The 230686-nt window shown below is 73.6% G+C and carries 195 protein-coding genes and 1 pseudogene (2 of these 196 running past the window's edge); 137 read left to right on the top strand and 59 right to left on the bottom strand.

From position 1 onward, the window contains the following. Nucleotides 1-615, top strand: the final stretch of a protein-coding gene (sthA, locus tag BLU82_RS08200) for a Si-specific NAD(P)(+) transhydrogenase (RefSeq protein WP_092618292.1). 798 nt of this gene lie to the left of the window's left edge; only the last 615 of its 1413 coding nucleotides appear in the window; its start codon lies beyond the left edge, outside the window; it ends in the stop codon at nucleotides 613-615. A 35-nt stretch (nucleotides 616-650) separates the two neighbouring features. Continuing rightward, nucleotides 651-1538 (top strand): alpha/beta fold hydrolase, encoded by an 888-nt coding sequence (locus BLU82_RS08205; RefSeq protein WP_092618295.1) that lies wholly within the window; start codon nucleotides 651-653, stop codon nucleotides 1536-1538. On the opposite strand, the gene BLU82_RS08210 is transcribed toward BLU82_RS08205, so the two are convergent. Together BLU82_RS08210 and BLU82_RS08215 are read right to left on the bottom strand one after the other, a co-directional pair. Beyond that, nucleotides 1535-1990 (bottom strand): ferritin-like domain-containing protein, encoded by a 456-nt coding sequence (locus BLU82_RS08210; RefSeq protein WP_092618298.1) that lies wholly within the window; start codon nucleotides 1988-1990, stop codon nucleotides 1535-1537. The genes BLU82_RS08205 and BLU82_RS08210 overlap by 4 nt on opposite strands. Then, complete coding sequence (locus tag BLU82_RS08215; RefSeq protein ID WP_157740710.1) at nucleotides 1987-2490, bottom strand: hypothetical protein; 504 nt, start codon at nucleotides 2488-2490, stop codon at nucleotides 1987-1989. The genes BLU82_RS08210 and BLU82_RS08215 overlap by 4 nt, the downstream gene beginning before the upstream one ends. A gap of 134 nt (nucleotides 2491-2624) precedes the next feature. Here BLU82_RS08215 and rimP point away from each other — a divergent pair, with 134 nt between their 5' ends. The 11 genes from rimP (at nucleotide 2625) to BLU82_RS08270 (ending at nucleotide 12798) form a co-directional block, all read left to right on the top strand. Further along, nucleotides 2625-3119, top strand: coding sequence for a ribosome maturation factor RimP (gene rimP, locus BLU82_RS08220; protein ID WP_092618304.1), 495 nt, complete (start codon nucleotides 2625-2627; stop codon nucleotides 3117-3119). A gap of 4 nt (nucleotides 3120-3123) precedes the next feature. Beyond that, nucleotides 3124-4125, top strand: a complete 1002-nt coding sequence (nusA, locus tag BLU82_RS08225; protein WP_092618307.1) for a transcription termination factor NusA — start codon at nucleotides 3124-3126, stop codon at nucleotides 4123-4125. 63 nt (nucleotides 4126-4188) lie between these two features. Next, on the top strand, nucleotides 4189-4497 hold the full coding sequence (locus tag BLU82_RS08230) for a YlxR family protein (RefSeq protein WP_092618310.1): 309 nt from the start codon (nucleotides 4189-4191) through the stop codon (nucleotides 4495-4497). Nucleotides 4498-4587: 90 nt separating this feature from the next. Further along, nucleotides 4588-7602 carry a translation initiation factor IF-2 gene (gene infB, locus BLU82_RS08235; protein ID WP_092618313.1) on the top strand — a complete coding sequence of 1005 codons (3015 nt, stop codon included), beginning with the start codon at nucleotides 4588-4590 and terminating at the stop codon, nucleotides 7600-7602. Nucleotides 7603-7624: 22 nt separating this feature from the next. After that, a complete protein-coding gene (locus BLU82_RS08240) occupies nucleotides 7625-7924 on the top strand; it encodes a DUF503 domain-containing protein (RefSeq protein ID WP_092618316.1) in 300 nt (99 codons plus the stop codon). A gap of 5 nt (nucleotides 7925-7929) precedes the next feature. Beyond that, nucleotides 7930-8412, top strand: a complete 483-nt coding sequence (gene rbfA / locus BLU82_RS08245; protein WP_092618319.1) for a 30S ribosome-binding factor RbfA — start codon at nucleotides 7930-7932, stop codon at nucleotides 8410-8412. Next, a complete protein-coding gene (gene truB / locus BLU82_RS08250) occupies nucleotides 8405-9277 on the top strand; it encodes a tRNA pseudouridine(55) synthase TruB (RefSeq protein WP_092618322.1) in 873 nt (290 codons plus the stop codon). Before rbfA ends, truB begins: the two co-directional genes overlap by 8 nt. After that, nucleotides 9274-9717, top strand: coding sequence for a MarR family winged helix-turn-helix transcriptional regulator (locus tag BLU82_RS08255; RefSeq protein ID WP_092618325.1), 444 nt, complete (start codon nucleotides 9274-9276; stop codon nucleotides 9715-9717). The genes truB and BLU82_RS08255 overlap by 4 nt, the downstream gene beginning before the upstream one ends. Before the next feature lie 81 nt (nucleotides 9718-9798). Then, on the top strand, nucleotides 9799-10260 hold the full coding sequence (locus BLU82_RS08260; protein ID WP_092618328.1) for a MarR family winged helix-turn-helix transcriptional regulator: 462 nt from the start codon (nucleotides 9799-9801) through the stop codon (nucleotides 10258-10260). After that, on the top strand, nucleotides 10257-11822 hold the full coding sequence (locus tag BLU82_RS08265; RefSeq protein ID WP_197682808.1) for an MFS transporter: 1566 nt from the start codon (nucleotides 10257-10259) through the stop codon (nucleotides 11820-11822). Before BLU82_RS08260 ends, BLU82_RS08265 begins: the two co-directional genes overlap by 4 nt. Nucleotides 11823-11859: 37 nt before the next feature. Continuing rightward, a complete protein-coding gene (locus tag BLU82_RS08270; protein WP_092618334.1) occupies nucleotides 11860-12798 on the top strand; it encodes a bifunctional riboflavin kinase/FAD synthetase in 939 nt (312 codons plus the stop codon). On the opposite strand, the gene BLU82_RS08275 is transcribed toward BLU82_RS08270, so the two are convergent. Then, nucleotides 12795-13352: a GNAT family N-acetyltransferase gene (locus BLU82_RS08275; RefSeq protein ID WP_092618337.1), complete on the bottom strand. Its 558-nt coding sequence runs from the start codon at nucleotides 13350-13352 to the stop codon at nucleotides 12795-12797. The two genes, BLU82_RS08270 and BLU82_RS08275, sit on opposite strands and share 4 nt — an antisense overlap. A 10-nt stretch (nucleotides 13353-13362) precedes the next feature. Continuing rightward, nucleotides 13363-14160: a class I SAM-dependent methyltransferase gene (locus BLU82_RS08280; RefSeq protein ID WP_197682809.1), complete on the bottom strand. Its 798-nt coding sequence runs from the start codon at nucleotides 14158-14160 to the stop codon at nucleotides 13363-13365. 138 nt (nucleotides 14161-14298) lie between these two features. Between BLU82_RS08280 and rpsO the strand changes: the two genes are divergently transcribed. From rpsO to uppS, 4 genes are all read left to right on the top strand, one after another. After that, the gene (gene rpsO, locus BLU82_RS08285) at nucleotides 14299-14568 is read left to right on the top strand and encodes a 30S ribosomal protein S15 (RefSeq protein WP_069113885.1); all 270 of its coding nucleotides are present in this window, start codon (nucleotides 14299-14301) and stop codon (nucleotides 14566-14568) included. A gap of 226 nt (nucleotides 14569-14794) precedes the next feature. Next, nucleotides 14795-17014, top strand: a complete 2220-nt coding sequence (locus BLU82_RS08290) for a polyribonucleotide nucleotidyltransferase (protein WP_092618340.1) — start codon at nucleotides 14795-14797, stop codon at nucleotides 17012-17014. Nucleotides 17015-17021: 7 nt separating this feature from the next. Further along, nucleotides 17022-18341: a pitrilysin family protein gene (locus BLU82_RS08295; protein ID WP_092618343.1), complete on the top strand. Its 1320-nt coding sequence runs from the start codon at nucleotides 17022-17024 to the stop codon at nucleotides 18339-18341. Beyond that, nucleotides 18341-19120, top strand: a complete 780-nt coding sequence (gene uppS, locus BLU82_RS08300) for a polyprenyl diphosphate synthase (protein WP_092618346.1) — start codon at nucleotides 18341-18343, stop codon at nucleotides 19118-19120. The genes BLU82_RS08295 and uppS overlap by 1 nt, the downstream gene beginning before the upstream one ends. Here uppS and BLU82_RS08305 read toward each other — a convergent pair. Genes BLU82_RS08305 through BLU82_RS08315 form a run of 3 tightly spaced genes read right to left on the bottom strand, consistent with a single transcriptional unit; the run spans nucleotide 19117 to nucleotide 22064 of the window. Then, nucleotides 19117-20589 carry a pyridoxal-dependent decarboxylase gene (locus BLU82_RS08305; RefSeq protein WP_092618349.1) on the bottom strand — a complete coding sequence of 491 codons (1473 nt, stop codon included), beginning with the start codon at nucleotides 20587-20589 and terminating at the stop codon, nucleotides 19117-19119. The two genes, uppS and BLU82_RS08305, sit on opposite strands and share 4 nt — an antisense overlap. 43 nt (nucleotides 20590-20632) lie before the next feature. Further along, nucleotides 20633-21094, bottom strand: coding sequence for a tRNA (cytidine(34)-2'-O)-methyltransferase (locus tag BLU82_RS08310; protein WP_092618352.1), 462 nt, complete (start codon nucleotides 21092-21094; stop codon nucleotides 20633-20635). Between the two features lie 13 nt (nucleotides 21095-21107). Then, nucleotides 21108-22064: a GlxA family transcriptional regulator gene (locus tag BLU82_RS08315; RefSeq protein ID WP_092618355.1), complete on the bottom strand. Its 957-nt coding sequence runs from the start codon at nucleotides 22062-22064 to the stop codon at nucleotides 21108-21110. Here BLU82_RS08315 and BLU82_RS08320 point away from each other — a divergent pair. Further along, complete coding sequence (locus BLU82_RS08320) at nucleotides 22063-23535, top strand: MFS transporter (RefSeq protein WP_092618359.1); 1473 nt, start codon at nucleotides 22063-22065, stop codon at nucleotides 23533-23535. The genes BLU82_RS08315 and BLU82_RS08320 overlap by 2 nt on opposite strands. A 559-nt stretch (nucleotides 23536-24094) precedes the next feature. On the opposite strand, the gene BLU82_RS08325 is transcribed toward BLU82_RS08320, so the two are convergent. Next, on the bottom strand, nucleotides 24095-25468 hold the full coding sequence (locus BLU82_RS08325) for a hypothetical protein (RefSeq protein ID WP_092618362.1): 1374 nt from the start codon (nucleotides 25466-25468) through the stop codon (nucleotides 24095-24097). Between the two features lie 166 nt (nucleotides 25469-25634). Here BLU82_RS08325 and BLU82_RS08330 point away from each other — a divergent pair, with 166 nt between their 5' ends. The 4 genes from BLU82_RS08330 to ggt all read left to right on the top strand — a co-directional run bounded on the left by BLU82_RS08330 (nucleotide 25635) and on the right by ggt (nucleotide 30675). Further along, nucleotides 25635-26858, top strand: coding sequence for a hypothetical protein (locus BLU82_RS08330; protein WP_157740712.1), 1224 nt, complete (start codon nucleotides 25635-25637; stop codon nucleotides 26856-26858). A 64-nt stretch (nucleotides 26859-26922) separates the two neighbouring features. Further along, nucleotides 26923-27663, top strand: a complete 741-nt coding sequence (gene dapB, locus BLU82_RS08335) for a 4-hydroxy-tetrahydrodipicolinate reductase (RefSeq protein ID WP_092618368.1) — start codon at nucleotides 26923-26925, stop codon at nucleotides 27661-27663. Then, nucleotides 27660-28106 carry a hypothetical protein gene (locus BLU82_RS08340; protein WP_231947738.1) on the top strand — a complete coding sequence of 149 codons (447 nt, stop codon included), beginning with the start codon at nucleotides 27660-27662 and terminating at the stop codon, nucleotides 28104-28106. The genes dapB and BLU82_RS08340 overlap by 4 nt, the downstream gene beginning before the upstream one ends. Nucleotides 28107-28689: 583 nt before the next feature. Further along, a complete protein-coding gene (gene ggt / locus BLU82_RS08345; RefSeq protein ID WP_092618371.1) occupies nucleotides 28690-30675 on the top strand; it encodes a gamma-glutamyltransferase in 1986 nt (661 codons plus the stop codon). Between the two features lie 258 nt (nucleotides 30676-30933). Here the strand turns inward: ggt and BLU82_RS08350 are convergent, their stop codons facing one another. After that, nucleotides 30934-31245 carry an AzlD domain-containing protein gene (locus BLU82_RS08350; protein WP_092618374.1) on the bottom strand — a complete coding sequence of 104 codons (312 nt, stop codon included), beginning with the start codon at nucleotides 31243-31245 and terminating at the stop codon, nucleotides 30934-30936. Beyond that, the gene (locus BLU82_RS08355) at nucleotides 31242-31934 is read right to left on the bottom strand and encodes an AzlC family ABC transporter permease (protein ID WP_092618377.1); all 693 of its coding nucleotides are present in this window, start codon (nucleotides 31932-31934) and stop codon (nucleotides 31242-31244) included. Before BLU82_RS08355 ends, BLU82_RS08350 begins: the two co-directional genes overlap by 4 nt. Before the next feature lie 73 nt (nucleotides 31935-32007). Here BLU82_RS08355 and BLU82_RS08360 point away from each other — a divergent pair, with 73 nt between their 5' ends. Then, nucleotides 32008-32595 carry a hypothetical protein gene (locus BLU82_RS08360; RefSeq protein WP_092618380.1) on the top strand — a complete coding sequence of 196 codons (588 nt, stop codon included), beginning with the start codon at nucleotides 32008-32010 and terminating at the stop codon, nucleotides 32593-32595. Nucleotides 32596-32711: 116 nt separating this feature from the next. Here BLU82_RS08360 and BLU82_RS08365 read toward each other — a convergent pair whose 3' ends face one another. Genes BLU82_RS08365 through BLU82_RS08375 form a run of 3 tightly spaced genes read right to left on the bottom strand, consistent with a single transcriptional unit; the run spans nucleotide 32712 to nucleotide 35118 of the window. Then, the gene (locus tag BLU82_RS08365; RefSeq protein ID WP_092618382.1) at nucleotides 32712-33347 is read right to left on the bottom strand and encodes a DUF2461 domain-containing protein; all 636 of its coding nucleotides are present in this window, start codon (nucleotides 33345-33347) and stop codon (nucleotides 32712-32714) included. Next, nucleotides 33344-33913: a GNAT family N-acetyltransferase gene (locus BLU82_RS08370; protein ID WP_092618384.1), complete on the bottom strand. Its 570-nt coding sequence runs from the start codon at nucleotides 33911-33913 to the stop codon at nucleotides 33344-33346. The genes BLU82_RS08365 and BLU82_RS08370 overlap by 4 nt, the downstream gene beginning before the upstream one ends. Before the next feature lie 5 nt (nucleotides 33914-33918). Continuing rightward, complete coding sequence (locus tag BLU82_RS08375; protein ID WP_197682810.1) at nucleotides 33919-35118, bottom strand: nitric oxide synthase oxygenase; 1200 nt, start codon at nucleotides 35116-35118, stop codon at nucleotides 33919-33921. A 362-nt stretch (nucleotides 35119-35480) separates the two neighbouring features. Between BLU82_RS08375 and BLU82_RS35040 the strand changes: the two genes are divergently transcribed. The 6 genes from BLU82_RS35040 to paaE all read left to right on the top strand — a co-directional run bounded on the left by BLU82_RS35040 (nucleotide 35481) and on the right by paaE (nucleotide 40622). Next, a complete protein-coding gene (locus BLU82_RS35040) occupies nucleotides 35481-36989 on the top strand; it encodes a hypothetical protein (protein WP_197682811.1) in 1509 nt (502 codons plus the stop codon). A 94-nt stretch (nucleotides 36990-37083) separates the two neighbouring features. Continuing rightward, nucleotides 37084-38067: a 1,2-phenylacetyl-CoA epoxidase subunit PaaA gene (gene paaA / locus BLU82_RS08390; RefSeq protein ID WP_092618393.1), complete on the top strand. Its 984-nt coding sequence runs from the start codon at nucleotides 37084-37086 to the stop codon at nucleotides 38065-38067. Next, the gene (gene paaB, locus BLU82_RS08395) at nucleotides 38064-38345 is read left to right on the top strand and encodes a 1,2-phenylacetyl-CoA epoxidase subunit PaaB (protein WP_092618396.1); all 282 of its coding nucleotides are present in this window, start codon (nucleotides 38064-38066) and stop codon (nucleotides 38343-38345) included. Before paaA ends, paaB begins: the two co-directional genes overlap by 4 nt. Continuing rightward, nucleotides 38342-39061, top strand: coding sequence for a 1,2-phenylacetyl-CoA epoxidase subunit PaaC (gene paaC, locus BLU82_RS08400; protein ID WP_092618399.1), 720 nt, complete (start codon nucleotides 38342-38344; stop codon nucleotides 39059-39061). Before paaB ends, paaC begins: the two co-directional genes overlap by 4 nt. Continuing rightward, nucleotides 39058-39528 (top strand): 1,2-phenylacetyl-CoA epoxidase subunit PaaD, encoded by a 471-nt coding sequence (gene paaD / locus BLU82_RS08405; protein ID WP_092618402.1) that lies wholly within the window; start codon nucleotides 39058-39060, stop codon nucleotides 39526-39528. The genes paaC and paaD overlap by 4 nt, the downstream gene beginning before the upstream one ends. Continuing rightward, nucleotides 39525-40622 (top strand): 1,2-phenylacetyl-CoA epoxidase subunit PaaE, encoded by a 1098-nt coding sequence (paaE, locus tag BLU82_RS08410; RefSeq protein WP_092618405.1) that lies wholly within the window; start codon nucleotides 39525-39527, stop codon nucleotides 40620-40622. Before paaD ends, paaE begins: the two co-directional genes overlap by 4 nt. On the opposite strand, the gene BLU82_RS08415 is transcribed toward paaE, so the two are convergent. Beyond that, nucleotides 40610-41275 (bottom strand): response regulator transcription factor, encoded by a 666-nt coding sequence (locus BLU82_RS08415; protein ID WP_092618408.1) that lies wholly within the window; start codon nucleotides 41273-41275, stop codon nucleotides 40610-40612. The genes paaE and BLU82_RS08415 overlap by 13 nt on opposite strands. Continuing rightward, nucleotides 41272-42123 carry a sensor histidine kinase gene (locus BLU82_RS08420; protein ID WP_092618411.1) on the bottom strand — a complete coding sequence of 284 codons (852 nt, stop codon included), beginning with the start codon at nucleotides 42121-42123 and terminating at the stop codon, nucleotides 41272-41274. The genes BLU82_RS08415 and BLU82_RS08420 overlap by 4 nt, the downstream gene beginning before the upstream one ends. A gap of 99 nt (nucleotides 42124-42222) precedes the next feature. Between BLU82_RS08420 and BLU82_RS08425 the strand changes: the two genes are divergently transcribed. The 6 genes from BLU82_RS08425 to BLU82_RS08450 are packed head-to-tail and all read left to right on the top strand — an operon-like array spanning nucleotide 42223 to nucleotide 48132. Beyond that, nucleotides 42223-42924 carry an ABC transporter ATP-binding protein gene (locus tag BLU82_RS08425; RefSeq protein WP_092618414.1) on the top strand — a complete coding sequence of 234 codons (702 nt, stop codon included), beginning with the start codon at nucleotides 42223-42225 and terminating at the stop codon, nucleotides 42922-42924. After that, complete coding sequence (locus BLU82_RS08430; protein ID WP_092618417.1) at nucleotides 42921-43682, top strand: hypothetical protein; 762 nt, start codon at nucleotides 42921-42923, stop codon at nucleotides 43680-43682. The genes BLU82_RS08425 and BLU82_RS08430 overlap by 4 nt, the downstream gene beginning before the upstream one ends. A 30-nt stretch (nucleotides 43683-43712) precedes the next feature. After that, nucleotides 43713-44354 (top strand): HAD-IA family hydrolase, encoded by a 642-nt coding sequence (locus BLU82_RS08435; protein WP_172885559.1) that lies wholly within the window; start codon nucleotides 43713-43715, stop codon nucleotides 44352-44354. Then, nucleotides 44351-45472 (top strand): PrsW family intramembrane metalloprotease, encoded by a 1122-nt coding sequence (locus BLU82_RS08440; RefSeq protein WP_092618423.1) that lies wholly within the window; start codon nucleotides 44351-44353, stop codon nucleotides 45470-45472. Before BLU82_RS08435 ends, BLU82_RS08440 begins: the two co-directional genes overlap by 4 nt. 42 nt (nucleotides 45473-45514) lie before the next feature. Then, on the top strand, nucleotides 45515-46447 hold the full coding sequence (gene dapA, locus BLU82_RS08445; protein WP_092618426.1) for a 4-hydroxy-tetrahydrodipicolinate synthase: 933 nt from the start codon (nucleotides 45515-45517) through the stop codon (nucleotides 46445-46447). After that, nucleotides 46444-48132 carry a ribonuclease J gene (locus BLU82_RS08450; protein ID WP_092618429.1) on the top strand — a complete coding sequence of 563 codons (1689 nt, stop codon included), beginning with the start codon at nucleotides 46444-46446 and terminating at the stop codon, nucleotides 48130-48132. The genes dapA and BLU82_RS08450 overlap by 4 nt, the downstream gene beginning before the upstream one ends. A gap of 80 nt (nucleotides 48133-48212) precedes the next feature. On the opposite strand, the gene BLU82_RS08455 is transcribed toward BLU82_RS08450, so the two are convergent. From BLU82_RS08455 to BLU82_RS08465, 3 genes are read right to left on the bottom strand one after another with little or no spacing between them, the layout of a single operon-like run. Then, complete coding sequence (locus BLU82_RS08455) at nucleotides 48213-48656, bottom strand: SRPBCC domain-containing protein (protein WP_092618432.1); 444 nt, start codon at nucleotides 48654-48656, stop codon at nucleotides 48213-48215. Beyond that, complete coding sequence (locus BLU82_RS08460; protein ID WP_092618435.1) at nucleotides 48653-49003, bottom strand: helix-turn-helix transcriptional regulator; 351 nt, start codon at nucleotides 49001-49003, stop codon at nucleotides 48653-48655. Before BLU82_RS08460 ends, BLU82_RS08455 begins: the two co-directional genes overlap by 4 nt. 14 nt (nucleotides 49004-49017) lie before the next feature. Further along, entirely contained in the window at nucleotides 49018-49380 is a 363-nt protein-coding gene (locus BLU82_RS08465) for a VOC family protein (protein ID WP_092618438.1), read from the bottom strand. A gap of 132 nt (nucleotides 49381-49512) precedes the next feature. Here BLU82_RS08465 and BLU82_RS08470 point away from each other — a divergent pair, with 132 nt between their 5' ends. The 14 genes from BLU82_RS08470 to BLU82_RS08530 all read left to right on the top strand — a co-directional run bounded on the left by BLU82_RS08470 (nucleotide 49513) and on the right by BLU82_RS08530 (nucleotide 62653). Then, complete coding sequence (locus tag BLU82_RS08470) at nucleotides 49513-49980, top strand: septum formation family protein (RefSeq protein WP_157740716.1); 468 nt, start codon at nucleotides 49513-49515, stop codon at nucleotides 49978-49980. Nucleotides 49981-50002: 22 nt separating this feature from the next. Further along, on the top strand, nucleotides 50003-50389 hold the full coding sequence (locus tag BLU82_RS08475) for a DUF4280 domain-containing protein (protein WP_092618444.1): 387 nt from the start codon (nucleotides 50003-50005) through the stop codon (nucleotides 50387-50389). Nucleotides 50390-50539: 150 nt separating this feature from the next. Next, nucleotides 50540-52111: a phage tail sheath subtilisin-like domain-containing protein gene (locus tag BLU82_RS08480; protein ID WP_092618447.1), complete on the top strand. Its 1572-nt coding sequence runs from the start codon at nucleotides 50540-50542 to the stop codon at nucleotides 52109-52111. 28 nt (nucleotides 52112-52139) lie between these two features. Continuing rightward, a complete protein-coding gene (locus BLU82_RS08485; RefSeq protein ID WP_197682813.1) occupies nucleotides 52140-52619 on the top strand; it encodes a phage tail protein in 480 nt (159 codons plus the stop codon). Further along, nucleotides 52616-53107 carry a hypothetical protein gene (locus BLU82_RS08490; RefSeq protein ID WP_092618450.1) on the top strand — a complete coding sequence of 164 codons (492 nt, stop codon included), beginning with the start codon at nucleotides 52616-52618 and terminating at the stop codon, nucleotides 53105-53107. The genes BLU82_RS08485 and BLU82_RS08490 overlap by 4 nt, the downstream gene beginning before the upstream one ends. Before the next feature lie 6 nt (nucleotides 53108-53113). Continuing rightward, nucleotides 53114-53287, top strand: coding sequence for a DUF6760 family protein (locus BLU82_RS34060; protein WP_157740718.1), 174 nt, complete (start codon nucleotides 53114-53116; stop codon nucleotides 53285-53287). Beyond that, nucleotides 53280-53765 (top strand): phage tail protein, encoded by a 486-nt coding sequence (locus BLU82_RS08495; RefSeq protein WP_092618453.1) that lies wholly within the window; start codon nucleotides 53280-53282, stop codon nucleotides 53763-53765. Before BLU82_RS34060 ends, BLU82_RS08495 begins: the two co-directional genes overlap by 8 nt. Before the next feature lie 2318 nt (nucleotides 53766-56083). Beyond that, nucleotides 56084-56734 carry a hypothetical protein gene (locus BLU82_RS08500; protein WP_092618456.1) on the top strand — a complete coding sequence of 217 codons (651 nt, stop codon included), beginning with the start codon at nucleotides 56084-56086 and terminating at the stop codon, nucleotides 56732-56734. Then, the gene (locus BLU82_RS08505; RefSeq protein ID WP_092618460.1) at nucleotides 56734-57387 is read left to right on the top strand and encodes a LysM peptidoglycan-binding domain-containing protein; all 654 of its coding nucleotides are present in this window, start codon (nucleotides 56734-56736) and stop codon (nucleotides 57385-57387) included. Before BLU82_RS08500 ends, BLU82_RS08505 begins: the two co-directional genes overlap by 1 nt. Continuing rightward, nucleotides 57384-59162 carry a phage baseplate assembly protein V gene (locus BLU82_RS08510; RefSeq protein WP_092618463.1) on the top strand — a complete coding sequence of 593 codons (1779 nt, stop codon included), beginning with the start codon at nucleotides 57384-57386 and terminating at the stop codon, nucleotides 59160-59162. The genes BLU82_RS08505 and BLU82_RS08510 overlap by 4 nt, the downstream gene beginning before the upstream one ends. A gap of 83 nt (nucleotides 59163-59245) precedes the next feature. Then, nucleotides 59246-59605 (top strand): GPW/gp25 family protein, encoded by a 360-nt coding sequence (locus tag BLU82_RS08515; protein WP_092625605.1) that lies wholly within the window; start codon nucleotides 59246-59248, stop codon nucleotides 59603-59605. Between the two features lie 3 nt (nucleotides 59606-59608). Next, complete coding sequence (locus BLU82_RS08520; RefSeq protein ID WP_092618466.1) at nucleotides 59609-61534, top strand: putative baseplate assembly protein; 1926 nt, start codon at nucleotides 59609-59611, stop codon at nucleotides 61532-61534. Continuing rightward, complete coding sequence (locus tag BLU82_RS08525; RefSeq protein ID WP_197682815.1) at nucleotides 61531-62082, top strand: phage tail protein; 552 nt, start codon at nucleotides 61531-61533, stop codon at nucleotides 62080-62082. The genes BLU82_RS08520 and BLU82_RS08525 overlap by 4 nt, the downstream gene beginning before the upstream one ends. Then, nucleotides 62063-62653, top strand: a complete 591-nt coding sequence (locus tag BLU82_RS08530; RefSeq protein ID WP_092618469.1) for a hypothetical protein — start codon at nucleotides 62063-62065, stop codon at nucleotides 62651-62653. The genes BLU82_RS08525 and BLU82_RS08530 overlap by 20 nt, the downstream gene beginning before the upstream one ends. A gap of 28 nt (nucleotides 62654-62681) precedes the next feature. Here BLU82_RS08530 and BLU82_RS08535 read toward each other — a convergent pair whose 3' ends face one another. The 5 genes from BLU82_RS08535 to BLU82_RS08555 all read right to left on the bottom strand — a co-directional run bounded on the left by BLU82_RS08535 (nucleotide 62682) and on the right by BLU82_RS08555 (nucleotide 76141). Continuing rightward, the gene (locus tag BLU82_RS08535) at nucleotides 62682-68660 is read right to left on the bottom strand and encodes a carboxypeptidase regulatory-like domain-containing protein (RefSeq protein WP_092618473.1); all 5979 of its coding nucleotides are present in this window, start codon (nucleotides 68658-68660) and stop codon (nucleotides 62682-62684) included. Continuing rightward, nucleotides 68657-71236, bottom strand: coding sequence for a carboxypeptidase-like regulatory domain-containing protein (locus tag BLU82_RS08540; protein WP_092618477.1), 2580 nt, complete (start codon nucleotides 71234-71236; stop codon nucleotides 68657-68659). Before BLU82_RS08540 ends, BLU82_RS08535 begins: the two co-directional genes overlap by 4 nt. A 1-nt stretch (nucleotide 71237) precedes the next feature. Further along, nucleotides 71238-73493 (bottom strand): carboxypeptidase regulatory-like domain-containing protein, encoded by a 2256-nt coding sequence (locus BLU82_RS08545; RefSeq protein ID WP_092618480.1) that lies wholly within the window; start codon nucleotides 73491-73493, stop codon nucleotides 71238-71240. Continuing rightward, nucleotides 73490-74059: a DUF4255 domain-containing protein gene (locus tag BLU82_RS08550; RefSeq protein ID WP_157740720.1), complete on the bottom strand. Its 570-nt coding sequence runs from the start codon at nucleotides 74057-74059 to the stop codon at nucleotides 73490-73492. The genes BLU82_RS08545 and BLU82_RS08550 overlap by 4 nt, the downstream gene beginning before the upstream one ends. A gap of 132 nt (nucleotides 74060-74191) precedes the next feature. Beyond that, a complete protein-coding gene (locus BLU82_RS08555; RefSeq protein WP_092618486.1) occupies nucleotides 74192-76141 on the bottom strand; it encodes an ATP-binding protein in 1950 nt (649 codons plus the stop codon). Nucleotides 76142-76291: 150 nt separating this feature from the next. Here BLU82_RS08555 and BLU82_RS35045 point away from each other — a divergent pair, with 150 nt between their 5' ends. Continuing rightward, nucleotides 76292-78688, top strand: coding sequence for a DUF4157 domain-containing protein (locus BLU82_RS35045; RefSeq protein ID WP_197682816.1), 2397 nt, complete (start codon nucleotides 76292-76294; stop codon nucleotides 78686-78688). A 47-nt stretch (nucleotides 78689-78735) separates the two neighbouring features. Here the strand turns inward: BLU82_RS35045 and BLU82_RS08565 are convergent, their stop codons facing one another. Continuing rightward, entirely contained in the window at nucleotides 78736-79509 is a 774-nt protein-coding gene (locus BLU82_RS08565) for a hypothetical protein (protein WP_092618489.1), read from the bottom strand. A 327-nt stretch (nucleotides 79510-79836) separates the two neighbouring features. Between BLU82_RS08565 and BLU82_RS08570 the strand changes: the two genes are divergently transcribed. Beyond that, nucleotides 79837-81438 (top strand): helix-turn-helix domain-containing protein, encoded by a 1602-nt coding sequence (locus tag BLU82_RS08570; protein WP_157740722.1) that lies wholly within the window; start codon nucleotides 79837-79839, stop codon nucleotides 81436-81438. 30 nt (nucleotides 81439-81468) lie between these two features. Here the strand turns inward: BLU82_RS08570 and BLU82_RS08575 are convergent, their stop codons facing one another. After that, nucleotides 81469-83025 carry a hydantoinase/oxoprolinase N-terminal domain-containing protein gene (locus BLU82_RS08575; RefSeq protein WP_092618495.1) on the bottom strand — a complete coding sequence of 519 codons (1557 nt, stop codon included), beginning with the start codon at nucleotides 83023-83025 and terminating at the stop codon, nucleotides 81469-81471. Further along, nucleotides 83022-84095 (bottom strand): DUF917 domain-containing protein, encoded by a 1074-nt coding sequence (locus tag BLU82_RS08580; protein ID WP_157740724.1) that lies wholly within the window; start codon nucleotides 84093-84095, stop codon nucleotides 83022-83024. The genes BLU82_RS08575 and BLU82_RS08580 overlap by 4 nt, the downstream gene beginning before the upstream one ends. 320 nt (nucleotides 84096-84415) lie before the next feature. Here BLU82_RS08580 and BLU82_RS08585 point away from each other — a divergent pair, with 320 nt between their 5' ends. Beyond that, a complete protein-coding gene (locus tag BLU82_RS08585; RefSeq protein WP_092618501.1) occupies nucleotides 84416-86947 on the top strand; it encodes a DNA translocase FtsK in 2532 nt (843 codons plus the stop codon). Next, complete coding sequence (locus BLU82_RS08590; RefSeq protein ID WP_092618504.1) at nucleotides 86940-87578, top strand: alpha/beta hydrolase; 639 nt, start codon at nucleotides 86940-86942, stop codon at nucleotides 87576-87578. Before BLU82_RS08585 ends, BLU82_RS08590 begins: the two co-directional genes overlap by 8 nt. On the opposite strand, the gene BLU82_RS08595 is transcribed toward BLU82_RS08590, so the two are convergent. Beyond that, nucleotides 87566-89140, bottom strand: coding sequence for a beta-N-acetylhexosaminidase (locus tag BLU82_RS08595; RefSeq protein WP_197682818.1), 1575 nt, complete (start codon nucleotides 89138-89140; stop codon nucleotides 87566-87568). The two genes, BLU82_RS08590 and BLU82_RS08595, sit on opposite strands and share 13 nt — an antisense overlap. 28 nt (nucleotides 89141-89168) lie before the next feature. On the opposite strand from BLU82_RS08595, the gene rimO reads away from it, so the two are divergent. The 5 genes and pseudogenes from rimO (at nucleotide 89169) to BLU82_RS08620 (ending at nucleotide 92637) form a co-directional block, all read left to right on the top strand. Beyond that, complete coding sequence (gene rimO, locus BLU82_RS08600) at nucleotides 89169-90572, top strand: 30S ribosomal protein S12 methylthiotransferase RimO (RefSeq protein ID WP_092625609.1); 1404 nt, start codon at nucleotides 89169-89171, stop codon at nucleotides 90570-90572. Between the two features lie 9 nt (nucleotides 90573-90581). Continuing rightward, nucleotides 90582-91157 (top strand): CDP-diacylglycerol--glycerol-3-phosphate 3-phosphatidyltransferase, encoded by a 576-nt coding sequence (gene pgsA, locus BLU82_RS08605; protein WP_092618510.1) that lies wholly within the window; start codon nucleotides 90582-90584, stop codon nucleotides 91155-91157. Beyond that, complete coding sequence (locus tag BLU82_RS08610) at nucleotides 91154-91627, top strand: CinA family protein (protein ID WP_092618513.1); 474 nt, start codon at nucleotides 91154-91156, stop codon at nucleotides 91625-91627. The genes pgsA and BLU82_RS08610 overlap by 4 nt, the downstream gene beginning before the upstream one ends. A 171-nt stretch (nucleotides 91628-91798) precedes the next feature. Beyond that, nucleotides 91799-92068: pseudogene (locus tag BLU82_RS08615) on the top strand (helix-turn-helix domain-containing protein); the annotation flags it as partial. Between the two features lie 98 nt (nucleotides 92069-92166). Next, a complete protein-coding gene (locus BLU82_RS08620) occupies nucleotides 92167-92637 on the top strand; it encodes a flavin reductase family protein (protein ID WP_092618516.1) in 471 nt (156 codons plus the stop codon). A gap of 11 nt (nucleotides 92638-92648) precedes the next feature. Here the strand turns inward: BLU82_RS08620 and BLU82_RS08625 are convergent, their stop codons facing one another. After that, nucleotides 92649-93095, bottom strand: coding sequence for a GNAT family N-acetyltransferase (locus tag BLU82_RS08625; protein WP_092618519.1), 447 nt, complete (start codon nucleotides 93093-93095; stop codon nucleotides 92649-92651). A gap of 110 nt (nucleotides 93096-93205) precedes the next feature. Between BLU82_RS08625 and BLU82_RS08630 the strand changes: the two genes are divergently transcribed. Then, entirely contained in the window at nucleotides 93206-93493 is a 288-nt protein-coding gene (locus tag BLU82_RS08630) for a hypothetical protein (RefSeq protein WP_092618522.1), read from the top strand. 33 nt (nucleotides 93494-93526) lie between these two features. Here BLU82_RS08630 and BLU82_RS08635 read toward each other — a convergent pair whose 3' ends face one another. Beyond that, nucleotides 93527-98122: an ATP-dependent helicase gene (locus BLU82_RS08635; RefSeq protein ID WP_092618526.1), complete on the bottom strand. Its 4596-nt coding sequence runs from the start codon at nucleotides 98120-98122 to the stop codon at nucleotides 93527-93529. 64 nt (nucleotides 98123-98186) lie between these two features. Between BLU82_RS08635 and BLU82_RS08640 the strand changes: the two genes are divergently transcribed. From BLU82_RS08640 to rny, 8 genes are all read left to right on the top strand, one after another. Then, nucleotides 98187-98381 carry a DUF3046 domain-containing protein gene (locus tag BLU82_RS08640; protein WP_069114035.1) on the top strand — a complete coding sequence of 65 codons (195 nt, stop codon included), beginning with the start codon at nucleotides 98187-98189 and terminating at the stop codon, nucleotides 98379-98381. A 58-nt stretch (nucleotides 98382-98439) separates the two neighbouring features. Next, on the top strand, nucleotides 98440-99372 hold the full coding sequence (locus BLU82_RS08645) for an ABC transporter ATP-binding protein (protein WP_092618529.1): 933 nt from the start codon (nucleotides 98440-98442) through the stop codon (nucleotides 99370-99372). Beyond that, complete coding sequence (locus BLU82_RS08650; RefSeq protein ID WP_197682819.1) at nucleotides 99372-100163, top strand: ABC transporter permease; 792 nt, start codon at nucleotides 99372-99374, stop codon at nucleotides 100161-100163. The genes BLU82_RS08645 and BLU82_RS08650 overlap by 1 nt, the downstream gene beginning before the upstream one ends. Continuing rightward, nucleotides 100160-100969, top strand: coding sequence for an ABC transporter permease (locus BLU82_RS08655; RefSeq protein ID WP_092618535.1), 810 nt, complete (start codon nucleotides 100160-100162; stop codon nucleotides 100967-100969). Before BLU82_RS08650 ends, BLU82_RS08655 begins: the two co-directional genes overlap by 4 nt. Nucleotides 100970-101082: 113 nt before the next feature. Continuing rightward, complete coding sequence (locus BLU82_RS08660; RefSeq protein ID WP_370246311.1) at nucleotides 101083-102303, top strand: MFS transporter; 1221 nt, start codon at nucleotides 101083-101085, stop codon at nucleotides 102301-102303. A 154-nt stretch (nucleotides 102304-102457) separates the two neighbouring features. Further along, nucleotides 102458-103495: a recombinase RecA gene (recA, locus tag BLU82_RS08665; RefSeq protein WP_069114033.1), complete on the top strand. Its 1038-nt coding sequence runs from the start codon at nucleotides 102458-102460 to the stop codon at nucleotides 103493-103495. 328 nt (nucleotides 103496-103823) lie between these two features. Continuing rightward, nucleotides 103824-104315 (top strand): regulatory protein RecX, encoded by a 492-nt coding sequence (locus tag BLU82_RS08670; RefSeq protein WP_197682821.1) that lies wholly within the window; start codon nucleotides 103824-103826, stop codon nucleotides 104313-104315. A 589-nt stretch (nucleotides 104316-104904) separates the two neighbouring features. Further along, nucleotides 104905-106539, top strand: coding sequence for a ribonuclease Y (gene rny, locus BLU82_RS08675; protein ID WP_092618538.1), 1635 nt, complete (start codon nucleotides 104905-104907; stop codon nucleotides 106537-106539). Between the two features lie 39 nt (nucleotides 106540-106578). On the opposite strand, the gene BLU82_RS08680 is transcribed toward rny, so the two are convergent. The 4 genes from BLU82_RS08680 to BLU82_RS08695 all read right to left on the bottom strand — a co-directional run bounded on the left by BLU82_RS08680 (nucleotide 106579) and on the right by BLU82_RS08695 (nucleotide 109870). Next, on the bottom strand, nucleotides 106579-107457 hold the full coding sequence (locus BLU82_RS08680) for an amino acid ABC transporter permease (protein ID WP_092618542.1): 879 nt from the start codon (nucleotides 107455-107457) through the stop codon (nucleotides 106579-106581). Next, the gene (locus tag BLU82_RS08685) at nucleotides 107454-108104 is read right to left on the bottom strand and encodes an amino acid ABC transporter permease (RefSeq protein WP_092618545.1); all 651 of its coding nucleotides are present in this window, start codon (nucleotides 108102-108104) and stop codon (nucleotides 107454-107456) included. Before BLU82_RS08685 ends, BLU82_RS08680 begins: the two co-directional genes overlap by 4 nt. Nucleotides 108105-108186: 82 nt before the next feature. Next, on the bottom strand, nucleotides 108187-109086 hold the full coding sequence (locus BLU82_RS08690) for a glutamate ABC transporter substrate-binding protein (RefSeq protein ID WP_092618548.1): 900 nt from the start codon (nucleotides 109084-109086) through the stop codon (nucleotides 108187-108189). A 28-nt stretch (nucleotides 109087-109114) separates the two neighbouring features. Then, nucleotides 109115-109870, bottom strand: a complete 756-nt coding sequence (locus BLU82_RS08695; RefSeq protein WP_092618551.1) for an amino acid ABC transporter ATP-binding protein — start codon at nucleotides 109868-109870, stop codon at nucleotides 109115-109117. A 239-nt stretch (nucleotides 109871-110109) separates the two neighbouring features. Between BLU82_RS08695 and BLU82_RS08700 the strand changes: the two genes are divergently transcribed. The 6 genes from BLU82_RS08700 (at nucleotide 110110) to miaB (ending at nucleotide 118771) form a co-directional block, all read left to right on the top strand. Beyond that, entirely contained in the window at nucleotides 110110-111576 is a 1467-nt protein-coding gene (locus tag BLU82_RS08700; protein ID WP_157740726.1) for a M14 family metallocarboxypeptidase, read from the top strand. 135 nt (nucleotides 111577-111711) lie between these two features. After that, nucleotides 111712-112377 carry a response regulator transcription factor gene (locus BLU82_RS08705; RefSeq protein ID WP_092618557.1) on the top strand — a complete coding sequence of 222 codons (666 nt, stop codon included), beginning with the start codon at nucleotides 111712-111714 and terminating at the stop codon, nucleotides 112375-112377. Between the two features lie 6 nt (nucleotides 112378-112383). Continuing rightward, nucleotides 112384-113763 (top strand): ATP-binding protein, encoded by a 1380-nt coding sequence (locus BLU82_RS08710; RefSeq protein WP_092618560.1) that lies wholly within the window; start codon nucleotides 112384-112386, stop codon nucleotides 113761-113763. Continuing rightward, the gene (locus BLU82_RS08715; protein WP_092625615.1) at nucleotides 113760-114698 is read left to right on the top strand and encodes a TAXI family TRAP transporter solute-binding subunit; all 939 of its coding nucleotides are present in this window, start codon (nucleotides 113760-113762) and stop codon (nucleotides 114696-114698) included. The genes BLU82_RS08710 and BLU82_RS08715 overlap by 4 nt, the downstream gene beginning before the upstream one ends. 84 nt (nucleotides 114699-114782) lie before the next feature. Continuing rightward, nucleotides 114783-117137, top strand: a complete 2355-nt coding sequence (locus BLU82_RS08720; protein ID WP_157740728.1) for a M14 family metallopeptidase — start codon at nucleotides 114783-114785, stop codon at nucleotides 117135-117137. 140 nt (nucleotides 117138-117277) lie between these two features. Beyond that, nucleotides 117278-118771, top strand: a complete 1494-nt coding sequence (miaB, locus tag BLU82_RS08725; RefSeq protein ID WP_092618566.1) for a tRNA (N6-isopentenyl adenosine(37)-C2)-methylthiotransferase MiaB — start codon at nucleotides 117278-117280, stop codon at nucleotides 118769-118771. 224 nt (nucleotides 118772-118995) lie between these two features. On the opposite strand, the gene BLU82_RS08730 is transcribed toward miaB, so the two are convergent. The 7 genes from BLU82_RS08730 to BLU82_RS08760 all read right to left on the bottom strand — a co-directional run bounded on the left by BLU82_RS08730 (nucleotide 118996) and on the right by BLU82_RS08760 (nucleotide 128752). Then, a complete protein-coding gene (locus BLU82_RS08730; RefSeq protein WP_092618569.1) occupies nucleotides 118996-123525 on the bottom strand; it encodes a ThuA domain-containing protein in 4530 nt (1509 codons plus the stop codon). A 13-nt stretch (nucleotides 123526-123538) separates the two neighbouring features. Beyond that, on the bottom strand, nucleotides 123539-124402 hold the full coding sequence (locus tag BLU82_RS08735; RefSeq protein ID WP_092618572.1) for a sugar phosphate isomerase/epimerase: 864 nt from the start codon (nucleotides 124400-124402) through the stop codon (nucleotides 123539-123541). Nucleotides 124403-124500: 98 nt separating this feature from the next. Then, on the bottom strand, nucleotides 124501-125670 hold the full coding sequence (locus BLU82_RS08740) for a hypothetical protein (RefSeq protein ID WP_092618575.1): 1170 nt from the start codon (nucleotides 125668-125670) through the stop codon (nucleotides 124501-124503). Further along, nucleotides 125667-126476 (bottom strand): ABC transporter ATP-binding protein, encoded by an 810-nt coding sequence (locus BLU82_RS08745; RefSeq protein ID WP_092625617.1) that lies wholly within the window; start codon nucleotides 126474-126476, stop codon nucleotides 125667-125669. The genes BLU82_RS08740 and BLU82_RS08745 overlap by 4 nt, the downstream gene beginning before the upstream one ends. A gap of 20 nt (nucleotides 126477-126496) precedes the next feature. Continuing rightward, on the bottom strand, nucleotides 126497-127513 hold the full coding sequence (locus BLU82_RS08750) for an ABC transporter substrate-binding protein (protein WP_197682822.1): 1017 nt from the start codon (nucleotides 127511-127513) through the stop codon (nucleotides 126497-126499). Nucleotides 127514-127524: 11 nt separating this feature from the next. Further along, nucleotides 127525-128397 (bottom strand): ABC transporter permease, encoded by an 873-nt coding sequence (locus BLU82_RS08755; protein ID WP_092618581.1) that lies wholly within the window; start codon nucleotides 128395-128397, stop codon nucleotides 127525-127527. Further along, a complete protein-coding gene (locus BLU82_RS08760; protein WP_069113820.1) occupies nucleotides 128390-128752 on the bottom strand; it encodes a cupin domain-containing protein in 363 nt (120 codons plus the stop codon). The genes BLU82_RS08755 and BLU82_RS08760 overlap by 8 nt, the downstream gene beginning before the upstream one ends. A 216-nt stretch (nucleotides 128753-128968) precedes the next feature. Between BLU82_RS08760 and BLU82_RS08765 the strand changes: the two genes are divergently transcribed. Then, nucleotides 128969-129781, top strand: a complete 813-nt coding sequence (locus tag BLU82_RS08765) for an SDR family NAD(P)-dependent oxidoreductase (RefSeq protein ID WP_092618584.1) — start codon at nucleotides 128969-128971, stop codon at nucleotides 129779-129781. Nucleotides 129782-129828: 47 nt separating this feature from the next. Here BLU82_RS08765 and BLU82_RS08770 read toward each other — a convergent pair whose 3' ends face one another. Beyond that, nucleotides 129829-132531, bottom strand: a complete 2703-nt coding sequence (locus BLU82_RS08770; RefSeq protein WP_092618587.1) for a hypothetical protein — start codon at nucleotides 132529-132531, stop codon at nucleotides 129829-129831. Nucleotides 132532-132659: 128 nt separating this feature from the next. Here BLU82_RS08770 and BLU82_RS08775 point away from each other — a divergent pair, with 128 nt between their 5' ends. Next, nucleotides 132660-133283: a hypothetical protein gene (locus BLU82_RS08775; protein ID WP_197682823.1), complete on the top strand. Its 624-nt coding sequence runs from the start codon at nucleotides 132660-132662 to the stop codon at nucleotides 133281-133283. Nucleotides 133284-133346: 63 nt separating this feature from the next. Here the strand turns inward: BLU82_RS08775 and BLU82_RS08780 are convergent, their stop codons facing one another. After that, the gene (locus BLU82_RS08780; protein ID WP_083289080.1) at nucleotides 133347-133559 is read right to left on the bottom strand and encodes an antitoxin; all 213 of its coding nucleotides are present in this window, start codon (nucleotides 133557-133559) and stop codon (nucleotides 133347-133349) included. 535 nt (nucleotides 133560-134094) lie between these two features. Between BLU82_RS08780 and BLU82_RS08785 the strand changes: the two genes are divergently transcribed. The 9 genes from BLU82_RS08785 (at nucleotide 134095) to hflX (ending at nucleotide 147679) form a co-directional block, all read left to right on the top strand. Beyond that, the gene (locus BLU82_RS08785) at nucleotides 134095-135801 is read left to right on the top strand and encodes a methyltransferase domain-containing protein (RefSeq protein ID WP_092618593.1); all 1707 of its coding nucleotides are present in this window, start codon (nucleotides 134095-134097) and stop codon (nucleotides 135799-135801) included. Further along, complete coding sequence (gene metK, locus BLU82_RS08790) at nucleotides 135798-136994, top strand: methionine adenosyltransferase (protein ID WP_092618596.1); 1197 nt, start codon at nucleotides 135798-135800, stop codon at nucleotides 136992-136994. Before BLU82_RS08785 ends, metK begins: the two co-directional genes overlap by 4 nt. A gap of 20 nt (nucleotides 136995-137014) precedes the next feature. Beyond that, on the top strand, nucleotides 137015-137995 hold the full coding sequence (locus BLU82_RS08795; RefSeq protein WP_092618599.1) for a carbohydrate kinase family protein: 981 nt from the start codon (nucleotides 137015-137017) through the stop codon (nucleotides 137993-137995). 11 nt (nucleotides 137996-138006) lie between these two features. After that, entirely contained in the window at nucleotides 138007-141546 is a 3540-nt protein-coding gene (metH, locus tag BLU82_RS08800; RefSeq protein ID WP_092618602.1) for a methionine synthase, read from the top strand. Between the two features lie 21 nt (nucleotides 141547-141567). Next, nucleotides 141568-143004, top strand: a complete 1437-nt coding sequence (gene ahcY, locus BLU82_RS08805) for an adenosylhomocysteinase (RefSeq protein WP_092618605.1) — start codon at nucleotides 141568-141570, stop codon at nucleotides 143002-143004. Between the two features lie 24 nt (nucleotides 143005-143028). After that, nucleotides 143029-144003 (top strand): methylenetetrahydrofolate reductase, encoded by a 975-nt coding sequence (locus BLU82_RS08810; RefSeq protein ID WP_092618608.1) that lies wholly within the window; start codon nucleotides 143029-143031, stop codon nucleotides 144001-144003. A 56-nt stretch (nucleotides 144004-144059) separates the two neighbouring features. Beyond that, the gene (gene miaA, locus BLU82_RS08815) at nucleotides 144060-145013 is read left to right on the top strand and encodes a tRNA (adenosine(37)-N6)-dimethylallyltransferase MiaA (protein ID WP_092618611.1); all 954 of its coding nucleotides are present in this window, start codon (nucleotides 144060-144062) and stop codon (nucleotides 145011-145013) included. Then, nucleotides 145010-145849 carry a diaminopimelate epimerase gene (gene dapF / locus BLU82_RS08820; protein WP_092618615.1) on the top strand — a complete coding sequence of 280 codons (840 nt, stop codon included), beginning with the start codon at nucleotides 145010-145012 and terminating at the stop codon, nucleotides 145847-145849. The genes miaA and dapF overlap by 4 nt, the downstream gene beginning before the upstream one ends. Before the next feature lie 417 nt (nucleotides 145850-146266). After that, nucleotides 146267-147679, top strand: a complete 1413-nt coding sequence (hflX, locus tag BLU82_RS08825) for a GTPase HflX (RefSeq protein WP_197683044.1) — start codon at nucleotides 146267-146269, stop codon at nucleotides 147677-147679. A gap of 60 nt (nucleotides 147680-147739) precedes the next feature. Here hflX and BLU82_RS08830 read toward each other — a convergent pair whose 3' ends face one another. Then, nucleotides 147740-149584 carry a S9 family peptidase gene (locus BLU82_RS08830; RefSeq protein WP_092618621.1) on the bottom strand — a complete coding sequence of 615 codons (1845 nt, stop codon included), beginning with the start codon at nucleotides 149582-149584 and terminating at the stop codon, nucleotides 147740-147742. A gap of 90 nt (nucleotides 149585-149674) precedes the next feature. Between BLU82_RS08830 and BLU82_RS08835 the strand changes: the two genes are divergently transcribed. Next, nucleotides 149675-151642, top strand: coding sequence for an ATP-dependent DNA helicase (locus tag BLU82_RS08835; RefSeq protein ID WP_172885561.1), 1968 nt, complete (start codon nucleotides 149675-149677; stop codon nucleotides 151640-151642). A 67-nt stretch (nucleotides 151643-151709) separates the two neighbouring features. Here the strand turns inward: BLU82_RS08835 and lexA are convergent, their stop codons facing one another. Beyond that, on the bottom strand, nucleotides 151710-152435 hold the full coding sequence (gene lexA / locus BLU82_RS08840; protein WP_231947739.1) for a transcriptional repressor LexA: 726 nt from the start codon (nucleotides 152433-152435) through the stop codon (nucleotides 151710-151712). Nucleotides 152436-152634: 199 nt separating this feature from the next. On the opposite strand from lexA, the gene BLU82_RS08845 reads away from it, so the two are divergent. From BLU82_RS08845 to BLU82_RS08855, 3 genes are all read left to right on the top strand, one after another. Beyond that, the gene (locus BLU82_RS08845; protein WP_092618627.1) at nucleotides 152635-153090 is read left to right on the top strand and encodes a LysM peptidoglycan-binding domain-containing protein; all 456 of its coding nucleotides are present in this window, start codon (nucleotides 152635-152637) and stop codon (nucleotides 153088-153090) included. Nucleotides 153091-154561: 1471 nt separating this feature from the next. Beyond that, on the top strand, nucleotides 154562-155077 hold the full coding sequence (gene nrdR / locus BLU82_RS08850) for a transcriptional regulator NrdR (protein WP_092618630.1): 516 nt from the start codon (nucleotides 154562-154564) through the stop codon (nucleotides 155075-155077). A 76-nt stretch (nucleotides 155078-155153) separates the two neighbouring features. After that, a complete protein-coding gene (locus tag BLU82_RS08855) occupies nucleotides 155154-158033 on the top strand; it encodes a vitamin B12-dependent ribonucleotide reductase (RefSeq protein ID WP_092618633.1) in 2880 nt (959 codons plus the stop codon). 64 nt (nucleotides 158034-158097) lie between these two features. Here the strand turns inward: BLU82_RS08855 and BLU82_RS08860 are convergent, their stop codons facing one another. Both BLU82_RS08860 and BLU82_RS08865 read right to left on the bottom strand, forming a co-directional pair. Continuing rightward, on the bottom strand, nucleotides 158098-158796 hold the full coding sequence (locus tag BLU82_RS08860) for a DUF998 domain-containing protein (RefSeq protein ID WP_092618636.1): 699 nt from the start codon (nucleotides 158794-158796) through the stop codon (nucleotides 158098-158100). Between the two features lie 380 nt (nucleotides 158797-159176). Next, entirely contained in the window at nucleotides 159177-159998 is an 822-nt protein-coding gene (locus BLU82_RS08865) for a spermidine synthase (protein WP_092618639.1), read from the bottom strand. An 18-nt stretch (nucleotides 159999-160016) separates the two neighbouring features. On the opposite strand from BLU82_RS08865, the gene mgrA reads away from it, so the two are divergent. From mgrA to BLU82_RS08880, 3 genes are all read left to right on the top strand, one after another. Continuing rightward, nucleotides 160017-161078, top strand: a complete 1062-nt coding sequence (mgrA, locus tag BLU82_RS08870) for an L-glyceraldehyde 3-phosphate reductase (protein ID WP_092618642.1) — start codon at nucleotides 160017-160019, stop codon at nucleotides 161076-161078. Between the two features lie 4 nt (nucleotides 161079-161082). Then, nucleotides 161083-161844 (top strand): bifunctional 2-polyprenyl-6-hydroxyphenol methylase/3-demethylubiquinol 3-O-methyltransferase UbiG, encoded by a 762-nt coding sequence (locus BLU82_RS08875; protein ID WP_092618645.1) that lies wholly within the window; start codon nucleotides 161083-161085, stop codon nucleotides 161842-161844. A gap of 131 nt (nucleotides 161845-161975) precedes the next feature. Further along, on the top strand, nucleotides 161976-162407 hold the full coding sequence (locus BLU82_RS08880) for a DUF3040 domain-containing protein (protein WP_092618648.1): 432 nt from the start codon (nucleotides 161976-161978) through the stop codon (nucleotides 162405-162407). Nucleotides 162408-162575: 168 nt separating this feature from the next. On the opposite strand, the gene BLU82_RS08885 is transcribed toward BLU82_RS08880, so the two are convergent. From BLU82_RS08885 to BLU82_RS08895, 3 genes are read right to left on the bottom strand one after another with little or no spacing between them, the layout of a single operon-like run. After that, nucleotides 162576-164945: a DUF3488 and transglutaminase-like domain-containing protein gene (locus BLU82_RS08885; RefSeq protein ID WP_092618651.1), complete on the bottom strand. Its 2370-nt coding sequence runs from the start codon at nucleotides 164943-164945 to the stop codon at nucleotides 162576-162578. After that, a complete protein-coding gene (locus BLU82_RS08890) occupies nucleotides 164945-166261 on the bottom strand; it encodes a DUF58 domain-containing protein (RefSeq protein ID WP_092618654.1) in 1317 nt (438 codons plus the stop codon). Before BLU82_RS08890 ends, BLU82_RS08885 begins: the two co-directional genes overlap by 1 nt. A 6-nt stretch (nucleotides 166262-166267) precedes the next feature. After that, a complete protein-coding gene (locus BLU82_RS08895; RefSeq protein WP_370246312.1) occupies nucleotides 166268-167242 on the bottom strand; it encodes an AAA family ATPase in 975 nt (324 codons plus the stop codon). Nucleotides 167243-167971: 729 nt separating this feature from the next. On the opposite strand from BLU82_RS08895, the gene mraZ reads away from it, so the two are divergent. The 12 genes from mraZ to BLU82_RS08955 all read left to right on the top strand — a co-directional run bounded on the left by mraZ (nucleotide 167972) and on the right by BLU82_RS08955 (nucleotide 182851). Further along, complete coding sequence (mraZ, locus tag BLU82_RS08900; protein ID WP_046767667.1) at nucleotides 167972-168403, top strand: division/cell wall cluster transcriptional repressor MraZ; 432 nt, start codon at nucleotides 167972-167974, stop codon at nucleotides 168401-168403. Nucleotides 168404-168576: 173 nt separating this feature from the next. Then, entirely contained in the window at nucleotides 168577-169533 is a 957-nt protein-coding gene (gene rsmH / locus BLU82_RS08905; RefSeq protein WP_092625621.1) for a 16S rRNA (cytosine(1402)-N(4))-methyltransferase RsmH, read from the top strand. Continuing rightward, nucleotides 169530-169910 (top strand): hypothetical protein, encoded by a 381-nt coding sequence (locus tag BLU82_RS08910; RefSeq protein WP_092618661.1) that lies wholly within the window; start codon nucleotides 169530-169532, stop codon nucleotides 169908-169910. The genes rsmH and BLU82_RS08910 overlap by 4 nt, the downstream gene beginning before the upstream one ends. After that, nucleotides 169910-172216 carry a penicillin-binding protein 2 gene (locus tag BLU82_RS08915; RefSeq protein WP_092618666.1) on the top strand — a complete coding sequence of 769 codons (2307 nt, stop codon included), beginning with the start codon at nucleotides 169910-169912 and terminating at the stop codon, nucleotides 172214-172216. Before BLU82_RS08910 ends, BLU82_RS08915 begins: the two co-directional genes overlap by 1 nt. Before the next feature lie 19 nt (nucleotides 172217-172235). Then, nucleotides 172236-173747 carry a UDP-N-acetylmuramoyl-L-alanyl-D-glutamate--2,6-diaminopimelate ligase gene (locus BLU82_RS08920; RefSeq protein ID WP_092618669.1) on the top strand — a complete coding sequence of 504 codons (1512 nt, stop codon included), beginning with the start codon at nucleotides 172236-172238 and terminating at the stop codon, nucleotides 173745-173747. Further along, nucleotides 173744-175132, top strand: coding sequence for a UDP-N-acetylmuramoyl-tripeptide--D-alanyl-D-alanine ligase (murF, locus tag BLU82_RS08925; protein WP_092618672.1), 1389 nt, complete (start codon nucleotides 173744-173746; stop codon nucleotides 175130-175132). Before BLU82_RS08920 ends, murF begins: the two co-directional genes overlap by 4 nt. Next, nucleotides 175129-176190 (top strand): phospho-N-acetylmuramoyl-pentapeptide-transferase, encoded by a 1062-nt coding sequence (gene mraY, locus BLU82_RS08930; RefSeq protein ID WP_092618675.1) that lies wholly within the window; start codon nucleotides 175129-175131, stop codon nucleotides 176188-176190. The genes murF and mraY overlap by 4 nt, the downstream gene beginning before the upstream one ends. Before the next feature lie 263 nt (nucleotides 176191-176453). Further along, nucleotides 176454-177881, top strand: a complete 1428-nt coding sequence (murD, locus tag BLU82_RS08935; protein WP_092618678.1) for a UDP-N-acetylmuramoyl-L-alanine--D-glutamate ligase — start codon at nucleotides 176454-176456, stop codon at nucleotides 177879-177881. Next, nucleotides 177878-179173: a putative lipid II flippase FtsW gene (gene ftsW, locus BLU82_RS08940; protein WP_092618681.1), complete on the top strand. Its 1296-nt coding sequence runs from the start codon at nucleotides 177878-177880 to the stop codon at nucleotides 179171-179173. Before murD ends, ftsW begins: the two co-directional genes overlap by 4 nt. Nucleotides 179174-179599: 426 nt before the next feature. After that, nucleotides 179600-180685, top strand: coding sequence for an undecaprenyldiphospho-muramoylpentapeptide beta-N-acetylglucosaminyltransferase (murG, locus tag BLU82_RS08945; RefSeq protein ID WP_092618684.1), 1086 nt, complete (start codon nucleotides 179600-179602; stop codon nucleotides 180683-180685). 4 nt (nucleotides 180686-180689) lie between these two features. Then, entirely contained in the window at nucleotides 180690-182102 is a 1413-nt protein-coding gene (gene murC / locus BLU82_RS08950; protein WP_092618687.1) for a UDP-N-acetylmuramate--L-alanine ligase, read from the top strand. Beyond that, a complete protein-coding gene (locus tag BLU82_RS08955) occupies nucleotides 182099-182851 on the top strand; it encodes a cell division protein FtsQ/DivIB (protein ID WP_092618690.1) in 753 nt (250 codons plus the stop codon). Before murC ends, BLU82_RS08955 begins: the two co-directional genes overlap by 4 nt. A 225-nt stretch (nucleotides 182852-183076) precedes the next feature. On the opposite strand, the gene BLU82_RS08960 is transcribed toward BLU82_RS08955, so the two are convergent. Together BLU82_RS08960 and BLU82_RS08965 are read right to left on the bottom strand one after the other, a co-directional pair. Beyond that, complete coding sequence (locus BLU82_RS08960) at nucleotides 183077-183442, bottom strand: hypothetical protein (protein WP_092618693.1); 366 nt, start codon at nucleotides 183440-183442, stop codon at nucleotides 183077-183079. Between the two features lie 98 nt (nucleotides 183443-183540). Beyond that, complete coding sequence (locus BLU82_RS08965; protein ID WP_092618696.1) at nucleotides 183541-184506, bottom strand: YidC/Oxa1 family membrane protein insertase; 966 nt, start codon at nucleotides 184504-184506, stop codon at nucleotides 183541-183543. An 807-nt stretch (nucleotides 184507-185313) separates the two neighbouring features. On the opposite strand from BLU82_RS08965, the gene ftsZ reads away from it, so the two are divergent. From ftsZ to BLU82_RS08995, 6 genes are all read left to right on the top strand, one after another. Then, entirely contained in the window at nucleotides 185314-186513 is a 1200-nt protein-coding gene (gene ftsZ, locus BLU82_RS08970) for a cell division protein FtsZ (RefSeq protein ID WP_092618699.1), read from the top strand. 17 nt (nucleotides 186514-186530) lie between these two features. After that, the gene (gene pgeF / locus BLU82_RS08975) at nucleotides 186531-187253 is read left to right on the top strand and encodes a peptidoglycan editing factor PgeF (protein WP_092618702.1); all 723 of its coding nucleotides are present in this window, start codon (nucleotides 186531-186533) and stop codon (nucleotides 187251-187253) included. Nucleotides 187254-187370: 117 nt separating this feature from the next. After that, nucleotides 187371-187910: a cell division protein SepF gene (locus BLU82_RS36135; protein WP_092618705.1), complete on the top strand. Its 540-nt coding sequence runs from the start codon at nucleotides 187371-187373 to the stop codon at nucleotides 187908-187910. 106 nt (nucleotides 187911-188016) lie between these two features. Further along, nucleotides 188017-188295 carry a YggT family protein gene (locus tag BLU82_RS08985; RefSeq protein ID WP_197682826.1) on the top strand — a complete coding sequence of 93 codons (279 nt, stop codon included), beginning with the start codon at nucleotides 188017-188019 and terminating at the stop codon, nucleotides 188293-188295. A gap of 46 nt (nucleotides 188296-188341) precedes the next feature. Beyond that, entirely contained in the window at nucleotides 188342-189145 is an 804-nt protein-coding gene (locus tag BLU82_RS08990; protein ID WP_092618709.1) for a DivIVA domain-containing protein, read from the top strand. 82 nt (nucleotides 189146-189227) lie between these two features. Next, entirely contained in the window at nucleotides 189228-189833 is a 606-nt protein-coding gene (locus tag BLU82_RS08995; RefSeq protein ID WP_157740730.1) for a class I SAM-dependent methyltransferase, read from the top strand. Between the two features lie 47 nt (nucleotides 189834-189880). On the opposite strand, the gene ileS is transcribed toward BLU82_RS08995, so the two are convergent. Continuing rightward, nucleotides 189881-193042 carry an isoleucine--tRNA ligase gene (gene ileS / locus BLU82_RS09000; RefSeq protein WP_092618715.1) on the bottom strand — a complete coding sequence of 1054 codons (3162 nt, stop codon included), beginning with the start codon at nucleotides 193040-193042 and terminating at the stop codon, nucleotides 189881-189883. A gap of 236 nt (nucleotides 193043-193278) precedes the next feature. Here ileS and BLU82_RS09005 point away from each other — a divergent pair, with 236 nt between their 5' ends. The 4 genes from BLU82_RS09005 (at nucleotide 193279) to BLU82_RS09020 (ending at nucleotide 195515) form a co-directional block, all read left to right on the top strand. Then, complete coding sequence (locus BLU82_RS09005) at nucleotides 193279-193542, top strand: DUF167 domain-containing protein (RefSeq protein WP_092618718.1); 264 nt, start codon at nucleotides 193279-193281, stop codon at nucleotides 193540-193542. Nucleotides 193543-193663: 121 nt separating this feature from the next. Continuing rightward, the gene (locus BLU82_RS09010; RefSeq protein ID WP_197682827.1) at nucleotides 193664-194089 is read left to right on the top strand and encodes a TraR/DksA C4-type zinc finger protein; all 426 of its coding nucleotides are present in this window, start codon (nucleotides 193664-193666) and stop codon (nucleotides 194087-194089) included. Beyond that, complete coding sequence (gene lspA / locus BLU82_RS09015; protein ID WP_157740732.1) at nucleotides 194062-194592, top strand: signal peptidase II; 531 nt, start codon at nucleotides 194062-194064, stop codon at nucleotides 194590-194592. Before BLU82_RS09010 ends, lspA begins: the two co-directional genes overlap by 28 nt. Then, entirely contained in the window at nucleotides 194589-195515 is a 927-nt protein-coding gene (locus BLU82_RS09020; protein ID WP_092618724.1) for an RluA family pseudouridine synthase, read from the top strand. Before lspA ends, BLU82_RS09020 begins: the two co-directional genes overlap by 4 nt. Here BLU82_RS09020 and BLU82_RS09025 read toward each other — a convergent pair. Next, nucleotides 195502-196890, bottom strand: coding sequence for an FAD-binding oxidoreductase (locus BLU82_RS09025; protein WP_092618727.1), 1389 nt, complete (start codon nucleotides 196888-196890; stop codon nucleotides 195502-195504). The two genes, BLU82_RS09020 and BLU82_RS09025, sit on opposite strands and share 14 nt — an antisense overlap. 120 nt (nucleotides 196891-197010) lie before the next feature. Between BLU82_RS09025 and BLU82_RS09030 the strand changes: the two genes are divergently transcribed. The 4 genes from BLU82_RS09030 to BLU82_RS09045 all read left to right on the top strand — a co-directional run bounded on the left by BLU82_RS09030 (nucleotide 197011) and on the right by BLU82_RS09045 (nucleotide 205781). Continuing rightward, nucleotides 197011-200190, top strand: coding sequence for an AAA family ATPase (locus BLU82_RS09030; protein WP_092618731.1), 3180 nt, complete (start codon nucleotides 197011-197013; stop codon nucleotides 200188-200190). 241 nt (nucleotides 200191-200431) lie between these two features. Further along, the gene (locus BLU82_RS35050) at nucleotides 200432-201088 is read left to right on the top strand and encodes a chorismate mutase (RefSeq protein ID WP_197682828.1); all 657 of its coding nucleotides are present in this window, start codon (nucleotides 200432-200434) and stop codon (nucleotides 201086-201088) included. A 701-nt stretch (nucleotides 201089-201789) separates the two neighbouring features. Beyond that, nucleotides 201790-205260, top strand: coding sequence for a DNA polymerase III subunit alpha (gene dnaE, locus BLU82_RS09040; RefSeq protein WP_092625627.1), 3471 nt, complete (start codon nucleotides 201790-201792; stop codon nucleotides 205258-205260). Further along, on the top strand, nucleotides 205257-205781 hold the full coding sequence (locus tag BLU82_RS09045) for a hypothetical protein (RefSeq protein ID WP_092618735.1): 525 nt from the start codon (nucleotides 205257-205259) through the stop codon (nucleotides 205779-205781). Before dnaE ends, BLU82_RS09045 begins: the two co-directional genes overlap by 4 nt. A 4-nt stretch (nucleotides 205782-205785) precedes the next feature. Here the strand turns inward: BLU82_RS09045 and ybaK are convergent, their stop codons facing one another. Further along, nucleotides 205786-206283, bottom strand: a complete 498-nt coding sequence (ybaK, locus tag BLU82_RS09050) for a Cys-tRNA(Pro) deacylase (protein ID WP_092618738.1) — start codon at nucleotides 206281-206283, stop codon at nucleotides 205786-205788. A gap of 183 nt (nucleotides 206284-206466) precedes the next feature. Here ybaK and BLU82_RS09055 point away from each other — a divergent pair, with 183 nt between their 5' ends. From BLU82_RS09055 to BLU82_RS09070, 4 genes are all read left to right on the top strand, one after another. Further along, entirely contained in the window at nucleotides 206467-207441 is a 975-nt protein-coding gene (locus tag BLU82_RS09055) for an acetylxylan esterase (protein ID WP_092618741.1), read from the top strand. 102 nt (nucleotides 207442-207543) lie between these two features. Next, complete coding sequence (locus BLU82_RS09060; RefSeq protein ID WP_092618744.1) at nucleotides 207544-208323, top strand: IclR family transcriptional regulator; 780 nt, start codon at nucleotides 207544-207546, stop codon at nucleotides 208321-208323. Next, nucleotides 208320-208970 carry a bifunctional 4-hydroxy-2-oxoglutarate aldolase/2-dehydro-3-deoxy-phosphogluconate aldolase gene (locus BLU82_RS09065; protein ID WP_092618747.1) on the top strand — a complete coding sequence of 217 codons (651 nt, stop codon included), beginning with the start codon at nucleotides 208320-208322 and terminating at the stop codon, nucleotides 208968-208970. Before BLU82_RS09060 ends, BLU82_RS09065 begins: the two co-directional genes overlap by 4 nt. Further along, nucleotides 208967-209947, top strand: coding sequence for a sugar kinase (locus BLU82_RS09070; protein ID WP_092618750.1), 981 nt, complete (start codon nucleotides 208967-208969; stop codon nucleotides 209945-209947). The genes BLU82_RS09065 and BLU82_RS09070 overlap by 4 nt, the downstream gene beginning before the upstream one ends. A 111-nt stretch (nucleotides 209948-210058) precedes the next feature. On the opposite strand, the gene BLU82_RS09075 is transcribed toward BLU82_RS09070, so the two are convergent. Then, nucleotides 210059-210496, bottom strand: coding sequence for a TA system VapC family ribonuclease toxin (locus tag BLU82_RS09075; RefSeq protein WP_092618753.1), 438 nt, complete (start codon nucleotides 210494-210496; stop codon nucleotides 210059-210061). Between the two features lie 84 nt (nucleotides 210497-210580). Further along, a complete protein-coding gene (locus BLU82_RS09085; RefSeq protein ID WP_092618759.1) occupies nucleotides 210581-212863 on the bottom strand; it encodes an MMPL family transporter in 2283 nt (760 codons plus the stop codon). A gap of 109 nt (nucleotides 212864-212972) precedes the next feature. Between BLU82_RS09085 and BLU82_RS09090 the strand changes: the two genes are divergently transcribed. From BLU82_RS09090 to hisB, 6 genes are all read left to right on the top strand, one after another. Further along, nucleotides 212973-213569 (top strand): TetR/AcrR family transcriptional regulator, encoded by a 597-nt coding sequence (locus tag BLU82_RS09090; RefSeq protein WP_197682829.1) that lies wholly within the window; start codon nucleotides 212973-212975, stop codon nucleotides 213567-213569. Further along, on the top strand, nucleotides 213566-214159 hold the full coding sequence (locus BLU82_RS09095; protein ID WP_197682830.1) for a vancomycin high temperature exclusion protein: 594 nt from the start codon (nucleotides 213566-213568) through the stop codon (nucleotides 214157-214159). Before BLU82_RS09090 ends, BLU82_RS09095 begins: the two co-directional genes overlap by 4 nt. A gap of 102 nt (nucleotides 214160-214261) precedes the next feature. Next, a complete protein-coding gene (locus BLU82_RS09100; RefSeq protein ID WP_092618764.1) occupies nucleotides 214262-214783 on the top strand; it encodes a hypothetical protein in 522 nt (173 codons plus the stop codon). A gap of 190 nt (nucleotides 214784-214973) precedes the next feature. Further along, nucleotides 214974-216287 carry a histidinol dehydrogenase gene (gene hisD, locus BLU82_RS09105; RefSeq protein ID WP_092618767.1) on the top strand — a complete coding sequence of 438 codons (1314 nt, stop codon included), beginning with the start codon at nucleotides 214974-214976 and terminating at the stop codon, nucleotides 216285-216287. Next, a complete protein-coding gene (locus BLU82_RS09110; protein WP_092618770.1) occupies nucleotides 216280-217368 on the top strand; it encodes a histidinol-phosphate transaminase in 1089 nt (362 codons plus the stop codon). Before hisD ends, BLU82_RS09110 begins: the two co-directional genes overlap by 8 nt. Next, complete coding sequence (hisB, locus tag BLU82_RS09115) at nucleotides 217365-217964, top strand: imidazoleglycerol-phosphate dehydratase HisB (protein ID WP_092618773.1); 600 nt, start codon at nucleotides 217365-217367, stop codon at nucleotides 217962-217964. Before BLU82_RS09110 ends, hisB begins: the two co-directional genes overlap by 4 nt. 2 nt (nucleotides 217965-217966) lie before the next feature. Here hisB and BLU82_RS09120 read toward each other — a convergent pair whose 3' ends face one another. Further along, a complete protein-coding gene (locus BLU82_RS09120) occupies nucleotides 217967-219139 on the bottom strand; it encodes an alpha/beta hydrolase (protein ID WP_092618776.1) in 1173 nt (390 codons plus the stop codon). A 29-nt stretch (nucleotides 219140-219168) separates the two neighbouring features. Between BLU82_RS09120 and hisH the strand changes: the two genes are divergently transcribed. The 7 genes from hisH to BLU82_RS09155 all read left to right on the top strand — a co-directional run bounded on the left by hisH (nucleotide 219169) and on the right by BLU82_RS09155 (nucleotide 227361). Continuing rightward, nucleotides 219169-219816 (top strand): imidazole glycerol phosphate synthase subunit HisH, encoded by a 648-nt coding sequence (hisH, locus tag BLU82_RS09125; RefSeq protein ID WP_092618779.1) that lies wholly within the window; start codon nucleotides 219169-219171, stop codon nucleotides 219814-219816. 2 nt (nucleotides 219817-219818) lie between these two features. Further along, nucleotides 219819-220559 (top strand): class I SAM-dependent methyltransferase, encoded by a 741-nt coding sequence (locus BLU82_RS09130; RefSeq protein ID WP_092625631.1) that lies wholly within the window; start codon nucleotides 219819-219821, stop codon nucleotides 220557-220559. Continuing rightward, complete coding sequence (gene priA / locus BLU82_RS09135; RefSeq protein ID WP_092618783.1) at nucleotides 220559-221284, top strand: bifunctional 1-(5-phosphoribosyl)-5-((5-phosphoribosylamino)methylideneamino)imidazole-4-carboxamide isomerase/phosphoribosylanthranilate isomerase PriA; 726 nt, start codon at nucleotides 220559-220561, stop codon at nucleotides 221282-221284. The genes BLU82_RS09130 and priA overlap by 1 nt, the downstream gene beginning before the upstream one ends. Continuing rightward, a complete protein-coding gene (gene hisF, locus BLU82_RS09140; RefSeq protein ID WP_092618786.1) occupies nucleotides 221281-222042 on the top strand; it encodes an imidazole glycerol phosphate synthase subunit HisF in 762 nt (253 codons plus the stop codon). Before priA ends, hisF begins: the two co-directional genes overlap by 4 nt. 158 nt (nucleotides 222043-222200) lie before the next feature. After that, nucleotides 222201-223520: a choice-of-anchor L domain-containing protein gene (locus tag BLU82_RS09145; RefSeq protein ID WP_157740736.1), complete on the top strand. Its 1320-nt coding sequence runs from the start codon at nucleotides 222201-222203 to the stop codon at nucleotides 223518-223520. Nucleotides 223521-223813: 293 nt separating this feature from the next. Next, nucleotides 223814-225568: an ABC transporter ATP-binding protein gene (locus tag BLU82_RS09150; protein WP_092625633.1), complete on the top strand. Its 1755-nt coding sequence runs from the start codon at nucleotides 223814-223816 to the stop codon at nucleotides 225566-225568. Next, complete coding sequence (locus tag BLU82_RS09155; protein ID WP_092618792.1) at nucleotides 225565-227361, top strand: ABC transporter ATP-binding protein; 1797 nt, start codon at nucleotides 225565-225567, stop codon at nucleotides 227359-227361. The genes BLU82_RS09150 and BLU82_RS09155 overlap by 4 nt, the downstream gene beginning before the upstream one ends. Nucleotides 227362-227379: 18 nt before the next feature. Here BLU82_RS09155 and BLU82_RS09160 read toward each other — a convergent pair whose 3' ends face one another. Together BLU82_RS09160 and BLU82_RS09165 are read right to left on the bottom strand one after the other, a co-directional pair. Next, nucleotides 227380-227961, bottom strand: coding sequence for a septum formation family protein (locus BLU82_RS09160; RefSeq protein WP_157740740.1), 582 nt, complete (start codon nucleotides 227959-227961; stop codon nucleotides 227380-227382). Between the two features lie 106 nt (nucleotides 227962-228067). After that, nucleotides 228068-228556, bottom strand: a complete 489-nt coding sequence (locus tag BLU82_RS09165; protein ID WP_157740742.1) for a septum formation family protein — start codon at nucleotides 228554-228556, stop codon at nucleotides 228068-228070. A gap of 124 nt (nucleotides 228557-228680) precedes the next feature. On the opposite strand from BLU82_RS09165, the gene hisI reads away from it, so the two are divergent. The 3 genes in view from hisI to BLU82_RS09180 are tightly spaced (each overlapping or abutting the next) and all read left to right on the top strand, a layout consistent with a single transcriptional unit that may run on beyond the window. Further along, complete coding sequence (gene hisI / locus BLU82_RS09170) at nucleotides 228681-229040, top strand: phosphoribosyl-AMP cyclohydrolase (RefSeq protein ID WP_092618802.1); 360 nt, start codon at nucleotides 228681-228683, stop codon at nucleotides 229038-229040. Continuing rightward, a complete protein-coding gene (locus BLU82_RS09175; RefSeq protein WP_092618806.1) occupies nucleotides 229037-230557 on the top strand; it encodes an anthranilate synthase component I in 1521 nt (506 codons plus the stop codon). Before hisI ends, BLU82_RS09175 begins: the two co-directional genes overlap by 4 nt. Next, nucleotides 230554-230686 carry the start of a TIGR02234 family membrane protein gene (locus BLU82_RS09180; RefSeq protein WP_157740744.1) on the top strand. The gene runs 458 nt beyond the window's last position, so the window shows 133 of its 591 coding nt (coding positions 1-133); it begins with the start codon at nucleotides 230554-230556; its stop codon lies beyond the right edge, outside the window. Before BLU82_RS09175 ends, BLU82_RS09180 begins: the two co-directional genes overlap by 4 nt.

Below are 230686 nucleotides of genomic sequence, written 5' to 3' on the forward strand. Positions count from 1 at the left end.
ATGTACTCCGCCGGACGGCAGGGCCTGACGGCCGAGCTGGGGCTCGAGAACGCGGGCCTCGAGGCCGACCCCCGCGGCCGCATCACCGTCGACGCCCAGTACCGGACGACGGTGCCGCACATCTTCGCCGTCGGCGACGTCATCGGCTTCCCGGCGCTGGCCGCCACGTCGATGGACCAGGGGCGGCTGGCGTCGCTGCACGCGTTCGGCGAGCCGGCCAACGAACTGCGCGAGATCCAGCCCATCGGCATCTACACGATCCCGGAGATCTCCTACTGCGGCCGCACCGAGGTCGAGCTGACGCAGGACGCCGTCCCGTACGAGGTGGGCATCTCCCGCTACCGCGAGCTGGCCCGCGGGCAGATCGTCGGCGACTCCTACGGCATGCTGAAACTGCTGGTCAGCCCGGCGACGCGGCAGATCCTCGGCGTGCACGTGTTCGGCACCGGCGCCGCCGACCTCGTGCACATCGGCCAGGCGGTCATGGGCTGCGGCGGCACCGTCGACTACCTCGTCGACACCGTGTTCAACTACCCGACGCTGTCCGAGGCGTACAAGGTCGCCGCGCTCGACGTCACCAACAAGCTGCGCGCGCTGGACCGCTTCGATCTCTGAGAATAACCAGTGAATGCCTGGGTACGGTTACGCCCATGAGATACGCGGCCAAGACCAGACACCTGTTCCGCGACGTCGGCGGGCTGCGGCTGCACTACCGCGAGGCGGGCGTCCCGTCGTCGACGGCGGTGCTGCTCCTGCACGGCTTCCCCGCCTCGTCGCACTCGTTCCGCGCGGTGCTCCCGGTGCTCGGCGAGCACGTCTACGTCGTGGCGCCGGATATGCCCGGGTTCGGCTTCTCCGACGCGCCGCCGCCGGACGAGTACGAGTACACCTACGAGCGCCTGTCGGAGGCGATCGAGGCGCTGGTCGACGACCTGGGCGTGCGCCGCTACATCCTCTACGTGACGGACTACAGCACACCGGTCGGCTATCTGATGGCGCTGCGGCACCCGGACCGGATCCTGGGCCTGGTCGTGCAGAACGGCAACACGCACGAGGCCGGCCTGGGCGACATCTGGGACACCGCGCGCGAGTACTGGGCCGAGCCGACCCCCGAGAACCGGGCGAAGCTGCCCGACTGGCTCACCTTCGAGGGCACCCGCGACCAGTACCTCAGCGGCCTCTCGCCGGAACTGCAGGCGCTGCAGCCGCGCGAGACGTGGCACCTCGACTGGGAGCGGCTGACGCGGCCCGGCAACGTCGAGGCGCACTTCCAGCTGTTCGTCGACTACCAGCACCACGTGGCCCGGTTCCCCGAGATCGCGGCCTACCACCGCGAGCACCAGCCGCCGTGCCTGGTGCTGTGGGGTCGTCACGACGTGTACTTCGACATCGCCGAGGTGCTGGCCTACCACCAGGAGATGGAGACGCTCGAGGCGCACCTCTACGACGGTGGGCACCTGTTCCTCGAGACGCACGCCGCCGAGGTCGCCGAGCAGCTCGTCACCTTCACCGGCAACGTGCTCGACGCGGCTCGTTAGACGCGGCCGTCCAGGCCGGGGAACGCGGTGGGCGCGCCGCCCCATGCCAGCGCCTGGACGGTGACGGCGACGACGCCGCGGACGGCGAGCTCGCGCAGCTCGGGCGTGGAGGCGGCGCCGGCGAGGTCGGCGTACAGCGCGCCGAGCCGCTCTTCCAGCAGCACGCCCAGGGCCAGCGCGGACGCCTCGTCGGTGACGGGGGAGGGCAGCGCGTAGCCGGGCTCGGCCGCCACCGGCTCGGCCCCGGCGGCCGCGATGAGCGCGGTCAGCTGGTCGCGGCGGGCCCGGTGCGTCGCCAGCGCGGCCCGTGCGGCGGGCGCGTCGTCGGGCAGGTGCGCGCCGAGCACGCCGTAGCCGTAGACGCAGGCGTGCTCGCCGGCCAGCGCCGCCTGGGCGGCCTCGACCTCGGGGCCGCCCGAGGGCTCGGCGGACGGGGAAGGGGTCGTCGTCACGCCAGCACCGCCCCGTGGCCGGCCTCGGACGCGGCGATGGACGCCAGCACGGCGGCCAGCCGCGGCCCGGCGGCGCCCAGCGCGGCCAGGACGCACGCGTCGGCGGCGGCCCGCTCGGCGTCGGCGACGGCGGCCAGCGCGGCGCCGGCGTCGGCGGCGATGGACGGGGCGGCCGGAGCGGCGGCGCCCGCGCCGTACGGCAGCGGCCCGTCGGCCCGCAACGCGGCCAGGTGCTCGTCGTGGTGCGCGGTCAGCGGCTGCAGCCGCCCGGCGAGGTCCGGATGCGCCGCGACGGTGGCCGCGTGCAGCGCCAGCAGTGCCTGCTCGCCGTGCACCGCCTGCCACCGCAGCTTCACGTCGGCGTCGAGCGGCGCGCGGGGCCCGGGAGCGGACTTCGGACGCGGTTCGGCGCCGCACGCGGCCAGCGCCACGCCGAGCACCGGAGCCCCGGCGACCAGCGCGAGCAGCCGCCGCCGGCCCTCGTCCACCCTCTGCTTCACGGAGCACACCGTAACCGGTGCGAACGTGCCCGTGGATCGCCGGTCCGCGCTGTAGTCTTGGCTACTCTTGACGGCAGGACGTCAAGAAGGCGGTCAGCGCGCGAGACAACTCGACATCGAGGAAGGGGCATCCGATGACATCGGCTTCTCATGACCTTCTGCAGCAGGTCATCGAGCCCGTCGTGGTGTCGGAGGGGCTCGACCTCGAACAGCTGGACCTGTCCCAGGCGGGCCGCCGCAGCCGGCTGCGCATCATGGTCGACGCCGACGGCGGGGTCGACCTCGACCGCTGCGCCGAGGTGTCCCGGCACATCTCCAAGGCGCTCGACGACAGCAACGTCATGGGCGACCGCCCGTACACCCTCGAGGTCAGCTCGCCGGGCGTCTCCCGGCCACTGACCCTGCCGCGGCACTGGTCGCGCGCCACCGGCCGGCTGGTGCGCGCCGTCCTGCACGACGGCGGCGACGTCACCGGGCGCGTCGTGTCGGCCGGCGACACCTCCGCCGTGCTCGACGTCGACGGCGCCACCCGCGAGCTGGCCTACACCGACGTCCGCAAGGCCAAGGTGCAGGTCGAGTTCCGCAAGACCGACGACACCGATCTCGACGATTTCGAGGAAGAGGACTGAGAGCGTGGACATCGACCTTTCGCTCCTGCGAGCACTGGAGCGAGAGAAGGACATCTCCTTCGACCTGGTCGTCGAGGCGACGGAGCGCGCTCTGCTGCTCGCCTACCAGCGCTCCGAGACCCATCAGCCGCGCGCCCGCGTCGAGCTCGACCGCAAGACCGGCCACGTCACCGTCTGGGCCCAGGAGGTCGACGACGACGGCGCCGTCACGCGCGAGTGGGACGACACCCCCGACGGCTTCGGCCGCATCGCCGCCACCACCGCGAAGCAGGAGATCCTGCAGCGGCTGCGCGACGCCGAGGACGAGAACACCTTCGGCGACTTCCTCGACCGCGAGGGCGAGATCGTCTCCGGCACCATCCAGCAGGGCCGCGACCCCCGCACCGTCATGGTCAACCTCGGCAAGGTCGAGGCGGTGCTGCCGCCTGCCGAGCAGGTGCCGGGCGAGCGCTACGAGCACGGCAGCCGCATCCGCTGCTACGTCGTGCAGGTGCGCAAGGGCCAGCACGGCCCCATCATCACCGTGTCGCGCACCCACCCGAACCTGGTGAAGAAGCTGTTCACGCTCGAGGTCCCCGAGATCGCCGACGGCACGGTGCAGATCGCCGGCATCGCCCGCGAGGCCGGCCACCGCAGCAAGATCGCCGTCTACTCCACAGTGCCCGGGGTCAACGCCAAGGGCGCCTGCATCGGGCCCATGGGGTCGCGGGTGCGTGCGGTCATGACCGAGTTGCACGGCGAGAAGATCGACATCGTCGACTGGTCCGAGGACCCCGCCGAGCTGGTCGCCAACGCGCTGTCGCCGGCCCGGGTCCAGCGGGTCGACATCGTCGACGCGGCCGCGCGGTCGGCCCGCGTCACCGTCCCCGACTTCCAGCTCTCGCTGGCCATCGGCCGGGAAGGACAGAACGCGCGGCTGGCCGCTCGGCTGACCGGATGGCGCATCGATATCCGCCCCGACACCGAGCCCGAGACCGCCGATCGCGGCGCCGACACGCCCGCGTGACCGTTCAGGCCCGAGAGACGCTAAACTGTTCGAGTGAATGACCGCGCGCCCGGCCGGTCACCTGTGCGCACCTGCGTAGGATGCCGGTCTCGTGCGGTGAAGTCCGAACTGCTCCGCGTCGTCGCGGGCGGTGCCGGCGCCGAAAGGGCGCTGGTTCCCGACCTCGACGGCCGGCTCCCGGGCCGCGGTGCGTACCTGCACCCGCGTCAGGGCTGCCTCGACCAAGCCGAGCGACGTCGGGCGTTCTCGCGCGCATTACGCGCCGAGGGTCCGCTCGACGATACTGGGCTGCGTCGGTGGCTCGCCGAGCACGAGGATCGACCCGATCGGCCGCAACGGCCGGCCGGAATGGATGAAGGAGACACGACGTGACGCTCACGAGCGCTCGATGAGCACGCAGCGATGAGCACGCGCACCACCTAGCCGGTCCGAGCCGACACGCCCGGGCCGAGAAGGAGAGCAGTGGCAAAGGTCCGGGTACACGAGCTCGCGAAAGAGCTCGGTGTGACGAGCAAGGACGTCCTCGGCAAGCTGGGCGACCTCGGGGAGTACGTGAAGTCGGCATCGTCGACCATCGAGGCCCCCGTCGTCCGTAAGCTTCGCGACGCGTTCGCCAATCAAGGAACCGGCAAGGGAACCAAGCGGTCTCCCGGCACCCCTGGCCCGTCGGCCAGGCCGGCAGCACCAACCCCCATGCCCAGCACGCCCAGTGCGGCCGCACCGGCGCCGGCACCCGCCGCGCCGGCGGCGAAGCCTGCCCCGCGCCCGGCCTCGCCGGCGCCCGCGGAGCAGCCGGCCGCGTCGGCGCCGCCGGCCGCCCGGCCCGCTCCGGGCCCGCGGCCCGGCCCGGCGCCCACGCCGGGCCAGCGCCCCGGCGGCCAGGGCCAGCGGCCCGACCAGGGTCAGCGCCCCGACCCGGGCGCGCGCCCGGGTCCCGGCCAGCGCCCCGGCGGTGGTCAGGGCCAGCGGCCCGACCAGGGCCAGCGTCCCTCGGGCGGCGGTCGTCCGGGCGCACCGAAGCCTGGTCCGGCCGCGCCGCGTCCGGCCGGCCCGCGTCCGGGCAACAACCCGTTCGGCGGCGAGAACACCGGCATGGGCCGGTCTCGCTCCGGCGGCGGCCCGCGTCCGGGCAACAACCCGTTCTCGTCCGGTGGGTCCACCGGCATGCAGCGTCCCGGCTCGCGCCGCGACGGTGAAGGCCGCGGCGCGCCCGGTGCGGGCGGCCCGCGGCCCAGCGCCCCGGCACCGCGTCCGGGCGGTGGCGCCGGCGCCGGCGGCCCGCGCCCCAACCCAGGCATGATGCCGCCGCGCCCGTCGCAGCGGCCCGGTGGCGGCGGCGGTGGCGGCGAGCGTGGCGGCCGTCCCGGCGGTGACCGCGGCGGCCGTCCCGGCGGCGGTGGCGGCGGTGGCCGTCCCGGCGGCGGTGGCGGCGGTGGCCGTCCCGGCGGTGGCGGCGGCTTCGGCGGCGGTCCCGGTGGCGGTGGCCGTCCCGGCGGCTTCGGCGGCCCCGGCGGCGGTGGCCGTCCGGGTGGCGGCGGTGGCCGCGGCCGCGGCGGTACGGCCGGCGCGTTCGGCCGTCCCGGTGGCCGGCCGGCCAAGAGCCGCAAGAGCAAGCGGCAGAAGCGCCAGGAGTACGACAACATGCAGGCGCCGTCGATCGGCGGCGTGCGGCTGCCCCGCGGCAACGGACAGGTCGTCCGGCTGCCCCGCGGCGCCTCGCTGGCCGACTTCGCCGAGCGCATCGACGTCGACCCCGCGCAGCTGGTCCAGGTGCTGTTCGGCTTGGGCGAGATGGTCACGGCCACCCAGTCCGTCGACGAAGACACCTTCCGGGTGCTGGGCGAGGAGCTCGGCTTCGAGATCCAGATGGTGTCGCCCGAGGACGAGGACCGCGAGCTGCTCGAGTCGTTCGACATCGACTTCGACGCCGAAGTGGGCGACGAGGACGCGCTGGCGGCCCGGCCGCCGGTGGTCACCGTCATGGGCCACGTCGACCACGGTAAGACGAAGCTGCTCGACGCCATCCGCAAGGAGAACATCGTCGAGTCCGAGGCCGGCGGCATCACCCAGCACATCGGCGCCTACCAGGTGTCCGTCGAGCACGAGGGCGAGCCGCGGGCCATCACCTTCATCGACACCCCGGGTCACGAGGCGTTCACCGCCATGCGTGCCCGTGGTGCGCAGGTGACGGACATCGTCATCCTCGTGGTGGCGGCCGACGACGGCGTCATGCCGCAGACCATCGAGGCGCTGAACCACGCCCAGGCGGCCGGTGTGCCCATCGTCGTCGCGGTCAACAAGATCGACGTCGAGGGCGCCAACCCGGCGAAGATCCGCCAGCAGCTCACCGAGTACAACCTGGTGGCCGAGGAGTACGGCGGCGACACCATGTTCGTCGACGTCGCGGCGAAGCCGGGCCTCAACATCGACAAGCTGCTCGAGGCCGTCCTGCTGACCGCGGACGCGGCACTCGACCTGCGGGCCAACCCCGAGATGGACGCTCGCGGCGTCGCGATCGAGGGTCACCTCGACCGCGGCCGCGGCCCGGTGGCCACCGTCCTGGTGCAGCGCGGCACGCTGCGCCCGGGCGACGCCATCGTCACGGGTCAGTCCTACGGCCGGGTGCGCGCCATGCTCGACGAGTACGGCAAGCCGGTCGAGGAGGCCACGCCGTCGCGGCCGGTCCTGGTGCTCGGCCTCACGGCGGTGCCCGGCGCCGGCGACAAGTTCCTCGTCGCCGACGACGACCGCACCGCGCGCCAGATCGCCGAGAAGCGCGAGGCCATGGAGCGCAACGCCGCCCTGGCCAAGGCCCGCAAGCGGGTCACGCTCGAGAGCTTCATGGCCGAGAGCAAGGTCGAGACGCTGAACCTGATCCTCAAGGGCGACGTGTCCGGCTCGGTCGAGGCGCTCGAGGACGCGCTGCTCAAGATCGACGTGGGCGACGAGGTCAACCTCAACATCATCCACCGCGGCGTCGGCGCCATCACGGCCAACGACGTCAACCTCGCCTCCATCGACCAGGGCATCATCATCGGCTTCAACGTCCGGCCGCAGAGCCGGACGGTCGAGGACCTGGCCGACCGCGAGGGTGTGGAGATCCGGTACTACTCGGTCATCTACTCGGCCATCGAGGAGATCGAGGCGGCCCTCAAGGGCATGCTCAAGCCGGAGTACGAGGAGGTCCAGCTCGGCACCGCCGAGATCCGCGAGGTGTTCCGGTCGTCCAAGATCGGCAACATCGCCGGCTGCATGGTCACCAACGGCATCATGCGGCGCAACGCGTCGGCGCGGCTGGTCCGCGACGGCGTGGTGGTGGGCGATGGCCTCACGGTCGTGTCGCTGCGGCGCGAGAAGGACGACGCCACCGAGGTCCGCGAAGGGTTCGAGTGCGGTATCAACCTCGGCTCGTTCAACGACATCAAGGTCGGCGACCGCATCGAGACCTACGAGATGAAGGAGAAGCCGCGCGGCTGACGGCCGTCCGCGGCGGACTGATGTGTTCGTCGGGACCATCGTGTTCGACCTGCTGCTCGGCGACGTGCGCTCGTTGAAGCAGAAGCGCGCCGTGGTTCGGCCCATCGTGGCCGAACTGCGGCGCCGCTTCGACGTCGCCGTCGCCGAGGTGGGTCACCAGGACCTGCACCGCCGCACGGAGGTGGGGGTCGCCGTCGTCGCCGGCGACTCCCGGCAGTGCATCGACGTGCTCGACGCCGTCGAGCGGCACGTCGCGTACCGGCCGGAGATCGAGCTGCTCTCCACCCGGCGACGGATCCACAACGACGAAGACGAGGAGTAGTAGTCATGGCCGATCCAGCGCGGGCGCGCAAACTGGCCGACCGCATCCGTGAGATCGCGGCCGAGACGCTGGAGCGCCGGGTCAAGGACCCCCGGCTGGGGTTCGTCACGGTCACCGACGCCCGCATCACCGGTGACCTGCGCGACGCCACCGTCTTCTACACCGTGTACGGCGACGAGGAGGAGCGCACGGCCACGGCCGCGGCGCTCGAGAGCGTCAAGGGCCTGGTCCGCTCCGAGGTGGGGCGGCGCACCGGCGTCCGGTTCACGCCGACGCTGGAGTTCGTGGCCGACGCCATCCCGGAGAACGCCGCGAACATCGACGACCTGCTGCGCTCGGCGCGCGAGTCGGACGAGCGGGTGGCCCGGGCGGCCGCCGCGGCGCAGTACGCCGGCGACCCCGACCCCTACCGCAAGCCGGCTGACGAGGACGACGACGTGGACTCCGCGGCCGACTCCGGGGACGAGGACGACGACCACCGTGGCTGACCCCGACGGCCTCGTCGTCGTCGACAAGCCCGGTGGCTGGACGTCGCACGACGTCGTCGCCCGCGTCCGCCGCCTGGCCGGCACCCGCCGGGTCGGCCACGCCGGCACGCTCGACCCGATGGCCACCGGCGTGCTGGTGGTTGGCGTCGGCAAGGCCACCAAGCTGCTCGGCCATCTGGCGTTGACGGAGAAGGAGTACGACGCCACCATCCGGCTCGGCGCCGCCACCGTCACCGACGACGCCGAGGGCGAGGTGACGGCGACGGCCGACGCGTCCGCGGTGACCGGCGACGCCGTCGCGGCCGGTGTCGCCGCGCTGACCGGGCCGATCCAGCAGGTGCCGAGCGCGGTGTCCGCGGTGAAGATCGACGGCGTGCGCTCGTACCACCGGGTGCGCTCAGGCGAGGACGTCGAGCTGCCGCCGCGCGCCGTCGTCGTCAGCCGGTTCGACGTGCTGGCCACCAGCCGCGACGGGCCGTACGTCGACCTCGACGTGTCGGTGGCCTGCTCGTCCGGCACCTACATCCGGGCGCTGGCCCGCGACCTCGGCGCGTCGCTGGGCGTCGGCGGCCACCTGACGGCGCTGCGCCGCACCGCCGCCGGCCCGTACCGCCTCGACGTCGCCCGCACGCTGGACCAGCTCGGCGCCGAGTTCACCCTGCTGCCGCTGGCCGACGCCGCGGCCGCGGCGTTCCCGCGGCTGGACGTCGACGCCGAGACCGCCGGGCGGGTCGCGCACGGCATGCCGCTGCCGGCCACCGGGCTCGGGCCGGGACCGGTCGGGGTGTTCGGGCCGGACGGTACCCTGCTCTCACTGGTCGAGGACCGGGGTTCCCGGGCGAAGCACCTGGCGGTGTTCGTATGAGCGATCGGCAGCAGGTCAACGAGCAGCTCGAGGCCGAGCTCTCGGTTCTGTGGCGCCGGGTGCGCCGGCTGTCCATCGACCTCGCCCGCCAGGTCGACGAAGGCCTCGAGGCGGCCGCGTACGGGCTGCTCGGGCTGCTCGCCGACGGCGGAGACGTCCGTGCCGCCGACCTGGTCGAGCGGATGGGACTGGACAAGTCCACCGTCAGCCGGCAGATCACCCAGATGGAGTCGATGGGGCTGATCCAGCGGGTGCCCGACCCACAGGACGGCCGCGCCCGGCTGCTGCACATCACCGACACGGGCCGCGCCCGGGTCCAGCAGCTGCGCGGCGCCCGGGGCCGCTGGTTCGGCGCTGCGCTGGAGGACTGGCCCGACGTCGACGTCCACACGCTCGCCGTTCTGCTCAAACGGCTCAACGAGTCCCTGGCACAGGAGTAGCCTCTCAGGAATAAAGTTGGTTGCTGCAACCATTAACCCTATAGTTGCAGTGACCAACCAACTGAGGCGGTGACGCGCGCCATGGGCAGCGATGTCTGGAGCGAGCTGGTCGACCAGGGACGTCTCCTGGTCCGGCTCGGGAAGCTGCTCACCCACCGCCACGTCGAGATCTACGAGGGCGTGGGTCCGACCCTGGGCGGCATGCTCGCCGCGCTGAGCAAGGGCGGCCCCATGCGGCTGACGGCACTCGCCGACCAGCTGCAGGTGGACACGTCCGTCGCCAGCCGGCAGGCGGCCGAGCTGGTGGAGCGGGGGCTGGTGGAGCGCCGTCCGGACCCGGACGACGCGCGCGCCGGCATCCTCGGCCTCACCGCCGACGGCCACGCCGTGCTCCAGCGCGCCCGCGAGCGCAGCGGCGAGATCGTCGCCGCCGCGCTCCAGGACTGGAGCGAGGCCGAGGCCCGGCAGTTGGTCGACCTGCTCACCAAGCTCAACGGCGATCTCCGCGAGGAGCTGTGCGGGGGAAGGGAACGCGTCCGATGACGACAGAGGATGCCGCGCCGACGACGATGAGTCATCGGCAGGTGCTGGAGGCGATGTCCGGGCTGCTGCTCGCCATGTTCGTGGCGATGCTGTCCGGGACGATCGTCGCCAACGCGCTGCCACGGATCATCGGCGACCTCGGCGGCAACCAGGACCAGTACACGTGGGTCGTGACGGCGACCCTGCTCGCGGCCACGGCCACCACCCCGATCTGGGGCAAGCTGTCCGACCGCATGAACAAGAAGCTGCTCGTGCAGCTGTCGATCACCGTCTTCGTGATCGGCTCGGTGCTCGCCGGGTTCTCGCAGAACACCGAGCAGCTGATCGGCTTCCGCGTCCTGCAGGGCCTCGGCCTCGGCGGGCTGCAGGCGCTCGTGCAGATCGTCATGGCGTCGATCGTCAGCCCGCGCGAACGCGGCCGGTACATGGGCTACTTCGGCGCCGTCATGGCGGTGGCGACGGTGGGCGGCCCGCTGCTGGGCGGCTTCCTCGTCGACTCCAGCCTCGGCTGGCGCTGGTGCTTCTGGGTCGGCGTCCCGTTCGGCGTCGCCGCGCTGGTGCTGCTGCAGCGGACGCTGAAGCTGCCGGTGCTCTCGTCCGACACCAAGATCGACTGGCTCGGCTCGCTGCTTATCCCCGGCGGCATCAGCATCCTGCTCATCTGGGTCACCCTGGCCGGCAAGAACTTCGAGTGGGTCTCCTGGGCGAGCGCGGCGCTCGTCGCCGGCGGCGTCCTGCTGATCGCGCTGGCGGTCGTCGTGGAGCGCCGCGTGGCCGACCCTGTCGTGCCGCCGCGGCTGCTGCGTCAGCGCACGATGATCCTGGCGATCATCGCCAGCGTCGCCATCGGCATCGCGATGTTCGGCTCGTCGGTCTTCTTCGGGCAGTACTTCCAGATCTCCCGCGGCTACTCGCCGACGGCGGCCGGGCTGCTGACGCTGCCGATGATCGTCGGCCTGCTGCTCGCGTCGACGATCACCGGCCAGCTGGTCACCCGGTTCGGGCGGTGGAAGAGGTTCCTCGTCATGGGGACCGGGCTGATCGTGGTGGGGCTCGGGCTGCTGGGCACCATCGACCACGCGACGTCGCTGGTGCTGATCGGCGTCTACATGGCCATCCTGGGCGTGGGTGTCGGGTCGAGCATGCAGAACCTCGTGCTGGCCGCGCAGAACGGCCTCGACTACCGCGATCTCGGCGCCGGCACGTCCACGGTGACGTTCTTCCGCTCGCTCGGCGGCGCGGCCGGCGTCTCCGTCCTGGGCGCGATCCTGGCGACGCACGTCACGGACCTCATCTCCGACGGGCTGGCCGGCATCCCGGGCGCGGGCGCCGCCACTCAGGACGGCGGGTCGACGTCGCTGGACCTGAGCGGGCTGCCCGGGCCGGTGCGCACCATCGTCGAGCACGCGTACGGTGACGCGACGGCGCTGGTGTTCCTCATCTCCGGCGCGATCGCGCTGGCGGCGTTCGTCGCCGTGCTGTTCATGCGCGAGACGACGCTGCGCACCACGGTGGGCGACGCGGAGCTGGCCGAGCTGGAGGGGGCGCCGGCGCGGGCATAATGTGTTGTCAACCGACGTCGAACCCGGGAGAACACGCGTGCACCGCTGGACCGATCTCGACCAGGTCCCTCCCGGGTTCGGCCCGTCCGTCGTCACCATCGGCAACTTCGACGGCGTCCACCTCGGCCACCGGCAGGTCCTGACCCGCATGGTGGCCGACGCCGCGGCCGCCGGCGCGCAGTCCGTCGCCGTCACCTTCGACCCCCACCCGCGCCGGCTGCACCGGCCCGAGGACGCGCCGCCGCTGATCACCGGCGTGCGCGACAAGCTCGAGCTGCTCGCGTCCACGGGCCTCGACGCCGTCCTCGTCCAGCCGTACACGTGGGAGTTCGCCCGCCAGTCGCCGGAGGAGTTCGTCCGCCGCTTCCTGGTCGACGGCCTGCGCGCCGTCACCGTCGTCGTCGGCCGCGACGTCCGGTTCGGCTGGCAGAACGCGGGTGACCTGTCGACCATGCTCGAGCTGGGCTCGCGTCATGGATTCACCGTCGAGGTGATCCCCGAGGTCACCACCCCCGACGGCGCCCGCCGCTGGTCGTCGACGTGGGTGCGCGAGCTGCTGCGGTCCGGCGACGTCGCCGGCGCCGCGGAGATCCTGGGGCGGCCGCACCGCCTGCGCGGCGTCGTCGTCGAGGGCGACAAGCGGGGGCGCGACCTCGGTTTCCCGACGGCGAACCTCGCCTCGGACGCCGACGGCCTGGTGCCGGCCGACGGCGTGTACGCGGGCTGGCTGTCGCGTCCGTCCGGCGACCGGCTCCCGGCCGCGATCTCGATCGGGACGAACCCGACGTTCGCCGGCGAGTCGCGGCGGGTCGAGGCGTACGTGCTCGGCCGCACCGACCTCGACCTCTACGGCGACGAGATCCTGCTCGAGTTCGTCGAGCGCCTGCGCCCCACCCTGAAGTTCGACTCCGTCGACGACCTCATCGCCACCATGCACGACGACGTCGCCAAAGCCCGCGTCGTGCTGGGCACTTAGGCGTCCGGGACGCGGCTCGGGCCGGGGAAGTCCGTCCGCACCGCGTCCATCACCACCTCGTCGCACGCTTCGCCGCGCCACCAGCCGGCCTGCCGCAGCCGTCCGGCCGGCCGGAAGCCGGCGCGCTCGTAGGCGCGGATCGCGCGGGCGTTGGGTTCCAGCACCTTGAGCCACACCATCCGCAGCGCCGCCAGGTGAAAGCCCCAGTCCAGCGTCAGCACGGCGGCGTCGGCGGCGAACCCGTGCCCGCGCGCCTCCGGGGCCAGCAGCATGACGAACTCCGCCGTCCGCACCGCGGGGTCGACCCGCAGCACCGTCAGGCCCACCGGCGCGCCGTCGTCCAGCCGCACCACCTCGAACGCCGCCCTCCGGTCGTCGCGCGCCTGCGCCTCGTACCCCGCCGTCCGCGTCTCGATGCTCTGCGGCAGCTGGGTGCCGTACCCGAGGATGGTCGCGGGGTCGTTCTCCCAGCGGTGGTAGTCGCCCACGTGCGCGGCCGTCGTCAGGGCCAGGCCCAGCCGGTCGCCACGGAGCAGCATCCGTTCGTCGGTCACGGCCGTCAGCCTAGGCAGCGCGCGCGGCGAGCGCCGTCGTGAACCGGACACCCGTGGTGATCACCAGCGTCCCGTCGGCCTGCCGGGCCGGCTCGAGCGCCTCGGCGACGGCGGCGCGGGCGGCCGGGAGGTCCGCCGGCGCGATGCGCTCGAGCGCGCCGCGGTATCCCACCGACCACGCCCAGTCCCACCACTGGCCGGCGTCGCGAAAGCGGACCGCGACGGCGACGTCGGCGACCACGACGTCGGTGAAGCCGGCCGCCGTGACCATGGCGGCCAGCGCGGCCGGATCGTCGAACACGTCCGGCACGTCCGCGCCGAGACCCGCCCTGCGGCGCAGCCGGCGCCGGGCCTCCTCGGCGTGCGGGTCGGGCGGGCCGTAGGTGCTGGCGGCGAGGCGCCCGCCGGGCACGAGCACCGAGCGGTACGACCGCAGCGCGGCCGCTGGATCCGGCAGCAGGAACAGCACGAAACCGGCGAGGACGGCGTCGACGCTCGCGGGCGCGAGACCCGGCGCGGCGGCGTCGCCGACGCGGACCGTCGCGTGCGCGATCCCGCGCGCCGCGAGGTCGGCGGCCGTCAGCTCGACCATCGCGGGGGAGAGATCGACGCCGGTGACGCGGCCGGTGCCGCCTACGGCCGCGGCCGCCGGGACCAGCACGTGACCGCGCCCGGTGCCGACGTCGAGGACGTGGTCGCCCGGACGCAGGTCCGCCCGGCCCACCAGCTCGCGGCCGAGCGGCGCGAAGAAGTCGACGCCGGTACGCTCGTACCCGGCCGCCGCGCGGTCCCAGATCCCGCCGTTCATGCCGACCACCCTAGGGTCGATTGGGTCCTGACTGGGCCGCGCTGGTATCCTTGGCGCCGCCGTCAGAACGGCCGCGGTTTCATAGTGCACCGGTGGACATGCCCGGAAGCGCCGCGCAACGATTCGACAAGGAGTTCCGTGCCGACCGACACGAAGACCAAGCAGGCCATCATCGCCGACCACGCTCGTGGCGACGGCGACACGGGCTCGCCCGAGGTGCAGATCGCGCTGCTCACGCACCGCATCAACCACCTCACCGAGCACCTGAAGGTGCACAAGCACGACCACCACAGCCGCCGCGGGCTGCTGCTGCTGGTCGGGCAGCGCCGCCGGCTGCTCAAGTACCTGCAGCGGGTCGACATCGCGCGCTACCGTGCGCTGATCGAGAAGCTCGGCCTGCGCCGATGAGCTGACGCCGTGGGAGCGGACTCCGACACCGGATCCGCTCCCTCGGTCTATCAGCCGCCGGCACACAATTGAACAACGCCCAACCGATCAGGGCGGCCGTCTTGAACGCGGCAGGCCGGTCCTCGGTTGTGGCCCTCGGGAAACTGACCCGCGGGCTTCCATCGAAGACCGGCGCGTACGAGATCTCATTCGAGCGGCCTCCCGCCACGCTCCAGGAGGACGACCCATGTCGGGTCCGCAGATTCACAGCGCCGAAGCCGTCATCGACAACGGCAGGTTCGGCACCCACACCATTCGCTTCGAGACCGGCCAGCTCGCCCAGCAGGCGGCCGGCTCCGCCGTCGTCTACCTCGACGACGAGACCATGCTGCTCTCCGCCACCACGGTGTCGAAGAACCCGAAGGAACACCTCGACTTCTTCCCGCTGACGGTCGACGTCGAGGAGCGCATGTACGCCGCGGGCCGCATCCCCGGCTCGTTCTTCCGTCGCGAGGGCCGGCCCAGCGAGGAGGCCATCCTCACCTGCCGGCTCACCGACCGGCCGCTGCGCCCGTCGTTCGCGAAGGGCCTGCGCAACGAGGTCCAGGTCGTCATGACGATCATGTCGCTGCACCCCGACCACCTGTACGACGTCGTCGCCATCAACGCGGCGTCCGCGTCGACCCAGCTCGCCGGGCTGCCGTTCTCCGGCCCCGTCGGCGCCGTGCGGGTCGCGCTGATCGACGACCAGTGGGTCGGCTTCCCGAACCACTCGCAGCTGTCCGAGGCCGTGTTCGACATGGTCGTGGCCGGCCGGGTGCTGCCCGACGGCGACGTCGCCATCATGATGGTCGAGGCCGAGTCGACCGCCGAGACGTGGGGCCTGGTCCAGGCCGGCCGCACCGCGCCGACGGAGGAGGTCGTGGCCGCCGGCCTCGAGGCCTCCAAGCCGTTCATCACGGCGCTGGCCACCGCGCAGAAGCAGCTGGCCGACGCCGCCGCGAAGGAGACCGCGGAGTTCCCGGTCTTCCTCGACTACACCGACGAGGTCTACGCCGCCGTCGAGGCCGCGTCCCGCGACGAGCTGGCCAAGGCGCTGACCATCGCCGCCAAGCAGGAGCGCGAGCAGCGCCTCGACGAGCTCAAGGCCGAGGTCAAGCAGCGCCTGGCCGAGCAGTTCGAGGGCCAGGAGGGCCAGATCAGCGCCGCGTTCCGGTCCGTCACCAAGGCGGTCGTCCGCGAGCGCGTGCTGCGCGACCAGGTCCGCATCGACGGCCGCGGCCTCACCGACATCCGCACGCTGTCGGCCGAGGTCGGCCCCATCCCGCGGGCGCACGGCTCGGCGCTGTTCGAGCGCGGCGAGACGCAGATCCTCGGCGTCAGCACGCTGAACATGCTCAGCATGGAGCAGAAGCTCGACACCCTCTCGCCCGAGACGTCGAAGCGCTACATGCACAACTACAACTTCCCGCCGTACTCCACCGGCGAGACCGGCCGCGTCGGCTCGCCGAAGCGGCGCGAGATCGGTCACGGCGCGCTCGCCGAGCGGGCGCTGCTGCCGGTCCTCCCGGCCCGCGAGGAGTTCCCGTACGCCATCCGCCAGGTCTCCGAGGCGCTCGGGTCGAACGGCTCGACGTCCATGGGCTCGGTCTGCGCGTCCACGATGTCGCTGCTCAACGCCGGTGTGCCGCTGCGCGCGCCGGTCGCGGGCATCGCCATGGGGCTGATCTCCGGTGAGGTCGACGGCGAGCAGCGCTACGTCACGCTCACCGACATCCTCGGCGCCGAGGACGCTTACGGCGACATGGACTTCAAGGTCGCCGGCACGCGCGAGTTCGTCACGGCGCTGCAGCTCGACACCAAGCTCGACGGCATCCCGGCGTCGGTGCTGGCCGCCGCGCTGCAGCAGGCGCGCGACGCCCGCCTGACGATCCTCGACGTCATGTCCGAGGCCATCGCGGTGCCCGACGAGATGAGCCCCTACGCGCCGCGGATCATCTCCATCAAGATCCCGGTCGACCAGATCGGCGCGGTCATCGGCCCCAAGGGCAAGGTGATCAACCAGATCCAGGACGACACCGGCGCCGAGATCGCCATCGAGGACGACGGCACCATCTTCATCGGCGCCACCGACGGCCCGTCCGCCGACGCCGCGCGCAACGCCATCAACGCCATCGCCAACCCGACGATGCCGGAGGTCGGCGAGCGCTACCTCGGCACCGTCGTCAAGACGACGAGCTTCGGCGCGTTCGTCTCGCTGCTGCCGGGCAAGGACGGCCTGGTGCACATCTCCAAGCTGCGTGCCCTCGCGGGCGGCAAGCGGGTCGAGAACGTCGACGACGTCGTCTCGGTCGGGCAGAAGATCCAGGTCGAGATCACCGAGATCGACGACCGCGGCAAGCTCGCCCTGACGCCGATCGTCGAGGAGGAGACTCCCGCGGCCGCCGGTGAGGCGAGCGAGTCCTGACGGTCGCGTGACCACCACGTCGACACGGACGCTGCTGGGGGAGGACGAGGGCGGACTGGTCCGCCGTACCGTCCTCCCCGGCGGCCTGCGCATCGTCACCGAGGCCGTGCCGACGGTCCGGTCGGTCGCCTTCGGCATCTGGGTGGGGGTCGGCTCGGTCGACGAGCTGCCCACCCAGGCCGGCGCCACGCACTACCTCGAGCACCTGCTGTTCAAGGGCACTCCGAAGCGCTCCGCCCTGGACATCTCGGCGGCCATCGAGTCCGTCGGCGGTGAGATCAACGCGTTCACCGCCAAGGAGTTCACCTGCTACTACGCGCGGGTGCTCGACGCCGATCTGCCGCTGGCGGTCGACGTCGTGGCCGACATGGTCACGTCGTCGCTGGTCACGCCGGCCGACGTCGAGAGCGAGCGCGATGTCGTCCTCGAAGAGATCTCCATGCGCGACGACGACCCGTCCGACGCCGTGCACGACCTCCTGGCCGGGCACATGTGGGGCGACAGCCCGCTGGGCCGGTCCATCCTGGGCACGGTCGACAGCATCACCGGCATGGCCCGCGACACCGTCAACGACTACTACCGGCAGCACTACCTGGCCCGGAACATGGTCGTCGCGGTGGCCGGAAACGTCCGCCACGACGACGTCGTCGCGCTGGTCGAGAAGGCGTTCGGCGCGGCCGGCTTCCTCGACGGCGACGACGAGCCGGCGGCGCCGCGCACCGGGGGAGTCGCGCCGTCGTCCGGTCAGGGCGTCACGCTGCTGCACCGGCCGACCGAGCAGGCCAACGTCGTGCTGGCGGTCCCCGGGCTGGCCCGCAACGACGAGCGCCGGTTCGCGCTCGGCGTGCTGAACGCCGCGCTCGGCGGCGGCATGTCGTCGCGGCTGTTCCAGGAGGTCCGCGAACGGCGCGGCCTGGCGTACTCGGTCTACTCGTACGCCGCGCAGCACGCGGCGGCCGGGCTGCTCGGCGTCTACGTCGGCTGCCAGCCGAAGAAGGTCGACCAGGTGCTGGAGCTGTGCCGCGCCGTGCTGGCCGAGGTCGTCAGCGGCGGCATCACGGCCGAGGAGCTGGAGCGGGGCAAGGGCCAGGCGCGCGGCGGACTGGTGCTCGGGCTCGAGGACACCAGCGCGCGGATGAGCCGGCTGGCGAAGGCCGAGCTGGTCTACGACGAGCTGCCCAGCCTCGACCAACTGCTCGCGCGGGTCGAGGCCGTCACGATCGACCAGGTCACCGACCTCGCCCGGACCCTGCTGCCGGCCTCGCCGACGCTCGCCGTCGTCGGGCCGTTCGAGTCGGCCGGCCGGTTCGAGGCTGTGCTGGGTTGATGACGCCGTCGCCGCGCGAGCTGCTGTATCGGTGGTACGCGCGGCGGCTGACGGCGTCGTTGCGGGCCGGGCGGCTGCCGCGGCACGTCGCCGTCGTCATGGACGGCAACCGGCGCTGGGCTCGCGCGGCCGGCTACACCGACCCGTCGATCGGGCACCGGTTCGGCGCCGAGCACGTCGACCACCTGCTCGGCTGGTGCTCGGCCGTCGGCATCGGGCACGTGACGGTGTACGTGGCGTCGGCCGACAACCTGCGCAAACGCGGGTCTGACGAGGTCGACCACCTCATGCGGATGGTCGAGGAGGTCGTCGCGCTGCGGCTGGCCGACCCCGCGCACGAGTGGCGGCTGCACGTCGCCGGACGGCTCGACCTGCTGCCCGACTCCACCCGGCTGGCGCTGAAGCGGGCCGTCGCGGAGACGGCCGGGCGGACGGGTCCGGCGCTGACGGTCGCGATCGGCTACGACGGCCGCCAGGAGATCGTCGACGCCGTCCGTTCCTATGTCGACGAGGCCGAGCTGGCCGGAGCGGCCCCGTCCGTCGCGGAGCTCGCCGACCGCCTCACCCCCGACGACATCGCCCGGCACCTGTACACCAGCGGCCAGCCGGAACCCGACCTCGTCATCCGGACCAGCGGCGAGCAGCGGCTGTCCGGCTTCCTGCTGTGGCAGTCGACCCAGGCCGAGCTGTACTTCTGCGACGCCTACTGGCCCGGCTTCCGCCAGGTCGACTTCCTGCGGGCGCTACGGACGTACGCCCGGCGGTCCCGCCCCGCCTAGCTCGCGGCGTGCAGCCGCCGGCCGTGCGCGACCACGTCGTCGACCAGTGCCTCGACGTGCTCGGCCTCGGTACGGTAGCTGATCAGGCAGGCGCGGATGGCGTACCGGCCCGCGACCACCGCGTTCGACGGGTACACCCGGCCGGCCCGCTGGACGGCGTACAGGATGCGCTCGTTGAGGTCGTCGAGGTAGGCGGCGTCGTGCGTGCCCGGCGGGACGTAGCGGAAGCAGACGATCGACAGCTCCGGGTCGGCCAGCGCCTCCAGCTCGTCGTGCTCGCCGACCAGGTGGTGCAGCCAGCCGGCCAGCTCGACGTCGTGGCGGATGCGCCGCGCGCTGGCGTCCCAGCCCTGCGCGAGCAGCGACACCCACACCGGCAGCGCGTCGAACGGCCGGGTGAACTGCGGCGTCCACTGGTAGCGCAGCATCATGTCGCTCTGGACCGCGGCGTCGAGCTTCGTGTAGTCGGGCTGCAGCGTGAACGCGGCGACGTGCCGGGCGGGGTCGCGGAACAGCACGAGGCTGGCCGAGATCGGCATGTTCAGCCACTTGTGCGGGTCGCAGGTGAGGGAGTCGGCCCGCTCGATGCCCGCGAACGCCGGGCGCAGCTCGTCCACCATCGCCGCCGGCCCGCCGTACGCGGCGTCGACGTGGAACCAGCAGCCGTGCTCCTGTGCGACGTCGGCCAGCTCGGCCAGCGGGTCGATGGCGCCCAGCTCCGTCGTCCCGGCCGTGCCGACGACGGCCAGCGGGCGGACGCCCTCGGCGAGGTCGCGCTCGATCGCCGCCGCGACCGCGTCGGGACGGAGCCGGAACCGGTCGTCCGTCGCGATGCGCCGGACCGAGGCGGTGCCGAGCCCGAGCAGGTCGGCGGCGCGGTCGACGGTCTCGTGCACGTCGTCGGAGCCGTAGATCGCCAGCGGCGGCCCGGCCGCGACGCCGTCGCGCCGCACGTCCCAGCCGGCCAGCGCGTCGCGGGCGACAGCCAGCGCCATGAGGTTCGCGGTCGCGCCGCCGGTCACGAACGCGCCGGACGAGTGCTCGGGCAGGCCGAGCCGGGCCGCGAACCAGGCGAGCACGTGGTTCTCGATCTCGGTCGCGGCCGGGCCGAGCGGCCAGCCGCCGAGGTTCTGGTTGATGCCGGCCGCCAGCAGCGCGGCCGGCGCGCCCGGCACCGTGCCGGCGCCGGTGATGAACGCCATGAAGCCGCCGTGGCCGGTCTGCGCGCCGTGCTCGAACACGACGGTGCGCAGGTGGTCGAGGAGCTCGTCGTCGCCGAGCGGCTTGTCGGGCACGTCGCGGCCGTCGAGGACCGCGGCCCGGGTCTGGGCCGGAGTGTGCGGGTGCGTGACCGGCATCGCGGGCAGCCGCCGCAGGTACTCCGTCCACAGATCCAGCGTGGTCCGGCCGAACTCGGCGGCGCGGTCCGGGGTCCAGTCGAGGTCGGGGAGTGGCTCTGGTCGCTGCATGGGCCGACCGTACTCCCGGGGGCGTGTGACGGGCCGGGTGACGTCAGGCGCCGGCGTAGTCGTGCTGGCGCCAGGCCTCGTAGACGGCGACCGCGGCCGAGTTCGACAGGTTGAGCGAGCGCCGTCCGGCCAGCATCGGGATGCGGACGAGGCCGGTGATCCGCTCGTCGTCGAGCACCTCGGACGGCAGGCCGGTCGGCTCCGGGCCGAACAGCAGCACGTCGCCGGCCTGGTAGGCGACGTCGCTGTGCCTGGTGGTGCCGGTGGTGGCGAACGCGTAGACGTGCTCGGGGTTGATCGCCGTCCACGCTGCCGGGAGGTCGTCGTGCACCGTCACGTTGGCGAGGTCGTGGTAGTCGAGGCCGGCCCGGCGCAGCTTGGCGTCGTCGAGGTCGAAGCCGAGTGGGCGGATCAGGTGCAGGTGGGCGCCGGTGGCCGCGACCATGCGGATGGCGTTGCCGGTGTTCGGCGGGATGCGCGGCTCGTAGAAGACGACGTGGAACACGAGGTGGACGATCTCACGACCGGAACGTGCGGCGGTAGCCGGACGGCGACACGCCGAGGCCGGCGCGCAGGTGCTGGCGCAGCGAGGCGGCCGTGCCGAAGCCGCTCCGCCGGGCCACCTCGTCGACGGCGAGGTCGCTGTCCTCGAGCAGGTGGCGGGCGCGGTCGACGCGCTGCTGGATCAGCCACTGGCCGGGGCTGACGCCGACCTCCTGGCGGAACCGGCGGGTGAACGTGCGCACGCTCATCGCCTGCCGTCCGGCGAGGTCACCGAGGGTGAGCGGCTGGTCGAGGTGTGCCAGCGCCCAGGCACGGGCGTCCGCCGTCGTGGCGGCGGCCGGTTCGGGGACCGGCTGGTCGACGTACTGGGCCTGGCCGCCGTCGCGCCACGGCGGGACGACGCAGCGGCGGGCCGCACGGTTGGCGACGGCGGTGCCGAAGTCGCGGCGGACGATGTGCAGGCACAGGTCGATGCCGGCCGCGACCCCCGCGGAGGTCAGGATGTCGCCGTCGTCCACGAACAGGACGTCGGGGTCGAGCTTGACCTGCGGGAACAGCTCGGCGAACCGCCCGGAGCTGCGCCAGTGCGTCGTCGCCGGGCGACCGTCGAGCAGGCCGGCGGCGGCCAGCGCGAACGCGCCGGTGCAGATCGAGACGATGCGTTTCGTCCCGATCGTCCCGAACGCGGCGCTCAGGTCCGCGGGCAACGTCCCCTCGCGGGAGATGCTGGTCGTCTCGTACGACGCGGGCACGACGACGGTGTCGGCCGCGGCGAGCGCCTCCTGGCCGTGCCTGACGACGACCTCGAAGTCGGCCTCGGTGCGGACGGTTCCCGGCTCGAGGCCGCATGTGCGCACGTCGTACAGCGCGCGTCCGTCGGCCGTCCTCGCCGCGCCGAAGATGCGGGCCGGGATCGACAGCTCGAACGGGATCACGCCGTGCCGGGCCAGCACGACCACGCGATGCGTCATGGCCGGATCCTTTCACAGAGTGGCTGTCGGGCCACTGGTGGCACGGGCTCCCGTACCGGAGGATCGTCGGGTGACGCAGACCGTGGCCGCCCGCCCGACGTCCCGGCGTTCTCCCGGCCGCGTGCATCGCGCCTGGTGGGTGGCGCTCGTCGCGTTCATCGCGCTGGTAGGTGCGGCCGCCTTCCGGGCGACGCCGAGCGTCATGATCGAGCCGTTCCGCGACGAGTTCGGCTGGTCGCACGGCACCATCTCGTTCGCGATCTCCGTCAACATCATGCTGTACGGCCTGACGTCGCCGTTCGCGGCCGCGCTGATGGAGCGGTTCGGCATGCGCCGGGTCGTGGCCTGTGCGTTGTCGCTGGTGTCGGTGGGAAGCGGGCTGACGGTCCTCATGACGGCGAGCTGGCAGCTGGTGCTCTGCTGGGGCCTGCTGGTCGGCCTCGGGACCGGCTCGATGGCCCTCGCCTTCGTCGCCACCGTCACCGACCGCTGGTTCGTCGCCCGGCGTGGCCTCGTGTCCGGCATCCTCACCGCCGGGACCGCCACCGGGCAGCTCGTCTTCCTGCCGCTGCTGGCCGTCCTCGTCTCCGACCACGGGTGGCGGCCGGCTTCGCTGCTGGTCAGCGGGGTGGCGCTGGCTGCGGTGCCGCTGATCTGGTTCCTCCTCCGCGACCATCCCGCCGACGTGGGGCTGCTCCCGTACGGCGCGCCCGCTCCCAGCCCCGGCGTCGCACCTACCCCCGCATCGTCCGCCGCCATCACGTCCGCCCCGTCCGCCGCGCCGTCGCCCGTCGCTCCGTCCTCGGCGTCGCCCGTCACTCCGGCCGCGGCCTCGCCGGCACCGGGAGCGGGCCGCCGGGCGATCACCGCCCTGACGACGGCCGCGCGCACCAAGGCGTTCTGGCTGCTGGCCGGCACCTTCGCCATCTGTGGTGCGTCGACGAACGGCCTCGTCGGCACGCACTTCGTCCCCGCGGCGCACGATCACGGCATGCCGGTCACGACGGCCGCGGGACTGCTCGCGGTCATCGGCATCTTCGACCTCATCGGCACCGTCGCCTCCGGCTGGCTGACGGACCGCTTCGATCCGCGGCTGCTGCTCGGCGTGTACTACGCGCTGCGCGGGGTGTCGCTGATGGTGCTGCCGCTGCTGCTGGCCGGCGAGGTGCACCCGCCGATGCTGTTCTTCATCGTCTTCTACGGCCTCGACTGGGTCGCCACCGTCCCGCCGACGATCGCGCTGTGCCGTGAGCACTTCGGCGCCTCCGGCCCGATCGTCTTCGGCTGGGTCCTGGCGTCGCACCAGATCGGCGCCGCGCTGGTCGCGTTCGGCGCCGGCCTGACGCGGGACGCGTACGGCAGCTACGACCTGGCCTGGATCGGCGCCGGCGCTCTGTGCGCCATGGCCGCCGCCATGGCCCTCGCCATCCGACGTCGCGCCCCTCGTCCGCCCCTATCCGCGACCACGTGACCCCGCGTTTCCCGTCACTCCACCTCCCGACGACCCGCCTCTCGGACGCGCACCGGCCGCTGCCGCAGCGGCCCCATCACCCGACGACCGCGGCCTCTCGGGAGCGCCCCGGCCGCTGCCGCAGCCGCCCCATCACCAGACGACTGCGGCCTCTCGGGAGCGCGCCGGCCGCTTACTGCCGCGACCCCGCCACCCGACCTCGCGCCGCCGGTCCATCTCTTCCCTCGGCCGCCTGACACGCCGCGGTCTCGTCGCTCCACCACCCCCACGACCGCCGCCTCTCGAAGGGCGCCGCCGTGGCTACTGCGGCGCCGTCACCCGACGACTGCGGCCTCTCGGGAGCGCCCCGGCCGCTACTGGCGCGACCCCATCACCCGACCTCGCGCCGCCGGTCCGCACCTTCCCGCGACCGCGTGACCCCGCGTTTCCCGTCGCTCCACCTCCCGACGGCCCGCCTCTCGGACGCGCTCCGGCCGCTACCGCAGCGGCCCCATCACTGACGTCGTGCCAGGCCCCAGCCGCCGAGGCGTTGCTGTGGCCGCCGCCGGACCGGCCGGCCTCAGAAACCGTCCGCGCGAACGGCCTCGGCGATGCGCCGAGTCGCCCGGCTGGCGCGTTGACGGGCGGCGGCCCAGCTGATGCCGTGCCGGTCGGCCGCCGCGCTGCCGCCCGCCTGGCCGGGCGCCGGCGCGTAGATATCGACCAGCAGTGTCGCGTCCTCCCTGCTGACCGTTCCGTTGCCGACCGCCCACGCGAGCAGGTCGAGCAGCTCCAGGTCCGCCGGTCCGCCCGCCCGAGCTCGGTCAGACGCTGCCCCACCGCCCTCGGCCGGATGCAGGTACTCGGGGCTCGACGGCGTCTCGTGCCGCTGGTGCGCGAGCTCGTTAACCGTCAGACGCAGCGTGTCCATGGCGATGTTCGCCGCGACCTTCACCGGCCGCCGCTCGACCGGATACCCCGCGACTACCGTCCACAGCGCCGTCACGGCGGCCTGCTCGAGGTTGGCCCGCGTGTCGCGCCCGGCGTGCGTCGCGGCGATGCGGACGGCCTTCCCGAGCATGAGCTGGAACACCGACCTCAGCGCGAGCTGGTCGCCGCGCCGCCCGAGCCGCAACAACGGCATCAGCACCCCGTCGGCGTCGCGCCGAACCGCCGCCTCGAGGTCGCCCAGCGACCGGAGCCCTACCAGCCGCCAACGCGCGACCGCCGCGTCGGATGCCGGGTCGGCGCAGAGCCGGAGCCACTCGGCGTTCAGTTGCCCGATCAGGCTGTCGTCGCTGCGTCGGGCGGGACGGTTCGCACGCGCGGAGCCGGCGTCCTGCCGCACGCCTCGTGCGGCGGCAGGGCGCTCGCCGCGGCCGACGTGGACGCGGTCGTGCCTAGCACTGCTCTGGGTGCCGTCGTCCTCGGCCTGGACGCAGTTGTGCTCGGCGTCGGTCGGGACGAGTCGCTGCCTGGCCTTCGTCGTGGTCTTGGCGGGGCCGTGCTCGGCGTCGGCCGGGACGAGTCGCTGCCTGGCCTTCGTCGTGGTCTTGGCGGGGCCGTGCTCGGCGTCGGTCGGGACGAGACGCCGCTCGGCCTGTGCCTCGGCCTGGGTGTGACCGGCCTCGAACCGGGCACGGCCATGCCCAGACGCTGCCTCGGCTGGGACGAGTCGCTGCCTGGCCTTCGTCGTGGTCTTGGCGGGGCCGTGCTCGGCGTCGGCCGGGACGAGACGCCGCTCGGCCTGTGCCTCGGCCTGGGTGTGACCGGCCTCGAACCGGGCACGGCCATGCCCAGACGCTGCCTCGGCCGAGTCGAGACGCAGCCCAGCCGTCGCCTCGGTCTGGGCGCCGTCGCAACCGGCCTCGGCCGTCGACGCATCCCCCTTGGCATGGCTGGCATGCCCGGCGCGGACCCTCGCGGGCGCTGGGGCAGTGGTGGTTGCGGACACGGTGGCTCCCTCCGGGGTGGGACGCCTCCACACTCGCGAACGGCACTTGCCCGGAAACTTGCCCGAACGCCATGTACGCAGATCACAACGGTTGCCCGACTGCTCCGACCGCTTGCCCAGCGGTCCGTCGGCCGCGCTTGTCCACAGGCTCGTCGGATCCGCGGAGTTGTCCACATTCCGACGAATCGCCGTTGAGCCGGCCGGCTCAGCGGAGCAGGGTCGAGGCATGACCAAAACACGCGCACACAAGCGCCGCGACAAGCGGCGAGCCACCCGCAGGCACGAAGCCGGCGACGAGATCCGATTCAAGCCACGCGACCGCGAACTGGTCGTGGAGGCGATGCTTGCCGAACAGGACGGCGACATCGGCCACGCCCTTGCCTGCCTGGTGCGAACACCTCATCGGTTCGGCAGTTCGTGGGCGAATCAGCTCGCCGAACTGGCGACACTCGGCGACCGCGCCGAGCACTGGCAGTGGGCCAGGTTCGCCGTGGCCGCGGCGCAGCGGTGGGCCGGCGTCATTCCGAGCCCGCTCGCCGCCAAGGTCGAGCGCGAGGTCTGTGCAGGAGCACAGGTCACCCTCGTACCCGACGCCGCCGACCATCCCTGGCAGGCGGTGGCCGAGCACGACGCCATCGCGCGCACCGCCGCGAACGTCCTGCTGTTCGACGAACTCCTCCTCGAACTGTTCCTGGTCCGGGTCGCGCCCGGACTCGATCGCCGTGGCGGTGGCGGCGGAAACTGGGCGAGCACGTCCGCCCGGGCGTACGAGCTGGGCGACGTCACCGGGGTCGAGCTACGTGTGCGCGATCACGAGACGGAGGAGTGGCAGGTCGTCCGGCACCTGGGCGAGTCGGTGGGCCTGCCGCCCGATGCGCTTCTCTACGGGCGCATCCTCCACGTTCCCGGTGTGCCCGCGGCGGTCTTCGCCGATCCGCCCATCGTCATCGACGTAGCCGCGGCCGAGCAATTGGCCCCGCTGGCCGCGACGGAACCGCACCTGTCCGAACGCTGCGTCGCACTCGGCGCGGCGATCCGGTCCGGCTTCAAGTATCTGCAGGCGCCACCGGAGTACGGCGGCGAGCCGGCCGCCGGTGTGCGGATGCTGATGGACCAGGGCCTCGATCGGCTGGCGGCCGAGCGATTCGCGGAGGTGCAGTCGCTCGTGGCGATGTACGCGGTCGACCAGAGCTCCGCCCCGGCCTACGCCTTCCGCGCGGCCGAGGCGCTGACCCATCCGCCGGTCGAGGCCGAGGTACGGCGACGGCTGGTGGGCCCGACCTATGCGGTGATGTGGCGGGCGCTGGCCGATGCGAGCAACGGGTTCGACCGGGAGCGCTTCCTCTCCCTCGCCGCCGCGGAACCGGTGAGTGCGGAGCCGGTGCGATGACTCGGCGAGTGATGACGGCGGACCAGGGCGGGAGGTGATCAATGACGTACGAGAGACTGTGCCCATGACGTTGCGGGTGGCGGTGATCGGCGCGGCCGGTCGGATGGGTCAGCAGGTGGTCGACGCGGTCGAGCGCGCCGACGGTCTGGAGTTGGCCGGACGGTTCGACGTCGGCGACGACCTCGGTGATCTGGGCGGTGCTGACGTCGCGGTGGAGTTCACCGTGCCGGGCGCGTCGCTCGCCAACGTGCTGCACTGCGTCGAGCAGGGTGTGCACGCGGTGGTCGGCACGACCGGCTGGACCGACGAGTCGCTGGGCCAGGTTCGGGCGGCGCTGGCCGTGCAGCCGAAGGTGGGTGTGCTCATCGCGCCGAACTTCGCCATCGGAGCGGTGCTGACGATGCGGTTCGCCGCACAGGCGGCCCGGTTCTACGAGTCGGTCGAGGTGATCGAGCTGCACCACCCCGACAAGGTCGACGCGCCCAGCGGGACGGCGATCCGGACGGCCGAAGTGATCGCCGAGGCCCGGCGGGCGGCGGACGTCCCGTCGGCGCCCGATGCGACGGCGAGCGGGCTCGACGGCGCCCGTGGTGCTCGGGTCGAGGGTGTGCCGGTGCATGCGGTTCGGCTGCGTGGGCTGGTCGCGCACGAGGAGGTGCTGTTCGGGTCGCCCGGCGAGACGTTGACGATCCGGCACGACTCCTTCGACCGCGCGTCGTTCATGCCGGGCGTGCTGGCCGGCGTGCGCGGTGTGGTCGATCGTCCTGGTCTGACGGTCGGACTCGAGGAGATCCTCGACCTGTGAGAGGTGAACGGCGCGACCGCGTCTGGGCCGGCGCCATGGCGGTCCTGGTAGGCGCACTGCTCGTGCTGGTGCTGTGGCGGGGCGTGCTGCTGATCGGCTCCGGGACGGCCGCCGGCGTCGGCATCGGTGTGGCGGTCGCCGTGATCGCGGTGGTCGGCGCGTGGGTGCTGTGGCGGTCGGTGCGGTTCGGGCTGCGGATGCAGACGCTGGCGCGCGAGCTGGAGAGCGAGGGCGGCCTGCCGGTCGACGACCTGCCGCGCAGGCCGAGCGGACGAGCCGAGCGGGCCGCGGCCGACGAACTGTTCGAACGACGGCGAACCGAGGCCGAGGCCGACCCGGAGAACTGGCGGGTCTGGTTCCGTCTGGCCCTCGCCTACGACGACGCCGGCGATCGGTCGCGCGCACGTGAGGCCGCCCGGCGGGCGGTCGCCCTGCACGGCTGACGACGGCTCGCTGGCCGCTGGCCGCCGCCTGCTGGCCGGTGCGTCGTCAGGCCGGCGACTGTGCCGTCGGCGGGCGGTTGCGCCGCCGGGCGGATGGGCGACTTCCGACGACGGCAGTGGCGACGCGGCGGGTTTCGGCGGCGACGGTTGGTGGTGCCGGTCGGTGGTGGACGGTCGCGGGGCAGGGGCGACGCGGCGGGGGTCGGCGGAGGTGGACGGTCGCGGGCAGTGGCGATGCGGCGGGGTTCGGCGGCGACGGTTGGTGGTGCCGGTCGGTGGTGGACAGTCGCGGGGTAGGGGCGACGCGGCGGGGTTCGGCGGTGGTGGACGGTCGCGGGCAGTGGCGATGCGGCGGGGTTCGGCGGCGACGGTTGGTGGTGCCGGTCGGTGGTGGACGGTCGCGGGGCAGGGGCGACGCGGCGGGGTTCGGCGGTGGTGGTTGGTGGTGCGGGTCGGTCGCGGGCAAGCGCGACGCGGCTGGAGGCGTGACCGGCCGGACGACTGGTGATGACGACCCTCTTCTCACGGTGATCGAAACCGGGCAAGGTAGGCGGACGGGGGTGAGAGCCGAGGGAGTCGGGTGATGGGTGTGCAGCGGAGCAGACGGACAGCGGCCGCGGTACTGGCCGGGGCGATCGCCGTGGCGGGAGCTGGGCTCTTCGCACCCGCGCAGGCGGCCGAGGCCGAACGTTCCGGACCGGCGGAACCGGCTGGGCAGACCGAGCGCGCCAGGCAGGTCGAGTCGGCAGGACAGGTCGAGACGGCAGGACAGGTCGAGACGACAGGACAGACCGAGCGCGCCGGGCAGCTGGAGCAAGGGGAGTCCGGGCGACGTCCGTCGCAGCCGGAGAAGCAACCGACGGCGACGGGGTATGGCGGCGCGGTCGCGACCGTCGACGCCGACGCGACGGCGGCCGGGCTGCACGTGCTGCGCCGGGGCGGGACGGCGGTCGACGCGGCGGTGGCGGCGGCAGCGGCGCTGGGCGTCAGTGAGCCGTTCTCCGCGGGCATCGGCGGCGGTGGGTTCTTCGTGTACTACGACGCGAGGTCCGGCGAGGTCAGCACGCTCGACGGGCGGGAGAGCGCGCCGGCGACGGCCACCGAGGACCGGTTCATCGACCCCGCGACCGGCGCGCCGCTGGCGTTCGCCGACGCGCGGGTGAGCGGGCTGTCGGTCGGGACGCCGGGCACGCTGGCCACGTGGGCAGAGGCGCTGGACCGCTGGGGCCGCTTCGACCTCGCCCGCAACCTGCGTCCCGCCATCGACCTGGCCGAGGACGGGTTCGTGGTCGACGAGACGTTCCGGTCGCAGGTCGCGGCGAACGCGGCGATCTTCGCCGACTTCCCGGCGACGGCCGAGCTGTACCTGCCGGCCGGCGCGCCACCCGCCGTCGGCACCGTCCTGCCCAACCCCGACCTCGCCGACACCTACCGGCAGATCGCCCGCCACGGCATCGACGTCTTCTACGAGGGCCCGATCGCCGGCGAGATCGCGGCCACCGTCCAGGAGCCGCCGGTCCGCGACGGCGCCACGCGCGTCGTCCGCCCCGGCGACCTGACGACGGACGACCTGGCCGGCTACGAGGTGATCGAGCGTGAACCGACCCTCGTCGACTACCGCGGCCTGCAGGTCTACGGTATGCCGCCGCCGTCGTCGGGCGGATCGACCGTCGGCGAGGCGCTGAACATCCTCGAGAACTTCGACCTCGGCGCCATGGACGAGGCGCAGGCGCTGCACCACTACCTCGAGGCGACGGCGCTCGCGTTCGCCGACCGCAACCGCTACGTCGGCGACCCTGACGTCATCGACGTGCCGCTGGACGAGCTGCTGTCGCAGGAGTTCGCCGACGAGCGCGCCTGCCTGCTCGACCCCGACGCGGCGGCGCCGAAGCCGGTCGCGCCGGGCGTGCCGGACGGCGACTACGGCGACGGCTGCGCGACCGCCGCCGACCCGGCCGCCGTCGCCGACGAGGGCTCCACCACGCACCTGACCACGGCCGACCGCTGGGGCAACGTCGTCGCGTACACGCTGACGATCGAGCAGACCGGCGGCAGCGGCATCGCCGTCCCCGGCCGCGGCTTCCTGCTCAACAACGAGCTGACCGACTTCAACTTCGCGCCGACGCAGGGCAGCGCGCCCGACCCGAACCTGCCCGGCCCGGACAAGCGGCCGCGCTCGTCGATGGCGCCGACGATCGTGCTCGACGAGGACGGCGAACCGCTGCTGGCGGTCGGCAGCCCCGGCGGCGCGACGATCATCGGAACGGTGCTGCAGACGTTGGTCAACCGCATCGACCTCGGCATGGACCTCCCCAGCGCGCTCGCCGCCCCGCGACTGTTCCAGCCCAACGCCGTGAACACGTCGGCCGAGAACGCCATCGCCACCGGCCCGCTCGGCGCGATTCTGCGTGACGAGTACGGGCACTCGCTCGCGGCGACGGCGGAGATCGGCGCCGCGACGGGGATCGAGTTCCTCGGACGGCATCGGCTGCAGGCGGTCGCGGAGCCGGTCCGCCGCGGCGGCGGCAGCGCCGGCGTACTGCTGCCCATCCGCTGGCCACGCGACTGACGAGGTTGCATGGCCGGCTCCGACCGGGCGCGGCCGGGCGACGGCGAGCGGCGCGGGGACGGCGGCGCCGGCTGGGCGGTGCGGCGAGTGGCTGAGCAGCGTGCGGCGCGGCCGGTGAGGGCGGGCGGTGGAGCGGGGTGACGGCTGGCGACGGCGGATGGAGCGGCCGGCGGCGGCTGGCGAGGTGACGGTGGGCGGGCGATTGGCCGGGGCGGATGGGGTGGGGCGGCGCGGTTGGTGGCGCCGCCCCGCGTCGGGTCAGGTGAGGGCGCGCAGGAGGGCCGTCACGGCGGCGGCGACGATGATGACGACGAGGAAGGACTGGCGGAGGAGCAGGGCGACGACCCCGGCGCCGACGCCGGCGAGGAGGCGCAGGTCGAGGCCGAGCGAGCCGCCGGAATCGAACAGCTCGACGGCGACGAGGCCGGCCAGCATCGCGACCGGCAGCAGCGTTGCCACCCGCTGCACGTCGTCGCGCTCGAGGACCGACGACGGCAGCGACACGCCCGCCAGTTTGAGCGCGTAGCAACCGACGGAGGCGACGATCACCGCGATCCAGACCCCCGTCATCGCGCCGCCTCCGGGCCACGCCGCGGCAGCAGACCGGCCACGACGGCGATCGGCGCGGCGGCGAGCACGGGCACACCGGCCGGCACCAGCGGGATCAGCGCCGTCGCCACCAACGCCCCGCCGGCCGCGACCCACCGTCCTTCGGCAGAACGCAGCCGCGGCCACAGCAGCGCCAGGAACGCGGCCGGGATCATCGCGTCCAGCCCGAGCGTCTCCGGCTCACCGATCGCCGACCCACCCACCGCACCCACCAGTGAGCCGGCGTTCCACAGCAGGAACAGCAGCACGCCAGTGGCCCAGAACGCGTACCGCTGCGCCGTCCGCCCGTCGCGCCCGACCGCCATCGCCGTCGTCTCGTCGATGACCAGGTGCGCCGTCACCAGCCGGCGCGGCCCGGCCAGCGACCGCCGGCCGAGGATCCGCGTCAGCGGCACCCCGTAGAACGCGTTCCGCACGCCGAGCAGCAGCGCCGTCGGCACGGCCGCCAGTCCCGCACCGCCGGCGCCGATGACGCCGACCAGCGCGAACTGCGACGCGCCGCTGAACATCACCAGGCTCAGCACCATCGTCTGCCACACGCTGAGACCGGACGCGACGGAGACGGCGCCGAAGGAGGCGCCGAACGCCGCGGCGTACGCGGCGATGCCGGCGGCATCGCGCCGGATCGCGGAGCGCGATTCGTCACTCATGCGGGCAGACAGTACTGAAACGCACCGACAGTGATGAACCGATTCCGCATCGCGATACCGCTACGCTGATGCGGTGCTGTTCCAGAAGCGCTTCTGGGCGGGCATCGCCGACGGCACGGTGACGCTGGCGTTCCGGCGCTGGGCCCGCCAGCAGGTGCTGCCCGGCCGCCCGTACCGTACGCCGGCCGGCCGCATCGAGGTCACCTCGGTCACCGTCGTCGACCCCGCCGCCATCAGCGACGACGACGCCCGCGCCGCCGGTCATCCGGACGCCGCCAGCCTGCTGGCCGACCTCCCCGGCGACCCCGCCAACCCGACCTACCGCATCGAGTTCCGGCCCGCCACCGACGCCGACCCGCGGGCCGAGCTGGCCGCCGGCGGCGACCTCGAGCCGGCCGAGATCGCGGAGATCACCAAGCGCCTCGACCGCCTCGACCGCGCGTCGTCCTACGGCGCCTGGACCCGCGAGACGCTCCGGCTCATCGACCAGCATCCCGAACGCCGGGCCGGCGACCTCGCCGAGCTGGTCGGCCGCGAGCGCGCGCCGTTCAAGCTGGACGTGCGCAAGCTGAAGAACCTCGGGCTGACGCAGAGCTTCCCGGTCGGCTACCGCATCTCGCCGCGCGGCCGCGCCTATCTCGACGCGACGGCGGACGGCTGACGAGCGGCGCCCCGGCGGCGGAACAGACGCGCCCGGCGGACGCGCCCCGGCGCACGACGCGGCCCCGACGGCGGGCGGCGACGGCGGGCGGCGACCCGCGGCGGGACGGACGCGCGTCAGCGGCGCGGCTGGTCGGACGGCCCGACGTGGTCGTCGAGCCACCCCTTCAACGGCGCCAGCTCGCGCCACGCCGCCGCGACCCGGGCCGCCGCCGACGGCGTGTGCAGCCAGTCGGGCGCGCCGGCGTCGGTCCAGCCGACCAGCGCCTTCTGCCGCAGCAGCTCGATGCGCGGGTGGTCGGCGTCGTAGCCGCGCGGCCGGGTCTTCAGCGCCTCGCCGTCGACGACGTACCCCGCGTCGCGGACGGACTCGACGATCTCCACGAGCGCCGATCCCCTCCGGGAGTCGTCGACGGCGACGCGGTAGCGGGCGATCTGGTCGGGCGCCATCTGGTAGTAGCCGACGGCGATGAACAGGCCGGGCGCGCCGACGTGCACGTAGTGGCCGCCGACCACGACGCCCTGGTGCGTCTTGTACGGCGATTTGTCGGCGGCGAACCGGACGTCGCGGTACGGGCGGAAGAACCGGACGTCGCCGAACTCGGGGGACAGCTCGTCGGCGAGGGCGCGCATGGGGTCGCGGACGGACTTCTCGTAGACGTGCTTGTGCGCGGCCCAGAACGACTTGGTGTTGTCGTTCTCGAGGTCCTCGTAGAAGTCGAGCGCCTCGACCGGGATGCCGGTGAACGTCACGACCCGGCCTCCTCGTCGTCCGAGAGCGACGTGTGCAGCCGCACCTGCCGCAGCGTCGCCGTCCCGTCGCCGGTGAGGTCGAGCGTGCGGTGCGCGGTGTCGGGCGCCCAGCCGGCCGGTTCGAGGAACCCGCGCAGGGCGTCGTCGCCGACGACCAGCCAGATGCGCGCGCGGGTGAAGCCGTCGGCGCGCAGGGTGTCGGCGACGGCGGCCAGCAGCCGGGAGCCGTGCCCCTCGCCGAGCGCGGCGGGGTCGACGTGGAACGCGACCACCTCGCCGTCGCCGGGCTGGGTGTCGGGGTCCTCGGACGGCGCCGTGGCGGCGAACCCGACCACCCGGCCGGCCTCGAGCGCGACGAGCACCCGGTGCCGGGCGGACGGCGGACGGGTGACGGCCTCGCGCCACGCGGCCGCGAACGTCGGGGCGTCGACGTCGGCCAGCAGGGCCGCCGGCAACAGGGGGGCGTAGGAGGCCGTCCACGCCCGGGCCTGCACGGCGCCGATGGCGTCGGTGTCGGCGGCCCAGGCGAGACGGACGGAACGATCGGCGACGGGCTGCTCGGACACCCGTCCTACGATACGACCCGGCTACGCGCCGTCTGCGCGTGGTGGGGGCACCCGGCCGGCGCGTCGTCGTGCTGCGGTGGCGTCCAGCCGGGGCTGGGCAGGAAACCGGGCAGCGCCGTGGAGTCGTCGTAGTAGCGGTGATAGACGGGCGACGTCGTGCCGGACATCGGCGGGACGACCCACGACCACTCGGCGCGCGGGGTGCGTCCGGCCCGCTCCTCCTTGGCGACGAACCGCATGAACAGCTCGGACTCGTGGTGGTGGTCGGCGATCTTCACGCCGGCGGCGTCGAACGAGTGCAGCACCGCGCGGTTGATCTCGACGAGGACGCGGTCCTTCCACAGCGTCCGCACGTCGTCGACGTCCAGCCCGAGCAACCGGCCGACCTGCGTCATGCGGTCGTACCGATCGGCGTCGACGAGGTTGCGCGAGCCGATCTCCGTCCCCATGTACCAGCCGTTGAACGGCGCCGTCCGGTAGGTGATGCCGCCGATGCGCAGCGGCATCGACGAGATCGCGGGGACGGCGTGCCAGCGCAGGTCGAGCTCGGCGAACCACGGGAACTCCGGGTGCGTGAGAGGTACCTCGAGGACGGCGTCGCCGGGGATGTCGAACAGCCGGACGCCGTCCTCGGGGGTCTCGATGGCCAGCGGGAGCACGTCGAAGTCGGTGCCCTTGCCCGACCAGCCCAGGCTCTCGGCCCAGCGGGTGAACTCGGCCTGTGCGGGGTCGCCGATGACGGAGTCGAGGCCCTGGTAGCCCGCGTACCGGATCAGCTGGGCGTTGTGCAGCCGCGGCGCCGGCCGGCCGGGCTGATCGGGCGCGAACAGCGTCAGGACCGGCCGGATACGCCCGCCGTTCGTGGCGACTCGCAGGTGCTCGACGCACTCGGCGGCGACGCCGTCGGCGGTGCGGACGTCGCGGCGGTCGCGGACGATCAGGCTGCGCCAGTAGAGCCGGCCGATGCAGCGGTTGGCGTTGCGCCAGGCCACCTGCGCGCCGAACTCCAGTTCGTCGGTGGTGTGACTGAACATGCCGCGCCGGCCGAACTCGACCAGCGCCTCGCTGAACCGCTCGTCGGGATCGGGGGCGTGTGGGTTCTCGGCCGCGTGCTGCCGGAAGAACGCCTCGGCTTCGCTGAGGTCGACGGAGTGGATCGGAACGTCTGGAAGGCCCGGATGGTGGTGCGTCCCATCGGTCGTCACAGGGTCAGCTCCTCCGCTGTCGCGGTCACAGGTGGCGGGTACCGGCATCCAGATGCGGACATTTCCGGCAAGTCGCCCCGAACATGATCATCGTGCCGTGAAAATGACGCACCGTCACGAATGATCTCAGAAGGCGGACGGCGTCGTCCGGTGATCGGCAGAATCCGCCGAAGTCGGGCCTTATCGGGTGGGTTCGGCTATCGGTGCTGGTCAGGTGGGTTGACGGTGCGCGCGCGGCGCGGTGACCAGGGGCGGACCCGCCCGCGCGGGGTCCCTGCCGACCGTCACGCTGCGTGACGACGTGTGACGGGCGCGGAGAAAACCGGTGGACCGCCGCGGCCGGCGCCCGTTAGTCATGGGGGATGACGGAGAGCGGATCGCGCGCGGCGCTCGACCGCGTCGTGCGGCGGGCCGGCGGCGCGAGCGTGTTCGAGGCGCTGGTGTCGCTGCCCGGATCGGACCTGACGACGCTGCAGCTCGAGCTCATGCGGCGGCGGGCGGCCGCGCTGTCGCCGGCGTCGGTGCTGGAGCGGTATCGGCGCGACCGGTTCACCGCGCCGTCGCCGCTGCCGTTCGCCGCGTTGCGCCGGGTGGAGGACGTGCTGCTGGACGCGCTGGCGGCGCGGCCGGAGCCGGTCGAGGTGCTGACGCCGGCCCCGCTGGCGCCGCTCGGCACCCACTCCGTGCTGGCGACGGTCGACCAGAACAAGGTGGTGTCGACGGTCCGCGGAACGGATGTCGCGGCCGACCCGACCAACGGGCTGGCTCTCGAGGCGGCGGTCCGGCGACAGGACGCGCAGCGGGCGGCGACAGTTGCTGGCGAGGCTGCTGGTTCTGACGTGACTGATGGGGTCGGCGCTGGTGGACTCGGCAGTGGTGGGGCCGGCGCTGGCGGAGTGGCGGCTGGTGGTGCGGAGGGCGTTGATAGGGCCGGCGCTGGCGGAGTGGCGGCTGGAGGTGCGGAGGACGTTGATAGGGCCGGCGCTGGCGGAGTGGCGGCTGGAGGTGCGGAGGGCGTTGATAGGGCTGGCGCTGGCGGAGTGGCGGCTGGTGGTGCGGGGCTTGCCGGGGCGGCCGGCGTTGGTGGAGCCGACCCTGCGGCGGCAGGCGGCGTCGTCCGGGAGGGCAGCGGGCCGCTGGCGGGGGTGGTGCGGCTGGCGGCGATCCAGCGGGTCGTGCGCGCCCAGTACGTCGCCGGTCCGGCGATGTTCGCGCACTTCTCGCTGTTCGCCCAGGTCACCGCGGGTCGCGACGTCGGCGGGCTGGGGTTCGAGCGGGCCGCGCTGGCCGAGCAGCTGGCCGTCGTCACGGGGGCGTTGCCGCGGCTCGGCGCGGAGGAGGTGGAGGTGCGGCTGACCGTGCTCGATCCGCGGTTCGCGCCGGTCGCCGACGCGATCGTGGCGGCGGCCGTCGGTGACGTGACGGCGCCCGGCGGCGCGGTGGCCGAGGATGGCTTCGCGGCGACCGGCGGCAACCCGGCAGGCAACCCCGGCGGCGATCGAGCCGGCGACCTCGGCGGCCCGGCCGGTGACCCCGGCGGCGTTCGGGCCGGCGACGCCGGTGGCTCGGCCGGCGACCCCGGCGGCCCGGCCCACGACCTCCCCGGCGACGCCGGCGACGCGGCCGGCGACGGTAGCGGCGACCTGGCGGGCGTTCCGGTGCGGGCGGTGCTGAACCCGGACCGGCCCAGTGGGCGCGGCTATTACGAGGGTCTGTGCTTCAAGGTCATGGCCCGGCTGGGCGGCGAGTGGGCCGAGGTCGGCGACGGCGGGTTCACGGGCTGGACGCGGGACCTGCTCAGCAACGGGAAGGAGCGCCTGCTGATCAGCGGCCTCGGCATCGACCGGCTGGCGGCGTCGGCGACCCCGTGATCCGGGCGCACAGTCGCCCGTGACGCGTCAATGGTGTTACACAAACACAGCAGGAATGCTGGACAGGTGTCACATCCGCACCTAGCCTGGAACCATGGCGCCCACCGACCAGACGTCCGGCGACACGTCCGGCCACACTGACGACCGCGAGGCGGCGTTCTACGCGATCGTCGACTCCGACGGGCGCATCGAGCCGCGCGACGACATGCCCGAGGCGTACCGGAAGACGCTGGTCCGGCAGATCGCCCAGCACGCGCACTCCGAGATCATCGGCATGCAGCCGGAGGGCAACTGGATCAGCCGCGCGCCGAGCCTGCGCCGCAAGGCGATCCTGCTGGCCAAGGTCCAGGACGAGGCCGGCCACGGCCTGTACCTGTACGCGGCTGCCGAGACCCTCGGCACGAGCCGCGACCAGCTCCTGGACAAACTGCACACGCGGAAGCAGAAGTACTCGTCGATCTTCAACTACCCGACGCTGACGTGGGCGGACGTGGGCGCGATCGGCTGGCTGGTCGACGGGGCGGCCATCACGAACCAGGTGCCGCTGACGCGGTGCTCGTACGGCCCGTACGCCCGGGCGATGGTCCGCATCTGCAAGGAGGAGTCGTTCCACCAGCGGCAGGGCTTCGAGTCGCTGCTGACGCTCACCCGCGGCAGCGAGGCGCAGAAGGCGATGGCCCAGGACGCGCTGGACCGGTGGTGGTACCCGAGCCTGGCCATGTTCGGCCCGCCCGACACCGGTGAGCGGGCGTCCGGCGGCCACACCGAGCAGTCCATGCGGTGGGGCATCAAGCGGTTCAGCAACGACGAGCTGCGGCAGCGCTTCGTCGACATGACGGTGCCGCAGTCCGAGGTGCTGGGGCTGACCATCCCCGACCCGGACCTGCGCTGGAACGACGAGCGCGGCCACTACGACTTCACCCAGCCCGACTACGACGAGCTGTTCCGCGTCATCAAGGGCGACGGCCCGTGCAACGAGCAGCGGCTGCGGCACCGCGTCACAGCGCACGAGGACGGCGCCTGGGTGCGCGAGGCGGCCGCGGCGTACGCGCGCAAGCGACAGGAGAAGGCGGCATGAGCGAGTGGCCACTCTGGGAGGTCTTCGTCCGGGCCAGGCGCGGCCTGTCGCACAACCACGTCGGCAGCCTGCACGCGCCCGACGCCGCCATGGCGGTGCGCAACGCCCGCGACGTCTACACGCGGCGCGGCGAGGGCGTCTCGATCTGGGTGGTGCCGTCCGACCAGATCACGGCGAGCAGTCCGGACGAGAAGGACGCGTTCTTCGACCCCGCCGCCGACAAGGTCTACCGGCACCCGACGTTCTACGAGGTGCCGGCGGAGGCGAAGCACCTGTGAGGGAGCGGTACGCCCTGGCGCTCGGCGACGACGCCCTGGTCCTGGCGCAGCGACTGGGGGAGTGGGTGGCCCGCGCGCCGGAGCTGGAGGAGGACGTCGCGCTGGCGAACATCGCGCTCGACCTGCTCGGCCAGGCCCGCACCCTGCTGACGTACGCGGGCGAGCTGGAGGGTCGGGGCCGGGACGAGGACGCGCTCGCGTACTGGCGCGACGACCGCGAGTTCCGCAACGTGCTGCTGGTCGAGCTGCCCAACGGCGACTTCGCGGTGACGATGGCCCGCCAGCTGGTCTTCGCCGCCTACCAGTACGAGCTGTACGACCACCTGCGCGCCGGCGCCGACGACACGCTGGCCGCCATCGCGGGGAAGGCGGTGAAGGAGGTCCGCTACCACCGCGACCACGCCACCCAGTGGGTGCTCCGCCTCGGCGACGGGACGGACGAGAGCCGCCGCCGCATGGTCGCCGGCCTCGAGACCGTCTGGCCGTACACCGACGAGCTGTTCGAGCCGTTCGACGGCGCCGGCGTCGACCCCGCGGCGCTGCGCGAGCCGTGGACGGCGTACGTGCACGGCGTGCTGGCCGAGGCCGGCCTGGACGTGCCGGAGGTGACCGCCCCGAGAGGCGGCGGCCGCGTCGGCCTGCACACCGAGCACCTCGGCTACCTGCTGGCCGAGCTGCAGCATCTGCACCGCTCCCACCCGGGGGTGACGTGGTGAGCGCCGTCCGCGAGATCGTCGCCGCCGTCGCGGACCCGGAGCTGCCGGTCGTGACGATCGAGCAGCTCGGCATCCTGCGCGACGTCCGCGTCGACGACACCGGCGTCGTCACCGTCGACATCACGCCGACGTACTCCGGCTGTCCGGCGATGGACGCCATCCGCGCCGACATCGCCGCCGCGCTGGCCGGTGAGGGCATCGACGACGTCGAGGTGCGGACGGTGCTGGCGCCGGCCTGGACCACCGACTGGATCACCCCCGACGGCCGCGCCGCCCTGGAGGAACACGGCATCGCGCCGCCCGGCCCCGCGCAGGGCACCGTCACGACGCTCACCCTCTCCGTCCGCTGCCCGCACTGCGGCTCCCCGGACACCCGCGAGCTGGCCCGGTTCGGCTCGACGGCGTGCAAGGCGCTCTGGGCCTGCCGGGCCTGCCAGGAGCCGTTCGACCACGTGAAGGCGCTATGACGACGACCACCGCGGCGCCGCGCGCCAGACGGCACTCCGTCACCCACCGGCTGCGCGTCGCCGCCGTCGACCGCCTGACCGACGACGCCGTCGCGGTCACGTTCGCCGTGCCGGCCGAGCTGGCCGCCGACTACGAGTTCGACGCCGGTCAGCACGTCAACGTCGAACTGCCCGGAGGCGACGGCGTGCGGCGCAGCTACTCGATCTGCTCACCGGCCGGGTCGGGCGTGCTGCGCATCGCGGTGAAGCGCATCCCCGGCGGCGCGTTCTCGTCGCACGCCCTGGAGACGCTGGCGGCCGGCGACGAGGTCGACGTCATGACGCCGGCCGGTCGGTTCACGCCGGCCTTCGCGCCGGACCACGCGAAGCACTACGCGCTGGTCGCGGCCGGCAGCGGCATCACGCCGGTGCTGTCGATCGTCGCGACGGCGCTCGACACCGAGCCGGGCAGCCGGGTCACGCTGCTCTACGGCAACCGGACGTCGTCGTCGGTGATGTTCCTGGACGAGCTGGCCGACCTCAAGGATCGCCACCCCGGCCGGCTGCAGCTCGTGCACGTGCTGTCCCGGGAGCCCGGGTCGACCGAGCTGCTGTCGGGCCGGCTGGACGGCGACCGCCTCGGCCGGGTGCTCGACACCCTGGTGCCGCCTGACACCGTCGACGACTGGTACCTGTGCGGCCCGTACGAGCTCATCACGACCGCCCGCGAGGTGCTGGCCGCCCGCGGCGTCGACCGCGCGCACGTCCACGCCGAGCTCTACCACGTCGGTGACCCGCCGCCGGCCATCGTCGAAGAGGCCCGTCAGCAGGCCGTCACCTGCGCCGTCACCGCCTCGCTGGACGGCCGCCGCACCGAGGTCACCGTCGACGACCCGGACGAGACCGTGCTCGAGGCCGTGCTCCGGGTCCGCAACGACGCGCCGTTCGCCTGCAAGGGCGGCGTCTGCGGCACCTGCCGGGCGAAGGTGCTCGACGGCGCCGTCACCATGGAGCGCCGCTACGCCCTGGAGGACGACGAGATCGCGGCCGGCTACGTCCTCACCTGCCAGTCGCACCCCACCACGCCGACACTGAGCGTCGACTACGACGCCTGACCCACCAGCCCGTTCTCGTACGCCGCGATGACGAGCTGCGCGCGGTCGCGGGCGGCCAGCTTGGCCAGCAGGTGACCGATGTGCGTCTTCACCGTCTTGATCGAGATGAACAGTGAGGCCGCGATCTCGTCGTTCGACAGCCCGGCCGCCACCAGCGCCAGCACCTCGGTCTCGCGCTCGGTCAGCACGTCCAGCCGGGCGCCGGACGCGCCACCCGCCGGCCGGGAGAGGTAGTGCTCGACCAGCCGGGTCAGGATCGCCGGGGCGAACAGCGACTCGCCCGCGTGCGTGCGCCGGATCGCGTCCAGCAGCTGCTCCGGCCGCGCGTCCTTGAGCAGGAAGCCGCTGGCCCCGGCCCGCAGCGCCGCGTACACGTACTCGTCCAGCTCGAACATGCTCAGCACGAGGACGCGGACGCCACCCAGTTCGGGATCGGCGGTGATGCGGAGGGTCGCCTCGATGCCGTCGCCGCCGGGCATCCGGATGTCCATGAGGACGACGTCGGGGCGCAGGTCCGCGGCGAGGGCGGACGCCTCGGCGCCGGTCGCGGCGGTCCCGGCGACGGCGAGGTCCGGCGCGGCGTCGAGCAGCAGCGCCAGGCTGTGCCGCAGCAGCGGCTGGTCGTCGGCGATCAGGACGCGGACGGGCGTCACGACGACGTCCCGCCGTCGGGGAGCGCGGCGGTCACGCCGAACCCGGCGCCGGCCGGGCCGGCCGCGAGGGTGCCGCCGAGCGCCGTCACCCGTTCCCGCAGGCCGGCCAGCCCGTGACCGGCGCCGGGACGCGGCTCCCAGCCCGCGGCCGGGCCGTCGTCGCCCACCGTGACGACGACCGAGCCGCCGTCGCGGCGCACGCCGACGCGGACCCGGGTCGGCCCGGCGTGCCGGGCGGTGTTGCTCAGCGTCTCGCGGACCACCGCGCACACCGTCAGCTGCGTGCCCGGCGAGGCGCCGCCCACCTCGCCGGCGACCTGCAGCGATGCGTCCAGACCGGCGCTGCGGGCCGCCGCGACGATGCCGGGGAGGTCGGCCAGGGACTCGGCCGGCCGCAGCGCCGCCGCGGCGTCGGGCGTGCGCAGGACGGTGAGCATGCGGCGCAGCTCGGTCGTGGTCTCGCGGCTGACCTCTTCGATGTCGGCCAGAGCCGCCGCCTGCTGACCCGGGTCGTCGAGCCGGACCGCGACGGCGGCGCGGACGGTGATCAGGCCGAGCCCGTGCGAGACGAGGTCGTGCAGGTCGCCGGCGATGCGCAGCCGCTCCGCCTGGGCGGCCCGCTCGCCGGCCCAGGCCGCCAGCCGGTCGTCGTAGGCGCGGCGCTCGCGGCGGGTGCGCAGCACGGCCCACACCGCGATCAGCACCGCGAGTCCCACGACGACCAGCGGCAGCAGCTGCGTCGCGGGGTCCTGGTTGCCGATCGTCATGAGCCCCGACACCAGCAGGAAGAGCACCGCCCAGGCCACCGGCCAGGCACGGGAGCGCCAGGTCGGGCGGCCGGTCTCCATGCCCCGAGTCTAGGGACGCCGCCACGCCGCGGCATCGGACCACGGTCCGAGCGACCGTGGCCCGATGACAGCGCGCCCGCGCTGGGCTGACATGGGCGCATGCTCACTTTCGACGATGTGGTGAAACGCCGCGGCTCCCGCGACGTCCTCGCCGGCGTGACGTTCCGGGCCGAGCCGGGCCGCGTCACCGCATTCCTCGGCCCGAACGGCGCGGGCAAGTCCTCGACCTTGCGGATACTGCTCGGCCTGGACCGGCCGACGTCCGGGGCGGCGCTGGTGGACGGCCGGCCGTACGCGGCGCTGCGGCGGCCGCTGCGGGTGGTGGGATCGGTGCTGGACGGGTCCGGGGCGCACCGGTCGCGGCCGGCCCGGCAGCACCTGGCGTGGGTGGCACGCAGCAACGGCATCCCGCGCCGGCGGGTCGGCGAGGTGCTGGAGCAGGTCGGCCTGGCGGACGCGGCGCGCGTGCGGGCCGGGCGGCTGTCGCTCGGCATGGGCCAGCGGCTCGGGCTGGCCGCCGCGCTGCTCGGCACGCCGTCGGCGCTGGTGCTGGACGAGCCTGTCAACGGGCTGGACCCGGAGGGGATCCGGTGGATCCGCGGGCTGCTGCGCTCCTTCGCCGACGACGGCGGGACGGTGCTGCTGTCGAGCCACCTGATGGGGGAGGTCGCGTCGCTGGCCGACGACCTCGTGGTGATCGCCGGCGGACGGGTCGTGGCGGCGGGCCCGCTGGACCGCGTCACCGCCGGGTACCCGTCGCTGGAGGACGCCTTCTTCGCCCTCACGGACGGTGCGCGATGACCACGCTGGACGCCACCGCCCGCACCGTCCCGGCCACGCGCCTGCTGGCCGACGCCGTCGCAGCGGAGTGGCGCAAGGCGCTCACGCTGCCCGCCACGCTCATCGCGCTCGCCGTCGCGGTCGCCGGGCCGCTCCTGCTGGCCGCCCTCACCGCGAGCCAGGACGCCACCGACTCCGCCGCCGAGGCCGCGCTGGCCGCGTCGCCGCTGCTCACCATCGGCGCGATCGTCATCGGCGTCGTCACCGCCGGCAGCGAGTACAGCGCCGGCCGGCCGGTCGCCGTCACGTTCGCCGTCATGCCGCGCCGCGCCGTCGTGCTGGTGGCGAAGGCGGTCGTCGTGACCGGGCTGGTCCTGGCGGCCTCCGCCGTCGCGATGCCGGGAGCGTTCCTCGTCGCGCGGGCGGCCGGCGGCGGACCGGGGGAGACCGAGCCCGGGCGCTGGCTCGGCGTCGCCGTCTACGCGGTGCTCATCGCGCTCATCGCGCTCGGCATCACCACGCTGACCCGCAGCACCGTCGTCCCGCTGATCGTGCTAGTGGCGAACGGGACCGTCGTGTCGCTGGCGTTCCTGCTGTACCAGGTGACGCCGCTCGCGCTGTACCTGCCGGATCTCGCCGGCATGCGGATGCTCGCCGGCGACGAGCAGATCGCGATCGACGACGCGCTCGCCCCGCTGCCCGGCGGGCTGGTCATGGCCTCCTGGACGGTCGCGCTGCTGGCCGTCGCGGCCGCCGTGCAGCACCGCCGGGACGCCTGACCCGGGCCGCGCGCCCGGTACGCTGCCGTGGTGGTGCTGAAAGCCGATGCGATCCTGCTCGACCTCGACGGGACGCTGGTCGACTCGATCGACTCCATCGCACGCTGCTGGCTGCGCTGGTGCCGCGAGTACGACGTCGACCCGGCCGGGCTGGCCGCCGCGCACGGGCGCACCACCGCCGACATCGTCGCCGACCTGCTACCGGGGCCGATGGTCAGCGCCGCGCTGGCCCGCATCGACCAGATGGAGATCGAGGACGCCGTCACGGTCCGGGCCATGCCCGGCGCGGCCGAGCTGCTGGCGTCCATCCCGGCCGACCGCCGCGCCGTCGTCACGTCCGGCAGCGCCGTCATCGCCGCCGCCCGCATGCGCGCCGCCGGGCTGACGCCGCCCGGCGTCGTCGTCACCGCCGACGACGTGCTGCGCGGCAAACCGCATCCGGAGCCGTACCTGCTGGGTGCGCAGCGGCTGGGCGTCGAGCCCGGCCGCTGCGTCGTCGTCGAGGACGCGCCCAGCGGCATCGCCGCGGCCCGGGCGGCCGGCATGGCCGTCGTCGGCGTCGTGTCCACGCACGAGGCGCGGCAGCTGGAGGCCGATCTCGTCGCCGGCAGCCCGGCCGAGGTCAGGATCGACGGAACCGGCCCGCTGCTCGTCGACGTCACAGCCCCGTGACCGCCGCACTCGCCCCGCACCAGCCGTGGAGCCGGCAGCAGCGCCGCCGCGTCCTCTGGCCCATCCTCGGCCTGGTCGCGGCGGCCGGCTGCGCCGTCGTCGTGCTCGGGCTCGCGGTCGGCGACCTCGCGCCGTCCACCATCGCCACCGCCACGCTGTTCGCGCTGCTGCCGGTCGTCGTGGTCGTCGGCGCGTTCCTGTGGCTGGACCGCTGGGAGCCCGAGCCCGGACGGACGATGCTGGCGGCGTTCCTGTGGGGCGCCGGCGTCGCGACGCTCGGCGCGCTGCTGGTGAACTCGCTGGTCGCGGTCACGTACGGCGAGTACACGTCGTCGGTGGTGTCGGCGCCGTTCGCCGAGGAGGCGCTGAAGGGCGCGTTCCTGGTCGGCCTGCTGTGGCGGCAGCGGCACGAGCTGGACGGGCTCGTCGACGGCATCGTCTACGCGGGGCTGGTCGCGGCCGGGTTCGCGTTCGTCGAGAACATCCTCTACCTGGGCCGGGCCTTCGACACCGCGTCGATCGACGGCTACAGCGTGTTCGTCGTGCGCGGCATCTTCTCGCCGTTCGCGCACCCGCTGTTCACCGTCTTCATCGGCATCGCCGTCGGCCTCGCCGCGGGACGGCGCTCGGTCGCGGCGCGGGTGCTGCTGCCGCTCGTCGGGTACCTGCTGGCGGCCGGGCTGCACGCGCTGTGGAACGCGTCGGCGCTGTGGGACGACGGCCAGGGCTTCGTCGCCGTCTACGTCGTGGTCATGGTGCCGGTGTTCGCCGCCATGCTCAGCATCGCGCTCTGGCAGCGCCGCCGCGAGCAGCGCGTCGTCGCCGCCCGGCTGGGCGAGTTCGTGCAGGCCGGGTGGATCCCGTGGTACGAGGTCGACCTGCTCTCGACCATGCGCAGCCGGCGCCGCTGGACCGCGGCGATGAAGTCGCAGTACGGCCGCGACGCCGCCGGCGCCGTGCGCGCCTACCAGGTCGCCGTCACCGAGCTCGCGTTCCTCGTCAACCGGCCGCGGCACGCCCGCGGCGACGATCGCGACGACCCCCGGCTGGCCGAGGTGCTGGCCTTCGTCGGCGAGACCCGCGCCCGGGCCGTCGCGCTGACCAGCGCCGGACGGTGAGGCGAGTCGGCCTGCGGGGCCGGATCACGGTAGCCTTCTGCCATGCCTGACGAGCTCTTCACCCTCGCCGCCGCCACCTCCGGCGCGCCGGGAGCCGCACCCTTCGGCCGCGTGTCGGTCGCCATGGTCACCCCGTTCCTCGACGACGGCGGCCTCGACCTCGAGGGGACGTCCGCCCTGGCGGAGAAGCTCGTCGCCGACGGCGCCGACGGCCTGGTCGTCGCCGGCACCACGGGCGAGAGCCCCACCACCTCCGACGCCGAGAAGGACCTCGTCCTGCGCGCCGTCGTCGAGGCCGTCGGTTCCCGCGCCCGCGTCGTCGCCGGCGTCGGCACCTACGACACCCGGCACACCAGCGAGCTGGCCCAGGCCGCGCAGAAGGCCGGCGCCCACGGCCTGCTGGTCGTCTCGCCGTACTACAGCCGCCCGCCGCAGGAGGCGCTGTACCAGCACTTCGTCGCCGTCGCGTCGGCCACCGACCTGCCGGTCATGCTCTACGACATCCCCGGCCGCACCGGCGTGCCCATCGAGACCGAGACGCTGATCCGGCTGGCCGAGCACGACCGCATCGTCGCCGTCAAGGACGCCAAGGGCGACGTGTTCGCGTCGTCCGAGGTCATGGCCCGCACCGGGCTCGCCTACTACTCCGGCGACGACGCCCTCAACCTCGCCCTGCTCACGCACGGCGCCGTCGGCATGGTGAGCGTCGTCGGTCACGTCGCGGCGGCCGAGTACGCCCACATGGTGCGCGCGCTCGACTCCGGCGACCTCGTGCGCGCGCTGCAGCTGCACCGCCGGCTCATCCCGGCCGTGCGCGGCATCATGGGCACCGGCCAGGGGGCCACCATGGCCAAGGCCGCCGTCGAGCTGCGTGGCGTCATCCGCAACCGCACGGTGCGCTCGCCCCTCATCCCCGCCACCGACGAGCAGGTCGCGCAACTGCGCGCCGACCTCGCCGAGGCGGGGCTCGCATGAGCCATCCGCACCCGGAACTCCCCTCGCCGCCGTCCCTCGACCCCGCCGCGCTGCGCGTCGTCCCGCTCGGCGGGCTCGGCGAGGTCGGCCGCAACATGACCGTGTTCGAGTACGGCGGGCGGCTGCTGATCGTCGACTGCGGGGTGCTGTTCCCCGAGGACAACCAGCCCGGCGTCGACCTCATCCTGCCCGACTTCGAGTACATCCGGGACCGCCTCGACGACGTCGAGGCGATCGTGCTGACGCACGGGCACGAGGACCACATCGGCGCCGTCCCGTTCCTGCTGCGCGAGAAGCAGGACATCCCCGTCGTCGGCTCCCGGCTGACCCTCGCTCTGGTCGAGGCGAAGCTCAGGGAGCACCGCATCGACGCCTACCAGCTGCAGGTCAAGGAGGGGCAGTCGGAGCGGTTCGGCCCGTTCGAGGTCGAGTTCCTTGCCGTCAACCACTCCATCCCCGACGCGCTGGCGCTGTCCATCCGCACCCCGGCCGGCGTCGTGCTGCACACCGGCGACTTCAAGATGGACCAGCTGCCGCTGGACGGCCGGCTCACCGACCTCAACGGGTTCGCCCGGCTCGGCGACTCCGGCGTCGACCTGTTCATGGTCGACTCCACCAACGCCGAGGTGCCCGGGTTCACCCCGCACGAGCGCGACATCGCCGACGTCCTCGACGGCGTCTTCACCCGCGCGCCGCGCCGCGTCGTCGTCGCGTCCTTCGCCAGCCACGTCCACCGCGTGCAGCAGGTCCTCGACGTCGCCGTCGCCCACGGCCGCAAGGTCGCCTTCGTCGGCCGGTCCATGGTGCGCAACATGGGCATCGCCCGCGACCTCGGCTACCTCACCGTCCCCGGCGGCACCCTCGTCGACCTCAAGTCGATCGACGACCTCCCGCCCGACAAGGTCGTGCTGATGTCAACCGGCTCGCAGGGCGAGCCCATGGCGGCGCTGTCGCGCATCGCCAACCGCGACCACCCGGCCATCCGCATCGAGCCCGGCGACGTCGTCGTGCTGGCGTCGTCGCTGATCCCGGGCAACGAGAACGCCGTGTCCCGGGTCATCAACGGGCTCACCCGCGAGGGCGCCACCGTCGTGCACAAGGGCAACGCCAAGGTGCACACGTCCGGCCACGCCTCCGCCGGCGAGCTGCTGTTCGCGTACAACCTGGTCAAGCCGCGCAACGTCATGCCGATCCACGGCGAGACCCGGCACCTGTTCGCCAACGCCGACATCGCCGTCGCCGCCGGCGTGCCGCGCGAGCGGGTCGCGCTGGCCGAGGACGGCGTCGTCGTCGACCTCCTCGACGGCGTCGCGCGCGTCGTCGGCGCGGTGCCGTGCGGCTACGTCTACGTCGACGGCTCCAACGTCGGCGGGGTCGCCGAGGCGTCGCTGAAGGACCGCCGCATCCTCGGCGAAGAGGGCTTCATCTCCGTCGTCGTGGTCGTCGACTCCGTCACCGGGAAGGTCACCGGCGGGCCGGAGATCCACGCCCGCGGATTCGCCGAGGACGACAGCGTCTTCGACGACATCCGGCCCGAGCTGGTGACGGCGCTGGAGAAGGCGGCCGAGGGCGGCAACGCCGACACCTACCAGCTGCAGCAGACGGTGCGCCGCACTATCGGCCGCTGGGTCGGCGGCCGGCTGCGGCGCCGTCCGATGATCATCCCCGTCGTCGTCGAATCCTGACCCGGCGGCCGCGCCGACAGGCCGCACTCCCCATGATCATCAATGATCCGACCACCCATAGGGGGTTGGATCATTGATGATCATGGGAGGGGCGGGGCGGCGGCCTCGCCCAGCGCGGCGAGGATGCGGCGCCAGCCGTTGCCCATGATCGTGCGCGACAGCTGGTCGGCGGGGGAGCCGGGGTCGAAGCCGCGGTGGGTGAACAGCACCCGGGTGCCGCGGCCCTCCCGGCGCAGCTCGAAGCTGACCACCCAGCCGCTCGGCCCGTCCGCCGCGGCGTCGTCCCAGCTGAAGCTGAGCAGCTCCGGCTCGACCAGCTCGAGCACCTTGCAGGCGACGGTTCCGGAGAAGCCGACCGCCTCGATCGGCTTCGCCGCCATCGTGAACCGGGCGCCGACCCGCGGCTCGAACCCCTCGGGGCGCATCAGCCAGCGGGCCAGCAGCTCCGGCGTCGTCAGGGCCCGCCAGACCAGCTCCGGCGGGTGCGGGTAGAAGTGGTCCAGCTCGATCTCGGTGTTCGTCACCCGCCGCTCCCGTCGCCGCCGAGGTCGTCGAGCACGTCGCCGAGGTCGGTGAGCCGGGCCCGCCAGTACCGCTCGTACGGCGACAGCCAGTCGCGGACGCCGACGAGCGGGCCCGCGTGGACCGTGTAGTAGCGGTGCCGGCCGCGCTGCTCCTCGCGTACGAGGTCGGTGTCGCGGAGCACGCGCAGGTGCTCGGAGACGCTGGGGCGGGCCATGTCGAACCGGTCGGCGATGTCCTGGACCGTCTGCTCGCCGTCGAGCAGGAGGTCGAGGATGTCGCGGCGGGTCGGGTTGGCCAGCGCACCGAACAACCGGTCGGCGGGCGACGTCTTGCCCCGTTGCGGCATGGCCCCGTTCTACCTCACCCGGCGGCCGACAGGACGTAGCCGTTGCCGTCGGGGTCGGCGAACGTGGCTTGGCGGCCCCACGGCATCTCGTTCGGCCCGTCGACGCTCACCCCGGCGGCCCGCAGCCGCTCGACGTCGGCGTCGAGATCGGACGACGCCAGGATGGTGCCGGCGGACGTCCCCGCCGTGGCGCCCGGGAACGGCCGGTGCAACACGATCGCCGTCGCCGCCCCCGGCGGGGCGACCTCCAGCCAGCGGGTGTCGCCCATGGCGAGGTCGGTGCGCACCTCGAACCCGAGCACGTCGGCATAGAACTCCCGCGCCCGCTCCTGGTCGTCGACGAACATGGTCAGCGTCTGGATCTGCGTCAGGCTCATGCCCGGCACTATAGGTAGGAAAAATCCTACGCGTCAATCCGAGCCCGTTCATGCGGCCGCGCATGCGCCTCGACCCTGTCGCCGCGGAGCGGGCGCGCCCTAGCCTCGGTGGCGGGCGGAGGAGGTGGTCCGGTGCGGTCAGGCGGTGTCGCGGTGCTCGCGCTGGGCGTGCTCGTCCTGGCCGGGTGCGGCCTGCTCGGTGACGACGGCGACGGCGGCGCGGTGGGCGTGCTCGACATCGAGGCGGGCCAGTGCTTCACCGCGCCGGGCGAGGTGCAGGCGGAGCTGACGGAGCTGACCGGCGTCCCGTGCGACCGCGAGCACGACCAGGAGGCGTACGCCGTCGTCGGCTACACCGGTCCCGGCGGCGAGGAGGCCGACGCGTTCCCGGGCGACGACGCGCTCATCCGGTTCGCCGACGGCGCCTGCGCGCAGGAATTCGGCGAATATGTCGGCACGAACTATCTGGATTCCGCGCTCTTCTTCACCTATCTGCTCCCGTCGGTGCGCGGCTGGGAGGACGGCGATACCCACGTCGTGTGCTTCGTGACCACCACGGGCGAGAAACTCGACGCCTCGGTGCGCGACTCCGGAATGTAGGCCCAATTCGAGGAGGAACACGATGGGTGATCCGCAGGTGGTCGACTCGGCGCAGACGAGCTGCTCGTTCGGCACGGCACCGGCGTCGCTCGGGGTGCTGCCGACGGCCCGGGTCACGGTCGAGGGACGGCCCGCCGCCACCGTCGCCGACGCCGTCCCGTTCCTGAACATCCGGCCCTTCAACACCTGCGTCAGCCTGGCGAACCCCATGGTCGCAGCCGCGACGAGCGCCGCGATGGGGGTGCTGACGCCGCAGCCGTGCATCCCGGCGACGACGGCGTGGCTGCCCGGGTCGCCGTCGACGACCATCGGCGGGCGCCAGGCGCTGACGCTGGCGACGACCTGCCGCTGCCAGTGGGGCGGCATCATCACCGTGGCGCAGCCCGGCAGCGTCCAGACCACGTCCTGAGGTCATTTTCGCGTCCATGCGCGAGTGCATGAACCCGGGGAATTCCGGGCCATTGATCTGGTGTCGAAGAATGGATCTTCGTACGATTCCGTGACCGGCTCGGGAAAGAGTCGAACCGGTGCGGATTCCACGCCCGAGAAAGAGGTCGTCGTGCCCACTTACACAGCGCCCGGAGTGTACGTCGAAGAGGTCCCGTCGTCGCAGAAGGTCCTCACCGCGGTCCCCACGGCCATCGCCGCTTTCGTCGGGTTCACCGAGCGCGCCCCGGCCGACGACCCCGCCGACCCCCACGGCCTCGCGCCGCGGCTGGTCACCAGCTGGTCCCAGTACGAGCAGCTGTACGGCGGCTTCGTGGCCGGCGCCATGCTGCCGCTCTCGGTCTACGGCTACTTCCAGAACGGCGGCGCGCTGGCCTACATCGTCCGGGTGCCCAACAGCGAGCCGGCGGGGGAGCCGTCGACGGTGGCGCTGCCGGCCGCCGACCGCAGCCTCGGCAGCCCGCTGGTCATCGAGAGCGTGGAGCCCGACGCCGACCTCACCGTCGCCGTCACCGCGCAGGAGCCGGCCGACGACGACAGCCCCGATCCCGCGCCGTTCACCATCGAGGTCCTCGACGGCGCCGACGTGGTCGAGTCGTACCCGGACCTCACGCTGGGCGGGCCGCGCGACGCCGCCACCGTCGTCAACGCCGCGTCCACCAGGGTCAAGGTCAAGGTGGCGCTGGCCGAGGACACCGACCTCGCCGGCCAGCTCGACCTGCTGCGGCCCGGCCAGTACCCGCTCGAGCGCGCCGCGCCCCGTCCGGTGCCGGTCAACGGCCGCAAGTTCGCCGGCTCGGAGTCCGCGCGCACCGGTATCAACGGCCTGGCCATCGCCGAGGACGTCACGATGATCCTGGTGCCCGACCTCGTCACCGCCGCCACGCGCGACGACGGCAGCCTCGACCTCGGGCTGTGGAAGGCCGTGCAGACGGCGCTCATCGCGCACTGCGAGCAGTACTCCAACCGCATGGCGCTGCTCGACGCCCCGCCCGGCATGACGCCGCAGCAGATCAAGGAGTGGCGCTCCGACCAGGCGCAGTACGACTCCGCCTTCGCCGCGCTCTACTACCCGTGGATCACCGTCGACAACCCCGGCGCCACCAACGGCGACGCGACCGCGCTGATCCCGCCGTCGGGACACGTCGCCGGCGTGTGGGCGCGCACCGACGAGACCCGCGGCGTCTGGAAGGCGCCCGCCAACGACACCATCCGCGGCGTCCTCGACGTCGAGCGGCCGGTCACGCAGAACGAGCAGTCGCTGCTCAACCCCATCGGCATCAACTGCATCCGCCCGTTCGGCACCCGCGGCATCCGCATCTGGGGCGCCCGCACGCTGTCCTCGGACACCGACTGGACCTACCTGAACGTCCGCCGGCTGTTCAACATGGTCGAGGCGACGATCATGGACGGCACCCAGTGGGCGGTGTTCGAGCCCAACGACGTGAAGCTGTGGGAGGGCGTCTCGCGGACCCTCACCGGCTTCCTGCACGGGCTGTGGCAGGCCGGCGCGCTGTTCGGGCAGTCCGCGGCGCAGGCCTTCTACGTCAAGTGCGACGCCGAGACCAACCCGCCCGAGTCCATCGACCAGGGCAAGCTCGTCGTCGAGGTGGGTCTCGCGCCGGTCAAGCCGGCCGAGTTCGTGGTGTTCCGGATCAGCCAGACCAAGCAGAGCGCCGCCTGACCGGCGACCGCGACCGAAGGAGACCGACGTGCCTGAGGCAGGACTGTTCAAGATCGACCCGATGATCGCGATGAACTTCTTCCTCGAGATCGACGGCGAGGTGGTGAGCGCGCTCATGTCGGTGTCCGGGCTGGACATCGAGCTCGGCGTCATGAAGGTGACCCAGACCGGTCCCGACGGGAAGAAGCAGCAGGTCAAGTCGATCGGCCAGTCCGTCGAGACCCCCGACGTCCAGCTGACCCGGGTGGCGTCGAACGACATGGCGAGCGACCCCATGTGGAAGTGGTTCAACGACATCCGCGGCACCGGCCTCGGCTCGGAGCGCTCGGCGAAGCGCAAGAACGGCTCCGTCGTCATCTACGACTCCGCCCTCAAGGAGGTCGCGCGGTTCAACTTCTTCAACGGCTGGCCCAGCAAGATCGCCACCGACCAGCTCTCCGTCGACGGCGGCGAGGCGATCAAGGAGAACATCACCCTGGTCGTCGAACGACTCGAGCGGGTCAAATGAGCCTGCAGACGCGGTACGAGTTCGTCCTGCCGCGCGGCTACGTCGACGGCGACGGCGCGCTGCACCGCACGGGGACCATGCGCCTCGCCACGGCCCGCGACGAGCTCGAACCGCTGCGCGACCCCATGGTCGACGGCCCCGACGACCCGCGGCTCACGATCCTCGTGCTCGCCCGCGTCGTCGAGACCCTCGGGTCGCTGGAGCTGGTGACGGCGCACGAGATCGAGAACCTGTTCGCGGTCGACCTCGCCTTCCTGCAGGACTTCTACGGCGTCATCAACTTCGGCAGCCAGGACGACTACGAGGCGCTGCTGCAGAGTCAGCAGGAGTTGCTGGGGCCGGTGACGGCGTCGGCGTCGGCTCCGGCGGGGCCCGAGGTGACCGAGGCGGCGGGGGAGCCGGTCGCCGTCGGGGCCCCGTCGCCGTCGTCTCGAGTGCCGCGGCCGGGCCGGTCGGCGATCGAGGAGCTTCCAGGCGTCGGCAGGTGACCCGAGGTGCTGCGCTACCCGGCCGACGCGCTCTGGCAGGAGATCGCGTACCTCGCCTACCACCTGCACTGGCCGCTGGACACGTTGCTCGACCTGGAGCATCTCGACCGGGTCCGGATGATCCGGGCCGTGGGTTCGTTGAACGACCGCGCGTGGGAGGCGGTGCGCGAGCATGCCTGAGGCCGATTTCCTCGGCGGCGAGCCGACCAGCTCGAACCGGTTCCTGTTCGAGGTCGACGGCGTCGAGATCGGGATCTTCCGCGAGGTGCGCGGCCTGGAGGTGACCGCCGAGCTGGAGGAGTACGCCGAGGGCGGCGAGAACGGCTACGTCCACCGGCTGCCGGGGCGGCTGCGCTGGCCCAACCTCGTCTTCCGACGTGGACTCACCCAGGGCGACGCGCTGTTCGCCTGGGTGAACAAGACCGCCGGCCAAGGCTTCGCGGCGGCCGGCGACGCGCTGGTCCGCAGCACCGGCGCCGTGACAGTGCTCGGCGAGCGCGGCGACCGGCTGCGCGCCTGGGAGTTCGACGGCGTCTTCGCGGTCCGCTGGGTCGGTCCGCGCTTCGACGTCGAGACCGCGCACTCGCTGGAGGAGGAGCTCGAGGTGGCCCACAACGGGTTCAGATCGCGGACCACGAGCGGGTCGGGGGCGGCGTGAGCGGGGGAGGCGCGACCGGGTCGGCCGGCGAGGTGGATCGGTCCGCGGTGGGGCGTGCGGCGGCGGCTCGGCACCGCCCGGCCCGGCGAGCCCGCGGCGCGGCGGATCGCTCCGGTCTGGGTGACCTGTCGGCCGGCCTCCACGTCTTCGCGACGACGGTGGGCCGCTCGCGCGCGATGCGGCGGGCACTGACCTCGGTGATCGGGCACGGCGTCGCCGACGCCGCGCGGCCGGTCCCGGTCGTGGCCGCTGCGGCCGACTCCGACGCCTCCGTGCGGGCGCCGCGCTGGTGGACGCCCGACTTGGCTGGCACTCCCGGTCTCGCCCGCGTGGTGCGGCGGGTGCCGACGGAGTCGACCTACACGCCCGGCGCGTTCTCCGGCCGGCTCGCGCCCAAGGCCGTCCCCATGCGACTGCCCGCCGATGTGGCCGCTGCCGGCCCCATGCTCGCACCCCAGGACCGGCGCCGCCGATCGGCGCCACGCGCCTCCTCGTCCGCCTCGCCCGCCGGCGCGGCCGCCGCCGAACGGGTCTCACGTGCGCGGCCCGTGGCAGCCGGTGTGAGTGGGGCCGGCGGGAGTGCGGCCGGCGGGAGTGCGGGCGGCGTCGTGCAGCATCTGCGTCGGGTGGCAGCGGCTGCCGCGGCGGGCCCGGCCGTCCGGCAGGCGGCGATCCGCCGCTCGGCGGCGAGGGGCGCCGCGGGCGCGCCTGATGTCTCGTCGAGCGTGTTGACACAGACGCCAACTGTTGGCACCAGCGTCTACACCCCCGCACCGTCCGCTGCCGCCCAGGACCGCCCGGTGGCCGGCCTCGCCGCCGCCGATGCCCCGGGTGGGGGAGGGCGCGTGGTCGGAGCCGGCTCCGCGGGTCAGCGGGTATGGCGTCGTTCGGCGCCCGGTTCTGTCGCAGCCGACGCACCTGGTGGGGCAGGGCGCCTGGTCGGGGCGGGCTCCGCGGGTCGGCGGGTGTGGGGTCGGCTGGCGTCTCGGGTGGCCGGGGCGATGGTCTGGCGGAGTGTGGCTCGCGAGGGCGGGTCCGGCTCTGGCGCCGTCCGCCGGACCGCATCAGACCCAGCGACGGGCTCGGTGGTCGCGGCTGGTGAGGCCGATGTGGCCGTCCGGTTCGGGCGCGGCCGGTCGGCGACCGGTGCCCGCGGTGCCGGGACCATGGGACGCGACCGCGGCAGCACGGCCGACATCGTTGGGCCGTCGACGGGACGTGGCCGGTGGGCGGGCCCGTCGGACAGCAGAGTGGTCGGCTCCGCCTCGGCCGGTCGGCGAGTGTGGGGTCACGTGGCGTCGCGGGTGGCGGGGGCGATGGTCTGGCGGAGTGTGGCGCGTGGCGATCGGTTCGGCCTTGGCGCTGCGCAGCCGATTCCCCCCGGGGCTGCGGCCCGGCCGGCCAACCCGGCGGGGGTTCGTTCGATGCCGGGCGCGGCCGGCGCTCCCGCCGTGGCGCATGCCGTGGACATCGGCGCGGTCGGCGCTACCGCGGCGGGCCGGCGGGTGTGGGGTCACGTGGCGTCGCGCGTGGCTGGGGCGATGGTCTCGCGGAGTGTGGCACGTGCGGATGCGCCCGACTCTGGCGCTGCGCAGCCGATTCCGATCGTGGCGGCGGCCCGGCCGGCCAACCCGGCGGGGGTTCGTTCGATGCCGGGCGCGGCCGGCGCTCGCGCCGGGGACATCGGCGCGGTCGGCGCCGCCTCGGCGGGCCGGCCGGTGTGGGGTCGCCTGGCCTGGCGGAGTCTGGCACGTGCGAATGGGCCCGGCCCTGGCGCCGCCCGGCCGGCGAGTGGTCGTTCGATGCTCGGGGCCGCGGGGGGAGCGGGAGCGGCGGGCAGCCCGGTCAACGCCGGAGCGGGCGGCGGCGCCGCGGCACGCAGGCCGGTGTGGGGCGGCCGGGGGGCCCGGGCCGCTGGGGCGATGGTCTGGCGCAGCGTGATCCGCGCGGACGTGAGCGGTACCGGTGACGGCCGGGCGGTCCGAGCCGGTCTGGCGGCCGAGCCGATGATCGCCGCCGGTGGGGTCGGGAGAACGCCCTTCCGGATCACCGGCCCGGCGTCCGTCGGCGGGGCCGACGGCCCTACCACGTACGGGCCTGGGACTCGCCGATCGGCGGCTCACGCTGCCGTGCCGATGGCGCCGCGGAGTGTGCTCCCTGCGGACGTGAGCGGTGCCGGTGCCGGCCGGGCTCCTGCCCGGGTGGACGCCGGAGCGGCATGGGCAGCGGTGCGTGGACCGGTGCGGGGTGGGACGGCGCCTCGCCTTGCCGGGGCGATGGTCTGGCGGAGTGTGGCTCGGGAGGGCTCGGAGCGTCCAGTGGACGTCGGCTCGGGAGCCGGCGGTTCGGGCGCGATCGTATGGCGCAGCGTCGCGCGCGAGGAGGCTCGTCCCGTCGCCGCGGGGAGGGGCGGGTACGAGGCCGCGCCGGCGGTGCTGGGCCGGGTGCTGCCGGGCGGCCCGACGTGGCTGCCGGTGGCGGCGACCACGGTGGTCCGCAGCGCGCAGGTAGCGGTGGCGGGAGTGCTCGCCGGAGCACGGACGGATCGGGTGGCGCCGCCGCGGATGTCGGTCGCCGCGCCGGCGGCGACGCTCGACCCACCGCCGACCCTGCCGACGCCACCGATGCCGGCCGGGTCGTCGAGCGGCTTCGCCGCCGAGACCCGGCAGCCCGGCCTCGGGCCGCTCCAGCCGGTGGCGAGCCACCCGGCGGCGAGCCACCCGGTCCTCACGACCGACGCCGACACGGCGGCCGACACGCCGGCCGACACGGCGGCGCCCGGGCCCGCGTCCGGGAGCGCCCCGCCGATCCCGCCCGGCGGCGGAGAGCCGTCCGCCCGGTGGCGGCTCAGCGACATCGACCCGGCCGACCTGGCCGAGCTTGCGGACCTGGTGATGGAGCGGATCGAGGGCCGGGTGCGGGGCGAGTTGGAGCGGCGCGGCCGCCGCGGGATACCGGGAGTGTTCTAGTGGCGACGGAGAAGGCGTTCCTCGAGATCGAGGGCGGCGAGCGGCTGCCCTGCCTGTTCAACCCGGCCCAGTTCACCGTGGGCCGGACGAACGAGTGGGCGGCCGACCGGCTGCCGGGCAAGGGCGTGCCGAGGCTGCGCTACGCCGGTGCCCGGTCGGGCTGGCTGCGGATGGAGCTGTTCTTCGACACCACGCACGACGGGAGTCCGGTGACGAAGTACACCGGCAAGATCGTGGGGCTGATGGAGGTCGACCTGACGCTGCCGGGAACGGACGAGACGACGAACAACGCGCGACCGCCGTACGTGACGTTCCACTGGGGCGACCTGCACTCGTTCAAGGCGGTCGTCAGCGACCTGGAGCTGGCCTTCACGTACTTCTCGTCCGCCGGGGTGCCGTTGCGGGCCCGCCTCATGCTGACGCTGCGGCAGTACGAGCCGTCGAACGCCTTCGGGCCGCAGAACCCGACGTCGGGGACGCCGCGGCCGCACCGCGTGCACCGCGTCCGGCCGGGGGAGACGCTGGACCGCATCTCGGCCACCTACTACGGAGACGCCACCCGGTGGCGGGCGCTGGCCGAGGCGAACGCGATCGCCGACCCGCTCGACCTGCGGCCCGGCCGGCTGCTCTCGATCCCGAGGATGGAGTCGTGACCACCGCGCCGGAGATCCGGATCGGTGGGTCGCTACTGAGCGGCACCTGGCTGGACGCGCTGGTCGAGATGCACGCCGAGCGCGGGCTGCGCACCGTCGGCTCCATCGTCCTGCGCTTCACCGACCCCGGTTACGCCCTGGCCTCGTCGTCGATCTTCCGCGATGGGACGAGCGTCGAGGTCGGCGTCGTGGGTGGTGGCCGGCTGGCCGAGGGCACCGTCACCGGCATCGCGGTCGAGCAGCGCGAGGGGCTCCCGCCGGAGCTCGTCGTCACCGCTCACGACCGCGCGCGCAGGCTGGCCGGGAGCCCCGTGGTGCGCACCTTCGCCGAGCAGTCCTTCCACCAGATGGTGGTGACACTGGCGGGCGCCGCCGGGCTCAGCACGCGGCTGCCGGCCACGGGGTCGGAGTTGCAGACGCACCTGCTGCAGGTGGGCACCGACCTCGAGTTCCTCAACGAGGTGGCCGACCGGCTGAACTGGGACTGGTGGGTGGACGACAGCACCATCGTCGCCGTCCAGCCGGGCACCGGTCCCCAGCTGACCCGATCCCTCGGCACCGACCTGTACGAGTTCTCGGCGAGCGCCGTCGACATCCCCGGTGCGGTCCAGGTACGCGGTTGGAGCCCGTGGAAGAAGGAATCCGTGGAGTCCGACCCGGCCCGCGTCGACAGCACGACGGTGATGTCCAAGGCACCGTTGCTGGACGGGTTCACCGGCGGCGCGCCCGTGACGTCGAAGGAGACGAGACGTCGCGTCGACGTCGTGCGGACGGTCACGAACAAGAAGCAGGCCGACGAGATCGCCGGGTCGCTGCGCGACTCGATCGCCCGCGCCGCGGTCAGCGCACAGGGCCGCGGCCCGGCGGACCCGGCGATGACGCCGGGCACCACGCTGACGGTGACGAACGCGGGCCCGGTGTCGGGCACCTACCACGTCAGCCGCGTCGAGCACGTGTACCGGCGCTCGGGCTTCCACACCCGGTTCGTGGCCGGCGAACGGGCACCGGCGTCGCTCGTGGATCTGCTGGGCGGCGGCCGCGAGGACGTCGGGCGCGGCCACTCCGACGCCGGCGGCCGGTTTTACGGCCTGATGATCGGCATCGTCACGGACGTGAAGGATCCGGAGAAGCGCGGCCGGGCGAAGGTGCGGTTCCCCGCGTTCACACCCACGGACACCAGCGACTGGGCGCGGGTGGCCACCATCGGCGCCGGCAACGGCCGCGGCTTGATGGTGCTCCCGGAGGTGGACGACGAGGTCCTGGTCGCGTTCGAGGGCGGTGACCTGCGCCGTCCGGTGATCCTCGCCGGCCTGCACAACACCAAGGACAAGATCCCGCCGCACGAGGTCACCACGGGCTCAGGCGTCCAGCACCGGCGTTTCACGTCCCGGCTGGGGCACGTGATCGAGCTCGCCGACGGCGTCGGGGAGAAGAACGAGCACATCCTGATCGCGCTGGCCGGAGGGAAGCACCGGATCCGGCTGGGCAAGGACCGCATGGACGTCGAACTGCCGGTGGACGTGCCGATGTCGATCAAGGTCGGCCGGGCCACGATCACCGTCGACGGGAAGAACAGGATCGCCCTCGAGGCGGCGGAGATCTCGATCAAGGCGGAGGACAGGCTCACGCTCTCAGGCAACAGGGTCGACATCAAGGCCAATGCCACGCTCGGCGCCAGCTCGCGCGGCACCCTGACGGCGAAGGGGGACGGGGCCGCGGTCGTCGAGAGCGACGGCATCACGACCGTCAAGGGGAAGTCGGTGGCGATCAATTGACCGACGACGACCGCCCCGTCCGCGCGCCGCTGCCGCCCGACCGGCTCGACGCCGACGTCGTCGGCCGCGGGTTCTTCTGGCCCATGCAGGTCGACCACACCGGCTCGATCCGGCTGACGACGGGGCCGGAGGAGCTGGACCGGTCGATCCGGGTGATCCTGCTGACCGCGCCGGGCGAGCGGGTGATGCGCCCGCAGTTCGGCTGCCGCATCTGGGAGCTCATGTTCGAGCCGGTGACGCCGAACCTCATCGGGCTGATCGCCGAGGCGGTGCGCGAGGCGATCGCCCGGTGGGAGCCGCGGGTCGAGGTGGAGGAGGTGACGCCGGTCCAGGACGAGGAGGAGTCCGGGCTGGTGCGCATCGGCATCGTCTACCGCGTCCGCACGACGAACGACCGCCGCAACCTGGTCTACCCGTTCTACGTCATCCCGCGTGAGGAGTGAGCCATGCCGTTGCCCGCACCGAACCTGGACGACCGGCGGTTCCAGGACATCGTCGACGAGGCGAAGCGGCTGATCCCGCGGTACTGCCCGGAGTGGACCAACCACAACGTCGCCGACCCCGGCGTCGCGCTCATCGAGCTGTTCGCGTGGATGAGCGAGAGCGTGATCTTCCGGCTCAACCAGGTGCCGGAGAAGCTGTACGTGCACTTCCTCAACCTCGTCGGCATCGAGCCGTTCCCGCCGTCGGTGGCCCGCGCCGACCTCACCTTCTGGCTGTCCGCCGCCCTGGAGCGGACGGTGGTCGTGCCGGCCGGGACCCCGGTGGCGACGGCGGGCGCCGCGGACCGCGTCGTGTTCGCGACCGTCGACGACCTCGCCATCCGCCCGCCGGAGCTGACCGGGCTGCTCACCGCCGACGCGGCCGAGCGGATCAGCGACCGGTGGACCGACTTCACCGTCCTCGGCCAGCCGGTCGAGTGCTTCTCGCCCGGCCTGACCCCCGGTGACGCCGTCGTCCTCGGGTTCGCCGACAGCCTGGCCGGCGCCGCCGTCCGGCTCACCATCGCCGCCGAGGCGGAGGGGATCGGCGTCGACCCGCGCCGCCCGCCGCTGGCGTGGGAAGCGTGGACGGGGGAGGCGTGGGTGGCCGCCGCCGTGCACCGCGACACCACCGGCGGGCTGAACCGCGACGGCGAGATCGTGCTGCTGATCCCGCACGAGCACCGGTCGCTGCTGCTCGGGGACCGGACGGCGTACTGGGTGCGCGGGCGGCTGCGCGCGCCGGAGCCGGGCCAGCCGACCTATCGGCGCCCGCCGCGGATCCGCTCGCTGGAGGTGGCGACCATCGGCGGCACGACGGCGGCCGAGCACGCCAGCGCCGTCCCGGCCGAGACGCTGGGCCGTTCCACGGGCGCGCCCGGCCAGGTCTTCGCAGTGTCGGCGGCGCCCGTGCTGCCCCGCCGCGGCGACGAGGTGGTCCGCGTCGTCGACCGCGACGGCGCGCACACCTGGACCGAGGTGCCCGACTTCACCGACAGCGGGCCGGGCGACCGCCACGTCGTGTGGGACGCCGCGACGGGGGAGGTGCGGTTCGGCCCGCGGGTCCGCTATCCCGACGGCGGCAGCCGCCAGCACGGCGCCGTCCCGCCCGACGGCGCCGAGATCGTCGTCAGCGGGTACCGCACCGGCGGCGGCCGGGCCGGCAACGTCGGCGCGCACACCCTGACCGAGCTGCTGACGACCGTGCCGTATGTGACGGCCGTGACCAACCTGGCGCCGGCCACGGGCGGGGTCGACGCCGAGACCGTCGCCGAGGCCAAGGTGCGCGGTCCGCTCACGCTGCGCACCGGCCGCCGGGCCGTGACCGCCGGCGACTTCGAGCGACTGGCGCGCGAGGCGTCGGCGCAGGTGGCGCGGGCGCGGTGCCTGCCCGGCGCCGGGACGGCCCGGGTGCTGCTGGTGCCGCACGTGCGCAGCCATCCGCGCGACCACCGGCTGGACGACTTCGCCCTCAGCGCGCAGCTGCTGGACATCGTCGGCACCCACCTGGACCGGCACCGGCTGGTCGGCACCGCCGTCGAGCTCTCGACGCCGTACTACCAGGGCGTCAGCGTGGCGGCCATGGTGCGGACGGCGGCCGGCCGGCCCGCCGAACTGGTCAGCGGCCGCATCGTCGAGGAGCTCACCCGCTACGTCAACCCGCTGACCGGCGGGTCCGACGGCACCGGCTGGCCGTTCGACGCCGACCTCAGCTTCGCCGCCGTCTCGCAGCTCATCGAGGCCGTCGACGGCGTCGACCGGGTCGACGAGGTGCTGCTGTTCGAGTACGACCTGCGCACCGGCCGCCGTCTGGGCAGCGGGCGCGACATCATCAGGCTGGCCCCGGACTCGCTGTTCCTGTCGGCCGCGCACCAGGTGGTGGTCCGGTGAGGCCGCCGCAGTGGCTGGTGACGCAGATGCCGATCGGCATGCTGGACGACGACTTCTTCGTCCGGTTCCTGTCGATCTTCCAGCACGGCGCCGACTCGCTGGCCGAGGGCGCGGACAACCTCGAGCACCTCGGCGACGTCTCCGTCGCGCCGGACGCGATGGTGCGCTGGCTGGCCGGCTGGATCGGCCTCGACGGCCTGGACCCGTCGCTGCCCGGCCGGGCCGCCCGCACCGTCGTCCGCGCCTCGGCCGAGACGCTGGCCTGGCGCGGCACCGTGCACGGGCTCACCCGCACGCTCGAGGTACTCAGCGGCGGGCCGGCCGAGGTGCTCGACGGCGGCGGCGTCTGGCTCGAGGGCGAGGCGCCGCCCGACCCGGCCTGGGTGCGGATGACGGTCGCGACGACCGGCTGGCTGTCCGAGCCGGACTTCGCCGCCGTCGTCGCCGACGAGGTCCCGGCGCACGTCCGGGCGCAGCTCTGGGTCGAGGACCGGCTGATCTGGACGTCGGCGGCGGACGGAGGCGGGCATGTCCCTGGAGCGCACTGACCCCGAACCGCCCGTGGCGCCGGCCCGGGTCGACGTCACGCCCGCCGCCCTGGAACCGCTGGACGACGTGCCGCCGCCGGTCGCGGCGTCCGCCGTCGGCCCCGCGCCGGCCGTCGACCCCGCGCCCGCCGGCCCGGCGACGGAGCCCGTCGTGTGCCCGCGCTGCGGGACGCCCGGCCTGGTCGATCTCGCCCGGCGCGACGCAGCCGGGTTCTGCGCCCGCTGCGACTATCCGCTGTTCTGGGCGGTCCGCCAGTCCATGCACGCGTCGGCCGAGGCCGGCGACGACGCCCGCCGCCGGCTCCCCGGCACCGTGGGCGCTCAGACCATCGCGTCGCTGCCCTGCCCGCATTGCGCGGAGCCGAACCCGCCGCGCGCCGCGGTCTGCCTGCGCTGCGGCCGGCCCATGGTGGCCGCCGCCCCGGAGCCGGCCCCGGTGGCCGTCGTGGCCCCGCCGCCGCCCGCACCGGCTCCCGCGCCCGAGCCGTGGCGGGCGCCGCTCTGGCTCGTCCTGTTCGTCGTCGGCCTGATCGTCCTCACCGGCCTGAGCCTGGTCGCCCTGCTCGGCTGAGCCCGGCGCCCGGACGAGCCGCGAGCCGTCAGGGGTCGACGACCTCGTCCTCGGCGACGGTGACGGTGACCGGCTCGGATTCGACCGCGAGGTCGCCGGTGCCGTAGCGGACGGTGAACGTGTACTCGCCGGGCTCCAGGTCGTCGACGGTGAACTCGTGCTCGCCGTCGGCGCCGGGTGAGACGGCGGCGCCCACCGGGCCGTCGTCGTCGAAGAGGCGCAGGGTGCGCCCACTCACCACGGGGTCGACGGTGGCGACCAGCTCGACCGGGTCGCCGGCCTCGACGTCGCCGGGCGGGCCGGTGAGCGTGACCACCGGCTCGATCACGGTGACGGTGAGCAGGTCGTCCGAGCCGCGATGCTCGCCGGACGAGAAGACCGCCTCGACGGTGTGGCCGCCGGGGTCGTCGAACGCGTGCTCCAGCTCGGCGGCGCCGTCGTCGACGTCCACGGAGTCGACCTCGTCGCCGTCGACCAGGAAGGTGACGGTGCCGGCGTCGACCGGCTCGTCGTCCGACGTCACCGTCGCCGTCAGGGTCGCCTCGACACCGGCGACGGGCGACGACGGCGTGACCGCGAGCTCCAGCTCCGTCGCGGGCGGGCCGGCCAGCCGGAACCGGGCCGCGACGTCGGCCGCGTCCGCCGGCACCTCGACCGAGCCGGGCGCCACCGACCACCCGCCGAGCCCGTCCGGCAGCTCGGCGGCGACGGTGTACGCGCCGGCCGGCAGGTAGGCGGTGACGGTGCCGGCGTCGACCAGCAGGTCCTCGGTGAAGACGACGGCGTCGTCGGCGCCGGTGATCGCGACGGCGACCGACCCCGGCGCGTCCGGCTCGTCCGAGCGGGCGTCCATGCGCACCCGCACCTCGGTGACCTCGATGGTGAGGTCGCGGCTGCCGTCATCGGGCTCGCCGCTCTCGTGCACGCCGACGTGGCCGGCCGGCCCGGTCACCGACGCGGACCACTCCCCGGCCGGGACCTGCGCGAACGTCGTCGTGTACTCGTCGCCGCCGGCGCGGACCAGCGGTTGCGGCGCCGGCGCCGGGTCGCCGCCCGCGCTCACCAGCCGCACCAGAGCGCCGGTGAGGTCCCAGCCGTTGACCGACTCGGCCGTGACGGTGATCGGCTCGGCCTCGGCGTACAGCACGATGTCGAACGCGACGATCTGCCCGGCGGCCACCGTCACCGTGCGGGTCGTCGACGAGTACGGCTGGCCGGCCCGCGGCCGCACGTCGACCAGGTAGGTGCCGTCGGCCAGACCGGCGAACTCGAACACCGAGCCGGGCCGGACGGGGTCGCCGTCGGCCGCCGGGCAGCGGTCGCCGACCACGTCCGCGACCGGGCACAGCCAGGTGTCGACCTCCTCGAGCGGGGCGGCCGCGGTGGAGCCGGACTGCCCGCTGACGGTGCCCTGGATCGTGTTCGTCAGCTGCGTCACCGGCACGTTGAACGTGCTGGCCGCGCCCGGTTCGGGCCGGACGGTGAGGGTCAGCGGCGCGTAGTTCTCGCCGCTGACCCGCAGCGTCTGCGGCACCGGCGGCACGCCGGTGAACCGGTAGCAGCCGGCGCCGCCGTCGCAGGGCACCGCTGACTGCGCCACGCCGCCGCGCAGCAGCTCGACCGTCATGCCGGGCAGCGGTTGCGGCGGCTCACCGCCGGTTCCGGGCACGTAGACGTTGACGAACACGTCGACCGGCTCGGCGCCGACGGCGACGACGAACGGGTCGGCGTTGCCGTCGGGGTAGACGGCCTGATGGTCGGCGGTGATCAGGACCGGCAGCGGGTCGCCGTCGAACGCGTACCCGTCGGGCGGGTCGGCGCGCACCTCCCAGGTGCCGGGCAGCAGCCCAGCGACGTCGCGGCTGCCGGTGAGGGTGAACCGCCCGCCGGGCCCGGACACTGCGGAGAACTCGAGCCCGGACTCGTGCCGCGCGACGACGGTGCCGCCCACCAGCGGGGCTGCCACGACCTCGCCGTCGACGACGGTGTGCGACTCCAGCACCCCGCTGATCTCGCCCAGCTTCACCAGGGACAGCTGGTAGGAGCCGACACCGTCCGGCGGCACCAGGAACGGGGTGGGGTCCGGCGCTGGCACGCCGCCGGTGACCAACTGCCCGGTGGTGAAGGTGTCGAACCGGTAGCCGGCCGCCTCGACCCGCACGGCGTACTGGCCGCCGGGCGACAGCAGGCTGGGCAGCTCGGTGAAGACGGTGCGGTTGGTGCCCGGTTCGGCCGCCCGGGTCTGCTCCGGCACCCCCGGCGCGCTGAGCACCAGGCGGGCGCCGTACACGGGCTCGCCGGCGGCGTCGACGGTGGCGAGCTCGAGCGCGCCGTGCCGCGACAGCACGAATCCCTCGAGCTGCTGCCGGCCGCCGGTCGTGGCCAGCGCGACGTCCAGCCGCACGGTGACGTCGGCGTACCCGGCCAGCCTGGCCTCGACGACGTACCGGCCCGGCCGCGCCAGCGTCGCCCGGGTCTCGCCGGGGCCCTCGCCGCACTCGTTGGTGTAGCCGGTGTCGACCCGTTGCGCGGGGTCGGACCAGACCAGGCAGCCTCCGGGGGTGACGGCGATGCGCGTCGCCTCCGCGCCGGGCGGCGCCGCCGTCACCGTCAGCTCGGCCTGCGACAGGTCGGCGGCCGTGGCCGGGACCAGCCGCACCCGGCCCTGCACCGGCCGCCCGAGCGGGGTCAGTGTCAGCCGCAGCTGCTGGCTGTCGGAGACCGCGACGCCGGTGAGCCGGGACCGCTCGTAGCCGTCCTTCGTGGCGGTGACGTCGACGCGCGAGTCGACGATCGGCAGCACCGCCTCGGGCAGCCCGCCGCCCTGCCCCGGCTCGGGCACCACCGCGAACAGGCCGTCGGCGTCGGTGACGACGGTGGTGCTGCGGTACTCCGGCAGCAGGCCGTCGTAGCCGACGATGCCGGTCACCTGCACCTGCACGCCGTCGACCCCCACCGGGCCGGCATCGTCCAGCTCGTGCAGCACCTGGCCGGTGAAGCTGCGCGAGGCGCCGGTCAGGGTCAGCGCCAGCGGGATCTCGTTGTTCAGCCCGACGGTCGACAGCACCTCGCCGGTCAGCACCCGCGGCGGGTCGGAGCCGGGCACCGGCCAGCCGAACACGAGCCGGTACTGCACGCCCGGCTGCAGGTGGGTGACGGCGTACACGCCGCTCGCCTCGTCGGTGCGGTCGATGCGGATCTGGTCGGTGACGTCCTCGTCGCCGGCCAGCACCCGCACAGCGGCGCCGGCGGCCGGCTGCGTCGCGCCCTCGCCGTCGTTGGCCTGCGCGGTGACCCGCAGCCGGCCGAGCCGGTCCAGTGCGGCGTCGTAGCGGCGCACGTCGCCGGGGTACAGGCCGATCTTCACCGGGGCGACCGGGCGGTACTCCGGGTCGCCCGGCCGCACGGAGACGTCGTAGTAGCCCGACGGCAGGCCCGTGAGCTCATAGCTGCCGTTGAGCCCGGTGAACGCGCAGTGGGCGCCGCCGTCGATGCGGCACAGCGGGGCGTCGGGGTCGGGGGTGACGGGGACGCAGTCGCCGAGCGCCTCGGGGTCGGCCCCGGCCGGGACGGCGACCACGCAGGTGCCGTCGGGGACGTTGCCGACGCGCGCGGTGATGGTGCCGACGATCGACGGCGCCGGCAGCAGCGCCGCGACGGGAGCGTTCACCGTCGCGTCCATGGGCACCTCGACGCGCAGCCGCTCCGGCTCGTAGCCGGGCGCGGTGAACTCGAGCTCGTAGAGGCCCGGCAGCAGCCCGGGCTCGCCGGCCGCCGGCAGCGTGTAGGAGGCGTCCGGCGCGAACGTGGCGCTCAGCTCGCGCGGCTCGCCGTCGATGCCGGTCGCGGTGGTCGTCACCGTCACCGCGCACTCCTCGCCCGGGAGCAGCGCGGGGCAGCCGATCGGGCCGCCGCCGGTGCTCGCGTCGACCGCCCGGCCCACGATCACCGACGTGGCGGTGAGGCCGTCGCCCGGGATCGGGGTGAGGGCGAGGTCCGCCGCCGCCACCGAGCCGGCCGTCACCTCGACCCGCGCATAGCCCGTGACGTGCCCGAAGACCTCGGCCGACAGCACGTACGAGCCGGGCGCGACGCCGGAGATGCGGTAGCCGCCGGTGCCCGGCGCGCTCATCACCTTGTACGCCGCGCCCTCCTCGCTGGAGAGCGTGAGGCCCGCCGCCAGCGGTGTCCCGGCGTCGTCGGTGACCACGCCCGCGACCTCGCCGCCGGCCGGGACCAGGCGGGTGTCCAGCCGCCGCACGGCCTGGTCCGGGTCGGTCAGCGTGACCTCGCGGGTCTGCGGCTGGTAGCCCTCGCCGGCGACGGTGACGGTGTAGCGCCCGGGGATCGGCAGGTCCGGCAGGGTGAACAGGCCCGGCCCGCCCGCCTCGCCGCCCGTGGTGGCCGTGGTGGCCGTGCGGGTGGTCTCGCCGTCGTCGGCCGTGACGGTGACCCCGCCCAGCCCGCGGGTGGCCCCGGTGCCGTCGCGCCCGGTGACCTGGCCGGTCAGCGTCGCGACGCCGCGGCGCAGTGCGAGGTCCTGCGACTCCTCGGCGCCCGCGTCCAGCTCGACCAGCGCCGCGCCGGCGCCCAGGCCCTCGGCGGTGGCGGTGACGAGGTACGTCGACGGCGTCGACAGTCCGTCGACCGCCCAGCTGCCGACGTCGCCGGTGGTGCTCGTGCTGGTGCTGACGGTGACGGTGCCGTCGGTGAGGGTCAGCTGCGCGCCGCCCACGGGGCCGTCCGGGCCGGTGACCGTGCCGGACATCCGGCCGTCGCCGGCCCGCAGCTCGACGTCGATCGGCTCCGCGGCGGCCGCGGCGTCGACCACCCGGCGCTCGGTCTGGAAGCCGGCCTTCGAGACCGTGACGAGGTAGTGGCCGCCGGTGCCGAGGCCGGCGAACGCCCAGGCGCCGTCCTCGTTGGTGACGGTGCTGCGGGTCTGGTCGACGGGGTCGCCGTCGCCGCCGGCGGGCGCGGCGGGTGGCGGGACCTTCGCGTCGTCACCGGCCTCGCCGAACGCCGACGTCGGCGCGATGGAGACGGTGACCCCGTCGGGCTGGTCGGCCTGCACCACGCCGCTGACCCGCAGCGGCTCGGGCTCGTCGGCGTCCGCCGGCCCGTCGCCGGCGCCGCCGCCGTCGGCTCCGGAACCGGCGCCTGCGCCGTCGTCCGCTCCCGAGCCGCCGCTGCCGCCGTCGTTCCCGGAGCCCGCGTCGGCCGCCGCGCCCGCCTCGGCCTGGCGCTCCTCGATCCGGTCGACCAGCCGGGGGAGGCCGACGACGGCCGCAGCGACCCAGACCGCGAGGACCGCCGCCAGTGCGACCGCCCGCTTCGCCGCCGACCCGATCAGCGGCCGCGCGACCACCACGCCGTGCGCCGTCGCCGGGGCGTGCGGCCCGCGGGCGAGCGCCGTGTACTCGAACCGTGTGGTGTCGCCCGTCAGCCGGAGCCGCCGCGGGCCCACGCGCCCGCCCACCGACACCGCGGACCGCGCCGGCACCTCGACCGCGCGCCGCCGCGACCGGGCACTCAGGCCGTCGGGGGCGTGCAGCTCGAGCTCGACGGTGGCCGGCCGCGGCCCGGAGTTGGTGAGGACGAGCCGCACACCGCGGCGCCAGGCGGTGCGCACCTCGCCGGGCTCCGCGGCGACGGTGACGGCGGGTGGCCGGTCGACCGTCAGCACGGCCTCGGCGACCGCGGCCCGGCTGGTGACGGCGCCCGTGGCGGGGTCGCTGCTCTGCGCCGCCACGACGAACGGGTAGGCCGCGGCGACGGTGCCGGGCGGCGGCGTGAGCTCCAGCTCGACGGTCGCGGCGGTCCGTGGCGCCAGTGCCACGATGCGGGCCGGGACCGGCGCCCACCCGCCGTCGAGCCCGAGCACGGTCAGCGTGACGTCGCGCGGGCCGTCGGCGCCGTGGTGCACGCGCACCGTCAGCGCGGCGGACCGGCCGGCGGCGCCCTGCGGCTCGTGGGTGACCTCGACGACGGGAGCGGCCTCGGTCATTCCCAGTCCCCACTCGGCGTGGCCCCGGCCGGCGCGGAGGCGACGGTCAGGGTGACGGCGGCCGCCTCGCTGGCCTCGACGGTGATCGGCGGCGAGGCCGCGACCGGCGCAGCGCCGGCCTGCAGCCGCACGTCGACCACGTAGTGCTCCGGCGCGTCGAGCTCGGCGAAGAGCGCCCGGCCGTCGCCGCCGGTGCGCACGGACGCGACCGGCGCCGCGGCGGTGCCGTACTCGGTGGCCCGGTAGAGGTTGACGACGGCGCCGGCGACCGGGCCGTCGGCGGCGACGACGGTGGCCGTGACCGACGCCGGCGCGGCCAGCTGGAGGTCGAGGTCGCGGTCCACGCCCGCCTCGAGGGTGACGGTGACCGCGGCCGGGGTGGAGCCGGGGCGGGCGGCCGTGACGGTGTACGTGCCCGGCGGCAGCTGCGGCAGCACGTACCGGCCGACGTCGTCCGCCGGCTGCGACGACGACGTGACGGTGTAGGTGCGCGACCCGGAGACCGCGGTGACGGTGACGTTGCCGGCCGGGCCCACGCCGCCGTCGACGGCGTTGCGCATGCTCACGGTGCCGGTGAGGTCGGCGCCGGCCGGGTGCAGGGCGACGGTGACGCCGTCGGCCGGCGAGCCGCCCGCCGTGATGGTCCCGAACGCGTCCAGCACCACCTGCACGGTCTGCGCCGCCAGGTCGTCGCGGGCCAGCGTGACGGTGTAGGTGGCCGGGACCGCCAGCCCGCCGAGCCGCCACGAGCCGGCGCCGTCGCCGCCGCTCTGGGTGACGGTGCTCAGCGTCGTCGTGCCGTCGCTGACGGTGACCTCGACGCCGGTGGCCGGCTCGCCGCCGGGCTGCTCGGTCACCCGGCCGAACAGCTCGCCGGCGTCGGTGCCGAGCGTCACGGACACCCCGGTGAGCTGCTGCCCGGCGGACAGGTCGAGCGTCAGCGTCTCCGGGGCGTGCCCGGGGGGCGCGACGACGACGGTGAACGTGCCCGGCGTCGGCAGGTTGCGCAGGGTGAACGCGCCCACGTCGCCCTCGGTGAGCGACACCGTCCGGGCGGTGGAGTCGCCGGCCGTCGCCACCACGGACGCGCCGCCGATGGGCCCGTCGGCGCCGCGCACCTCGCCGGCGATGATGCCGTCGCCCTCGCGCAGCCGGATCGTGATGCCGGTGCGCTCCTCGCCGCCGGCCAGGTCGACGCGCTGCACCTCGGTGGCGTAGCCGGGCTTGCCGACCACGACGTCGTACACCGCGGGCGACGGCACGTCCTCGATCTCGAACGACCCGTCGGAGCCCACCGGCACCTCGCGCAGCGCCGCCCCGGACGCCCCGCCGGGCGGGTCGGGGGCGGCACCGAGGGCCACCCCCTCGCCGGCCTGGTCGCCGAGCTGCTCCAGCGGGATCCGCAGGCTCACCGTCGCCCCCGAGATGTCGGCGCCCTCGACGGTGCCGGCCAGCACCGCCGGCAGCCCGCCGAGCGCCACGTCGGCCGGATCGGGGCTCTGGCCGGCCGTGATCTCGACCGGGGCCGCCGCCGTGCTGTCCATGGCCGCCGGGAACCAGAGGTCGGAGTAGCCGGCGCCGCGGAAGCGCAGCAGGTAGGCGCCGTCGGACAGCCCGCCGACGGCGTAGCTGCCGTCGTCGGCGGTCGCGGTGGTGGCGACCGGCGTGGTGGGGTCGTCCTCGGCGAACGCCTCGACGGCGACGCCGGGCAGCGGCGCGCCGGTGGTGATGAGCCGGACCGTCCCGGTCAGCGTCGCCCGGCCGGCGCCGGCGGAGTCGTCGCGCGACTGCGCCACCTCGATGGCGAGGTCGCGGTCGGCGGCGGACCGGTTCACCACCCCGGCGAGCGCGACGGTGATGACGACGGCGAACACGGTGACGGCGGCGAGCAGCCCGGCCAGCGCGATGGCGCCGCGGCCCAGCAGCGGGCGCTGCACCATGCTGCCGGGCGCCTCGCCCAGCGGCTCGGCGCCGGCCTCCGGTGCGGAACCGCCGGCCGGTTCCAGCCGCACCTCCAGCGGCCGGACGACGGGCGAGCCGAGCAGCGGCCGCCGGGCCCGCGCCTCCATGCGCGCCGACAGGCTCTCGCCGGGGGCCAGCCGGACCGTCTCGGGGACGAACCGGAAGCCGAGCCGGTCCTCGGGGTCGGCGCCGGTCAGCGTCCCCTCGACCGGGGTGTTGCCGGTGTTGTGCACCGTCACCCCGAACGACGCGCGCCGCCCTGCCGTCACCGCCGCGGGGTCGAGGGTCACGCCGATGCCCGGCGCGGGGGCGACCCGCAGCTCCAGGTCGGCGACGGTGGCGTGGTGCGGCGGCGTGGTCTCGCGCACCTGCACCGCCAGCCGGCGCGCCCCGGCGGGCAGGTCCGGCGGCGGGGTCAGCGTGACGGTGACCAGCACGCTGCTGCCGGGGAACAGCGTCGGCGTCGCGTCGTCGACGGCCACCCAGGCCGGGTCGGCGCCGAGCACGCGCACCTGGTAGCCGCTGATGATCTCGCCGGTGTTGGCGATCTCGACCTGCACGGTCACGGGCCCGCCGACGGCCTCCAGCACCTGCGGCGTCGCGGTCACACGCATGTCAGCGCACCGCCTCGAGCCGCAGGTTCGCGACGGCGTCGGCGGCCGGCTCGACCTCGGTGACGGCACTCGCCCGCACCCGCCCGTCCACCCGCACCGACACCGTGTAGACGCCGGCCGGCACCTCGGCGACGACGTAGCGGCCGCCGCCGGTCGACGTGGTGGTCCACACCGTGGCGCCGTCGGTGACCTCGACCGTCAGCCCGGCCGTGGCGTCGCCGTCGTCGTCGGTGACCCGCCCGGTGACCCGGCCCAGCCCGTCGAGCATCGTCACGGTCAGCGGCGCGGCGGCACCCGACCCGGACACCGTCACGGGCACCGTCTGCGGCTGGTAGCCCTCGTGCTCGAACGTCAGCGTGTAGGCGCCCGGCGCCAGCCCGCCCACCGTGAACCCGCCGACGGCGCCGTCGGTCAGCGTCGTCGTGGTCACCGGCTCGGCGAGCCCGCCGACCGTCACCGTCGCCCCGCCCAGGCCCGCGCCGCCGGGCGCCAGCAGGGTGCCGGTGACGGTGCCCGCGCCGCCGGTCAGCGACACGGCGAGGTCGGTGACGGCCTGCCCGGCGGCGAGCTCGACCACGGCCGTCTGCGCGGCGTGGCCGTCGAGGGTGAACGTGAGCACGTAGGTGCCGGGCGTCGGCAGCCCGGGCAGCACGAACCGGCCGACCTCGCCGACGGTGGGCGTGCCGGCGGTCACCGCCTCGTCGCTGACGGTGGTGCTGACGGTGACCCCGCCCAGCGGCCGGCCGCCGCCGGTGACCACACCCGCGATCTGCCCGTCGCCCGTGGCCAGGCGGACCTCGGAGACGAACCGCCGCTGCCCGCCGCCGACGTGCTCGACGACGGTGGCGGGCCGGTAACCGTCGGCCTCGAAGGTCAGCTCGTAGGTGCCCGGGGCCGGCAGCCCGACCAGCGTGTAGGAGCCGTCGCCGGCGGTGGTCGCGGTGTACTCGGCGGGCGCCGCGCCGTCGTCCGCGGTCCAGGCCGGGCGCGCCGTCACCGTCGCCGGCACCTCCTCGACCGCGTCGCCCGGGTCGACGGTGCCGCTCAGCGACGCCGGCTCGCCCGCGACGACGACGTCGGTGCCCTCGGCGGTCCGTTGTGCCGCGACGGCGACCGGCTCGGCTCCGGCGTCGTCGGGCGCGGCCGGGTACCAGACCGGCGGGTAGCCGTCGGCGCCGAAGCGCAGCAGGTACTCGCCCGGGAACAGCCCGGCCAGCGTGTACCCCCCGTCGGCCTGGCTGGCCGCCGAGCTCACCACGACCAGCCCGTCGCGCGTGCGCCGCAGCGCCTCGACCGTGATCTGCCCGACCGGCTCGCCGCTGGCCGCTCCCGTGACCGTCCCCGTGACGGTGCCGCCGACGCCGGGCGGCAGCAGGCCGTCCTTCGGCACCGCGCCGGCCGGCGCCTCGCCGGTGGTGCTCTCCGCCGCGCCGGCCGGGCCGCTCGCCTCGTCCGAGGCGTCCGCCGTCGCCGCGAAGAACGACGCGGGCGCCGTCTTGACCGCCGGCTCCGCGCCCAGCACCTGGGTGATGCCGAGCAGGAACGCCGCCGCCCACAGCGCGACGATCGAGGCCAGCACCAGCACCGTGAGCAGCCCGCGCCCGACGATGGGGCGCTGGCGCAGCGTCAGCGGCAGGCTCGCCTCGGCGTCGGGCCCGGCGACCTGCGCGGTGATGGCCCGGTCGAGGTCGCCGCCGGCCCAGCGCCGCGGCGCCCGGGCGGTGACCAGCGTGGTGGCGACGGCGCCCGGGCCCAGTCGCAGCGTCGCCGGGGTGAACCGGAGGCTGGTGGCGCGGTCGGCGTCGGCGGCCGAGCAGGTGAGCTCCAGCGGGGTGTTGCCACGGTTGGCGACCTCGACGGCGAACTCGGCCCGGCCGCGGCTGCGCACCACGCTGGGCCGGGCGGCCAGGGCGACGGCCGGGCGCCGCGGCACGGCGAGGTCGAGGTCGACGGTCTCGACGGCCGGGCCGCCGTGCTGCGAGTCCAGCGCGACGACGACCGGGTGCCGGCCGGCCGGGTGGGTGGCCGGCACGGCGACGCTGACGGCGATGGTGCCCTCGGCGTCGGGGAACAGCGACAGCAGCGGCGGCCGCGCCGTGACGGCGTCGGGCGGCAGCCCCACGGCCCGCACGGTGAACCCGTCGATGACGTCGGCGGTGTTGGTGACCGTGAGCAGCAGCTCGGCGGTGCCGCCGGGCTCGACGTCGAGCCGCCCGGTGCTGGCCGTGACCCGAGGCCCGGTGCCGACGCGGCTCACCGGCGCCGCCCGGTCTCGGTGACCGCCGAGACCGCGCGGGCGCGGCCCTCGACCCGCTGCACTGGCGGCGCGGCCGGCCGCCACGCGGACGGGTCCGCGGCCACCGTGGCGACCAGCGTGAACGAGGCCTTGTGCGGGCTGCCCAGCGAGGCCCACAGGTCGCGAGCGCGATGGGCCTCGTCCTTGGACAGCGTCAGCCGCACGTCGGCCGCGAGCGGCACACTGAGGTGCTCCGGCGGCAGCGTCTGGTGGGTCAGAAGCCGGCCGAGGACGTCGCCGAGAAGCCGGTGTTCGTCGGCGACCGTCGACGCCCACGCGCTGACCAGGTAGTGCAGGTCCACCAGAGCGCCGCCGTCGCGCACCTCGAGCCGCCCGTCCGGGCCGGGCCGACTGCCGCCGCCGCTGGCCGGCAGCGCACTACGGCTGACGCCGTACAGGAACAGGTTGACGACGATGCGGCCCAGCTGCGCCGACCACGACCCGGTGGGGCGCTCGAACGACACGTCGCCGACGTCGGGCGGCAGCGGGAGCGCGGCGCGCAGGAACCGCTCCAGACCGTCGTCCACCGCCGGAATCTGCATCGACTCGCCCACCGCCCTCCGTGACCGCGGCTCTCATCCAACCCCGTCGCGGCCTGCCCGCGGCAGGCCCGGCGAACCTGCGAGCCCGCATGAAGACGGCCGGGCTCCGGCGTCGGTTCAGGACACGGGCGGCCACGGGCTCGGCAGGCGGCGGCCGAGCTTCCGGTACTCCCGGGCGGTCGCCTCGACCAGCAGGCCCATGCCGACGCCGGTGCCGGCGACGGCAGCGTCGTAGGCGGCCGCGAGGACGATGTTGCGGATGTCCGCGCCGCTCACCTCGACGGCCGCCGCGAGCGTCGCGAGGTCTGGAGGGTCGCTCGGATCGGTGCCGGCCAGCTGGCGGACGTGATGGGCCCAGAGCCGCTCCCGGGTCGGCTCGTCCGGGTCGGGGAAGTGGATGACGACGTGCAACCGCCGCGAGAACGCCGCGTCGAGGTTGCCCCGCAGATTGGTGGCCAGCACCGTGATGCCGTCGAACTGCTCCATCCGCTGCAGCAGGTACGACACCTCGAGGTTCGCGTACCGGTCGCGGGAGTCCTGCACCGCGGACCGGCTGCCGAAGATCGCGTCCGCCTCGTCGAAGAACAGGACGACGTCGTGGACCTCCGCCTCGGCGAACACCCGCTCGAGGTTCTTCTCCGTCTCGCCGACGTACTTGTCGACCAGCCCGGCGAGATCCACCTGGTAGAGATCGAGGCCGAGGGCGTCGGCGACGACGTGCGCGGCCAGGGTCTTGCCCGTGCCCGGGCCGCCGCTGAACATCGCGGCGAGCCCGGTGCTCTTGCCGCCCTTGCCCTGGACGGCACCCTGCGCCAGGATGTCGCCGCGCCGGCGGGCCCACTCGACCAGCCGGGTCAGTTCCGCGTGCGCGTCCGGCGGCAGCACGATGTCGTCGAACGAGGCTGGCTCCGGCGCCGCCGGCCCGGCGTGCCGGTGCACGGGCCCGCCGCCGCTGAGCCGACGCGCGGCCTCGCGGACCAGCTCGGCCCCGGCCGGCCGGCCCCGGACGGCGGCCAGCATGCGGGCGTGCTCCGCGGCCACCGCGATCTGGCCCGGCCCCAGCCGGGCGCCCGCCCACGACATCTCGGCCGAGCCGTCGCCGCGGTCCGGCGCTCCGAGCTCGCGGGTCCACAGCTGCGCCCGCGTCGCGGCCGGCAGTGGCGGCACCGCGGCGATGTACGGCAGCCGGCGCGTCGCCCGCGGGTCCCAGGCGCGCTGCCCGACCGCCACCACCGGGACGGCCGCCTCGAGCAGCCGGTCGAACAGCCACCGGTGATCATCACGGGTCAGCTCGTCGGCGCCGGTGAGCACGAGCCCGGCGGTCTGCAGGGCCGCTTCACGGGTCAGGTCGGTCAGCAGCCCCTGCAGGTCCGCGTCGGCCGGGCGCCGCTCGAGGTCGGCGACCAGCCAGTCGACGTTCAGCGCGGCGAACGCGGCGGCCGCCGTCTCGGCGCCGGGGGAGCCGGGGGGACCCTGCAGCCAGCTGAACTTGACCCCTGCCCGGATCGCCTCGGCCAGCTCGGCGCTCTGCGTGGACGCGATCGGCTCGGCGTGCAGGATGAGCCGCTGCACCGGTGGCTCGGGCAGGTCGTCACCGACGAGGTGGGCGGCGACCCGGTCCGCGATCCGCAGGCAGCGGGTCGGCACCGGACCGTCGCCGGTCAACGTCGCGAGCCCGTGCCGCACCAGGCGACCCGACACCGACAGCCGGGCGCGGCCCGACGCCGACAGCGCCGGCACCCCGCACAGCTCCAGCGCCAGCGCCGCCGTCGGCCGGCCCTGGGTCGCCTCGCCGCCGAGCAGCGCGAACACCGTCGCGAACGACGCGTCGGCCTCGGCCGCGAACGCGGTCAGCAGCAGGTCCGTCTCGAGCGGGTCCAGGCCGAACACGGCGGCCGTGCCGGCCAGCACGTCGTCACCGTCGTCGCTGTCCGTGCCGCCGCCGTGGTCGCGGCGCAGCGCGTCGACGGCCGCGGCCAGCCGGGAAGCGGCCGGGTCGCCGGGCCGTTCGCGGTGTTTCACCAGCGTGGCGATCGCGTCCACCAGGGGGCCGAGGCTGGGTGCCATGCCGGGGATGCTAGGTCCGGGCGGCCCGGTGCCGGGAGGGCCGAGGCGCCCGGCGGGGGAGATTCATGCAGACGTGCCTGTCCCACGACCGTCCCATCGCCGCGGCCGCGCTGCTTGGCTGGTTCCAGCCTGCCGACGACAGGGGAGAGCATGACCGTGCAGCGCGACCGGGTCAGCCGGATCACCACCCGCACCGACCGGCAGCGTCACGACGACGACGCGCTCAGTGTGGCGTGGGGGCTGCTCGAGCCCGTGCTCGAGCCGGAACCCGGACCCGTCCGCCGCGGGCCGGGGGGCGGATCCGACCCGCTCGGCGGCACCGTCGTCGACCCGGACGTCGCCCGGCGGCTGCACCGCCGGGCCGGCCGGCCGCTGCCGACGCCGGTCGCCCGGTCGATGGGCGAGGCATTCGGCGCCGACTTCGGCGACGTGCGTGTGCACACCGACGCCGAGGCGGCCGGGTTGGCACGGTCGCTGCAGGCCACGGCCTTCACCGTCGGCTCGGACATCTACTTCGGTGGCGGCGCCTACGCGCCGGCCACCGACGCCGGCCGGCGGCTGCTGGCGCACGAGCTCGCCCACACCCTTCAGACCGCACCCGGTCCGGCCGGGGCCCTCACCGTCGGTCGGGCGAGCGACCCGGCGGAGCACGAGGCCGACCGGATGGCCGACGCCGCGCTCGCGGGCGCGGCCGTGCGCCGTCGTGTCGCCGGCGGCGAGGCCGGGACCCCCGCCGCGGTCCGGCGGTTCGTCTCGGCCAAGCAGTTCGAGGAATGGACGTACGAGGGCCCGCTGACGGGGGCGAGCACCGCACAGAAGGCGATCTCCGCGCTGCTGGTGCAGTACAGCGCGCTCTGCATCCCCGAGAACGACCTGGCCGGCCTGAGCCGGAAGAAGCGCACCAAGAAGCTGCACACCGGCGGCGGGGTCGTCCGGCCCGACCGCGTCGATCAGGCCCGGGACCTGCTCGTCCGCATGGAAGAGGCCGTGGCCCTGTGGACGGGCAAGCACCAGCTCACCGACGACGCCGACGGGCAGGTCGTCGACGACCCGACCCGGCGCCAGCGCATGGCCGGCATGAACCTGTTCCTGCAGGCCCTCATCGCCGAGCGCGCCGTGCTCGACGTCCGCACGGCACCGGGTGGCGACGCCGCGGCCGCCGGCCAGCAGGCGGTCGCCGGTGACGCCGACGCGCAGGCCAAGCTGCAGAAGCACTACACCGGCAGTTTCGACTCGATCCTCACCCGGCTGGCGGTCCCGCTGGACCTGCTGCTGCCGCACGCCGGCGACGCCGCCGCCTTCGACGTCGGCTTCCTGATCCCGATCCCGGACACTCCCGTGATGATCGGCGGCACCCTCCGGTTCCTGTCCGGCCGCACCGACGGCGGCGCCGTGTGGGCGCAGCTGGAGGTCGCCCCGCAGGTCGCGGTGGGCATCCCGTTCGGTCAGGTCAAGGCGGTGTTCGGCGGCTATGTGAAGACCTCGGGCAAGACCGCCGCCGACGCGATGACGCTGCTGTCGTACCTGCTGTACCGACAGCTGCGCGAGAGCAACATGCCCGAGGAGCTGTCGACGTTGATGTGGGGCGGCGGGACCAGCCGCTTCCACCGTCTCAAGGCCGACCATTGGTCGCGCGGCGTGGAGAAGAAGATGTGGGGCAGTGCCGACCCCTCCGACGACGCCGCCAACTACGTCGAGACCGGCTCGTTCGGCGAGGTCGGCGCCAAGGTCGGCCAGGAGGATCTGCTGGCCGTCACCGCGACGGCGAAGCTGGCCCGCGGCGAGCGCTACGACCGCACGTCCATCGACAACCGCAAGGGCGGCGCCGGCAACCGGAACGTCCGGTCCGACGGCCTGTTCACCAGGCACGTCGCCTCGCTCGCGGGCCGGGGCGCGGAGAAGCACCTGTCGCGGCGCACCTACACGCTCACGCTCTCGGAGAAGGTCGTGGCCGGGCCGGTGTTCACCGGCGACCTCATCGGCATCGTGAGCCTGCGCGAGCAGGGCCTGCACAAGAAGGAGCGCCAGCAGAACCGCCTGGCGAACTGGATCATCGAGGACGTCAGTCTGACCGGCAAGGTCAGCGCGACGCTGCCGCTGGGCGGCGCGGCGCAGAGCGCCATCAAGGGCGCCACCGAGCTGACCCGGCTGTTCCAGGCCTCCAGCGGCAAGCTGGCCGCCGAGGCGAACCGCTCGGCTGCACAGAAGGGCGGCACGGTGGTCAACCTCGCCAGCTTCGGCACCGGCGCCGCCGACCTGCCGCCACCGGCCGAGTCCACCTTCGCCGGTCTGGCCGGCACGCTCGCCGGCAGCGCCACGACCATCGCCACCAGCGTCGGGCTGCGCCTCGAACTGGCCGGCAGCCTCGCGAACACCGCCGCCGGGCCACCGAAGTGGAACGTCGGCCTGGACGTGCGGATGTTCAACTCCGGCGCGGTCAAGGACCTCGGCTACGTCAGCTCCAACGTCGAGCGCTCGCAGCGGCTGTACGGCCTGAAGTGGGAGAGCGGCAAGGGCGGCTGGAAGAAGGGCTTCTCCGAACGCTGAGGACCGGCGGCTCGTCGGCCGCGATCCGCCGGTCCTCGGGTACCTGCTCAGCCGGCCGCCGCCAGCGGCATGTTCAGCACCGTCTGGCCCATGGTCGGCAGCGCGTCGCGCGGCGTGGGCGGGGTCAGCAGCGCGTCGATGAGCGCCAGGCTGGCCTGCGCGAACAGCGTCCCGGCGCGGAGCGGGTCGTTGCCGAAGGCGTCGGGGTCGGTGAGATAACGCAGCGCCAGGCCGTAGGACATCGCGTTGACCGCCTCGGCGATGTCGGCGGACCCGATGCCGGGCAGCGGCTCGCGCCCCGCGGCCGCGTAGTGCTCGTCGGCCAGCTTCGCCCACCGCTCCCGGTCGTCGGAACGGGCCTGGCGCATCATCGCGTTGACCGCCGGGTCGGTCGCCGCGAGCGATGTGAGCATGGCCCACAGCGGGAACGCCTCCTCGTTCAGCATGCGGTGGATCGCGCCCGCCGCGATGCGGTACGCGTCGGGCGTGCTCACCGGCTCGCTGCCGCGGGCCGACGCCACCTGGTCCATCTGCGCGTGGATGGTCGACGACTCCACCCGCTGGACCACCCAGGCGATGAGGTCGCGGTGGTAGTCGGCCATGCGGATCCAGCGGTCCTCGACGATCGCCTTGCTGCGGCGCAGCCCGCTGTGCTGGTTGTACGCCCGCACCAGTTCCTCGCGGGTCGGCCAGCGCAGTTGCGGCACCCGCTGGGTGAGGTCGGTCGTCACCTCCGTGTGCGGCTCCAGCATCAGGCTGACGCCGATGTCGAGCAGTGCGTGCGTGTCGGGATCGTCAGCCTGCGTGTGCGCTCGTCGCAAGTGCCTCAGAACAGACCCCACCCTGGTCTCGGACATCGTGCTCTCCCACCCTCGAGTGCCGATCGCCCCCCGCAGACGATGGTGGGCTGGCTAGATCAACTTGGCCATGTGCGGAGTGCACGGTCGCGGGCGAGCGGCATGTGTATTCCGCCCTATCGGGGGAAAGGTGACCGTGCGACAGGAAACGCGGCCAGTCATGGGCATCCGGTGAATTGCGCACGATTGTCCGTATCGAGGGGTATTCGCGGATATCCTGATCCTGCCCACTGCCTGCGGAAACCACCCTCCGGAATGGTGTCGTAGGAGGCGCGCGACATACTGGATGACATGCCGCCCGCAGAATCCGCCGTCATGCTGGCGGAATTGCTCGCGCTCCGCCTCGTCGGCGAGTACGAGGTCGTGGCCGGGCGGCATGGGCTCGCGCACGAGGTCACCTCGGTGGTGGTCGGCACGTCACTGCGCCAGCTCGACGAACTGCCCGCCGGTTGCCTGCCGCTGTTCCCGCGCGAGCGGCTGGCGGTCGAGGAGGTGTCGGCCGACGTCGCACTGCGGGTGGCGCACCGGCGCGGGCTGCCGGGTCTCGTCGTCGAGCGCACCACCAATGCGCTGCCGGAGATCACCGGCCGGCTGGCCGACCGGTTCGGCATGCCGCTGGTACTGGTCGACCGCCTCGACGCGCACACCGCCGTCGCCGCCGTCGACCGGCACCTGCGCGGGCCGCGGCTGGCGGGGCTGCGCATGGTCGACTCCATGCTGACCCGGCTGCGGCAGGTCCCCGACAGCGCCGACGGCCTGCTCTCCGCGGTCCGGGCCGCGGCCGGGGTGCCGGCGGCCATGGTCGACGGCCGCGGCGTCACGATCGCGGGCGACGCAGCCACCGTCGACCCCGCCACCCGCTCGGAGCTGGTCAAGCGACTGCCCACCGGCGGCCCCGCCGCCCCGGTCACGCTGTTCGGCGACGGCCACACGCTCATCTGCCACCCCGCCACCGTCGCCGACGGCCTGCCCGCGAACCTCTGGCTGGTGGCGCGGCTGCCGCTCGCCGGGCGCGGCATGGTCGAATCGGTGGGCCGGGTGCTGGCCCTGGGCGCCTGGGCCTATACCGCCTGGATCGCCACCAAGTCACTCGACGGCGAGCGCGAGGCCCGCTACCGCGCGGTCGTCCTGGCCGACGTCGTCGAGTACGCCGACGGCATCGCCCCCGGCACGTCGGAGCGGGCGACGGCGCTGGGCTGGCGGCTCAGCGGCTGGCACGTCGGCATCCACCTGAACATCGACCAGGCCGTCGGGCCGGGCGTGCGGCCCACATCGCTCATCGCCGGGCTGGAGCGGGTACTGCGCGACAACGACCTCCCGCACGACCTCATCCAGCGACCCGGCGGCTGGGCCACGTGGCACACCCGCGACGCCGAGCCGGAGCCTGAGGAGATCGACCGGCTGGCCCGCCGGCTCGGCCACGCCCTGCGCACCTTCCGCGACGACCACCCCGGCGTGCTGGTGGCGGGCGGACTCGGCGGCGGCCACGACGGCGCCGAGGGCATCGGCGCGTCCCTGCACGAGGCGCGGCAGGCCAGCCTGTTGGCCCGCGCCCGCGGCGGCTCGGGCGCCGTCGAGACCTTCGGCTCCATGAGCGTCGACCGCCTGCTCTCCGGCTGGCAGCGCTCGGAGCCCCTGCTCAGGGCGACGTCGTCGCTGCTGGCGCCGTTGCGCGAGGTCGACCCCGGCGGCGACCTCGTCCGCACCCTCATGGTCTACCTCGACCATGAGTCGTCGGCCACCGCCACCGCCAACGTCCTCAACGTCCACCGCAACACCGTCCTGCAACGGCTGGAACGCATCCGCGGCCTGCTGCCCCTCGACCTCTCGCAGCCCAACGACCGCCTCGTCGCCCACCTCGCCGCCCGCGCCGTCGCCGACGAGGACGCCTGACGACCGCCACCGGAGTCCGCGGCCTGGGTCTCAGGGATCGGCGAGAGGGCCGACGGCGGTCACGACCACGCGGGCGGAGTCGCCGGGCAGGTAGGCGAGCGGCACTTCCGACACGCGGGTGATGCGCACCCGGTCCGGAGTCGCGCCGGCACGGACGGCGGCCTCGTGCGCGAGCCGGCGGGCCTCGTCGAGGCAGGCCTGGCGACTGGTGACGTCGAAGCGGTAGACGCGGTGGACGGTGCCGGAGGCCTCGGCGACGGCGGCGCCGACGGCGTTCGCGACCGCGCCGTCGGGCGGCCGGATCACCTCGCGGATGCCGGGAAGCTCGCCGGGCACGAGGTGCGCGCCGCCGCCGACGGCCACCAGGGGCGGCGTCGTCGGCGAGGCACGGATGCGGTCGGTCAGCTCGATCAGCCGCCGGTCGACGGAGGCGACGACGGCCGCCGCTATGGTGGGGTCGACGGGGAGGTCGGGCGCGGGGACGGTGCCGAACGCCGTCCGGCCGGCCGCCACCGACACGTCGCTCAGGGTGAGCACGTCGCCGCCGAAGATCAGTGCGTCGGTGCCGATCGCGGCGCCGACGCTCTCGGGCCCGACGGTGAACCCGCCGTGGAGGCCGAGCCGGACCACGCTGCCGCCGCCCAGCGCGGCCGAGACGAGGTCGGGCAGCCGGTAGTTGGTGCGCACGCCACCGATCTCCGTCGGCATCGTCGACACCCGCGGGAAGCCGCCGCTCAGGACGCCGACGTCCATGGAGCTGCCGCCGACGTCGACCACCACGGCGTCGGCCAAGCCGCTCAAGTGATGGGCGCCGCGCATCGAGTTCGTTGGCCCGGAGGCGATGGTGCGCACGGGGTACCGGGCCGCCCGCTCGGCCGTCAGCAGGGTGCCGTCGTTCTCCGTCAGGTAGGTGTCGCACCGCAGGTCCAGGTCGCGCAACGCCGTGCTGAGCCCGCGCAGCAGCCCCGCCGTCACGCCGGTCAGCGCGCCGTTGAGGATCGCGGCGTTCTCGCGCTCGACCAGCCCTGGCCCGCCCACCCTGTGCCCGGCGGTGACGGTGCACCCCGGCAGCAGCCGGTCCAGCAGATCGACCGCGCGCTGCTCGTGGTCGGCGTTCGTGACCGACCCGACGGCGGCGACGGCGACGGCGTCGACGCGGTGCGCGCAGGCCGCCGCGAACGCCGTCACGGCCTCCTCGTCGAGCGGCGCGATCTCGCCACCGTCGTACTCGTGCCCGCCGCGCACCATGGCCACCGGCCCGCCGACGGCGCCGACCAGGTCGGCGGGCCAGCCGGTGAACGGCGGCACCAGCGACGTCGCCGGGGCGCCGATGCGCAGGACGCCGACGCGGGCCGGCATGCGCCGCTCGACGATCGCGTTCACCGCCTGCGTCGTCCCGAGGACCAGCCGAGCCACTGACCGGCGGTCGATCTCGGCCAGGACCGCCGACAGCGCCTGGCGGATCCCGGTCATGAGGTCGCTGCTGGTGGTCGCCTTGTGCCGGGCGATGACGGCCCCGCCGCTGTCGACGACGGCGGCGTCGGTGTTCGTGCCTCCGACGTCGACGCCAAGTCGCAGCGTCCTCACGCCGGCAGCCTCCGGTCCACGTAGTCGAGGTCGTAGCCGAACGCCCGGGGCCCGGCCAGTGCCAGCCCGTCGGGCCGCCGCCACCGCTCGTGCGCCGGCACCACCAGTACCTCGACCCGCTGGCCGTACGACATGCTCTCGGTGGTGACCGGCCAGCCGGTGTCGACGTCGAGCAGTGTGATGATGTCGGGGACGGTGGCGACGGCGCGGCCGTTCTCGGTGACCACGAGGTTCTCGTCCTGGAAGTCGATGCGAAGCAGGCGTTCCGGCGCGGCCAGGTGCTCCAGCGTCGCGGTGCCGCGGGTCCAGCCGTCTGACGTACGCCGCAGCACGTCGGTCACCGTCCCGCCGAACACCGCCTCGGCGCCGGTGAAGGCGAGGAAGTCCGCGCGCGCCCCCGGCGCGCCGGTATGGATGGCCCGCAGCCGGCGCCCGACCTCGAGACACTGGCTCAGTGACCCCAGCGCCGCGTGCTCGCGGCACTGCTCACCGGACATCGGGTAGGCGGCGACGGTGGCGACCATGCCCAGCTCGGCGACGGCGGCGCGGGTCAGCCGCTCACCCGTGCGGTTGTCGTTGGCGTCGATGACCAGCGCGTTGCCCAGCGCCCCGACCACGCAGACCGGCGACACGTCGAGGCCGGCCAGCGTGAACAAGGTCGTCTCGAGCTGGGGGAAGGCCCGGCGCATACCATCGGCGTCGACGCACGGGAGCCCGACCTCCGCGGCCGCGACCAGCGGGAACAGTGTGCTGACGGCGCCGATCTCGAGCGGCAGGACGGCGACGCCCTCGCGGCCGGCGAAGCGCTGCATGGCCTCGAGCGCGCGCCGGGCGTCGCCCTGGCCGGGGAACTTCTCGACCAGGACCGTGGGCGTGCCGACCACGGCGACCGGCAGCACCAGGCCGTCGGCCGGCACGTCCGCGGCCTGGACGACGGGCACGGGGCCGTACGTGTCGATGGCGCGGTGCAGCATGAGCCTCGCCAGATGCGGGTCGCCGCCCCCGCCGCAGCCCAGGACGGCCGCGCCGAGGGCCAGATCGTCCACGTCGGCGCTGTCGACCTGTTGCACGCACCGCTCCGTTCCGCCGGTTCGGTCCGTACCGCCGGCCATCCGGGCACGACGATACGGCGGGCAACGGCCGTTCCGCTCGCTCCTGGCGGATGTGGCCGGCGACCATGCGGCTGGACGTCCGACGACAGTGAGGGCGGCGATGACGGCGGCAGCGGCGACGTCGTGAGCAGCGCCCCCTGCCGCGACGGCTCCTCGCCCGTGCCGCTGCCGAGCTGCAGGTAGGTGCCGCCGGAGCAGCCCTGGTTCGGACATTTCGCCCGACGCGCCGGGGCTCGTGTGACTGAAGATGCGCCTGTGTCGGATGTAGTGTGATCTCCATGGCGACCCGAACAGCCACGGCACGGTCGCGAAGCTCGTCGGGTACCCCGAAGCGGCGTACCCCGGCTCGCGGCCGGAAGCGTCGCGCACCTGAGCCGCCCCCACCGCCGCCACCTCCGGAGCCGAGTCTCGCCGCGCAGTTCTTCGGCGGCATCGGCCGGATGTTCGTCGGCATCTGGATGGGCATCGCGCACGTCGTCGGCGGCGTGGCCCGCAGTGTGGGACGGACGGCGACGAGCCTCGAGGCCGACCAGCGCCGCGACGGCGTCGGGCTGTTCCTCATCGGGACGGCGTTCATCGTCGCCGCGTCGGTGTGGTGGACGCTGGACGGCAGGATCTACGAGGCCGTGTACCAGGGCATCGCGGGCGCCATCGGCACGGGCGCGTACGTCGCGCCGGTCCTGCTGGCCATGGCGGCCTGGCGCACGCTGCGCCACCCCGACCGCAACGGCCCGGGCGGCCGCCAGGTCATCGGCTGGGTGTGCCTCGCGCTGGGCACGCTCGGCCTCGCGCACATCGCCGGCGGCATGCCGCGCCCGGTCGACGGGCAGGTGGCGATGGAGCGGGCCGGCGGCGCCATCGGCTACGTCTCCTCGACCATCCTGGCCGACCTGCTGACGGTGTACGTGGCGGGCCCGCTGCTGGGCCTGCTGACGCTGTTCGGCGTGCTGGTCATCACCGGCATCCCGCTGTACGAGGTGACGGCGCAGTTGCGCGCCGCCGCACTGGTCGTGGGCGGCTGGCTGGGCTTCCGGCGTCCGGTCGCCGACGGCGAGGAGGTCGACGCCAGGGGCCGCCGGCTCGCGCCCACCGACGACGAGCCGTACGACTCGCCGGTGCTGCGCGAGAAGCCGAAGCGCCGGCGCAAGCCCGAACCCGAGCCCGACGCCGACGACGACACCGCCGAGCTGGCCGGTCTCGGCGCCGAGGACGACACCCCGACGGAGCCGGCGGTCGTCGACCGCGAGCTGCGCAAGCGCAAGAAGAAGGGCGCCGACGAGCCGGCCGAGCCGCCGCCGCACACCCCCATCCCGCAGCGGGTCGAGCAGCTGGCGCTGTCCGGCGACATCACGTACACGCTGCCCAACAGCGACCTCCTGCGTCAGGGCAGCCCGCACAAGGCCAAGTCGGCCGCGTCCGACCAGGTCGTCGACTCCCTGATGGGGGTCTTCGACCAGTTCAACATCGACGCCGTCGTCACCGGCTACACCCGCGGCCCGACGGTGACGCGGTACGAGGTCGAGCTGGGCACGGCGGTGAAGGTCGAGCGCGTCACGGCGCTGTCGAAGAACATCTCGTACGCCGTGGCCAGCGCCGACGTGCGCATCCTGTCGCCGATCCCGGGCAAGTCGGCCATCGGCATCGAGATCCCCAACACCGACAAGGAGATCGTCAGCCTCGGCGACGTCATGCGCTCGCCGGTGGCCCGCAAGGACCACCACCCGATGGTGGCCGGTCTGGGCAAGGACGTCGAGGGCGGCTTCGTCGTCACGAACCTGGCGAAGATGCCGCACCTGCTGGTGGCCGGCGCCACGGGCTCCGGCAAGTCCAGCTTCATCAACTCGATGATCACGTCGATCCTCATGCGGGCGACGCCCGACGAGGTGCGGCTGATCATGGTCGACCCCAAGCGGGTGGAGCTGTCGGCGTACGAGGGCATCCCGCACCTGATCACGCCGATCATCACGAACCCGAAGAAGGCGGCCGAGGCGCTGCAGTGGGTCGTGCGCGAGATGGACATGCGCTACGACGACCTCGCCAACTTCGGCTTCCGGCACGTCGACGACTTCAACAAGGCGGTCCGCGCGGGCAAGGTGAAGGCGCCCGAGGGCAGCGAGCGGGTGCTGACGCCGTACCCGTACCTGCTGGTCATCGTCGACGAGCTGGCCGACCTCATGATGGTCGCCCCGCGAGACGTCGAGGACTCCGTCGTCCGCATCACGCAGCTGGCCCGGGCGGCCGGCATCCACCTGGTGCTGGCGACGCAGCGGCCTTCGGTCGACGTCGTCACGGGTCTCATCAAGGCGAACGTGCCGTCGCGGCTGGCGTTCGCGACGTCGTCGCTGGCCGACTCCCGCGTCATCCTCGACCAGCCGGGTGCCGAGAAGCTGGTCGGCCAGGGTGACGGCCTGTTCCTGCCGATGGGCGCGAGCAAGCCGATCCGCGTCCAGGGCGCCTGGGTCACCGAGACCGAGATCGCGTCCGTCGTCGGCCACTGCAAGGAGCAGCTGGAGCCGAGCTACCGCGAGGACGTCACCGCGCCCCAGGCGGCCAAGCGCGAGGTCGACGAGGACATCGGCGACGACCTCGACCTGCTCTGCCAGGCCGCCGAGCTGGTGGTCAACACGCAGTTCGGCTCGACGTCGATGCTGCAGCGCAAGCTGCGGGTCGGGTTCGCGAAGGCCGGCCGGCTGATGGACCTGATGGAGAGCCGCGGCATCGTCGGCCCGTCCGAGGGGTCGAAGGCGCGCGACGTGCTGATCAAGCCCGACGACCTCGACGAGGTGCTGGACGCCCTGCGCGGTGACTGAGCCCGGGTACGTCCTGACCGAGGACCGGCCGGGCGGCGACGTCCGCGCGGCCGTCCTGCTGCTGCACGGCGGCCGGTCGGAGAGCCGCGAGCCGGTCCGGGCGCGGCAGCCGTCGGTGCTGCGGCTGCGGCCGTTCGCGCGGGCACTGCGCCGGGCCGGCGGGCCCCGGGGACTGACGGTGTGGCGGCTGCGGTACACGGTCCGCGGCTGGAACGGGGCCGACGAGTCGCCGCTGGACGACGTCCGGGCGGCGCTCGCCGCGGTGCGTGCGCGCGACCCGGACGTGCCGGTGGCGCTGGTCGGCTACTCGATGGGCGGACGCGCCGCCATCCGCGTGGCGGGGCAGCCCGGCATCGTCGCGGTGGCCGCGCTGGCGCCGTGGCTGACCCCGTCCGAGCCGCCGTCGCTGCTGGCCGGCAAGCACGTCCTGCTCATGCACGGCAGCGCCGACACCATGACCGACCCGCGGGCGACGGCGGCGCTGGCGGCCGGGCTGGACGGCGTGGCCGCGTCCTGCCGGTACCTCCCGGTGCCCGGCGACCGGCACGCGATGCTGCGCCACCCGTCGGTCTGGCACCGGGAGGTGACGCGGTTCGTGCTGGCCCGGACCGGCCTGGCTCAGGTGCGCTGAGTGCGCTGACGGCGTCCGGTGCCGCCGCGCTGCCAAGGGCGCGGGCCGTCCAACGGCCGGTAGTTCACCCCCGCCGCGTCGAGCCGCTCCAGGTGCGCGGGCAGCCGGTTCAGCAGATCGGCGGCGTCGCGGCGCTCCGGCGCGGTCCAGGCGACCTCGGCGAGCGCGCTGAGCCGCGGGAACGCAGCGTACTCCACGGCGGATGGCGTCGGCAGGTACTCCGTCCACAGCTGGCCCTGGACGCCGAGCAGCCGGCCCGGCCCGTCGCCGCCGGCCGGCTCCCACGCGGCGACGTCCTCGACGGTCGTCAGCCCGCCGATCGCCAGCGGCTCGTCCACGCCGTCGGACTGGTGGTGGTCGAAGTAGGTGGTGTCCTCGGGGCACATGACGACGTCGTGCCCGGCGGCCATGGCCTTGACGCCGTGGTCGCTGCCGCGCCACGCCATGACGACGGTGTCGGCCGGCATGCCGCCGTCGTCGACGACCTCGTCCCAGCCGACGACCCGCCGGCCCCGCGTCGTCACGTGGTCGTGCAGTCGGCGCAGGAACCAGCTCTGCAGCTCGTCGACGGAGGCCAGGCCCAGCTCGGCGGCGCGGGCGGCGGCCGCGGCGCTTGCCCGCCACTCCGTCCGCGGGACCTCGTCGCCGCCGAGGTGCACCCACGGTCCGGGGAACACGTCCAGCACGGTGTCGAGGACGTCGCGCGCGAACGCCAGGGCCTCGTCCGTCGGCGCCAGCACGTTCTCCGAGATGCCCCACGTGTGCCGCACCTCGACCGGCTGCCCGGTGTTGCCCAGCTCCGGGTACGCGGCCAGCACCGCCTGCACGTGGCCGGGCAGGTCGATCTCCGGGACGACGGTGACGGCGCGCGCGTCGGCGTAGGCGACGATCTCGCGCAGGTCGTCGAGCGTGAAGAAGCCGCCGTGCGGGGTGCCGTCGTAGGTGCCCGTCCTGCGGCCGATGGCGGTCTCGGTGCGCCACGAGCCGGCCTCGGTGAGCCGCGGGTGCGCCGGGACCTCGACCCGCCAGCCCTGGTCGTCGGTGAGGTGCAGGTGCACGACGTTGAGGCGGTGCAGCGCCGCGAGGTCGATCAGCTTCAGCACGAACCCGACCGGCTGGAAGTGCCGCGCGACGTCGAGGTGCACGCCGCGCCACTCGAACCGGGGCGCGTCCTCGATCTCGCCGCACCCGACCTCGACGGGTCCGGCGGCGACGGGGGCGCGGCGCAGCGCCGCGGCCGGCAGCAGCTGGCGGAACGTCTGGACGGCGCGCGCCAGGGCCGCGGCGGTGCCGCCGTCGATCGTGACCCGCTCGGGCGTCACCGTCAGCCGGTAGCCCTCCGGGCTGTCGCGCACGGTGTCGCCGAGGCGCAGGACGATCGTCGCGACGGGGTCGGCGGCCGGGACGACCGGCGCGCGGACCCCGGCGCCGGTCAGGACGTCGTGCAGCAGCCAGGCGGCCCGGCGGGCGTCGCCGTCCGCGCCGATGGCGGTGTCGTCGTCGACGGTGAAGGCGCCGGGGCGTGCTTCGTGGACCAGGGGCAGCGGGATCAGGCTCGGCATGGTCGACAACGGTAGAGTGGCCGGCGACATGAGCAAACATTCCGTCGCGATCGTCACGCTCGGCTGCAGCCGCAACGAGGTCGACTCCGAGGAGCTGGCCGGCCGTCTCGACGCCGACGGCTTCGAGCTCGTCGCCGACCCCGCGTCCGCCGAGACCGTCCTCGTCAACACCTGCGGTTTCGTCGAGCAGGCCAAGAAGGACTCCGTCGACTCCCTGCTGGCCGCCGCCGACCTCAAGTCGTCCGGGGCCACGAAGGCCGTCGTCGCCGTCGGCTGCATGGCCGAGCGGTACGGCGTCGAGCTGGCGTCCGAGTTGCCCGAGGCCGACGCCGTCTTGGGCTTCGACGACTACGCGGCCATCGGCGAGCGGCTGCGAGGGATCCTCGGCGGCACGGCGCACGTCGCGCACGTGCCGCGCGACCGCCGCAAGCTGCTGCCCGTCACGCCGGTCGAGCGGCAGGCCGCCGCCTACGCCGCGCCCGACCTCCCGGCCGGCATGTCGCCGGCGTCCGGGCCGCGGGCGGTGCGGCGGCGGCTCGACGGCGGGCCCATGGCGCCGCTGAAGCTGGCCAGCGGGTGCGACCGCGCCTGCACGTTCTGCGCCATCCCGATGTTCCGCGGCTCGTTCCTGTCCCGCCGCCCGTCCGACGTGCTGGCCGACGCGCGCTGGCTGGCCGAGCAGGGCGTGCGCGAGCTGTTCCTGGTCAGCGAGAACTCGACGTCGTACGGCAAGGACCTCGGCGACCTCCGGCTGCTCGAGACGCTGCTGCCGTCGCTGGCCGAGGTGGACGGCATCGAGCGGGTGCGGGTGTCGTACCTGCAGCCGGCCGAGATGCGCCCCACGCTGGTCGACGCCATGCTGTCCACGCCCGGCGTCGTGCCGTACTTCGACCTGTCCTTCCAGCACGCCAGCACGCCGCTGCTGCGCCGGATGAAGCGGTTCGGCGGGACCGACTCGTTCCTGTCGCTGATCTCGTCGATCCGCGACCGGGTGCCGGGCGCGGGCGTCCGGTCCAACGTCATCGTCGGGTTCCCCGGCGAGACCGAGGACGACGTCGCCGAGCTGGAGTCGTTCCTCACCCAGGCCCGCCTCGACGTCGTCGGCGTGTTCGGCTACTCCGACGAGGACGGCACCGAGGCCGCGTCGTTCGACGGCAAGCTCGACGCCGACGAGATCTCCGAACGGGTCGAGCGCGTCGGCGACCTCGTCGAGGAACTGGTCGCCCAGCGCGCCGAGGACCGCGTCGGCGAGACGGTGTCGGTGCTGGTCGAGTCGGTGCTGCCGGACGGCCGGGTCGAGGGCCGGGCCGCGCACCAGGGTCCCGAGGTCGACGGCACCACCGTGGTGTCCGGCGTCAGCGCGGCCGTCGGCGACATCGTCACGGCCATCGTTACCGGCAGTGACGGCGCCGACCTGCTCGCCGTCCCCTAACCTTGCCCCGTGGCCGAACCGTCGACCTCTCCGCCCAGCCCGTGGAACATCGCCAACGCGCTGACGATTCTGCGGGTCGTGCTGGTGCCCTTGTTCGGCTGGCTGCTGCTGCGGCACGGAGGCGACGACGACGCGTCGCGGGTGGCCGCGTTCGTCGCGTTCGGCGTCGCTATGACGACCGACCGGCTCGACGGCGACCTCGCCCGGCGCCGCGGCCTGGTCACCGACTTCGGCAAGATCGCCGACCCGATCGCCGACAAGGCGCTCACCGGCATGGCGTTCGTCGGGCTGTCGCTGCTCGGTGAGCTGCCCTGGTGGGTGACGGTGATCGTGCTGGTGCGCGAGTGGGGCATCACCGTGCTGCGGTTCGCCGTCATCCGGTACGGCGTCATGGCGGCCAACCGCGGCGGCAAGCTGAAGACCGTCCTGCAGACGCTGGCGCTCGGCCTGTACATCCTGCCGCTGCCCGGCTGGTTCGACCCGATCGAGGGGACGGTCATGGCGGCCGCCGTCATCGTCACCGTCGTCACCGGCGTCGACTACGTGTTGTCGGCGATCCGGCTGCGGCGGAGCGCGACCCCGTGAGCGTCTCCGCCGCCTCGGTGGTGGCCCGGCTGGTCGACCGCGGGCTGACGGTCGCCGCGGCGGAGTCGCTGACCGGCGGGCTGGTGTGCGCCGCGCTGACGTCGGTGCCGGGGTCGTCCGCGGTGGTCCGGGGTGGGGTGGTCGTGTACGCGACCGCGTTGAAGGAGTCGCTGGCCGGGGTTCCCGCCGCGGTGCTCGCCGCGTCCGGCCCGGTGGCCGCGGACACCGCGGCGGCGATGGCCGCCGGCGTCCGGGAGCGGCTGGGCGCGTCCGTCGGCGTGGCGACGACGGGGGTGGCCGGGCCGGACCCGCAGGACGGTCACCCGCCGGGCACGGTGCACGTCGCGGCGGTCTCCGACGCCGGCGTGCGGGTGCGCTCGTTCACGGGCTCGTCGGCGCTGCGCGGCGATCGGGCCGAGGTCCGGGCGGCGACCGTGCACGCCGTTCTGGAGCTGTTGTCCGAGGTGTGAGATGCCGTCGCGGCGGCCGGGAATCCTGGGGTGTGGTGGGGCGTTTCAGACCGTGAGATGAATTCTTCTGTGCACCCCGTCGTTCCCGGCGAGGCTGAAAACGCAAACGTCCGAAACAGAAGGTACGGTGGACTCAAGCACAGTCGAGACGAATCGCGAGAGGGGTAGCCGATGGTTCTCATCAGACGGCTCGTCGGCGATGTCTTGAGGCGTCGCCGGATCGAGCAGGGCCGCACCCTTCGCGAGATCTCGGCCGCGGCGCGCGTGAGTCTCGGGTACCTGTCCGAGGTCGAGCGCGGCCGCAAGGAAGCGTCGTCCGAGCTGCTCGCGGCCATCTGCGAGGCGCTGGACCTCCCGATGTCCGAGGTGCTCCGCGAGGTCAGCGACGAGATGATGCGCGTCGAGGCGGCGGCGGTGGGTGCGCTCACCGAGCTGCGTCCCCGCGAGTCCGCCCGGCCACGCGACGTCGTCAGGGTCGGCTGACGCTGCTGCCGGAGTCGTCGCCGCGGTCGAAGCCTGCCCCGGAGTTCCGTGACGCCATGGCCCGCCTGGCGGGTGGTGTGGCGTTGCTCACGGTGCTCGATCCGGTCGGGCGCGACTGCGGCCTCACCGTCACCGCCGTGTCCTCGGTGTCGTTGGAGCCGCCGCTGGTGCTGGCGTGCGTCAAGAAGGACGGCTTCATCCACGACGCCCTCTTCGTCGCCGACGGCTGGTCGCTGTCGTTCCTGGCCGCCGACCAGCTGCCGCTGTCCGACTACGCCGCCCGCGAGCGCTACCCCGGGGCCCGCGACGACTTCTCGCCCTGGCCGACGCGCCGTGCGGCCCGCGGCGAACTGATCTTCACCGGCGCCGTCGCCGCCGTCGAGTGCGTCCCGTACTCCCTGGTCGACGCCGGTGACCACACCATCGCGCTGGGCCGCGTCACCGCCGTCGCCCGCGACGCCGACGGCGCCGTGCCGCTGGTTCACGTCGACCGGCGCTACTACGAGCCCGGCCCCGAGGTCGCCTGACGCGTCCGCGTTCAGCGGATGACGGGCGAGGCGGTCGGGCCGGAGCGCACCATGAACTTGTCGATCGACTCGATCGGCGCGAACCCCAGCGGCGCATACACCCCGTGCGCGTCGAGGGTGGCCAGCATCCAGCGCTCGACGGCGGCGTGTTCGGGGTGCTCCAGGACGGCGTTGACCAGGACTCTGGCCAGCCCCTTCCCGCGGTGCTCGGGCAGCACGAACACGTCCGCCAGCCACGCGAACGTCGCCCCGTCGCCGACGACGCGGGCGAACCCCGCCTGCGCGCCGTCCGGTGCGTAGAGGCCGACGCCGTCGGAGTGGCGCAGCGCCCGCTCTACCGTCTCGCGCGAACGGTGCTTACTCCAGTACGTCGTCAGCAGGAACCCGACGATGACGTCGATCTCGAGCCGCTCCGGGTCGTCGTCGACCTCGTAGCCGGCGTGCGTCGCGAGGATCATTCGGTCAGGCTACGACGCCCGGGTGCCCTCTTCGCACCGCGGCGCACTGGTCTGAGCCGTCTCGGCTGCGCGGACACAGCCCGCGGCCGGCGTGGTGAGAGCATCGGGCCGTGACGATCGACTACTTCCAGCGCGTCCGATGGACTCATGCGAACCCCGAGGATCCCGTGGTGCTCTGGGCGCACGTCGTCGATGGGTGGGAGGCGCGGAAGGTCGACGAGTTCGCCGACGGGCGTCTCGTTCGGGCGGACGCTGAGCACGAGACGGCCGGCACCAGGCTCGGCACGGCGCCGGTGCCACGGCCCGACGAGATCGCAGCGGATCCGCAGTTCGTTGTGGAGGTCGTGGATCGGGCAGCATTCGAGAGCGTTTGGCGGCGAGCTCTCGACGGGCCATGAGGCGTTCCTGCGGTCGTTGTCTCGAGTTCCTCCTCAGCCGCGCAGGCGCAGCCCCCGTGGCGTGACGTGGAAGCCGGCGGCGGTGAGGGCTTCGCCGAGGGGCGTGGCGGTGACCTGGGCGCCGTCGGCGCGTTCGACCCGCAGGGCGCCGAGCGCACCCTCGCGCACCGACAGCGCCAGCGCGTCGGCCGCGGCGCGGAGGCGGTCGGGCTCGTCGGTCCAGGACAGCAGCGTGCGGCCGCCGCGCTCGACGTAGAGGGAGAGCTCGCCGTCGATGAGCACGACCAGCGCGCCCGCCTTGCGGCCCGGCCGATGCCCCGCCGACCCCGACTCGCCGCGTTCCGGCCACGGCAGTGCCGCGCCGTACGGGTTGGCCGGGTCGGTCGCCGCCAGCACCAGCGCGCTGGCCGGCCGGGCGTCGTCGAGGTGGGAGAACGAGCGCAGCCGGTCGACCGCGCCGGGCGTGCCGAACTGCGCCGCGCCCAGGCCGGCGACGAAATAGCCGCGCCGGGCCCGGCCGGTGTCCTCGAACGCCGACAGCACGCGGTACGCCGCCGCGAACCCGCCGGGCAGCCGCTCGGCCTGCACCGCACCGCGCGTCACGACGCCGTGCCGGTCGAGCAGCGCCTCGGCGGCCGCGTGCGCCCGCCGCGTGGTGTCGGTGTCGCGGCCGGGCAGCAGCGACCACCGTCCGGCCGCCGCCGGGGGACCGGTGCGCGACGGCAGCGCCGGCCGCCCGCGCGCATACCGCGACCGCGGCCGGGCCGGCCGGGACCGGTGCGCCGGCCGCCCGGTCAGCAGCGACCGCAACGGCGCTAGCGTGTCGTTGGTGACCAGACCCGCCCACACCAGGTCCCACAGCGCCGTCGTCAGCGTCGCGTCCTCGGGTGGCGACGGCACCAGCGCCGTCACGGCGTCGCTGAGCTGGCGGAAGAAGTACGCTCCGCCGCCGTCGAGCGTCTCGAGCACGGCCGCGTGCAGCTCACCCTCGGCGTCGGCGAGGTCGACGTCGGGAAGGGTGAGGTGTGCGGCGTCGGCGAGGTGCAGTGACACCCACCCGTCCGACCCCGGCAGCGTGCCGTGCCCCGACCACACCACCTCGCCGGCCGCCGTCAGCTCGTCCAGCCAGGCCGGCGAGTAGCCCGCGACCCGGGCCGGCAGCACCAGCGACTCCAGCGCGCTGGCCGGCACCGCCGCCCCGCCCAGTTGCTCGACCACGCGCAGCACGCCGTCGGCGCCGCGCAGCGAACTGCCCACCGACTGCCACGCCGGCAGGAACCGCCCCAGCGTGGCGGCGTCGACCGGCTCGGCCTCCTTGCGCAGCGCCGCCAGCGACCGGCGCCGCAGCAGCCGCAGCACCTCGGCGTCGCACCACTCGGTGCCGGTGCGCCCGGGCCGCAGCTCACCCTCGACGACGCGGCCCTCGGCGGACAGCCGGCGCAGCGTCGACACGACCACCGCGACGCCCAGCCCGAACCGTTCGGCCGGCTCGGCCGCGTGGAACGGGCCGTGCGTGCGGGCGTACCGGGCCACGATGTCGCCGAGGGGGTCGGGCACCGGCGCCGTGAACGCGTCGTGCACCCCGCCGGGCAACGCCACGCCGAGTGCGTCGCGCAGCCGGGCGGCGTCCTCGACGACGGCCCACATCTCCTGGCCCGCGATGCGCACCGCGATGACCCGCCGCTGACGCACCAGCTCGTCGAGGTGCCCGGCGGCGTCGGCCGGCTCGACGGACCGCGCCGCCACCTCGTCGGACGTCAGCGGACCGAGCAGCCGCAGGAGGTCGGCCACCCCCTCGGCGTCGCGGGCCCGCCGTTCCGGCACCAGCCGCTGCAGCTCGGCCTCGGTGCGCTCGACCACCTCGAGGTCGAGCAGCTCGCGCAGCTCGGTCTGCCCGAGCAGCTCGGCCAGCAGCGCGGAGTCGAGCGTCAGCGCCTGCGCCCGCCGCTCGGCCAGCGGGGAGTCGCCCTCGTACATGAACGCCGCGACGTACCCGAACAGCAGCGACCGCGCGAACGGCGACGGCGTCGGCGTCTCGACCTCGACCACCTTGATCTGCCGGCCGGCCACGCGGCGCATGAGGTCGCGCAGGCCGTCGAGGTCGTAGACGTCCTGCAGGCACTCGCGCATGGTCTCGAGCAGCATCGGGAACGACCCGTACTTCGACGCGACCTGCAGCAGCTGCGCCGACCGCTGCCGCTGCTGCCACAGCGGCGACCGGCGGTCGGGGGAGCGACGGGGCAGCAGCAGCGCCCGGGCGGCGCACTCGCGGAACCGCGACGCGAACAGCGCCGACCCGCCGACCTCGCCGGTGACGATGTCGTCGAGCTCGTCGGGGTCGAGCACCACCAGCCGGGCGTCGGGAGCTTCGGTGCCGGACAGCTCGTCGACGCCGTCGAGGGTGTCGGGGATGCGCAGCACGATGCCGTCGTCGGCGTGAGCGGCCTGGACGTCGACGCCGTAGCGCTCGCGCAGCCGCGCCCCGATGGCCAGCGCCCACGGCGCGTGCACCCGCGCGCCGTACGGGGAGTGCACGATCAGCCGCCAGTCGCCGAGCTCGTCGCGGAACCGCTCGACCACCAGCGTGCGGTCGTCGGGCACGTGGCCGGTGGCCTCGCGTTGGTCGCGGACGTAGTCGAGGAGGTTGTCGACGGCCCATTCGTCCAGCCCGGCGCCGGCCGCCCGCTCGCGCGCCTTCGGCTCGGGCAGCTTGTTGATCTCGCGGACGAACCCGCCGACGGCCGCGCCCAGCTCGGCCGGGCGGCCCAGGGTGTCGCCGTGCCAGAACGGCAGCTTGCCCGGATGCCCGGGCGCGGGCGAGACCATGACGCGGTCGTGGGTGATGTCCTCGATGCGCCAGCTGGTGGCGCCCAGCGCGAACACGTCGCCGACCCGCGACTCGTACACCATCTCCTCGTCGAGCTCACCGACCCGCGCGCCGCCGCGGCGGGGATCGGAGCCGACCAGGAACACGCCGAACAGCCCGCGGTCGGGGATGGTGCCGCCGCTGGTGACGGCGAGCCGCTGGGCGCCCGGGCGGCCCTTGAGCACGCCGCCGGTGCGGTCCCAGACCAGCCGCGGCCGCAGCTCGGCGAACTCGTCGGACGGGTAGCGCCCGGCCAGCATGTCGAGGACGGCGTCGTACGACGACTGCGGCAGCGTGGCGAACGGGTGCGCCCGCCGGACCAGCGCCAGGAGGTCGTCGACCGGCCAGTCGTCCATGGCCACCATGGCCACGATCTGCTGGGCGAGGACGTCGAGCGGGTTGCGCGGCACGGTGAGCTGCTCGATCTGCCCGGACACCATGCGTTCGGCGACGACGGCGGTCTGCACGAGGTCGCCGCGGTACTTCGGGAACAGCACGCCGCTGGACACCGCACCGACCTGGTGGCCGGCCCGGCCGACCCGCTGCAGCCCGCTGGCCACCGACGGCGGCGACTCGACCTGCACGACGAGGTCGACCGCACCCATGTCGATGCCGAGCTCGAGGCTGCTGGTGGCGACGACGGCCGGCAGCCGGCCGGACTTGAGGTCGTCCTCGATGAGCGCCCGCTGCTCCTTGCTGACCGAGCCGTGGTGCGCCCGGGCGATGGTGGCCGCGGCGCCGTGCGACGAGCCGGCCTGCGCCATCAGCGACGCGGGCGGCGGATGCTGCGTGATCGGCTTCTCGTCGGCCGGACGGTCCTCGGCGCGCTCGGTCGCGATCTCGTTCAGCCGCGCCGTCAGCCGCTCGGCCAGCCGCCGCGAGTTGGCGAACACGATGGTGGACTCGTGCTGTTCGACGAGGTCGACGACGCGCTGCTCGACGTGTGGCCAGATGGACGCGTTGCCGCCGTCGCCGTCCTCGTCGAACCCCACCGGGGCCGGGACCGGCGGCGCGACGGCGTCGAGTTCGTCGAGGTCGGGCACGGGGACGACGACCTTGAGATCCCACCGCTTCTCGCTGGGCGGCGTGACCACCTCGACCGGATGGCTGCCGCCGAGGAACCGGGCCACCTCCTCGATGGGGCGGACCGTCGCCGACAGCCCGATGCGCTGGGCCGGGCGTTCCAGCAGCGCGTCGAGCCGTTCCAGCGACAGCGCCAGGTGCGCGCCCCGCTTGCTGCCCGCGACCGCGTGCACCTCGTCGACGACGACCGTCTCGACGTAGCGCAGCGACTCGCGCGCCTGCGACGTGAGCAGCAGGAACAGCGACTCGGGGGTGGTGATGAGGATGTCGGGCGGGTGTTTGGCGAACCGGCGCCGCTCGTCGGCCGGGGTGTCGCCGGTGCGCACGCCGACGCTGATGCCCGGTGACGGCACGCCCAGCCGGGCCGCGGCGTGCCCGATGCCGGCCAGCGGCGAGCGTAGATTGCGCTCGACGTCGACCGTCAGCGCCTTCAGCGGCGAGACGTAGAGGACACGGCAGCGGTGGGTGGGGTCGTCCGGTTCCGGCTCGGAGGCCAGCCGGTCGAGCGCCCACAGGAAGGCCGCGAGCGTCTTGCCTGACCCCGTCGGCGCCACCACCAGCGCGTTGTGGCCGGCCGCGACCGACCGCCAGGCGCCCTCCTGCGCCGCCGTGGGCGCGGCGAACGACCCGGCGAACCACGCGCGGGTGGCCGGGCCGAACAGGTCGAGGACGTCGTTCATGGACCCATCATCGCGCGACCCACCGACAAGGTCGGCGCGGTCGCGGGTGAGGGATACTGACGTGGTGCGGTTGACGGACTTCTGGGAGCGGATGGAGCACCAGCTGGGCTCCTCCTACGCCGACTCATGGGCGCGCGACTACGTCATCGAGGGCCTCGGCGGGCGCACGGTGCACCAGGCGCTCGCGGCGGGCGAGGACACCAAGGTGGTCTGGCGCGCCGTCTGCGAGGCGCTGCGGCTGCCGCCGAGCGAGCGCTGACCGCCCGGGCCGAAACTCGGATGCCGGTTGTCGGTATCGGGAGGTAGCGTCCCGAGATGTGACGACCGACCAGCCGATGATCACCGCCCACCGCCTCACCAAGCGGTTCGGCGGCTTCACCGCGGTCGACGCCATCGACGTCGAGGTGCGGCGGGGTGAGGCGTTCGGGTTCCTCGGCCCGAACGGCGCGGGCAAGTCGTCGACCATGCGCATGATCGGCTGCGTGTCGCCGCCGTCCGACGGCAGCCTGCGCATCCTCGGCATGGACCCAGGGAGGGACGGGCCGGCCATCCGGGCCCGGCTGGGGGTGGTGCCGCAGCGCGACACCCTCGACGAGGAGCTGACGGTACGCGAGAACATCCTCGTGTACGGCCGCTACTTCGGGCTGTCGCGGGCGCACGTGCGGGCCAAGGCCGACGAGCTGCTCGAGTTCGCCCAGCTCACCGAGCGTGCCGACAGCGTCGTCGAGCCGTTGTCCGGCGGCATGAAACGGCGGCTGACCATCGCGCGGTCGCTGGTCAACGACCCCGAGCTGCTCCTCCTCGACGAACCCACCACCGGCCTCGACCCGCAGGCGAGGCACGTCCTGTGGGATCGCCTGTTCCGGCTGAAACGCTCGGGCGTCACGCTGGTCCTCACCACGCACTACATGGACGAGGCCGAGCAGCTGTGCGACCGCCTGGTCGTCATGGACGGCGGCCGCATCGTCGCCGAGGGGTCGCCGCGCGAGCTCATCGCGCTGCACGCCACCCGCGAGGTGCTCGAACTGCGCTTCGCCGACGACGACCACGCGCCGTACGCCGCCAAGCTCACCGACCTCGCCCAGCGCGTCGAGGTGCTGCCCGACCGCCTGCTCCTCTACACCGACGACGGCGACGCCACCGCCGCCGCGGTGCAGCAGCGCGGGCTCCAGCCGCTGTCGGTCCTGGCCCGCCGCGCGACGCTCGAGGACGTGTTCCTGCACCTCACCGGCCGGACGCTGGTCGACTGATGGCGACGACGCACGCGCAGCCTCGCGAGGGGCGCATGGCCGGCCGGGCGTTCGCGTACTGGCTCACGAACTACCGCCGGGTGTGGCAGGGCACCATCATCAGCGGCTTCCTCGGGCCGCTGTTCTTCCTGGTCGCCATGGGTTTCGGGCTCGGTTCACTGGTCGACGGCGGCGGACTGGGCGCGCCCGGGTACGTCGAGTTCATCGCGCCCGGCATCCTCGCCGCGCAGGCCATGCAGACCGCCGTCGGCGAGTCGACGTTCCCGGTCATGGGCGCGCTGAAGTGGCAGCGTCAGTACCACGCCATGCTGGCCGCGCCGCTGGGCGTCACCGACCTCGTCCTCGGACACGTCGCGTTCGTCGCCATGCGGGTGGCCATCACCAGCGTCGCGTTCGCCGTCGTCGCCGTCGCGCTGGGCGCCGTCACGTCCTGGTGGGTGCTGCTGGCGGTGCCGGCGGCCATCCTCACGGGGCTCGCGTTCACCACGCCGGTCTTCGCGTTCGCCGCCCGGCAGGACAACGACGCCGGCTTCAACGTGCTGTTCCGGTTCATCGTCATGCCGATGTTCCTGTTCTCCGGCACGTTCTTCCCGGTCTCGCAGCTGCCCGCCGTCCTGGAGGCGGCCGCCTGGGTGACGCCGCTGTGGCACGGGGTGGAGCTGTGCCGCGGCCTGGTCCTCGGCACGGCCACGGCGGCCGGCTCGCTCGGGCACGTCGCCTACCTGGCGCTCTGGGCCGTGGGCGGGCTGTGGCTGGCGTTCGCGAGCTTCCGGAAGCGGCTGGTCACATGAGCGCCCTCGCCGCCGTCGCCCGCGCGCTGCCCATTCCGGCCGGCGCGGGGCTGGCCCGCACGCTGATCGAACGCAACGCCCGCGCGTTCCGGCACGGCTGGGTCACGCTGGTCAGCGGCGTCTTCGAGCCGATCTTCTACCTGTTCTCACTCGGCGTCGGACTCGGCGCGCTCATCGGCGACGTCGACGCCGGCGGCGGGCGCATGGTCGAGTACGCCGCCTACGTCGCGCCGGCCATGATGGCGGCCGCCGCCATGAACGGCGCCGTGTTCGATTCCACGTTCAACCTGTTCTTCAAGCTCAAGTACGCCAAGCTGTACGACTCCGTGCTGGCCACGCCGCTCGGGCCGCGCGACGTCGCCGTCGGCGAGATCGGGTGGGCGCTGCTGCGCGGGCTGCTGTACTCCACGACGTTCCTGATTGTGGCCGCGGCCGCCGGCGTCGTGCACTCGTGGTGGGCGCTGCTGGCGCTGCCCGCGGCCAGCCTCATCGGGCTCGCGTTCGCCGCCGTCGGCATGTCCGTCACCACGTATCTACGCAGCTGGCAGGACTTCGACTACATCCAGCTGGCGCTGCTGCCGATGTTCCTGTTCTCGGCCACGTTCTATCCGTTGTCGACGTACGACGAGTCGATCCGGTGGATCGTGCAGGCGACGCCGCTCTACCACGGCGTCGCGATGATCAGGGACCTCATGCTCGGCGACGTCGCGTGGGGCATCCTTGCCCACGTGGCGTATCTCGCGGTCATGGGACTCATCGGCGTGCTGTTCGCGGCCCGGCGCATCGAACGGCTGCTGCTGCGGTGAGCGACGTGGGAGACGCCGGCGGGGCCGGCGGGGCTGGTTCGCTCGGTGACGCCGTCGCGGCCGGTGGGGCCGTCCCGTCCGACCAGGCCGTTCAGGCCGTCCAGCGGCAGACCGTGCGGACGCTCGTCGCCAGTCAGGTCGCCGGCGGGCTCGGCGTGTCCGCGGCCATCGCCGTCGGCGCCGTCGTCGTCACCGACGTGTTCGGCCGCGACGACCTCTCCGGCCTCGTGCAGAGCGCGCAGGTGCTCGGCGCGGCGCTGCTGGCCATGCCGGCGGCGTCGCTGGCGATGACCTACGGGCGACGCGTCGGGCTCGGCGTCACGTATGTGCTCGGCGCCGTGGGCGCGCTGATCGCGGTCGTCGCCACCGAGCTGGAGCTTTTCCCGCTGCTGCTGCTCGGCACGGCGTTGCTGGGCGGCGGGACGGCGGCCGGGCTGCAGGCCCGCTACGCCGCCACCGACCTCGCGCCGGCCGCCGGGCGGGGCCGCGCGCTCTCCGTCGTCGTCTGGTCCACGACGGTGGGCGCGGTGGCCGGGCCGAACCTCGCCGGGCCGTCCGGCGACCTCGCGTCGGCGCTGGGCATCGAGCCGCTGGCCGGGCCGTTCCTCATCGGCGCCGTGGTGCTCGGGCTGGGCGGGCTGGTGATCCTGGCGCGGCTGCGGCCCGACCCGCTGCTGACGGCGCGCCGCCGGGGCAGTGCGTCCGGCCATCCGCCCGTACGGCGCCGGGGCGTGCTTCGTGCCGGGTGGACGGCCATCGCGGCCAGCCCGCCCGCGGTGCTCGGGCTGCTCGCCATCGTCGTCGGGCACACCGTCATGGTGACGGTCATGGTCATGACGCCGGTGCACATGACGCACGGCGGCGCCTCGATCTCCGTCATCGGCTTCGTCATCAGCGTCCACGTGGCCGGCATGTACGCGCTCTCGCCGGTCATGGGCTGGCTGGCCGACAACGTCGGCCGGGTGCCGGTCATCCTGGGCGGCGTCATCGTGCTGCTCGGGTCGGTGGCGCTGGCGGGGACGGCGCACGAGGGGCACTCGCCGGGTCTGACGGCCGGGCTGTTCCTGCTCGGCCTCGGGTGGTCGGCGTGCATGGTGGCGGGCTCGACGCTGCTGACCGACGCCGTCGAGGTGGCCGAGCGGCCGGCCGTGCAGGGCGCGTCCGATCTGCTGATGGGCCTTGCGGCGGCCGGCGGGGGAGCGCTGGCCGGGGTCGTCGTCGGGTCGTACGGGTACGGCGTGCTGAACGCCGCCGCGGCCGGCCTGCTGGCCGTCCCGGTCATCGCGATGCTGATTCCGGCGTGTCGCTCGCTCTCGAACACCCGTTCGGCATAGAGTCGCTTCTGTCCACACCGGCGAGCTGTCGGCGCGGTTGTCCACAGGTCCGGGAATTCGTTCTCGATCTTGTCAGTGGCACCGCGTAACGTCTCCGGCGATGACCAAGAAAACGCAGGGCCGTGCGCCGGCCCGTCGACCCCAGGTGGTGCCCATGGCTGTTTCCGCGGACCGCGACAAGGCGCTCGAAGCCGCGCTCGCGCAGATCGAGCGCTCGTTCGGCAAGGGCTCGGTGATGCGGCTGGGCGAGGAGGCCCGGGTCCCCATCGAGGTGATCCCCACCGGCGCCATCTCCCTCGACGTCGCGCTCGGCATCGGCGGGCTGCCGCGCGGCCGGGTGATCGAGGTGTACGGCCCCGAGTCCTCCGGTAAGACCACCGTCGCGCTGCATGCGGTGGCCAACGCCCAGCGCGCCGGCGGCGTCGCGGGCTTCATCGACGCCGAGCACGCGCTCGACCCCGACTACGCGAAGGCGCTGGGGGTCGACACCGACTCCCTGCTCGTCTCCCAGCCCGACACCGGTGAGCAGGCGCTCGAGATCGCCGACACCCTCATCCGCTCCGGCGCCCTCGACATCATCGTCGTCGACTCGGTGGCGGCGCTGGTGCCCAAGGCCGAGATCGAGGGCGAGATGGGCGACAGCCACGTCGGCCTGCAGGCCCGGCTGATGAGCCAGGCGCTGCGGAAGATCGCCGGCGCGCTGAGCCAGTCCAAGACCACCGCCATCTTCATCAACCAGCTGCGCGAGAAGATCGGCGTGTTCTTCGGCTCGCCCGAGACCACCACCGGCGGCAAGGCGCTGAAGTTCTACGCCTCCGTCCGCCTCGACGTCCGCCGCATCGAGACGCTCAAGGACGGCACCGACGCGGTCGGCAACCGCACCCGCGTCAAGGTGGTCAAGAACAAGGTGGCCCCGCCGTTCAAGCAGGCCGAGTTCGACATCATCTACGGCGAGGGCATCAGCCGCGAGGGCGGCCTCATCGACCTCGGCGTCGAGCAGAGCATCGTGCGCAAGTCCGGTGCCTGGTACACGTACGAGGGCGACCAGCTGGGGCAGGGCAAGGAGAACGCCCGCAACTTCCTCAAGGACAACCCCGACCTCGCCGACGAGATCGAGAAGAAGATCAAGGAGAAGCTCGGCGTCGGCCCGAAGCTCGACGCCGCCGTCGAAGAGGCGCCGGTCGACTTCTGAGCTGGTCATGGTGAGCAGCAACGCCGGGCGGTCGCGGCGCGGCCGCCCGGAACCCCCTGAGCGGCGCGACGGCGCCGAGCACGGTCCCGAGGGTGAAGGCGGGCACGGGCCCCGCGCCTCCCGCGCGGGCGGCCGTGGAGGTCGCGGGGGTCGCGGGGGTCGCGGAGGGGACGGCGGCGGTTCCGAGGGCGGCCCCGGCGGCGGTTTCGGGGCGCCCGGTGGCGGTTTCGGGGCGCCTGGTGGCGGTTCCGGAGCCTCCGGCGGAGGTTCGAGGGCGCCCGGCGGTACGGAGCCGCGCGAGCTCGATCCCGACGCCGATCCGGAGTCGGTGGCGCGGACGGTCGCGCTGAACCGGTTGTCGGTCGCGCCGCAGACCCGGGCCCAGCTCGACGCGGCCATGGCGCGCAAGGGCGTGCCGGAAGAGGTCCGCGACGGCGTGCTCGACCGTTTCACCGACGTCGGCCTGGTCGACGACGCGGCGTACGCGCGGGCGTGGGTCGAGTCCCGCCACGCGGGTCGCGGCCTGGCCCGTCGCGCCCTCGGCTACGAGCTGCGCAAACGCGGCGTCGAGCCCGCCGTCGCCGACGACGCGGTCGAGACGCTCGATCCCGAGCAGGAGGCGGCGACCGCCCGGGCCCTTGTCGCCGCACGGCTGCCGAGCACCCGGCGGCTCGACCCGGTCGCCCGCACTCGCCGGCTCACCGGCCTGCTGGCGCGCAAGGGCTACCCGCCCGGCCTCGCCTTCCGCGTGGTCCGCGAAGCCCTCGAATCCGACGGCGTCGACGGCGTCGATCTCCCCGACGACTTCCTCGCCGACTGACGCCACCGACCCGGCCGACGAGAGTTCAGCAGCCGAAGGCTGAGCGGCACGAGGGGTGGCCGGGAAAGGGAACGGCAGAGCGGGGAACGGGCCGGCGCGCGAACGGTGTGGGAACGGCGGCGCGGCGGACGGTGGCGCGGCACTCGGCAGCGCGGGGAGCGGGCGCAGCCGATGAGGGCGAGGCGCGGCGGAGGGCGACCCGGTGCGTGACCGGACGAGGCGAACCGGCGGAGACGACCCGCGGATTCGGCATCGTCGCAGCGCACAGGGGCGAAAAGGGGGCGTGGCACGCGTTCCCGCTGCTTGACCGGCTGTACACCCTTACGTAACCTCAATTCCAAAGGTGGAGAACAACTCCGCGACCGCGGATCGGACATAGTGAACATGGCAACGCTCGACACCACAGCACCGTCGAGGCCGGCGCAGGGCAGGCCGAAGCGGCTCGTGGAGGTGTGCGTGCCGCAGCGTTGATGCGGTACGTCGGTGGTTCGAGGGCTCGCATCGTCCGCGGTGCGGGTGCGGTCGTGGTGCGGTTCCCGCCATCAGCCGGTCTGCCTGCGCAGACCGCGATATGTGAGGGAGCCCGCCGATGAACACCGGAACGGCAATTCTGCTGGTCGGACTGGTGGTCGTGGCGCTACTGGCCGTAGCGCTCTACGCCTTGTTCACCCGGCTCCGCGGCGTCGAGGGCACGCGCGCCAACTCCGCTGAGCTGTTCGCACAGATCGAAGCCGACTCCGTGCGGCTGCGGTCGGCCGCCCAGAGTGAGGCCGACGACGTCAGGGCGAAGGCCCGGCGCGAGGCCGACGAACTGAGGGCGGCCGCTGCCGACGAAGCCAACGAGCTGAAGAACCGCGCCGCCGCCGAGGCCGAGAAGGCCCGCGAGCGCGCCGACCAAGCCGGCGCCGACCTGCGCGAGCAGCGCGCCGACCTCGACCGCCGCGAGCAGCGGCTGGTCGAACGCGAAGAACGCGTCACCGCCGACACCCAGTCGCTCGAGCAGCGGCTGCAGGAGGTCGAGACCCAGGCCGCCGAACTGGCCGGCCGCACCGAGGAACTGACGGCGCTCGAGGCCGAACGCCGCGCCGTCCTGGAACGGACCGCCCAGCTGACCGCCGACCAGGCGAAGGCCGAACTCGTCGCCGCCGTCGAGGACGAGGCCAAGCGCGCCGCCGTCATGCGGGTCCGCGACATCGAGAAGGAAGCCAACGAGAACGGCCAGGCCCGGGCCCGCGAGATCATCACGCTCGCCATCCAGCGGCTCGCGTCCGAGCAGACGGCCGAGTCGGTGGTGTCGGTGCTGCACCTGCCGGGCGACGAGATGAAGGGCCGCATCATCGGCCGCGAAGGCCGCAACATCCGCGCGTTCGAGCAGGTCACCGGCGTCAACCTGATCATCGACGACACGCCGGAGGCGGTGCTGCTGTCGTGCTTCGACCCGGTCCGCCGCGAGGTCGCCCGGCTGACGCTGGAAGAGCTGGTGCTGGACGGGCGCATCCACCCGCACCGCATCGAGGAGCAGTACGAGAAGAGCAAGGCCGAGGTCGAGGCGCTGTGCGTGCGCGCCGGCGAGGACGCGCTGGTCGAGGTCGGCGTCACCGACATGCACCCCGACCTCGTCTCGCTGCTCGGCCGGCTGCGCTACCGCACGTCGTACGGGCAGAACGTGCTCAAGCACCTGATCGAGTCGGCGCACCTGGCCGGCATGATGGCCGGCGAGCTCGGTCTCGACGTGAAGCTGACGAAGCGGTGCGCGCTGCTGCACGACATCGGCAAGGCGCTCACGCACGAGGTCGACGGCAGCCATGCGCTCATCGGCGCCGAGATCGCCCGCCGCTACGGCGAGAACGACGACGTCGTGCACGCCATCGAGGCGCACCACAACGAGGTCGAGCTGCGGACGGTCGAAGCGGTGCTGACGCAGGCCGCCGACGCCATCTCCGGTGGCCGGCCGGGCGCCCGCCGCGAGTCGCTGGAGGCGTACGTCAAGCGGCTGGAGCGGCTCGAGGAGATCTCCATGAGCCACGACGGCGTCGAGAAGGTCTTCGCCATGCAGGCCGGCCGCGAGGTGCGGGTCATGGTGCTGCCCGACGTCGTCGACGACATCCAGGCGCAGGTGCTGGCCCGCGACATCGCCAAGCAGGTCGAGGAGGAGCTGACCTACCCCGGCCAGATCCGCATCACCGTCGTCCGCGAGTCCCGCTCGACGGAGTTCGCGCGGTAGGCCGAGCGGGGTAGGCCACGTGGTCGGCCAACCAGGAGATCAGACGGAGACGCCGGTGGCGGTCGAGCCGCCGATGGCCGCGTCGTCGGCCTTGGCCACGCCGCCGGCCGCCTTCGACGTGCCGCGCCGCTCGAGGTAGACGGCCAGTCGCGACAGCGTGAAGTTGACGGCGATGTAGATGGCCGCGCCCACCACGAAGAACTGGAACCAGTACCTCTGCCCGAAGAACTGGGTGTTCAGCTGCAGCCGTCGCAGCAGCTCGGCGTAGCCGATGATGAACCCGAGCGAGGTGTCCTTCAGCAGCACGACCAGCTGGCTGACCAGCGACGGCAGCATGCGGCGCACGGCCTGGGGGAGCAGGACCGTGAACAGCGTCTGCCAGCGACTCAGCCCGATGGCGTAGCTGGCCTCGGACTGCCCCTTCGGCAACGACACGATGCCGGCCCGCAGGATCTCGGCGAAGATCGCGCTGTTGTAGATGACCAGCCCGAACACGACGCCCCAGAAGATCGGCAGGCCGATCGCGATGACGCCGAAGAACATCAGCAGCACGACCGGCAGGCCGCGGAAGAACTCGATGACGGTGGTGACGGGCCAGCGCACCCACCGCGTGCCGGACATCCGCAGCACCGCGAGCAGCACGCCCGCCGCCAGCGCGATGACGGCGGCGATGCCGGCCGCCCGCAGCGTCGCGCCCAGGCCGTCGACCAGCAGCGACGTCCACACGTCGTTCGCGGTCTGGTTCAGCGGCGGGTCGGTGAAGATCTGCCAGCGCTCCGGGTCCCACTGGTCGCGGGAGTCGAGCTGCCGGTAGGCGAGGTAGCCGAGGCCGAGCACGAACAGGGCGCCGATGATCGAGTAGATCGTCGTCCGGCGCCGCGTGCGGGGCCCGGGGGCGTCGTACAGGATGGAGCTCATCGGGCGAACGCCACCTTCCGCTCGACGTAGCCGGCGAGGATTCCGGCCGGGATGGTGATGACCAGATAGCACGCCGCGACGCCCAGCAGGACGGCGATGACGTCGGTCGGGTGCGCGTTGGCCAGCTGCTTGCCGACGCCGAACAGCTCGGCGACGAAGAACCCGCCCGCGACGGAGCTGTTCTTCGTCAGCGCGATGAAGATGTTGATCAGCGGCGGGATGACGGTGCGGAACGCCTGCGGCAGCACCACCAGCCGCAGCGTCTGCGGGAACGTCAGGCCGATGGCGCGCGACGCCTCGGCCTGGCCCAGCCCGACGCTGTTGATGCCGGAGCGCACCGCCTCGCACACGAACGCCGCCGTGTACGTCGACAGCGCCACCACGGCGGGGGCGAAGAAGTCCGACGGCGTCCAGCCCAGCTGCGGCGCCACGAACACGAAGAAGATGAAGACCAGCGTGAGCGGGGTGTTCCGCACGATCTCGACGTACGCGGTGCCGAACCAGCGCAGCGTCGGCACCGGCGACACCCGGAAGGCGCCGAGGATCGTCCCCACCACCAGCGCGATGGCGGCGGACAGCAGGGTGAGCGCGAGTGTGGTGGTGAACCCCTCCCAGTAGAGCGGGAGCTCGTCGATCACGGTGTCCATCGGGCAGCCCTTCTCGGACGGTCGGACTCAGAACGGATGGACCGCCGCCAGGCGTTGGCGGCGGTCCATCCGATACGGGCCGTCAGTAGCGGTCGACCTGCGGCGGCTCCGGCGTGTCGAGGACCGCGCCCGCGGTCTCCTCCCACGCCTCGGCCCAGCGGCCGTCCTCGTAGGACGCCTCGAGGACGTCGTTGATCCAGTTGCGGAACTCGGTGTCGCCGAGCGCGAGGCCGATGCCGTACGGCTCTTCCGTGAAGGTGTCGCCGACCAGCTTGAACTCGCCCGGGTTCTGGTCGACGAAGCCGGACAGGATGACGTTGTCGGTGGTGACGGCGTCGACCTGGCCGTTGCGCAGCGGCTCGAGGCAGTCGGAGTAGGCGCCGGTCGGGAACAGCACCGCCTCGGGGTAGTTGGTGCGGATGTTCTCGGCCGGCGTGGAGCCTTCGACCGAGCAGACGTTGCGGCCGGCGAGGTCGTCGGGGCCGTTGATGTCCTCGTTCGACTCGAGCACCATGATCGTCTGGCCGGCGTTGAAGTACGGGCCGGCGAAGTCGACCAGCTGCTTGCGCTCGTCGTTGATCGTGTAGGTGGCCACGACGATGTCGACCTGGCCGTCCTGGATGAACGGCTCGCGGTTGGCGGAGACCGTCTCGACCCAGTTGATGTTGTCTTCGCTGATACCGAGCTCGCTGGCGATGATCTTGGCGATCTCGACGTCGAAGCCGACGGGCGTGCCGTCGGGGCCGACCAGGCCGAACAGCGGCTGGTCGAACTTGGTGCCGACGGTGATCTCGCCGGCCTCGGCGAGCTCGGCCATCGTGCTGCCCTCGGGGAAGTCGCCGGCCTCGGCGGTCGGCTCGGAGCCGCCGTCGCCGCCGTCGTCACCGTCGTCGTCGCCGCAGGCGGCCAGCACGAGCGTCGCGCTCAGCGCCGTCGCGGCCAGCGCGCTGAAGCGGCGCAGTCTGGGTCGGGTGGTACGCATGGTGTTTCTCCTCTGGTTACTTCGACGCTCAGTGAGTCAGGATCTTGCTGAGGAAGTCGCGGGCGCGGTCACTCTGGGCGTTCGTGAAGAACTCCTCCGGGGTGGCCTCTTCGACGATGCTGCCGGCGTCCATGAAGACGACGCGGTTGGCGGCGCGCCGGGCGAAGCCCATCTCGTGGGTGACGACGATCATCGTCATGCCGTCGTGAGCGAGGGCCGTCATGACGTCGAGCACCTCCTTGATCATCTCCGGGTCGAGCGCCGATGTGGGCTCGTCGAACAGCATGACCTTGGGCTTCATGGCCAGCGCCCGGGCGATGGCGACGCGCTGCTGCTGGCCGCCGGACAACTGGGCGGGCAACTTGCGAGCCTGGTCGGCGACGCCGACGCGGTCGAGCAGCTCCATGGCCGTCTTCTCCGCCTCGGACTTCCTGACGCCCTTGGCCTTGACGGGGCCCAGCGTGACGTTCTGCAGCACCGTCTTGTGCGCGAACAGGTTGAACGCCTGGAACACCATGCCGACGTCGGCGCGCAGCCGGGCCAGCGCCTTGCCCTCGGCCGGCAGTGGCCGGCCGTCGACGGCGATGCTGCCGGAGTCGATGGTCTCCAGGCGGTTGATGGCCCGGCAGAGCGTCGACTTGCCCGAGCCGGACGGCCCGATGACGACGACCACCTCGCCGCGGGCGACGCTGAGGTCGATGTCGCGCAACACGTGCAGCGCGCCGAAGTGCTTGTTGACGCCGCGCAACTCGACCAGCGGCCCGCCGGCCGTCTCGACGCTCATGGACTCACACCACCACCTTCACGACGATCCCGGGACAAGCGTCAACGGTATGGGGGAGAAGACCGCCTGTCATGCCCTTTGAGCTGCGGTTGAGGTCACCTCTTGATAACGAACTGGTGACTGCGCGCGTGACTGCTCGCGTCGGCGCCGAAACCTCAGCACCTGCTCAACACGGGTTCACCCCGCGACCGGGCACTGCTTGCATGCGGGTGCGGGGACAGCCCCATCGAGGAGGTTCCATGACGACGAGACGTGGCCGCGTGCGCGCGGCGCTGGCCGGGCTGGCGGCAGCGGCGACGACCGCAGGCTTGCTGGCCACCGCGGCGACGGCGACGGCGGCCGAGGAGCCGCCGCTGACCGGCTTCGAGCTGCGCGACGGCGCGAGCTGGACGACGTTCGCCGAGGAGCAGACCTATCTGGAGCAGCTCGACGCGCTGTCGGACCGGCTGGAGATCGAGCCGATCGGCACCACGCTGCAGGGCCGGCCGCTGCACCTGGCCCGCATCGGCAACCCGGCGCCGGCGCCGGTGGACGAGCTGGACGGCGAGAAGACGGTGTTCATCGTGTGCAGCCAGCACGGGAACGAGCCGGCCCCGCGGGAGATGTGCCTGCAGGAGATCCGCGACCTCGCGTTCACCGATGACCCGGAGCTGCTGGAGTTCCTGCGGACGACGACGGTGCTGGTGGTGCCGACGGCGAACCCGGACGGCCGCGAGGCGAACACTCGCGGCAACGCGAACGGCACCGACATCAACCGCGACCATCACTACCTGGAGGAGCTGGAGTCGCAGGCGATCGGCCGCGTGCTGCGCGACCTCCGGCCGACGATCGCGTGGGACGCGCACGAGATGGGTTCGCGGACGCTGGACTTCGCGATGCTGTGGCCGCGCAACCTGAACGTCGACGACCCGCTGCGGGCGCTCTCCGGCGAGCTGGCGCAGAGCATGCGCGACGTGCTGGAGGACGAGGACTACGTCGTCGACTGGTACACGTCGAACACCGAGGGCGACGAGCGGATCTTCCGTAACGTCGCGGGCCTGCGCGGCGGCGTCGGCCTGCTGACGGAGAGCAGCACGGCCAACCCGCCGCTGGAGCGGGTCCGGATGCAGGAGCTCGGCTTCTACTCGACGCTGGACTTCGCCATCCAGAACGGCGACGAGGTGCAGGCGGCGATCGACGCGGCGCGGGCGAACGAGCTGGTGAAGGGTGCGTCGGCGGCGCCGGTGTTCTGGGGCGGGCAGGACAACCGGCCGCCGGCGCCGGAGGAGATCCTGTCCCCGGCCGCCTGCGCGTACGTGCTCACCGACGAGCAGCTGGCCGCGACCGAGCTGCACCGCGACCTCTTCCGCGTCGACGACTACGACTCGGGCCGCGGCTTCGTCCCGATGGCGCAGGAGTCCCGGCCGATCGTCCCGCTGCTGTTCGACGGCGACGCGCGCTACCCGATCGTCGAGGCGCGGCGGGAGTACCCGGACCTGCGCGGCACCGTGGTCGTCGGCGACGTGGACACCGGCGTGCCCAACGCGACGCTGGCCGACGGCTGCACCGTCAACAACCGGATCCAGGAGGACGCCGAGTGGCGGAACCACGGCGAGTTCGTCCGGCACGTCACGGCGGTGGTGAACGAGCTGCGCGCCGACGGCGTGCTGTCCGGCCGCGAGGGCGGCGTCATCGTCCGGACGGCGGCGCGGTCGGACGTCGGCTAGTCATCCGCTGAGTCGCTGGACGCCGCCGAGACCGCAGCTCGGCGGCGTCCAGCCCGGTCAAGGCCACTGTCAGGTGGTGTGTGATATGGCATCATAAGCCGCAGATCGTCCCGCCGATCCCCGGAGCGTGAGCCGATGCGCGTGGTGCTGGTCGAGGACGACAACCACGTGGCCGGCGCGCTGGCCGCGGTACTCACGCGGCACGGCTACGACACCGTCCGGGCCGAGGACGCGGCGGCCGCGATGCGCGCCGTCGACAGCGGCACCGACATGGTGCTGCTCGACCTCGGGCTGCCCGACCTCGACGGGCTGGAACTGTGCCGGCGCATACGCCGGGTGTCCGACGTCCCGGTCATCATGGTGACGGCGCGCTCGCAGGTGAACGCGCGGGTCAAGGGCCTGCAGGTGGGCGCCGACGACTACCTGGTGAAGCCGTACGACGTCCGCGAGCTGATCGCGCGGATGAGCGCCGTCGAGCGACGCGGCCGGTCGCGGGCCGGCCCGGGCAGCGCGCTGGTGCGGGTGGGCGACGTCGTCATCGACCTCGCCGCGCGCCGGGTCGAGGCGGGCTCGCGTCCGGTCGCGCTCACCAAGAAGGAGTTCGACGTCGTCGCGCTGCTGGCCCGGCACCCGGGCGTCGCGCTGCCGCGCGAGCGGATCCTGCGCGAGGTCTGGCAGACCAGCTGGCGCGGGCTGGGCCGCAGCCTCGAGGTGCACGTCGCCTCGATCCGGCGCAAGCTCGGTCCCGACGACGTCATCGAGACCGTCCGCGGCGTCGGCTACCGCCTGGCCTCGCGGTAGCCGCGGGTGCGCGCCCGGCTGATCGCGGTGCTCGTCGTCCCGCTGGCCGCCCTGCTCGTCGTGCTGGGGGTCGCCTACGCCCGGAGCCTCTCCGACGCCGGTCACCAGCAGCTCTACCTCGACCGGCTGGCCGACGCGAACCTGTTCGTCGCGACGGCCCGGCAGGCGTTCGCGGCCGGCGACCCGCAGCTGGTCGACCGCGAGCTGGACCGCTACCGCGACGTCTACGGCATCGAGGCCGCCGTGCTCGACAACACCGGCGGCATCTGGGCCACCAACGGGCTGCGCGTCGACGACCTCGGGGTGCCGCGGCAGCGGGTGGTCGACGCGGCGCTGTCGGGCCGCTCGGACAGCACGCTGGACGAGATGTCGCCGTGGTCGTCGGGTGAGCTGCTGGTGGCCGAGCCGGTGTTCGACAGCGGCGACCTGCTCGGCGCCGTCGTCACGTCGTCGAGCAGCCGGCAGCTGGCCGAGCAGCACCGGCGGCAGCTGAGCGTCCTGCTGCTCGGCGGCCTCGCCGCGCTGGTGGTCAGCGTGCTGCTGGCCAGCCGGCTGGCGCACTGGGTACTGCGGCCGGTGCGCATGGTCGACGCCGCGATGACGGAGATCTGGCACGGCCACGTCGGCGCCCGCATCGCCGACGCGTCCGGCCCGCCGGAGCTGCGCCGCGTCGTGACGGCGTTCAACGGCATGTCGGAGAAGGTCGAGCAGCTCATCTACAAGCAGCAGGAGTTCGTCTCGAACGCCTCGCACGAGCTGCGCAACCCGCTGAACGCGCTGCTGCTGCGGATCGAGGACCTGCATCTCTCACTCGGCGACACCGCGGCGGCGGAGGTCGACCACGTCCGCGAGGAGGGCCGCCGGATGGCACGGATCCTGGACGCGCTGCTGATGCTGGCCCGCGACCAGGGCGCGTCGAGCGCCGTCGCGCCGGTCGAGCTGGGCGCGCTGGCCCGCGGCCGGCTGGACGCCTGGCGGCCGGTGGCCCGCGACGCCGGGGTCGCCGTCGCGCTGGACGCCCGCGCCGAGGTCTGGTGCGAGGTGGACGACATCGTGGTCGAGAGCGCGCTGGACGCCGTCGTCGACAACGCGCTGAAGTTCGCGCCGCCCGGCAGCCTCGTCGAGGTGCGGGTCGAGGCGGTGGGGGACCGCGCCCGGATCGCCGTCCGCGACCACGGGCCGGGCCTCGCGCCGGAGGAGATCGAGCACGTCACCGACCGGTTCTGGCGCAGCCCGCAGCACCAGAACGCCCGCGGCGCCGGGCTGGGGCTGGCCATCGCCACCGAGTTCCTCGACTCCTGCGGCGGCCGGCTTGAGGTCGCGGCGGCGGACGGCGGCGGGCTGGTCGTCACGCTGTGGGTCCCGATCGAGGCGGCGCCGGCATGAGGCGGCTGCTGGCCGTCGTCGCCGCCGCCGTCACGCTCGCCGGCGGGTGCCTGCACGAGACGTCGCCCGCGGCCGCCCCGGTCGTGGTGGCCGGCGGCGGCACCACCGGCGTCTACTACGCGTACGGCGACCGGCTGGCCGGCGAGCTGGGCGGACGGCTCGGCGTCGACGCCGGGGTGGTCGAGACGGCCGGGTCGGTGGAGAACCTCGGCCGGGTGGCGGCCGGCGAGGCGCTGCTCGGCTTCACCGCCGCCGACGCCGCCGCGGACGCCGTCGCGGGGCGGGCACCGTTCGAGGAGCCGCTGCCGATCCGGGCGGTGGCCCGGCTCTACGACGACCTCGTGCACGTGGTGGTGCCGGCCGGGTCCGACGTCGACGAGCTGGCCGACCTGCGCGGCCGCCGGGTGTCGCTGGGCGCCGTCGGCTCCGGCACCGAGCTCATCGCGCGGCGGCTGCTGGCCGCGGCCGGCGTCGACGAGGGCGAGCTGGTGGCCGACCCGCTCGGCATCGACGGGTCGATCGCGGCGCTGCTGGCCGGCGAGCTGGACGCGTTCTTCTGGTCCGGCGGGCTGCCGACGCCGGGCGTGGCGGAGCTGGCGCGGACGCAGCCGATCAGGCTGCTGGAGCTGACGAAGGAGGCCGCCGTCGTCAGCCGCGCCTACGACGGCGTGTACCGGCAGGCGGTGGTGCCGGCCGGCGCGTACGACCTGACGGCGCCGGTGACCACGCTGGCCGTGCCGAACATCCTGGTGACCGGCGCCGACGCCGACGACGCGCTGATCGCCGAGGTCACCGCGACGCTGTTCGAGCGGCGCGCCGCCATCGCCGCGGACGTCGGCGCCGCCGCCCAGTTGAACGGCCGCCGGGCGATCTACACCGGGCCGGTCGAGCTGCATCCGGGAGCGCTGCGGCACTACCGGGCGCTCAAGCCGTGACCGGGTTGCTCAAGACCTGCTCAAGTGGCTTCCGGCCGGCGCGGCCGGGCTGCTTGCGTGGTATCCCCCGAGGAGGTCATGACCATGAGTCTCACACGACGAACGGCGCGGGCGGTGATCGTCGCGGCGGTGGCCACCGGCCTGGCCGCGGCCGGGCTGTCCGCCCAGGCCAACGACCCGGCGCCGGACGTGGCGCCGGTGCGGCAGGACCTCGCGCTGCCCGACGAGCGGGTGGTGCGGGTGCACGTCCCCGGCAGCGAGGCGCTGTCCGCGATGGAGGACGCCGGCTACGACTTCACCGGCCAGTTCGAGCGGGTCCCCGACGGCGTCGTCGTCGACGCCCTGCTCACGGACGAGCAGCTGGCCGGGCTGGACGCGTTCGGCGCGACGTTGTCGGTGCCCGCCCCTAGGGTGGGCCCCGCCCGGGCCGGGAGGGGGCTGCCTACCACCGCTGCGGATGCGGCTCCGGCGTCGGCCGCTGCCGACGCCGTCGTCGTCGGGCGGGTCGACTGGTTCACCACGAAGGGCCAGGGCTTCCTGTCCGTCGAGGCGAAGTCCGACGCGCTCGACGCCGCCACCCTGACGCTGAGCTGGGACGGCGGCTCGGTGGATGTCCCGGCGTACAACGACTCCGGCGAGTACCTCTACCACCGCGTCCTCACCCGGGTCGACGGCCCGCGGCCGGACGAGATCACCGTCACCAGCTCGCTCGGCGGCAGCGCGACGGCGCCGGTGACCGACTGGCTGCACGGCGCCGAGGCCGACGTCGACCGGCCCGGCTACGAGTACGGCTTCATCGACGGATACCTGAACCCGACCGAGGTGTACGAGCGGATCGACCAGCTGCACGCCGAGCACCCGGACGTCACCGAGATCGTCGAGCTGCCGAATCAGACCAACGGCTACCAGCGGCGCGCGCAGGCGGTGTTCGGCACCGCGAACGACAACCGGGTCGGCGTCGACTCGCTGGCGTGGGGGCACGAAGGCGGCAACGAGGTCTCCGTCGAGCTGGCCGACCCCGGCGTCGCGAACAGCGCGCTGGACGTCAGCGTCGACGGCGACGCCGTCACCGTCCACCTCGGCACCGACGCCGCCGGCGCGGTCAGCAGCACCGCGGCGCAGGTCGTGGCCGCGCTGAACGCCGACGCGGGCAGCCTGATCCGGGCCTACACGTACCGCGGCAACGCCGGCGCGGGCGTCGTCGCTCCTGCCCCGCCGACGCTGCTCAGCGACTTCCTGTCGGCGCCCGACTCGGTCGAGCGCGGGCCGTTCCCGACGCGGGCGCTGCGCATCGGCGAGCACCGCGACGGGTCCCGGCCGGGCGTGCTGATCATCGCCCAGGACCACGCCCGTGAATGGGTGACGCCGCTGGTCGCGCTGGAAGCGGCCGAGCGGCTGCTGGCCAACCGCGACAACGACCCGGCGACGCGGCGGATCCTGCGCAACGTCGACATCCTCATCGTCCCGTCGAACAACCCCGACGGCGCTCACTACAGCTTCTTCGACCGGGCCGGCCAGCGGCGGAACATGACCAACCACTGCCCGCTGACGGGGTCGGCGGACGCGTTGGCCCGCGGCAACTGGGGCGTCGATCTCAACCGCAACTACCGGGTCGGGTCGGCGGTCGACGGCTACGCGGGCGCCTCGTTCTCGTGCACCAGCGACACCTTCATGGGCCCGGACAAGCTGTCCGAGCCGGAGACGCAGAACGTCGTCTGGCTGGCCGACACCTTCGACAACCTCAAGTTCTTCATGACGGTGCACAGTTACGGCGGGCAGCTGTTCTGGCAGCCGGGCGCGTACATGGCCGACGGACGGGTCACGACGCCGCGGCCGCCGCTGCGCGACGAGACGTACTACTGGGAGATGGCCGAGGAGATCCTGTCCAACGTCAAGGGCCTGCGCGACACCGTCGTCCAGCCCGGCAACGTCGGCGGCTCGTCCGACGTCCTGTACTCGTCGGCCGGCAACGTCCGCGAGGACCTCTACTTCAACTACGGGATCTACGCGTTCGGCTGGGAGGTCGGCGGCGTCCAGTGGAACCCGGAGACCGGGGACTGGGACTCCGGCGGCGGCTTCCAGCCCCCGTGGCCCGAGGCGCACCAGCAGTACCAGGAGTACGCCAGCGGCGTGATCGAGATGTTCGAGATCGCCGCCGACTACGCCGCGGACAACCGGCCCGCGACGACCCGCCTGGTGCAGGAGCGCCAGCCCGACGGCACGGTGCACGTGACGTTCCAGCCCAGCGAGCCGGCGTCGGTGCACTACACGACCGACGGCAGCACGCCCACGACGGACTCGCCGATCTACGAGGCCGCCGCCATGCGCGAGCCCGGCGAGGTCATCGAGGTGTCCGCGACGACGACGTTCCGCTGGATCTCCGTCGACGTCAAGGGCCAGATCGAGAACCACAAGAGGTTCACGGTGCGCGTGAGATAGGCACCCAGGGCGACCACAAGGGTGTGGGTGTGCGGGACGCCGGCAGGGGTAGGCTGCGGGCGTCCGAGCGAGGAACGAGCGAGGCGGGCGGGGCCGGCGTTCCGCACACCCACACCTCCCCGCCTATCCTGGGTGACGACATGAACGCGCGCACGTACGAGGTACGCACCTACGGGTGCCAGATGAACGTCCACGACTCCGAGCGGCTGGCCGGGCTGCTGGAGGACGCGGGCTATGTCCGCGCGGGCGACGGTGCGGCGGCCGATGTCGTCGTGCTGAACACGTGCGCGGTCCGCGAGAACGCCGACAACAAGCTGTACGGCAACCTCGGCCACCTGGCGTCGGTCAAGTCCGCCCGCGACGGCATGCAGATCGCCGTCGGCGGGTGCCTGGCGCAGAAGGACCGCTCCGAGATCACCCGCCGTGCGCCGTGGGTCGACGTCGTGTTCGGCACCCACAACGTCGGCTCCCTCCCGGCCCTCCTCGACCGCGCGAGGGTCGAGCAGGAGGCGCAGGTCGAGATCGTCGAGGCGCTCGAGACGTTCCCGTCCGACCTCCCGTCGCGGCGCGAGAGTCCGTACGCGGCGTGGGTCGCCATCAGCGTGGGCTGCAACAACACCTGTACGTTCTGCATCGTCCCGGCGTTGCGCGGGCGCGAGCGCGACCGCCGGCCGGGCGACGTCCTGGCCGAGGTACAGGCGCTGGTCGCCGAGGGCGTCATCGAGGTCACGCTGCTCGGCCAGAACGTCAACGCGTACGGCGTCGAGTTCGGCGACCGGTACGCGTTCGGCAAGCTGCTGCGCACCGTCGGCGCCGTCGACGGGCTCGAGCGGGTCCGGTTCACCAGCCCGCACCCGCGCGACTTCACCGACGACGTCATCGCGGCGATGGCCGAGACGCCCACGGTGATGCCGCAGCTGCACATGCCGCTGCAGTCCGGGTCCGACCGCGTGCTGCGGGCCATGCGCCGTTCGTACCGGCAGGAGCGCTACCTCGGCATCGTCGAGAAGGTGCGCCGGGCCATGCCGCACGCGGCCATCACCACCGACATCATCGTCGGTTTCCCGGGCGAGACCGACGCCGACTTCGAGGACACCCTGCACGTGGTCCGCGAGGCCCGGTTCGCGTCGGCGTTCACGTTCCAGTACTCCAAGCGCCCCGGCACGCCGGCCGCCACCATGGACGACCAGGTACCGCCCGAGGTGGTGCGCGAGCGCTACCAGCGGCTGGCCGAGCTGGTGGAAGAAGTCGCCTGGGCCGAGTCCCTTGCGTTTGTCAGCCGCGACGTCGAGGTGCTGGTCGCCGAGGGCGAGGGCCGCAAGGACGGCGCCACGCACCGGCTGTCCGGCCGGGCCCGCGACAACCGCCTGGTGCACTTCTCCATCCCCGACGGCGCCGCCTCGCCGCGACCGGGCGACATGGTGACGGTGCAGGTCAGCTACGCCGCGCCGCACCACCTCGTCGCCGACGGGCCCACGTACGAGCTGCGCCGCACCCGCGCCGGCGACGCCTACGAGCGGGCCACGACGGCGCCGGCGGCGGCCGCGCCCGGCGTGCTGCTCGGCATGCCGACGGTGGGCGCCCCGGCCCCGCTGCCCGTCGCCGACACCGCGCCCGCCTGCGGCCACGCCTGAGTACCCGGCGCCCCTGCTCGCCGCCCCGACGCGCCACCGCCCCTTGGCACGTCGCCGTGCACCCTTGGCACGCTGGCGTGCACCTATCGCGCCGGAAATGCGCGGTTTGTGGAGCGCGCTGGCGTGCCAAGGACGAGCCACGCCCAGGACGAGCCACGCCCAGGGCAGGGGCGGCGACCGGCGACGGGACGCTGCGGATCGTCCCGCCGCCGGCCGAGCCCTGACTACGCGCCGTCGACCAGCAGCGCCAGGATCCGCCAGTAGTTGCCGGTCGGGCTGGACAGCCTCAGGTCCACCGTCCGCCCCTCGGCGCCGCCGTCCAGCGTGAACTGCTCCCAGGCGTACGAACCCGTCGGCAGCGTCGCCCGCGCGGGCACCACCACCGCCCCGTCCGCCTCGACGACGAACCCGCTGGTGGAGAAGTCCGGGTCACCGGTCAGCAGCGACACCGTGTGCGGCCCCGGCGGCAGCGCCACCCGCAGGACGCCCGGACCCCGGTTGTCCAGCACGAAGTCGCGCCGCAGCGGATCCGGGTGGCCGCGGTCGCGCTGCAGCGGTGCACCCGTCACCCAGCCGTATCCGCGGGCGGCGTCCCACGCGTGCGACGGCGCCAGCCGGGCGTACGACTCCAGCACCGGGCTGGTGTCGGAGCCGCCGTCGAGGGCCAGCGCGAGGTCGTCGCCGTGCGGGACGGCGTACGTGCGGGCCGTGGGCGCGCCGCCGACCACCGTGCCGGGCGCCGTCACCGTCGCCGTGAGCACCGCCTCGGCGAGCGGGCCCGCGACGACGCCGCCGGCCGGCGCGGTGACCGGCACCTCCAGCGTCGCCGTGGCGCCGGGTTCGACCGCCGCCGTCACCGACCCGGCCGTCCAGCCGGCCGGCACACTGACGGTGGCGGTGACGGAGGCCGCGGCGGCCGAGCGGTGGTTGGTCACCGTCACCGCGGCCACCGACGACCGGCCGCTGAACAGCGGCGCCGCCACCGTCACACCGTCCGCCGACACCGCCGGCCGCACGGTCACGGACGCCGACAGCGGCAGCGTGACCCGCTCTCGGCCGACGTGCGCGTACCCCGCCGACCCGGACAGCGTCACCTCGCCGGGCGTCGCGTCCGCCGGCACCGTGACGTCCCAGGAGCCGGTCAGCGTCGCGCCGGCCGCCAGCGACGACGCCGACGTCGGCCCGGTGGCCGCGGCCTGCCAGCCGTCCGGCACCGCCAGCTCGACCGCCGCCGCCCGGACGGCAGAAGCTCCGTCGTTGGTCAGCGTCGCGGTCACCCGGAGCGTCTCGCCGGCCGTGACCTCACCGCCGGTCAACGCCGCGCTGAGGCCGTCGACGGTGCCGATGACGCCCTCCAGCGCGGCCGCCGCGGTCTCCAGCGGGGCCAGCAGCGCCGCGGCGACGGCGTCGGGCAGCGCCTGCTCCGGCACCCACTGCCGGGTCTGGTCGACGAAGATCAGCGCGCGGTCCAGAGCGCGGGCGAAGTCGGGGTCGTCGGTCGCGGTGTCCATGGCCGCGGCCAGCTCGCCGTCGATCCGCCCGGCCGCGCTCTCCAGGTACGCGGCCTGCTCCGGCGTCAGCGCCGCCGCGTGCTCGGCCGCCGCGGCCGACAGCGACCGCACCGCCGCCCGCGCCGCGCGCACCCCGTCGAGCAGGGTGTGCCCGAACTCGAAGGCGTCGACGTTGACCAGGTAGTCGTCGCCCGGCTCGTTGGTGAAGACGAGGAACAGCTCGTGGCTCCTGCCCGGGTCCTCCACCGGGATGGACACCGACTCGAAGGCGTACGAGTCGCCGGTCGGCTCCAGCCGCGCGCTGCCGATCGCCGGCCCGTCGACGGCGTCCAGGCGCACCGTCACCGTGCCGCCGGTACCCGAGGATGCGTACCGGAGTGCCAGCCGGTTCACGCCGCGCAGGTTCACCGGCTCGTAGGAGAGGAAGTCGCCGTGGCCGATCTGGCCGACCATGCGGTTCCCGGTGCCCTCCTGCGTGTCGTACAGGACGACGTCGCCGGCCGACGTCCAGTGCTCGGCCTGCTTGTGCCGCGGCTGCAGGATCGCCGAGTCGCCGCCGGTCAGCGGGGAGACGCCGGCGCCGCCGCGGTCGGTGTACGTGGAGTCGACGATGTAGAAGATGTTGTCGACCTCGGAGTGCCCGTCGTCGACGATCGCCTGGATCTCGCCGCTGCAGCCGGTGTACTGCTCCAGCGGGTGTCCGTGCTGGTCGTGGCCGAGCGCGGGCTGCGTGACGATGTCGTCGCAGGCCACACCGCCGCCGCTGACGCCGTCCTCGGCGTCGTCGACCCGCACCTCGAACGGCACCGGCTCGCCGAAGTCGAAGACCTGCCCGTCCAGCGGCTCGACCAACTCGACGTCCGGGCGGGTGTTGCCGACGCTGATCGGGACGTTCGCCACCCCGGTGCGGCCGGTCGGGTCGGTGACGACCAGCTGTGCGGTGTAGTCGCCGTTCGTCGTGTACGTGTGCGACGGGTTCGCCTCGGTCGAGTCGACGGCGCCGTCGGAGTCGAAGTCCCACGCGTACGTGATCTCGTGCTCGTCCGGGTCGCCGGAGCCCTCGCTGCTGAACTGGACGGCCAGCGGCGGCTGCCCGGAGGTGGGGTCGGCCGACGCCCGCGCGACCGGTGACCGCTCGCCCGGCTCGGCATAGTTGATCTTGTAGATGCCGGAGTCGGTGTTCGGGTCGCCGCGGCCGGAGCCGCCGTAGTTCGAGCCCCACTCGATGACGTACAGCGAGCCGTCCGGGCCGAACTGCAGGTCGATCGGGCGCAGGAACTCGACGCCGGGCAGGAACCGGTTCATGATCGCCGGCTGCCCGTCCTCGTCCAGCTGCACCTCGAAGATCGCGTTGCGGGTCCACTCGGCGATGAAGACGGTGTCGTCGTAGTACTCCGGGAACTTCGCCTCCGACGGGTTGCCCTCGTCGTAGTGGTACGTCGGGCCGCCGATCGCCAGCCGCCCGCCGGTGCCCAGCTCCGGGTACTCCGGCGTGAGGTCGTACTGGTACGGCAGCCAGGCCGGCTGGGCCGGCGGCAGCTGCGTCAGCCCGGTGTTGTTCGGCGAGTCGTTGACCGGGCCGCCGGCGCAGTCGTACAGCGGGCCCGACTCGCCGGTGGCGAAGTCGTGGTCGTTGTACGCCTGGTTGGCGCCGACGCAGTGCGGCCAGCCGAAGTTGCCGGCCGTGCGGGCCTGGTTCCACTCGTCGTAGCCGCGGGTGCCGCGTGTCGGGCTGTCGACGCGGGCGTCCGGTCCGACGTCGCCCCAGTACAGCCAGCCGGTCTCGTGGTCGACGTGGATGCGGTACGGGTTGCGCAGCCCCATCACGTAGATCTCCGGCCGGGTGTTCGCGGTCCCGGGCGGGAACAGGTTGCCGTCCGGGATCGTGTACGTGCCGTCGTCCTCGGGGTGCACGCGCAGCACCTTGCCGCGCAGGTCGTTGGTGTTGGCCGACGAGCGCTGCGCGTCGTTGTACTCGAACCCGGGCCGCTCGTCGGTGGCGCCGTAGCCGCCGCAGCAGGGCGAGGAGTTGTCGCCGGTCGCGACGTACAGGTTGCCGTCGGTGTCGAAGTCCATGCCGCCGCCCTCGTGCGCGTTGACCTCGCGCTGCGACGGCAGCTCGAAGATCGTCACCCGCGACCCGGGGTCGACGGTGCCGGTGGCCTCGTCATAGGTGAACCGCGCGACGACGGTGTTCGGTTCGTCCGCGGGGGAGTAGTACAGGTAGAGCCAGTGGTTCGTGGCGAAGTCCGGGTCCAGCACGATGCCGTGCATGCCGTGCGTGTGCTCGACCAGCACGTCGAACCGCGCCGCCAGCTCCGTCCGCGCCGACGCCGGGTCGTACACCTTGACGTCGCCGCCGCGCTGCACGTAGAAGACCCGGCCGGTGTCGTCGATGTCCATCGCCAGCGGGTCGTCGGTGTTGCCGTCGAGCTGGATCTTCTCGAAGTTGTGCTCCGACGTCGCGCCGCAGTCGCCGTCCACCACCCCGGCCGCCCACTGGATGCCGCCGAGCAGGTGCTGCAGGAACAGCGGCTCGTCGGTGAACGCCGACGGCGCGTGGCCCATCCCGGTGTACCAGGACCGGCCGCCCTCGAAGTTCTGGCACCAGCTGATCGGGTGGTCCGCGCCCATCCGGTGCCCGCTGTAGGACGTCGAGTCGTAGCTGGCCAGCACGTGGACGTCGCCGCGCGGGTTGGTGACGAAGTCGTACGGCTCCTCGGTGCGGATCCACTCCTGCGGCAGCCCGGCGGTCGACGGGTGCACCTCGTCGTCCACCTCGACCTCCAGCTCCTGGACCGCCGGGTGGCTGAGGAAGAACGCGCCGACCAGCTCGCCGTACCAGTCCCAGTCGCGCTCGGTGCCCGACGCGGAGTGGATGCCGACGTAGCCGCCGCCGCCCTGGATGTAGCGCTCGAACGCGGCCCGCTGCTCCGCGTTCAGCAGGTCGCCGGCCTGCGGCGTGGAGTTGGTGTTGTTGAAGATCACGACCTCGTACTGCGCCAGCGTCTCGTCGGTGAAGTTCGCCGGGTCGTCGGAGATGGTGACGTTGAACCCGTTCTCCGCGCCGAGCTGCTCGATAGCGGCCTGACCAGCGGGGATGGAGTCGTGGTAGAAGTTCGTGACGCGCGAGAAGACCAGCGCGTCGAAGCTTTCCGCCGTCGGCTCGACGGCCGCGGTCGCGAGACCGCCGCCGGTGAGCGCCGTGGCCGCCAGCGCGGCGGCCAGTCCTAGTCTCAGCATCAGCCGCCTCCCGTCAGAAGCGCAGGTCGCGCAGGTGGCGGAAGCTGTTGCGGGCCGTGCTCAGCTCGTCGGCCGGGTTGTCGTGCTCGACGAGGAACTGGCGGACGCCGCCGCGGTGGGCCTGCTCGAACATCGCCGCGAAGTCCAGCGTCCCGGATCCGACGTCGGCGAACCCGCCGTCCGGCGCCATGTCCTTGACGTGCAGCGCGGGGAACCGGGCCGGATGGTTCACGAAGTAGTCGCCGGCGTCGTAGCCGCCGCGGGCGGCCCAGTACACGTCCAGCTCGAAGCCGACGAGGTCCGGGTCGGTCTCCTCCAGCAGCACGTCGTAGAGCACGCGGCCGCCGTCGGTGCGGAACTCGGCATCGTGGTTGTGGTGCAGGACCTTCAGGCCGTAGGTCGCGGCGACGGCGCCGGCCCGGTTGAACTCCGCGGCGGCCCGGCGGATGCCGTCGAGCGTGTACAGCGAGCCGGGCAGGCTGGAGGTCACCACCCAGTGGCCGCCGAGCGTCAGGACGTCCTCGCAGGCGCCCGCCAGGTTGTCCGTCAGGCGGTTGTAGCCGACGTGCTCCAGCACCGCCGCCAGCCCGGCGTCGTCGAGCATCGCGCGGATCGCGGCGGCGCTGTGCCCGTGCCGGCCGCTGACGCCGACCGTCGCGTAGCCGATGTCGGCGAGCGACTGGACGGTGCCGGCGAAGTCGGCGGCGAGCGAGCGGCGCATCGTGTACAGGTGCATGCCGATCGCGGGGCGGGGGATGAGCCGGTTGCCGGTGGCGCCCGCGGCGGGGAGGACGCCGGCGGTCGCCGCTCCTGCGGCGAGGGCGGTCGCGGCGGTGGCGCGCAGGAAGGCACGGCGGTCGAGCAGGCGTCGGGACATGGGGCGACTCCACCTTTCGTTGTTCGACGATGAACTTCTCGCGGTGGTAAGCGCTTTCCGATTGTTGCCGGTACGGTAACGGCGCGGCATGCGCGGAGTCAACGCCTCGACCGGAACCGGTGATATCCGTGCGTTCCGGCCGTGCAGGCGACGGCCGCGGCGAGGCCGGCGAGCGGGGCACCGGGCACCCCGGCGATCGTCAGCGCGACGCCGAGCGCGGCGGCGGGCAGCCACATCGCGGCGCTGACGGGGCGCGGCGGGCGCCGCTGCCGCCGTCGGACCCGGGCCTCCCAGCCGAGCGGGACGACCAGAGGCGGCAGCACCGCGGCGAGCACCGTCAGCCAGGGGAGCAGGGCGTTCTCGAACCCGGTCGTCGCCACGGCCAGCCCGGCCACCCCGATGACCGCGGCGGCCGGCACCTCTCGCAACCCGGTCACCGAGCGCAGCGCCAGCCCGCCCGAGTGGAACGACGTCAGGCACGGCGCGGCGACCGCCACCACCACGAGCGCCGTCCCCAGGTCCGACGTGCGCAGGTGCGCCACGAGGTCGGCGGAGTCGCTGCGCAGCGCGATCATCGTCCCGGCCGTCGCCGCGACCAGCGTCGGCAGCACCAGGATCGCCGTACACGCCCACAGGTCGCCGCGCCCGCGCAGCCCGGCGGTGAAGTCCGGCGCCCGCAGCCCGAACACCGCGACGTACCCGACGAACACCGCCACGTCGGTGAGCAGCGACGACGACGTCCCGAACCCGGCGTCCAGCGGGCCTTCACCAGCGGGGGAGCCGTGCGTGGCGATGACGACGATCAGCGCGAGCGCCGCCGCCGTCGTCACCAGCGCCAGCGCGTTCCAGCGGTGCTGGCCGGCCGCCGCGATCGCCAGCAGCGGCAGCCCCAGCACCACCACGCCGGCCCACTTCGGGACGTCCAGCAGCGACCCCAGCGCCGCGCCGCCCAGGCCCGCGTTGAAGCCCAGCCAGCCGGCCATCGCCAGCGCCATCAGCGTGCCGACCACCGTCCGGTCGCCGCGCGGCAGGTACGCCTCGAGCAGCTCCGCCAGCGGCCGGCCTTCACCGTACGGCGGCCGCAGCCCGAGCCGTCCGGGCACGAGCAGCAGCACCGTCATCGCGACCCCGCCGAGGAGCAGGGCGCCGACCGGCACCGGGCCGTGGTGCCGGTCGGCGAGTCCTGCTCCGAGCACCAGCGCCGCCGGGCCGGTGCCGATCGCGAGCCACGCGCCGGCGGTGTTCCACCAGCGGCGCTCGGGCGTCATCCGTGGTGGCCGCTGGCCCCCAGCAGCACCCGGATCTCGCGCGCCAGCTGCTCGAACGTCGGGCTGGACATGGTGGCGCCGTAGTCGCGGACCGCCGGCAGGCCGACGTCGTAGACCCGCTCGATGCGCCCCGGCCGCGGAGTCATCACGACCACCCGCTGGCCGAGGTAGACGGCCTCCGCGATGGAGTGCGTCACCAGCACGACCGTCGTGCCGGTCTCACGCCAGATGCGGTGCAGCTCGACGTTCATGTGCTCGCGGGTGAGCGCGTCCAGGGCGCCGAACGGCTCGTCCATGAGCAGCACCGGCGGCTCGTGCAGCAGCGCCCGGCACAGCGCCACGCGCTGCTGCATGCCGCCGGACAGCTCGTGCGGCAGCGCGCTCTCGAAGCCGGTCAGGCCGGTCAGCTCGATCAGCTGGTCGGCCCGGGCGGCGGCCGCGCGCTTGTCCATGTTGCGCATCTCCGCCTGCAGCAGGATGTTCGCCCGGACGCCGCGCCACTCCAGCAGCGCGGCCCGCTGGAAGGCGAACCCGATCTCCCGCTGCGGCCCGTTGACCTCGGTGCCGAGCAGCTTCACCTGCCCCGCGCTCGGCGGCACCAGCCCGGCGACGATCTTCAGCAGCGTCGACTTCCCGCAGCCCGACGGCCCGACGATGCTGACGAACTCGCCCGCCCCGACCGACAGCGAGACGTCGGTGAGCGCCGTCGTCCGCTTCCGCTTGCTGGTGAACGTGCAGGTGAGGTCCTTGATGTCGATGGTCGTGGCGGGCCGCTGCCCGGCGGCGCCGGAAGGCTCGGTCGTCATGGTCTCCGTCATCCCCGTGCTCACCCGGCCTCGCCGAACGACGACTCCCAGTACGTCCCCGGGTCGCCCGGGTCGGACAGCGAGCCGGCCTCGGACAGCAGGTCGATCGTCTCCTGCCACTGCTCCTCGGTGTTGACGCCGGGCGTGCCGGCCTCGTCCAGGCGGAGCAGGCCGATGCTCTGCTCCAGCTGGGCGCGCAGCACCTCGGCCGGCGGAGTCTCGTCGGCGCCCTCCTCCATGGCCGCGGCGGCGCCGTCCGGGTCCTCGGCGGCGGCCTCCCAGGCGCGCGCCGTCGCCCGCACGAACGCCTCGGCCAGCTCCGGGTTCTCGTCGATCGTCTTCTGGTGCGCGATGATGCCGGTGCCGAGCAGGTTCATGCCCCAGTCGGTGTACAGCAGCGCGTCGACGTCCTTGCCGCTGAGGTCCTCGATGGTGGGGCCCTGGTCGTGGAAGAAGCCCATGATGACGTCGGCGCGGCCCTCGACCAGCGCCGCGATCTTGCCGGCCGGGTCGACGTTCACCACCTCGACGTCGTCCGGGTTGACGCCGTTGAGCTCCAGCCACGCCGGGAACGTCGCGTACATGGCGTCGCCCGGCGTCCCCGCGACCACCTTGCCGACGAGGTCGGCCGGCTCGCTGATGCCCTGGTCGGTGAAGAACTCCACCGACGCCGGTCCGGTCTGCAGGAACACCCCGAGGCTCTTGATCGGCATGCCCTCGGTGATGCCGTTGAGCAGCGGCGGCGTGTCGGCCCAGCCGAAGTCGGTCTGCGACTGCGCGACCTGCTGCACCGTCGTGCCCGAGCCGCTGCCCGGCCGGATCTCCAGGTCGATGCCCTCTTCTTCGTAGATGCCCTCGGCGACGCCGTAGTAGAACGGCGCGTGCTCGCCGTACGGGACCCAGTTCAGGGTCAGCGACACCTCGGTCAGTTCGCCGCCGCCCTCGCCGTCGCTCGCGGCGGTGGTGTCGTCGTCACCGCCGCAGGCGGACAGCACGAGAAGTGCCACGGCCGAGGTGGCCAGCAGGCTGCGTCGCATGGTGGACCCTTTCATGACGTCGTGAGGGGTACGCCCTGGCGCCGGCTGGCGTGCCAGGGGATGAGCAGCTTCTCCGCGACCTCGACCACGACGAACAGGACGACGCCGAGGGCGGACATCAGGATCAGGTCGGCGAACAGCAGCGACGAGTTCAGGTTGCCGCTGGCCAGCAGCAGCACGTACCCGAGCCCTTCGTCGGCGCCGACGAACTCGCCGACCACCGCGCCGACGACGGCCAGCGTCACGGCCACCTTCAGGCCCGACAGCAGGTGCGGCAGCGCGTTCGGGAACCGGATCTTCCGGAACGTCTTCCACCGGCTGGCGCCCATCGTCGCGGACAGGTCCAGCAGCTCCGGATCGGTGGAGCGCAGGCCCGCGACCCCGGAGACCACGATCGGGAAGAACGCGATCAGCACCGCCAGGATCACCTTCGGCATCGGCCCGAACCCGAACCAGACGACGAGGATCGGCGCGATCGCGATCTTCGGGATCACCTGCGCGAACAGGATCAGCGGATACAGCGCCTTCTCCAGCGTCGGCGAATACACGATGAGCACCGCCGCCAGCAGCCCGATCGCCGCCGCCAGCAGGAAGCCCACCACCGTCTCGTACGTCGTCACCCACGTGTGCCGGGCGAGCATCTCGCGCTCCTCGACCAACTCGTTCGCGACGTCGCCCGGGGTGGGCACCAGGTAGGCGGGGAAGACCTCCGCCGCCGTGACCGCCCACCAGCCGAACCCCAGCAGGAGCAGCAGCAGGGCCGGCCGCCAGGCGGCGTCGAGGAGCTGGATCGCGCGCTGGCCCGCGGTGCGCCGGGCGGGCGCGTCGTCGTCGGGGTCGGTGGCCGGCGGCGCGGCCGCGGCCCGGGGGATCACGTCAGGCATCGAAGTACTCGTCCTCGTCGTCGGCGGCGGGGATGGCGACGACCAGCGCGCGGAGCTCGCCGATCGCGCGGTGCCGGGTGCCCGGCGGGATCAGGAACGCGCTCATCGGGCCGGCCTCGTGCGTGACGCCGTCCAGCTCCACCTGGCCCTCGCCCTCCAGGACCACGTAGATCTCGGTGGCCTTGCGGTGGTAGTGGCTGATCGCCGCGTCGACGTCGAGCAGATGCACGCTCGCCGTCCCCGGCTCCACGTCCACGAACGCCCGGCGGGTCTGCCCGCAGGAGCACGAGCGCGGCTCGATCGCATCGAGCCTGGCCGTGGCGGGTGCGTTCGGGGCGGTCGAGGGTGCGGCCATTCGCGCCTCCTTGCGGAAGTACGTCGGTGGAAAACGCTTTCCTGTGTCGGCCGACGTTACCGGTGTGTTGGCGAGGTGGTCAAGGGTCCGGTCCGTCCGGATCGCCCGGTGGTGCGACGGCTGCGGCGGCCCGTCGTGCCTGCCTGCGCGGCTGTCCCCAGGCGACCTTCTCCTGCGTCGGCTGGATGTACCCGGCTACGAGGAATGGAGCGACACATGAGCAAGGTCTGGTTCGTCACCGGTGCGTCCCGCGGCCTGGGCCGCCAGTTCGTCGAGGCCGCGTTGTCCCGCGGTGACCAGGTGGCCGCCGCCGCCCACGGCGACGCGGTGCTTCCGCTCGCGGTGGACGTGACCGACCCGGCCGCCGTCTCAGCCGGCGTCCAGCGCGCCGCCGAGCACTTCGGCCGTCTGGACGTCGTCGTGAACAACGCGGCCTACGGGCTGCTCGGCGCCGTGGAGGAGGTGACCGAGCAGCAGCTGCGCGACCAGTTCGAGACCAACCTGCTCGGCCCGCTCCGGGTGGTCCTGGCCGCCCTGCCCCACCTGCGCGCCCAAGGAGGCGGGCACATCATCCAGATCTCCTCGATCGGCGGCCTCGCCGTGTTCCCGCTCGGTGGCGGATACGTCGCCTCCAAATGGGCGCTGGAAGGGCTGAGCGAGACCCTCGCCCAAGAGGTCGCCGGCTTCGGCGTCAAGGTGACCCTGGTCGAGCCCAGCACGTACGCCACCGAGGGGTACAGCGACGGCGCCGCCGGCGGCGTCCATGCCGAGCCCATGCCGCAGTACGACGGGTTGCGGGCCGGCTTCGCCGAGTTCACCGAGACCGTCGAGTTCGGCGACCCCGCCGCGGCCGGCCAGGCGATCCTCGAGCTCGCCGACGCGGAGGACCCGCCGCTGCGGGTGTTCTTCGGCATCCAGGGCCACCAGATCGTCCCGCAGGTCTACGCCGACCGGCTCGCGACGTGGGCCGAGTGGCAGGGCTTGGCGGAGCGGGCGCACCGGCTCACTCCGGACGCCGCTCGTGGGTGACGTTCCTGGCGGTCACGGCATCCTGGGAGGCTGGGTGCGCTCGTTCGTCAGGCGGTGGGTGGCGGTGGAGGCGGCGGCGTGCCGGGCGGCACCCCGACCACCCGCACCGGCGCGCGCGTCTTCGCGGCCGCCGGCGGTGGTGGCGGCGGGGGAGGCGGCAGCTCCGCCCCGTTCACCCGCGAACGCTCCGGCCGCGAGACGCCGTTCGGTGGGGTAGCGCCGTTCGGTGGTGTGGCGGCGGGCGGCGCCGGGTCGCGCTCGGTCCGTGCCGGGTCGCGGTCGGCGCGTGCCGCGTCCGAGGCGGGCCGGCCGAACCGTCCTCGCACCGAGTCGCGCAGCCGCCGGCCCCACGGCGGGCCGGAGGCTGTGGTGTCGCGGGCTGGCGTGGGCCGGTCCTTCGGCGGGCTGGCCGGTGGCGGTGCTGGCGGTCCGGCCGCGGCGGCGTCGCTGGCCGGCGACGTGTCGCGGGCTGGCGTGGGTTGGGCCGGCTCGGGCCGGTGCTTCGGCGGGCTGGCCGGTGGCGGTGCTGGCGGGCCGGGCGCTGTAGTGTCGCGGGCTGGCTCGGGCCCGTGCTTCGGCGGGCTGGCCGGCGACGTGTCGTGGGCTGGCGTGGACTGGGCCGGGGGGCCGGGCGCTGTGGTGTCGCGTGCTGGCTCGGGCCGGTGCTTCGGCGGGCTGGCCGGTGGCGGGGCCGGCGGGCCGGCCGCGGCGGCATCGCGGGCCGGCGGGCTGGCCGGCGTCGGCTCGACGCGGGGCATGGAGGCGCCGCCCTTGCCAGGAGCCGTCCCGGGCCCCTTCGGCGGCGTGCTCCTCCGGATCGTCGGTGCGGCCTGCTGGCCGTTGGTGCTCTCGTCCTCGTCGAGCCGCTCCAGCCTGATCACCGTCAGCCGTCGCAGCGCGTCGCGGCGGGCCCACGGCACGACCTCCTGGGGGTCGTGCTGCGGACTGGGCTCCTCGGCCGGCGACGGCGGCGGATCGGCCGGTCGTTCCTCGCCGAGCTGCTCCAGCCGCTTCGAGGTCAGCCTGCGCAGCGAGTCGCGGGCCCGGATCCACGCCGGTCCGCTCTGCTCCTCGCGCGGCTCGGCCTTCGGCGCCTCGCCCGGCGCGTCCTTCTCGGCCTCCTCCAGCCGCGTCGTCGTCAGGCGCCGCAGGGTGTCGCGGGCGCGCATCCACGCCGGCCCGCTCTGCTCCTCGGCCGGTTCGGGCGTGGGCTCCGCTTCCGCGGCGGGCTGCGGCTCGGCGACGGGCTGCGGCCGGGCGTCCGGTTCCGGCGGAGCGGACGTCGCGCGACGGAAGGCCGTCCGGATCCTGGCGCGCCACGGCACCGCCGGTCCGGCCGCGACGGGCTGCTCCGCATCGGACTCGGCGTCAGCGGGGTCGGGCCAAGCCGCCGCGATCCGCCGGCTGACGGCGCGGCGCAGCTCCAACTTCGACCGGGTCCGTCCGCTCGGCGCCGCCGACGCCTCGCCGGCGGCCGGCTTGGCGGCCACGGTCGGTTCTACCGCCTTCCGCGCTGTGGAGACCTCGCCGGTCGCCGTCTCGGTGGCGCTCGGTGGTGCGGCCGTCTCAGCGGCAACAGGTTCGGCGGCCTTCGGTTCGGCGGCGGCCGGCTCGGTGGACGCAGGCGGCGCGGGGCTAGCCGGCTGGTCGGGTGCGGCGGACTCGGGCCGCTGTCGTGCGCCGCCGAGCCGCTGGGCGATCGCCGCACGGAACCTGGACCACCCGGACCCGGCAGCATCCTCCGGCGCCGCGGGTTCGCGATGCCGGCCCCGCGGCTCCGTCGATTCCGTCGGCTCCGCCTCGGCCGCCTCCTTCGCCTCGTCCCTCGCGCGCGGTGGCGCGGCGTACCGGCGCCGGACGACGCCGGACGGGTGGCTCGCCGACATCGCGGCGACGCTCGTGGACCGCGCCTGGAGCTCCGGCTCCGCTGTGGCGGGTTCCGGCTCGGGGTCGATGGGCTGCGGCTCGGCCGGACGGTCAGCAGACGCCTGTGGTGCGAGCTGCGGCTCCGCTGCGGCGGGTTCCGGCTCGGGGTCGACGGGCTGCGGGGCGGCAGGCGGCTGTTCCGGCGCGGGCTGAGCGGCCGATGCCGCGGGCTCGGGCTCGTGCACCGGCGGGGCGGCCACAGGCTCTGTCTCGGGCGCGGTCTCCGGCTCCGGGGCACGAGTGGCCGCCGCGGCGGCGTCGGCAGCACCAGCGGGCGCTGCGGCGACGACAGGAGCAGGGGCAGCGGGCAGGTCCGCCGGCTGCGAGGGCGGCACAGGCGAAGGGCGACGCCGGGGCGGGCCGAAGCGGCGCCGGACGGCGACCCGCAGGCGGACGCGGGCTCGATCGGCGATCGCGAGGGTCGCCAGCGCCCCCGTCGCCCCGACGACGAGGGTGGCGACGGCGCGGAGCTCGGACGGGAGACGGACCAGCGGGCCCCAGCCCTCGAACGTCCCCAGCGCGGCGAGCCCGGCCAGGACGGCCGCGACGACGATGCCGCCGCGGTGCGGGCGGGGGACCTCGGGCGGCGGCTGGGCCTCCCACGCGATCAGCCCGCCCATCGCCGCCAGCGCGAAGCCCAGCACGCTGCCGAGCCCGCCGAGGTCGGCGATGCCCATGATCAGGCCCGCGGTGACCAGCAGCCGCACCGGCAGGCCGGCACGGTCGTGGTGGCGCGCGGGGAGCCAGGCGACGATGGTGCCGAGGCCGAGCAGCAGCACCACACCGGCGACGGTGAGGAGGAAGCTGTTGTCGGCGTCGAACATATCCGACATTCGACCATGAAGAAGGGCGGTGGCGCAGCCGGGCCGCGCCGCATCTAGGCTGGAGTGTGCTCATCGCCGCTGCGATCTGCCCGTATCCGCCGCTTATGGTGGCCTCCGACGACCCCCGGATGGACGACGTCCGGGCGGCCTGCTGGTCCGCACTGGACGACCTGCGCGCGGCCAGCCCGGACCTCCTCGTGGTGGTCGGCCCGGGTGAGACGACGGCCGACGAGGCGGGACGGGCGGGCAGTCTGAGCGCCTACGGCCTCGACGTCACCGTCGCGCTCCCGGACGCCGGCGACGAGACGATGCCGCTGTCGCTCAGCGTCGGCGCCTGGCTGCTGCAGCGCGACGGCTGGGAGGGGCCGGTGGCGACGGCGACGGTGGCCGGCGACGCGGACGACGGCGACGGCGACGGCGTCGAGCTGGGCCGGCGGCTCGCGGGCCGGGCCGACCGGGTCGCGCTGCTGGTGATGGCCGACGGGTCGCCGCTGCGGGCCGACACCACGCCGGCCGACCTGCGGCGGCGGGCCGAGCGCTACGACGCCGCGGTGACGGCCGCCCTGCGTGACGGCGATCCGCGAGTGCTGCTGGGCCTCGACGCGGACACGGAGGCGGGGTCGCCGGGACGCCAGGCGCTGCGGGTGCTCGCGGGCGCCGCCGACGACGGGCTGTTCGACGCCCGGGTGGGCTACGACGCCGCACCGTACGGCGTCGGCTACCTGGTCGGCGTCTGGGAGCGGCACGGCTGACCCACCCGCGGGCGGGTCAGCCGCACCGCACTCGAGACGAACCGGTGAAGAACCGGCGAACCGTCAGGAGGAGGGCGGGTTGTCCTCGCCCTTCTCGCCGTCGAGGCCGTCGATGAAGTCGCGGGCCTTGTCGTCGACGCCCTCGAGGTGCTCGCTGTACTTGCCGCCGGTCTTGTCGTCGATGAAGTCGGTGGCCTTGTCGACGCCGTCGCTGACCTTGTCAGCGTTGTCGGAGACCAGGTCCTGGACCTTGTTCTTGATCTCGTCGAAGCCCATGATCGGCACTTCCCCTCGTTGACGTGAGCCGTCGGGCCGCCTGGTGCGACTCGACCAGTGCTCCCACCGACGTTCATACCCCCACCTCCGGCGGCCCGCAACGCGTTCGGTGACACCCGTGCCGCTCGCCACGGGAATGAGGGGACGCCCGGCCGGAAATGACCGAGCCGAAAGTGCGTAACGCACCGAATATACCGTATCGCTCCCGGTGCGCGATCGGAGGGTCGCGAAGCCGCGCTCGAAATAGGGAAATTCCGAGTGAATGCACTGGTCAACGACGAATATTGTCAGGATCTTGCTATATCGTCATGAACCCCCTAGCGTGGATTGCGCCACGAGGGCCTGCCGCGGGGAATGCGCGGATGGTGGGCCGTGGTGTTCAGCCGTGGATGTGCGGGCCCGGCGCGGGCGTTCGCCCGATGTCAATGAAGCCTGTTTACCTGCGGTGACGTAGCTGCCGGCGGTCCGAATCGGTGCAATGGCGCGCCGGTGCCCACACGCGCACGTGTCACTCGAGCACTCGTAGGGAGTTTCTATGCCCGGAAGTGATCAGAAGGGACTTCAACACATTGCCGAGAGGTCGGCGATCCCAGACGCGCCGCAGGATTTCGGCGACAATCCACTCGAGGTTCGCACCACCGACCACTACACCGCCGAATATGTCGCGAGTTTCGTCGAGAAGTGGGACGAGCTGATCGACTGGAAGCGCCGCTACGAGAGCGAGGGCAGCTTCTTCATCGACCAGCTGCGCTCCCGCGGCGTGCGCAAGGTCCTGGACGTCGCGACCGGCACCGGCTTCCACTCCGTCCGCCTGCTGGAGGAGGGGTTCGAGACGGTCAGCGCGGACGGCAGCCCCGACATGCTGGCCAAGGCGTTCGCGAACGGCCTGACGCACGGCGGTCACATCCTGCGGGTCGTGCACGCGGACTGGCGGTGGCTGAACCGCGACGTCCACGGCGAGTACGACGCGATCGTCTGCCTGGGCAACTCCTTCACCCACCTGTTCTCGGAGCGCGACCGGCGCAAGGCGCTCGCGGAGTTCTACGCGATGCTCAAGCACGACGGCGTCCTCATCCTGGACCAGCGCAACTACGACGCGATCCTGGACGACGGCTTCGCCAGCAAGCACACCTACTACTACTGCGGCGAGGACGTCTCGGCCGAGCCCGAGCACGTCGACCCGGGCCTGGCGCGGTTCCGGTACCGCTTCTCCGACGGCTCGGAGTACCACCTGAACATGTTCCCGCTGCGCAAGGACTACGCGCGACGTCTGATGCGCGAGGTGGGCTTCCAGAAGGTGGAGACCTACGGCGACTTCCAGCAGACGTACGCCGACGACCGCCCGGACTTCTACATCCACGTCGCGGAGAAGAGTTACGTGCCTGACGAGGAGCTCACCGACCACTACTCCGCCGCGGTCCAGACGGCGCGGGACTACTACAACTCCGCCGACGCCGACGGCTTCTACGCCACCGTCTGGGGCGGCGAGGACATCCACGTCGGCACGTACGCCGCGGCTGACGAGGACATCGCCGTGGCCAGCAGGCGGACGGTGGCGACCATGGCGGCCCTGGTGGACATCGGACCGCGGCAGCGGGTCCTGGACGTCGGCTCCGGCTACGGCGGCGCGGCCCGGTACCTGGCCGGCACGTTCGGCTGCTCCGTCACCTGCCTGAACCTGAGCGAGGTCGAGAACGAGCGCAACCGCCGGCTCACCGCCGCGCAGGGGCTGGACGGACTGGTCGACGTGGTCGACGGGTCGTTCGAGGACCTGCCGTTCGAGGACCAGGCCTTCGACGTCGTCTGGTCGCAGGACGCGTTCCTGCACAGCGGCGACCGGGCGCGTGTGCTGGAGGAGGCCGCACGGGTGCTCCGTCCCGGCGGCGTCATGGTGTTCACCGACCCGATGGCCGCGAACGACGCGTCGGCCGCGAGCCTGGCCCCGATCCTCCAGCGCCTGCATCTGGAGTCGATGGCGTCGCCGGCCTTCTACACCCAGCACCTCGGCCGCCTCGGCCTGACGTCGGTGGAGTTCCACGACCGCTCGCCCGACCTCGTCAGCCACTACCGGCGCGTGCTCGCCGAGACGGAGCGGCGCGCGGCCGAGCTGAACGGGGTGGTCGGCGACGACTACCTCGTGCGCATGAAGGCCGGCCTGCGCCACTGGATCGACGGGGGCAGCGCCGGGCAGCTGACCTGGGGGATCTTCACCGCCCGACGCGAAGAAGGAGCGCAGCGATGACCTTTCGGCGGCTGTTCACCAGCGAGTCGGTGACGGAGGGCCACCCGGACAAGATGGCCGACGCGATCAGCGACTCCATCCTGGACGCGATGCTGGCCCAGGATCCACGGTCCCGGGTCGCCGTCGAGACGCTCATCACGACCGGTCAGGTGCACGTCGCGGGGGAGGTGACCACCAGCGGCTACGTCGACATCCCGGCGATCGTGCGGGACCGGATCCTGCGCATCGGCTACGACTCGTCGGCCAAGGGGTTCGACGGCGAGTCGTGCGGCGTCAACGTCGCGATCGACGCGCAGTCCGCCGACATCGCCCAGGGCGTCGACGCGGCGCACGAGCTGCGGGTCGAGGGCGCCACGGACGTCATCGACGCCCAGGGCGCGGGCGACCAGGGGCTGATGTTCGGCTACGCCTGCTCGGACACGCCCGAGCTGATGCCGCTGCCGATCGCGCTGGCCCACCGGCTGTCCCAGCGGCTCGCGGCGGTGCGCCGCGACGGCGTCCTGCCGTACCTGCGGCCGGACGGCAAGACGCAGGTGACCGTCGAGTACGAGGGCGAGCGTCCGGTGCGCCTCGACACCGTCGTGGTGTCGAGCCAGCACGCCGCGGACATCGACCTGGACAAGATGCTGGCCGTGGACGTGCGCGACCACGTCATGGCGCCGGTGCTGGCCGACGTCGACCTGGACACGACGAGCACGCGCCTGCTGGTCAACCCGACCGGACGGTTCGTGGTCGGCGGGCCGGTCGGCGACGCCGGGCTGACCGGACGCAAGATCATCGTCGACACCTACGGCGGCATGGCCCGGCACGGCGGCGGCGCCTTCTCCGGCAAGGACCCGTCCAAGGTCGACCGGTCGGCGGCGTACGCGATGCGGTGGGTGGCGAAGAACGCCGTCGCCGCGGGCCTGGCCGGACGACTCGAGGTGCAGGTGGCCTACGCCATCGGGAAGGCCGCGCCGGTCGGGCTGTTCGTCGAGACGTTCGGCACCGAGGCGGTCGACCCGGAGAAGATCCAGCTGGCCATCGAGGAGGTGTTCGACCTGCGCCCCGCCGCGATCATCCGCGACCTCGACCTGCTGCGTCCGCTCTACGCGCCGACCGCCGCCTACGGCCACTTCGGCCGTCCCGACCTCGATCTGCCCTGGGAGCGGACCGACCGCGTCGGCCAGCTGCGCGAAGCCGCCCGAGCCTGACCACACGAGGAGGCCCTGCCATGCGCGTCGCCGTGACCGGCTCGATCGCCACCGACTACCTGATGGTGTTTCCCGGACGCTTCACCGACCAGCTCGTCGCCGACCGGCTCGAGCAGGTGTCCCTGTCGTTCCTCATCGACCGGCTCGACGTCCGGCGCGGTGGGGTGGCGGCCAACATCTCCTACGGCATGGGCGCGCTGGGACTGCGCCCGCTCCTGGTCGGCGCCGTGGGCCAGGACTTCGACGAGTACCGCTCCTGGCTCGAGCGGGGCGGCGTCGACACCTCGCACGTCCGGGTGTCCGAGGAGCGGCACACGGCCCGCTACCTGTGCACCAGCGACAGCATGAACAACCAGATCGCGTCGTTCTACTCCGGCGCCATGGCCGAGACCGGCGAGATCGACCTGGGCGCCGTCGCCGAGCGGGCCGGAGGCCTCGACCTCGTCCTCGTCGGCGCGAGCGACCCGGACGGCATGATCCGGCACACCCAGCAGTGCCGCGATCTCGGCCTGCCGTTCGTCGCGGACTTCTCCCAGCAGATCGCCCGCATGAGCGGCGAGGAGGTCGCGTCGCTGGTGCCCGGCGCCCGGTTCCTGTTCACCAACGAGTACGAGGCCGGCCTGCTGTGCGAGAAGACCGGCTGGTCGCACGGTGACGTGCTGGAGCGGGTCGGCGGCTGGATGACGACGCTCGGCGCCGGCGGCGCGCGGCTGGAGGCGAAGGGCGCCGCGCCCGTCGTGGTCCCGTGCGTGCCGGCGAAGCGCGAACTCGACCCGACCGGCATCGGCGACGCGTTCCGAGCCGGCTTCCTGGCCGCGTTGTCGTGGGGCGTCCCGCTCGAACGGGCCATGCAGACGGGGTGCCTGCTCGCCACGCTCACCATCGAGGCGCGCGGGCCGCAGGAGTACCTCGTCGACTCCGCGGCCTTCCACCGCCGCATGGCCGACGCGTACGGCGACGACGCCGCGGCCGAGATCCAGCCGTTCCTGCCCGCCGCCTGAGAGGGGACCGCGTGACCGAGACCTTCATCGAGGCCCTCGACCGGCGCGTGCTCGTGGCCGACGGCGCCATGGGCACCATGCTGCAGAGCCACGACCTCGGGCTGGACGACTTCGCCGGGCTCGAGGGGTGCAACGAGATCCTGAACGTCACCCGGCCCGACGTCGTGCGGTCGGTGCACCGGGCCTACTACGACGCCGGGTCCGACCTCGTCGAGACGAACACCTTCGGCGCCAACTGGGCCAACCTCGCCGAGTACGACATCGCCGGGCGCATCGGCGAGCTGGCCGAGGCCGGCGCCCGGCTGGCCCGCGAGACGGCGGACGAGTTCGCCACGCCGGACCGCCCGCGGTTCGTCCTCGGCTCGGTCGGGCCCGGCACGAAGCTGCCGACGCTCGGCCACGTCCGCTACGCGCACCTCCGCGACGCCTACGCCGAGCAGGTGACAGGCCTGTTGGCCGGCGGCATCGACGCCGTCCTCGTCGAGACCAGCCAGGACCTGCTGCAGGCGAAGGCGGCGATCCTGGGCGCGAAGCGGGCGATGCGGGCGGCGGGCCACGACGTCCCGATCGTCGTCCAGGTGACCGTCGAGACCACCGGCACCATGCTGGTGGGCAGCGAGATCGGCGCGGCCGTGACGGCCCTTGAGCCGCTGGGCGTCGACCTCATCGGGATGAACTGCGCCACGGGACCGGCCGAGATGGGCGAGCACCTGCGCTACCTCGCCCGCCACGCGCGGGTGCCGATCTCGGTCATGCCGAACGCCGGGCTGCCGGAGCTCGGCCCGGACGGCGCGGTGTACCCGCTCGGCCCGGACCAGCTGGCCGGCGCGCTCGCCGGGTTCGTCCGCGAGCACGGCGCCCGGCTGGTCGGCGGCTGCTGCGGCACGACGCCCGAGCACCTGCGCGCCGTCGTCGACGCGGTGGGCGGGCTGGCCCCGGCCGAGCGCTCGCCGGAACGCGAGGCGGGCGTCGCGTCGGTCTACCAGAGCGTGCCCTTCCGCCAGGACACCAGCGTGCTGGTGATCGGCGAGCGGACCAACGCCAACGGCTCGAAGGCGTTCCGGACGGCGATGGCGGACGAGCGCTGGGACGACTGCGTCGAGATCGCCCGGGCGCAGACCCGCGACGGCGCCCACCTGATCGACCTCTGCGTCGACTACGTCGGCCGCGACGGCGTCGCCGACATGGACACGCTGGCGTTCCGGCTGGCCACGGCCTCGACGTTGCCCGTCATGCTCGACTCCACCGAACCGGCGGTGCTCGAGGCGGGCCTGGAACGCCTCGGCGGACGCTGCGTGATCAACTCGGTGAACTACGAGGACGGCGACGGGCCGGACTCGCGGTTCCAGCGCGCGATGCGCGTCGCCAGCGAGCACGGCGCCGCCGTCGTCGCCCTCTGCATCGACGAGGAGGGGCAGGCGCGGACGGCGGACTGGAAGGTCCGCGTGGCGTCGCGGCTGATCGAGGACCTCACCGCGAACTGGGGGCTCGCCCTCGACGACATCATCGTCGACACCCTGACCTTCCCGATCTCGACGGGTCAGGAGGAGGTCCGCCGCGACGCGGCCGAGACGATCGAGGCGATTCGCCGGCTGCGCGAGCGGTACCCGGCCGTGCAGACGACGCTGGGCGTGTCGAACGTGTCGTTCGGCCTGAACCCCGCCGCCCGGCAGGTGCTCAACTCCGTCTTCCTGCACGAGTGCGTGGAGGCCGGCCTGACGACGGCGATCGTGCACGCGTCGAAGATCCTGCCGATGTCGCGGATCCCGGACGAGCAGCGTGCCGTCGCCCTCGACCTCATCCACGACCGGCGGCGCGACGGGTACGACCCGCTGCAGCGGTTCATGGAGCTGTTCGAGGGCGCCACCGCCGCGTCGAACCGGGAGACCCGGGCCGAGGAGCTGGCCCGGCTGCCGCTGGGGGAGCGGCTGGAGCGGCGCATCGTCGACGGCGAGCGCAACGGCCTCGAGGCCGACCTCGACGAGGCGCTGACCGAGCGGCCCGCCCTCGAGATCGTCAACGACACGCTGCTGTCCGGCATGAGGACCGTCGGCGAGCTGTTCGGGTCGGGGCAGATGCAGCTGCCGTTCGTGCTGCAGTCCGCCGAGGTGATGAAGGCGGCGGTCGCGCACCTGGAACCGCACATGGAGAAGGACGAATCCGGCGGCAAGGGCCGGATCGTGCTGGCGACGGTCAAGGGCGACGTGCACGACATCGGCAAGAACCTCGTCGACATCATCCTCTCCAACAACGGCTACGACGTCGTCAACCTCGGGATCAAGCAGCCGGTCGGCGCGATCATCGACGCCGCGAGCGAGCACCGGGCCGACGCCGTCGGCATGTCCGGGCTGCTGGTGAAGTCGACGGTGGTCATGAAGGAGAACCTCGAGGAGATGAACGCGCGCGGCGTGGCCGAGACCTGGCCCGTGTTGCTGGGCGGGGCGGCGCTGAACCGCACGTTCGTCGAGGACGACCTCGCCGCGGTCTACAAGGGCGAGGTCAGCTACGCCCGCGACGCCTTCGAGGGCCTGCGGCTGATGGACTCCATCATGAAGCGCAAGCAGGGCGGCGTCGTCGAGGCGGACCCGGAGGCCGAGGCCAAGCGCGCGCAGCGGCGGGCCCGGCGGCAGCGGTCGAAGCAGCTCGCGCAGGCGCGCCGCGCCGAGCCGGAGGCGCCCCCGCCCGGCGGCCGGTCCGATGTCGCCGCCGACGTCCCCGTCCCCGAGCCGCCGTTCTGGGGCACCCGGGTGGTGCGCGGCGTCGCGCTGGCCGACTACGCGGCGCTGCTGGACGAACGCGCGACGTTCCTCGGCCAGTGGGGGCTGCGCGGCGCCCGATCCGGGGACGGCCCCGGCTACGAGGAGCTGGTCGAGACCGAGGGCCGGCCGCGGCTGCGGTACTGGCTGGACGAGCTGACCACCCGGGGCGTCGTCGCGCACGCCGCGGTCGTGTACGGCTACGTCCCGTGTGTCGCCGAGGGCGACGACCTCGTCGTCCTGGACGCGCCCGCGCCGGATGCCGGCGAACGCTGCCGCTTCACCTTCCCGCGGCAGCGACGGGACCGGCGGCTGTGCCTGGCCGACTACTTCCGTCCCCGGGACCTGGCCGTGAGCTCGGGCGGGGTGGACGTGCTGCCGCTGCAGCTGGTGACGATGGGGCAGCCGATCGCCGACTTCGCCAACGAGCTGTTCGCCGCCGACGCCTACCGCGACTACCTCGAGGTGCACGGGCTCGGGGTCCAGCTCACCGAGGCGCTGGCCGAGTACTGGCACCGCCGGGTCCGCCAGGAGCTGCGGCTGCCCGGTGGCGGGTCCGTCGCGGCCGAGGACGCCGACGACGTCACCGAGTTCTTCCGGCTGGGCTACCGCGGCGCCCGGTACTCGCTGGGGTACGGCGCGTGTCCCGACCTGCGCGACCGCGAGAAGGTCGTCGCGCTGCTCGACCCCGGCCGCATCGGGGTCACGCTCTCGGAGGAGCACCAGCTGCATCCCGAGCAGTCGACCGATGCCTTGGTGGTGCACCACCCCGAGGCCGTCTACTTCACCGCCTGATCGAACAGAGGAGCCGTTTCCATGTCCCTCGATTTCAAGGTTGCTGACCTGTCGTTGGCCGATTTCGGTCGTCGTGAGATCCGTTTGGCCGAGCATGAGATGCCGGGTTTGATGGCGATGCGTGCCCAGTTCGGGCAGAGCAAGCCGTTGACCGGTGCCCGGATCACGGGGTCGTTGCACATGACGGTGCAGACGGCGGTGTTGATCGAGACGTTGGTGGCGTTGGGCGCGGATGTGCGCTGGGCCAGTTGCAACATCTTCTCCACCCAGGATCACGCGGCCGCGGCGATCGCGGTGGGCCCCACCGGGAGCGTGGACGCGCCGGCGGGGGTGCCGGTGTTCGCGTGGAAGGGGGAGTCGTTGGAGGAGTACTGGTGGTGCACGGAGCAGGCGTTGACCTGGCCCGGCCACGCGGGCCCGAACATGATCCTCGACGATGGTGGTGACGCGACGCTGCTGGTGCACAAGGGGGTGGAGTTCGAGAAGGCCGGCGCCGTCCCCGACCCCGCGGCCGGTGATGCGGAGGAGTGGCGGGTGGTGCTGGGCCTGTTGAAGCGGTCGCTGGCCGAGAGCCAGGACCGGTGGACGGCGATGGCGGGAGACATTCGCGGGGTGACGGAGGAGACGACGACCGGGGTGCACCGGTTGTACGAGATGATGCGCGACGGGGCGTTGTTGTTCCCGGGTATCAACGTGAACGACTCGGTGACGAAGAGCAAGTTCGACAACAAGTACGGGTGCCGGCATTCGCTGATCGACGGGATCAACCGGGCCACCGATGTGTTGATCGGTGGCAAGGTGGCGGTGGTGTGCGGGTACGGCGACGTGGGCAAGGGGTGCGCGGAGTCGCTGCGCGGTCAGGGCGCGCGGGTGGTGGTGACGGAGATCGACCCGATCTGTGCGTTGCAGGCGGCGATGGACGGCTACGAGGTCACCACCCTGGATGAGGCGATCGAGCGGGCGGACATCGTGATCACCGCGACCGGGAACAAGGACGTCATCACCGTGGAGCATCTGGCGCGGGCGAAGCATCAGGCGATCATCGGGAACATCGGGCATTTCGACAACGAGATCGACATGGCCGGGCTGGCCGCCGTCGACGGTGTGGTGCGCACCGAGATCAAGGCGCAGGTGCACGAGTGGGCGTTCCCGGATGGGCACACGGTGATCGTGTTGTCCGAGGGGCGGTTGTTGAACCTGGGGAACGCGACCGGGCATCCGTCGTTCGTGATGTCGAACTCGTTCACCAACCAGGTGCTGGCGCAGATCGAGTTGTTCGCGAAGACGACCGACTATCCGCTGGGGGTGTACACGCTGCCCAAGCACCTGGACGAGCAGGTCGCCCGGCTGCACCTGGACGCGCTCGGGGTCAAACTCACCGAACTCACGCCGGCGCAGTCGTCCTACCTCGGCATCCCCGTCCAGGGCCCGTACAAGAGCGAGCACTACCGCTACTGACGGCCGACGAGCCCAGGGGCAGCCATGACGACCGTCCTGGAACGACTCGCCGGCCGGCGGCCGGTCTTCTCCGTCGAGTTCTTCCCGCCACGCGACGACGCCGACGAGACCGTGCTGTGGACCGCGGTGCGGCAGCTGGAGCCGCTGGACCCAGCCTTCGTCTCTGTGACCTACGGCGCCGGTGGATCCAGCCGGGAGCGCACCATCCGGACGACGGGGCGCATCCGCCGCGAGACGACGTTGACGCCGGTCGCGCACCTCGCCGGCGTCGGCCACTCGCGCGCAGAGCTGCGCAACGTCGTCGGCTGGTACGCCGAGCACGGCATCCGCAACGTCCTCGCGATCCGCGGCGACCCACCCGGCGGCCCGTCCGCCGAGTGGGTCGCGCACCCGGACGGCGTCACCTACGCCGACGAGATGGTGAGCCTGATCGGCGGCCTCGGCGCGTTCTGTGTCGGCGTCGCGGCCTTCCCGCACGGGCACCCGGAGTCGCCGGACCTCGAGACCGACGTCCGGCGGCTGCTGGGGAAGATCCGGCGCGGGGCGCACTTCGCCGTCGCGCAACTGTGCTTCGAGCCGGACTACTTCCTCCGGCTGCGTGACCGGCTGGCGGTGCTCGGCTGCGACGTGCCGCTGCTGCCGGGGGTGATGCCGCTGACGACGCGGCGGACGCTGGCGAAGTCGGTCGAGCTGTCCGGCGTGAGCGCCCCGGCCGCCGTCGCCGAACGCCTCGCCCGCCACGACGACGACCCGGCCGGCTTCCGCGCCGAGGGCCTCGACATCACGACGTCGATCTGCGAACGGCTGCTCGCCGAGGGCGTCCAGGGCCTGCACTTCTACACGCTCAACCGCTCGACGGCCACCCGCGAGCTCGTCCGCCGCCTCGGCCTCGGGGTGAGCGACCGAGTTCACGAGGATGCCAGCAGGGGTAGGCGCGGGCGTCCGAGCGAGGCGGGCGCGGGGGACGGGCCGATGGTGGGGGGACGCCTGCAGGGGTAGGCGCGGGCGTCCGAGCGAGGAACGAGCGAGGCGGGCGGGGCAGGCGTCCCCCCACCATGGCCCAAGCAGGCGGTGAGAGACTTGCCGCCGTGCAGAGCGGCAGCCGAATCCCGGTCGTAGCGGTCGTCGGGCCCACGGCGGCGGGCAAGAGCGACCTCGCCGTCGACCTCGCGCTGCGGCTGGGCGGCGAGGTCGTCAACGCCGACTCCATGCAGCTCTACCGCGGCATGGACATCGGCACGGCCAAGCTCACGCTCGCCGAGCGACAAGGCGTCCCGCACCACCTGCTCGACCTCTACGACGTCACGCGCCCGTCGACCGTCGCGGAGTTCCAGCGGCTCGCCCGCGAGGCCATCGACAACTGCCGGGCGCGCGGCGTCACGCCGATCCTGGCCGGCGGCAGCGCGCTTTACGTTCGTGCCGTCCTGGACCGGTTCGAGTTCCCCGGCACCGACCCGGAGGTCCGCGCTCGGCTGGAGGCGGAGCTGACGACGGTGGGCGCCGCGGCGCTGCACGAGCGGCTGGCCGGTCGCGACCCGGCCGCAGCCGCGGCGATCCTGCCCACCAACGGCCGCCGGGTGGTGCGCGCGCTGGAGGTCATCGAGCTGACCGGGCGCCCGTTCACCGCGACGCTGCCGCCGCGTGAGTACCACTACGACGACGTCGTGCAGATCGGCCTGGACGTCCCGCGCGACGTCCTCGACGAGCGCATCGAGCTCCGGGTCGACCGCATGTGGGAGCAGGGTCTGGTCGACGAGGTCCGCGGGCTGGAGGCGCGCGGGCTGCGTGAGGGGCCGACGGCCAGCCGGGCGTTGGGCTACGCGCAGGTGCTCGCGTTCCTCGCCGGCGAGACGACGGAGCAGGCGGCGCGCGACGAGACGGTGCAGCTCACGCGCCGGTTCGCCCGTCGTCAGCACGCGTGGTTCGGCAAGGACGACCGCGTCGGCTGGGTGCCGTTCGACGCCGATGACCGGTTGGAGCGCGCTCTGACCTACCATCGTCGGTCGTGAGCGGCATCTCCTTCGTCAAGGGACACGGCACCCAGAACGACTTCGTGGTGATCCCCGACGCCGACGGCGCCCTGGCCGGCCGGCTCGACGAGGCGGCCGTGCGCCGCCTGGCCGACCGGTACGCGGGCATCGGCGCCGACGGCGTCATCCGCGTCACCCGCACGGAGACCGCCGACGAGGTCAGCGAGCTGGCCGGCGACGCCGAGTGGTTCATGGACTACCGCAACGCCGACGGCTCCGCCGCCGAGATGTGCGGCAACGGTGTGCGCGTCATGGCCCGCTACCTGTGGGAGAACGGCCTGGCCGAGGGGCCGGTGCTGGCGCTGGCGACCCGCGGCGGCGTCCGCACGGTGCACGCCGAGCCGGACGGCCAGATCACCGTCGAGATGGGCCGGGCCAAGCCGGCCGCGACCCGCCAGCTCGCCTTCGTCGCCGCCGGCGGGCACACCTGGGAGGCCACGCCGGTCCGGGTGCCGAACCCGCACGCCGTCGTGTTCGTCGACGACCTCGAAGAGCCCGGCTCGCTGACGTCCGCGCCCGACCTGCGGCCCGCGTCGGTCTTCCCCGACTCCGCGAACGTCGAGTTCGTCGTCGACCGCGCGCACAAGCACATCGCGCTGCGGGTGTGGGAGCGCGGCGTCGGCGAGACCCGGTCCTGCGGCACCGGCGTCTGCGCGGCGGCGTGGGTGGCCATGCGCCGCGACGGCGTCGGCGCCGGGGCCCGCTACCTGGTCGACGTGCCCGGCGGACGGCTGGTCGTGACCGAGCGTCCGGACGGAGAACTGCTGCTCACCGGGCCGGCCGTGCTGGGCCTGCGGGGGACCGTCGAGCTCTGACGCTCCAGGTGTGACCTAGATCACAGCATCCTGGGAAACCCCGAGGACGTCTCCTTCAGTAGAAGGAGCACGACGTCAGACTCGCGGTCGATGCCACCGCCGGGGAGCGGGCCTAACGTTGTGAGCGTGGGGCGGCAACGAGGCCGGCCGCGCGCCTGACGGGAGGGCGGTGCCATGGGTGCAACGGAGAAGCAGCGGCGAGAGGCCGTGCTGCAGGAAGCGGCCCGGCGCGCCCAGGAGAAGTCCACGGGCAAGGCCGGACGGCGGGCGGCCACGCTGCGCGCCGCGGCGAAATTACGGTGGGCGGCGTCCACCGGGTCGAGCTATGGTCGCTCCTGAAGACGTCGAACGGCGAAAGCAGGAGAATTGAGCAATAGTCCAGGCCACGCATACAACCCCTATGACGACTCCGCCGAGGTGCCGGAGGTAGACGAGTTCGACCTCCTGGACGGCGACACCACCGGGGACTACGACCTGGACGAGCGGCACGCGCTGCGGCGCGTCGCCGGCCTGTCGACCGAGCTCGAAGATGTCACCGAGGTCGAGTACCGGCGGCTGCGGCTCGAACGGGTCGTGCTCGTCGGCGTCTGGCCCGGCGGGTCGTTCACCGACGCCGAGAACTCTCTCGCCGAGCTCGCGGCGCTGGCCGAGACGGCCGGCTCGCAGGTGCTCGAGGGTCTCGCGCAGCGCCGGCTGAAGCCCGACCCCGCCACGTTCGTCGGCTCCGGCAAGGTCGAGGAGCTGCGCGAGGTGGTCCAGGCGCAGGGCGCCGACACCGTCATCGTCGACGGCGAGCTGTCGGCGTCGCAGCTGCGGAACCTGGAAGACAAGGTGGGCGTCAAGGTCGTCGACCGCACCATGCTCATCCTCGACATCTTCGCCCAGCACGCGAAGAGCCGCGAGGGCAAGGCGCAGGTCGAGTTGGCCCAGCTCGAGTACCTCTCCCAGCGGCTGCGCGGCTGGGGCGCGAGCCTGTCCCGGCAGGCCGGCGGTCGCGCCGGTGGCGCCGGCGGCGGCGTCGGCACCCGCGGTCCCGGTGAGACCAAGCTCGAGACCGACCGCCGGCGCATCCGCACCCGGGTGGCCAAGCTGCGCCGCGAGCTCGCCGACATGCGCACCGCTCGCGACACCAAGCGGGCCGGTCGCCGCCGCAACGCGGTGCCCGCGGTGTCGATCGTCGGCTACACCAACGCCGGCAAGTCGTCGCTGCTCAACCGCCTCACCGGCGCGGGCGTGCTGGTCGAGGACGCGCTGTTCGCGACCCTCGACCCCACCGTCCGCCGGTCGCAGACGGCCGAGGGCCGCGGCTTCACGCTCGCCGACACCGTCGGGTTCGTCCGGCACCTGCCGCACGAGCTGGTCGAGTCGTTCCGGTCGACGCTCGAGGAGGTCGCCGACGCCGACCTGCTGGTCCACGTCGTCGACGGCTCGCACCCCGACCCCGAGGGCCAGCTGACGGCGGTGCGCTCGGTGCTCGCCGACATCGGCGCCGGCGGCGTGCGCGAGATCGTCGCCGTCAACAAGGCCGACGCCGCCGACCCCATGGTGGTGGCCCGGCTGCTGCGCAACGAGCCGCACGCGCTCTCCGTCTCGGCCCGCACCGGCGCCGGGGTCGACAAACTGCGCGCGCTCATCGAGAGCGAGCTGCCGCAGCCGCCCGTCGAGGTCGACGCGCTGGTGCCGTACGACCACGGCGAGCTGGTGGCGCGCATGCACAGCGTCGGCGAGGTGCTGTCGGTCGACCACGAGGCCGATGGCACGCGCGTGCGGGCCCGGGTGCCGGAGGCGCTCGCCGCGGCGCTGCAGCCGTACGCCGTCGCGCCCCGGTAGGGGTGCCGGGCGGGGCCGGTCGATGCCGTCCCCGCCCGCCTCGCTCGTTCCGCCCCGGCCCTAGTCGGCCTGGACGCGTCCGCCCAGGTGCGTGGCGAGGAACCGCTCGGCCGCGGCGTAGAACCGCTCGCGGTTCTCGGGCCGGGCCAGGCCGTGGCCCTCGTCCTCGAACAGCAGGTACTCGTGGTCGAGGCCCTTCTCCTCGAGCGCGGCGACGATCTGCTCGGCCTCGGCGATCTTCACCCGGGGGTCGTTCTTGCCCTGCGCGACCAGCACCGGGATGGTGATCTGGTCGACCTTCGACAGCGGCGAGCGCTCCCACAGCAGGTCGCGCTCGGTGTCGGGGTTGCCGACGCGGGCGTGCATGAGCGCGAGCTGCGGCTTCCAGTACTCCGGCACCGACGCGAGCAGCGTGAGCAGGTTCGACGGGCCGACGATGTCGACGGCGCAGCGGAACACCTCGGGCGTGAACGCGGCGCCGGCCAGCGCGGCGTACCCGCCGTACGAGCCGCCGTAGATGCCGACGCGGTCGGGGTCGATGAGCCCCTGGCCGGCCAGGTGGTCGACGGCGTCGAGGAGGTCGGTGTGCATGGCCCGGCCCCATTCCTTGTTGCCGGCGTTGCCGAAGGCCTTGCCGTAGCCGGTGGAGCCGCGGAAGTTCACCTGCACGCAGACGTAGCCGCGGTTGGCGAACCACTGCGCCTCGGGGTTGTAGCCCCAGGTGTCGCGCGCCCACGGGCCGCCGTGCACGTTGAGCACCGCCGGCAGGCCGGCGCGGTCGACGCCCCGCGGGAACGTCAGGTAGCCGTGCACGGTGAGGCCGTCGCGGGCGGTGTAGGAGAACGGCTCCATCTCGGCGAGGTCGTACTCCTCGAGCTCCGGACGGTGCGAGAACAGGAAGGTCAGCTCGCCGGAGTCGCGGTCGTAGCGGTAGTAGCGCACCGGCCCGTCGGACAGCACGTCGTGCACCAGCCAGGTGCGGTCGTCGCGGACCGGCCGGGAGATGCCGACCTCGCCGCGCAGCCGCTGCGTCAGCCCGCCGACCTCGGCGCCGAACGCGGCGTCGAGGAACGTCCAGGACTTGCGCTCCTTGACGAACGTGACGGCCTGCGGCTCGAGCGTCTCGGGGTGACGGGCGATGCCGGCGGCGTCGTACTCGGGGTCTTCGGCGAGCACGGTCTCGGCGCCGGTGGCGAGGTCGACGCGGATGAGCCGGGCGGCGTTGACGCCGGTGCTGGACAGCAGGAACGCGGCCGAGCCGTCGCGGTTGAACCCGGCGACGTCGGTGGTGAGGACGTCGTCGGGGCCGATCTCGAACCACGGCTCGTCGGCGCCGTCGTCGCCGCGGCGGTAGACGACCGCGCCGCCGTCCTCCGTCATCGCGACGCCGCCGCGGACGCGGTGGTCGGAGTCGACCAGCCAGCCGGCGTAGCCGGGGTTCTCTGCCACCTTCGTCAGCTCGCGGGTGCTGAGGTCGAGCCGGTAGACGTCGTGCAGCTGCGGGTTGTCGGCGTTCAACCCGATGAGCATGGACGTGGGGTGCCAGCGGTTGTGCTCGAGGATGTACGCGGTGACCTTCTCCTGCGGCGTGACCAGCGTGGACTCGCCGGTCTCGAGGTCGAGCGCGTAGAGCCGCCAGTCTTCGTCGCCGTCGGTGTCCTGCAGGTAGGCCAGCGTGCGGTCGTCGTGGCAGAACATGAACGTGCGCACGCCGCGGTGGCGGTCGTGGGTGACCGGGCGGGCGGCGGCGGGGTCGTCGGCGGGACCGACCCAGACGTTCAGCACGCCGTCGTCGGGCGCGACGAAGCCCAGCCGGGAGCCGTCGGGCGACAGCGTGGGCAGGACCCGTTCGGGGTTGCCGAACAGGACGTCACGGGGGATCAGCGGCACCGCGTCATACGTCATTCCGGCATTCCATCACGGGCCTCGGACAGGGTCGAGACGCGGCTGTGGACAACCGCTTTCCCCGTCCGGCGGTCGGGTAGTGTCGGGCCGGTGAGCGAGGGCGATGTGACGGTCGAGAAGTTGCTGGCGGCGGCCGTCGGAGCCGTCGGCGGCGCGGAACGCCCCGGCCAGGTCGAGATGGCCCAGGCGGTCGGCGAGTCGGTCGCCGAGGGCAAGCACCTGCTCGTCCAGGCCGGCACCGGCACCGGCAAGTCGCTGGCCTACCTCGTGCCGTCGCTGCTGCACGCCGACTCCGACGGCGGGCCGGTCATCGTCGCCACGGCCACGCTGGCGCTGCAGGCGCAGCTGGTCGACCGCGACCTCCCGGCGCTGGCGAAGGCGGCCGAGCCGCTGCTGGGCCGGCCGCCGAAGTGGGCCACGCTCAAGGGCCGGGCCAACTACGCCTGCCTGCACCGCGTCCGCGACGGCGCGCCCGACGACCAGGGCGAGCTGGTCCCCGTCGAAGAGCTGTCCGCCGGGCCGCTGGGCGCCGAGGTGCTGCGTGCCCGCGAGTGGGCCGAGCAGCAGGCCGCCACCAGCGGCAGCGGCGACCGCGACCGGCTCGAGCCCGGCGTCAGCGACCGCGCGTGGTCGCAGGTCTCGGTGTCGTCGCGCGAGTGCCTGGGCGCCGCGCGCTGCCCGTACGGCCAGGAGTGCTTCGCCGAGGTGGCCCGGGCCCGCTCCGACGGCGCCGACGTCGTCGTCACGAACCACGCGCTGCTGGCCATCGACGCGCTCGAAGGGCTGCCGGTGCTGCCCGAGCACGACGTCGTGGTCGTCGACGAGGCGCACGAACTGGCCGCGCGGGTCACCAGCGTCGCCACCGCCGACCTCTGGCCCGGCGTCATCGACCGCGCCGCGGTGCGCGTCCGCGTCCACGTCGACGACGGCGACGCCGAGGAGCTGCGCGCGGCGGGCGAGCACCTGCGGGCGGCGCTGCTCGACGCGCCGGTCGGCCGTCTCGACACCGTCCCCGAGGAGCTGCTGGCCGCGCTGGTCGGGGTGCGCGACGCCGCCCGGGCCGTGCAGTCCGGATTCACCGCCACGGCGCGCGAAGAGCGCGCCGCCGACGTCGAGGCGTCCCGGCGCGCGGCGAAGACCATGGTCGACGACGTCTACGGCACGGCCGAGCGGCTGGTCGCCAACGGCGAGTACGACGTCCTGTGGGTCGAGGACCGCGAGCGCGGCGGGCGGTCGCTGCGGGTCGCGCCGCTGTCGGTGGCCGGGCTGCTGCGCGAGCGGCTGTTCGGGCAGAACACCGTCGTGGCCACGTCCGCCACGCTCGAGCTGGGCGGCTCGTTCGACGCCGCCGCCGGTGCGTTCGGGCTCACCGGCGAGGGCGCGCCGGCGTGGCGCTCGCTCGACGTCGGCTCGCCGTTCGACTACGGCAAGCAGGCCATCCTCTACGTCGCCCGCGACCTCCCGACGCCGGGCCGCGACGGCCTGCGCCCCGAGGCCGTCGACGCCCTGGTCGAGCTCATGGCGTCGGCCGGTGGGCGCACGCTCGGGCTGTTCTCGTCGCGGCGGGCTGCCCAGGAGGCGGCCGAGGCGGTGCGCAAGCGGCTGCCAGGCCTGCCGGTCCTCTGCCAGGGCGACGACGTCGTGGCCACGCTGCTGCGCACGTTCGCGGCCGACGAGAAGACCTGCCTGTTCGGCACGCTGTCGCTCTGGCAGGGCGTCGACGTGCCGGGCGGGTCGTGCCAGCTGGTCGTCATCGACCGCATCCCGTTCCCGCGGCCCGACGAGCCGCTGGCGTCGGCGCGGCAGCGGGCGGTCGAGAAGGCGGGCGGCAACGGGTTCATGTCGGTGGCGGCCACGCACGCGGCGCTGCTGCTGGCGCAGGGGGCGGGGCGGCTGATCCGCCGCTCGACCGACCGCGGCGTGGTGGCCGTGCTCGACCCCCGGCTGGTGACGGCCCGCTACGGCTCGTACCTGCGGGCGTCGCTGCCGCCCATGTGGTTCACCAGCGACAAGGCGGTCGTCTCGGGGGCGCTGCAGCGCCTGGCGGTCTCGTCCTGATCCTCGCGGGCACCGGCCGGGGCGCGTGGTGGCCTGGACACCCCGGCCGGTGCCGGCTCGGTTCCCCTCAGATGCGGCGCATGACCGCCACTACGCGGCCCAGCACCGTGGCGTCGTCGCCGTCGATGGGCTCGTAGTCGGCGTTGTGCGGGAGCAGCCAGATGTGGCCGTCGCGCTTCTTGAAGGTCTTGACCGTGGCCTCGCCGTCGATCATGGCCGCGACGATCTCGCCGTTCTCGGCCACCGGCTGCTGCCGCACGACCACCCAGTCGCCGTCACAGATGGCCGCGTCGACCATGGAGTCGCCGACGACGCGCAGCATGAACAGCGTGCCCTCGCCGACCAGCTCGCGCGGCAGCGGGAAGACGTCCTCGACCGCCTGCTCGGCCAGCACCGGCCCGCCGGCCGCGATGCGCCCGACCATGGGCACGTACGACGGCGTCGGCAGGTTGCTCTCTTCGTCGTCCATCACCTGACGGGTGAAGTCGCCGGGCGCGGTGCCGGGCGGTAGCACCTCGAGCGCGCGGGGGCGGTGGGGGTCGCGGCGGATGTAGCCCTTCGTCTCGAGCACACCGAGCTGGTGGGCCACGCTCGACGGGCTGGACAGGCCCGCGGCCTGGCCGATCTCGCGCATGCTGGGCGGGTAGCCGCGACGGCCCACGGATTCCCGGATGACCTCGAGCACCTTGCGCTGCCGCACCGTGAGGTCGGCCGGGTGCTGGTGGGTCTCCGGGAAACTGTGCACCGAGGCGACGGCTGCCTCGCCGCGCTCGTCGTCGTCGTTGTTGGCCACCACGCCACCTCCGGCTGTGCGGTCGATGCGTCCGTTCGAATACGGGTCGCAGGGTCGATTGATGTGGTCACAGTAGCTGGAATGCAAGACACGATCAAACATCTGTTCGAACGTGTCTCGACTCTGTCAGTGGCAGCGTGTACAACTATTCGTACAGTCGTTCTATCGAACGGTTGTGCGACAACACCGGAGGCTGACCATGGCGACGACGACCTACATCCCGCCGTTCGAGACCCGCACTCGTGTGGTGATCGAGCCGGAGCGCACCGACGCTCCGCCGCGCCGCCACGTGGCGCGCCGGCGTCCGGCCGGGCGGCCCGAGCCGGTCCCGTGCGTCGGTTCGGCCGAGCCGTCCCTGCACGGCTCGCGCCTCACCCGCCGCGGCCGCGTCGTGGTCGGGCTGGCCTGGCTGCTGCTCGTCGTCGCGGGCGCACTGGCGTTCGTCCGCCCCTGGGACGGCGGCGCCGCCCCGGCCGGCGCCACGGCCGTCACCACGGTCGAGGTCCGTGGCGGCGACACCCTGTGGCAGCTCGCCACCGACGTCGCGCCCACGGCCGACCCGCGCGAGACGGTCGCCGCCATCATCGAGCTCAATGGCCTCTCCTCCGCCGCCGACATCCGCCCCGGCGACCTCATCGAGGTCCCGGCCCGCTGACCCGCCCCGGCCGGCTGGTGTCACTGCCGGCCGGGTTCTGTGGCTGGGTCGGCTGGTCCGCGGACGGCTTCCGGCTCGGCGCGCCGCGCGGGTGGACGGGCATCGCCTCCATGCCCCTACATCCGCCGGCGTGTCGCCACGTTGTCGCCGGGTCCTGACCGTTGGTTTCGTCGGGCCCTGCTGCTGAAGGCCGACTTCGCTGCCTGTTCTCCTGCGCCTCGCTCGTCTCCTCCATGATCATCCAGGCTTTGTGGCGTTATCACGTCCCGAAACCTGGATGATCATGGAATCGGCCGGAGCGGAGCCGGTCGCCACGCCCCGAAGTGGCCAGTGAGCGGCCAGCGGACGAGGACCCGCAGCGGAGCCGGTCGCCGGACCGCGACCCACGGCCCGTAAGTGGCCAGCGGACCAGGACCCGCAGCGGAGCCGGTCGCCACACCCCGAAGCGGCCAGTGAGCGGCCAGCGGACCAGGACCCGCAGCGCAGCCGGTCGCCACACCCGAAGTGGGCCAGTGAGCGGCCAGCGGACGAGAAGCCGAGCAGAGTCGGTAGCCGGAACACCACCCATGGCCCGTGAGCGGCCAGCGGACCAGGACCCACAGCGGAGTCGGTAGCCGCGAACCCACCCACGACCCGTGAGCGGCCAGCGGACCCGACCCCACAGCAGAGCTGGAAGCCCGGGCCCATTTTCCGGCCGGCCCCCTGACGCTGCTAGTACGGGGGCGCGGGCGGCCGGGTCAAGCGGTCCTCCGACCGCGCGAAGCGCCATTCAAAAGAGGTCCGCTTGAGGCGGCCTCCCGCGCTCCCGACAATGGAGAGCAGCAGGGGGCAGGCACAACGCGGCAGAACCGAGCCAACGAGGGGCCCGGCCCCTGACCGCCCAGCCACGCATATCGCCGCCACCACCGCACCGCCACCACCGCACCGCCACCACCGCACCGCCACCACCGCACCGCCACCACCGCACCGCCACAGAGCGCCCGCAGCACCCCGCATCCACCGGTCGGCGTCCACCGGCCGGCGTCCACCGGCCGGCATCCACAGTGCGATCGATGGTCCCCACCGGACCACCCGACCCCACATCTTGTGGTGCCGGGGTTGTCCACAGCCCCGCGAACCCGCCGTCGTCCACAACCCACGGGTGTCCGGCGCGCGGCGATTCCCCGACCGGCCGGAATCGCCGATGACCTGCGGAAACGGGACGCGAGCGGCGTCGAGACGGTGGCCGGGGTGAGAACCGTCACCGGACCCCGCGACGCGCCGAGGGGAGTGATCGACTCATCCATGACCTGCGGCTTTGAAACAGCCTTCGCCGAGTCCGGCCATGTCGGTTGCAGACGCCCCTCCGGCCGACGTACCGTACCCCTATATCTAGTAGTTACACAGGTGTAAGCTGTCCACAGGTAGTGGTCGAGAGTGCACAGGTTGTCCCCATCTCGTCCACAGGTCCAGCGCCGAGGAGGTGCCCTTCATGCACTGTCCGTTCTGCCGTCACGCCGACAGCCGGGTGGTCGACAGCCGCACCGCTGACGAGGGCACCGTCATCCGCCGCCGGCGGCAGTGCCTGGCCTGCGAGCGCCGCTTCACGACCGTCGAGCAGCTGACGCTCGCCGTGGTGAAGCGGTCCGGGGTCACCGAGCCGTTCAGCCGCGAGAAGGTCGTGGCCGGGGTGCGCCGGGCGTGCCAGGGCAGGGGCGTCAGCGAGGACTCCCTGGCCCGGCTGGCCCAGCGGGTCGAAGAGCACTTCCGCGCGTCGGGGAGCGCGGAGATCCCGAGCCGCGAGGTGGGCCTGGCCATCCTGAGCCCGCTGCGCGAGCTCGACGAGGTCGCGTACCTGCGGTTCGCCAGCGTGTACCGCGACTTCGAGAGCCTCGACGACTTCGAGAACGAGATCGCGACGCTGCGGGCCGACCGCGAGCAGGCCGGGCGTCACCGCGACGGCACGGGCGAGGAGCAGGACTCCACGCTGACCGTCGCGGAACCGTAAGCCAGCAGTTCAGCACGACAACCGAATGACAGGCCCGGAACGACGGGTAAAAAGCCGGGGGAAGTGAGGAAGGTCCATGACGGAGACGGTGAGCGGGCCGAGCCGCAACAGTGCGGGGAGCAAGCCGGGCGGACGGGCGAAGAAGGCGCGGGGGCTGAGCATCCAGCGCATCTACACCACGCCCGGCGTCCACCCGTACGACGAGGTGACGTGGGAGCGCCGCGACGTCGTCCAGCAGAACTGGAAGACCGGCGAGACCGTCTTCGAGCAGAAGGGCGTGGAGTTTCCCGACTCCTGGTCGCTGAACGCCTCGACGATCGTCACCACGAAGTACTTCCGCGGCGCTGTCGGCACCGACGCGCGCGAGTGGAGCCTGCGCCAGCTCATCGACCGGGTGGTGAAGAAGTACCGCACCACCGGTGAGGACGAGGGCTACTTCGCCTCGACCGACGACGCCGACGTCTTCGAGCACGAGCTCACCTGGATGCTGCTGCACCAGGTGTTCAGCTTCAACTCGCCGGTGTGGTTCAACGTCGGCACGAAGTCGCCGCAGCAGGTGTCGGCGTGCTTCATCCTCTCCGTCGACGACTCCATGGAGTCGATCCTCAACTGGTACCGCGAAGAGGGCATGATCTTCAAGGGCGGCTCCGGCGCCGGCCTGAACCTGTCGCGCATCCGCTCCAGCAAGGAGCTGCTGTCCTCCGGCGGCACCGCGTCCGGCCCGGTCAGCTTCATGCGCGGCGCCGACGCCTCGGCCGGCACCATCAAGTCCGGCGGCGCCACCCGGCGCGCCGCCAAGATGGTCGTACTCGACGTCGACCACCCCGACGTCGAGGAGTTCATCCAGACGAAGGCGCGCGAGGAAGACAAGATCCGCGCGCTGCGCGACGCCGGTTTCGACATGGACCTCGGCGGCTCCGACATCGTGTCCGTCCAGTACCAGAACGCCAACAACTCCGTCCGGGTGCACGACGAGTTCATGCGCGCGGTCGAGTCCGGCGGCGAGTTCGGCCTGCGCGCCCGCATGACCGGCGAGGTCATCTCCACCGTCGACGCGAAGAAGCTGTTCCGCGACATGGCGCAGGCGGCGTGGGAGTGCGCCGACCCCGGCATCCAATACGACGGCACCATCAACGACTGGCACACCAACCCCGAGACCGGCCGCATCACCGCGTCCAACCCGTGCTCGGAGTACATGAGCCTCGACAACTCCAGCTGCAACCTCGCCAGCCTGAACCTGATGAAGTTCCTGCAGCCCGACGGGAGCTTCGACGCCGCCACGTTCGCCAAGGCGGTCGAGCTGATCATCACCGCGATGGACATCTCCATCACGTTCGCCGACTTCCCGACCGAGTCGATCACCGAGACCACCCGGGCCTACCGGCAGCTCGGCATCGGCTACGCGAACCTCGGCGCGCTGCTCATGGCGTCCGGCCTGGCCTACGACTCCGACGGCGGCCGCGCGCTGGCCGCCGCCATCACGTCGCTGATGACGGGTGCCGCCTACAAGCGCTCCGCCGAGCTGGCTGGCGTCGTCGGCCCGTACGACGGCTTCGCCCGCAACGCCGAGGCGCACGCCCGGGTCATGCGCAAGCACGCCGCCGCGAACGACTCCCTGCGCTCGGTCGCCACGCTCGACGCCGACGTCCGCAGCCTTGCCACGAAGGTGTGGGCCGAGGGCAACAAGATCGGCGAGAAGAACGGGTGGCGCAACGCGCAGGCGTCGCTGCTGGCGCCCACCGGCACCATCGGCTTCATGATGGACTGCGACACCACCGGCATCGAGCCCGACTTCTCGCTGGTCAAGTTCAAGAAGCTGGTCGGCGGCGGCTCCATGCAGATCGTCAACCTGACGGTCCCGAAGGCGCTGAAGAAGCTCGGCTACGCCGACGAGACCATCGAGGCCATCGTCGAGTACATCGCCGAGCACGGCAACGTCGTCGACGCGCCCGGCCTCAAGCCCGAGCACTACGAGGTGTTCGACTGCGCCGCCGGCCAGCCGCGGGCCATCGAGCCGATGGGCCACGTGCGCATGATGGCCGCCGTCCAGGCGTTCCTGTCCGGCGCCATCTCCAAGACGGTCAACATGCCCGAGTCGGCGACCGTCGAGGAGATCGAGGAGATCTACCTCCAGGGCTGGAAGCTCGGCCTCAAGGCGCTGGCCGTCTACCGCGACAACTGCAAGGTCGGCCAGCCGCTGTCCGACGCCAAGGCGAAGGTCGCCGACGCCACGGCCGAGAAGGACGTCGTCGTCGAATACCGGCCCACCCGCCAGCGGCTGCCGAAGACCCGTCCGAGCCGCACCACGTCGTTCACCGTCGGTGGCGCCGAGGGCTACATGACGGCCGGCTCCTACCCCGACGACGGCCTCGGCGAGGTCTTCCTGAAGCTGGGCAAGCAGGGCTCCACGCTGGCCGGCATCATGGACGCCTTCTCCATCGCCACGTCCATCGCACTGCAGTACGGCGTGCCGCTCGAGACGTACGTCGAGAAGTTCACCAACATGCGCTTCGAGCCGTCGGGCATGACCGACGACCCCGACGTGCGCATGGCGCAGAGCGTCGTCGACTACATCTTCCGGCGGCTGGCGCTCGACCACCTGCCGTTCGAGTCGCGGGCGGCGCTCGGCATCTACACGGCGTCCGAGCGGGCCCGTCAGCTCGACACGGGGGAGTACACCGCCGACTCCGACTCCGAGATCGAGGTCGACACCTTCCGGCAGTCCGCTCCGGTGAAGGCCGAGGTGGCCCCGGCTCAGCCGGCGCCGGCCGAGGCGGCGTCCGCCGCGTCCGCCCGTCCGGCACCGGTCGAGGCGCACACATCGGCTGAACTGCTCGAGGCCATCCAGGGCACCAGCACCGACGCGCCGCTCTGCTTCACCTGCGGCACGAAGATGCGCCCGGCCGGCAGCTGCTACGTCTGCGAGGGCTGCGGCTCGACCAGCGGCTGCAGCTGACGTCCGTTTCGCAGCGGCGGCGGCCGCGGGGGTTCTCCCCGCGGCCGCCGTCTTGCGTTCCGGGTCAGTGGGGGAGCCGGGCGAGCCGGGCGCAGGTGACGGCCAGCCACGTCCAGCCGGCGAGGATGCCCGCCGTGAACGCCAGCACGCCCCACGTCGCGCCGGCGCTGGCCGACACCGCGACGAAGCCGCAGAGGATCAGCGACCCGCTGGCGACGCTGTAGCGTGCCGCGCCGCGGCGGCCGGTGCGGCGCAGGTGGCGGCCGAGGGCGAAGCAGGCGATCGCGAAGCAGGTGAACCCGGCGAGGCCGGCGCCCATGTGGGCGAGACCGTGCCAGCTGATCGTCTCGGCGGCCTCGGCCGGGGTGCCGGGCGGGAAGCCCTCGACCGGGTCGGCCCGGAAGACGCCCGCGGCCAGCAGCGACACCCCGAAGACGCCGACCAGGCGCGGTGCCCACGTGCCGGCCCTGCCGCTCCGGCGCAGCCCGGCCGCCGCCGCCACCGTCAGCACCGCGGCCACGACGAAGTTCGCGATCTGCACCCAGCCGAGGTCGCCGTTCGCCAGCACACTCGCCGCATGCCGCGTCGGGTCGTACCCGTCACGCACGACGTACTGCCCGACGACCGCGGCGACGTACAACGGCCCCGCGACGACGCCGGCGGTGAGCAGCCGGTGCTGCCCACGCGTCGTGGCGGGCGTGGGGGTCGTGGCGGTAACGGTGGGGGTGGCGGCGGTGGCTGCGGTGGCTGCGGTGGCGGTCATGGTCCCGGTCCTTCCAGCGTGTGGTGTGCCCTGGCTGACTCGATCGTGCTACCGAAAATAAAAATTGTCAAGGTTGGAAGAGTTGTCGGTGTTGTGGCGGGGAGGGCGTTGGGACGCACGAGGGTGCACGGCGGCGCGCAGAGGAGCGCCGGGCCGCGCCGAGGTGCGGCACCCACGGGGGAGGAGCGTCCGGTCGGGGAGGTCGGCAGAGCGCGGGGGAGACGCGGCGGGCGGGGGCGCCGGTCAGGGACGTCGGTTGGGGCTGCGGGGCAGGGGCGTCGGCCAGCGGCGTTGGTCGGGGCTCGGGGCAGGGGCGCGGGCCAGCGGCGTTGGCCGGGGCTCGGAGTTGGGCGTCCGGCAGGGCCGGGTCGGTGCTCCGATCAGCGGCGAGGCTTGACGCCGGCCACCAGCTCCTTCACCCGCGACGGCTCGACATACCTGGCGCGGACGGCGCCGCCGGCGAGCTTGCGGATCAGCGCGTCCTCCGGCAGGGGCTGCTGCGACGCCACGAGGATGACGTTGCCGTAGCGGCGTCCACGCAGTTGGCCGGGCTCGGCGATCATCGCGACGTGGGCGAACACCTCCAGCGCCGTCGCCGCCTCGACGCGGGCCTCGCGGACCTGGGCGGTGTCGGCGACGTTGCCGACGTAGACGCCGGCGGGGGTGAGCACCCGTGCGACCGACGCGTAGAAGGCGGCGTCGGCGAGGTGGGGCGGCACGTCGGAGCCGTCGAAGGCGTCGCGGATGACGACGGCCGAATAGTCGTCCGGCAGCGCCCGCAGCCCGTCCATCGCGTCCACCGCCTTGAGCCGCAGCCCGCGCACCGACCGCAGCCCGAACGCCTGCCGCATCAGGGTGGCCAGCGCGGCGTCGATCTCGAACACCGTCTGCGGCGACCCCGGCCGCGTCGCCGCCACGTAGCGGGCCAGCGTGCAGCCGGCCCCGCCGAGGTGCAGGACGGACAGCGGCGCACCCGGCGGCGCGACGACGTCGAGGATGTGGCCGGTCCACTGGGTGTACTCGAAGTCCAGCCGGGTCGGGTCGTCGACGTCGACGTAGGAACTGGCCACCCCGTTGAGCCGGACCGACCAGCCGCCGGGGTGGGCGCGGTCCGGGATCAACTCCGCCGTGCCGGAGTCGACGTGGTGGGTCCCGGCGAAGCGCTCGGGACGTGGGCGGTCGCTGGCACGGGACGGGGGCACGAGCGATAGGTTCGCAGCATGGCTGACCGTCCGACAAGGAACCTCCACGTAGGCGCGCCGTACCGGGCCGACGAAGCGCGCTACATCGACACCCCCTACCGCCGCAGCGGCCGCACCGGACTCAAGCTGCCGGCCATCTCGCTGGGCCTCTGGCAGAACTTCGGCGACGAGTCGCCGCTGGCCACGCAGCGGGCCATCCTGCGCACGGCGTTCGACCACGGCGTCACGCACTTCGACCTCGCCAACAACTACGGCCCGCCGCCCGGCTCGGCGGAGAAGAACTTCGGCCGCATCTTCGCCGAGGACTTCCGCCCGTACCGCGACGAGCTGATCATCTCGACGAAGGCCGGCTACGACATGTGGCCCGGCCCGTACGGCGAATGGGGCTCGCGCAAGTACCTGCTGGCCAGCCTCGACGCGTCGCTGGACCGCATGGGCCTCGACTACGTCGACATCTTCTACAGCCATCGGTTCGACCCCGACACGCCGCTCGAGGAGACGATGGGCGCGCTGGACACCGCGGTCCGGTCCGGCCGGGCGCTGTACGCGGGCATCTCGTCGTACTCGCCTGAGCGCACCCGCGAGGCGGCCGCCATCATGCGCGAGCTGGGCACGCCGCTGGCCATCCACCAGCCGTCCTATTCGATGTTCAACCGCTGGATCGAGGCCGGGCTGACCGAGGCCTGCGCGGACGAGGGCCTCGGCATCATCGCCTTCTCGCCGCTGGCGCAGGGGCTGCTGACGAACAAGTACCTGGGCGGGGTGCCGGACGACTCCCGCGCGGCCCGTGGCGGGTCGTTCTCGCCGTCGCTGGTCACGCAGGACGTCGTCGACCGGCTGAAGGCGCTGGCCGGCGTCGCCGAGTCGCGCGGGCAGACCCTCGCGCAGCTGGCGCTGTCGTGGGCGCTGCGCGACGAGCGGGTGACGTCGGTGCTGATCGGCGCCCGGACGGTGGGCCAGCTCGACGACAGCCTGGGCGCGCTGGACCGCCTCGACTTCTCCGACGACGAGCTCGCCGAGATCGACCGGCACGCCGTCGAGGCGGGCCTGAACATCTGGGCCCGGTCGAGCGACGCGTGACCCGATGAACGAGCGTCAGCGCCGCAACCCGCGCACCGAGGCCATCTGGACCCAGCTGTACGAGGCGCTGGCCGCGCTGAGCGCCTCGACCGGCCGCCGTGACCTCGACATCGTCGACCTCGGTGGCGGGAGCGGCGTGTTCGCGGTGCCGCTGGCCCGCATCGGCCACCGCGTCACCGTCGTCGACCCCAGCCCGAACGCGCTGGCCGCGCTGGCCCGCCGGGCGGCCGAGGCGGGCGTCGGTGACCAGGTCACGGGCGTGCAGGGCGACGCGGCCGGGCTGGCCGGCGTGGTCGGGCCGGGCGGCGCCGACGTCGTGCTGTGCCACGGGGTGCTCGAGGTGGTCGACGACGTCTCCGGTGCGGTGACGGCCATCGCGGCGGCGCTGCGCCCCGGTGGCGTCGCCAGCGTCGTCGTCGCCCAGCGCTACGCCGCCGTGCTGGCGAAGGCGCTGGCCGGGCACTTCGCCGACGCCCGGCACCTGCTCGACGACCCGGACGGCCGCTGGGGCGGCTCCGACCCGCTGCCACGCCGGTTCGACGAGGACGGCGTCAGGGCGCTGCTCGCGGCCGCCGGGCTGCGCGTCGACGAGGTGCACGGTGTGAGAGTGCTCACCGACCTCGTCGCCGGCAGCGTCGTCGACGACCCCGCCGAGGTGGCCGCGCTGGCCGAACTGGAGGCCGCCGTGGTCGCCCATCCGGCGTTCCGGGCCGTCGCCGCGGCTCTGCACGTGCTCGCCGGACGGCCCGCGGGGCCGGACGTGTGATCGCTCCGCGGGCGGGTACTGCGACACCGAACGCCTTCGGTCGTGCACCCGGCTTTCTTCGGTGGCGTCGGCCGCATATGCTGGTCCTTACAGCAGGTGCCCAAGATTTCCGTGTTCATTGGAGGGGAACGGTGCCACTCTCCGATCATGAGCAGCGGCTGCTCGAGCAGATGGAGCAGGCGCTGCTCGCCGAGGATCCGAAGTTCGCCACCGCCATGCGTGGCGCGGATCTTCGGCGGCGGTACCGGCGACGCGCGGTCTTTGCCGGTCTGGTCTTCGTCGTCGGCGTCGTGTTGCTCATGACGGGCGCCGTCACTCAGGTCATCCCGCTCGGTGTGGCGGGCTTCGTCGTCATGCTCGGCTCGGCCTTCTACGCGGTCACATCGTGGCGTCGCGTGCCGCCGTCGGACGGCACGGCCACGGCCGCCGGCGAGGTGCCCGACATCAGCCCGGGTTCGCCCCGCCGGCAGCGCCGCCCCAAGGGGCAGCGCAACAACGGCTCGTTCATGGACCGCATGGAGCAGCGCTGGCGCAACCGGCGCGAGCGCGGCTACGGCCAGTAACCGCACCACCGCAGCAGCACCACCGCAGCAGTAGCAGCACCACGGTTCACGCGTTCGGCGCCGCCCTCGGGCGGCGCCTCTTGCGTTTCCGGGGCGATCCCACCCGGTCCGGTCAGGTGCTGATGACCGGACCGGCCCACCCCATGAGATCGGGTGGGCCGGGCGTGCTCACTCCGCCGGGGGACGGGGCGCCGGCAGCCGGCGCCGCAGGCTGGACGAGGCGACGGAGTCGCGCAGCCGCTCGCCGGTGGCGTCGATCCAGTCGAACCCCTCGACCAGACGGCGGTTCGCCTCGACCGCGCTGTCGCGGTAGCGGGTCGGCAGCAGGAACGCCTTGACGCGCCGGCCGAGCGACGCCGAGCGGGCGATGGAGCGCCGCACCAGTTCGGTGTCGTCGTGCAGCGCCTCGACGGGCTCGGCCTGGCGGGCGTAGCGGGCCTGCTCGACGGCGCCGACGAGGTGGTCGAGCAACTGCCGGTCGTCGTCGCCGAGTGACGCGGCCGTGGCCAGCCGGCGGCCGGTGGACCGCGGCGTGGCGGCAGGGTCCCAGGGGTGGCCGGCGTCGCGGGCGGCCTCGCGCAGGTCGGCCCACGCGGCCTCGGCCAGCGCGCCGGGATCGTCGCCGGCCCGCCGCCAGCGCAGCCGGCGGCCGATCCGCGCCGCCACCGACGGGGTGGCGAAGAACGCCGCCAGCGCCAGCGCGCCGAGCACGATGAGCGGCCACTGCGACGGCGGCTCCTGGCTGCCGGCCGCTGCGCCGCCGCCGAGCTCGTCGTCGCGCGGGATGGACGGCGCCGTGCTGGTCGGCTGCGACGTGGGGGAGCTGGGGTCGTTGGGGTCGGGCACCGGCGCGTTCTGCGTGGGCACGATGGTCCAGTCGGGGGCGCGGCCGGTGATGGCGGCCGGCGTGGGCTCGAACCGGACCCAGCCGGACCCCTCGAAGTACAGCTCCGGCCAGGCGTGGGAGTCGTGTGCGCGGACGAGGTAGCTGCCGTTGCCCTGGTAGTCGCCGGCGGTGAAGCCGACCGCGACCCGCGCCGGGATGCCCAGGTAGCGGGCCATGATGGCCATGGTCGCGGCGAACTGCTCGCAGTAGCCGCGCCGGTCGTTCAGGAAGTCGACCAGCGCGTTGGCCGTGTGGCCGGACGTCGACTCGATGTCGTACTCGAAGCCGCCCTGCGGGCCGCGGAACCACTGCTGCAGCGCGGCCGCCTTGCTGAAGTCGTCGGCAGCGCCCTCGGTGACCTCGTCGGCGAGCTCGGTGACCTCGGCGGGGAGCTCGTCGGGCAGCTCGAGCATGGCGTCGACGTCGTCGCTGGGCGGCCCGGCGTTGCGCAGCGTCTCGACGGTCGGCTCGACCACCAGGCTCTCGACGTTGTACGAGCGGGCGCGGACGTCGTCGCCGTCGGCGACGACGTCGAGGGTGGGCCCGTGGTAGCGCCAGTCGCCCTCGATGGCGATGCTCTGCGCCGGGTAGGGGAGCGGCAGCCAGCTGGAGCTGAAGTCGGGGCTGACGTTGATGTCGTAGTCGATGCGCGGCCAGTCGGCCTCCTCGAGGCCCTGCGGCCACGGCAGCCCGCTGTCGACGGAGTCGGGCACCGGCCGGTCGGACGTCTTCCACTCCTCGCCGTCGAACACGTCGAGCGTGACGATGCGGATGTAGGTGGCGGCATCGGTGTCGGCGCTGGAGCTGTAGCGCAGCACTTCGACGTTCTCGCGGCGCTGCAGGTTGCGCTGGAGGTCGATGATCGGGTTGTCGGTGCGGATGGTCTGCCCGCCGCCCCCGCCGCCACCGCGGCCCGGGCCGAGCACGCCCTCCGTCAGCACCGGCGCGAGGCCAGGCACGGCGACCGCCACCGCCAGCGCCACCGCGCCGACCCGGCGGCCGTTGCGGGCCAGTGAGTCGGTCTCGGGGATGCCGCTGCGCCGCGCCGACGGGCTGGCCGAGCGACCCCACGCCGCGACCCGGGTGCGTCCCTCGGAGACCAGCAGCGCCAGGAACCCGGCCGCGGGCGGCAGGAACCACCACCAGTCCAGCCCGATGGTCATGGCGGTGGCCGCGACGGCGTAGCAGGCGGCCAGCGGCACGCCGGCCAGCGGGACCTTGCGCAGCCAGACGGCGAGGGTGTCGACCAGCAGCGCCACGACGCCGGCCCCGCCGACCACCAGCATGAGGATGCCGCGCGGCACGGGGATGGGCGCGACGTACGTGTTGGTGACGTCGATGCCCTCCTGGAAGACGTCGACCAGCCGGGTGGCCCAGTCGGTGGTCGGGATGAACCCGAGCAGCGCGACGTCGTTGGCCACCAGCACGCCCAGCCACAGCACGACGACGGCCAGCTGCGCCACCGGGACCAGCAGCGCCGGCACGCCGAGCTTGCGCAGCACGTAGCCGGTGCCGGCGACCAGCGCGACCACGAGGGCGGCCGGCACGATCCAGTCGTCGGTCTGGGTGATGGCGAACAGCGGCACCACCGACAGCCAGGCCGCCAGCGCCGCGACGATGGTCAGGCGGCCGTGGGCGCTCAGCGACGACATCAGCTCGCCTCCCGTCCGGTCGAGACGCCGGCCGCGGCCTGGGCCTGCACGGCCGGGCGCTGCAGCCCGAGGCGCTCCCACAGCGTGGCCAGGTGCTCGCCGCGCTTGGCGACGATGACGTTCCAGCCGGCGCTGCGCAGCACCTGGACGCCGGCGGTGAGCCGCACCTGCTCGCGGCTGTTCTCGCCCAGCGACGTCCAGGACATGACGTCGAGGACGACGGCCAGCGCGGCGGTGGAGCCCTGCCGCAGCCCGGCGACGACGTGCGCCTCGGGCTCGGTGAGCCGGCCGAACACGCCGACCAGCAGGCCGGTGGCGGCCTCGGCGCCGCTGAGGAGGTCGGGCCAGCGGCCGACGGACGCGTCGCGCTGCGGCTGGACGACGGCGAGCGCGTCGAGCAGCGACACCTTGGCGTCGCCGGGGCCGCTGGCGGGGTCGTGCCAGTTGGTGGAGACCGCGCCGCCGTGGTCGGTGACCAGCCGGACGGCGTAGCCGCGCTCGGCCAGGTGGACTCCGACGGACGCGGCCGCGGTGACGCTCCACTCGAGCGAGGAGTCGATGCCCTCGCCGGTGTGCCCGGACGTGCGGGTGTCGAGCAGGAGCGTGGCCCGGCTCTGCCAGGGCTGCTCCTCGCGGCGGACCATCAACTCGCCGTGGTGGGCGGTGGCCCGCCAGTGCACGCGGCGCATGTCGTCGCCGATGCGGTAGGCGCGGATCGTCGCGTCCTCCTCACCGGCGGCGGCGATGGCCCGCGGCCGGCTCTCGCCGCTGCCGCTCCACTCGCCGACCAGCCGGACCGGCGGCAGCTGGTGCACCGTGGGTGTGACGATCAGGGTGCCGACGTCGCTGAACGCGCGGCGCAGCTCGACCATGCCGAACGGGTCGGTGACGCGCACCGTCAGCGGGCCGACCTTGTACCGGCCGCGCACCACGGGGTCGATGGAGTAGGTGACGTCGCGCCGGAACCGCGACCACACGTGGTCGAGGACGAACCGCGGCCGGGCTCCGAGCGTGAACGGGATGCTGTCCTCGACCAGCAGCACACCGGTGGGGATGCGTGCTGAGTTGGCCAGCTGCAGGCGCACCGTCGCCCGCTCGCCGACGGACACCCGCGGCGGCTCGACCGAGCGCGACGCGGCCAGCCGCACCCGGCTGCGCAGCGCCACCATGAGGCTGATGGCCGGGACGACGACCAGCAGCAGGCCGACCCTGAGCACGTCGCGCTGCCCGGCGAGGACGGCGGCCAGGACGGCGCCGCCGCCGACGGCCAGGAAGGTCCAGCCGCGTCGGGTGAGACCGGACAGCGCGTCGTTCATCGGCGGCTACCGGGCCGGTTCGGGCTGCGGGATGCGCTGGATGAGGTCGGCGACGATGCTGCCGGCGTCGCGGCGGCCGATCTGCGCCTCGGCCGTGGGCAGCAGCCGGTGGCCGAGGACGGGCGCGGCCAGCGCCTGGATGTCGTCGGGCAGCACGTACTCGCGGCCCTCGAGCCCGGCCCACGCCTTCGCCGCCCGGATGAGGTGCAGCGTGGCCCGCGGCGACGCGCCCAGCCGGAGGTCGGGCGAGGTGCGGGTGGCCGTGGTCAGCGCGACCGCGTACTCCTTGATGGGGTCGGCGACGTAGACGCCGCGGACCAGCCGGACCAGCTTGTGCACGTGCGCGGCGTCGGTGACCGGCTCGAGCGGGTCGAGCGCGCTGGTGGCGCCGTGGGTGTCGATCATCTCGATCTCGTCGCGCGGCGACGGGTAGCCCATGGACAGGCGCATCATGAAGCGGTCGCGCTGCGCCTCGGGGAGGGGGTAGGTGCCCTCCATCTCGATGGGGTTCTGGGTGGCGACCACCATGAACGGCGCCTCGAGCTGGTACGTGGTGCCGTCGACGGTGACCTGCCGCTCCTCCATGCACTCGAGCAGCGCGGACTGCGTCTTCGGCGAGGCGCGGTTGATCTCGTCGCCGACGACGATGTTCGCGAACACGCCGCCCGGCTTGAACTCGAACTCGCGGGTCGACTGGTTGAACACCGACACGCCCGTGACGTCGCTGGGCATGAGGTCGGGCGTGAACTGGATGCGGCGCACCGTGCAGTCGATGGCGCGGGCCACGGACTTCGCGAGCATGGTCTTGCCGACGCCGGGGACGTCCTCGATGAGGATGTGGCCCTCGGCCAGCAGCACGGTGAGGGCCAGCTTGATGACCTCGGGCTTGCCCTCGACGACCGAGCCGATGGCGGCCTGTATGCGGGCTGCGGTGTCGGCGAGGTCGCCGAGCGCCAGCTCGGGCGCGGGCTCGCCGGGCACCTGCTGTGGATGATGGCCCGGGTTGAGCGGCTCAGGCACGTTTCCTCCTTCGATCCCCGACCTCGTCGGCGTGACGTGCCTCGGCCGATCGCGGCATTCCGCTGTCCTGTCTCGCAGTGGTGCGACGTGCGGACCCACCCAGCGGGTTCCCATCGGCCACGGCTTTCGCTTACCCGCAGAGCCTATGTCCACTACGCGTGCACGCGCATCCATCCGAACCGGACATTCCCCGATGGCCCGGCCTGGTCGGACGGTGTCCCGCCCCGCCGGGCGGTGATCGGCCCGCCGGTCGGCGGCGCCGCGGTGGACCCGGCCTTCGATCATGGTGCCGAGGCGCGCCGCCTCCGCCGCCGCGCCGGCCGGCGGCCCCGTCCGCCGGCCGTTCCCCACTTCCCTCCACCACCGTCCTCCACCCGGCGGGCCGGCATCGCTGACCAGGGGCGACGTGGAGGCGTCCGCTGCGGGGGCGGGCCGGCGCCGCCGCGGCGCCCCCGCGCGCCCCACTCCGTCCCCTCCATCGCCCCGCAGGGCGCTGACCAGCGCGGACGCGGTCCGGCGTGGCCACGGGGCGGGGGCCGCGGTGGGGCGTGGTGGGGCGTAGCGGGGCTGAATGTGGTTGCAAGTGGGGGAGAGTGGAGTAGAGTGGCGGGCAATGGAGGAAGAGTGGTCCGGGGTGGCGATCAGCGGATGGTCCGGTGACGGTCACGGCGGACAGCGGGGAGGTGGGCCGTGTTCCTCGGCACCCACACGCCCCGGCTGGACGACAAAGGACGGCTCATCCTTCCGGCGAAGTTCCGGGACGAGCTGGCGGAGGGCGTCGTGATCACACGAGGGCAGGAGCGCTGTCTCTACGTGTGGCCGCGGGCCGAGTTCCTCCGGTTCACCGAGCAGTTGCGCGCCGCGCCCATCACGCACAAGGGCACGCGCGACTTCGCCCGGATGCTGGCAGCGGGGGCCAGCGACGAGGTTCCGGACAAGCAGGGCCGCATCACCATCCCGCCGGGGCTGCGCACGTACGCGGCGCTGGAGCGTGAGTGCACCGTCGTCGGTGCGATGACGCGGGTGGAGATCTGGTCCGAGCAGGCCTGGGAGACGTACCAAGCGGAGAAGGAACCGATGTTCGCCGACATCTCCGAGGAGGTGCTGCCCGGCATCTTCTGACCGCCGTCGCGTGGAAACGCACGACGAGGTCTCCGGCCGCTCCACCTCTTGGCACCACTTCCCCGGTGCCAAGCGGCACGAGCCGGCAGCCAAGCCCGAGCGGGCGGGGACCTGGTCGTACGAGCCGCGAACGGCAACGAGCGAGGCAACGACGAAGAGACGCGGGGGTGTCGATGACCGATCAGGGGGCGCACGTCCCGGTGCTGCTCGATCGCGTCGTCGAGCTGCTGGCTCCGGCTCTCTCGGAGGACGAGGGCCGTGTGGTCGTCGATGCCACGCTGGGACTCGGCGGGCACGCCGAGGCCCTGTTGCGCCGCAGCTCGACGGCCCACCTGGTGGGCCTCGACCGCGACCGCGAGGCGCTGGCCCGGGCCACCGAGCGGCTGGCGCCGTTCGGCGACCGGTTCACCGGCGTCCACGCGGTCTACGACCGGATCGCCGACGTCTTGGCGGGCCTCGGCATCCGGCGCGTGCATGGCGTCCTGTTCGATCTCGGCGTGTCGTCCCTGCAACTGGACGAGGCCGGGCGCGGGTTCGCGTACTCGCAGGACGCGCCGCTGGACATGCGGATGGACCAGTCCACCGGCATCACCGCGGCCGAGGTGCTCAACACCTACGCCGCGGCCGACCTCACCCGCATCCTGCGCCGCTACGGCGAGGAGCGGTTCGCCTCGCGCATCGCGGCGGCCGTGGTGCGCGAGCGCCGGCGGGCACCGTTCGACACCAGCGCCCGGCTGGTCGAGCTGATCCGCGACACCATCCCGGCGCCGGCCCGGCGCACCGGCGGCAACCCGGCGAAGCGGACGTTCCAGGCGCTGCGCATCGAGGTCAACGGCGAGCTCGACACGCTCGAGCGCGCGCTGCCGGCCGCCGTCGACGCGCTGGCGGTGGGCGGGCGCATCGTCGTGCTCTCGTACCACTCGCTGGAGGACCGCATCGTCAAGCAGCTGTTCGCGGCCAGGACGACCAGCTCGGCGCCGCCCGGGCTGCCGGTCGAGCTGCCCGAGCACCGGCCCGAGCTGCGGCTGCTGACCCGCTCCGAGCCGCCCACCAGCGACGAGATCGCCGCCAACCCGCGCGCGCAGTCGGCCCGGCTGCGCGCCGTCGAGCGGATCAGGGAGGCCGCATGAGCGCCGCCGAACGCGCCTACGCCCCGGTCGCCGCGCCGCGCCGGCCGTCGCTGCGCAGCGTGCCGGCCCGCGGCTCCCGTGCGCCGCGCGCCCCGTTCGTCGTGCTGGTCCTGATGGTCCTCGGCATCGGGCTGATCGGCCTGCTGGTCCTCAACACCGCCCTGCAGCAGGGCGCGTTCGAGCTGGGCGAACTGCAGTCGACCACCGACGAGCTGCGCGACCGGAAGACCGACCTCGCCGACCGCGTCGCCGCCCGCAGCGCGCCCGACGCGCTGGCCGACCAGGCCGCCCGCCTGGGCATGGTGCCGGCCGAGGACGCGCCCACCTTCCTGGAACTGCCGCGGTCCACCCACGCCGACGCTGGTGGTGCCGGCTGATGCCGCCCAAGGGCCAGGACGGCCGGGGAGCGGCCGGGTCGGGCCGCGGCACGGCCGGGCAGGGCTCGGCGGGACGGGGCTCGGCCGCGGGTGCCGGACGGGGTACGGCCGCGGGCCGCACCGCGCGGCCCGGGTCGAAGGGCGCACCGAAGGCGGCTCCGAAGGGCGCGCCGAAGGCGTCCGCCAAGAACACGGCCAAGCCGGCCCGCAGGACGGCCGCCGCGAAGCCCGTGCGGACGTCCGCCGCGCCGCGGGCCCGTAAGAGCGCTCCCAAGGCTCCGAAGAACGAGCTCGACGCCGCGTGGGCCAGCGCGCCCACGTCGTCGCGCGGTGGCCGGGCCGACGGCGCCGGCCGCACCGGTCGTCCGGCGCCGGTACGGGCCGGCGCCGTCGCGACGTCCGGTGGCCGCGGGACCTCCGGCGGCCGCGGCGCGTCCGGCAAGCCGTCGTCGGGCAGGTCGTCCTCCGGCAAGGCGGCCGGGGGCAAGCCCCGCGCCGTCCGCGCTCCGAAGGCCTCCCGCCCGGCCCGCCCGCCGAAGCCGCCCAAGCGTCCCAAGCCGCCGAAGGGCCCGAAGCAGCCGCGCACCGTCCGGCTGGCCGACCCGCGCAAGCGCCTGCGGGTCACGCTGGTCGGCGTCTGCGTGGTCCTGTCGCTGTTCGGCGGCCGGCTGATCCAGCTGCAGGGCATCGACGCGTCCACGTACGCCGCCGTCGCGAACACCATCGGGCTGAAGACGGTGCCGGTGCGGGCCGACCGCGGCGCCATCATCGACCGCGACGGCGAGCCGCTGGCCAGCACCGTCGAGGCGTACAACGTGGTGGTCGACCAGACGCAGGTGGCCAACCCGGCCGCGTACGCGCTGCAGCTCGAGAGCATCCTCCGCACGCCCGCCGCCGACCTGCAGCGCGACCTCACCGGTTCGGACCGGTACGTCGTCGTCGCGCGCGGGGTGCCGGGGGCGACGTGGCGGCAGATCCGCGGGCTCGGCCTGGCCGGGTTCACCGCCGAGACCGCCGCCGCCCGCGACTACCCCGCGGGCACCGTCGCCGGCAACGTCGTCGGGTTCCTCGGCGCCGACGGCCTGGGCCTCACCGGGCTGGAGCAGTCGATGGACAAGAGCCTGGCCGGCGTCGACGGCGAGGCGACGTACCAGTTCAGCCCGGGCGGCATCCGCATCCCGAACAGCTCGGCGAACCACGTCAGCCAGCCGGTCGCCGGCACCGGCCTGCGCCTGACCCTCGACGGCGACGTGCAGTGGCACACCGAGCAGGTGCTGGCCGAGGCGGTCGAGAACGCCGGCGCGGCCGACGGCGTCGCCGTCGTCATGGACGTCGACACGCAGGAGATCGTCGCGCTGGCCGCCACGCCCGCGTTCGACCCCAGCGACCCGAGCAAGACCGAGGCCGCCGACCGCGGCAGCGCCGCCGTCGAGGACGCCTACGAGCCGGGCTCGGTGTTCAAGCCGATCACCATGTCCGCCGTCGTCGACCAGGGGCTGGCCGACCACAGCACCGTGTTCTCCGTCCCGGACAACCTCCGCCGCGGCGGCGAGACGATCAACGACTACTACAGCCACGGCGAGGACCAGATGACGCTGGCCGGCGTCGTCGCGAAGTCGAGCAACGTCGGCACCGTCCTGGCCGCCGAGCTGCTGGAGAAGGACGTGTACCACGACTACCTGCGGCGGTTCGGGTTCGGGACGGCGCCCGACCTCGGCATGCCGGGCGAGACCGGCGGCCGGCTGCCGTCCGGCGACGACTTCACCGACCTCACCCGCGACAACGTGGCGTTCGGCCAGGGCATCTCGGTCAGCGCCGTGCAGATGGCGTCGGCGTACGCGACCATCGCCAACGGCGGCGTGCGGGTCGACCCGCGGCTGATCTCGGCGACGATCGGCGCCGACGGCCGCGAGACGCCGGTCGAGCCGTCCGCGCCGGAGCGGGTCGTCAGCGAGCAGGCCGCCGCCGACGTCACCACGATGATGGAGGCCGTCATGGGCGAGGGCGGCACCGGCAAGCCCGCGCTCGTCGACGGCTACCGCGTCGCCGGCAAGACCGGCACGGCCCAGCGGGTCGACCCCGATTGCGGCTGCTACGCCGACTACAACTCGTCGTTCATGGGCTTCGCCCCGGCCGACGACCCGCAGTACGTCGTCGTCGTGTCGCTGTTCGACCCGAAGAACGGCAACTCCGGAAGCGCGCTGGCCGGCCCGGCCTTCGCGGACATCATGCGGTTCGCGCTCGAGCAGGGCGGTGTGGCGCCGACCGGCACGGAGGCGCCGCAGGTGCCACTGTTCGCCGACTGACCGAGTAGATTGCTCTGTCGTGCCCGACCGCCCAGGACTGCGACCCCGCCGCGTCACGCCGTTGCCGCTGACGGCGCTCGACGCCGCGGCGCCGGCGGACGTGCTGGTGACGGGCGTCACACACGACTCCCGGCAGGTCCGGACCGGTGACCTCTACATGGCGCTGCCCGGCGCGGTGACCCACGGCGCCCGGTTCGCGGCGGCCGCGGTGGCCTCCGGCGCGGTGGCGATCATGACCGACGACGACGGCGTCGCGCTGGCCGGTGACCTCGACGTCCCGGTGCTACGGCTGGCCGACCCGCGGGCGCGGCTGGGCGACATCGCGGCGACGGTGTACGGCCATCCGGCGCGCGACCTGCTGATGCTCGGCGTCACCGGCACAAACGGCAAGACCACCACGACGTACCTGCTGGAGTCCGGGCTGCGCGCCGCCGGGCACGTCACCGGGCTGATCGGCACCGTCGAGACCCGCGTCGGCGACGAACGGGTCGCCAGCATCCGCACCACCCCCGAGGCCACCGACGTGCACGCGCTGCTCGCCGTCATGCGTGAGCGTGGCGTCACGGCCTGCGCCATGGAGGTGTCCAGCCACGCCATGGTGTTCGGGCGGGTCGACGGCGTCGTGTTCGACGTCGCCGGGTTCACCAACCTCACCCAGGACCACCTCGACTTCCACGGCGGCCTCGACGACTACTTCGCCGCCAAGGCCCGGCTGTTCACGCCGTTGCACGCGCGCAAGGCGGTCGTCGTGGTGGGCGACGAGTACGGCCGCCGGCTGGCCGCGTCGACGCCGCTGCCGGTGCTGACGGTCGCGCCGCCGCACGTCGCCGCCGACGCCGACTGGCAGGCCGACTGCTACGGCGACCGCGCCACGCTGGCCGGCGCCGACGGCGAGAAGCTGGAGCTGCGGGTCCCGATCCCGGGCGAGTTCAACGTCACCAACGCCGCGCTGGCCGTCACCATGCTGCGCGCGGCCGGCGTCGACGTCACCGCGGCGGTCGAGGGCGTGGCGGCCTGCCCCGGGGTGCCGGGGCGCATGGAACGGGTTGCCGGCCCGGCCGGCGCGCCGGTCGCCGTCGTCGACTTCGCACACACGCCCGACGCCATCGACAACGTGCTGCAGGCGCTGCACCCGCGCGGCCGTCTCATCGTCGTCGTCGGCGCCGGTGGAGACCGCGACCGCGAGAAGCGGCCGCTGATGGGGGCGGCCGCCGCGCGCGGCGCCGACGTCGTCGTCGTCACGGACGACAATCCCCGCTCCGAGGACGCGGCCGCCATCCGGGCCGCCGTCGTCGCCGGCGCCCACGCGGTGCCGGACGCGGAGCGGGCGGGGGAGATCCTCGAGGTGGGGGGCCGCCGCGAGGCGGTCCGTGCGGCGCTGCGCGGCGCCCGCGGGCCCGACGACACCGTCGTCGTCCTCGGTAAAGGGCATGAACAAGGTCAGGAGATCGCAGGCGTCGTGCATCCATTCGACGATCGAGACGTGCTCCGTGCGGAGCTGATGCGGTGGAGTGAGGAGTTCCAGGGTTGATCCCGCTCACCTTGGCCGAGGTCGCCTCGGCCACTGGCGGCAGGCTGGACGCCGTCGCCGACCCCGCCGTCCGGGTCACCGGCCCGGTGGTGACCGACACCCGTGAGCTCGGGCCCGGCGGCCTGTTCGTGGCCCGGCAGGGCGAGGCGAGGGACGGGCACGACTTCGCCGCCGCCGCTGTCGAGGCCGGCGCCGTCGCGGTGCTGGCAGAACGGCCGGTCGGCGTCCCCGCCGTGGTCGTCGACGACACCGAGGTCGCGTTCGGCCGGCTCGCCCGGGCCGTCCTCGACCGCCTGCCGCAGGTCACCGTCGTCGGCGTCACCGGGTCGTCCGGCAAGACGACGACGAAGGACCTGCTGGCGCAGGTGCTCGAGCCGCTCGGGCCGCTGGTCGCGCCGCCCGGCTCGTACAACGGCGAGATCGGGGTGCCACTCACCGTGCTCCGCGTCGACGAGTCCACTCGCACGCTGATCGCCGAGATGGGCGCGCGCGGAGCCGGGCACATCGCCTACCTGTGCGGCATCGCACCGCCGTCCGTCGGCATCGTCCTCAACGTCGGCAGCGCCCACCTCGGCGAGTTCGGCGACCGCGACACCATCGCCCGCGCGAAGGCCGAGCTGGTCGAGGCGCTGCCCGAGACCGGCACCGCCGTCCTCAACGCCGACGACCCCGTCGTGCGCCGCATGGCCGAGCAGACGCCGGCCCAGGTGGTGATGGTCGGCGAGTCGGTGCACGCCGACGTCCGGGCCGAGGACGTGGCGCTCGACGCCGCCGGCCGGGCGTCGTTCCGGCTGGTCACGGCCGACGCCGACGCGCGCGTGTCGCTGCGGCTGGTCGGCGAGCACCAGGTGTCGAACGCGCTGGCCGTCGCCGGTGCGGCGCTGGCGCTGGGGCTGCCGCTGGACGACGTCGCGGCGCGGCTCTCGGCGGCGCTGCCGCGGTCGCGCTGGCGCATGGAGGTCACCGAGCGGCCCGACGGCGTCACCGTCGTCAACGACGCGTACAACGCCAACCCCGAGTCGATGCGGGCGGCGCTGAAGACCCTGGTGTCGCTGGGCCGCCCGGCCGCCGGCCGCACGTGGGCCGTGCTCGGCGAGATGCGCGAGCTGGGGGAGTCGTCGATCGCCGAGCACGACGCCATCGGGCGGCTGGCCGTCCGGCTGAACGTGTCGCGGCTGGTGGCCGTCGGCGACGGCGCCCGCGCGATCCACCAGGGCGCCACGCTCGAGGGGTCGTGGGACGGCGAGTCGGCCTGGGCGCCCGACGTCGACGCCGCGTTCGACCTTCTCCGCGCCGAGCTGCGGCCCGGCGACGTCGTCCTGGTCAAGTCGTCTCGCGATGCCGGCCTGCGCTTCCTCGGCGAACGGCTGGTGGAGGACAAGTGATCTCGATCCTCACGGCCGGCGTCGTCGGCCTCGTGGTGTCGATCCTGGGCACCCCGCTGGCGATCCGCTGGCTGGTCGGCCGCGGCTATGGCCAGGCGATCCGCGACGAGCTGTCGGAGAACCACCAGACCAAGCGCGGCACCCCCACCATGGGCGGCGCCGTCATCATCGTCGCGGCGGTCATCGCCTACTTCGTCGCCCACCTGGTCCGGCCGTCGCCGCCGACGGTGTCCGGCCTGCTGGTGCTGTTCCTGATCGTGGGGCTCGGCGTCGTCGGGTTCCTGGACGACTGGATCAAGATCTCCAAGCAGCGCAGCCTCGGCCTGCGCAGCCGGGCGAAGATGGGCGGCCAGATCGCCGTCGCCGTCGTGTTCGCGATCCTCGCCATCAACTTCCCGGACGAGCAGGGCTACACGCCGGCGTCGCAGGCACTCTCCGTCCTGCGCGACACCCCGTGGGTGCTGCCGGCCGCCGTGTTCGTGCTGTGGGCGCTGTTCCTCATCTCCGGGTTCTCCAACGCGGTGAACCTCACCGACGGGCTGGACGGGCTCGCGACCGGTGCGTCGGTCATGGTGTTCGGCGCCTACACCCTCATCGGGGTGTGGCAGCTGAACCAGTCCTGCGGCGTCGCACCCGGCCCGAGCTGCTACGAGGTGCGCGACCCGCTCGACCTCGCCGTCGTGTCGGCGGCCATGGTCGGCGCCTGCTTCGGGTTTTTGTGGTGGAACGCCGCGCCGGCGAAGATCTTCATGGGCGACACCGGGTCGCTCGCGCTGGGCGGCGGGCTCGCCGGCCTGGCCATCACGACCCGCACCGAGCTGCTGCTCATCGTGCTGGGCGGCCTGTTCGTGCTGATCACGCTCTCGGTGATGCTGCAGGTCGGCTGGTTCAAGATCTCCGGCGGCAAACGGCTGTTCCGCATGGCGCCGCTGCAGCACCACTTCGAGCTCAAGGGCTGGGGCGAGGTCACCATCGTCATCCGGTTCTGGATCATCGCCGGCATGTTCGTGGTGCTCGGCCTCGGCCTCTTCTACGCCGAATGGGTGGCGACGGCGTGAGCGGCGGCACCGGGGCGAACGGGGCCGCTGGTGCCAGCGGAGCTGCTGGGGCGAGCGAGGCCGCTGGTGCGAGCGAGGCCGCTGGTGCGAGCGAGGCCGCTGGTGCGAGCGAGGCCGCTGGTGCGAGCGAGGCCGCTGGTGCGAGCGAGGCCGCTGGTGCGAGCGAGGCCGCTGGTGCGAGCGGCGCTGCTGGGGGTGCGTCCGGGAGCGGCGGGACGCCGCCGGGGAGCGGCCACGCCGCGCCGTCCTGGCTGGCGTCGGCCGTGCGGGACAGCCCGTGGTCCGAGCTGCGCGTCACCGTCGCCGGGTTCGGGGTGTCCGGGTATGCCGCCGCCGACACGCTGATCCAGCTCGGCGCGCAGGTCACCGTCCTCGAGGACCGCGACGGCCCGGCCGAGCAGGAGCGCGCGACCATCCTGCGCATCCTCGGCGCCCAGATCTCGCTGGGGCCGGGGTCCACGTCGGCCCTTCCCGCGGGCACCCAGCTGGTCGTCACGTCGCCGGGCTGGAAGCCGTCGTCGCCGCTGCTGGCCGCGGCGGCCGCCGCCGGCGTCCCGATCTGGGGCGAGGTCGAGCTGGCCTGGCGCATCCGCGATCCCGCGACCCCGTGGCTCGTGCTGACCGGCACCAACGGCAAGACGACGACCGTGCGGATGCTGACGTCGATGCTGCGGGCGTCCGGCCTGCGCGCGGCCGCCGCCGGCAACGTCGGCGACCCGATCGTCACGGCCGTCATGGACCCCGGCGGCCACGACGTCATCGCCGTCGAGCTGTCCAGCTACCAGCTGCACTGGACGTACTCGATGGCCGCGCGGTCGGCCGCCGTCCTCAACATCGCGCCCGATCACGTCGACTGGCACGGCTCGATGGACGCGTACGTCGCCGACAAGGGGCGCATCTACGCCGGCGTCGAGACCGCCTGCGTCTACAACGTCGCCGACCCCGTCACCGAGCAGCTGGTCCGCGACGCCGACGTCCGGGAAGGGGCGCGGGCGATCGGGTTCACGCTGGGCATCCCGTCGGTCGGCATGGTCGGCGTCGTCGACGAGTACCTGGTCGACCGCGCGTTCATCGCCGAGCGGCAGACGTCGGCCGCCGAGCTGGCCTCCGTCGAGGACGTCCGGCCGGCCGCGCCGCACAACGTCGCGAACGCGCTGGCCGCGGCCGCGCTGGCGCGGTCGATCGGCGTGCCGCCGGTCGCGGTCCGCGACGGCCTGCGCGGGCACTCGCCCGACCCGCACCGCATCGCCACCGTCGCCGTCCTGGGCGACGTCACCTACGTCGACGACTCCAAGGCGACCAACCCGCACGCGGCCGCCGCGTCGCTCGCGGCGTTCGACTCCGTGGTCTGGATCGCGGGCGGGCTGGCCAAGGGGGCCTCGTTCGACTCGCTGGTGCGCGACGTGCGCGGGCGGCTGCGGGGGGTCGTCCTGCTGGGCGCCGACCGCGCCGTCATCGCCGAAGCGCTCGCACGACACGCACCGGATGTACCGGTTGTCGACGTTCCCGACACCGACAATGAGGCCATGGACCGCATCGTGGCCGCCGCCGCCGGGCTCGCCCGCCCGGGCGACACCGTGCTGCTGGCGCCGGCGTGCGCGTCCATGGACATGTTCGCCGACTACGGTGCCCGGGGCGACGCCTTCGCTGATGCGGTGCGACGGCGACCCGGGGGCCACTCGACGCCGTGAGCACGGTCGACCAGCGGCCGCCGGGCGGTTCGGCCGGCGGGGCCGGCGGGTCGGGCTCCGGCGCCTCGGGGGCCGGGTCGAAGCCACTGCGGACCGCCGCGACCGAGTCGCTGCGCCGCCTGCTGCAACGTCCGCTCGCGTCGTACTACCTGGTGCTCGGGTCGGCCGGCCTGCTGCTGGTGCTCGGCCTGATCATGGTCTTCTCGGCGTCGAGCGTGATGTCGCGGGTGCAGTTCGGCTACCCGTACTACTACTTCGCCCGCCAGCTGGGGTGGGTCATCGTCGGGCTGCCCATGGCGTGGGTCGCGTCGCGGATGCCGGCCCGGCTGATCCGCCGGTTCGGGCTGCCGATGCTGGTCGTGGCGGCGATGCTGCTGGCGCTGACGTTCGTGCCCGGCCTCGGCGTCACGCGCGGCGGCAACACCAACTGGCTCGACCTCGGCGGACCGTTCCTCATCCAGCCGTCCGAGCCGGCGAAACTGGCGCTGATCGTGTGGGGCGCCGGCATGTTCGCGTTGAAGGGCCGGCTGCTGACGCAGTGGAAGCACCTGATGATCCCGTTCGTGCCGGTGGCCGCGGCGATCGTCGCGCTGACCATCGGCCAGCGCGACCTCGGCACGGCGCTCGTGCTGATGGCGATCGTGCTGACGCTGCTGTGGGTCGTGGGCGTGCCGACGTGGCTGTTCGGGCTGGCGCTCGGTGTGGTGGGTGTGGTGGGTGCGTACTTCGTCACCGCCTCCGAGAACCGCATGTCGCGCGTCGTCAGCTTCCTCGACCCGTTCTCCGACTTCTCCGGCACCGGGTACCAGGCCGCCAACTCGATCTACGCGTTCGCCACCGGTGGCTGGTGGGGGAGCGGGCTGGGCGCGAGCCGGCTGAAGTGGGGCCAGCTGCCCGAGGCTCACACCGACTTCATCTTCTCCATCCTCGGCGAGGAGCTCGGGCTGCCCGGCGCGCTGATGGTGCTCGGTCTGTTCTTCGCGCTCGGGTTCGCCGGCATCCGCATCGCCATGCGCACCACCGACACGTTCACCCGCCTGGCGGCGGCCGGGATCACCGGCTGGCTGATCGTCCAGGCGATCATCAACCTCGGCAGTGTCCTCGTCGTCTTCCCGGTCATCGGCGTGCCGCTGCCGCTGGTGTCGTACGGTGGCGCTTCCATGGTCGTCGTCATCGTCGCGGTCGGGATCCTGATGGCGCTCGCCAAGGAGGAGCCCGGCGCGCGCGAAGCTCTGGCGGCGCGCAAGCAGGCACGGCGGGAGCGTCGCCGGTTGAGGAGGATGCGCGCGTGAGCGGCCCGGGAGGAGTCTGGATCCCGTGTAGTGCTGGCGGCGCGCAAGCAGGCGCGGCGGGAGCGTCGCCGGTTGAGGAGGATGCGCGCGTGAGCGGCCCGGGAGGAGTCTGGATCCCGTGTAGTGCTGGCGGCGCGCAAGCAGGCGCGGCGGGAGCGTCGCCGGTTGAGGAGGATGCGCGCGTGAGCGGCTCGGGAGGAGTCTGTGTCCCGCGCGAAGTGCTGGCGGCGCGCAAGCAGGCGCGGCGGGAGCGTCGCCGGTTGAGGAGGATGCGCGCGTGAGGGCGCAGGCGTGGTCTGAGGCCGGCGTGTCGCCGGCCCACGAACGGGCGGTGCGGCCGGTGCGCCGGGCGCCCGCCGGCAACGTCCCGCAGTCGGTGCGGGCCCGGGCGTTTCGGCAACGTCGCTGGTCGGGGAGGATCTGCGGGTGAAGGTCGTCTTGGCCGGCGGCGGTACCGCCGGGCACATCGAACCTGCCCTGGCGACGGCCGAGGCGGTGCGGCGCGCCGACCCGGGTGCACAGGTCACCCTGCTCGGCACCGAGCGCGGCCTCGAGACTCGGATCGTCCCGGAGCGCGGCTACGAGCTGGCGCTGATCCCGCCGGTCCCGCTGCCGCGCCGTCCGTCGCCCGACCTGCTGCGGCTGCCGATGCGGGTCCGGTCGGCGGTCCGCCAGACCACCGACGTGCTCCGCGCCAAGCAGGCCGAGGTGCTCGTCGGATTCGGCGGCTACGTCGCGCTGCCGGCGTACCTGGCGGCGCGCCGGGCGGGCGTGCCGATCGTGGTGCACGAGGCGAACGCCAAACCCGGCCTGGCCAACCGTGTCGGCGCCCGCTTCACCACGTTCGTCGGCGTCGCGACCCCCGCCATCTCGCTGCCGCACGCCCAGCACGTCGGCATCCCGCTGCGCCGCTCGATCGCCCTGCTCGACCGCGCCACGTCGCAGGCCGAGGGCCGCGCGTTCTTCGGCCTCGATCCGGCGCTGCCCACGCTGCTCGTCTTCGGCGGCAGCCAGGGCGCTCGGCGCATCAACGAGGCCGTCACCGGATCGCTGGATCAGCTGCTCGCGGCCGGCTTCCAGGTGCTGCACGCCGTCGGGCCGGCCCGTGCCGAGTCCGCCGCGACCCGCCACGGATACGTCCCCGTGCCCTACGTCGACCGTATGGACCTCGCCTACGCCGCCGCCGACCTCGCCGTCTGCCGAGCGGGCGCGATCACCTGCGCCGAACTGGCCGCAGTCGGGCTGCCGGCCGTCTACGTCCCGCTTCCGCACGGCAACGGCGAGCAGCGGTTCAACGCGCTGCCGACCGTCTCCGCCGGCGGCGGCGTGCTGGTGGCCGACGGTGAGCTGACGCCGTCGCGGCTGGCGGACGAGGTGACGCCATTGCTGGGCGACGGGGCTCGGTTGGACGCGATGGGTGCCGCAGCGGCTACTCTCGGTCGTCGCGACGCCGACGATCGCCTGGTCGACATGGTCCGGCGCGCGGCTGCACAGAAGAGCGTCGGAGGTTGACCACGTGATCGTCTCGCCACCGGAGCGGACCGTGCCCGCGGAGAAGTTGGGCCGGGTCCACTTCGTCGGCATCGGCGGTGCCGGCATGAGCGGCATCGCCCGCATCCTGCTCGCCCGCGGCGTGCCGGTGTCGGGCAGCGACGCCAAGGACTCGGGCGTGCTGGCCGGCCTGCGCGCGCTCGGCGCCGAGGTGCACGTCGGGCACGCCGCGTCGAACGTCGGCCTCGCCGAGACCGTCGTCGTGTCGACGGCGATCCGCGAGAGCAATCCCGAGATCGTCGAGGCGCGCGAGCGTGCCCTGCCGATCCTGCCCCGGGCCGCCGCGCTGGCGTCGGTGATGGCCGGGCGACGCGCGATCGCCGTGGCCGGGACGCACGGCAAGACCACGACCACGTCGATGATGACGGTCGCCTTGCAGCACTGCGGCGCCGACCCGTCGTTCGCGATCGGCGGCAACCTGAACGAATCGGGCGCCAACGCCCACGACGGCAGCGGCGACATCTTCGTCGCCGAGGCCGACGAGAGCGACGCGTCGTTCCTGGCCTACGAGCCCGAGGTGGCGATCGTCACCAACGTGGAGGCCGACCACCTCGACTTCTACGGCACCCCGGAGGCGTACGAGGCCGCCTTCGACGCGTTCGTCGACTGCGTCTCGGGCTTCCTCGTGGTCTGCGCCGACGACCCAGGCGCCCGCGCCCTGGGGGAGCGGGCCGCCCAGCGGGGGGTCGTGGTGCACACGTTCGGGGAGTCGCGCGACGCCGACGTGCGGGTGACCGCGCTGGACCTCACCGGGCCCGGCGTGTCGTTCGAGCTGGTGGCCCGCGGCCGCCGGCAGGAGCGGATCCAGCTGCAGCTGCCCGGCCGGCACAACGCGTTGAACGCGGCCGCCGCCTTCACCGCCGCGCTCGGCCTCGGCTTCCCGGCCGGTGACGTGCTCGACGGCCTGGCCGGCTACACCGGCACCCGGCGCCGGTTCGAGCTCAAGGGCGTCGCCGGTGGCGTGCGCGTGTACGACGAGTACTCCCACCACCCGACCGAGGTGGCCGCCGCGATGGCCGCCGCCCGCGGCGTGGCGGGACCAGGCCGCGTCGTGGTGGTGTTCCAGCCGCACCTGTTCAGCCGCACGCGGATCTTCGCGGCCGAGTTCGGCACCGCCCTGGGCGCGGCCGACGAGGTCGTCGTCATGGACGTCTACGCCGCGCGCGAGGACCCCGAGCCCGGCGTGACCGGTGCGCTCGTGGCCGCCGCGGTGCCGCTGCCGCCGTCGCACGTGGTGTTCGAGCAGTCGTGGTCGGCGGTGCCGGAGCTCGCGGCGTCGCGCGCCGAGCCCGGCGACATCCTGCTGACCGTCGGCGCCGGTGACGTCACGCTGATCGGTCCGGAAGTGCTCGACGTGCTGGAGGCACGGTCGCGATGAGCGTCGCGTCGCGGTCGCCGAGCGCGCAGCTCTTCGCGGCGCGGGCCCGGCGGCAGCGGCTGCGGCGGCTGTTCGGCCTGCTGCTGGCGTTGCTGGGCCTGGCCGTGGTGTCGGGACTGGTGTGGTTGGTCGGCTGGTCAAGTGTGCTCTCCGTGAAGTCGGTATCGGTCGAGGGCGTGCCGTCGTCGCTGTCGGAGGACGTGTTGTCGCGGGCCGAGGTGCCCATGGGCACGCCGCTGGCGCGGGTCGACACCGACGCCATCGCCGGCCGCGTCGCCGAGCTGCCCGAGGCCGCGTCCGTCGACGTCCGCCGGTCGTGGCCGTCGACGCTGACGATCGACGTCACGCCGCGCGTGCCGGTGGCCGCGGTGTCGGCCGAGGGCTCGTGGTGGAACGTCGACGAGACCGGCGCCCTGTTCGGCGCCTCGGACTCGCGGCCGGACGACCTGCCCGTGCTGAGCGCCCCCGGCGACGACTCGTCCTCCGACGTCGACGACGCCGTGCGCGCGGCGGGCGTGACCGTGCTGACCGGGCTGCCCGACACGCTGTACGACCTCGTCGACACCGTGGAGGCGCGCTCGGAGGCCGACATCAGGCTCGGCCTCGCCGATGGCGCGGAGGTGCGCTGGGGCACCGCCGACGACATCGATCGCAAGGCCGACGTGCTGCTGGCGCTGATCGGTGCTCAAGAGGAGCCGCCGTCGTCGTACGACGTGTCCGCGCCGGAGCATCCCGCCGTCAACCCCTGACGCACACGCGCCTGGCGCTGGCCGCAGACGTCTGCACGTCACCGGCTCGCGTCGGGCCGGCCGGGGCGTGGGTGGCTGCCCCGGCCAGCCGCATGCGGCGGGTCAGCCGGACGGGCCGGGCGGCGTGCGTGCAGGTCACAGGCTCGCGTGGGGCCGTCCGGGGCGTGGGTGGCTGCCCCGGCCAGCCGCATGCGGCGGGTCAGCCGGACGGGCCGGGCGTGGTCATCAGGTCCTCCGTCCGCAGACCGGGCAGAGGGTGAGCACGCTCGTCCCGCCGCCGGGATCTCGTCCGAGCAGCGCGGGTGGTCGCGGCTGGCTGCAACGGCAGGTCTGCTGCGCCCTGGCCGCGAGCTTCTCGGCGTGCAGCGCCTGCTTGGCGTAGCGACGGCGCTGCTCGAGGGCGTCGCGGTCTTGGCGGTGGCGTCGTCGGCGGGCCGTGCGTTTGGCGAGGTCGGCCTGGACGCGGTCGCGGATGAGCCGCGCGATCTCGTCGTCGAACCGCGTGCGGGTGCGTTGGCGGGGGATGCGGCGTTCGTGGACCTCCAATCCGTCGATGGTGAGGGGCGTGGGGTGGATGTGGGTGTTCGTCATGGGTTCAATTGCGCCAGATGGGGCGGGGATGGGCGAGGGCGAAGGAGGGAAATGTGGACAAGTCCGGGGATTGGTGAGGGCTGTGGATGGAAGGGTGATCAGGCAACCGACGGGAGCGCGCCGTCGCGCCGGTCGCGCCAGAGAACCGACCGCTCGGCGGCCGTCCAGGTGGTGGTGACCAGCAGGTACAGCGCGGCGGCGAGCGGCAGGAACGCGGCGACGACGACCGTGCCGAAGGGGAGGATCCGGCCGAGCCGGGCCATCAGCGCCTCGACCTCGGACGGCGAGGAGGGCTGGCCGGTGGCGCGGCGGGGCGAGCCGGGGCGGGGAGCGGAGGCGGACGGTGCGTCCGAGCGGCCGGCAGGTCGCGAGCTGGGGCGGCCGAGGAGGCGGCCGAGCGACCAGCCGGTGGAGCGGCGGGGCGAGTTGGCGGGCGAGGTCCGGCGGCCGGTGGATCGGCGGGGCGCTGACGAGGGCGAACCGGAACCGGGCTCGGTGGCCGCGGCGGCCAACCGAGCCGCCGACCGCGCCGCGAGGCGGGAGGACCACCAGGCGACGAGAATCAGCAGGACGAAGACGGCGCCGAGGACCAGGAGCTCCGCCGGCACGACGCCCGATCCGACGGCGGCCAGCCAGCGGTCGCTCAGCGGCACGCCGAACAGCGTGTGCGTGAACAGTGCGTTCGCCCCGCCGTTGAGGGTCGGCGAGGAGAACAGCCGGTACAGCACCATGACGAACGGCGCCTGAGCCAGCGACGCGCCGAGGCCGGCGAACGGCGAGGTGCCGTGGGCGCGGTGCAGGGCGGTGAGCTCGCGGCGCAGGCGGACGGGATCGCGGCGGAACCGCTCCCGCAGCCGCGACTCGGCCGGGCGCAGCGCCAGCCGGGCACGTCCGGCCCGGGCGGCGCGCAGGCTCAGCGGCAGCAGCGCCAGCCTGACGAGCACGACGACGAGGAGGATGGCGAGGCCGGTGGCGGCGTCACCGGCGAGCGGCTCCACAGCGGAGGAGAGGCCGAGGACGAGAACGGAGACGCCCTGGGCAGGTGTGTCGAGAACGGACAACATGACGGGACCCTTCGGAACGAGAGCACGTGGACGGACAGCTGAGCGGAACCAGCTCTCCGGACGGCGCTCTCGGCCGCGGGCGGGCGGCGGCGTCGGGGTCGGTCTGGGCGATGACGACGGGAGGGGCGGCGGCCACGCGGCGCAGGCCGGGGCCGTACCGCGGGGCGGCGGGGACGCGGGACCGCGACGTGGCCAGCATCGCGAGGACCATGATGAGGACGGCGAGCAACGCGACCACGCCGGGGGCCGAGCCGAGGGGCGTCGCGAAGACACCGGCGAGGATCGTCGCCAGGACGACCGCGACGGCGGCCGTCCAGCGCGTGGCGAGCCGGGACACGGCGGCGCCGAGGCGGGAGGCCAGTCCGCGGGACCCGGGGGAGCGGCGGCGGGCGGGCCCGGCGCCCCGGCTCCGGCGGCCGGCGCCGGAGTCGCGGCAACTGCCGGCGGGATCGGTGGCGGGGTCGTTGCTCGCGCCAGGACGGCGGTCTGCGGAATCGGCGGCGGGGCCGTCTCCCGCGCCAGGAGCGCGGCCGGCCGCAGCGTCGGAGGCCGCGTCGGACGCGGGGCGGGGATCGGGGCGCGGCTCGTCGCCCGCACCGGAGTCGCCGCCGAGCCGCCGAGTCATGGCGACCAGGGTAAGCGCACTCGGGCGCGCTGAGACCACGAGGCGGTCAATCCGTGCGGACTACGGCGTGTCTACGGGAGCCGAGCCGCTATGGCGCTTAGCGTTTCATCATCCTCAGGTTGACATAACTATAAACCTCAACTTGAGGGTGAGGGTTTGAACTCGACGAAAGGCGATGTCCAGTGACTGCTCCGCAGAACTACCTCGCGGTGATCAAAGTCGTCGGCATCGGCGGCGGCGGAGTCAACGCGGTCAACCGCATGATCGAAGTCGGCCTCAAGGGCGTCGAGTTCATCGCGATCAACACCGACGCGCAGGCGTTGCTGATGAGCGACGCCGACGTGAAGCTCGACGTGGGGCGCGAGGCCACCCGCGGCCTGGGCGCCGGCGCGAACCCCGACGTCGGTCGCAAAGCCGCCGAGGACCACGCCGAGGAGATCGAAGAGGTGCTCAAGGGCGCCGACATGGTCTTCGTCACGGCGGGCGAGGGCGGCGGCACGGGCACCGGCGGAGCGCCGGTGGTGGCCCGCATCGCGCGGTCGCTCGGCGCGCTGACGATCGGTGTCGTGACCCGCCCGTTCATGTTCGAGGGTCGACGGCGCGCCATGCAGGCCGAGGCCGGCATCGAGGCGCTCAGGGAGGAAGTCGACACCCTCATCGTCATCCCGAACGACCGGCTGCTGTCCATCAGCGACCGCCAGGTCAGCGTGCTCGACGCGTTCAAGAGCGCCGACCAGGTGCTGCTCTCCGGTGTCCAGGGCATCACCGACCTCATCACGACGCCCGGCCTGATCAACCTCGACTTCGCCGACGTGAAGTCGGTCATGAGCAACGCCGGATCGGCGCTCATGGGCATCGGATCCGCCCGCGGCGAGGACAGAGCGGTGGCTGCGGCCGAGATGGCGATATCGAGCCCGCTGCTCGAGGCTTCCATCGACGGCGCGCACGGCGTGCTGCTGTCGGTGTCCGGCGGCTCCGACCTCGGGCTGTTCGAGATCAACGAGGCGGCCAACCTGGTCGCGCAGGCGGCGCACGACGACGCCAACATCATCTTCGGTGCGGTCATCGACGACGCGCTCGGCGACGAGGTCCGGGTCACCGTCATCGCGGCCGGGTTCGACGGCGGGCAGCCGGTCCGCCGCGACCTCGGCACCGTCAAGAAGCCCGAGGCGGCCGGAGGCAGCAGCGCGTCCGCCGCCGGGGGCATCGGCTCGGTCGCCACGGCCACCCCGGCCGCGGCGAAGCCGAGCGACGAGGGGGACACGGGCGGCGCCGACGGTGACGGCGCACCCGCCGCGCCGCCCGCCCCGCCCCGCGAACAGCGCCGCATCGTCCCGTCCACGGCCAGCGACGACCTGGACGTGCCCGATTTCCTGAAATAGCACGGGCTGAAGTCGTCGTGCTCCGCGACACCAGCGCGGCCGGTTCCGTCCGGTTCGCCTTCACCGACCGGCACGACGGCGTCAGCGTCGCGCCGTACGACTCGCTCAACCTCGGCGGGCACGTCGGCGACGACCCGGACGCGGTCGCTGCCAACCGCGCGCGCCTCGCCGCGGCGATCGGCCTCGCACCCGACGGCGTCAACTACATGAACCAGGTGCACGGCAACGCGGTCGCCGTGGTCGACGGGCCGTGGACCGGTCCGGCGCCCGAGGTCGACGCGCTGGTGACGACGCGGCCGGGCCGCGCGCTCGCCGTCCTCGTTGCCGACTGCGTGCCGGTGCTGCTGGCCGACCCGGAGGCCGCCGTCGTCGGCGTCGCGCACGCGGGCCGGCCCGGGCTGAAGGCCGGCGTGGTCCCGGCGGTCATCTCGGCCATGCGCGACCTCGGCGCCCGCAAGCTGGTCGCGCGGGTCGGCCCGGCGGTCTGCGGGCGCTGCTACGAGGTTCCCGAAGCCATGCGGGCCGACGTCGCCGCCGTCGTGCCGGAGGCGTGGGCGGTCACCAGGCAGGGCACACCGGGCCTGGACGTCCCCGCCGGCGTCGTCGCGCAGCTGCGGGCCGCCGGCGCCGCCGTCGAGACCGTCGCGACCTGCACGATCGAGGATCCGCACAGCTATTCCTATCGCCGTGACGGCGTCACCGGACGGTTCGCCGGGGTGGCATGGATGAGTCAGGCGTGATTGGTGTGACTGCTGCGACACGTGGGCGTGTCGCGCTCACAATCCCCGGATCCGGCTGTACCCAGGGCTAGTGTCTGGATCAACAGGGGACCGTCCACCACTAGTCGGAGGACTTGAATGGCCGGCGCAATGCGCAAGGTTGCGGTCTACCTCGGCCTCGTGGAGGACCGAGACCGCTACGACGACGAATACACCGACGACGACTACGACGAGGCGTACGCCGACGAGTACGAGGAGGCGGCGGCCGAGGAGCCCGAGGAGCGGCTCCCCGAGCGCCGCGACCGCGAGCGGGCGCCCGAACGCGAGCACACCGCCACGGTCGCCTCGCTCGCCGACCGCCGCCCGGTCCAGGCAGTACGGAGGGCACCGGCCATGCGTGAGGCGCGCATCACCACGCTGCACCCGCGGACGTACAACGAGGCGCGCACGCTCGGCGAGCACTTCCGCGACGGCACGCCCGTCATCATGAACCTCTCCGAGATGGACGACGTCGACGCCAAGCGTCTGGTCGACTTCGCCGCCGGGCTCATCTTCGGCCTGCGCGGCAGCATCGACCGCGTCACGGCGAAGGTGTTCCTGCTCACACCCGCGGACGTCAGCGTGACGGCCGAGGACAAGGCCCGCATGGTCAGCGGCGGGTTCTTCAACCAGAGCTGACGTGGGCCGGGCGTGATTCGCAAACTCCGCGAACTCGCGCCCGGCTCGCCGTGTCCCAGTCATCGATCCGCGCCGACGTCGGGTAAGTTCAGGTGTTGTGTCGGCTGTGAGTCAGATCCTCTCCGCGGTGTTGTGGCTGTTCTTCATCGCCTTGCTGGTCCGGCTCGTGGTCGACTGGATCCAGGTCTTCGCCCGCGAGTGGCAGCCCAAGGGGCTGGTGCTCGTGGTGCTGGAGGCCATTTACACGGTGACCGACCCGCCGTTGCGCGCGATTCGCCGTGTGCTGCCGCCGTTGCGGATCGGTTCGGTCGCCCTAGACCTGGCGTTCATCGTGCTCATCATCCTGGTCCAGATTCTGCTTGTTGTTGTCGGATCCCTAGGATGACGCGGTACGGTGACATTCTGCCTATGCCCACATCCGAGGTGACGCTATGCCACTGACGCCCGAGGACGTCCAGAACAAAGAGTTCACGACGGTCCGCCTGCGCGAGGGTTACGACATGCAGGAGGTCGACGAGTTCCTGGACGAGGTCGAGGCCGAGCTTGCTCGCATGCAGCGCGAGAACGACGAGCTGCGCGACAAGCTCTCCGCCGTGACCCGTGGCGGCGGAGTCGCCGCGTCGGCCGAGCCCATCCAGGCTCCGCGCCAGCCCGAGGCGCCGAAGGCTCCCGAGGCCCCGCCGTCTGCCGCGGCCGCCGCCGCGCCGGTCGGCGTGCAGCCCAGCGACGCCGCGGCCAAGGTGCTCGCCCTGGCCCAGAAGACGGCCGACGAGCTCGTCGCCGACTCCAAGGCCGAGGCCGACCGTCTCATGAACGACGCTCGCAGCCGTGCCGACAAGCTCGACTCCGAGACGAAGGCCAAGGCCGCGAAGATCGAGCAGGACGCCCGGCAGCGGGCCGACTCGATCGAGCAGGAGGTGCAGAAGCGCCGCTCCCAGGTCTTCGGCAAGCTCGAGTCCGACCGTGCCGACCTCGAGCGCGAGCTCGAGACGCTGCGCGCCTTCGAGCGCGAGTACCGCAGCCGCCTGAAGTCCTACCTCGAGCGCGAGCTGCGCAAGCTCGAGACCGGCGGTGTCGACGAAGCCGACACCGGCGTGGGGCAGGTCCCCGCGGCGGCAGCGGGCGGCGGTGGCGGCGCGCCGCAGTCGTCCGGGCCGGGCGGCAACGCCCAGGCGGCGCAGACGGGCGGCTCGCTCCGCTCGGTCGCCAGCCTGCTCGACGACGAACAGCGCTGACGCTCCAATCGAAAAGGGCCCGACGCCGGCGGATTCCGCCGGCCGGGCCCCTTCGCGCGCCCGTGCACGGGGGACCGCCGGCGTGACGGCGACGGACGTCGGCGCCGCGTACGACGCGCGCGCGAACGAGTACATCGACCTGTTCGGGTCGGTCGGCCAGTCGGCTCAGCAGGACCGCGACACGATCGAACGCTGGCAGCACGGCGTCGACGGTCGCATCGTCGACGCCGGCTGCGGCCCGGGACACTGGAGCGACCTGCTGGCGCAGGGCGGGACACGGGACGTGACCGGCGTCGACGCGTCGGCTCGGTTCGTCGAGGCGGCGCGGCAGCGGTTCCCGTCGCCCGACTTCGTGCTGGGCGACCTCGCCGCGCTGCCGGTGGCCTCCGGGTCCGCCGGGGGCGTCCTGTCCTGGTACTCGATCATCCACACCGCACCCGCCGGCGTCCCGGCGATCCTGGGTGAGTTCGCCCGCGTCCTGGCGCCCGGCGGGTCGCTGCTGCTCGGGTTCTTCGACGACGCGGCCGGCGCGGCGTTCGACCACGCGGTGACGACGGCGTACTACTGGTCCGCCGACGCGCTCGGCGACCTGCTCGCGCCGCACGGGTTCGTCGTCGACCGCGCGTCGGCCCGGCAGGATCCCGGCGTCCGGCGGCAGGGCGACCTGGTCGCCACCCTGTCCCGCTGACGGCGACGCGCCCCAGCCCGCGGGGGCCGGGGCGCGCCGCAATGCCGTCAGACGACCCGGCGCACCCGGAACGTCAGCCCGAGGTCGGCGTCGCCGTGGTCGGGCCGGCCCTCCAGGGCGTCGAGCCCTTCGTGCACGGCCGTGGCCAGCACCTCGTCGGCCAGCAGGGCGCCGTGCTCGCGCAGCGCGGCCGCCAGCTGGTCCGACGCCGACCACGCCAGCTCGATGCGGTCGGACACCTCGAAGCCGGACGCCTTGCGGGCCTCCTGGACCAGCCGGACCGCTTCGCGGACCAGACCAGCCCGGACCAGTGCGTCGGTCAGCGTGAGGTCCAGCGCGACGGTCTCGCCCTCGCGGGCGACCGCCCAGCCCTCGCGCGGCGTCTCGGTGACGACGACGTCGTCGGGCGCCAGCTCGACCTCGCCCAGCCCGTCGACGGAGACCGACGCCCGGCCGGACGACTTCAGCGCCGCTGCCAGCGCCGGCGCGTCTGCGGCCGCGACCGCCGCCGCCACCCGCGGGGTGTCCTTGGCGAACCGCTTGCCCAGCGACCGGAAGTTCGCCTTCGCGGACACGTCGACGAGGTCCTCGCCGGCGCCGGCCTCGGCCAGCGACAGCACCGCCGCCACGTTCAGCTCGTCGGCGACCTCGGCGCGCAGTTCCGGCCGCAGGGTGTCCCAGCCGCGGGCGCCGACCAGCGCGCGCGACAGCGGCTGCCGCGTGCGCACCTTCGACTCCGCCCGGGCGGCCCGGCCCAGCTCGACCAGCCGCCGGGTCAGCGCCATCTCGGCCCGCAGCGCGTCGTCGATCAGCGCCGCGTCGGCCTCGGGCCAGGTCGCGGCGTGCACCGACGCGGCGGCGTCCGGGTCGGACGGCACGACGAGGTCCTGCCAGACCCGCTCGGTGACGAACGGCACCATCGGCGCCATCAGCCGCGTCAGCGTCTCGACGCACTCGTGCAGAGTGGCCAGGGCGGCGGGGTCGCCGTCCCAGAACCGCCGCCGCGAGCGCCGCACGTACCAGTTGGAGAGGTCGTCGACGAACGCCGTCAGCTTCGCTCCCGCCGCCTGCGTGTCGAAGCCGTCCATCGCGGCGTCGACCTCGCGGACCAGCCGGTGCAGCTCGGACAGCGCCCAGCGGTCCAGCACCGGCCGCTCGGCGACCGGGGGAGCGCCCGCGCCCGGCGTCCACCCCGCCGTCCGCCCGTACAGCGACAGGAACGACGCGGTGTTCCAGTAGGTCAGCAGCACCTTGCGGACGATCTCCTGCAGGCTCGCGTGCCCGACCCGGCGCGGCAGCCACGGCGAGCCGCTGGCCAGCATGAACCAGCGGACGGCGTCGGCGCCGTGCTCGTCCATCAGCGGGATCGGCTCGATGATGTTGCCGAGGTGCTTGCTCATGCGCCGGCCGTCCTCGGCGAGGATCAGCCCGAGGCAGACGACGTTCTCGTACGACGACCGGTCGAACACCAGCGTGCCGATGGCCATCAGCGTGTAGAACCACCCGCGGGTCTGGTCGAGCGCCTCGCTGATGAACTGCGCCGGGTACGACTTCTCGAACGCCTCGGCGCTCCCGGGCTCGTACGGGTACCCGACCTGCGCGAACGGCATGGCGCCGGAGTCGTACCAGACGTCGATGACGTACGGTTCGCGGCGGAACGTGCCGGGCACGCCGTCGAGGGTGAACGTGACGTCGTCGACGTAGGGGCGGTGCGGGTCGAGCTCGGAGAGGTCCTGGCCGGACAGCTCGGACAGCTCTTGCAACGAACCCACGCACACCATCCGCGACGGGTCTTCGTCGTTGCGCCAGATCGGCAGCGGCGTGCCCCAGTACCGGTTCCGCGACAGCGCCCAGTCGACGTTGCCGCGCAGCCACTCGCCGTAGCGGCCCCACTTGATGGTCTCGGGGTACCAGTTCGTCTTCTCGTTCTCGCGCAGCAACGCGTCCTTGATCTGCGTGGTGCGGATGTACCAGGACGGCTGCGCGTAGTAGATGAGCGGCGTGTGGCAGCGCCAGCAGTGCGGGTACTCGTGCTCGTACGGGACGTGCCGGAACAGCACGCCGCGGTGCTCGAGGTCGGTGACGAGGTCGGCGTCGGCGCGCTTGAAGAACTGGCCGCCGACCAGCGGAACGTCGTCGGCGAAGGTGCCGTCGGAGCGCACCGGGTTGACCACCGGCAGGCCGTAGCGGCGGCAGACGCGCAGATCGTCGGCGCCGAACGCGGGCGCCTGGTGCACCAGCCCGGTGCCGTCCTCGGTGGTGACGTAGCCGTCGACGACCACGATGTGGGCGTCGGGGATGTCGACCAGCTCGAACGGGCGCTGGTACGTCCACCGCTCCATGTCGGCGCCGGTGAACGACGAGATGACCTCGGCGTCGTCGCCCAGCACCGACGCCAGCAGCGGCTCGGCCAGCACCAGCAGCTCGGACGACCCCGCCGCGCGGGCCGCGACGTACGTGACGTCGGGGTGCGCGGCGACGGCGGTGTTGGAGACCAGCGTCCACGGCGTGGTCGTCCACACCAGCAGCGACGCCTGACCGGCCAGCGGGCCGCCCGTCAGCGGGAACCGCACGTACACCGACGGGTCGACCACGGTCTCGTAGCCCTGCGCGAGCTCGTGCGACGACAGCGCCGTCTCGTCGCGCGGGCAGTACGGCGACACCCGGTAGTCCTCGACCAGCAGGCCGTTGTCGAAGATCTGCTTCAGCGACCACCAGACGCTCTGCACGTACGACGCGTCCATGGTGCGGTACGCCTGGGAGAGGTCGACCCAGTAGCCCATGCGCTCAGTGAGCTGCTCGAACGCGTCGACGTGACGCAGCACCGACTCGCGGCACTTCTGGTTGAACTCGGCGACGCCGTACGCCTCGATGTCGCTCTTGGTCTGGAAGCCGAGCTCCTTCTCGACGGCGATCTCGACCGGCAGGCCGTGGCAGTCCCAGCCGGCCTGACGGGGCACGTGGTAGCCCTTCATCGTCCGGTAGCGGGGGAACACGTCCTTGAACGCGCGCGCCTCGATGTGGTGGGTGCCGGGCATGCCGTTGGCGGTGGGCGGACCCTCGTAGAAGGTCCACAGCGGGCGGCCCTCGCTGTTCTTCACCGTCTGCGCGAACACGTCGTTGTCGCGCCACAGCGCGAGTACGTCGTGCTCCAGCGCCGGCAGGTCGACCTGGGCGGGCACCTCGCGGTAGCCGGTCGGCTCGGTCATCGTCGCTCTCGAATCCTCCGTCGTTCGATCTCCGACGGAGGGACGAGGCGGACCCCGCGGTACCACCCTCCTTGACCGGCGACGCCGGTCCGCTTCGTTCGCCGCGGCCGGGTCTAGTGAGCGCCTTGGCGCCGTTCTTCCGGCGGCTCGGAGGTGATGGCCCCGTCAACGCCTGCTCGCGACGCTGCCCAGTGTACGACGGGCACGGACGCTCGCGCCGACCTATTCTGGGGCCCGTGCGCGTGACGATCCGGGTGCGGCCGGGCGCCTCCCGGACGGCGGTGGGCGGCCGGTACGGCGACGCCCTCGTGGTGGCGGTCCAGGCGCGGGCCGTCGACGGCGCCGCCACCAAGGCGGCACTGGAGGCCGTGGCGGGCGCGTTGGGAATACGCCGCAGGGAGGTGACGTTGCTCACCGGAACGACCAGCAGGACCAAGACAGTCGAGGTCCCGGACGCGACGGCATCACGCCTGGCAGATCTCATGCGCGAGGCGGATTGATGACGGGCGGGTCACGATCTATTCTCACGGCACCTGGCTCACATGCAGGGGTGGGACGGGGCAACGGGGGTACGGAAGGGTGGCGAGGCAGATGGCGGGTGCGAAGGCGAAGGTGGACACCATGGCCGGGAACAGCAAGGTCGAGGCCGCTGAGGCGGCCGCCCTGGTGGTCCGCGAGGACGAGGACCCGTGGACCGAGGCCGAGCTGACGGAGGTCCGCGACCTGCTGAGCTCCGACAGCACGCGGCTGCGCGAGGAGATCGCCGAGGCCGAGGCCGACATCGCCGACCTGCTGCGCAGCGGCGACACCGGCGGCGAGGACCAAGCCGACACCGGCACCAAGACGTTCGAGCGCGAACACGAGATGTCGCTGGCCGCCAGCCACCGCGACATGCTGAACCAGACCGAGCGGGCGCTGGGCCGCATCGAGAACGGCACCTACGGCATCTGCGAGAACTGCGGCAACCCCATCGGCAAGGCCCGGTTGCAGGCGTTCCCGCGGGCCACACTGTGCATGACGTGCAAGCAGAAGCAGGAGCGCCGCTGACGGACGGAGGGCGCCGCCGCACCGGCGTCCTCCTGGCCGTGGCCGCCGCCGTGCTGGCGGCCGACCAGCTGACGAAGATCCTGGCGGTCGCGCTGCTCGACCCCGGCCGGGCGGTCCCGGTACTGGGCGAGGTCGTGCAGTTGCGGCTGATCCGCAACCCGGGCGCCGCGTTCAGCCTGGCCACGAACCTGACGCCGGTGCTCACGGTGGTCGCCATCGCGGTCGCGCTGGTCATCGTCGTGGTCGGACGCCGGGTGGCGCACCGCGGCTGGGCGGTGGCGCTCGGCGCCGTCCTGGGCGGCGCGCTGGGCACCCTCACCGACCGCATCTTCCGCATGCCCGGCGCGTTCCGCGGCCACGTCGTCGACTTCGTCGAGCTGCCGAACTGGCCGGTCTTCAACCTCGCCGACACCGCCATCGTCACCGGCGCGGTGCTGGTCGCGGTGCTGAGCGTGCGCGGCGTCCCGCACGACGCCCGGCGGCGCGAGGTGGTCGCGTCGTGAGCGAGCACCGCAGTCTCCCCGTCCCCGACGGCCTGGAGGGCGAGCGCCTCGACGCCGCCCTGGCCCGGCTGTTCGGGTTCTCCCGCAGCAAGGCCGCGGCGCTGGTCGAGGACGGCCACGTCGTGGTCGACGGCTCCGTCGCGATGAAATCCGCGCGCGTGCGCGGCGGCTCCTGGCTGGAGGTCGAGCTCCCGGCGCCGCCGGCGCCCGTGCAGGTCGTCCCCGAGCACGTCGAGGGGATGCGCGTCGTCCACGACGACCCCGACGTCGTCGTCGTCGACAAGCCGGTCGGCGTCGCGGCGCACCCCAGCCCCGGCTGGACCGGTCCCACCGTCGTCGGCGGCCTGGCCGGCACCGGCTTCCGCATCTCCACCAGCGGGGCCGCCGAGCGGCAGGGCGTCGTCCACCGCCTCGACGTCGGCACCAGCGGCCTCATGGTGGTGGCGAAGTCGGAACGCGCCTACACGTCGCTGAAACGGCAGTTCAAGGAGCGGACGGTCGACAAGGTCTACCACGCGCTGGTCCAGGGCCACCCCGACCCGTCCCGCGGCACCGTCGACGCCCCCATCGACCGCCACCCGCAGCACGACTACAAGTGGGCCGTCGTCGCCGGCGGCAAGCCCAGCGTCACGCACTACGAGACCCTGGAGGCGTTCCCGGCGGCCAGCCTGCTGGAGATCCACCTGGAGACCGGGCGGACGCACCAGATCCGGGTGCACCTGAGCGCGCTGCGGCACCCCTGCGTCGGCGACCTCACCTACGGCGCCGACCCCACGCTGGCCGCCCGGCTCGGGCTGACGCGGCAGTGGCTGCACGCCATGCGGCTGGGCTTCGAGCACCCGGGGACGGGGGAGTGGGCCGAGTTCACCTCGGCCTACCCCGACGACCTCCAGCAGGCTCTGGACGCGATCAGGCCGGCTTGATGTTCTGGTTGACCCGGAACAGGTTGTCCGGGTCGTACCGCGCCTTGACGCGGGCCAGCCGCTCGTAGTTGTCGCGGTAGCTGGCCCGCACCCGCTCCTCGCCCTCGTCCATCATCATGTTCACGTACGCGCCGCCGGCCGAGTACGGGTGCAGCGCCGAGAAGTAGTCCACCGACCACGAGCGGATGCGCTCGACGTTGGCCGGGTCGGCGTCCACCCCGGCGAACACCGAGCCCCAGCGCGCGTCGCGGTAGCTCCAGGCGGTGTCGGCCGGGCCGGCGTCGTGGGCCGCGCCGTCGATCGGGTACAGGTGCATCGTCGACTTCCAGGTGGGCAGCCGGGCGCCGAAGTCGGCGTGGATCGCCACCGCCTCGTCCGGGATCTCCGTGACGAAGTCCGCCCGCCAGTACCACTGGTCGCCCGGCGGGTAGAGGCCGTCGAAGGCGCTCTGCAGAGCCGGGTGCGGCATCGCGGCCGGTGCGTGCAGCAGCGGCTCGGGCAGCGCGTCCAGCAACGGCGCCATGTCGGCGGCGGCCTGCTCCGCGGACCCGACGTGGCACCAGACGACGCCGCAGATGGTGCGCAGGTGCAACTCCTCGGGGAACGGCGGCGCCGGCGGCACCGCCCCGACCAGGAAGAACCCGTTGAGCTCGCGCGGCGCGGCGGGCAGGAAATCGCGGTAGGCGGCGAGCACCTCGGCGGTCTGCTCGACCGGCCAGAACGTGGGGCCGGCGATGACGGTGTCCAGTTCGTGCAGCCGGAACAGGAACGACGTGACGACGCCGAAGTTGCCGCCGCCGCCGCGGACGGCCCAGAACAGGTCCGGGTGCTCGGCCGCACTCGCGGTGAGGCGCTCGCCGCTCGCCAGCACCATCTCGACCTCCAGCAGGTTGTCGATGGCCAGGCCGAACGCGCGGGTCAGGTGGCCGAGGCCGCCGCCCAGCGTCAGCCCGCCGACCCCAGTCGTCGAGATGATCCCGCTCGGCGTGGCCAGGCCGAACGCGTTCGTCGCGCGGTCGACCTCGCCCCACGTGCAGCCGCCGCCGACCCGGGCCGTCCTGGCCACCGGGTCGACGATGACGTCGTTCAGGTCGCCCAGGTCGATGACGACGCCGTCGTCGACGACGCCCAGGCCGCCGCCGTTGTGGCCGCCGCCGCGCACGGCGAGCGGCACCCTGTGGTCGCGGGCGAAGCGGACCACCCGGGCGACGTCGTCGGCGTCGGCGCACCGGGCGATCAGCGCCGGGCGGCGGTCGATCATGGCGTTGTAGACCTTGCGGGCCTCGTCGTAGCCGGCGTCCTCCGGCCCGGTCAGCCGGCCGCGGACGTCGGCGAGCTCCCGGCGCGCGTCGCCGGTCTCGATGGTGGTGCTCATGGTGTTGCCCCCCGTTGGTGGGTCGTTCGGACGCCGGCGACGGTTCCACGCCGCGTTGCGGTGGCGTTGCGGTCGCTCTTGACCGGCGCTGCCGGGAGGAGTACGACCTGGTGCAGGGGGGTGAGCGCGGCGGACGGTGCTGAGCTGCAGGTGCTCGTGGTCGGTGAGCTGACCGTGGTGCGCGCGGGCCGGGCGCTGGCCACCGGCGAGGTGGGCGACCGCAAGGGGCGGACGCTGCTGGCCCTGCTGGCCGTCGCGGGCGGCCGGCTGGTGCCCGTCGACGCGATCGTCGAGGCGTTGTGGTCCGGGCCGCCGCCGCGGCGGCCGGAGGCGAGCGTCGCGACCCTGGTGAGCCGGCTGCGGGGCGCGCTGGGCCAGGAGGTCGTGGCCGGCGGCCGGTCCGGCTACCGTCTCGGCGACGGCGCTCAGGTCGACCTGTACCGGGCGGCTGAGCTCGTCGAGGAGGCGGAGCTCCGGCTGGCGAGCGCGGAGCCGGCGCTCGCGCTGGCCGCCGCCCGGGCCGCGCTTGACCTCGTCGGCGCCGCGCCGCTGCTGGCCGACGAGGCGGACGCCGCCTGGGCGGGGGAGGGCCGGCGGCTCCAGGCCGATCTGACCGGCCGGGCCCGCGCCGTCGCGGCCGACGCGGGACTGCGGACGGGAGACGTCGCGGCGGCCCTCGCGGCGGCGGAGGCGGCGGCCGCGGCCGAGCCGCTGGACGAGCGGTCCGCGCGGTCGCTGATGCGCGCCTACGACGCCGCCGGCGAGCCGGCCCGGGCTCTGGCGGTGTTCGAGCGGCTACGTGCCGCCCTCGCCGCCGAGCTGGGCGTCGACCCGGCGCCGCCGACCCGCGAGCTGCACGTCGCGATCCTGCGCCAGCAGGCGACGCCTGTCGCCGTCGCCGTCGCCGTCGCCGGGACTGCTGCCGGCCCCGTCGCGAGCGCCGAGCGACTGCCCGGGCGCGCGGCCGAGCTCACCCGGCTGGTCCGGCTGTGGGAGCGGACGGTGGCGGGCGACGGCGCCCTGGTGCTGCTCGCCGGCGAGGCCGGGATCGGCAAGACCGCGCTGGCCGAGGAGGCCGCGCGGCTCGCTCGCCGCACCGGCGGGCGCACCCTGGAGGCGCGCTGCTACGACGTCGAGCGCTCGCTGTTCCTGCAGCCGGTGGCCGAGGCGCTCGGCCGGCTGGTCGCCCAGTTGCCGGCGCCGGTGCTGCGGCAGGCCGCGGGCGACCGCGCCGGTGCCCTGGCCACGCTGGTGCCGGAGGTGGCGGCGTTGCTCGGCGAACCTCCGCCGGAGCGGCGCAGCGCGGCCGCCGAGCGTCGTCGTGTCTACGACGCCGTGGCCGGCTTCCTGCGCCGGCTGGCCGCCCGGCAGCCGGTCGTGTTCGTCGTCGACGACCTGCACAACGCCGGTGCGGCCACCGTCGAGCTGCTGCACTACCTCGGCCGGCACACGTCCGGCGGGCGGCTGCTGGTGATCGGCACCGTCCGGGCGGACGAGGGCGAGCGGGTGCTCGCCACGCTGGACGGGGTCGCCGATCGGCTCGACGTCGGTCCTCTCGACGCGGCGGCGATCGCGCGGCTGGCCGCCGAGGCGGGCCAGCAGGCGCACGGTGCGGAGATCGCCCGGCGCACGCGCGGCCACACGCTGTTCGTGGTCGAGACGCTGCGTGCGCTGGCCGCGGGCGAGGAGGGCATCCCGGAGTCGCTGCGGGCCAGCGTCATGGCCCGGGTCCGGCGGGCCGGGCCGCAGGCCGAGGAGCTGCTGCACGCCGCGGCCGTGCTCGGCTCGTCGTTCACGCCGATGATGCTGGCCGGACTGCTGGACCTCAGCGCGCAGGAGGCGGCCCGGCGCTGCCATCGGATTCTGCCGACCCGGCTGCTCGTGGTGGCCGGCCGCTCGTACGAGTTCGGGAACGACCTCGTCCAGGAGACGCTCTACGCCGCGACGCCGCCGCCCACCCGCGTCGCGTACCACCTGCGCGCCGCGGACCTGCAGGCCGGCAACCCGGAGGCGGTCGCGTGGCACGCCGCTGCCGCGGGCGACTGGGCGCGCGCCGGGCCGGGCTGGCTGGCCGCGGGGGAGCAGGCGCTGCGCCGGTACGCCGTCGGCGACGCCGAGGCGCTGCTGCGCCAGGCCATCGACGCGGCCGGCCGCAGCGGCGACGTCGAGCTGACCGGTCGGGCGCACCTGGCCCGCGGCCGCGCGCGGGAGGCGATGTTCCGCTACGCCGACGCGGTGGCCGACCACGAGGAGGCGCTGCGGGCGGCCCGGGCGGCCGGCGACCAGGACCTGGAGATGCGCGCCCTGCGCCAGCTCGGCGGCCCCGCGTGGGCCGGCGGCGGGCGGCCGGTGGCAGACGGAACGGTGCACCTCGAGCAGAGCCTGCGGCTGGCGCAGCGCCTGGGCGACCGTCCGGCGGAGTCGGAGCTGCTGGCGTGGCTCTCGGTGCTGTCGGCCAACCGGCTGCGCTTCGACGACGCGTTGTCGTACGGCCGGCGCGCGCTGTCGCTGGCCCGCGTCGTCGGCGGCGACGACGCGCTGACGGTGGCGCTGGACGGGTTGAAGACGGCGCACGCCTACCTGGGCGAGGTGCGGGAGCTGCGCGCCGTCCTGGACGAGCTGGAGCCGCTGTGCCGCCGCTCCGGCGACCTCTGGCTGCTGCAGTGGTGTGTGTTCGAGTCCGCGTTCCCGGCGATCGCCCGCGGCGACTGGGACACCGCCACCAGCCGCGTCGAGGAGGCCCTGGCCGTCAACCGGCGCAGCGGGTACACCGGGTACGAGTCCTGGTACGAGGCGAACCTCGGCTGGATCGCGCGGCTGCGCGGCCGGCCCGGCGACGCCGTCAGGCACGGGCGGCGGTCCCTGACGCTGCCGGCGCACGCGTGGTTCGGAGCCGCGAGCATGGCCGCCTACGCCACCACGCTGCTCGAGCTGGACCGCACCGCCGAGGCCGTCACCCTGCTGGAGCGCGGGCTGACGATCGCCGAGCGGCACGGCACCGAGGCCTACCGGCTGCCGTGCCTGGCCGCGCTGGCCGCCGCGACGGACTCGCGCGAGCTGATCGACGAGGCCGACGCCATGATCCGGGCCGTCGGCGCGCCGCCGGGGTCGGTCTGGCTGTACGGCGCCGACACGTACGTGGCGCTGGCCCGGGCCCGGCTCCGTCGGGGCGACGCTCGGGGCGCGGCCGAGCTGCTCTCGCCGCTGGTGGCGGCCGGGGAGCGGACCGGCTGGACGGCCCCGCTGGCGGCCGCGCGCTCGGTGTCGGCGGCCTGCCGGGAGGCGCTGCGTCCCCGCTGATGCCGTCTCGTCATGTGAACCAGGCGGTCCGGGTCGTGGACGTGGTGCGGTAGCTTCGTGGCCATGCGTACGTTCCTCGACTTTAGGAAGCCGGCCCGGGTGGCCGGCCGCGTCGAGACGTAACGCGGCCCTCATCCGAGCCGGCTCACGAGGCTTCAGGCACCGGCCTGGGGCCTCTCGTCATGTGGCCCGAGCGGCCGGCTCCCGAGTCGAGCGGCCGCTCCCGGAACAGGAGCATCCCGTGACCGCACCGCCCGACCCGGCGACCCGCACCGCGAGCGCCGACGCCCCCGTCGTTCCCGCCGCGTTCCGCGACGCCGTCCGCCCGCCGGTCGTCGCGCCGCCCGGCGCCGGCGGCGACCTCGACCACGACGCCGTCCCGGCCGGCTCCGTCACCCTGGTCGACACCCTCGACCCGGCCGTCGTCGAGGCCGCGCGGCGGCACGGCCGGCCCGTCGTCGTCAACCTGGGGGAGCGGCCCGAGCTCGCCGCTGCCGCCGTCGCCGCCGGAGCCGACGGGCTGTGGCTGGACGCGCCCGGCGCCGCGGCCGCCGCCCAGGCCCGCGAGGCCGCCGTCCGGGTCGCGCCGCTGGTCCGGTCCGCCGTCCCGGACACCGTCCCCGCCTGCCGCGCCGCCATCGACGCCGTCGACGCGGCCCTGGCGACGCTGCTGGAGCACCGGGTCGCGCTGGCCGGCCGGGTGCAGCGCCTCAAGCCCGTTGGCGGTCACGCCGGACGCGACCCGGACCGCGAGGCCGCCATCGTCGTCGCGATGGCCGAGCGCGCGCCGTCGCTGCCGCCGGAGTCGCTGGCCCGCATCGTCACCGCGATCATCGAGGCCGGCCTGGACGCCGCCGAACGCGACGACTCGGACGAACCGCCCGTCTGGCGGCTCTGACCGGTCCTGCCGGCCGCCGGCCGCCGTTCGCCGGCCCCTGCGCCTGCCGCCGTTCGCCGGGCACCTGCCGTCGTCGTCGGCCCGCAGGTCGGCCGCTGTCGTCGGCGAGTCTGTCGGTGCCCGCCCCTAGGGTGGGCCCCACCCGGGCCGGGAGGGTCATGCCTACCACGGCGATCGCCGCGGCCACGCCACGCCGGTGCCGGCGCCCGCTTGCGTCCGGCTGCGACGGCACGTGACCGGTTGGCGCACGTGCGCTGACGGGCGTCGCCGCCCCGGACGCCGCCACGCGTGCCCGTGCCGCGGCGCGGGCCCGCAACGTTGCCACGGCGCGCAACCGGTCAGCGCATGCCGGCGCCCGCGTCGCCGCTACCCGGATGCCACCTCCGCCACCTGCGCCACTCCGGTCGCCTGCGCCACTCCCGCCACCCTGGCCACCCACGCCACTCCCGTCACCTCGATCACCCTGGACGCCACCTCACCACCACCGCCAGGCGGCCGCGACAGCACCGCGACGACTCACCACGGAGTGGCATCGAGACGCTGTCGGAGCCTCGGCATAGGCTGTCTCCAGTCCCCGGCGCCCACCCCCTGACCGCCGGTGGAGTGTCTGCGTGAGGAGGCGTCTGAACGTCGTGTCGAGTGCTGCTGGTTCCTCCGGATCGTCGAGCTTCGTGCACCTGCACGTGCACACCGAATACTCCATGCTCGACGGCGCCGCCCGTCTCGACGACCTCTTCTCGGAGGCCGCGAAACAGGGCATGCCGGCAGTGGCGACCACCGACCACGGCAACGTGTTCGGCGCCTACGAGTTCTACAAGAAGGCGCAGAAGTACGGCGTCAAGCCGATCATCGGCACCGAGGCCTACCTCACGCCGCGCACCAGCCGGTTCGACAAGACGCGGGTGCGGTGGGGCGACGGCGGCGGCGACGACGTCTCGGGTAGCGGCGCCTACACGCACATGACGATGTTCGCCGAGAACACCGGCGGCATGCACAACCTGTTCCGGCTGTCATCGCTGGCCAGCATCGAGGGCTTCTACTTCAAGCCGCGCATGGACCGCGAGCTGCTGCAGCGCTACTCCGCAGGCATCATCGCGACCACCGGCTGCCCCAGCGGCGAGGTGCAGACGTTCCTGCGGCTGGGCAAGTACGACGAGGCCATCAAGGCGGCGTCGGAGTTCCGCGACATCTTCGGCAAGGACAACTTCTTCCTCGAGCTGATGGACCACGGGCTCGACATCGAGACCCGCATCCGCGAAGACCTCCTGCGGCTGGGCAAGGACCTCGGGCTGCCGCTGCTGGCCACCAACGACCTCCACTACACCCACAAGGCCGACCACGAGGCGCACGCCGTCCTGCTGTGCGTGCAGTCCGGTTCCACTCTCGCCGACCCCAAGCGGTTCAAGTTCGACGCCGAGGACTTCTACCTCAAGACCGCGGCCGAGATGCGCGAGAAATGGGCCGACTACCCCGAGGCCTGCGACAACACCCTCCTCATCGCCGAGCGCTGCGACGTCAAGTTCGTCGAGGAGGCCGGCAAGTACATGCCGCGCTATCCGGTGCCCGACGGCGAGGACGAGGTCTCCTGGTTCGTCAAGGAGGTCGAGCGCGGGCTGCACCAGCGCTTCCCCGGCGGCATCAGCGACGAGGTGCGGCAGCGGGCCAACTACGAGACCGAGGTCGTCACCACCAAGGGCTATGCCGGCTACTACCTCGTCGTCGCCGACTTCATCAACTGGGCCAAGGACAACGGCATCCGGGTCGGCCCGGGCCGCGGGTCGGGCGCGGGGTCCATCGCGGCGTACGCCATGGGCATCACCGACCTCGACCCCCTCCCGCACGGGCTCATCTTCGAGCGGTTCCTCAACCCCGAGCGCAAGTCGATGCCCGACTTCGACATCGACTTCGACGAGCGCCGGCGGGGCGAGGTCATCCGCTACGTCACCGAGAAGTACGGCACCGACCACGTCGCGCAGATCGTCACCTACGGCACCATCAAGGCCAAGCAGGCCATCAAGGACGCCAGCCGGGTGCTGGGCAACCCGTTCGCGGTCGGCGAGCGCATCACCAAGGCCATGCCGCCGGCCGTCATGGGCAAGGACATCCCGCTCAGCGGCATCTTCGACCCCGAGCACAAGCGGTACGCCGAGGCGGGCGAGTTCCGGTCGCTGTACGAATCCGACGTCGAGGTCCGCCGGGTCGTCGACACCGCCAAGGGCCTCGAGAACCTCAAGCGCCAGTGGGGCGTGCACGCGGCCGGCGTCATCATGTCGTCGGCGCCGCTGCTCGACACCATCCCGGTGATGAAGCGCGAGCAGGACGGCGCCATCATCACCCAGTTCGACTACCCGACCTGTGAAGAGCTCGGGCTGGTCAAGATGGACTTCCTGGGCCTGCGCAACCTCACCATCCTCGACGACGCGCTGAAGAACATCGTCCGCAACGGCAAGGACGCCATCGTCCTCGAGGAGCTGCCGCTCGACGACCGCGGCACGTACGAGCTGCTCGGCCGCGGCGACTCCCTCGGCGTCTTCCAGCTCGACGGCGGGCCCATGCGCTCGCTGCTGCGGCAGATGAAGCCCGACAACTTCGAGGACATCTCCGCCCTCATCGCGCTGTACCGCCCCGGCCCCATGGGCGCGAACAGCCACATCAACTACGCGCTGCGCAAGAACGGCCAGCAGCCCATCACGCCGATCCACCCCGAGCTGGCCGAGGCGCTCGAACCCATCCTCGGCACCACGTACGGCCTGATCATCTACCAAGAGCAGGTCATGGCCATCGCCCAGCACCTCGGCGGGTACTCGCTCGGAAAGGCCGACCTGCTCCGGCGGGCCATGGGCAAGAAGAAGCGCGAGGTCCTCGACGCCGAGTACGTGCCGTTCTCCGACGGCATGAAGGCCAACGGGTTCGGCGACGCCGCCATCAAGACGCTCTGGGACATCCTGGTCCCGTTCTCCGACTACGCGTTCAACAAGGCGCACAGCGCGGCCTACGGCGTCATCGCGTACTGGACCGCCTATCTGAAGGCGCACTACCCGGCCGAGTACATGGCCGCGGTGCTCACGTCGGTCCGCGACGACAAGGACAAGACGGCACTGTACCTGTCCGAGTGCCGCCGCATGGGCATCAAGGTGCTGCCGCCCGACGTCAACGAGTCGGCCGGCGACTTCACCCCGGTCGGCACCGACATCCGCTTCGGCCTGACCGCCATCCGCAACGTCGGCGCCAACGTCGTCGACGGCATCGTCGCGGCGCGGCAGGAGAAGGGCCGGTTCGAGACGTTCCCGGACTTCATGGACAAGGTCCCGGTGCACGTCTGCAACAAGCGCGTGGTCGAGTCGCTGGTCCGGGCCGGCGCGTTCGACTCCCTCGGCTACGCGCGGCGCGCGCTGGCCGCCGTCGTCGACGACGCCGTCGACACCGTCATCTCGCTCAAGCGCAACGAGGCGGTCGGCCAGTTCGACCTCTTCGGCGGCGCGGGCGACGACGCCGCCGGCGGCTTCGAGGTCCAGGTCCCCGAGCTGACCGAGTGGGACAAGAAACAGAAGCTGGCGTTCGAGCGCGAGATGCTCGGCCTGTACGTCTCCGACCACCCGCTGCTCGGGCTCGAGCACGTCATCGCCAACGCGTCCGACCGGCCCATCTCCGCGCTCGCCGACGAGAACGAGGTCCCCAACGGCACCACCATCAGTGTCGGCGGGCTCATCACGTCGCTGCAGCGCAAGGTCAGCAAGCGCGGCGACACCTGGGCCATCGTCACGGTCGAAGACCTCGAGGGCTCCATCGAGGCGATGTTCTTCCCGGCCACCTACCAGCTGTACGCGCTGCAGCTGGCCGAGGACGAGATCGTCGTGGTCAAGGGCCGGCTCGACCGCCGCGAAGACTCCCCACAGCTCATCGCGGCCGAGCTGAGCATGCCCGACCTCTCCGACGGGCCGTCCGGGCCGGTCGTCGTCACCATGGCGATGACCCGGTGCACGCCGCCGGTGGTCGAGCGGCTCAAGGACGTCCTGACGACGCATCCCGGCGCCACCCCGGTGCACCTGAAGCTCACCGGGCCCAGCCGCACCACCGTCATGAAGCTCGACGACCGCCTGCGGGTCACCCCGTCCACGGCGCTCATGGGCGACCTCAAGCAGCTCCTGGGCCCCACGTGTCTGGCGTCGTGACAACGCGCGCCGAGCGGCTGGGGCACGACGCGCCGAGCAGCACCCGCGTCGTCGTCCAGATCGTCGTCGTGTCCGTCGTCGCGGGCGTGCTCCTGGGCGTGCTGTGGTGGCTGCTGGCGCCCGACGTGCACGGCGTCGTCGTCGACGGCGGGCTGGGCTACGACTCCCGCGAGGGCCAGCACCTGTTCACCCGCGACGCCGTGTTCGCGCTGCTCAGCGGCGGTTTCGGGCTGCTGTTGTCGGTCGTCTTCGTGGTCTGGCACCGGCGCAACCCGGTCGCGGTCCTGGTCTCGCTGGCCGCCATGGGCGTCGTCGGGTCCCTCATCGCCCGGTTCGTGGGCGAGTTCCTGGGCCCCGACGGCAGCGTGTCCGGGCTCGCCGACGGCGCCGACGTGCTGCTCCCGCTCGAGCTGAAGTCGACGGCGGCGCTGCTCGTGTGGTCGATGGTGGCCGTCGTCGTCGCAGCGGTCGTCGCGTTGTTCCGCGAAGACCGCACCCCCTGGTCGCCCCCCGGCGTGTGACGAGCTAGCTGGTCCGGCCGATGGTGGCGGTCTTCGCGCCGGTCAGCCGGACGAGGTCGGCCGGCGTGATCTCGACGTCGAGACCCCGGCGACCGGCCGAGACGAACACCGTCGGGAAGCCGTAGGCCGACTCGTCGACGATGGTGGGCAGCCGGCGGCGCTGCCCGAACGGACTGATCCCCCCGACCACGTAGCCGGTGGCCCGCTCAGCCTGCGACGTGGCGGCCATGACCGCCTTCTTGCCGGAGGCGGCGCGTGCCAGCGACTTGAGGTCCAGTGACCCCGACACCGGTACCACGGCGACGACGAGCTCGTCGTCGACCTCGGCCAGCAGGGTCTTGAAGACGCGCGTCGGCACGACGCCGAGGGCGCGGGCAGCCTCCAGGCCGAACGACGGCGCGGAGGTGTCGTGGTGGTACGGGTGCACGGTGAACGGCACTCCGGCTCGCTCCAGCACCAGCGTTGCCGGTGTTCCTGTGCGCTGGCGTGTTGTTGTCCCCATTAGGGCAATCTAGACCCAACCAGCGCTATTCGTCATCGCACGCGCCGCGTTTCGATCATCCGTGAACACAGTGTTACCGGCGGGATATCGCTGTCGACCCGGTACGGACCTCTGACCCGATCCGGCCGTCGAATAGGGTGGTCCGACCACACTCTCAACGACGCCTCGCGGAGGACGCCCGCCATGCCGTTGTTCGACAAGCCCCTGTCCGAGCTGCGCGATTATCGCCCTGAGCGGGACGAGCAGCCCGATTTCGATGAATTCTGGTCGCGGACACTCGACGAAGCCGCGCGGTTCCCGCTGGACGCACAGTTCACGCCGTACGACGCGGCGCTGAGCCTGGTCGACGTGTTCGACGTGCGGTTCTCCGGCTGGGGCGGGCACCGTATCGCCGGCTGGCTGATCGTGCCGGCCGGCGCGACCGAGCCGCTGCCCACGGTGGTGCACTACATCGGCTACGGCGGCGGGCGCGGGTTCCCGCACGACTGGCTGTCCTCGCCGGTGGCCGGGTTCGCGACCTTCGTCATGGACACCCGCGGGCAGGGCTCCAACGGCACCCCCGGCGACACCCCGGACCCGGTCGGCGGGAAGAACGCGCAGACCCCGGGGTTCATGACCCGCGGCGTGATGGACCCGGACGACTACTACTACCGCCGCGTCTTCACCGACGCCGTCCGCGCCGTCGACGCCGCGCTCACCCACCCGCTGGTCGACGCCTCGCGGGTGGTCATCGCCGGCGGCAGCCAGGGCGGCGGTATCGCCACCGCGGTCGCCGGGCTGCGCACCGGTCTGGCCGGCGCCATGTTCGACGTCCCGTTCCTGACGGGGTACCGCCGCGCCACGGAGATCGTCGAGACGATGCCGTACTACGAGATCGCCCGCTACCTGTCCATCCACCGCGATCACGAGGAGCAGGTGTTCCGCACCCTGTCGTACTTCGACGGCATGAACTTCGCCGCCCGTGCGACCACCCCCGCGCTCTACAGCGTCGCGCTCATGGACACCACCTGCCCGCCGTCGACGGTGTTCGCGTCCTACAACCACTACGCCGGGCCGAAGGAGATCAGGGTCTGGCCGTACAACAAGCACGAAGGCGGCCAGACCTTCCAGACCCGCGAACAACTGCGCTGGCTGCGCAACATCGCCAAGCGCGCCTGACACCCGTGGCGGGGCGGCCACGCGGCCGCCCCGCCACGGCCGCCCGATATGATGGGCTCACCTACACAACGTCGTTGTGCATAGCGCAACAGAGGTGAGCCGGTGGAGCGGAACAACTCGTCGTCGCTGCGACGGGGGATCGCGTTGCTCGACGCGGTGGCCACGGCCACGCCGTCGGGCGGGGCGACGCTGACCGAGCTGGCTGCCGCGGTGGGCGTGCACAAGAGCTCGGCGCTGCGGCTGCTCGCGCCCCTCGCCGAGGCCGGTCTCATCCGCCTCGAGGCCGGACGGCACCTGCTCGGCCCGCGCACCGCGCAGCTCGGCCGCGGCTACCTCGACTCCGTCGACCTCCGCGCGCTGGCCCAGCCGGCGCTGCGCCGCCTGGTCGAGGAGACGGGGGAGTCGGTGCACCTCGTGCTGCCCGACCTGCCCGACATGGTCTACATCGACAAGATCGACGGGCCGGGGCGGGTGCGGATGAACTCCTCCGTCGGGTCGCGGCAGCCGGCCCACTCGACCGGCGTCGGCCGCGCCTACCTCGCCTTCGCCGACCCGGCGGACGTCGACGCGGTGGTCCAGCACGGGCTCGCCGCGCGGACGGAGCGGACGGTGACGGAACCGGCCGCGTTCCGGGCCGGGCTGAGCGCCGTCCGCGAGCGCGGCTACGCCGTCGACGACATCGAGAACGAGCCGGACATCCGCTGCGTCGCCGCACCAGTGTTCGACCACGACGGCGCCGTCGTCGCCGCCGTCTCCGTCGCCGGGCTGGCCACCCGCGTCACACCCGACCGGTTCGAGCGGCTTGGCGAGCAGGTCGTCGCCGCCGGCCGAACCGTCTCGGACCAACTCGGCGCACCCCGCCGCAGAGAGGAACCACGATGACCGACCGCATCCCCCCGAGCCCGCAACTGCGCGAGACCGGGGTCATGGCGATCCTGCGGGCCCGCTCCGCCGACCGGTTCGGCGACATCAGCCGAACCCTGGTCGACGCCGGCGTCACCTGCCTGGAGATCACGCTGACGTCGCCGGGCGCGCTGGACGCGATCCGCGAGATCCGCAAGGCGCTGCCCGACACCGTCGACGTCGGCGCGGGCACCGTCGTCGACGCGGAGCAGGCGCGAGCCGTCGTCGAGGCGGGGGCCGGATTCGTCGTGTCGCCGTCGGCCGAGCCCGACGTCGTCGCGGTCGCGCGAGCGGCCGGCATCCCGGCGTACCCGGGCGCGTTCACGCCGACGGAGGTCCTGGCGGCGTGGCGGGCCGGCGCCACCGTGGTCAAGCTGTTCCCCGGCTCGGCGGTCGGGCCGTCGTACATCACGGCGCTGCGCGGGCCGTTCCCGGACGTCGCGATCATGCCGACCGGCGGCGTCAGCCTCGACAACATCGGCGACTGGATCCGGGCCGGCGCGTCGGGCGTCGGGCTCGGCGGGCCGCTCCTGGGCGACGCCGCGGACGGCGGCGACCTCGGCGCGCTGGCGGACCGGGCGGCCCGGGCTCTGGCCGCCGTGCGTGACGCACGGGCGGGCGCATGAGCGGGGACAGCGGCGGGGGTGGGCCCGCGGGCGGCCGCGCCGGCCTCGTCACGCTCGGCGAGGCGATGGCGCTGGTCGCGGCCGCCGAGACCGGCGGCTGGGCGCACCACCGCGCGGCGCTGGTGTCGGTCGCGGGTGCGGAGCTCAACGTCGCGGTCGGCGTGCGGCGGCTGGGCCGTCCGGCGACGTGGATCAGCCGGGTCGGCGCTGACGGCTTCGGCGAGCTGATGTTGCGCGAGCTGCGCGCCGAGGGCATCACCGCCGTCGCCACCATCGACGACACGCGTCCCACCGGCCTCATGGTGAAGGAGCGGCCGAACAGCCTGCACACCCGGGTCCGCTACTACCGGGCCGGCAGCGCGGCGTCGGCGCTGACGGCGTTCGACCTGCCGCTGGAGCCGATCCAGCAGGCCGCCGTCCTGCACGTCACCGGCATCACCCCGGCGCTCGGCCCCGGCCCGGCTTCGGCGGTGCAACTGGCCGTCGACACCGCGAAGGCGGCCGGCACCATCGTCTCGCTGGATCTGAACTACCGGTCGGCGCTGTGGGGCCGCGACGACGCCGCCGCCGCGCTGACGCCGCTGGCCCGCCAGGCCGACGTGCTGTTCGCGGGGCCGGAGGAGGCGTCGCTGATCGTGCCCGAGGGCGACCCGGCGGACATGGCGCACGCGCTGGCCGGGCTCGGCCCGCGGCAGGTGATCATCAAGATGGGCGCCGACGGCGCCGTCTCGCTGGTCGACGGCGAGCTGCGGCGAACGCCCGCCGTCCCGGTGCAGGTGGTCGACACCGTCGGCGCCGGCGACGCGTTCGTCGCCGGCTACCTCACCGAGCTGATGGACGGCGCCTCCGTCGACCGGCGGCTGGCGACGGCGGTCGCGGCGGGCGCGTTCGCCTGCACGTCCCTCGGCGACTGGGAGGGCCTCCCGACCCGCGCCGACCTGCCCGCGCTGCAGGCCACCGAGGCCGTGCACCGCTGACCGGAGCGCGGCTGCGCGCTCGTTGTTGCTGCGTTGTCGGTGCGCGCTCGTGGAGTGGGTGGCCCACCCGGCCGGGCGGGTGGCTGGTGTCGGCGGCTGGGCTGTCGGGCGTCAGCCCAGCAGCGGGTTGTGGATCCGGACCGACGAGGCGAAGCGGCCGAAGTCGCGGTCTGCCGACCACAGCTCCCGCACGCCGTGAGTCGCGCACAGGGCCGCGATCCGGGCGTCCTGCACCATGGGACCGACGACCTTGCCCGCCGTCAGAAGATCCTTGAGCTGGGGCCAGTGGCCGGGGGTCTCGCCCAGCAGCGACAGGGTCGGCGCCGCGAGCCAGGCGTCCAGTTGCGTGATCGCCTGCTCGCGGGTGCTCGGTGGATCGTAGAGCTTCGGGTGCGTCGCGATGGCGAAGAACTCATGGACGCATGGCCACGGGATGGCCCATGCAACCCGACCTTCGGCGAGTTGCCTGATTCTCGCAGCGGCAGCAGCGTGGAACTCACTGTCACGCCGATGCGCGTAGACGAGAACGTTGGTGTCGACCGCGATCACGGCTGTGGGTCGATCGCGTCGCGGAGCTGTTCCCAGCCGGCGCCGCGAAACTCCGGCTGTAGGCCACGGCCGTCCACACTGGCGTCACCCAGGGTGAACCGGGGTTCGGCGCTGCGCTGCCTGACGACGCCGCGCAGGCCGGTCTCGATGAGGTCCTTCAGCGTCGTGCCCTCGCGCCGGGCGAGAGCCTGAGAGCAATACAGCCATACGGTCCGGCCGTGTCGCGTCCTCGCGCAGGCCGATCCGGTCGTGCAGCCGGCGCAGCGGGCCGGGCGCCCACCAGTTCGCCCGTCCCGCCAGGCGCATGAACGCGGGCAGCAGGACGCCGCGGATCAGCGTGGCGTCGACGAGCACGGCCAGCGCCATGCCGATGCCCAGCTGCTGCAGGAACACCACCTCGCCGGTCGCGTACACGGCGAACGAGACCGCCAGGATCACCGCGGCTGCCGTCACCAGCGGCGCGGACCGCGCGATACCGCGTGGCACCGACCCATACACGTCGCCGTTGCGGTCGTAGTCCTCTTTGATGCGGGCCAGCAGGAACACCTCGTAGTCCATCGACAGCCCGTACGCGACGCAGAACATCAGCAGCGGGATGCTCGGCTCGATGACGCCGGTGGGCGTGAAGCCGAGCAGGCCCGCCAGTCCGCCGTCCTGGAACCCCCACACCAGCACGCCGAACATCACCGACAGGCTGAGCAGGTTCAGCACCGACGCCTTCAATGGCGCGACCACCGACCCCGTCATGAGGAACAGCACCACGAACGTCACGCCGAGGATCAGCACGCCGACCAGGGGCAGCCGGTCGGTGACGCCGTCGCGGTAGTCGGCCAGCTCGGCCGGGTAGCCGCCGACCAGCACGCCGGCCGGTGCGGCCAGCGCCCGGACGTCCGCGACCAGCCCGGTCGGGTCCTCGGCCAGCCGCTGACCGGTCGGGACGACGGCGAACCAGGCGCCGGCGCCGTCGGCGTAGCGGCCCGGGTCGGCCGCGGCGGCGAGCCGGTCGCCGTCCGCGTAGGCGCCCGCTGCGGAGTCGACCCGCTCGACGCCGTCCAGCTCCGACAGGGCCGCCGCGTACGGCGCGATCTCCGCCTCGTCCAGCACGGGCGCCACCACCTGCACGGCGTCGGCGTCCTCCGTCGCGAAGCCGGACCGGACGGTGTCGTAGAGGTCGCGGACCGGCTGGCCGGCCGGCAGCACGCGGTCGTCGGGGGAGCCGAAGTCGACGCCGAGCGACGGCGCGCCGAGGCCCAGCAGCACGACGAGCGCGGCGGCGCCGCTGACCACCGGCCGGCGCATGACCGCGGCCGGGAGCCGGAACCAGAAGCCGTCCGCCCGCTCCGTGCCGGCGGGGCCTCGCCTGGCGGCGCGGTGGCCGAGCAGCGTCAGCGCCGCCGGCAGGATCACCGTCGCGCCGAACACCGCGGTCAGCACGACGGCGATGCCCGCGTAGGCGAACGACGACAGGAACGGGAACGGGAAGACGAACAGCACGGCCAGTGACGCCGCCACCGTCGCGCCGCTGAACAGCACCGTCCGTCCTGCCCCGGCGACCGCCGCCCGCACCGCGTCGGGCACGAGGCGGCCGCGAGCCAGCTCCTCGCGGAACCGGTAGGTCATGAACAGCCCGTAGTCCACGCCCAGCCCGATGCCCATGACCAGCGCGATGTTCGACGCGAACGTGGAGATCTCGGTGAACAGCGTGACGACGCGCAGGATCGCCAGCGTCCCGGCGACGGAGAACAGCCCGACGCCCAGCGTCACCAGCGCCGGCGCCAGCCGCCGGTAGACCAGCCAGAGCAGGGCCCCGACCAGCGGCAGGATGACCAGCTCCGCGCGCAGGAAGTCGGCCCGGGCCTGCTCGGCGACCACCCGGAACACCTCGTCGGCGCCGCCGGCCGCGACGTCGATCGGGCCGTTCTCACCGGCGAAACGCGAGACCAGCCCGGGCAGGACGTCGCCGCGCACGTGGTCGGCGTCGCCGGGGACCCAGGCCAACACCAGCGCGTGCCGTCCGTCATCGCTGCGCAGGGTCGCCGTGCCCTCGGACCAGTACGACCACGCGTCGCCGACGGCCGGCTCGGCCGCCAGTCGAGCGGTCAGCTCGGCGCCCGCGGCGGCGACGGCGGCGTCGTCCACGGAGCCGCCGCCGGTGGCCGTCACCAGGAACGCGACGTTCGACGTGCTGGTGCCGAACTGCTCGGCCAGGGCGGCGCGGGCGCGCACCGACTCCGAGCCGGGCGCCTCGTAGCGGTTCAGCGCGAGCGCCTCGATGACGGTCGCGGCGAGCACCCCGGCCACGAGGAACAGCAGGACGGACCCGGCGAGGATCCGGCGCGGGGCGCGGGTGACGTATCGGCCGAGCATGATCGGCGGCTCCTCGTGGTAGCGTCGATGAAAAGGCGAGTCGAAGCTCGTGTTTGGAGAATACGAGCGACCGCTCGTATTTGTCGAATCGACGCTGGAGTTGGGTGGGGTGACGAAACGGCAGGCGCGCGGCCAGGCGCGGATGGAGCAGATCCTCGCGGCCGCGGCGGAGGCGTTCGCCGAGTCCGGCTACGAGGCCGTCAGCACCAACGCCATCGCCGCGCGGGCCGGCATCTCGCCCGGCTCGCTCTACCAGTTCTTCGCCAACAAGGACGACATCGCCCACGCGCTGGCCGAGCGGTACGCCGCGCAGCTGGACGAGCTGCGGTCCACGACGTTCGACGGCGCCGACCTCGCCGCCCTGCCGCTGGACCGGCTGATCGGCGCGATCACCGGGCCGCTGGTCGAGTTCAACCTGGCCAACCGCGGGTTCAAGGCGCTGTTCGCCCGGCCCGACCTGCCGCCGTCGCTGACCACCGCGGTCGCGCCGCTGCACGCCGCACTTCTCGGCCGGGTGACGGCGTTGCTGGCGGCGCGGGCGCCCCGGCTACCGGCCGACGTCGTCGAACGGACAGCGACGGTCGCGATCCAGCTGGTCAGGGCGATGATGCCGCTGATCGTCGCCGCCGGCGGCGACGAGCGGGCCGCGCTGGAGGGCGAGCTGCGCGCCGTCCTGCACGGGTACCTCGAGCCGGTGGTCGGGTGACCCGGCGGCGCTGGTTCGGGCTGGCCGCCGCGGCCGCGGTCCTCGCACTGGCGACGCCGACACTGTGGGCGTACTGGGCGAGCGCGGGCCGGATCCTGTCCGACCCGGCCGACGCGCCGTCCGAGGACGTGACGATGGTGCTGGGCGCCGGCATCCGCGCCGACGGGACGCCGTCGCGGCTGCTGGCCGGGCGCCTGGACGTCGCCGCCGCGTTGTACCACCTGGGGCGGACGCGGACCGTGCTGGTCAGCGGCGGGACGGCGCCCGGCGGCTACGACGAGCCGGCGGCGATGCGCCGGTACCTGGTGTCGGCCGGCGTGCCGGCGGAGGCGATCGTCGAGGACCCCCTCGGCGTCGACACCTGGGCGTCGTGCGTGCGCGCCCGCGACGAGTTCGGGCTGTCGCGGCTGCTGGTGGTCAGCCAGCGGTTCCACCTGCCGCGGACGGTCGCGCTGTGCCGCTCGCTCGGCCTCGACGCGGTCGGTGTCGCGCACGACTCGAAGGACACCAACCCACCCGGGACGCGCCAGGGCTACCTGCGCGAGGTGGCGGCATCGGCGCCGGCGATGGTGCGGGCCCTGTTCGGCTGAGACGCCCACTCCCACCTGCGTCGACGCAGGCCTGTGGATAACCTCGGGGGCCATCCGGCCGGGCGGGGCAGACTGATCGCCTGCCCGTGATCGGAGGTCCCCGTGGTGCTGCACGCGTTCGTCGACGAGTCCGACCGTCGCGACTACGTCGTGTGCGCGGTCGTGGTCGGCTCCGACGGTCGCGACGAGATCCGGCAGGTTCTGCGTGGCCTGCGACGGCCGGGCGCCCATCGGCTGCACATGGCGAAGGAGTCGGCCGCTCACCGGAAGCGGATCCTGGGCGACCTCTGCGCACTCCCGATCTCCGCCACGCTCTACGTCTCCCGCTACTCCGTCGACCGCGACGGCCGAGCCGAGATCATGCGGCGCATGGTCGCCGGCCTCGGGGTCGAGGGTCTGGTCATCGAGTCGGGGGTGGGTCAGGACGAGCGCGACCGGGCTGTCCTCTACGAGGCGGTGCGCGCAGCCGGACTGGACGGCCGCTTCAGCTACCGTCATCTGGCGCCGAGGGCAGAGCCACTGCTCTGGCTGCCGGACGCGATCGCCTGGGCATGGGGCGCGGGCAAGGACTGGCGCCGGCGCGTGGAACCATTGGTCGCCGCCGTCGTGGTGGTCGAGCCCTAGACAGCGCAAAGCCCGAGCGCCACCACCGTCCGGAGGGGTCTCGGGCTCACTTCCTCGGGCTACTGCCCTTGGCTGGTTCCAGGATAGTGGGACCGCGCACCGGCCCGCAACGGCGGCGACGAGGCGCGACAGCATCTTGCGATGCGGGCAATGCGTCCGATGGGTGAACCCCGCGCCTACACTCGGGTGAGTGATACGCCGCATCGACCTGCGGGGGAGGCGCGCCGCCGGCGAGCGCCTCGACTACCGCACGCTCGTCCCACGCGCCCCGATCGACGTCGAGGCGGCGCTCGAGGCCGTCCGGCCGATCTGCGAGGACGTGCGGCATCGCGGGGCCGACGCGGTCAGGGAGCTGACGCTGCGGTTCGACGGCGTCTCGCCGCCACAGCTGCGGGTGCCGCAGACGGCGATCGACGACGCGCTCGAGGGCCTCGACGCGCGCGTCAGAGCCGCCCTCGAAGAGTCCATCCGCCGCGCCCGCCTGGTCCACGGCGACCAGCGCCGGCGCGACGTCACGACGACGGTGGTGCCCGGCGGCACCGTCACCGAGCGGTGGATCCCGGTCCAGCGCGTCGGCCTGTACGTGCCCGGCGGCCTGGCCGTCTACCCCAGCAGCGTCGTCATGAACGTCGTCCCGGCGCAGGTGGCGCAGGTCGGCAGCCTCGCCGTCGCCAGCCCGCCGCAGAAGGAGAACGGCGGCCTCCCGCACCCCACCATCCTCGCCGCCTGCGCGCTCCTCGGGGTCACGGAGGTGTACGCGGCCGGCGGCGCCCAGGCGCTGGCAATGCTCGCCTACGGCATCCTGGGCGAGGTCGAGCCGGTCGACCTCGTGACGGGGCCCGGCAACGTCTACGTCGCGGCGGCGAAGCGGCTGCTGCGCGGCGTCGTCGGCATCGACGCCGAGGCGGGGCCGACGGAGATCGCGGTGCTGGCCGACGACACCGCCGACCCCGGCCACGTCGCAGCCGACCTCGTCAGCCAGGCCGAGCACGACCCGCTGGCCGCATCGGTGCTGGTCACCGACAGTGAAGCGCTCGCCGACGCCGTCACCGCCGAGCTCGAGCGGCGCACCGCGAGCACCAAGCACGACGAACGGGTCCGGACGGCGCTGCGGGGCGAGCAGTCCGGCATCGTCCTCGTCGACGACCTCGACCAGGGGCTGGCCGTCGTCGACGCCTACGCGGCCGAGCACCTGGAGATCCAGACCCGCGACGCCGCCACGGTCGCGAGCCGGGTTCGCAACGCGGGCGCCGTCTTCGTCGGCCCGTGGTCCCCGGTCAGCCTCGGCGACTACGCGGCCGGGTCCAACCACGTCCTGCCCACCGGCGGCAGCGCCCGGCACTCGTCCGGCCTGTCGGTGCAGACGTTCCTGCGCGGCGTCCACGTCGTCGAGTACGACCGGGACGCGCTCAAGGGCATCGCCGACGACGTGCGCGCGCTCGCCGACGCCGAGGACCTGCCGGCGCACGGCGAGGCCGTCACCGCGAGGTTCGCCGATGACTGAGCTCCCCATCCGCGACGAACTGCGCGGTGTCGAGCCGTACGGTGCGCCGCAGCTGGACGTCCCGGTCTGCCTGAACGTCAACGAGAACCCGTTCCCGCCGTCGGAACAGCTGATCGCCGACGCCGCGCGGGCCGTCGCGCACGCCGTCCGCGGCCTCAACCGCTACCCGGACCGCGAGGCGACGACCTTGCGCGAGCGGCTGGCCGGCTACCTCGAGCGCGAGTCCGGCGTGACGCTCGACGTCAGCGAGGTGTGGGCGGCCAACGGCTCGAACGAGGTCATGCTGCAGATCCTGCAGGCGTTCGGCGGCCCGGGACGCACGGCGCTCAGCTTCGCGCCGACGTACTCGATGTACCCCGAGTACGCCCGCGACACCTCGACGGCCTGGGTCACCGCTCGCCGCGACGACGACTTCGGCATCGACGAGGACACCGCGCTGAAGGCCGTCGCCGAGCACCAGCCGACCGTCGTCTTCGTCGCGTCGCCGAACAACCCCACCGGCACCGCCGTCCCGCTCGGCCTGGTCAGCGCCCTGCACGACGCCACCGACGGCGTCGTGGTGGTCGACGAGGCGTACGCGGAGTTCCGCCGCGACGGCGTCCCCAGCGCGCTCAGCCTGCTGGCCACGCACCCGCGGCTGATCGTCACCCGGACCATGAGCAAGGCGTTCGCGTTCGCCGGCGCCCGGCTCGGCTACGCCGCGGCGAGCCGGCAGATCGTCGACGTCCTGCGCGTCGTCCGGCTGCCGTACCACCTGTCCGCCGTCACGCAGGCGGTCGCCGTCGTCGCGCTCGAGCACGCGGCCGAGCTGCAGGAACGGGTCGCGCAGCTGCGCGACGAGCGCGACGCGCTGGCGAGCTGGCTGCGGGAGCAGGGGCTGCGGGCCGCCGAGTCCGACGCCAACTTCGTGCTGTTCGGCCGGTTCGAGGACCGCCACGCCGTCTGGCAGGCTCTGCTGGACCACGGGGTGCTGATCCGCGAGACCGGCCCGGACGGCTGGCTGCGGGTGTCGGTGGGTACCCCGGAGGAGACGACGGCGTTCAAGGTCGCACTTGCCGATGTGCTGAAGGAGCAACGATGAGCCGCACCGCCAAGGTCGAGCGCGCGACCAGCGAGAGCAAGGTCAGCGTCGAACTGGACCTCGACGGCGAGGGGCGCCACGACATCGCCACCACCGTGCCGTTCTACGACCACATGCTGACGGCGCTGGCCCGGCACTCGCTCATCGACCTCACCGTGCGGTCCGAGGGCGACACCCACATCGACGTCCACCACACCGTCGAGGACACCGCCATCGTCATCGGCCAGGCGCTGCGCGAGGCGCTCGGCGACAAGGTCGGCATCGTCCGCTACGGCGAGGCCACCGTGCCGCTGGACGAAGCGCTGGCGCACGCCGTCGTCGACGTGTCCGGGCGCCCGTACTTCGTGCACTCCGGCGAGCCGGCCGGGCAGGAGTTCGTGCTGATCGGCGGCCACTTCACCGGGTCGCTGACGGCACACGTGCTGGAGAGCCTGGCGCACCACGGCGGCCTGACCATGCACGTGCGCGTTCTCGGCGGCCGCGACCCGCACCACATCGCCGAGGCCCAGTTCAAGGCCGTCGCCCGGGCGCTGCGCACCGCCGTCGCCATCGACCCGCGCGAGCGCGGCGTGCCGTCCACCAAGGGCGCGTTGTGACCCTAGACCGCGACGGCCGCGTCGGCGCCCCGCGCCGGCAGCGACGTCAGGAACGTCGTCACCGCGTCCTCGTACCCGGCGGGGTCGAGGTTCCAGTTGCGGACGTGCTCGGCCTCGCCACGCACGTACGTGACGAGGTCGGGGCGGGCCTCGGCGAACCGGTCGGACGACGTCACCGGCACGGTGGTGTCGCCGGACCCGTGCACCAGCAGCACCGGGACGTCGAGGCGGTCGGCGTGCGCGACCTGGTCCATGGCCCAGACGTTGATGCCGGTGCGGGCCCGCACGACCGACGCCGCGACGGTGGCGCCGAAGGCCGGCACGCCGCGCAGCCGCGCCTGGTAGGCGAGGATGTCCAGCCACGACAGCACCGGCGAGTCGTAGACGACGCCTGCGACGCCGTCCGATCCCGCGACACGCAGGTGGTTGCCCACGATGGCGCCGCCCATCGAGTAGCCGGTCAGGACGAACTCGCGGGCGCCCTGCCCGCGGGCCCAGTCGAGGGCGGCGGCGAGGTCCTCGGACTCCGTCCAGCCCAGCCCGTACTCGCGGTGCGGCCCCTCGGGCGCGTCGTCGTCGTTGCGGTAGCCGACGGACAGCTGCGGCAGGCCCAGCCGGTGCACGGCGGGGACCAGCCGGTACGCCTGGGCGCGGGTGGCGCCGCGGCCGTGCACGTGGATCATCCAGCGCTCGCCGTCGCCCGGCAGGTACGTGGCCGGGTAGCTGCCGAGCGGGCCGTCGTACTCGACGGCCCGGGCGGCGACGCCGGCGACGCGCGAGAGGTCGCGCAGGTCGTCGGGCGCGGCGTAGTAGGCCACGCGGACGTTCGCGCCGACGGCGGGCAGCTGCGGGTACGGCTGGATGCTGCGCAGGACGTACTCGCCGGTGAGGTCGATGTCAGGGCCGACGCGGGCGAACCCGCCGGGCCACTGCAGCCCGACGACGCCGGGCTCGTCGGCGCCCGGGCCCGACAGCGTGACGGTGCTGCCGACGACCGCCACCACCTCGATGGGGTAGTCGGGCGGCTCGGGACGCACCTGCAGCAGCTCGTCGGCGTAGTACCAGCCGCCGGCGCCGGTGGTGGCCAGACCCGCCACCGCGACCGCCGCGGAGCCCACGGCGACCCGCAGCGGCCAGCGCCGGCCGAGCGTGGCGGCACGATCGTCGAGGGTCACGCTGGAAGTGTGACACGGCGAGGTGGACGATGAGTGACGTGCAACCCAACCGCAACGTGGTCGTGTTCGACTACGGATCCGGCAACGTCCGGTCGGCCACGCGCGCGCTGGCGAAGGTCGGCGCGAACGTCACGCTGACCTCGGACCGCCAGGCCGCAGCCGAGGCCGACGGCCTCGTCGTCCCCGGCGTCGGCGCGTTCGCCGCCTGCATGGCCGGCCTGCGCGCCGCCCGCGGGCACGAGGTGGTCGGACGGCGCCTGGCCGGTGGCCGGCCGGTGCTGGGCATCTGCGTCGGCATGCAGATCCTGTTCGACCGCGGCGTCGAGCACGGCGTCGAGACCGAGGGCATGGGGGAGTGGCCGGGCACCGTCGAGCGGCTGCGGGCGCGCCCGCTGCCGCACATGGGCTGGAACACCGTCGACGCGCCGGACGGCTCGGTGCTGTTCGACGGGGTGGAGAAGGAGCGGTTCTACTTCGTGCACTCGTACGGTGTCCGCCAGTGGGTCATGCCACCGCCGGAGCGGCTGAAACCGCCCCTGGTGACCACGTCGGACCACAACGGCGACACCTTCGTCGCCGCCGTCGAGAACGGGCCGCTGACCGCGACGCAGTTCCACCCGGAGAAGTCCGGTGACGCGGGGCTGCACCTGCTGGAGAACTGGATGAGGAGCTTGTGACGGTGACCAACTGGGACGCACGGGCCTACGACCGCGACTTCGCGTTCGTCGCCGCCTACGGTGCGGAACTGCTCGACTGGCTGCAGCCGCAGCCCGGCGAGGCGATCCTCGACCTCGGCTGCGGCACCGGTGAGCTGACGGCGCGGCTGATCGACGCCGGCGCGCGGGTCGTCGGCATCGACGCCGACCCCGCGATGATCGACGCCGCCCGCGAGCGGCTGGGCGACGCGGCGGAGCTGCGGGTCGCCGACGCGCACGACTTCACCGTCGACGAGCCGGTCGACGCCGTCGTCTCCAACGCGGCGCTGCACTGGATGCCGGCGCAGGTCGAGGTGCTGGGCTGCGTGTCCGACGCGCTGCGCGAGGGTGGTCGGTTCGTCGCCGAGATGGGCGCCACCGGCAATGTCGCGTCGATCACGGCCGCCGTCGACCGCGCCTGCCGCGAGGCCGGGCTGCCCGACCGCAGCTGGCCGTGGTTCTTCAACTCGCCGGCCGAGTACGCGGCGATGCTGGAGGACGCCGGGCTGGAGATCCGCCAGCTCGACTTCTACGACCGGCCGACCAAGCTGACCGGCCCCGACGGCCTCATGAAGTGGCTGGAGATGTTCGCGTCGACGCAGGTCGAAGGGCTGCCCGCCGAGGTGCTGGCGCGCGCGGCGGAGATCGCCCGGCCGGCGCTGTGGCACGACGACGCCTGGTGGGCCGACTATCGCCGGCTGCGGTTCCGGGCGGTGAAGCTCTGATGACGGTGCTCGAGCTGCTGCCGGCCGTCGACGTCGCCGACGGCCAGGCCGTGCGCCTGGTGCAGGGCGAGGCCGGGTCCGAGACGTCCTACGGCGACCCGCTGGAGGCCGCGCTCGCGTGGCAGAGCGCGGGCGCGCCGTGGGTGCACCTGGTCGACCTCGACGCCGCGTTCGGCCGCGGGTCCAACCGCGAGCTGCTGGCGTCGGTCGTCGGGCGCCTCGACGTCGACGTCGAGCTGTCCGGCGGCATCCGCGACGACGCCTCGCTGGAGGCCGCGCTGGCGACCGGCTGCCGCCGGGTGAACCTCGGCACCGCCGCGCTGGAGGACCCGGAGTGGACGGCGTCGGCCATCGCCCGCCACGGCGACCGCGTCGCCGTCGGGCTGGACGTCCGCGGCACCACGCTGGCCGCCCGCGGCTGGACCCGCGAGGGCGGCGACCTGTGGGAGGTGCTGGAGCGGCTCGACCGCGACGGCTGCGCCCGCTACGTCGTCACCGACGTCACCAAGGACGGCACGCTGCGCGGACCCAACCTGGATCTGCTGCGTGAGGTCTGCGCGCGCACGACGAAGCCCGTGGTCGCGTCGGGCGGGGTGTCGTCGCTGGACGACGTCGCGGCGCTGCGCTCGCTGGTCGAGCTGGGCGTCGAGGGCGCGATCATCGGCAAGGCGCTGTACGCCGGTCAGTTCACGCTGGAGGAGGCGCTGAAGGTGGCGACCTCTTGAGCGTCGCCGTCCGCGTCATCCCCTGCCTCGACGTCGACGCCGGCCGCGTGGTCAAGGGCGTCAGGTTCGCCGACCTGCGCGACGCCGGCGACCCGGTCGAACTGGCCGCCGCGTACGGCGCCGAGGGCGCCGACGAACTGGTGTTCCTCGACATCACCGCGTCGTCCGACGACCGCTCCACCACGTACGACGTCGTGTCGCGCACGGCCGAGCAGGTGTTCATCCCGCTGACCGTCGGCGGCGGCGTGCGCGCCGTCGAGGACGTCGACCGCCTGCTCCGGGCCGGCGCCGACAAGGTGGGCGTCAACACCGCCGCCGTCGCCCGGCCCGAGCTGGTCGCCGAGATCGCGCACCGGTTCGGCAGCCAGGTGCTGGTGCTGTCGGTCGACGCGCGGCGCGGCGGCGGCACCGAGTCAGGCTTCGAGGTCACCACGCACGGCGGGCGCACCGGCACCGGCATCGACGCCGTCGGGTGGGCGGCGAAGGCGGCCGAGCTGGGCGCCGGCGAGATCCTGCTGAACTCCGTCGACGCCGACGGCACGAAGGACGGCTACGACCTCGAGCTGCTGCGCGCCGTGCGCGCCGTCGTCGACGTGCCGGTGATCGCCAGCGGCGGCGCGGGGGCGCTGGCCGACTTCGCGCCCGCCGTCGGCGCCGGCGCCGACGCCGTACTGGCGGCCAGCGTCTTCCACTTCGGTGAGCTGCGCGTCAGCGAGGTCAAGTCGGCCCTCGCGGAATCCGGTCATACCGTCCGCTAGGACGCGCGAAACACATACCGGCCGGGTCGCCTCAAACAGCGATGAATGCCGCTAAGCTGGCGCGGTCCGCCCTGCGGCGGACTCGACACGACATCATTCTCTGGTGACTTTTTCTCGGCGGCGCCACGGCGCCGCCGTGCCTTGAGGGGGGCACACCTGTGAGGTCTCTGACGTCTGCCCGCAGGACGTCCGCGCTGGTTGCGGGCGCCACACTGATCATCGCCGCCGGCGCTCCGGCCGCGTTGGCCGCCGACGACGCGCGCGGCGGGTCCGCGCCGCTGTCGGCCAAGGGGGAGGGGGTCGGCGACCAGACCGTCGCCGACCTCGACACCGGCGGCCTGACCGCCGAGGAGCTGGTCGAGTCGCTGCTCGGCGTGGGCGTCACCGCCGAGAACGTCGTCTACACCGGCAGCCCGCAGGCGGCCGGTCTGGCCGGCGGCTTCGTCGACGTGTTCGGCGTCCCCGGCGGCGTCGCGCTGTCGTCCGGCGCCGTGGGCGGCGACCGCAGCTCGATCCTCGGCCCGAACACGTCCGACGAACTGACGACCGAGCACGCGCTGCCCGGCGACGCCGACCTCGACCCGCTGGCGTCGTTCCCGACCAACGACGCCGCCGTGCTGGAGTTCGACTTCGTCCCGGAGACCGAGCAGATCCGCTTCGACTACATCTTCGGCTCCGAGGAGTACAACGAGTGGGTCGACTCCCAGTACAACGACGTCTTCGGCTTCTTCGTCAACGGTGAGAACTGCGCCGTCGTGGGTGACGACGCCCAGCCGGTCTCGATCAACACCATCAACGGGTCGCTCAACTCCGAGCTGTTCGTCAACAACGAGCTGCCCGACGACGCGACGCACGCCACCGAGCTGGACGGCTTCACGACGGTGCTCACCTGCGCCGCCGACGTCGTCGCCGGCGAGGTCAACCACATCAAGCTGGCCATCGCCGACGCGTCGGACCTCGCGCTGGACTCCACCGTCGTCATCGCGGCGGGGACGTTCGAGGCCAACCACCCGCCGGTCGCCGACGACCAGGCCGTCGAGACCACCGTCGACACCCCGGTCGACATCACGCTGACCGGCACCGACGAGGACGGCGACGAGCTCACCTACGAGTTGGCGTCCGAGCCGGAGAACGGCACGCTGAGCGGCACGGCGCCGAACCTCACCTACACCCCGGCCGACGGCTACACCGGCGACGACGCGTTCACCTTCACCGTCTCCGACGGCACCGCCACGTCCGAGCCGGCCACCGTCACCATCGAGGTCGTCGAGAAGCCGACGCCCACCCCGACCCCGACCCCGACGCCGACCGACTCGGGCACGCCGACCCCGCAGCCGACGCCGTCGCCGTCGCCGGACGAGACCGGCGAGCCGCTGCCCGACACCGGCTCCGGCCCGGGCCTGCCGCTGGGCGCCGCGGCGCTGTTGGGCATCGTCGGGCTCGCGTTCCTGCTGCGGTCGCGCCGCGCCACGGCCTGACGCCGTCCGCACCTCACCGCTGCCCGTCCCGCCGATCTCGGTGGGGCGGGCAGCGCCGTTTCGCGGGGACGGGGTTCGGCAGGGACGGCCCGCGAGGTCGTGGAAACGGATTACAGGTGTGTCGGCGGCTGTTGGTACCGTACAAAGCCGGGCACCCCACGGAAATTCGCGCGCGCGTTCGAGCACGCCTGCGCGCCCTCCGAGGGCCGCAGTCGGGAGCGCAGAGAGCGAGTGATGTGAGGGACGAGCGGCAGGCCACCCTGCGCGAGGGGGTCCGGATCCTCGTCCGGGCCATGCGCGACGAACCGGTCATCCTCGGCATCGCGGTCGCCGGCAGCGCGGTGTACGGGTTCGCGACGGTGGCGGCCGCCGAGGTCATCGGGCGGGTCACCGACCGCGTCGTGGTGCCGGCCTTCCGCGACGGCGAGACCACCACCGGCGCGCTGGCGCTGGCGGCGCTGGCCATCATGGTGACGGCGCTGGTCAAGGCGGCCGGCATCGTGGTGCGCCGGTACTTCGCCGGGCTGGGGCAGTACCGCCTGAACGCGCGCTACCGCCGCCGGGTGAGCCGCCAGTATCTGCGGCTGCCGCTGTCGTGGCACCACCAGCATTCCACCGGCAAGCTGCTGTCCAACGCGAACGCCGACGTCGAGGCGTCGTTCTGGCCCATCGCGCCGCTGCCGTTCGCGCTCGGCGTCGTGGTCATGCTGGTGTTCGCGCTGGTGTCGATGTTCCTGGCCGACCCCTGGCTGGCGCTGATCGGCGCGCTGGTGTTCCCGGGCATCCTGCTGCTCAACTTCTTCTACCAGCGCCGGCTGTCCCCGCTGGCCACGCGGGCGCAGGCGCTGCGCGCGGAGCTGTCCGGCGTGGCGCACGAGTCGTTCGACGGCGCCATGGTGGTCAAGGCGCTGGGCCGCGAGGCCGCCGAGACCGCCCGGTTCGCCAAGGTGGCCGGCCAGCTGCGCGACGCCAACGCGGCGGTCGGGCGCATCCGCGGCGCGTTCGACCCGCTGCTCGAGGCACTGCCGAACCTCGGCGTGCTGGCGGTGCTGATCATCGGCTCGGCGCGGGTCGCCGACGGCTCGCTGGCGCCCGGCACGCTGGTGCAGGTCGCCTACCTGCTGACCATCACCGCGTTCCCCATCCGCGCCATCGGCTTCGTGCTCGGCGAGCTGCCGCGCGCCACCGTCGGCTGGCGGCGGGTGCAGGCGGTGCTCGACGCCACCGGCGCGCTGCCGCACGGCAGCGAGCGGCTGGCGAGCGGCAACGGCAACGGCGCCGCCCGCCTCGGCCTCGACGACGTCGGCTACTCCTACGTCGAGGGCACCCCGGTGCTCGACGGCGTCCACCTCGACGTCGAGCCGGGCCGCACGATCGCCGTCGTCGGGTCCACCGGGTCGGGCAAGTCGACGCTGGCCAGCCTGCTGGTACGGCTGGTCGATCCCGTCACCGGCGCGGTGCTGCTCGACGGCACCGACCTGCGCCAGCTCGAGCCCGGCCAGGTCGCCGGCGCGGTGTCGCTGGTGTTCCAGCAGCCGTTCATCTTCGAGGACACCGTCCGCGACAACGTCACGCTCGGCCTCACGGTGCCCGACGACGACGTGTGGGCGGCGCTGCGGCTGGCCCAGGGCGACCGCTTCGTCACCGACCTCGACGGCGAGCTCGACGCCCGCATCGGCGAGCGCGGCGCCACCCTGTCCGGCGGGCAGCGGCAGCGGCTGGCGCTGGCCCGTGCGCTGGTGCGCCGGCCCCGGCTGCTCGTCCTCGACGACGCCACCAGCGCCGTCGACCCCGAGGTCGAGCGGCGCATCCTGGCCGGGCTGCGCGACGCCGCGTTGCCGTCCACCGTCGTCGTGGTCGCGTACCGGCGGGCCACCATCGCGCTGGCCGACGAGGTCGTCTTCGTCGAGGACGGCCGGGTGTCGGCCCGCGGCGTCCACGCCGAGCTGCTGACCACGTCGCCCGGCTACCGCGAGCTGATCACCGCCTACGAGCGCGACGCCGCCGAGCGGGCCATGGCCGGCACCGACCAGGAGGGCAGGTCATGAGTGCTGTAGCGACCCAAGGATCGCAGCTGGGCGACGTCCGCGCCGACGGAGCGTGGCGGACGTTCCGGCGCGGCCTCGCGCTGTCGCCGGAGATCACCCAGGGTCTGCGCGTCACGCTGCTGCTCGCGCTGGTCGCCACCGCCGGGCGCGTGGTCGTGCCGATCGCCGTCCAGCAGACCATCGACGACGGCCTCAACGCCTCCGGTGGCGCCGACCTCGGCTACGTCCGCTGGATGGTCGGCCTGGCCGGCGTCGGCATCGTCCTCACCGTCATCGCCGCCTACCACATGAACCGGCGCATCTTCCGGGCCAGCGAGGCCGGCCTCGCCACGCTGCGCACCAAGGCGTTCCGGCACGTGCACGACCTCTCCGTGCTGACCCAGGACACCGAGCGGCGCGGCTCGCTGGTCTCCCGGGTCACCAGCGACGTCGACACCATCTCCCAGTTCGTCCAGTGGGGCGGGCTGATCATGCTGGCGAGCATGGGCCAGCTGGTCATCGCGACCATCGTCATGGCCGTGTACTCGTGGCAGCTGACGCTGCTGGTCTGGGTCTGCTTCCTGCCGCTGTTCCTGGCGCTGCGGACGTTCCAGCGCATGCTGTCGTCGGCGTACATGGTGGTGCGCGAGCGGGTCGGCGGCATGCTCGGCTCCATCTCCGAGGCCGTGGTCGGCGCCCAGGCGGTCCGCGCCTACGCCGTCGAGGGCCGCACCCAGCGGCGCATCGACGACGCCGTCGAATCGCACCGGGTCGCGGCCAGCCGCGCGCAGCGCCTCGCGGCCACGGCGTTCTCCACCGGCGAGGTGGTGGCCGGGCTGGCCAATGCCGCCATCGTCGTGGTCGGCGTGCTGCTCGGCGTCGCCGGCGACATCAGCCTGGGCCGCATGCTCGCGTTCCTGTTCCTGGTCACGCTGTTCGTCGCGCCGGTGCAGGTCGGCACCGAGGTGCTCAGCGAGGCGCAGAACGCCATCGCCGGCTGGCGGCGGGTGCTCGGCATCCTCGACACCCCGGCCGACGTCGCCGACCCCGGCGAGCAGGGCGTGCGGCTGCCCCGCGGCCCCATCGACGTCCGCTTCGAGTGCGTGTCCTACGGCTACCCCAACGGCCCGACGGTGCTGCACGACGTCGACGTCGCGATCGCCCGGCACACCCGGGTGGCGGTGGTCGGCGAGACCGGCTCGGGCAAGACGACGTTCGCCAAGCTGCTGACCCGGCTGATGGACCCCGTGCGCGGCCGGGTGCTGGTCGACGGTGCCGACCTGCGCGACGTGCGGTTCGCGTCGCTGCGTGAACGGGTGGTCATGGTGCCGCAGGAGGGCTTCCTGTTCGACGACACCCTGGCGGCGAACCTGCGCTACGGCAAGCCCGAGGCGACCGACGAGGAACTGCTGCTCGCCGTCACCGAGCTGGGGCTGGGCGAATGGCTCGACTCCCTGCCGTACGGCCTGGAGACGCCGGTCGGGCAGCGGGGTGAATCGCTGTCGGCGGGCGAGCGGCAGCTGGTGGCGCTGGCCCGGGCCTACCTCGCCGACCCCGACCTGCTGGTCCTCGACGAGGCCACGAGCGCGGTCGACCCGGCGACGGAGGTGCGGCTGGCGCGGGCGCTCGAGGGCATCTCCCGCGGCCGGACGTCGGTGACCATCGCGCACCGGCTGTCCACCGCCGAGGCCGCCGACGAGGTGTTCGTGTTCGATCGCGGCCGGCTCGTGGAGTCCGGCCCGCACGCGGAACTGGTGCAGAAGGGCGGCGTGTACGCCGCCCTGCATGCGGCCTGGGTCAGCCAGTCGCGCTGACCCAGGCCGCGGCCGACCTCAGCGGTTGGCGCCCTCGAGGGTGCCGGTCACCGGGCCGGCCGGGTCGAACACGGTGCAGACGAGCTCGCGGTCGCCCTGCGCCCACGACTCCTCGGTCGGCTCCAGCCACTGGATGTCCAGCGCCGACTCCTGGTAGTCCATGCCGACGAACGTGGCGAACTCGCCGACGCAGTCGGTCTCGACCTGCGACTGGAAGGTCTCCGAGCCCGGGAAGTCACCGTCCGGGACCTCGAAGACCGCGAACACCTCCTGGTCGTGCTCCTCCTCGCACGGGATGACAGTCAGCTCGCTGATCTGCTCCTCGGCGTTGAAGTTGCTGATGCAGTCGCCGAGACCGACGTCGAAGACGTCCTGGGTCTCGCCCTCGGGGGCGTCGGAGCCCTCGTCCTCGGCCGGCGTCTCGTCCTCGGCCGGGGTCTCCTCCTCGGCGGGGGTCTCGTCCTCCGCGGGGGTCTCCTCGGTGGTGGCGGTCGAGTCGCCGCCGGCGTTGTCGTCGGACGAGTCGTCGCCACACGCGCTGAGGCTCAGCGCGGCGACGGCGGCGAGCGCCGTGACGGCCGTACGAATCGTGATGCGCACGATCATTGTCTCCTTCAGGTTGTACACGCCGATGGCACGGCGTCTTTGCGCCGCCGGCCGCTCTGGCGGTCGGCGGAGTTCGTGGTGGTGGGGGTCACCGGAGGTCTCAGCGGTTCGCACCCTGCAGTGAGCCGGTGACGGGGCCGGCGGGGTCGTTGACGAGGCAGACCAGCTCGCGGTCGCCCTGGTCCCACGATTCGGCGGTGGGCTGCAACCAGGTGAAGTCGAGCGCGGACTCGGCGTAGGGGAGTCCGACGTAGGTCTCGAACTCGGCCGTGCAGGTCTCCTCGGCCTGGGCACGCAGGTCGTCGTCGCTGGGCAGCTCGCCGTCGGCGATCTCGGCCGTGGCGTAGATCTCCTGCGCGTGCTCCTGGTCGCACGGGACCACGGAGACGTCCGTGACCTGCTCGGAGTCGCCGAAGTCGCCCAGGCAGTCGCCGACCTGGACGTCGAAGACGTCGGCGCCGGCGGACTCGGTGACGTTGCCCGACGCGTCGCGCTTGGGCTCGTCGCCGTCGTCGGAGCACCCGGCCAGCAGCAGCACCGCGGCAACGGCGGCCGACGCCGCCATGGCGACGCGGGACGTGCTTGCCACGAGAATGCTCCTTCGTCAAGAGTCGGTGCGCTGTGTACCCAACCACGGCACCCTAGCTGGTCATCGTGTCGTCCACGATGCGATACCAGACATCCGGAGGCGTGTCGTCGGCGACAATGGGTCCATGCCCGGTCTTGACCCCACCGTATCCGCCCGGCTCAAGCTCACCCCCGACGGCCTGCTGCCGGCGGTCGTCCAGCAGCACGACACCGGCGAGGTGCTCATGCTCGCGTGGATGGACGCCGAGGCGCTGCACCGCACGCTGACCTCCGGCCGGGCCACCTACTGGAGCCGCAGCCGCGGGACGTACTGGGTGAAGGGCGAGACGTCGGGTCACCGGCAGTGGGTGCGCGAGGCGCGCCTCGACTGCGACGGCGACACCCTGCTGCTCAAGGTCGACCAGGAGGGCCCGGCCTGCCACACCGGCACCCGCACCTGCTTCGACGACGGCCTGCTCGAGTCCGTCCCGGGGGCCGCCGCGTGAACGTCACCCCTGACCTCGAGACGTTCCGGGTGCTGGCCAAGGAGCACCGCGTCATCCCGGTGGTGCGCCGGCTGCTGGCCGACGGCGAGACCCCGGTCGGCGTGTACCGCAAGCTGGCCGCCGACCGTCCCGGCACGTTCCTGCTGGAGTCCGCCGAGCACGGCGGCGTGTGGTCGCGCTACTCCTTCGTCGGCGCCCGGTCGGCGGCGGTGCTCAGCGAGCGCGACGGCGAGGCGGTCTGGCACGGCCACCCGCCGGTGGGGCTGCCGTCCGGGGGCGACCCCTGGCAGGCGCTGCGCGGCACGCTGCGGGCGCTGAAGAGCCGCCGGCTGCCCGGCCTGCCGCCGCTGACCGGCGGGCTGGTCGGGTTCGTCTCCTACGACGCCGTGCGGCGGCTGGAGCGGCTGCCGTCGACCACCGTCGACGACCTCGCGCTGCCCGACCTCTCCTTCCTGCTGGCCACCGACGTCGCCGTCCTCGACCACGACGACGGCACCATCCTGCTTGTCGCCAACGCCGTCAACTGGGACGACAGCGACGAACGGGTCGACCAGGCGTGGGCCGACGCGGTCGAGCGGCTCGACCGCATGACCACCGAGCTGGCCCAGCCCACGCCGTCGTCGGTGGCCGCGTACGACCCCGAGGTGCCGCCGCGGCACGACAGCCGCACCGAGAAGCCCGATTTCCTCGCCGCCGTCGAACGGGCGAAGGAGGAGATCCGGGCCGGCGAGGCGTTCCAGATCGTGCTCTCGCAGCGGTTCCAGACGCCCACCACGGCCGACCCGCTCGACGTCTACCGCGTGCTGCGCCGCGACAACCCCAGCCCGTACATGTACCTCGTGCGGCTGCCCGGCCCCGACGGCGACGGCGACGGCGCCTACTCCGTGGTCGGGTCCAGCCCGGAGGCGCTGGTCAAGGTCAACGGCGACCGCGCCATGACGCACCCCATCGCCGGCACCCGGTGGCGCGGCGACACCCCCGAGGCCGACGCCGCGCTGGCCGAGGAACTGCTCGCCGACCCCAAGGAGCGGGCCGAGCACCTCATGCTGGTCGACCTCTCCCGCAACGACCTCGGCCGGGTCTGCGCGCCCGGCACCGTCGAGGTGGTCGACTTCATGACGGTGCGCCGCTACAGCCACGTCATGCACATCGAGTCGACGGTGGTCGGGCGGCTGCGCGACGACCAGGAGGCGCTGGACGTCCTCGCCGCCTGCTTCCCGGCCGGCACGCTGTCAGGCGCGCCGAAGGTGCGGGCCATGGAGATCATCGACGACCTCGAGCCGGTGCGCCGCGGCGTCTACGGCGGCGTCGTCGGGTACCTCGACTTCGCCGGCGATCTCGACGTCGCCATCGCCATCCGCACGGCCCTGATCCGCGACGGCGTCGGGTACGTCCAGGCCGGCGCCGGCATCGTCGCCGACTCCGACCCCGAGGCGGAGTGGACGGAGTCGCGCAACAAGGCCGCCGCGGCGCTGCGGGCCATCGCCGTCGCCGAGACGATGCGGCCGGTCCCGTGAGCCCGTCCGCCCGCCGCGAGTACCTCGGCGCGCTGCTCCTGCTGGCCGCGGGCGGCGTGCTCGGGCTGGTCGCGGCGTCCCGGCCGTGGGGGAGCGGTGAGCAGTCGTCGTCACTCTCGGTGACGTCCG

The organism is Jiangella sp. DSM 45060, from assembly GCF_900105175.1.
Taxonomy (GTDB): Bacteria; Actinomycetota; Actinomycetes; order Jiangellales; family Jiangellaceae; genus Jiangella.

Excerpts from the sequence above, each read along its gene's own strand:
- BLU82_RS08290 (WP_092618340.1), top strand. The coding sequence starts at position 14,795 with ATGTCGGGTCCGCAGATTCACAGCGCCGAAGCCGTCATCGACAACGGC.
- BLU82_RS08655 (WP_092618535.1), top strand. The coding sequence starts at position 100,160 with ATGAGCGCCCTCGCCGCCGTCGCCCGCGCGCTGCCCATTCCGGCCGGC.
- BLU82_RS08350 (WP_092618374.1), bottom strand. The coding sequence starts at position 31,245 with ATGACGGGGGTCTGGATCGCGGTGATCGTCGCCTCCGTCGGTTGCTAC.
- BLU82_RS08260 (WP_092618328.1), top strand. The coding sequence starts at position 9,799 with ATGGGCAGCGATGTCTGGAGCGAGCTGGTCGACCAGGGACGTCTCCTG.
- BLU82_RS08465 (WP_092618438.1), bottom strand. The coding sequence starts at position 49,380 with ATGAGCCTGACGCAGATCCAGACGCTGACCATGTTCGTCGACGACCAG.
- paaB (WP_092618396.1), top strand. The coding sequence starts at position 38,064 with ATGAGCGAGTGGCCACTCTGGGAGGTCTTCGTCCGGGCCAGGCGCGGC.
- BLU82_RS08685 (WP_092618545.1), bottom strand. The coding sequence starts at position 108,104 with ATGGACACCGTGATCGACGAGCTCCCGCTCTACTGGGAGGGGTTCACC.
- metK (WP_092618596.1), top strand. The coding sequence starts at position 135,798 with ATGACCTTTCGGCGGCTGTTCACCAGCGAGTCGGTGACGGAGGGCCAC.
- BLU82_RS09010 (WP_197682827.1), top strand. The coding sequence starts at position 193,664 with ATGGCCGGGAACAGCAAGGTCGAGGCCGCTGAGGCGGCCGCCCTGGTG.
- BLU82_RS08515 (WP_092625605.1), top strand. The coding sequence starts at position 59,246 with ATGCAGGTCGACCACACCGGCTCGATCCGGCTGACGACGGGGCCGGAG.
- BLU82_RS08205 (WP_092618295.1), top strand. The coding sequence starts at position 651 with ATGAGATACGCGGCCAAGACCAGACACCTGTTCCGCGACGTCGGCGGG.
- BLU82_RS08255 (WP_092618325.1), top strand. The coding sequence starts at position 9,274 with ATGAGCGATCGGCAGCAGGTCAACGAGCAGCTCGAGGCCGAGCTCTCG.
- BLU82_RS09025 (WP_092618727.1), bottom strand. The coding sequence starts at position 196,890 with ATGAGCACCACCATCGAGACCGGCGACGCGCGCCGGGAGCTCGCCGAC.
- hisI (WP_092618802.1), top strand. The coding sequence starts at position 228,681 with ATGCCCGGTCTTGACCCCACCGTATCCGCCCGGCTCAAGCTCACCCCC.
- dnaE (WP_092625627.1), top strand. The coding sequence starts at position 201,790 with ATGCTCGACGGCGCCGCCCGTCTCGACGACCTCTTCTCGGAGGCCGCG.
- BLU82_RS08315 (WP_092618355.1), bottom strand. The coding sequence starts at position 22,064 with ATGACGCATCGCGTGGTCGTGCTGGCCCGGCACGGCGTGATCCCGTTC.
- dapA (WP_092618426.1), top strand. The coding sequence starts at position 45,515 with ATGCCTGACGAGCTCTTCACCCTCGCCGCCGCCACCTCCGGCGCGCCG.
- BLU82_RS08540 (WP_092618477.1), bottom strand. The coding sequence starts at position 71,236 with ATGCGTGTGACCGCGACGCCGCAGGTGCTGGAGGCCGTCGGCGGGCCC.
- miaB (WP_092618566.1), top strand. The coding sequence starts at position 117,278 with ATGAACGCGCGCACGTACGAGGTACGCACCTACGGGTGCCAGATGAAC.
- BLU82_RS08650 (WP_197682819.1), top strand. The coding sequence starts at position 99,372 with ATGGCGACGACGCACGCGCAGCCTCGCGAGGGGCGCATGGCCGGCCGG.
- BLU82_RS08595 (WP_197682818.1), bottom strand. The coding sequence starts at position 89,140 with ATGCCGAGCCTGATCCCGCTGCCCCTGGTCCACGAAGCACGCCCCGGC.
- BLU82_RS08755 (WP_092618581.1), bottom strand. The coding sequence starts at position 128,397 with ATGCCTGACGTGATCCCCCGGGCCGCGGCCGCGCCGCCGGCCACCGAC.
- BLU82_RS08280 (WP_197682809.1), bottom strand. The coding sequence starts at position 14,160 with ATGAACGGCGGGATCTGGGACCGCGCGGCGGCCGGGTACGAGCGTACC.
- BLU82_RS09110 (WP_092618770.1), top strand. The coding sequence starts at position 216,280 with ATGACTGAGCTCCCCATCCGCGACGAACTGCGCGGTGTCGAGCCGTAC.
- BLU82_RS08475 (WP_092618444.1), top strand. The coding sequence starts at position 50,003 with ATGGGTGATCCGCAGGTGGTCGACTCGGCGCAGACGAGCTGCTCGTTC.
- BLU82_RS08965 (WP_092618696.1), bottom strand. The coding sequence starts at position 184,506 with ATGTTGTCCGTTCTCGACACACCTGCCCAGGGCGTCTCCGTTCTCGTC.
- BLU82_RS08890 (WP_092618654.1), bottom strand. The coding sequence starts at position 166,261 with ATGAACGACGCGCTGTCCGGTCTCACCCGACGCGGCTGGACCTTCCTG.
- ileS (WP_092618715.1), bottom strand. The coding sequence starts at position 193,042 with ATGACCGAGCCGACCGGCTACCGCGAGGTGCCCGCCCAGGTCGACCTG.
- BLU82_RS08955 (WP_092618690.1), top strand. The coding sequence starts at position 182,099 with ATGAGCGTCGCGTCGCGGTCGCCGAGCGCGCAGCTCTTCGCGGCGCGG.
- BLU82_RS08760 (WP_069113820.1), bottom strand. The coding sequence starts at position 128,752 with ATGGCCGCACCCTCGACCGCCCCGAACGCACCCGCCACGGCCAGGCTC.
- hisH (WP_092618779.1), top strand. The coding sequence starts at position 219,169 with ATGAGTGACGTGCAACCCAACCGCAACGTGGTCGTGTTCGACTACGGA.
- BLU82_RS36135 (WP_092618705.1), top strand. The coding sequence starts at position 187,371 with ATGGCCGGCGCAATGCGCAAGGTTGCGGTCTACCTCGGCCTCGTGGAG.
- BLU82_RS08320 (WP_092618359.1), top strand. The coding sequence starts at position 22,063 with ATGGCCGGATCCTTTCACAGAGTGGCTGTCGGGCCACTGGTGGCACGG.
- uppS (WP_092618346.1), top strand. The coding sequence starts at position 18,341 with ATGACGCCGTCGCCGCGCGAGCTGCTGTATCGGTGGTACGCGCGGCGG.
- rbfA (WP_092618319.1), top strand. The coding sequence starts at position 7,930 with ATGGCCGATCCAGCGCGGGCGCGCAAACTGGCCGACCGCATCCGTGAG.
- BLU82_RS08715 (WP_092625615.1), top strand. The coding sequence starts at position 113,760 with ATGAGGCGGCTGCTGGCCGTCGTCGCCGCCGCCGTCACGCTCGCCGGC.
- BLU82_RS08915 (WP_092618666.1), top strand. The coding sequence starts at position 169,910 with ATGCCGCCCAAGGGCCAGGACGGCCGGGGAGCGGCCGGGTCGGGCCGC.
- BLU82_RS08530 (WP_092618469.1), top strand. The coding sequence starts at position 62,063 with ATGTCCCTGGAGCGCACTGACCCCGAACCGCCCGTGGCGCCGGCCCGG.
- priA (WP_092618783.1), top strand. The coding sequence starts at position 220,559 with ATGACGGTGCTCGAGCTGCTGCCGGCCGTCGACGTCGCCGACGGCCAG.
- BLU82_RS08690 (WP_092618548.1), bottom strand. The coding sequence starts at position 109,086 with ATGCGTACCACCCGACCCAGACTGCGCCGCTTCAGCGCGCTGGCCGCG.
- BLU82_RS08555 (WP_092618486.1), bottom strand. The coding sequence starts at position 76,141 with ATGGCACCCAGCCTCGGCCCCCTGGTGGACGCGATCGCCACGCTGGTG.
- BLU82_RS08745 (WP_092625617.1), bottom strand. The coding sequence starts at position 126,476 with ATGACGACCGAGCCTTCCGGCGCCGCCGGGCAGCGGCCCGCCACGACC.
- BLU82_RS08625 (WP_092618519.1), bottom strand. The coding sequence starts at position 93,095 with ATGATCCTCGCGACGCACGCCGGCTACGAGGTCGACGACGACCCGGAG.
- BLU82_RS08585 (WP_092618501.1), top strand. The coding sequence starts at position 84,416 with ATGGCGACCCGAACAGCCACGGCACGGTCGCGAAGCTCGTCGGGTACC.
- ahcY (WP_092618605.1), top strand. The coding sequence starts at position 141,568 with ATGTCCCTCGATTTCAAGGTTGCTGACCTGTCGTTGGCCGATTTCGGT.
- BLU82_RS08735 (WP_092618572.1), bottom strand. The coding sequence starts at position 124,402 with ATGTCCCGACGCCTGCTCGACCGCCGTGCCTTCCTGCGCGCCACCGCC.
- BLU82_RS08990 (WP_092618709.1), top strand. The coding sequence starts at position 188,342 with ATGCCACTGACGCCCGAGGACGTCCAGAACAAAGAGTTCACGACGGTC.
- BLU82_RS09150 (WP_092625633.1), top strand. The coding sequence starts at position 223,814 with ATGCGCGACGAACCGGTCATCCTCGGCATCGCGGTCGCCGGCAGCGCG.
- BLU82_RS08960 (WP_092618693.1), bottom strand. The coding sequence starts at position 183,442 with ATGACGAACACCCACATCCACCCCACGCCCCTCACCATCGACGGATTG.
- BLU82_RS09085 (WP_092618759.1), bottom strand. The coding sequence starts at position 212,863 with ATGCTCGGCCGATACGTCACCCGCGCCCCGCGCCGGATCCTCGCCGGG.
- rny (WP_092618538.1), top strand. The coding sequence starts at position 104,905 with ATGAACACCGGAACGGCAATTCTGCTGGTCGGACTGGTGGTCGTGGCG.
- BLU82_RS08420 (WP_092618411.1), bottom strand. The coding sequence starts at position 42,123 with ATGGAGACCGGCCGCCCGACCTGGCGCTCCCGTGCCTGGCCGGTGGCC.
- BLU82_RS08860 (WP_092618636.1), bottom strand. The coding sequence starts at position 158,796 with ATGACCGCCACCGCAGCCACCGCAGCCACCGCCGCCACCCCCACCGTT.
- BLU82_RS08750 (WP_197682822.1), bottom strand. The coding sequence starts at position 127,513 with ATGCGACGCAGCCTGCTGGCCACCTCGGCCGTGGCACTTCTCGTGCTG.
- BLU82_RS09055 (WP_092618741.1), top strand. The coding sequence starts at position 206,467 with ATGCCGTTGTTCGACAAGCCCCTGTCCGAGCTGCGCGATTATCGCCCT.
- BLU82_RS08730 (WP_092618569.1), bottom strand. The coding sequence starts at position 123,525 with ATGCTGAGACTAGGACTGGCCGCCGCGCTGGCGGCCACGGCGCTCACC.
- BLU82_RS08795 (WP_092618599.1), top strand. The coding sequence starts at position 137,015 with ATGCGCGTCGCCGTGACCGGCTCGATCGCCACCGACTACCTGATGGTG.
- BLU82_RS08535 (WP_092618473.1), bottom strand. The coding sequence starts at position 68,660 with ATGACCGAGGCCGCTCCCGTCGTCGAGGTCACCCACGAGCCGCAGGGC.
- BLU82_RS08740 (WP_092618575.1), bottom strand. The coding sequence starts at position 125,670 with ATGACGCCCGAGCGCCGCTGGTGGAACACCGCCGGCGCGTGGCTCGCG.
- BLU82_RS08680 (WP_092618542.1), bottom strand. The coding sequence starts at position 107,457 with ATGAGCTCCATCCTGTACGACGCCCCCGGGCCCCGCACGCGGCGCCGG.
- ybaK (WP_092618738.1), bottom strand. The coding sequence starts at position 206,283 with ATGGGGACAACAACACGCCAGCGCACAGGAACACCGGCAACGCTGGTG.
- BLU82_RS08450 (WP_092618429.1), top strand. The coding sequence starts at position 46,444 with ATGAGCCATCCGCACCCGGAACTCCCCTCGCCGCCGTCCCTCGACCCC.
- rimP (WP_092618304.1), top strand. The coding sequence starts at position 2,625 with ATGACATCGGCTTCTCATGACCTTCTGCAGCAGGTCATCGAGCCCGTC.
- BLU82_RS08265 (WP_197682808.1), top strand. The coding sequence starts at position 10,257 with ATGACGACAGAGGATGCCGCGCCGACGACGATGAGTCATCGGCAGGTG.
- BLU82_RS08495 (WP_092618453.1), top strand. The coding sequence starts at position 53,280 with ATGCCTGAGGCCGATTTCCTCGGCGGCGAGCCGACCAGCTCGAACCGG.
- BLU82_RS08855 (WP_092618633.1), top strand. The coding sequence starts at position 155,154 with ATGACGGAGACGGTGAGCGGGCCGAGCCGCAACAGTGCGGGGAGCAAG.
- BLU82_RS08520 (WP_092618466.1), top strand. The coding sequence starts at position 59,609 with ATGCCGTTGCCCGCACCGAACCTGGACGACCGGCGGTTCCAGGACATC.
- ggt (WP_092618371.1), top strand. The coding sequence starts at position 28,690 with ATGGGTGTGCAGCGGAGCAGACGGACAGCGGCCGCGGTACTGGCCGGG.
- BLU82_RS09155 (WP_092618792.1), top strand. The coding sequence starts at position 225,565 with ATGAGTGCTGTAGCGACCCAAGGATCGCAGCTGGGCGACGTCCGCGCC.
- BLU82_RS08460 (WP_092618435.1), bottom strand. The coding sequence starts at position 49,003 with ATGCCGCAACGGGGCAAGACGTCGCCCGCCGACCGGTTGTTCGGTGCG.
- BLU82_RS08305 (WP_092618349.1), bottom strand. The coding sequence starts at position 20,589 with ATGCAGCGACCAGAGCCACTCCCCGACCTCGACTGGACCCCGGACCGC.
- BLU82_RS08885 (WP_092618651.1), bottom strand. The coding sequence starts at position 164,945 with ATGTCGTCGCTGAGCGCCCACGGCCGCCTGACCATCGTCGCGGCGCTG.
- BLU82_RS08845 (WP_092618627.1), top strand. The coding sequence starts at position 152,635 with ATGGCGACGACGACCTACATCCCGCCGTTCGAGACCCGCACTCGTGTG.
- BLU82_RS08785 (WP_092618593.1), top strand. The coding sequence starts at position 134,095 with ATGCCCGGAAGTGATCAGAAGGGACTTCAACACATTGCCGAGAGGTCG.
- hisB (WP_092618773.1), top strand. The coding sequence starts at position 217,365 with ATGAGCCGCACCGCCAAGGTCGAGCGCGCGACCAGCGAGAGCAAGGTC.
- paaA (WP_092618393.1), top strand. The coding sequence starts at position 37,084 with ATGGCGCCCACCGACCAGACGTCCGGCGACACGTCCGGCCACACTGAC.
- rsmH (WP_092625621.1), top strand. The coding sequence starts at position 168,577 with ATGACCGATCAGGGGGCGCACGTCCCGGTGCTGCTCGATCGCGTCGTC.
- BLU82_RS35045 (WP_197682816.1), top strand. The coding sequence starts at position 76,292 with ATGACCGTGCAGCGCGACCGGGTCAGCCGGATCACCACCCGCACCGAC.
- BLU82_RS08875 (WP_092618645.1), top strand. The coding sequence starts at position 161,083 with ATGAACGAGCGTCAGCGCCGCAACCCGCGCACCGAGGCCATCTGGACC.
- dapB (WP_092618368.1), top strand. The coding sequence starts at position 26,923 with ATGACGTTGCGGGTGGCGGTGATCGGCGCGGCCGGTCGGATGGGTCAG.
- paaE (WP_092618405.1), top strand. The coding sequence starts at position 39,525 with ATGACGACGACCACCGCGGCGCCGCGCGCCAGACGGCACTCCGTCACC.
- BLU82_RS08770 (WP_092618587.1), bottom strand. The coding sequence starts at position 132,531 with ATGTTCGACGCCGACAACAGCTTCCTCCTCACCGTCGCCGGTGTGGTG.
- miaA (WP_092618611.1), top strand. The coding sequence starts at position 144,060 with ATGGCCCAAGCAGGCGGTGAGAGACTTGCCGCCGTGCAGAGCGGCAGC.
- BLU82_RS08570 (WP_157740722.1), top strand. The coding sequence starts at position 79,837 with ATGCCGCCCGCAGAATCCGCCGTCATGCTGGCGGAATTGCTCGCGCTC.
- BLU82_RS08830 (WP_092618621.1), bottom strand. The coding sequence starts at position 149,584 with ATGACGTATGACGCGGTGCCGCTGATCCCCCGTGACGTCCTGTTCGGC.
- BLU82_RS35040 (WP_197682811.1), top strand. The coding sequence starts at position 35,481 with ATGACGGAGAGCGGATCGCGCGCGGCGCTCGACCGCGTCGTGCGGCGG.
- BLU82_RS09070 (WP_092618750.1), top strand. The coding sequence starts at position 208,967 with ATGAGCGGGGACAGCGGCGGGGGTGGGCCCGCGGGCGGCCGCGCCGGC.
- BLU82_RS08700 (WP_157740726.1), top strand. The coding sequence starts at position 110,110 with ATGACGACGAGACGTGGCCGCGTGCGCGCGGCGCTGGCCGGGCTGGCG.
- BLU82_RS08910 (WP_092618661.1), top strand. The coding sequence starts at position 169,530 with ATGAGCGCCGCCGAACGCGCCTACGCCCCGGTCGCCGCGCCGCGCCGG.
- BLU82_RS08705 (WP_092618557.1), top strand. The coding sequence starts at position 111,712 with ATGCGCGTGGTGCTGGTCGAGGACGACAACCACGTGGCCGGCGCGCTG.
- recA (WP_069114033.1), top strand. The coding sequence starts at position 102,458 with ATGGCTGTTTCCGCGGACCGCGACAAGGCGCTCGAAGCCGCGCTCGCG.
- BLU82_RS08810 (WP_092618608.1), top strand. The coding sequence starts at position 143,029 with ATGACGACCGTCCTGGAACGACTCGCCGGCCGGCGGCCGGTCTTCTCC.
- BLU82_RS08720 (WP_157740728.1), top strand. The coding sequence starts at position 114,783 with ATGAGTCTCACACGACGAACGGCGCGGGCGGTGATCGTCGCGGCGGTG.
- BLU82_RS09065 (WP_092618747.1), top strand. The coding sequence starts at position 208,320 with ATGACCGACCGCATCCCCCCGAGCCCGCAACTGCGCGAGACCGGGGTC.
- BLU82_RS08780 (WP_083289080.1), bottom strand. The coding sequence starts at position 133,559 with ATGGGCTTCGACGAGATCAAGAACAAGGTCCAGGACCTGGTCTCCGAC.
- rimO (WP_092625609.1), top strand. The coding sequence starts at position 89,169 with ATGAGCAAACATTCCGTCGCGATCGTCACGCTCGGCTGCAGCCGCAAC.
- mgrA (WP_092618642.1), top strand. The coding sequence starts at position 160,017 with ATGGCTGACCGTCCGACAAGGAACCTCCACGTAGGCGCGCCGTACCGG.
- BLU82_RS08620 (WP_092618516.1), top strand. The coding sequence starts at position 92,167 with ATGGCCCGCCTGGCGGGTGGTGTGGCGTTGCTCACGGTGCTCGATCCG.
- BLU82_RS08425 (WP_092618414.1), top strand. The coding sequence starts at position 42,223 with ATGCTCACTTTCGACGATGTGGTGAAACGCCGCGGCTCCCGCGACGTC.
- nrdR (WP_092618630.1), top strand. The coding sequence starts at position 154,562 with ATGCACTGTCCGTTCTGCCGTCACGCCGACAGCCGGGTGGTCGACAGC.
- BLU82_RS08765 (WP_092618584.1), top strand. The coding sequence starts at position 128,969 with ATGAGCAAGGTCTGGTTCGTCACCGGTGCGTCCCGCGGCCTGGGCCGC.
- BLU82_RS08635 (WP_092618526.1), bottom strand. The coding sequence starts at position 98,122 with ATGAACGACGTCCTCGACCTGTTCGGCCCGGCCACCCGCGCGTGGTTC.
- BLU82_RS08355 (WP_092618377.1), bottom strand. The coding sequence starts at position 31,934 with ATGAGTGACGAATCGCGCTCCGCGATCCGGCGCGATGCCGCCGGCATC.
- BLU82_RS08430 (WP_092618417.1), top strand. The coding sequence starts at position 42,921 with ATGACCACGCTGGACGCCACCGCCCGCACCGTCCCGGCCACGCGCCTG.
- BLU82_RS08490 (WP_092618450.1), top strand. The coding sequence starts at position 52,616 with ATGAGCCTGCAGACGCGGTACGAGTTCGTCCTGCCGCGCGGCTACGTC.
- BLU82_RS08695 (WP_092618551.1), bottom strand. The coding sequence starts at position 109,870 with ATGAGCGTCGAGACGGCCGGCGGGCCGCTGGTCGAGTTGCGCGGCGTC.
- BLU82_RS08775 (WP_197682823.1), top strand. The coding sequence starts at position 132,660 with ATGGACGACGTCCGGGCGGCCTGCTGGTCCGCACTGGACGACCTGCGC.